Raw genomic sequence first — 230,686 nt, forward strand, 5'->3', positions numbered from 1 at the left:
GTGTAGATCGCATTTATGACCATAATTTGCCAGAAGAAGAGCGTAAGCCTGCATGTGTGATGACGTGTCCTTCACATGCACGTTATTTTGGTGATTTTGATGATCCAAACTCAGAGGTGTCTATTATTTCACGAGAAAGAAATGGTGAACAGCTAATGCCTGAGCTTGGATATGAGCCAGTGAATAAGTATTTGAGTCCACGTGAAAAGAAAAACGTCGATACTTACATTAATGAAACTAAGTCAATCAAAGCAGTGAAAGATTGGGTAAATCGTTTAGTGTCAAGATAAAATCAGGGAAGAATATCGATGCATCCAGCACTATCAGTAATATTTTTTACAGTGACATCCGGCACTGGTTATGGCTTATTTGCAATCACTTGTTTGTATAATTCTATTAGTCAGACAAACCCATTAGGCAGCGAAGGCATTTTGTTGTCGTGTGGTATTGCTTTAGTATTGATTACATTTGGGTTGATCTCATCAACTTTTCATTTAGCAAATCCAAAGAATGCGTGGAGAGCATTTAGTCGTATACGCACATCTTGGTTAGCACGCGAAGGATTGTTAGCAGTATTGTTTTATCCAGTTGCTGCTTTATATATGGTTACAATATGGAAAGATTTAGGTGGTTATAATTGGCTTGCTATTATTTCAATATTTGCTGCGCTGTGGGCGATTACTACTATATTTTCCACAGGAATGATCTATGCCTGTCTGAAAACAATTAGACAATGGCATAATGCTTTAACACCTATAAACTACATTTTATTGGGTGCTATGTTGGGTGGTTTGATATTTTTATTTATTGTTTCTATATATGAGACTGTGATAGCAGGGTTAGTAGTGACGATTACCTACTTAATTATTATTGCTGCAATATCTAAAATTATTTACTTCTTCTGGATTGGCGCACCGGCTGGTCCAACCATTAACACAGCCACTTCTTTTACGAGGAGCATGGTACGTTTGCTCGATGTGGGCCACACTGCTGGGACTTTTCTAACAGATGAGTTCGGATATCAAGTGGCGAGGGTACGTTTAATTGCATTGCGTTGGTTAGTACTGTTGTTTGCTTTCGCTATTCCTGCGTTGGTGCTTTGGGTAGGTGTGACGATAATGCCTATCAGTATAGTGTTTATAATTGCAATCATCAGTGGCTTTATAGGTGTGATGATTGAGCGTTGGTTGTTTTTTGCAGAAGCGCGGCATGTGGTAAATTTGTACCATGGCACACAACAATGTTAATTGTTATAAAAATAATCCCCGCCTGAACGGAGATTATTTTGTCTTCGATAGATTAATTAGTCTCTGCAATATAATTATTGGGTTCTTCTTTATTTTTATCCCAGCTAATAAATGAGTCAATAATAATACGGTTATTATAATTCATTTGGCGCATATCTTCTTTCCAAATATTACATTGTGTGTTACTTACTAAAGAATAGTCACATACGTAGTCAACTACGGCCTGTGTAGTTTTCATTTCATCACAGGCTTGGCCAACTGACAGCGTAGAGATAAATAATGTTGTAGCTAAAATTAATGACTTCATAAAACCTCCTTGTGGATTCAGGCCATTGCTTTTATATGTTATTTATTAATACGCAATATAAATGCCAAAAAAAATTAAATAGATTAAATAAGCGTATTTAATAGAAATAATTTATCTATATTCAGTATCTTATTGTGAGAAAAAATTATGAGGTTTTTAATGCCGGGCGATTAGAATTTACAGACCGGTGTAATAATTACGAATTTAAAGCAGTGCTGCACCGTAGAAGTGCATAAGGAAGAGGATTAGTTATCTATTAGTGAAACTAATAGATTAAAGAATTCAGGCAATGACTTATTCGATGGGAGAGAGATCTATCCAGATCTCATCATCATTAATTTCAATCTTGTAACGATTTAGTGGTTCGTCTGCAGGATCCTCGGTAGGTTCGCCAGTAATAACGCTAAACCAACTGCCATGCAACGTGCATTTAACCTTATCATCACGCAAACAGCCCAATGCCAAGGAAGAATCTTCATGCGTACAAGTGTCGTCAACAGCATAAATAATTCCACCTACATTTGCTAATAATATCGGGCGATGATTCGGGAAACATATTTTTTTGGTATTACCAGGACGGACATCGTCCAGTTTGGCGGCAAAATTCAATGAACTATTCATATTAGCACTATTGAAAATAATAGCCGCACTGTCAATAACACTTCAGTAAGCTTGATATTTAATTTTAGAATAGGCCTTATTACCCGACCTGGTTATTTGCAACTAGCTAGAACAGTGTTTAAATTACGTAAATCAACTAACTTGTCCAGAACATATGCCATATTTTGTATTTCATTTAAATAAGGGTACTAATGGTGTCGTCCGTGACGCTGAATTAAAAAATAGTTTTCCTGAATATAAGGATGCAAAGCTTTTTGCACGAAATTTGAGAGCTGAACTAGAAGTGAAAGATGTAAGTGAGATTAAAATTATGTTTGCAGATAATGAGGATATTGCTGAAGCTAAGCTAACCCAAAACAGAGAAGCACCAATTTTGCGTGAATGGGAAAAATAAATAATATTTTACTATGGATGAAATCGAATATCACTCTACATATAAAAATATAAACCCGATTCGATGTGTATTTGAAAAGGCAATTAATTCTCGTGTATGTAATTGTACAAAATCAGCACGTTTTAATCTAGCTGATAGAGAAGGAGTTTCATGCAAGAGTAATACAGCGCAACAATTCTGTAATGAAATTCTCCATTCTCTACGTGAAAATGCACGTTTTGCTATTCAAAAAAAAAGCATAGATGGAAAGTTGCCACATAATGCAGAAATAAGAATTCAAAATGGAGCAGTTAAAGGTTTAGTGAAAATATTGCAACAGGATGAACTTGACGAGAATGATATCTACAATGTTTTTCAATTGGCGCTTGCAAGATATAAATTAGTGAACAATTTCCCTTATAGCAAATTAATGCAAGAAATTTCTGCTTATCAAGTTAGGCGTTCGCGAAACAAGAAAAAGTAATGGCCAGCACTAAGCTGATAGCGTTAACTAAAGAAATACGTGCGTGCACTCAGTGTGCTTGTCAGCTCCCTTTTAAACCTAATCCGATCGTACGTCCTTCAAATATTGCTAAGGTGCTAATTATAGGTCAAGCACCAGGAACTAAAGTACATGAAAGTAGCATTTCTTGGAATGATACAAGCGGAAATACGCTGCGTGACTGGCTCGGGGTGGATCGAGAAATATTTTATGATGATACAAAAATAGCAATAATGCCGATGGGGTTCTGCTATCCAGGCAAAGGTAAATCAGGTGATTTACCACCTAGGCCCGAATGTGCACCGATGTGGCATCCTCAGTTATTGAATTTAATGCCGCAGATTAAATTAACGTTACTAATAGGCATGTATGCGCAGAAATTTTATTTGCAAGATGTAAAAAAGAAGAACTTAACTGAAACTGTTCGTGCATGGAGACAATATGCACCATATTATCTGCCTATGCCGCATCCTTCGCCTCGCAATAAACTTTGGCTTAAAAAAAATAAATGGTTTGAGTTGGAAGTTGTGCCAGTATTAAAGAAACGAGTTAAAGAGCTTATTTTTTAGTGTTGTCAGTATTATATTCCTGCGCGAACATTGTCCAAATGGTAAGAAAGAATGCTGCTATTATCGGGCCTAGCACAAAACCTGAAATGCCGATCATGGCAATGCCACCTAAGGTACTTAATAGAATGAGATAATCGGGCATTTTTGTATCGCGTCCAACAAGGATTGGACGCAGGATGTTATCTATCATGCCAATAATAAAGACACCAACTATAATTAATATAATTCCTTTAATTAACATGCCGCTGGTGATTAAATAGATCGCAGCTGGTATCCAAATTAATGCTGAGCCAATAGCTGGAAGTATAGATAATAAAGTCATTACTACTCCCCAAAATATGGCAGACTCAATACCTAGTAAAGAAAAAGTAATTCCACCGATCGTGCCTTGAATTGCGCCAACGACTAATGTGCCTTTTATAGTTGCGCGTGATACTTCGGCAAATTTTGAAAGTAAGTAGCGTTCGCGGTCATCGCCTATCGGCAAGATATGAATAATCATATCAATTATTTTTTTGCCATCTCGTAAAAAGAAAAATAACAAATACAACATTAAGAAAAACATAACCGCAAAACGGACTGTGTTTTGGCCAAAAGTGAATATATGTGATGCGGCCCATTGACTACCCTGTAAAGCAGATGAAGAAAGTTTTTGTTTTGCTTCTTCAATATCTACGCCCAAGCTTTCTGCACGATCAATCAGTGATGGCCAAGTATTCTGGGCCCAACTTAAAGGGCCTGATAAATCTATTTCACCGCTGATGATGGACTTATATAGAGCAACACCTTCACGGCCCACAGATGTAGATAAAAATAGTGCCGGTACAATCACTGCAAATATAATAATTAATAAGGTGCATAAAGAAACTAAGTTTTCTTGGTTCGGCATACTAGCTAATAGTCTCTTTTGAACTGGCTTGAAAATAATTGCCAGCGTTACTGCCCACAGGATGGGCTCAAAGAACGGCATGAGCATTATGGAAAAAGCCAGGCTAGCTGCAATTAATATTGAAAAGAAAAACGCGCTTTGTACCAAAATACCCTACCTTATTTATGGAAAAATGATTAAATTGCGATCTAATTGCTCGTTGTATACATTCAAGAGGTCTTATTAAAACCTCATAATAAACAGTCTGTTAACGATTATTGACCATATGTCGGCATAGCCATATTAAATCTTGCTTATATTAGAACTTTCTACTATACTAATCGTCATAAACTATTTAGCATATTTGGAGAATTAACATGTTTGGTAACTCAAACTTTTGTAAGTCCGCCGCGACTGAAACCATGATGCTGATTTGCGTATTATCACTAATATTTGCTGTCGGTATCGCACTTTTTTAACACCTCCTTACTCTTGTAATTTAAAGAGTAAAAAGCCAGCTCATTGAGCTGGCTTTTTTTATGGCTGCTGAGTTTTATGTTTTTCTTGGAGTGAGATACGCAAGTACTGCAGCTACAATAAATAACGCAGGTACATCTCCTAGTAAGTGACCCATATTGTGGTGGCCATCGAACGATTGCCAAGCCATCACAGCGCCATGAGCAACACTAGACCAGACAGTAAACCAAATTAAGCTACGATGTTCTAGAGGGTTGCGTGCAGCAAGCATTAAGAAAATGCCTAACGTGGCATAAATACTTAATATCATCTCTAGGTAATATGAACGACCTTCACCATGCCAAGACCAGCCGGAGGGCCAAAATATTGTTAGCGGCAGTATTATAAATGTAAATGTAATGCCTATAAGAACTAATGCAATTTTTAAATATTTTATACGACTAGTATCATCCATTTTCGACTCCTTATAATTATTATAGTTAAGCAAAAAATACAAACTACTCAACTTGTATGTATAAGAGTACAAGATATATACGTATAGGGTAAACAGTTAAGGCTTGTTAAAGATTAAAATCTATAAATTTTATTAATAACCCTAATGCTCCACATACTGCAATGACAAGAAGTAGGTTTGATTTGTAATAGAAAAGTGAAACAGTCACTAGAATCGTTATCAATGCAGATGGCCAGTCAAAAGATCCTGAGAAACCTTGCGGCCATAGAACATGGTAACCAAAGAATAATGCTAGGTTTATTATGACTCCAACAACTGCGGCTGTAATTGCTGTTAATGGAGCAGTAAATTTTAAATTACCATGGGTAGTCTCAATAAAAGGGCCGCCGGCAAAAATAAATAAAAAGGAAGGTAAAAAAGTAAACCAAGTCACTAGAGTGGCGGCAACAGCGCCGGCTAAGAATAATTGATCTGTACCAAATAAATTATTAATGTATCCACCAATAAAAGCAACAAATGCAACAATCATAATTAATGGGCCAGGAGTCGTTTCACCTAGTGCTAAACCATCGATCATTTGAGTGGGTGTAACCCATGAATAGTTTTCAATTGCGCCCTGGTATACATACGGCAGCACTGCATAAGCGCCACCAAAAGTAACTAAGGCAGCCTTAGTGAAAAACCATCCCATTTGAGTCAAGGTATGGTCCCATCCATAAAAATGATATAATAATGACATAGGTACAAGCCATAAGATAAATCCTATAACAATCGCACAGAGAAGTTTATTGATACTGAATTTTGCATGTTTGGGGATTGGAGTATTGTCATCAATTATCGCCGGGCCAAAAGATTTATCATTAGAACTATGTTTCCCCCCTGATATAAATTTATCAGGAACAATGCGACCACCTATAAAGCCAATAATGGCAGCACAAACTACAATAATAGGGAATGGAATATTAAATATAAAGATAGATAAAAATGCAGCAATAGAAATAGAAAACAGCATTCCATTTTTAATGGCGCGTGAGCCAATGCGGTATGCAGCATGAATGATTACAGCGGTGATGGCAGGTTTAATCCCATAGAATATACCAGCAACAATTGGTACATCACCGTAAGAGATATAAATCCACGATAGCATGATTAAAATAAACAATGATGGCGCAACAAACAGCGCGCCTGCCACAATGCCTCCCCAGCTTTTATGCATTAGCCAGCCAAAATAAGTAGCAAGTTGCTGTGCCTCTGGACCTGGCAATAACATGCAAAAATTAAGCGCATGTAAAAAACGCTGCTCAGAAATCCAACGACGTTTCTCTACAAGTTCTTGGTGCATGATAGCGATTTGACCTGCGGGGCCACCAAAACTTATAAAGCCAAGCTTTAACCAAAATTTAAAAGCGTCCCAAAACGAGATAAAGTCGTGTTGATGTGATTCGTGTTGGAATTGATTCATTTAATAATCTAACTATGTGAGAATAGTGCGTGATTGTACTTGATTTTATATTTAATAAGCTTATTTGTTTGGCGTGGGGATAAATGCTTAATGAAAATTAATAGACCGTTGAGAAAAGTAAAACTTTTATTAGTGAAATTACTTTTTTGGGCGCCGCTATCAGTTAAATCTTTTCGAAGGTGGATTTTCGATTCTGCACCAATGAATACATTGATGATTTCAAATTGTATTAATGAAAATTTTATTGTGTCTAGCAGTGACAAGACTATTGCAAGAGGACTATTTTCTAATAAGGAATTTGATTTAGATAAACTAACAGCCGCTTTAAAGATATTGCAGTTTGATAAAAAACACTCTTTGCTAATTGATATAGGGGCTAATATTGGGACAATCTGTATTCCTGCAATTAAGCGAGGATATTTTGATGAGGCTATTGCTATTGAGCCTGATCCTTTTAACTATAGATTGCTTAAGGCAAATGTACTTATTAATGATCTCAATTCTCAGATTGATACATATAATATCGCGTTAGGTAAAGATGATGGAGAACAGCTCGTGCTTGAGCAGTCTGTAGATAATTTTGGGGACCATAGAATTATGGTTGATGAAAATAACGGTGATTCGTCTCTACAAAAAATCAAGGTAAAGTCAGAATCTCTGGACAGCATATTTGATGCGTCTGTCGAGAAAAATGTATTGGTCTGGATGGATACTCAAGGGTATGAGGGGTATGTGTTAGCTGGAGCTTCTAGTACTATTTCTAAAAAAATTCCTCTAGTAATAGAATTTTGGCCATTTGGAATGTTGCGTACTAAATCTTATGTTTATTTGAAAAAAACTTTGCTGGATGGTGGCTATACAAAATTCTATCTACTAGATGATGAGCCAGAGGCTACAATATTGTCTGAAGCTGCACTTGATGAATTATGGGAAAAGTTAGGAGAAAAAGGGGAATTTTCTGACTTGCTAGTGATTTAATGCGACTATCTAATTCATTTTTGGTCGACTATATTTATTAAAGTACTCCTGCAATATTTGTCTAACAGGTTCTGGATAATTGAGTCTATCTATTTCATGCATTCCTTCTGAGAAAAAATCGGCAGCATCATCAGGAAAGGAGTAAACGAGATCTTGAAATACTCGACGGATTAATTCTGTGTCATGCGAGCGGGTTGCAGTAATAGCCTTGTTTAAATGTATAACTCTCCATGGACGCAGAGGATTGATCTTTTCTGAGTCGTTTTTAATCACGCTTGAACAGCTGGCAATAACGTTATCCATCATTTTTACGAGTTGTTTTAATTGAATGCTGTCATTTGTTTTATTTGCAGTTTGTGCAAATGCGTCAATAATAGGTTCTAACGTTCTTAGTTCACCTTGGTGTTTAGATATCCATAAGGCTAATGACAAAATTAGTTGACGTGTAGTTTTAGTGAAGTCACTGCAATGGTTCTTATGAGCCCACTGTAGAAGTTCAGTGAGTAAGTTGAAGCCGTACTCACCTATTTGTGTGATGTCATCCGGGTCTATTTCAGTGCTACATTTAGAATCTTCAATGTTTGTGCCAATGGCGTATAGCTGAATGAGTCCTTCTAGTATTTTGTTATCTAATGCTTGAGTAATGGTAGAAGAGTGATTGTTTGCGAATAAATTTTGAATGCTATTGAGCATGGCATGTGCACACTCTTGTTGTTCGTGCATGGTTTTATATAATTCAGATGGCATAGGTTTTGGCCCTGTCAATCAGCTACAACATTATAGAGTAGTTTACCCTTCTTTCACTGAAGTGATTAGCGTTCACGACGCAAACAATCTGTAAGATAAAACAGGAGAAATTCATACACTCCCGAAAATACCAGATTTATTGATTTAGAAAACAGAAGAGCTGAGTTCATTGACCGCGGATAGCATTTCAGGGTCATCTGTCAGCGCTTGAGAGATTGCACTCTTACAGGCAGTCACTGGATTCACGCCTGTTTGAATAAGTTTTCCTGCATGGACAAGTAATCGTGTGCTTGCTCCTTCATCGAGTCCGCTGCCTTTGAGGTTGCGAGTCATCTGTGCGAATTTAACTAACTGCTTAGCAGTATTTGCATCTACCGATGTTTCCTTCTCGATAATTTTTTGTTCAATAGTGGCACTAGGGTAGTCAAACTCAAGCGCTACAAATCGCTGACGGGTACTCTGTTTCAGGTCCTTTAATACGCTTTGATAACCTGGGTTATATGAAATTGCCATACAAAATTCATCAGGTGCTTCGAGCAATTCGCCTATTTTTTCCATAGGTAGTACACGGCGATCATCACATAGAGGATGTATAACCACTGTTGTATCTTTTCGCGCTTCAACTATTTCATCTAGGTAACAGATGCTACCAGTACGAACTGCCCTAGCTAAAGGTCCGTCCACCCAGACTGTTTCTCCCCCAGTGACTAAGTAACGGCCAACTAGGTCTGAGGCTGTTAGATCGTCGTGGCATGACACTGTAATCAGAGGTCGTCTCAATCGCCAGCCCATATATTCCATAAAACGGGTTTTGCCACATCCCGTCGGACCTTTTAGTAACAATGGAAGTTTATTCCTATAAGCCGCCTCATAAACCTCAATCTCATCAGCCACAGGTTCGTAATAGGGCTCTTTTTCGACGAAGTACTCTTCTGGTTTGTAACTTTTTGCGCTGATATCTGAATCCATGATCTATTATGATATTTATAAGTGTGAAGTCTCCATATCTCAAACTAGCGTTTTCCAATATTGCGTGCAAGTAAATAAGACAATTGAATCTATATAATGTCGCTGTTGATTAAATTTCTAGCAACTAAATACTTCATTAATAATTAAATGATTCAGAAGTATGTCCAGCGCTTAAGGTGCTTTATTTGAAGATATTCATAACTGACTCTTACAACTGTGAGGTTGTTACTTATTGGTCATTGACTCTCCGGTTATAAATAAGTAAGTTCTTATATAAGTCCTTTTTAATCAAGATATTACAAAAGTTATGCAAAGTGCTGCTCAACAAGCCCTAGAAATTGAACAGGTTTCGGATCATCCGCTCGCCGGTCAGGAGATGACTGGTTCAGATATTATCGTCCAAGTGCTTGCTCAAGAACAAACAGGCGTCATTTTTGGATATAGCGGTGGCGCTATTCTGCCTACATATGACGCTGTATTTCGCTTCAATGCAGAAACAAATGACGCGATGCCATTAATTGTCCCCGCAAATGAGCAAGGAGCTGGATTTATGGCATCCGGATATGCGCGTGCTAGCGGTAAAGTTGGTGTAGTGATGGTGACTTCTGGTCCGGGTGCGACCAATACTGTGACACCTGTAAGAGATTGCATGGCTGACTCTATTCCAATTGTAGTGATCTGTGGGCAAGTTCCCACTGCAGCAATTGGTAGTGATGGGTTCCAAGAAGCGCCAATTTCTAACATCATGGGCGCAGTTGCTAAACACATTTTCTTGGTGACTGATCCAACAAAATTAGAATCTACTATTCGTACTGCATTTGAAATAGCGCGTACAGGCAGACCTGGCCCAGTTGTAATTGATATTCCCAAAGATGTTCAGAACTGGGTAGGCCCTTTCCGTGGGCGCGGTCGTTTACCAGTGCGTGGTTATCGTGAGCGTATTCATAAAGTTATCTCGTCTGAATTAACAGCCGACAAAAAAAAGCAGTTTTATGATGCGCTAGCTCAGGCTGAGCGCCCGCTAATTTATGCAGGTGGTGGTGCCATTAATGGTGAAGCTTCAAAGCAGCTAAGAAAATTTGCAGATGAATACAAAATTCCTGTTGTCACTACATTAATGGGGATTGGTGCATACGATACAACTAAGCCTCGGGCTTTACATATGTTAGGAATGCATGGCACTGCATTTGCCAATTATGCGACTGATGATAGTGATTTTTTAATAACAGTTGGCGCGCGATTTGACGACAGAGTAGCTGCTGTACCCTCAAAATTTGCACCTAATGCAAAATATATTGCTCATTTTGATATAGATCCGTCGGAAATAGATAAAGTTAAGTCTGTGAATTGGCATCATATTGGCCTGTTGCCAGAAAGTTTGCAGTGTCTTTTAGAGTATGGACAAGAAGTGTATAAGCTTGAGGCAGACTATGCTGAGTGGCATGCACATATTGCAGATTTAAAATCAAAGTATGCAATGAATTATGACAAGCATTCTGATGAGATTCAGCCATATGCAGTAATTGAAGAAATAAACAAACATACAAAAGGTAACGCAATTATTAGTACTGGTGTTGGACAGCACCAGATGTGGGCTGCCCAGTATTTTGATTTTAAGCAGCCACGTTTATGGTTGACCTCGGGCAGCATGGGAACCATGGGGTTTGGTTTGCCAGCAGCGATTGGAGCTCAGTTCGCTAAACCAGGCTCAATGGTGATTAATATTGACGGTGATGCCAGTATTCGTATGAATCTGGGAGAATTGGAAACTGTGACGACTTATAAGTTACCTGTCAAAACAGTAGTACTGAATAACTTTGGTGATGGCATGGTGAAGCAGTGGCAAAAACTTTTCTTTAAAGGACGTTTGTCTGCCAGTGATAAGTCGCTACATAAAAAGAATTTTATTAAATCTGCCGAATCTGACGGTTTTGAATATGCTGTGCGCCTAGACAATAAAGCTGATTTACCCAAAGTGATTAAAGAATTTGTAGATTATCCTGGCCCAGCATTCTTAGAGGTGATTATTGATCGTGATGCTGGCGTATATCCAATGGTAGGACCAGGCATGTGTTATGAAGAAATGATTACTGGTGATCACATTCCAACTCGTCACAGCAGAGAAGATAAGGGAAAAGTCGATTCTTCAGAGATGTTTTAGGAGTTTCATCGTGAGTGGCTAGATGCTTTGAGAGCAGCGAGCAAGCAATTGGCTTGAGATAGTTTAATTGCTTGTATCTTTGCCCCAAAGTTCTTGCAAACGTTGGTCACGGCCACAATTCCATCGGTAATACTTATAGCGTAAGGGATTTTTCTTGTAGTAATCTTGATGGAAGATTTCGTCACCTTCAATCGGGTAAAAAGTAGATGTGTCTAAGATTGGTGTGACCACGGGGTTGTCGGGAAACTGGTCGATAATTTTTTGCTTGGATTGTTCTGCACTATCACGTTCATTTTCATTAGCTACAAAGATGGCGCTTAAGTAGCTAAATCCTTTATCACAGAACTGGCCATTTGGATCAAACGGATCGATATGCCTCCAGAAATAATCTAGTAATTGCTCATAGCTCACAATGCTTGGGTCATAGGTAACTTCTACAGCCTCATAATGTCCTTTATGGTTGCCACTGTAAGTTGGGTTTTTTAAAGTGCCACCTGTAAAGCCAGAAACTACTTCAGAAACACCTTCAAGTTTCTCAAAGTCAGCTTCTATGCACCAGAAGCAACCACCTGCAAAAACAGCTTTATCAGCGGAAGCAATTGAGAATGAAGCTAGTAAAAAACAAGAGAACACAGAATAAATAATATATTTCATTTTATAAATCTTCAAAGAAGGAGTATTTGACTCTAATAAGACCTTATAAGTACACATGTGCTTACAGCGTAGTTATAAAATGTAGTTGTTTTAATGTTGACTGTAATGTGGAAAGAAATACGGATATATCCGGTCTTATAGATGTTAAGTTAAATGTAACTTAAGGAAGTACTATGAACAAGGATGTTCATTTTTCTTGGTTTGGAGAATGATGTGATATTTGAATATGGTAAATCTTTTCTATATCAAATTTTTGGTTTCGGTATAGTTTGTAAGCTATTTGCTAGAAATTAATTCGCTGACAGTATCTATTAATAGATTAGATTGATTGGAACAATCTGATGTGTCATCTATCAATGCATTAAGATCTTCAAAAGCAGCTAGATTTTCTAGAAAAACTTCAACATGCTCGTCATTAAAACTGTCTCGTAGGACACTAATTTTTTCTTGGTCCACACCATTTTTAATTAGAGTATTAACCAATGTATTAAGATGTGCTTGAGCTGACATGTGCTTGCCTCAATTAAGCTTGAAATAAATAAGATAGCTGTAATGTATTACCATTGACAAGTCTACTTGAGGAATTTTGCTAATTCTAAGTGATATATATAGGCGGTTAATATGGCGTCATAAGTGTGCTTATATAGGATAATTTATAGAATTATATTTGTTTGAATAGCGGCTTAATCACTTAAATTAATATTCATCGCTATCTAATGCTGGCCTACTGGCAAACATAATCTTGTCTAATTTTTTCTGAGCATGCTTAGTGTTGCATAAGTCGCCAGTGTCTAGCATCTCGCATTCATCCTCAATCATTTGTTTGATAGTGACTGGATAAAACTTACAATCTTCGGGCCTATCATAATAGATGTCGCAGGTGTAAATATTGTTGGGTTGTTTGCGAAGCCATGGGCATAGTGCTAATAGTTTTCTGGTGCTTGGGTCTGCCCAAATTTTGCCGTCGTGAACATAGTCATATATATGTGGACGGGTTGCATCCCACCATTTGATTTCGTCAGTACTGGCTGAGAGTCCGCCATTACTATATTTAATGCAGCATTTGCCACATTGATTGCATTCTTTCAAAATATTTACTTAGGCCTGTAAGTATTGTTATGAGATAAGAATTCTAAGTAAGGTGTCACGTCATTTCCTGAGAATACTTTTTTGAAAAAACGTAACGCGCCTTTGTTGTTGGCTACAGTCTTCTTGTCAAAATAAGTGTGACTATTATTGACGGCCTTTTCTCGTGTAAAATCTACATAAGTCGCATTGGTGGCGTCTAGTTTTTTCAAATAATGGCCTAGGCGTGCTTTTTGTTGTTCGCCTGGTTTTCGTCTAGACCATGACAATGCAAAGTCATTTTCGTTAATAGTGATGTATATAGAGTTTCTTACTTGTAATTTTTCTACCCACGTTTGGTGTAATTCATTGTTAGCATCAGCAGCAGCAAGAATAATGTTATCAAATATAAGTTTACGTGATTCAGCAAGGCTGCTGGTTAATGCATATTTTAATACATAATTACCCATGCTATGACAAAGTAAGCTAACTGATAGGTCGCAATCTTTTTTAATTAGTTCGGACAAGAACTCTCGTTGCTTGGTAGGGTTGTCGATGAATTTTTTACTAGCTCGCTCTTCTAGCGCTTTTCTAGCTGCCATAGTAAGTAAAGCATGATATTTCCCAACTAAGTCAAGGCAGCGATTTAATGCGTCTTGGGATGCGCGTGCATCTCGCTTATCTGCTAAATAAGATAACGTGCCTGATAAAGCACCTCCACCATTTGCGGGCCAAGTAAAAGTAACTACGATCACGTCATATAAGCGTTCAATCTCTCTGGCAGTAGAGTAAACATCTTTAATATCATTGTTATAACCATGCACATAAAGCAAAACATTCTTACAGGTTTTCCTTGCTTGCTCAAACACGCGGCAAGCAACAGTTAAACTTGCATAGTGCGGTGCATTCTCGTCTATATCCAAATTGAATTTATTTTTAAGACGTTTAGCTTCAGCGGTAGATAATTGATCTTTTAACAGTTTAAATTTTGGTGTGGTGACGCCTGTGATCTCAACTGCTTGCAATTCGTTGGGGCCTTTTACATTTGGATGTTTGGTGAATTTATCAAAGCCATGCTTGGAGGTGTCAATTTGTCTGTTAGTAATAAAGTACATATGCACCCCCTGAGGTTGAAACATCATAATATTATTAATGTTTCTGAGAAATAATCAAGGATTAACAGTTCTATTTCATAATCAATATCGTTAAGTAAATTATCAATGACAAACATACATATGCGGTATTGATATATTTCATCCGCTGTTCATTATTACGTGACCTGCTAATATCTATCACCGCCTGTCTAAGTAAAAAGGTATATAAAATATAATAAAGAAATGGTACGACGTGGACATACCAAGCAAAGTCATTAGCATGTTTGTTAAAAAGAGATAATATCCAGTCAATTTCACAATATATTCCTAGAAAACCTAGCGCAGCATTCGTGAACATCCATTTTACTTGCTCAACGCCAAATATGGTGAAGTAGAAAATTGTGTAAACAAGTATCGCGATGCCACCGTGCATGTATAAAAATGAAATGTCTGCATCACTGCCATAGGCGAGGAAGAAACCAGAACCACCAAACATAAGCATGTGAATCATAAAAAATGGATAAATTGTATACCAAGGGATCTTCATTCCTTTGGAATAGAATTTCCCATTTATAGTTATGTCGCTATGTATCTTCATGGATTAAATCTACTCTAAAATTAAGTTAATATTCTGACTGCTGAGAAATATTGTTAGAGCAATTATATGTGTGGAAGAGTTAATGTAACCGATTATCAGCATATTGCTATCTTAATGGATGACATTGGGGTGCCAATGTGTAGCTCTGATATGGAACTTAGTGCAAATTTATTTCCTTATTATAAGCCGTTAGTGGCAGGATTTGTGAATGAGGATAATAAAATGGATAGTGCGCTAATGAATTGGGGCTGGAAGCGATCTTGGGATAAAGGGAAACGCTTATTTAATTCTCGCCGAGTCAGCGCCAAGGGCCAAGTGATTTGGGAGAGTCCTGTGTGGGGTGAAGCGATACGGCGACGGCGATGTTTAATTCCAATCAATGCATTTTACGAATGGGATCAAAACCAATCAAAAGGTAAGCGCGACCGTTATCGCATAGAAACTTATGAAGCGGCATTCACCTTGGGTGGTATTTTCGAAATCAGTGAAGATGGCGAATTATTCTTATCAATTTGTACCACAGACCCAAATGAGAAAATGGCGGAAATTCATCATCGTATGCCAGTGATTATCGATACTAAAGACGCCGAACAATGGCTCGTGAGTGAGAATGCTGAGGAAGTGGATGAACTGATGCAAGCAAAAACAGAAGACTACATTCGTATGACTAAAGAGAGCCAAGTGGGTAGAACAAAAGATTTATTCTAGTTACCATTCAGCAGGGTCAATACTATAAAAGCGACTTAGCTGTTTATATAAATCCGGTAATTTCTTTTTCATTTGTTTAGGCTTTTCAAAGAAAGACTCGGTCGCCACAGCAAAAAACTCGGGCGGTGAAACTGTACCATACTCATCCATCACAGAATTTTTGCCGCGTTGTGCACGATACTTAAGTGCATCAAACTCTTCACTTAGCACACTTGCCCATTCAGAGTAATGCACATTTTTTCTAAGCGTGGGCAAGCCATCCATGCGACCACTCTGCTCATCTAATTTATGAGCAAACTCATGAATGACAACATTGTGGCCGTCGTTTGCATTCAATGAGCCTCGCAGGCTATCGCCCCAAGACAGCACAATTGGTCCACGAAACCAGGATTCTCCAGCGCGATGACTGTCTTCAATTGTTTCATGAGAACCATGGTGATTGACTTGTTTTGCAACATAAGTGTCTGGATAAACCAGGATACTGCTAAAGCCTGGGAAGTGACGTTTATGACCTTGTAATAGCAACATACAAGCATTCCCCGCAATGGTTAAACGCATCTGTTCGGTGATATCGAGACCACGGCCAATAAATTCTTTTTCATTTAGAAATAATTGAATGCAGCCATGCAAGTGAATTTTCAGTTCACCAGGTAAACGCGAGTAAAGGGAAACATTGTCTTCAAGCAACGTGATCCATTGATTGGGAAGTGGTGTATTAAATAATCTCTCGTGTTTGGCAGCGATAATGCGTTTGCGTATGTACCAGGCTAGGCATGCACCAATAATAATGGAAAATAATATAATAATAGGCATGGTAATTCCGGCCGCGGCAATAATCGCAATGTGAACTTAAAATTATATATACTCTCTTATAAGTTACAGCATTAGTCTATAGTCACATCACGTGTAATCCAATAAATCTTAGGTAAATAAAAAAATGAATGTCGTAAAGAGGCTTCTTAGCGTTTTGCTATTGTCAGTCATTATCACGCAAACAATATTAGCAGATGAGATTACCCTAATGTCTGGTGATCGATTGTTTGGCACAGTCAGAGAAATTAATGACCAATATATAGTCATGGATACGGCCTTTGCCAAAGGGCTGAAAATAGAACAGAACACCGTGACGACTTTAAGCACAGACGAACCTATAAAAGTCGTTTTTGAGAATGGGCAGACTCAAATTGGGCAAGTGAATAAAGAAGAAGGTTCGCCATTTAGCGTGACTGACGACAACGTAAACGTATTATTCGAAGCAAATGAGCTGGCATCAAATCAACTGGAACCAGAAAAGCAGCCAGAGTCAGATAAAATTAAATATTCTGGCAATATAGATATCGGCTTAAGTCGTTCCAGTGGCAATGAAGATGATGAGGACTACCAGGGGAGTTTACATGCCGAAGCAAGAACGTTAGAAAATCGTTATACATTGGAGCTGGCAAAATCCATTGAGAAGAATAATGGCGATAAAACACAGGATGAAACTTTCGGTTCAATGCAAGTAGATCACTTTATTAATGAAAAATGGTATGGCTTTGGTTCCGTATCATTTGAGGAAGACTTTGAAGAATCTTTAAGCTTAAGATCGACTTATTCACTAGGTAGTGGTTACCAATTTTTTGATCAAGACGATCTTCAACTCAAGGGCGAGTTGGGTTTGGCCTATGTCGAAGAAGATTTCGAAGATGACGAAGATAATCACTACACTGGTGGCCGCTGGGCAGTTGATTATAAGCAGGCATTATTTTCTTGGTTAGGTACATTCCACGCCCACGAAGGATTCTTTAGCATGGAAAACAGTGAAGACATAAATGTTCGTTCAAGTACAGGGTTCAAATTCCCATTGAACGATTACATAAATGCAAAACTACAAGCGAATGTTGACTGGAATCGCTCACCAGCCGATGGAACTAAAGGAACAGATAAGGAATATATTTTTACTTTAGGGTACGAATTTTAATGCGAAATAATAATGGATATACAAGTTGCCGTATTTGGTTATAAGGTTAATATTGGTCAAAGGCATTTTCACTGTGCTCAAGCAGTAAGGATTTCTTATAAATCCATTTCTCAGTCTTTAAGCAAACTAAATATTTGCACTACAATAGTGAGTAAACAATGGTGCTTGCCCCATCTCGGGGAGCTTTAGGGCGCATTAATTTACGGAAGTTTGGTCAAAACCTCTACACAGTCAATATTTAAAAAAATTAGCTAATAATAAAAATCTGGCCTGAATCCTGCGTATTCACTTGCAGATCTTATGTATCGAAGCACTAGGGGTCACTCCTGATGCAATAGAATTAATAAAATATAACTTAAATAACAAGCCATTGAGGGAAATATAAATGAGTGGAAATCAATCTCGGATTCAAGCCATAAGCAAAATTACTAATCGAGTGCCAAAAGTGTGCGAGCCGACACAACCACTGAGTGAAATTTGGGCGTGCGATGTATTTAATCTCGCTACTATGGAAGAAGCGTTATCAAAGAATGCCTTCAAATCAATAAAGAAAACAGTGCAGACGGGTGCGCCGCTCGATGCAGCGACAGCAGACATCGTTGCGGCAGCGATGAAGGATTGGGCGATCAAAAAAGGTGTTAAGTTTTTCTCACATATTTTTTACCCTATGACCAATATAACTGCTGAAAAGCATGATGGGTTTATTGTCACAAATTCGGACGGTAATGCTATTACTGAATTTACTGGTAGCTTGTTAATTAAGGGTGAGCCAGATGGATCTTCTTTTCCAAATGGCAGCTTGCGCATGACCAACGCTGCACGTGGATATACGGCATGGGATCCTACCAGTCCCGCTTTTGTAATGCATACTGCTAATGGTTCTACATTGATGATACCTAGTGTATTTATGTCTTGGACGGGCGAGGCGTTGGATAAAAAGATTCCATTGTTGCGTTCCAATGCAGCTATGGATAAAGCAGCAAACAAAGTTTTAACTTTAATGGGCGAGACTGATATTGCACCATTAAATTCAAGCTGCGGAGCAGAACAAGAATACTTTCTAGTCGATGAGAATTTTGCTAATTGCCGTCCGGATCTTCTACTTGCTGGACGTACATTATTTGGTGCAGCAGCAGCAAAAGGACAGCAGTTTGATGACCATTATTTCGGGGCGATTCCTGCACGTGTGCAAGTTTTTATGCAAGACTTTGAGGATAAGCTTTATCGTTTAGGCATCCCTGCAAAAACACATCATAACGAAGTTGCCCCTGGGCAATTTGAGATAGCACCTTATTTCGAAGCCGCTAATGTCGCAGCAGATCATCAACAATTAATGATGACTACCATGAAAAGTACAGCCAAAGAACATGGCTTCCTTTGTTTGTTGCATGAAAAACCATTTGCTGGAATTAATGGTTCAGGAAAACATGTCAACTGGTCTGTCGGGAATTCAACCCAAGGCAATTTGCTTGATCCAGGAAGTACGCCACATGAGAATTTAAATTTCTTATTATTCTGTGGAGCAGTTATTCGTGGTGTTCATCTTTATGGGCCGCTATTAAGGGCTGCTATTGCATCAGCAGGTAATGACCATCGATTAGGCGCGAATGAAGCACCTCCTGCAATCTTATCAGTTTATTTAGGGTCACAGCTAGAAAGCGTGTTCAATGACATAAAAGAAGGGAAACTGTTAGAAAAAGCGAGTGGCGGAGTTATGGATCTAGGATTATCCCAAATTCTAAAATTTGAACGTGACCCAGGTGACCGAAACCGTACTTCTCCTTTTGCTTTTACAGGTAATCGCTTTGAGTTTCGTGCGGTAGGGTCGGCACAATCTGTTTCTGGTCCTTTAGTAGCGATGAACACTATGTTGGCAGATTCATTAGATTGGATTGCAGGGAAACTTGAATCAACATTGGCAAGTGGTATGGAGCAAACGGAAGCGGTTATCACTGTTCTAAAAGAATTGATGGAATTACATGGTAATGCAGTTTTTGGAGGCGATGGCTATTCGTCTGAATGGCATAAAGCAGCAGTAGAAGAACGAGGATTGAAAAACATTCCAACGACGGCTGATGCTTTGCCTGCTTTTAAAGAGAAATCTGTGATTGAATTGTTTGAAAGTACCGGGGTGTTATCTCCAGAAGAACTGGCGAGTCGCTTTGAAGTTTATTCGGAGCAGTATGTGTTGTCGATTGAGGTAGAAGCAAAAACAGTTGTCGATATGGCAACTACGAAAATTTACCCTGCTGCAATTTCTTACTTGTCAGCACTTACTACAACGGCTGAGAGTTTGTCAGGTATGGGCCTAGTAGTAGATGGATTGAGTATAAAAAGTGTCGCAACAGAAGCAAACCAAATGATGGCATTAGTCAAACAACTCAATGATGCAATTGAAAAAGATGATTTCAGCTCAATTGAGGAGCATATGATTTTTTGTGCAGATACTATCTGTGGCTTGATGCTTGGAATTCGAACGCATGCAGATGCTCTTGAAGGATTAATATCAGACGAGCTATGGCCATTACCAAAATATCAAGAAATGCTTTTTATTAAATAAGTAAAAAGCGCCTGTAATAAATTAGGGGTCGCTGGCTGATATTTGCTAGTGATCCCCTAATAGAGAAAATCAAATTTATAGTATCCGCCAGACAAGAAGATCAAATCCATTTAATTTGAAAGCATTCTCAGAATAGGATTTTTATCAATCATTGATGGAAATAAAAAAGCCTCTTTGCAGAGGCTTTAAGGTTGATTTGCTTTATTCGCTAAAAATCATCAATCGTTACATTATTAAGCTTGTTTGCTTTAATATCTTCTACTGTAGGAAGTAATGAATATGCTTTTAATGATTGACCGCAGTTACTCTTTTTATCCCTTATGTTTTGCAGCCAAGTATTGATGTTGCTTCGTGAGGTAATCATGTCTGCGCCTGATGTAAGGCTAAGCAAATGCATATCAGCAGTCCAATGGACGTCAGCCATCGAATAATTTTTACCAAGAATGAACTTATCTTTACCTAGTTGCTCATTAAGTTCATCTAATACTGGTTCTAACTGAGCTTTTGCAGCGGCGGTGTCGCCCGCTTGGCCAGTGAGTTCGCCTACGAAGGCTTGTATAGTAGGCTCTGCTTGTTGGCGAGATTTGTCGATCCAAGTTTCTTGTTCTGCAGCGAGTACAACATTATTAGGTATTATAGATGTACCTAAACCACGCGCATTAATGAATTCGGTGATAGCTTTACTGCCTGCCGTAAAGTAGTCATTTTCTTTTAGCGCAGGTGCTAACCCAAATTCTGATACTTCATTAAATTCTGCAGAGTCCAATTCAGACATTTCAATTGTGCCGGTATTCATTTCCATTCCTTGTTCTGCGGCTATTAAAATACACTTTAATGTTTCTGGGCAGAATGGTGCACCTAATAGTTGTAACACGTATTGTGTTTTCTTCATGTCTCCTGATAGGCCGTAGTCACCATCACCTGTGTCAGCCACTGCTCTTTGATCAAATAAATCCATGGTATTTCCCTTTTACTAAATTAGTTGATGTGGCTCATGAAGTCGGCACGTAGATTTTCAGGAATCTTTTCCTCGACACGGCCTAGCCATGCGTCTACGTTGGCATGACCCGCAGGTGCTTTACCTTGTTTCTTCAATGCTAAAATACTGCCAGCGACCGCAGAGTCTGCCAAGGAAAGTGGCCCCACTAAGAATTCTTGTTCACCAAGAAGCTGGTCCATGCGTGCCATTACTTTTTCAACCTTATTGCCAGAGTCCAATAGATTACTGCTGACTTCTATCCAGCGACATTGATCACCTAAACGGCTAGCTTTCTTTGGTTTAAGAAGCATGCCCTTCCCTTTAATGTCTAAATAAGTCGAAATAGCATTCTCTCCGACGATAGTGACTGGTCCATGAGTCATGGTAACAGTGTCCCCGCCTGACAAATTTATGTCCATTTCTATGCCACGAATTCCAGCTGTCAAAATGCACTTCATGCTAGCTGCATTTGCCGGTCCGGTGAGGGACATTTTGTCGTCTTTACCTGCGGCTGCGGTTTTTTCTTTTTTTCCGCCAAATCCAAATAGGCCCATTCTAAATCTCCAATTAAATCAATGTGTTAGTATAATATTGTGGGTGCATTTACACCCCAATAGGCAATTAATTCGCGATTTTTATTATAGTTCTGTCAAATTAGGAACAAACAGCATGAGTAGTTAGGTGCCCTTATTCGCGTTTTAACTATTGTATTTAAAACTTAGTCTACTTTATATAAGTAAGCGGATGACTTCGCGTTATTAATAAGTCATTATGAACAACTGGTAGAGGTTATTAAATGACCTGATATCCCGCTAATCTAATCATAGCTAAGTGGAATGTAACTGTAATTGACATGGATCAAGACTGGTCAGAAAAGTTTTTCTGGGTCAGGTTAAATATGGAGAGTTTGATTGACTGAAACGAATGTAAGTTTTAGAGCTCTGAGCGACTCATGTAAGACATGTAGTTTGGCTGAGTTGTGCTTGCCTCGCGGTTTACAAGCCGAGGAGTTGCAAAGACTTGATGATGTCATCAAGGCGAGACGTGTAGTGCATTCGGGCGATCTGCTTTTTAAAGAAGGTAGTGATAATCGCAGTATTTATGCGGTTCGTTCAGGTTCAGTCAAAACTTTTGTCATTACTGAAAGTGGAGAAGAGCAAGTATTAGGATTTCACTTGCCAGGTGAGATAGTAGGTCTGGCTGGCTTGGATCAATCTATACACAATTGCAGCAGTAAAGCATTAGAAACAAGCAGTATCTGTGAAATGCCTCTGGATGAGCTAGAGGACATTTGTTTACAAATACCTAGTTTGCAAAAGCAGTTACTGAAATTAATCAGCCGGGAAATTTCTCAAGATCATAAAATGCTATTGCTCTTGGCGAAAAAGAACTCAGACCAGCGTGTCGCTACTTTCTTACTAAGCTTATCTGGGCGTTTTAAATTACGTGGTTTGTCAAGCGACTCTTTTATACTATCTATGAGTCGCCAAGATATCGCAAATTACTTGGGGTTGGCTGTAGAAACAGTCAGTCGTATTCTGACAAAGTTAAGTGAAGATGAAATAGTTGATGTGACTCGTCGATCTATTGAAATAGTTGATCACAACCGGTTGCTAGAAATAGCTAGTTCGTAAAAAAAGCGCGGTAAAAGATACCGCGCAACTGCTACGTCTTCCTCCTTGCGGAGGTACTATGGTTTTCTTTAGATGTCGGACGAAGACGTTATTTTTCCCATTGATAGGCTTCTTCACCAGCGATGGCGAAAAACATCCATACATCAATAAGTAAAGTGATTAGAAATATTATTGATGTACCGATTGCCCATATTGGGTTTGTGTGATGCTGCTCTATACCTAGTGAGACTAACGCAATGCCTACCACAGAAGTAAATAATGCGATGGCTATTAATGCTGAAAATGTTTTCATTGTTATGTTCTCCTTAAGTCCGTTACTTATGCTTTTGCGCATAAGGGCATGTCAGTCCAACCAGCGCGATAATTCATGCGGGCTGCTATTTTTTGTTCACCTTCACTAGCATGTCTTTTATCCCACTCAGCAAGTTTTGGCTTAATGAATGCCTCCCAAACTGGCGGCACTAAGATCATTGCGAACATAGCGAAGTAACCGTAGCCGGTATCGGGCGAGCCCACTTCTTCTAACTCCCAAAAGTGTGTTTCACCTCTATCATGGTGATCTCCTTGGCGACCAATTTCGATAAACCCCCATTGTGTGATTGGTGATTCACCTACGTCCCATGAGTGGTGGTATTCAATTGGTTTACCTTTCTCGCGAATTAATCCGTAATGCTCTAGGTAATTAAGGACTTCTAATTCAAATCCTGCGATTGCCCACGCTGCAACCATTACACCTAGGCCAATCCATCCCCCTGCCATCCAAAATAAGACAATGCTAGGTAAACTCATTGCATATCCGCGAATCCAGCGATTCTGCCAAGAGATGAAAGAAACTCCCAATCTTTTCAAACGTTGTTGTTCCATGATGTACAAAAAACGTGACTGTCCAAAATGAGATAACAGGTAATGTTTGTAGATTGATCTTCCACGAGGTGATGTTGCAGGATCATCTTCGCAACCTAGTTCTAGATGGTGGTTATAGACATGCGCATAACAAAAGTGGGCGATTCCGCTTAAGGCCATCATCCAACGAGCAAGTACAAAAGTTGGACCTTTAGTGTGTGCTAACTCATGACCAAACATGATGCCAAGCCCTAAGAACATGGCTGCTGATATGGTGGCGCCTACCATTTGCCAACCGGTCACCCCTGTTTGAACTTCAAACCATAAGAAATCCATAGTGCCAATTGGTGTGCCTGTGGAAAATTCATAGACTCGCCAGACTAGCGCTAGCTGTAATGCAACAAATATGGGGTATTGCGCCCACATCATCCCTTTAAGTAGCCATGGCTTACCGATAGTTTCACCATCATCATCGCGACCGGCAGGTTCTGCGTGAATACTTGGGATTACACTGGTAAGTGTGTCTACAACAATTGCCGCTGCAAATAAAGCAACACCTAACCAGACCCAATTGCCCCCAAGAACCACACCTAGAAGTGCTAAAAATATTAAACTCGGTGTGAAAAAATATCTGATATTTACTAAAAACGTATGCATTTGAATAACTCCTAAAATATATTATTGTGTAACTTGTGCGTCTATATTGGAGCCTGCATCGTTAATTAGAAATGATGTATATCAAGTAAAGGTTTGATCAAATAGTTTTGTTAATACAATAACTTGATCAAGATCAAGCTTTAAAATCTTTTGCCAAAGCCAAGTCCAACTACTATGGGGTTTATATCTACATCAACTTCGACATTCCCAGACGAGCTAGGTGTATTATGAAATTTTGCGGTACTGTCGATTTTAAGATATTTTATGTCAGCATTGATAAACCAGTTTTCTTTTATCATATAGTCAATGCCTAATTGCGCAGCTAAACCCCAAGAACTTTCCAAGCGAATATCAGAGCCAGAAATATCTAATGGCCCTCTTACCTTTTCATCGTAAAATTTAGTGTAGTTAACTCCTATACCTGCATATGGACGAATAATGCCTGTAGGATTGAAATGGTATTGCAATGTAAGCGTGGGAGGAAGCACATCGGTATTGATAACTTTGCCAAGTGAGCCTAGTGATCCACGTGCAGTGACATTATGATTAGAAGTAGCAAGGATTAATTCTAGGCCGATATGCTTTGTGAACATATATGTGATATCAAGCTCAGGGACAATATCTTCATCAACGCCAACCCCGCTACCGCTAACCGCGCTGCCATTGACAGCGATGTCACCACTACTGTCATCGGGGGCTACACTGATGGCACGAAATCTAACAATCCAACGATCATGATCATTGGCATAAGCAGTGTTAGTTAAAATTATTAAACAAAGAAAGCTAGTTGCAACTTTTAAGAGTGTTTGAATAGTCATGGTATTGGGCTGAATTAAAATTTATAAGTTCAGTGTATTTAGACGCTAGTAGAATGTCATTGACCTGTATCAATGCACTTAAAGAGTGCTTGTATATAACTAAAATGTTTTTAGTAGTGCTAGAGCCTGAGTTTTAACAAGCAAATAGATTTAACTTTGCATTCTATAAGTTCATCCTATTTTGGATGTTGATGATCAAGAGTGATAATAGGAGCTATATGCGCGGCTGTATGTTAATGATATTAACTACAGTAATTCATACGAAGTCTTTTAAAGGTAATTTACAACATTGGAGAAATGGATGAGTGATGATGACAGTCAAAGTATTCGTGAGATTAGAATTAATCCCATTGTCCCGTCAGAATCTGTTTTAGTTTCTACCGCGCGAGGATTGCGGCCAAGAAAAGAAGAAGCACCAGTCGAGCGTGATGAGCGGGAACATGTAGAAAAATGTCCTTTTTGTACAGGCAACGAAGAAATGACGCCACCGACTATAGCAGCTTGGCCAACACCAACAGACTGGCAAGTACGAGTGGTAGAAAATTTGTTTCCGGTGCTGAGTCCGCAGCAAAGTGGTAATGCGCTTAATTTTGGTTTGCAAAAAGTGATTGATGGTTATGGTCGACATGAAGTCGTCATTGATCACCCTAATCATGGTATTCGTGTGAGCGATATGGAGGTAAGCCACATTGCTGGAATATTTGCAATGTTTCGTGATCGCATGCAAGAGATTTATGCGAGTGATACGCGAATTAAATATGTATTAGTGTTTAAAAATTTTGGTGCAGCAGCAGGTGCAAGTATTGCACATACGCATAGTCAAATTGTTGCCATGCCTGTGGTGCCTGAGAATGTAGTCAACGAACTAAACTATACGCGCCAGTATTATGAAAAATATAATCAAAATATTTTTCATACACTGATAGATGAGGCACTCACTTTTGAAGCCACGATATATGATCGTGAATCTGGTGAAGTGAGGCGAAAAGTAAATGTTGGGCAATACATTATAGAACGTGGAGAATACTTTATTGCAGTAAAACCATTTGCAAGTCGTTTTGAATGGGAAGTGCAAATACTTCCGTTATTTGATCAGGCAGATTTTCTGGACATTAAGGATGAACATTTAAATGATTTTGCAATTGTACTTAAACATACTATGCAAAGACTTAATCATGTTTTAGGCGGTGTTCAATACAATTTCTTTTTGCACTCATTGCCGCATTCACCTGAATGGCAAGACTGTGTCGATAGTTATATTTGGCATTTGGAAATATGCCCGCGTACAAGTATTCCTACTGGGTTTGAATTGGGTTCTGGCTTGTTTGTTAGCACTGTTAGCCCAGAAGATGCTGCTGAACAGTTGCGTTCAGTGAGTTTATAAACTGTACTTAGATTCGCGCGAAAGCGGGAATCTAAGACAGCTTATCTTGTCTCATACCATAGCCATTCTAGTGCATGACTATAATGAAAATTGATGGGCAAAGAGTTGAGAATATTTGCTTAGTGAGTAATCAAGAACACAATTTCAGTGCGGCAGCAGGCAAGTGGATGATAGTAATGTCATGGATTGCAGCAATTGGCTTGCTGACACTGCTGTTCACCAACGTGCTGGATAATAAACGTAATCCCAACAAAAACCTGAGCACACAAGTGTTAGAAAACGGCGGCAAACAAGTAGTACTGCAAAGTAGTACTCATGGCCATTATGTCGCTAGTGGGAAAATTAACAATGAACCAGTTGTTTTCTTGGTAGATACAGGCGCGAGTTTTGTATCAGTGCCTGAGAGGGTCGCGAATAGAGTAGGGCTGAAAAAGGGAAGTGCTATGACAGCGATAACAGCGAACGGTAATATTACTGTTTACTCGACAGTATTAGATCGTATTAGTCTGGGTGATATCACTTTATATAATGTAAGAGCCGATATTAATCCTCACATGGATGGTGAAGAGATTTTGCTAGGAATGTCATTCCTAAGAAATCTTTCAGTCACACACGAAGACGGCAAGTTATCTATTCGGCAGTAGCAGGTTTAATTGCTTGTACTAATACCCATGGGTGTACAACTACACTCCAAACCTCAGCATCTTCTTTATGCCAAGCTTTGGCTTGATTATTAAATTCTTTGACAAGTAAGCCTTCTTCCATCCACTCGATGATCTTAGAGGCATCATCGAGTGAAATTGAATAACCGACATCAACTAGATTCAATGTCTCGCTAACTAGAATTAGTTTTCCTTGGGCATAAAACTTTTCTAGTTCTCTCCATGAAATCTTTGCAGTTTCAGCTACGATCTTGGCTTTTTCTTCCTGAATTAATCTATCGACTTCTCTCATTTATTTATTCGCTAAATTTTAAAGTCAGTGTTGAGCTTCTTGCGAACCGGTACATTTTTCAGTTCAACATATTGAGGTAAGCCATTTTTATAAGGTGGGTAGTCTTCGCCCTTAATGAGCGGTGCTAAATAGGTTCGGCAGCGTTTCGTAATACCAAATCCATCTTTGGTAATGTAGCTGGCAGGCATCATTTTCTCTACATTGGCAACACGTGCTAATGATGTATGGCCAATCTTCCATTTATATGGATCATTAGATACGCGAACAATCGTGGGCATGATTGCGGTTTTGCCTTGCAGTGCAAATTCAACCGCGGCTTTACCAACGGCATAAGCTTGGTCAACATCTGTTTTAGAAGCGATATGACGAGCAGCACGTTGTAAATAATCTGCTACAGCCCAATGGTATTTGTAGCCAGTGGCGTCTTTAATCATCTGAGCCACTACTGGTGCGACACCGCCTAATTGTTTGTGTCCAAAGGCATCTACACTTCCTGCGTCTGCGAGGAATGTTCCATCTTTGTAGGCTGCACCTTCGGAAACAACAATTGCGCAGTAACCATATTTCTTAACACATTCTTTGACACGCTTTAAGAATGTAGTTTTTCGAAAAGGTATTTCAGGAAATAAAATAATATGCGGTGAATCACCTTCTTTTTCAGCGGCTAATCCACCTGCTGCAGCAATCCATCCGGCATGACGTCCCATGACTTCCATGACAAAAACTTTGGTAGAAGTCTTTGCCATTGAGGCAACATCGAAGCCGGCTTCACGAATTGATACCGCAACATATTTTGCGACGGAGCCAAATCCTGGGCAGCAATCAGTAATCGGTAAGTCGTTATCAACAGTCTTAGGAATACCTATGCACTGAATTGGGTAACCCATGGCTTTGCTGAGCTGCGAAACCTTGTGGGATGTGTCTTGAGAGTCTCCTCCACCATTGTAGAAGAAGTAGCCAATATTGTGTGCTTTAAACACTTCGATGAGTCTTTCATATTGAGCGCGATTTTCTTCTAAGCTTTTTAATTTGTAGCGACAAGAACCAAATGCCCCTGAAGGAGTATGGCGTAGAGCGGCTATGGAACGCGCGGATTCTTTTGAAGTGTCTATTAAGTCTTCAGTGAGTGCACCGATAATTCCGTTTCGGCCAGCATAAACTTTGCCGATTTTATCTTTATTTTTACGTGCTGTTTCAATTAATCCGCATGCAGTGGCATTTATAACTGAAGTGACGCCGCCAGATTGGGCATAAAAAGCATTTTTTTTACTCATTTGATTTGCCTTATGAATAGATGATTGAAGTTAAATGTTGCTGGTGTCAGTAACAACAAAATTACATGCTCTAACCGTAGCAGCCAATGTGTATTTTGGAGGGGAGTGTTGTCACTATGAATATTGGTGATTGATGACATTGATACTAGAGTAAATTTGTTTAATACGGTGGGTTACTGCAACAGTGTGTGTCAAAATAGTCTTTTAGAAAAATAATTTAAGTAGGAGTATATACCAATGCGTGCAATCTTATTAGGTGGGCCAGGGGCCGGGAAAGGAACTCAAGCAACATACATTACCGAGCGTTATGGAATACCGCAAATATCCACTGGTGATATGCTCAGAGCAGCAGTCAAAGCAGGTACACCTTTAGGTATAGAAGCAAAAAAAGTTATGGATTCAGGTGGGCTTGTTTCTGACGAGATAATTCTTGGTCTGGTGAAAGAGAGAATTCAGCAAGATGATTGTGCAAAAGGATTTTTGTTCGATGGATTTCCACGCACCTTAGCTCAGGCAGATTCGCTTAAAACCCAAGGCGTTGATATTGATTTTGTTGTGGAGATTGATGTTGATGACGAAGAAATTATAAAACGTATGAGCGGGCGCCGTGCTCACCTTGCTTCAGGAAGAACTTACCATGTGATTTACAATCCACCTAAAGTGGATGGTAAAGATGACGTTACTGGAGAAGACTTGGTTCAACGAGATGATGATAAAGAAGATACTGTACGCGAACGACTACGTATTTATCATGAGCAAACTGAGCCGTTGATTCAATATTATTCTTCCTGGGCAAGTAGCGGTGAAGCCAAAGCACCACAATATGTGAAAGTTGATGGTATCGGTAAGGTTGATGAAATTAGAGATACAATTTTTAACGCACTAGGCTAATGCAAAAACATTGGATGTTTTTATAATACTAGCTGTTATTGCATTAGGTGTATGGTTCTGGATTGATGGGTTGCGTTCACGTGAATTTGCTATGAAACGATGTCATTCATTTTGTATGCAAAATCACGTGCAGATGCTAGATCAATCCATTCATTTGAATAAAGTATTTCCTGCAAGAAAAAATGGACGCCTTAGGTTGCGTCGTTTTTATGTATTTGAATTCAGTATCAATGGTGCTGATCGCTACAATGGCGTTGCTGTTGAATTCAGTAATAAAATTGAGTATTTGTCTTTGCTGCATCCTGATGGTGAAATTATTCAAGGCGAGCTACATTAAGTCTCTATTGTTCAATACGAAACTTTTGTACGTCCCATTTTTTGTTTTTGTATTTTAATATCATACAAGATGCACCACCAAAGGTACGCGTATAGCCTCCAGCGCCAGGGTTGATTACCCAGGGTTCTTGTTGTTGATCGCATACTATGCGATGACTATGCCCGTATACAATGATATCGGCGTGTGGAAATTGATCTCTTAGCTTATCGTGACGAGTTTCAACTTTATAGAATTGATGTCCGTGGGTAACGGCAATAACTTTATTGTCAAAAGATAATTCAAGGTTATCCGGAATCTCTGCCAAAGCAAGCAGATCATGCGCCGGCCACTTTTCTTCTGTATCGTTATTCCCTCTTACTGGAAAAACGTGATCGGCATGTGTATTTAAGTTTTCAAGAATGTCAGCATCACCAATATCGCCAGCATGTATAATTGCATCGCAATTCTTTAAAGAGTTAACAACAATGTCGTTAAGTTCGTTATGAGTGTCAGATAGTACGCCAATTGCGATTTCAGATTTCTTTATTAAATGATTAAGATTGATTTTTTTGCACACGGATATTTCTTTTTGTATTTAGAGTTAAGGTTTAATGATAATCGTATCTTCATGGGAGTAAGCCGGGCTACAAGCACAGAGAAATATTAGATCATTAGCGCCAGTATTTGAAATTTGATGAGGCGTATTTGGTGGAATGCATATCGTATCGCCGATATTTACTTGAAATTGTTTTTCACCTAGAGACATTAGCCCTTCTCCCTGGGTGATATGATAAATTTCTTCAGACTTTCTATGCAAATGTAGTTCAGTTTCAATGCCGATGGGGACAGTGGCTTCTGCAAGGCTTTGATTGCTATTGGCGTGGGTGTCTGGATGCATGAGCTCACGGATAGTAGAGCCATCTTTAGTAATATAATTATCTATTTTCTGATGATGAGTACGCATTCCGAGCATTATATATCACTCAGCCAGCCGATTTCTCGTGCTGTTTTTTCTCCTATTACAATTCTTTTGAAACTATTTGGCATTTCAGAATGGGAAGCACTGAGTGCACGTCTTCCAGCCATAATTTCTGTCTTCTTTTGTGGGTATAATGGCGTTTGGTTTGGGTTGCCTAATCCATCAGGAAAGACAGGATTTCCAAACTCATCATATTTATCACTGGCACCAACAGTATGTAGAAATTCATGTGTAATGACGATGCTGTTTTGCACTGATTGTGACTTGATGCCATATGCATTAACAATGCCGACTAAGCCTTTCTGTAAGCCAACTGAGTGTTTTAACTCAGTAATAATTGAGGGATCATGATACAAAACAAACATTCGGATTAAGTGTTTATCATTTACTTCATCAGGTGCATTTTGCCAAAGCCATATTCGAAGTTTCAGACTCCAAAGAATTATATCGAGTGTTCCACTGCCCAATTCAGGAGAGTCTGGAGGGATAATTGTAAGAGTTCTGCCTAATCTTGTTTTCGTTGGAACACTAGAGACTATATTGTACTTTTTGCTTTCACGTTTAATAAGTTTGTCTATTCGCGAAAAGCTGTCTGATGTTAATGAATCAATATATCTTTTGACTATTGGGCTATTTGTCGGATTGATAGGATAAACTACAATATCAAGAGTTTTATACCAGCCTTGAGTCACCAGTTTCTGGTCTTTGACGTAAAGTGCTACAGTCGCCAGAGTAATTAGTAGGACTAAAACCCTAAAATTTCTGAATGAGAATATACGCATAACAAGCACTTTAGCGTTTAATAATTCTATAGTCGATTTGATTGGGGCTGGAAGGTATATCTGTAGCACTAAGATGGTGAAATTGCGTGAGTGATCGTTATGGAACACAAAGTTACTCTTTGTAGTAATAAACAAACATTCATGGTGCAAGAGAATGAGACTATTCTCGAAGCAGCTATTCGTGCAGGCGTGTCAATTAACTATGGTTGTAGTAGTGGTACTTGTGGATTGTGCCAGGCACGTTTAGTTAGTGGTAATATTGATGAAATAAAACCTCGTGAATTTGTAATTCCTGAAGCAGAAAAACTCCAAGGACATATGCTTACATGTGTATGCGCTGTTAAGGATGATGTTGTTATAGATGCATTGGTAGCTAATACTGTTTTGGATATTCCTTTGCAGAGATTAAATGTAAAGGTCAGAAAGGTTGAGGAGTTAGCAAACGAAGTATTTCGCTTAATAGTCCAGACTCCTCGCACTAATCGATTACGTTTTATGGCGGGACAATATGTTGAGATTAGCTTAGAAAATATTGGTAAAAGTCGTTTTTCTATTGCTAGTTGTCCTTGTGAAGATAGATTGATTGAATTACATCTAAGAGTCAGTAGTAATGATCCAATGTCAGTGCAAGTTGCTGATAAGATGAGGATAGGAGATACCCTGGATTTACGTGGGCCACTTGGTGAATTTGTTTATGATGAAAATGCTAACAGACCAGTTATCTTGTTTGCATTTGATACTGGTTTTGCCGCGATAAAAAGTTTGTTGGAACATATTACCGCACAAGAACAAGAGCTAGATATTCATTTAATTTGGATGTCTTGTGGAAGTGATGGGTTGTATATGCACAATCTTTGCCGTTCATGGGCTGATGCATTTGATCATTTTAATTACACGGGTATTGCACTGGGTGAATCGATAAAACAATTATCAGATGATCCTCAGCATGGATGCGCCACTGTAGAAGCCTACATTATGCAAGCGATGCAAGCATATGAAGATCTATCATGCCACGATGTGTATGTAAGTGCGCCAGCGCCAGCTACAAAGTTGTTTGAAAATGTCTGTCGCAAGAAACATGTGCTAATGCGTCGATTCTTTAGTGAGCCTGTTAGGGGTAATGAGGATATGAGCTGTATGGTTTCAATTAAGCAGGAAATAAAAGAGGAAAATACATGATAGGTGATGCGTGTGTATTTGCGTTGACACAAATAGCAAATGAATTTTCTTGTCAATATGGAGATTTGGTGACTCGTAGAGCAGGACCGGATATAGCCTGTCAATCTGATCAGCATCAACAGCAATGTTTATGTGTATATGAAAAATTAAAGCAAGTGGGACTAGACTCTTTTGAATATGAAGATGATTTAACTCAAGTACCTCACGGAGTTTGGGTGAAAATTCAATTTGGTGGCTTGCTTGGAATTCAAAGAGTTTTGCAGAATAGAAATGATAATAAGGTTGATAATATCACTGGTGTTATTCAAGCGCTTTATACTGAATATAATGAAATAGAATCATTCCCATATAAAAAAGTGGTGTCTGATATGCAAGGCTATCGCACTCGAAGAAGAAGAAAATAATTTGTAAGAGCTTAATGTAATATACTTTCATTTACGCAAAAAAATAACAATGCTTGGTTAATATAAGGAGGCAAAAAAATGGAATACAAGACAATTATTTCTGCTGATGAACTTAAATCGATTATCGATCAAGATAATGTACGAGTATTTGATTGTCGATTCAGTCTAAAAGACCCACAAGGAGGATTAAAAAGTTATCAATCTGGCCATTTGCCGTCAGCACAATTTGCCGACATGGATACTCAGTTATCTTCAGCTATGACAGAAACATCGGGGCGTCATCCCTTGCCGGATGCTGGGGTATTTCAAGCTCAATTAAAGGCATGGGGTATAAATAATGATACTCAGGTAATTGCTTATGATGATATTTCGGGTGCGTTCGCGGCTAGACTATGGTGGATGATGCGCTGGATGGGACACGATAAAGTAGCGGTTTTAGATGGAGGAATGCAGCAGTGGACGCAACAAGGATTACCTCTGAGTAAAGATGATGTGGAATTCCCAGAGGGGGGGTTCTCGGGTAGCGCAAAGATGGATTGGTTGGTTGATATTCAGACTGTTATTACTAAGTTAGCAGCAAATAAAGTTACTCTAATAGATGCGCGTGCGGCTGATCGTTTTACAGGCAAGGACAAAAATACAGATCCAGTCCCAGGACATGTGCCAGGCGCAAATAATCTCCCATTTGCTGGGAATTTAACTAAAGAAGGGTTGTTTGAGACGCCAGATATTATCAATCAACGCTTTGCTAATATTATTCAGGATCAGCCGTTAACTAATGTAGTTAACATGTGTGGTTCAGGGGTAACAGCGTGTCATAACCTGCTTGCACTAGCAGTTGCAGGGGCGCCACCGACAAAAATATTTATAGGATCTTGGAGTCAATGGATAAGAGACCCATCACGTCCGGTCGACTCTGTAGACTAAAATACTGAACTATATGGTTGGTTCTAATAATGCGTATATGACTAAGTGCATGATTTAACAACCTATTATTCCGAGATTCATACCGGTTAGCTGGAACAGGTTGTGATCACCTCTATTAGTCAATAAATTGACTATGTTTGAATTAATGGAACCAATATAATTTTCTATGGATGGATTAGCAGAGCATCAAATTGCTGAAAGATTAGAAGCCTCTGAAGGTTCTCTCCACCCTACGATTGACCCTGGAGAGTTATCTACGCCAGTAGGAATTCTCTCAATGAGTGATGGTGTGGTTGTTTATGCCAATGATGCTTTTAGGAAAATAATTCAATCGACCAAAGTTGGCGAGCCAATTAAAGGTTTTTTTCACACTCCAGAGCTACGAAATTCAATTACAAAAAAGCTCGAAGAACTTCCACAATATGTCTCATTGTTAAAACGGCCAGAGACGTCATTACGCTTTACTGTAACTAAAGGCCTGTTTCTGAAAAAACCTCATTTTTTTGTATGCATAGAAACAATAAATAATACGCAAGAGGCTAAACTACAAATTTGTCTTGATAGAGAGGCGTTTGTATCTCAGTTATCAGGGTTGCTTGGAACTGATCTTGAAGAGGAAAGCTGTGTCTGTACTATAGATATTGATCGCTTCAAAGTAGTTAATGAAAAGTATGGATATGAAGCAGGAAATTATGTTCTTGAAGAATTAATTCATGTTATTAAGCGTTATATTCCACAAAATAATACTATAGGTCGATTAGGAGATAATGAATTTGCAGTTATTCTTAAAAACACCAATATTGATGATAGTGTTAAATTATGCGAAATCATAAGAGAGCAAGTTAAAGAATATAAATTTAGTTATGGCGGTGAACAAATAGAAATAACATTATCAATAGGTGTGATTTCAATATCTGAGGATGTTTCCACATTAGAGGGGATATTATACTCTGCAAACCTAGCATTAAGATCAGCGCAAGAAAATGGGCGTGATTGTGTGCATAGCTCAGCAACTCAAGACACAATGATGGCTTATCATTCTGGCAAAATGCATTATGCAATGGTGATTGAAGATGCCCTGCAAAATGATAAGTTCGAATTATTTGCTCAACCGATAGTTTGTCTTAAAGATCAAGCTGATCATTACTCATATGAGATTTTGCTACGAATATTTGATCATAAGAAAAAAGACTTTGTTTCCTCGCAAGAATTAATTACTGCGGCAGAGTCATTAGAGGTGACGACAAGGATAGATCAGTGGGTATGTGAGAAAGTATTTGAAGATATATCCAAGAAAATGAAAGCTCAGGTAAGAATTCCAAATTTATCGATTAATCTTTCCGGTCACTCTATAGTTAGTGTTGCCTTTGAGAAATTCTTGCTGGAGTTAACTGATAAGCATCAAGTTCCTACTGAGCATATCTGTTTTGAAATTACAGAAAGTGTCGCGGTTAAAAGTATATCTCGAGCGCAAAACTTCATTAGCAAATTGAAAGGAGTTGGGTATAAGTTTTCTCTGGATGATTTTGGTGTTGGATATTGTTCATTTAATTACCTGAATAAACTAGATGTTGATAATGTGAAGATTGATGGCTCTTTTGTTTCTTCTATGCTAGATGATGCAACTCAATTTGCCACTGTACAAGCAATAACAAATGTCGCGCGAACAATGAATATTAAAACTATTGCAGAATTTGTAGAAAAGCCTGAAATAATCAAAGCGCTTAAGGTGATTGGCGTTGACTTCGGCCAAGGCTATATTTTTGGAAAACCTACTCCTATAAAAGATATTTACCAGCTTTAAATTATTGCTTGTGCAAGGTTCATTAAATGTCTATAGCATGATACCTTTCTAACCTCGAATAGTTGTTTATCATTTCTCTTATTGAGTCGGGGCAAGTAGCGTGAAATTTTGCAGCAATTGCGGTTCAAGTGATATTGAACATAAGATTCCAGATGGTGATAACCGTTTAAGACATTGCTGTCCAAAATGCGGCGCTATTTTCTATGAGAACCCAAAAATTGTTACTGGATGCGTCGCGCAGTGGCAGGAAAAAATATTGATTTGTAAGCGTGCTATCGAACCTCAATTGGGCACGTGGACACTCCCTGCTGGGTTTATGGAGAATTTCGAAACAATACAAGAAGCTGCTGCGCGAGAAACGTTCGAGGAAGCAACAGCGCGTACGTCAAATCTAGAATTATTTGCCATCTATAATCTGCCACATATAAGTCAGGTTTATATCATGTTTAAGGCAGATGTGATTGATGGAAAAGCTTCATCAGGTATTGAGAGTTTAGAAACAGAGTTTGTTGACGAGCAAGATATTCCTTGGGCTGACCTATCATTTCCTATTATTACTGAAACACTAAAATTATATTTTGAGGATAGGAAGCGTGGTGAGTTTTCCTTGCATACAGGCGAGATAACGCGGGATCACGAACGAGCTATTCAGATTACCCGATATTGAGTAAAAAACTATTATTAGCTGTAATTGAACTTGGAGGTTACCCAGACTTTCGAGATTTGTATCAGCAATATGGTTATGACGTTGTCATAGAGTCTTCAATGCGTAAAGCATTATCTTTGCTGAAGAAAAAAAAGATTGATGTGATTGTCGCTGAATTTAATTACCAACACACTTTTAGAGATCGCCTTAGTAGCCTTGAGTCAATCATTGCAGTTGCACAAACAAATGATCAAATTGAATTCATTGTGCTTTACGAAAAAGAATTTGAAAATCACCTCGATAAGTTAAGGCGGCAATTTAAATTTAGCGTGGAAATTGCTTTTCCTATTGATGAAACTAAAATGGTTGCTGCTCTAGAAGAAATAGCCAAGTAGTTACTTAAGCATCTACATCGGGGATTAATCCGCTTTCTAGTTTTTGTATTGTATCTTTAATGTGTAATTTACGCTTTTTAAGGCGTTTTAGCTGAAGTTGATCTACATAATCCGCTTGCGATAATGCATGAATGGCATCATCCAAATCTTTATGTTCAACGCGTAATTCTAATAGTCTGCGTACAATTTCTTCTTGAGCATCACTTGTGTGCATAGCAGCTTATATTAGTAAATTAGTTTGGTTGTTCACGTTTAGCCCCGCCTAAGCAAGGGGGCGATTGAGGGGATTGCTGATTCTTTTCGGCCCATTCGTCTGGGGTAAATGAATGTATTGAAAGTGCATGGATAGCACCTGCTAATTCTTCTGCTAGCAATTTATTAATAATACGGTGGCGCGCAATTAACATTTTACCATCAAATTCATTGCTCACCACTGTCACTTTGAAGTGCGACTCTGAACCAGGCGGAACATTATGATTGCTGCTTTCATTAAGCACTTCCAGATATAGAGGTGTTAATGAGGCGTTAATTTTTTCCTCAATAGCAGTTTGAATCTTCATATTGATAAATTCCGTTGTAAAATCATTGATGCTAATCGTCAATGCTTAAAAAGCGTAACGAGTTGGTCATTGTATAGTCACAAAGTTGTTCGAAGCTATCCCCACGATGGTAGGCGATATGCTCTGCGATATGTGGAAGATATGCTGGTTCATTGGTCATATTTTTTGGTCTAGGCTGAAATGTGCGTGGAAATAGATAAGGAGCATCTGTTTCTATTAATAGACGGTCTTCAGGTATCATGCTGACTAGAGAATGCAAATGACCACCACGCCTTTCATCGCAAATCCAACCCGTAATGCCAATGTATAAATCCATGGCTAAGTAATTTTCTAATGCTTGGGCTTCACCAGTAAAACAATGTACGACAGTTGGACCTAAGTCATTTTTATACTCATTAAGGATAGAGAAAAATTCTTTGTGCGCATCGCGTTCATGTAAGAACAGTGGTTTTTGCAGTTCGATGGATAATTCTATTTGTTGACGAAATGCGTGCCGCTGCTGTTCGTGAGTTGAGAAATTGCGATTATAATCTAGGCCTGCTTCTCCAATGGCTTTAACACGCTTACTTTTAGCTAATGTGCGTAAACAGTCTTGCGTATTGTCTTGCCAATTTTTTGCCAAGTGTGGATGAACCCCAGCAGTTGCATACATACCTTGTTGATAGCGTTCAGCGAGTTCAATAGCGTAGTGACTATCTTCTTGATCAGAGCCTGCGACTAAGAAATGACTAACATCAGCAGCAAATGCTCTTTGTAAGAATTGTTCTTCCTTATCTCTAAATTTACTGCTTGTGAAGTTAAAACAAAAATCAAATAACGACATCTTGTGAGATATGGTTGCTTAAACATGAGGTGCAGAATTCAACTTCTGAATCTTTAAGAATGAGTTGGCAGTCAGTGCATAAATTAAAATGCTCAGGAGCTAGATCACTGTTGATTGACACGCGGTCATCAAATACGAAACAGTTGCCATGCCAGTGAGCGCCTTTTGTTTGGCGTAAATACTCTATGATTCCACCTTCTAGTTGGTAGACTTTATCGAAGCCAAACTTCTCAAGATAAGGTGCTGCCTTTTCACAACGAATGCCGCCTGTGCAAAAAGTAACAATTGGTTTATCTGTTGGTAGTTTGCTAATTTCATCTGCTTTAGTCTGCAATTTTCTAAAGCGCCTTAGATTTAACTGCTTAGCCTTGTCAAAGGTGCCAAGCTCAAATTCAAATTCGTTACGCATATCAAGTAAAATAAAATCTTTACCACTGTCAAGCCATTCTTTAAGCTCTAATGGAGGTAAATATTGATGATCAAAATCACCAACTTTCAGTGTATTGTCTTCTATTGGAACTAGTTCAGTTTTAGTTTTTACGGTGATTTTTTTGTAAGGATGGTACAGACTATACAGCTCATGAAATCTCATATTTGAGAAACGTGCATCTTTATTGAGTTGTGAGCGAAAAGTTTGAATCTCCAGGATATTTCCTGATACTCCAATATTTATACCTTCGCTAGCCAGGTAGATAGAGCCTTTGATGTCTAAATTAGCACACAGGCTTTTTAGCTGAATTAGAGTATCGTCAATATCTTCAATTGGCGTGAAGCGATAGCCAGCAATATTTATGTATATTGGATTTAAATTTATCATTACACTATATGGATAGATATTTTCTGTGCGGATATTAACTCAAACTCACAACGATCAAAATAGTCATAAATATGAAAGAAGGCAATCCAAAAGCAATATACCTAAAAGATTATCACCAACCAGATTATTTAATTAATAAGGTCGATTTATGTTTTGAGCTCTTTGATGAAAAAACCTTAGTTCATGCAGAGTTGCATATACATTCCAATCAGAGTGCGTCTAACAAAAAACACTTAGTATTACATGGTGAACAGTTAAAGCTGATACATGTAAAGATCGATGATAATCAGCTATCAGATCAAGAATTTTCGGTAAGTCCAGAAGAGTTGACTATACAAAATGTTCCTGACCAATTTGTACTGTCTACATTGGTCGAGATAGATCCTGCTCAAAATACAGCCCTTGAAGGGCTGTATTTATCATCTGGCAACTACTGTACTCAATGTGAAGCAGAAGGATTCAGAAAAATCACCTATTACTTAGATCGTCCAGATGTAATGGCAATCTTTTCAGTTCGCATCGAAGCAGATCAGTCAAAAATACCTGTGATGCTCTCTAATGGAAATAGAATCTCCGAGGGTAAATTAGATAATGGGCGACATTTTGCCCAATGGCATGACCCATACCCAAAACCATCCTATCTGTTCGCATTAGTCGCTGGTGACTTGTCATGTTGTAGCGATGAGTTCACTACTAAAAGTGGTCGTAATGTGAGCTTAGAAATTTATACTGAATCTCACAATGCAGATAAATGCGATCATGCAATAGCCTCATTGAAGAAGGCAATGCAATGGGATGAAAGTACATTCAATCTTGAATATGACCTTGATACTTACATGATTGTTGCTGTTGATGATTTCAATATGGGCGCGATGGAAAACAAAGGCCTGAATGTATTTAATTCTAAGTGCGTGTTAGCTAGTCCAAAAACATCAACAGATGCTGATTACATGAGTATCGAAGCAGTGATAGCACATGAGTATTTTCATAACTGGACAGGTAATCGTGTCACTTGTCGAGATTGGTTTCAGTTGAGCTTGAAAGAAGGGTTAACTGTTTTTCGTGATCAAGAATTCACTTCAGATGTAACATCTAGAGCAGTTAAACGAATACAGGATGTAAGATATTTGCGTACTTATCAGTTTGCCGAAGATGATAGTCCTATGGCGCATCCAATTCGTCCGTCATCATATGTCGAAATAAACAATTTTTATACGCTCACTGTTTATGAAAAAGGCTCGGAAGTAGTAAGGATGTATCAAACATTACTTGGTAGAGATGGATTTAAAAAAGGGTTGCAGCGTTACTTTAAAAAGCATGATGGGCAAGCAGTAACTACTGACGATTTTGCAGCAGCGATGGCCGAAGCGAATGATTTTGAGTTAGGAAATTTTTTAAACTGGTATTCGCAAAGTGGTACACCAGCAATAAATGTTTCTAGTGTATGGGACCAAGATAAACAAGAGTATGTAGTTACATTTGAGCAAGAGTTACCAACAAATAAAATGCAATCTAAGCCACAGCCATATTTAGTTCCTATAAATACAGCATTATATGACGCAAATGGTAAATCTATGGTGTTGAATGTTGATGGTTATACGCAATCAGAAATGTTGACTTTGCGTGTTTCGCAAACACACCAAGAAATTGTGTTTGCAGGGATTACTGAAAAGCCAACCCCTTCTTTTTTGCAAAACTTTTCTGCGCCGGTGAAGTTAAATTTTCAATACACTGCAGAAGATTTCGTATTTTTAATGGCTAATGATACTGATACATTTAATCGTTGGGATGCAGGACAGCGATTTGCAACTGAGTGGTTGCTAGATGCGATTATTGCAGTGAAGACGGATATAAAACTTCCTGACGCAGCTCAATATATAGCAGCTCTTGAAGTGGTGCTTAGAGATGAAAGTATTGATTCTGCTTTTAAAGCTGAAATGATGGTATTGCCACAAGAGTCTTATTTGGCAGATTTTATACAGCCGATTGATGTTGATGCAATTTACCAGGCACGTAAGCAATTGCAGGTAAATATTGCAACATCTTTAGAAAAATTATTGCTAGATATTTATCGGCAGAATAGTGTCTCAGGTGACTATCAATATAATGCAACGGATATGGGCAAACGTCGTCTTGCATCAATTTGCTTGTCCTATCTTAATTCATTAGAGAAATATGATTATATTCAGTTGTCTAAAGCTCAATTTGAGAATACAGATAACATGACTGATTCCATGGCGGCTCTGGAGGCAGTGAATGACTTGAATGAGCCTTTTAGAGACGAAGCGTTAGCTGTATTTGGTGAACGCTGGAAACAGGATGCCTTGGTTATGGATAAATGGTTTTCTTTGCAAGCACGATCGCGAAAACCAGGTGTGTTAGAAACTATAAAGAAACTTCTTGATCATCCAAGTTTTTCAATTAAGAATCCAAATAAAGTGCGCGCATTGATTAGTGTATTTGCTATGGCGAATCCAACTGCTTTTCATGCTAAAGATGGCTCAGGGTATACATTCTTAGCGGATAAAATAATTGAACTGAATACAATCAACCCGCAAGTTGCCTCTCGTCTTGTAAAGCCTCTAATAGATTGGAAGAAATACGATGTTGTTCGCCAAGATCTAATGAAGCAATCACTTCAGCGTATTAAAGCTGTACCCGATCTATCAAGAGATGTATTTGAAATTGTTGATCGCGGGCTAGAAAATTGAATTCAATAGGTATTTATTCAATATAAAGTAGGCTGCTTATATAAGCACTTATTTTATGTGAAGCTTAGATTTATTTAAGCAACGCTTTTTTACGCAAACCAAATAGGCCAATTAGGCCTGTTATAAATAATGGTAGAGCGGCGGGTACCGGCACTGCTGTAAAATCTACACTAACTAGTCCACCGCTTCCTTCTAGGTGGAGTACGACACTATCAAATAGACCAGATAAAAATGCTGTTTGTACGTTATTCTCGCCTTGGTCACCTAAGAAATCAAATCGAGCTACTTCACTTCCTTGGAAAAATGCAGCAAGGAAATTATCACCATCATTCCGTCCTCGGCTATCTCCAACATCAAGCGTCACAAGGCTGATAGATGTGATGTTTATACCAAAATCAATAGCGATATCACCGCCAGAAGCAGAGTCATTTGGATTATTGAAATTATTATCCTGGCTGATTATTAGGATATTGCCAGCGCCTGGAAATGATAAATCATTATCTCCGCCTGTACAGTCAACATTTTGAGTACAGTCTGAATTGAATAGAATAAGTTCTCTAGGATTTCCACTAGTATTACCCTGGCCCGTCACGCTAAATGTTGCACCATCTATAGTGCTATTTGTGATTATGTCCCCTGGCATGCCATCCTCGAAGTCAATGAGAGCTGCATTAGCAGAAAGACTTAAGCATAAAGCTAATATATAGAGTGAGTGAGTTATGATACTTTTCATTCGCTGAGCCTTACGTTCTGGGTGTATTTTTCTACATTTTGTCATTATGTGATTAAGTTCTAATCATGCAAGTCGACTAAGTGACGCATTTTGTAGAGCAAATGTGACTAAATTATTAAAAAATTAATTTGCCATGATAATTATCCAATAATAACTAGTTGATATCTTTTGGAAAATTCCTTTTATATCCTAGGGTTAATATTTTTAAGTCTACTGAATATTACATTATATGAATGATTCAAATACAACATTATTGTAAGCACATATGTCTGATATGTTACAAAAAAGCTGGTTAACAAAAATAGAACGGTTAGGTAATCGATTACCTGATCCCGCGTATTTATTTATTATTGGCACGGTATTTATTCTTGTATGTGCGGAAGCTGCTGTTTGGTTCAATTTGCAGATTGAGAAGCCGAGTGCAGGTGGCTCATCTCAGTTATTGCAAGCGCGTTCAGTAATTAGTGCAGAGGGTGTTTGGTGGTGGTTAAGCACTTTAGTTAAAAATTTTATTGAGTTCCCACCGCTAGGAATTGTATTAGTAGGTATGCTTGGCATAGGGCTTGCTGAACGGTGTGGATTGTTACCCGCATTAATTGTTATGGCTGGAAATGCGGTTAGGGAAAAGTATCTAGTTCCAGCAATTATATTTATAGGCATCATGTCATCGATGGCTTTAGATGCTGGTTATGTTGTTTTACCACCTATCGCAGCAATTTTATTTATGGCGGCAGGACGCTCTCCTGTTTTGGGGATAGTGGCAAGTTTTGCAGGTGTATCAGCAGGGTTTGGTGCTAACTTATTTGTTACTAGTATTGATCCACTCCTTGCTGGATTTACTGAAACGTCAGCACAGTTTTTAGATGCTAACTATAAAGTCGCAGTGACAAGTAATTGGTGGTTTATGATTGCATCAACTATTGTACTTACTTTTACGGGATGGTTAGTGACGACTAAGTGGGTTGCACCTCGGGTTGCAAACATTCCATATCAAAACCCTTCTGCAATTCAGGACAGTACTATAGTCTGCGATTCAAATAAAAGTGCGCTTATTTGGTCGGGTAGCGCATTTGTATTATTAATTTTACTTATTTTACTAGCAGTAAAAATTCCAGGGGCACCTTTATATGGAAATGGAAACCGATTCCCTCGCTGGGTTGAAGTAACCGTTCCCTTGTTATTTTTCGTTTTTGTCATTCCAGGAATTGTTTTTGGGCTGAAGGCAAAAACAATTCAAAATAGTAAGCAGTTTGCTAAATATATGGGCGATACTATTGCTGATTTAGGTCCGTATATTGTGTTGGCATTTTTCGCAGCACAATTTATAGCAGTATTTAAATACACTCACTTAGGAGAAATGCTTGCGTTGGCTGGAGGAGGCTGGCTGGCTTCTCTGCACTTAGATGTAGGTGTGTTGTTGTTTGCTTTTGTGCTTTTGGCTTGCTTAGCCAATCTTTTAATTGGTTCCATGTCGGCGAAATACGCATTTATGGCGCCCGTGTTTGTACCCATGTTAATGCAAGTTGGTATTGCGCCTGAGTTAACGCAAGTGGCATATCGTATCGGTGATTCAGTGACGAATGTAATCACGCCATTAAATCCTTACATGATTATTGTATTAGCAATGTTGCAAAAATATCATCGTGATGCAGGAATTGGCACTTTAATTAGCCTTACTTTGCCTTACAGTATTGGGTTTTTTATTGCTTGGGTGGTGTTATTGATCACCTGGGTAGTATTTAAAATACCGTTGGGCCCAGGTTTCGTTTACTAATATTTGCACGTTAACAAATGCGTCACGAAATTTATTATGAACTCGCGCGCGCGGGGAAAGTTTTTAATAAATTAAAAATCCTCAGTAGAAGTAAATAAGCCAACACGTAAATCTTTTGCGTGATATATCTCGCGACCATCAACAGACATAACACCTTCAGCTATTCCTAATGCAACGCCGCGAGTAATCATTCTTTTGATATCAATTTCATAAGTCACTTTGCTAGCGGTAGGTAGTACTTGTCCGCTAAATTTGACTTCACCAACGCCAAGTGCTCGCCCTCTGCCTGGATTATCGCGCCAGGCTAAATAAAATCCAACAAGTTGCCACATTGCATCAAGACCTAAACAACCAGGCATGACTGGATCTCCTGGGAAGTGGCAGTCGAAGAACCATAAATTTGGTTTGATATCTAGTTCGGCAATGATTTTGCCTTTTTTATAGTTGCCACCATCTTTGTTAATGGTAGTGATACGGTCTGCCATCAACATATTAGGCGTTGGAAGTTGCGCATTGCCAGGGCCAAACATTTCACCTTTGCCACAAGAGATAAGGTCTTCGAAACTGAAACTAGAGGGTCGAGTCATAATGGTATTTTAGATTGATAAATTTATTATTACTTATTCATTTTCAAGGAATGCAGCTATTGGGCGTTTTAAACGATCTAATTCAAGTCGTAATTCTCCCATGGTTTGTACAACTACTGCATTAACCTCTTCAATTACCTCAGTGTAACCTGATACAGCAGTACCGCATACAATCAATGTGGTTTTTCCAGATAAGGACGCTTTGATTTGGCGTAATATATTAGGTAAATGAGGATCATCTGCTGGTCTTGCAATACCTAAGGCCACTGCAGACGCATGTGTATGTGCGCAGGCATAAATAATTTCGTCAGCCGCTAACTCTGTGCCTAAGTAAATCGAATTCCACCCATAAGAATTAGCAGCGACTGCCATGCGCAGTGCAATCAAGTCATATTGCTGTCCCATTGGTGTGGTCACAATTAAATTATAATTAGAATCATATTCGTTTTCAGAAGCCGTTAACGTGCACATGTATGAACGAATCATTGATGTGGCCATTCTTTCTTGTGACAGACGCATATTACCGCGTCGGCATTCATCTCTTATGAAGGCAATTAACGGTCGTAGCAAATCTTCTAATAAAAAAGGAATACCCAATGTATTTGCAGCTTTAACGAGAGTTGCTTTTAATGCGCTGGGGTGCATCTGATTAATCGCATCGAGGCATTCTTCAAAGTGTTCCATTACGGAACCCGTGTTTGGTCGTTCAGAAGGAATGTTACGAGCTTTAGCTGCGGCTGATTCGTCGTTTTCCACCAATGAGTAAAGTTCTTCAATGCTCTGATTGGCAATATCGCCTATGCGCCGACCTGCAGAAGTCGCTCGTCTCAACAAACTAAGCTTCTCGACATCAAGATCTGAATACAAACGGCGGCTATTAGCAGCGCGCTGGGGAGTAACTGCTTGATAACGTCTTTCCCATGCACGTATTACATCCGCTGTTAGGCCTGTGCGCCTTGAAACCACCTGTATTGGATGCTGGGGATTTGTGACATTAGTCTCCATTCTGGCTACGCTTGTCTTGTTATGTGTTTGTCCAACTTTATGTACTTCTCATGTCTAATTAGATGGAACAATTTTAGTACATTGTCAGCTATATGTACAAGACAAAACATTAGCAAAATGTCTAATCATATTGGTAATTGTAAATGTTTTTGTTATAGTTAATGTCAGATACTAAACACTTATCTATTCACACTTCGCGTGGTTACTGTAAGGAGGTCATATGAAGAAATTTTTAATCAACGTGCGCTATTTTTTAGCTCCGTTGCTAATACTGGCAGCATTGTTTGGCGTGCTAGCTGGCGGTCCATGGGTATGGACGGGCGTAGCATTATTGGGTGTTGGGATTATTATTGACACATTAACCAAAGCACAAACCCCGGGTGCGGGTTTTGATGAAGACGGCGAACTGTATGGTATTCCTGCCTTACACAATGGTGTGATGTACGGCATGCTAGGCGTGTTTATCTGTTTACAGATAGTGTTGGCCTGGCGCATATTCCAGTACATGACAGGTGTTCCAATTGCTCCGTCAACGCTTCTAGGCATGTCTATTCAAGATGGCATTACAGGCGCACAGCTAATTGGTGCAACAATTTCAACAGGAATATTTGCCGGCATCGGCATTATCTATGGTCATGAGTTAGCGCATACGAAAGGCTTCAGCTTTGTAATAGCGCGTTGGATGATGGCGTTATCAGGCAAGGCACACTTCTGCTACGCCCACGTATACAACCATCATTTAGAGCTTGGTCATGTCGATGATCCAGCGACATCACCACGTGGAAGAAGCTTGTACAAGCATTATCCATTATCTGGGATTGGGCAAAGTAAATTTTTATTCGTGATGGAGAAGCAACGTCTAGAGAGACTGGGAGTGCCATTCTTATCATGGCAGAACCGATGGATACGCGGATACTTCATGGCATTGCCAACAGTATTTTTGTTCTGGTTTGTCGGCGGCTGGGTTGGCATAGGCTGTTTAGCGATTGTGTGGTTAATTTCTAACTTTGAGTTAGAAGCATTGAACTACCTGGAGCACTACGGTTTAATTCGCGAGAAAGGGCAACCGATTGATTACCGTCATAGCTGGGATAACAGCACGGCATTCACGAGTTGGTTCTTTATCGAGATTGGACGTCAAGGAGATCACCATGACCGTGGAGAGACCCACTTTTGGGAGTTAGACGAAGTGGGATCACCGAACTGCGGACGTGGCTATTTCACGTTATTTGCATTGGCATTGTTACCGCCAATATGGCATAAGTACATGAATGAGCAGATGAACAAGTGGGATGATGAAATGGCCTCAGAAGGCGAGCGTAAGGTCGCGGCCAAGATTAATCAGATCGCTGGCTACGCTTAATCTGCCACTACGTTGTATCAAAAAGCCCCCATCTGGGGGCTTTTTTTTGTCTTAAGAATCCCCATATTAGAATTTAATGTGTATTTAAATCACCTCTAAAAATTTATGCTGTATCTGTACACTGAATTTGATAAATAATTTCGACATTGGGTATAGATTGAGAAACAACAATAATATCTTTTATAAACTTTCCACTAATAAAAAAGTAGTACTAAAATTATGAGTAGAGACATTCTTTCTAGAGCCATGTCAGAAACGATTAGCGGCCAAGACCTCGGTGATGCACGCGTATTTTTTGAAAAAGAGATACATCAACTTATGCACCAGTTGACGGAATTGGGTGATAAAGCAGATTTACTTGATGTGGCCAAAGTGAAACTGAATATAGCTAGAGCTCAATTGGGATTAGGAGAACAGCTTGCTTGTTGGCAAGAAGCAAGACCTCTGCTTAAAACATTTATTGAGGGCGAGTGTTTTCAACAGGCTGTAGAGGCATGTGAATTACTTTATTTATCAGAGCAGGATGATTCTATTACGGCGCTGGGGCATGCGTGTTGGCTAGCAGTGACTTATCCTGTTGAACCTGCATTATCAGTAGACATATTGTCTTATATTATTGATGAGACACCAGACAACTCAGATGGTGCGGCAGTAGCAAGTGTTGCAGCTCTTTATATAGCAGAGCTACGTAGTAAAGATGATGAAAAAGAAAGTTTAATGTTTTTAGCTAAGCAGTTAATTGCCATGGTAGCTAAGAGACATCGCGGTATTGAAGATGAAGAGTCTATTCAAATATGGATTGAAATGTTAGAGCTAAATAACCTAGACGAGATGTTTGCTCGTCTAGGTAAAGTGATTGATGCCATTGTAGGCGCTAACTGGTGGTTTGACCGTGATGAATTACGCGCAAAACTACCAGTCAATTAAGTTATTATTACTTATACTTATTTAAGTAATCATCAACTGAGCCGTCATAGCCAGTGTGTGAATTGGAATTTGAGCTTTTATGCTTGGAAGTAGCTTTAGGTGCGGATGATTTGTTATTGGTAGATGATGAACTACGAGTACTAAAATTGCCTGAAGCATAATCTTCCATTGAACCGCTAAATCCTGAATGATCATTTGCATTTGATTCTAATTTTGCAATTTCATCGCCACTATGTTTTGCAACATAGTCATCTCCGCTACCACTGTAGCCCGAATGTTGTTTTACATCTTTAGGTGGTTTTGGGGTGCCAGCGCTGAATTTTGAAAGATATCCTTCAGCAGAACCTGAGTAGCCTGAGTGAGAAAATGCAGACTTATGTGCTTCATATTTCTTTTTAGATTTAATCATGCTTTCAGTGTCAGCATGATCGGTGATCGCAGCCACATCGGTTGTGCTGGATGAGCGATCAGCGTAATAGAACCCGCCTAAGACTAAAATCGCTATGACTACCAATACGATTACTGGTAGATTTGAGTTTGAACTGCTCATTATGGTGTCTCCAAATGTAATGGGTGATCTAGATGATCGTTATTATTTGCACGGTTTAAATCCAATAGCCTAAATGCTACGGATTACCGCAGTGCGGGTCAACGAGATCAGTCAACTTTGTGAGCTAAACGCAATAGTTAGTAATTAATTCTAGTAAATTATTCAAGTTATGTGCTGTTTCTAGCCAATGTCCAATCGAAGCATTATCCACATAGATATGGATGCCTTCTACGCATCAGTAGAGCAACGAGATTTTCCAGAATTTAGAGGAAAACCAGTGGTTGTCGGGGGTGATCCAGACCTGCGAGGAGTAGTGGCAACTTGTAGCTATGAAGCACGAAAATTTGGCATTCATTCAGCAATGCCATCTGCGATTGCGAAACGTAAGTGTCCACAAGCAATTTTTGTCCGACCCAGATTTGAAGTATACCGACAGGTGTCGGTACAAATTCAAGACATTCTAAAAAAATATACTGAAATTATTGAACCATTGGCTTTAGATGAAGCATTTCTAGACGTTACTGACCAAATCGCAAGTGCAGGTTCAAGCATGCTGATTGCAAAAGATATACGCCATCGCATTAACAGAGAAACTCAACTAATCGCCTCTGCGGGTGTGTCCTACAATAAGTTTCTAGCTAAAATAGCATCAGATCGAGGTAAGCCCGATGGCTTATTCTACATCTCCCCTAAAGAAGGCCCTTCGTTTGTGAAAAAGCTTGATATTCGTGAATTTTATGGTGTGGGTCCCGCTACTGAAGAAAAAATGCAGGGAATGGGGATCTACACAGGAGCCGATTTGGCAACTTGGGAACTTGAAGCACTGCAGCCTATCTTTGGTAAATCTGCTCAATATTATTACAACGCTTCGCATGGCATTGATACTAGAGCAGTCGAAGCTGACCGTTTGAGAAAGTCGATCGGTACCGAAGATACATTTGAAGTAGATTTACATTTCCATGATGAAATGCTGAAAGTGTTGGAAAATCAAAGCATGGAAATAGAACAAGAATTAAAGAAATTTGGTGGCCTGGGCAAAACTGTGACAATTAAGGTGAAGTTTTCAGATTTCACTCAAGTAACTCGTAGTCATTCTAGTAAAGCAGGATTTCGAGATGCCAAATCTATTATTGGTGTTGTTCCAGCACTATTAGAAAGCGCGACAAATAAGAACTTACCAGTACGATTGTTGGGCGTTTCAATATCGAATTTGGTGCTCGATTCTGAGGCTATTGGAGATGATCAGATGCCCTTATTATGAGTATGGCTATATAGCAACCAGAATAATTTACATTCGTTCAAAATTAGCGCCGTAAGTTGTTCTAAAAATGGGCTTGTAGTATGTTGGTGGTAATAATATACCTACAATAATAAGCAATAGATTCAAGCGTAGAGGAGGTCATCCGCATGGCAGAAAGCATTAAAATCACGGAAGTTAAAGATCGTATAAAAGTCCCAGAAGGCTTTTCAGTCCACCATTCATTTTGTCCACATGATTGCCCAGATTCATGTTCAATGTTGGTGACTCGAGACGATTCCACAGGGAAAGCGGTACGTGTTCAAGGCGACCCCACACATCCAATTACACGTGGCTATCTATGTAATAAAGTAAACCACTATCTAGATTTTGTTTATAACGATAACCGAGTGATGTATCCACACAAACGTGTTGGACCTAAAGGCCCAGGTGCAAAATTTGAACGTATTAGTTGGGATGAAGCACTAGAGTCTATCACTAATAATTTTAAAGAAACCATTGAAAAGTATGGCAGTGAGGCGGTTCAACCATATTCATATTCAGGCACCATGGGTATGGTGGGTTATTGGACCATGGACACTCGCTTCTGGAACAAAATGGAAGCTGCTCGTTTAGAGCAATCTATATGTATTTATGCAGCCATGTGGGCAGGGTTACATACATATGGTATGGCGCATTCCAACACATCTATTCATGAAGCAGCACAAGAAGCAGATTATATTATTTTATGGGGCGCAAACTTAGTGAGTACTGGCGTTCACGCAATTCCATTTATTCGTGAGGCAAAACAGCGAGGTGCAAAGCTAGTAGTTATTGACCCACGTCAAACGCGTACCACCATGATGGCAGATTGGCATATACAACCGAAACCTGGAACAGATGCTGCTTTAGTGCTGGGGATGATGAAAGTCATTGTTGATAATGATATGCATGATATGGAGTTCTTGAAAGAGCAAACGCTTGGTTGGGAAGCATTACTTGAAACAAAGCTACCAGATTACCCTTTAGACAAAGTTGAGCAAATCACAGGAGTACCTGCAGCTGATATCGAGAAATTAGCAATAGAGTATGCATCAGCAAATATTTCAGTGATTCGTGCAAACTACGGGCTAAATCGTCACCAAAATGCAGGTCAAATGTGTAAATCAGTTTTGTTGCTGCCATGTATTACTGGTTCATGGAGACATCGCTGTGGAGGCGCTAGCTTCGGCAACCTAGAAGAAATGTGGTTACGTCATGACATGAAAAAATTACACAGACCTGACTTAGGAGATCGTGCATCAAAACGTCAATTGAGTATGGTCCAAATTGGACGAGCATTAGATGACAATATAGGAGCAGACGGTGAACAATTAGATCCTCCTATTAAGTCAATCTTTGTATATAACTCGGATCCGGCTAATTGTGCGCCAAACACGAATGGCGTGCGGAATGGATTAATGCGTGATGATTTGTATGTGACTGTGCATGAGACATTTTGGACAGATACTTGTGATTATGCTGACATCGTCTTGCCTGCTGATACTCAGTTAGAACGACAAGATTTAGTAGCAACTTATGGAAATTGGTATTACGTAATGAATGAGCCAATTATTGAGCCGTTAGGTGAGAGTGTGCGTAATTCTGAGTTATTCCGTATGTTGGCTAAAAAGATGGGTTACGATAAAGATACCGATAATGCATTTACTCAGACTGATGAAGAAATAATTCGAGATATTTTAGTTCAAGATGAAGTTAATCCATTAATGGAAGGTATAACATTTGAAGGCTTAAAGAAGAACGGCTGGGCGCGTGCTAATACCGATAGTGATCGTAGAAACTTTCTTAAGAATGGTTGGCCTACAAAAAGTGGCAAAATTGAGATTTACAGTGAAGCACTTAAAGAACAAGGTGTGGATCCATTGCCATCATATGTGCCTGAAATTGAGGGTCAAGAAGATCCTAAGCGGAAAAAATTCCCATTACAGGTATTAAGTAGTGCCTCGCATTATTTCATTGGTGATTCGTTCCAATCAGTACCACGGTTACAAGCAATGCAATCTAGACCAACAGTAGAATTGAGCCCGGAAGAAGCGTCTAAGCGCAATTTGGTTGATGGTGATTTATGTCGTATGTATAACGATCGAGGTGAGACGTATGCATACGCCGTCATCATAGAAGGTATGTTATCCGGCATGTGTTCAACACAAAAACAATTCAAGGGAAGTAACACTCCTGGTGGTGTCAACATTAATGCATTGAATTCAGAAATGTTGACTGACTTTGGTAATAGTCCAACGTTCTATTCTTGCTTGGTGGAAGTGGAAAAAGCCAACGAGAAAATGCGTAAGCAGGCCTTGCTTGAAGAATGGGGCGGTAAAGATGGGTATATTAAAAAATGGCGAGAAGATCCACGGAATCAGGATGTGCAAGCGACTGATGCTGAAATTCTAAAACAAGCCGAAAAAATTCATCCAGGAGTATTTAAGTAATGGCAAAGCTTGACACATTCAATGATCCGTTTGACTTTCATATTCGAACGCTTCCAGAACCTAATCCAGATATTCAAACCTTACGCGTTTATACGAATGAAGGTGTAATAACTAAGTTCCGTAATCTAACTTATGATACCTACGAAGTAGTTATCACGTGTCCAGAAGGCTCGCACAAATTAAGTGCGAGAGCGGGCCAATATGGCACTATTAAAGTAGATGGAATGCAAAAGCCACGCTCTTACTCATTTGCTAAAACACCAGAATTAGAAAATCCAAATGAATATACTTTCTTTATTCGTTTAGTTGAAGGTGGAGAATTTTCTGGTTGGCTATCTGAGAAGAATAGAGAAGGTGAAAAGGTTCTGATCTCAGGTCCAATGGGTAAATTTGGTTTAGATGACTCAAATAAGTCAATGGTATGTATTGCTGGTGGTAGCGGCATGAGTGCAATTAATGCATTGGTAGAGCAAGTAAATGTGAAAGGCATAGAGCGAGATTGCTATTTTTTCTATGGTGCTCGCACGCAGAAAGATTTGTACTTGGTTGATGAGTTAAATGCACTTGCAGACAATTGGCCAGGCGGAAAGTTATTTAAATTTATACCAGTGTTATCTGAAGAGCCAGAAGATAGTGACTGGGATGGGCCGCGTGGATTTGTTACACAACACGTTAAAGAAGAATACTTAGACAAAGGTGTTTTCAATAGCGGGGACATCAAAGCATTTTTCTGTGGACCACCTCCAATGATTGACCATGGTGTCAAGGCATTAGAAGAAGCGGGACTTTCTAGCTCTGATATCTATTATGATAAATTTGAAGATGCACGATCACCAGCGCCTGTGATAGATAATGCCAAGTGTGTGTTATGTGATGAGTGCTTAATGGCTAAACCTATAAAGAACTGTATTGTAGAAGCTACAAACTTTAAAGTCAGTAATGGTGATGTGACTTCGTTTGAGCGTGTGCGCCCAGGTCATACTTCGGGCTTATATTACAACTCATTATTTATCGATGAGACAGAGTGTATTCGCTGCTATGCATGTGTAGATGCATGTCCACATGAGGCAATATCACCAGTTTATGCACAAGTACCTCAGATCTTAAGGAAACTCTAACATTGCATAATCTGCGATAGAGGTTCTTTGCGATATATAAAGCTGCTTCATTAGTGTGAAGTGGCTTTTTTTTGGAATTAGTCTACGAGATTGATGTCTAGTTAACATGTTTATAACAAGTAGCCTGGAGAAAAGAATGAAAGTTAAAATTTATCTCGCAGTTGCAATAGTGATTATGCTGGCCGTGACAACCTGGGCATCTGCTAAAGAAACAGATCTATATCAAGAAGGGTTGTTTTGGAAAATTGAAAAAGATGGGGAATACGTTGGGCATATATTTGGTACTTTGCATATGAATGATGGACGCATTGCAAAGCTACATCACAAAGTAAATAAAGTGCTTGATGAATCAAAAAGTTTTGCCATGGAAGCATTCCCCAGTGACCATTATTGGAATCCGTATCAAGGTGGGCAGCTAATCAAACACGATATGGTACTACCAAAGGGAGAATCCTTAGAAGATTTCGTTGGAGAAGAAACATTCAAAAAAATTCAAACTGTACTAGTGGATACATTAGGTATGCAGCCAGAGTTAGTAAAAACATTAAGACCATGGGCAGCTATGCGCAGTTTTGCTATTCGAGCAGAAAGTAATGAAGTGATTCTAGATTATGCTTTGCTAGAACGTGCCGCTGAACAAAGAAAAGAGCTATTTCAAGTAGAGTCTATTGAAGAATTCATTGTTACATTACAAGAGATGCCAATCGAGGCACAAGTTGCTTTGCTTAAATTTACTGTTGCAAGTTATGACAATATGCGTGGAATTATTAATGACATGCTCGATGCGTATCTAGAGGAAGACCTAAAAGCTATGTATGAAATTAGTACGCGCTTTATTCCTGATGAACCTGAAAATGAGCAGTGGAGACAAATTTACCTGAAACATGTAGTAGAGATCAGAAACATTGTCATGGAACACTATATGCGTAAACCAATGCGATTACGTGATACTTTTATTGCTGTTGGCGCTTTACACTTATATGGTGAAAAAGGTGTGCTTGCACTAATGGAAAAAGATGGATATACAGTGACACGAGTAGATATATAAAAAATAATTATCATATGAAGGCAGTAAAATTAATATTTATCGGAGGCATATTAGTTGCTAGTCACGTCAGCTCAGCAGTGACTAAATACGTTACTGATGAATTCGAAATAATGTTGCGTACTGGTCAAAGTACCCAACATGAAATTCGTCGACAGGTAAAAAGTGGTACTCCACTAGTAGTGTTACAAGAAAGCGAAGGTTACACTAATGTGCGTATGCCCAATGGAGTTGAAGGATGGGTATTATCTCGTTACTTAATGAATCAACCTTCAGGGCGAGATCGTTTAGCAGCGCTAGAGAAGCGACATGAAAAACTTAAGACCAAATTTGACCAAGCTGTGGCTGAGGAAAAAGCTGCTATGCAAAAGGAAATAGCTAAACTTAAAGATATAGCTAAAAGGCCATTAGAATTACAGCGCCAAAATGACCAACTTAAAGCTCAGCTCGCACAAGAAAAAGATCGCTACGATAAACTTGCTATAGAAAGCGAAGTGTTAAAATCCCCGTTGAAGGATAGGCAATGGTTTGTAAGTGGTGCAGTGGTCGTAATAGGAAGTATGATCTTTGGAATAGTACTGACAAGAATTCCATGGCAACGTAAGAAGAAGTGGAATCAACTCTAGGCTCAATTTACTTTACTGAGTCTTCCAATGTGTTAAATGTGGATTCATGACCAGAAGCAAAGCCGGAAAGATGATGTCTTGCAGGTTCATAATGAGTTTCAGCTGAATATGGTTTTTGGAATTTATCATCTGTTAAGTCCTCTCTAATGAAAAATGCATTAGACCCAGTGATGTTACAAGCAACAAGATTATATCCTTTTTTAGAAAATTCCAACTCTAAGTGTTTTAGTGAAGCTCCGTAATTATCATCATGTTCCCATATGTGTGTGCCTTCATATTTTCTACAATATTTTATTGGCGGGGCAAATTTAGAATTATATTCAATTATGACCACTCTTGGATTGATGCAGGTTATGTGATTGAAAATATGGATATCATTACCATCAATATCTATTGACAGTAAATCAATTTCTTTATTTTTCACGGATGCGGATATTAAGTTATTGATGTTATCTTTAGTAATAAATGCATTTGTTACCGCTAAAAGATCATTGTTTATTGTTTCTTTAAGGCCTTCACGTATATTATTAACAGCTGAATTGGATCCTTCAATCCATAGGCCTCGCCAACCATCAAATAAAAGAGCATAGGTATTATTTTCTAAACCATTGCCTATACCAAATTCAACAAAGAATTTATTCGTAGTTCCTATTCGGTCAAATATTTCCTGAATAATCCCATCTTCATCATTCTGAGAATATATTTTGTAGCCATATGGAATTAGACTTTTATTGTCTTTGTAACGATCATTTTTCTTTAACGCTTCAAGAGAAGAATGGACTAAAGTTTTTTCAATTTTTGAAAGTTGGCGATAGACGCCAAATAGTTTCTTCAACTTTCGTAGTAATTTCATATCAAATTAACAAATCGTGTGAAGGTAATTTAGCAGTTAGAAATTACAAAGAATTTCATAAATGAGCTCTGAATAGTCCAGGTGGACTTGGTTCCTTTATCAAAAGAAATAATGTCTCCAGCACTTACATTAACAGCATTTCCACCATCAATCTCAATTGATAAAGATCCTCTGATAATGTGGAATATCTCGTCACCAGGAAATTCATAGTCAAATGTCATTGGCTCGCAACGCCATAAACCTGAGTAAGTAGGTGCGCCGCTTGAATTCTCAGTCGTTAACCAGTGAACTTCACCGGCTTGTTTGTCACCGACCATAAACGGTTCATAATTGTTAGTAGATAAAGTAGATTTAGTATAATCACTCATATAATAGGCCTTAATTTATTTGGTTAAGCATTGAATAATTTTAGCATTATTATTCAATATTGCGGGGACGTGATCTTTTTACTTGGTAGGAATTTACAGCTACTACTATGAGTTGATTATGATTCAATTCAAAAATTGCCCTCTGGTCATATGATTGTGCTAAATCACATGCTTGTTCTCGACTAATTCCATGTACAGCAAAACTCTCATCTTGCCAGTCATGATTAGGTGAGCTAACAATTACTGGCTTGATTTCAGCGGAATGATTTTTAATGTCAACAAGCAGTAATTCATTTCGACATCTATTTTCATAGAAACTAAAGATCTGGTCGAAGGGATTATACGCTGTAATTATATGGATTGGGCAATCTAATGGTAGAGAATTTGAATTAGGGCCAGACCATATGATTTCTGAATCGTAAATATGGGAAGCTGTGTATTTGTCCCATATTGAGATAGTCATTTAGTAAGTTAACATGTGTGACATTGTTTGATTCTGGCGGCTAAAGAAATAAATTTCAATATTATTGCTCGGCAGATAAAATAGTGGCTAGCAGAGTAGAATAATATTATTGATGATATTTACACTCTTACATGTGTTTATCTTTTGCCTTCTTGATATGGTTTATTACTAACTACAGATACATCTTCTGCATCACACTGCTGACATCGGACCTTGGATTTAGGTGTGTAGTCTAGGTGTACAGTTTCAAAGGGTGTTTTACATACGCCACAAACGCATAATAATCTGCTTATTTGTGTGTCGTATTCTTGGTTATTTAATTTCTGTAGTGATTCCATCTCATACCTTCCTTATATTGAATAATGACAACTATATTATTATGTCTGTTAGCTTATTTTTAGTATTACTATATTGAATACTAGCTGCCATATATTGCTTTTATATTTATCTCAGTAATTTATCATGAGCAAATGGGAAATTTCGTTCATTACTTCTCAAATATCACTGTTTGAGTTCACATTTAGTAACATTAGCGCTGGTATAGGTTAATGTGATGATTGTGCTTTATGGGACACAGCAAGATGCTATTTTTTCTTTGCTTTTCGTAGTTGCATGAAATATAAGGTTTTAGTTTTCTATTACAGTGACACTAACCAATAGCATAATGCATAAAGTTATTTTATATTATATGTCGTGTTTATTCATTGTTCTGATGTTATACCTAGATAATACAATTCAGACAAAGTAAATTTATAAAGGAAAAGTGAATGTCTCGTTTAATCTTAAGTGTATTAGTGTTTGTAATAAGTATGTCATTTGTCTACGCCGATGATATTTTGATATCTAAAGCGGCGCCTGATGCTAAAGTGTATTTTATTCAGCCAGCTGATGGTGCGGTAGTAGGAAAATCATTCGTGGTTAAATTTGGATTAAGTGGAATGGGGGTTGCCCCTGCGGGTATTGACCGCGAGCATACTGGACATCATCATATTTTAATTGATTTGGAGTCTCTTCCTGATATGACTAAGCCACTTCCAGCGAATGACAATGTAAAACATTTTGGTGGCGGCCAGACTGAAACAATGCTCACTCTAGAGCCAGGTACACATACACTTCAGTTACTATTGGGTAATCACCTTCATATTCCCCATGATACGCCTGTGATGTCTGAAAAAATTACCATTACAGTGGAATAGATTATTCCACTGTATCTTGAGATTTATTTGCTGAATTAAAAAAGGCGGCAAAAGGTTTGCCGCCTAAGCTTCACCACCGTGCGGTGGCCCCATAACACTGTGTAAAAACTACATCATATGCAGCTTTCGTATGCTTACCAAACTAATGCGCCACCAGTTTGGTATTCAGTAACACGTGTTTCAAAGAAATTCTTTTCTTTCTTCAGATCTAATACTTCTGACATCCAAGGGAAAGGGTTTGTTGCCCCTGGGTATTGCTCTGGCAAACCAATCTGCGAACAACGGCGATTGGCAATGAACTGAAGATACTCTGCGAACATGTTGGCGTTTAAGCCGAGTATGCCGCGTGGCATGGTATCTTGTGCATACTGAATCTCTAGTTCGACAGCATCAGTAATTAGCTTAATCATTTCCTGTTGGAACTCAGTGCCCCAAAGATGCGGATTTTCCACTTTGATTTGATTGATGACATCAATACCGAAATTCATATGCATGGATTCGTCACGCAAGATGTATTGAAATTGTTCAGCTACACCTGTCATTTTATTGCGACGGCCCATAGAAAGAATTTGCACAAAGCCGACATAGAAGAAGATACCTTCAAACACTACGTAAAATGCAATTAGGTCACGTAGTAAACGTTGGTCCATTTCTGGTGTGCCAGTTGCAAAGTGTGGGTCACCCAAGCTTTGTGTGAAAGGTAAAGCCCATTCAGCTTTCTTAGCCACTGCAGGGACTTCACGGTACATATTGAATACTTCGCCTTCGTCTAAACCAAGTGATTCAATGCAGTATTGATAAGCATGTGTATGTACTGCTTCTTCAAATGCTTGGCGTAATAAGTATTGACGGCACTCAGGGTTGGTAATGTGTTTATATACCGCTAACACTAAGTTGTTAGCGACAAGTGAGTCAGCTGTTGAGAAGAAGCCTAAGTTACGTTTGATAACTGTACGCTCATCTTCTGTTAATCCATCAGGGTCTTTCCAGAGTGCAATATCTTGCGTCATGTTGATTTCTTGAGGCATCCAATGGTTAGCACAGCCGTCAAGATATTTTTGCCAGGCCCATTCGTACTTGAATGGTACTAACTGGTTAAGGTCTGCACGGCAATTAATAATTTTTTTATCGTCAACACGAATACGCGCAGCACCCATTTTAATATCCTCAAGCCCAGTTGCGCCTGTGGATTCAGGTTCAAGCGTAGTGGTGGCAGGAGCTGGGATAGTGTCACTTAACGTTGTTACTTCAGTACTAGCGATGTCTACAGGCAGGTTGGCAATAGCGTCTTGTTTAGCAGAATTTGCTTCTGCTAATGGGTCGTCCCAATTATGCATTTAGTGGTTCTCCAATTATTATATGATAACGAAGAAGCATTCTTGCTATAGCTGCAACAATGCTGTCTCCTATTTAACAGGGCGCTTTTGGCAACCCTTCTCCTCTAGTTGCGTTTCCGCAAATTTTTATCTACCGATTTATTGGCAAGCTTCGCAATCAGGATCAAGCAATGAACATGCGCTAGGTGCGCTACTGCCATTAGCTTGAGTGGTCTCTGACTGTTGTACTGCGTTGAGTTTGCCTTCCTGGTGATTTTCCATGGTGCTCTTCTCAACGTGAGTAGCGCCCATAGAACGTAAGTAGTACGTTGTTTTTAATCCGCGTACCCAGGCTAACTTATATAGGTTGTCCATCTTCTGTCCGGAAGGCTCAGCCATATACAAGTTAAGAGACTGCGCTTGATCAATCCATTTTTGACGACGTGATGCCGCTTCAATTAACCAACGTGGATCGATTTCAAATGCAGTTCTATAAACATTTTTAACTTCGTCAGGGACGCGATCAATATTTTGCACACTACCATCGTAGTATTTAAGGTCATTGATCATGACGTTGTCCCATAAGTTGTGTCGCTTAAGGTCAGAAATTAGGTAGGGGTTAGAGACTGTAAATTCACCCGATAAGTTCGATTTCACAAATAGATTTTGGTAAGTCGGTTCGATGCTCTGAGTAACGCCGCAAATATTAGAAATAGTTGCAGTGGGTGCAATTGCCATAGTGTTTGAATTGCGCATACCAACAGATTTCACACGTGTGCGCAATGAGTCCCAATCTAGACTGGTAGAGTTATCTACCTTTAAGAAGCCACCACGTTCTTTCTCTAATAGACTTACTGAATCAATAGGTAAAACACCTTGTGACCATAATGAGCCTTCATAAGAAAGGTAAGCGCCTCGCTCAGCAGCAAGGTCAGTCGAAGCTTGAATTGAGTAATAACTGATAGTTTCCATTGATACATCTGCAAACTCAACAGCTTGCTCGCTTGCGTAAGGAATGCGTAATTTGTATAGCGCATCTTGGAAACCCATTAGGCCTAAACCAATTGGACGATGACGCAAGTTTGAAGTGCGTGCTTTATTAACACTATAGTAGTTGTAGTCTATTACGTTATCGAGCATACGAATTGCTGTGTTAATAGTTCTTTCTAATTTTTCATTGTTCAGCCCATTTTCTGTTGTATGAGCGGCTAAGTTGACTGAGCCCAAATTACATACTGCGATTTCATCGTCGGAGGTATTTAACGTGATTTCAGTGCACAGATTAGATGAATGCACTGTGCCAATATGCCCTTGTGGTGAACGGATGTTGCAAGGATCTTTAAAAGTAATCCACGGATGACCAGTTTCATACAACATGCCTAACATTTTGCGCCATAAGTCAGCAGCAGGAATTCGTTTGTAGTTTTTCAACTCACCGGCATCCGCAAGTTGTTCATACTCACAGTAGCGAGTCTCAAATTTCGCGCCATATAGGTCATGCAAGTCAGGTGTGTCGTCAGGCGAGAATAATGTCCAGTCACCTTCTTCGCTAACACGCTTCATAAACAAGTCTGGAATCCAGTTAGCGGTATTCATGTCATGTGTACGACGACGGTCATCACCTGTGTTCTTGCGTAGATCTAAGAATTCTTCAATATCTAAATGCCAAGTTTCTAAATAAGCGCACATTGCACCTTTGCGTTTGCCGCCCTGGTTAACAGCAACAGCTGTGTCGTTTGCTACTTTAAGGAAAGGTACAACCCCTTGAGATTTGCCGTTAGTTCCTTTGATGTGAGAACCCATTGAGCGAACGCGTGACCAGTCATTACCAAGACCGCCAGCAAATTTAGATAACATGGCGTCATCCTTAACAGCATCAAAAATACCGTGGAGATCATCAGGCACAGTGGTGAGGTAGCATGACGATAACTGTGGTCGTAATGTACCTGAGTTAAACAAGGTTGGTGTAGAGCTCATAAAATCAAAAGAAGACAATAAACGATAGAATTCAATAGTTCGTTTTTCTCGCTCTATTTCATTAATCGCCAAGCCCATTGCTACACGCATAAAGAACACTTGTGGTAATTCTATACGGGTACCTTCTTCAGTATGAATAAAATAGCGGTCATAGAGTGTTTGCAGGCCCAAGTATGTAAACTGGTAATCTCGAGCAGGCTCTAGTGCTTTACCAAGTGTTTTTAAATCGTAGTCTTTAGCTAGTTTGGGATCAATTAGCTCAAGCTTTGCAGCTTCTTCGATGTAACGCTCAAAGTAGATCGCGTACTCGGTGTCCATTTCTTTCTGAGTGGCTTGACTGGGCTTGCCGTTGATGTGGCTGAGAGCTTCGCAGCGCAGATTATCTAATAGTAAACGTGCAGCGACATAGGTGTAATTAGGCTCGCGTTCGATGAGCGTACGCGCGCTCATGGTGACTGCCATGGCGACATCCGTTTCTGGCACGCCGTCATATAAATTGCGTAGCGTCTCGTCAATAATAGGTTGTGCAGAGACACTATCAAGATCGCGACAGGCATCTTTCACTACACTTGTAAGACGTTGAATATCAAGAGGTTTTACCTGTCCTGAGAGGGTTGTAACATTGATTCTATTGGTGTCAGATGTGGTTGTGGCAGAGTCGTTTGCTGGCTGCTGCTTTTCTGCACGTTCCAATGCGCGGCGCTCACGGTAAAGCACGTAGTCACGCGCAACTTTATGGTGTCCTTCTCTCATAAGCGCCAATTCCACTTGGTCTTGAATATCTTCAATATGGAATGTGCCGCCATCTGGCTTATTGCGCGTTAGTGCATTTTGAACATGAGTTGCTAGTTGATCTACGAGGTCATGAACACGAGTAGAGGCAGCCGCTTCACCTCCTTCTACTGCTAAGAAAGCTTTTGTCACAGCTATTTTGATTTTATCGCGGTCAAAACTAGTGACTTTTCCATTACGACGGATAACGCGGTACTGTCCAGGTGCAGTTGACTGTAATTCAAGCTCACTAGGGGCATCTGCGAAGGGTGCAGCATGGCTATTTTCTTGAGATGTAGTTGTATTATTAGATTGCATTAAGACTCTCTTGGAACTTTATGATTATTTATAGGTTTTTTTATTTTCAAAGGAGCGACATTGCATGCCTCCCAACCGAGGAACACTATAAGTTGAGGTAGGATGAGTCGTCAACCCCAATATGTTGTGGATAGAGATGTCAGTAAGCTGTGGATAACTTGTGTAATAGACAGCTCCAAATAAAAATAATGTGTACTATCGCGTACTTACAATTTTTAAGTAAAAGTAGCGTGAGCAAAAAATAATTGATTTCATCAAATAGAAATTTTTTATTAACTCACTGAGCAAAAATTATTATCAAAAAGGGATGACTAAAGTGCCATGAAAGGGATTCACGCACGAACCGAAGATCCGCACACAAAGCGTACAGATTGGAAAAATTTAAGACGGCTTTTTCCATATTTGTGGGAATTTCGTGGGCGCATACTCCTCGCGCTTAGCTGTTTAATTGCGGCAAAAGTCGCCACGGTGGCGGTTCCTTTGGTGCTTAAACATATCGTCGATTCGCTGGATATGGAAAAGATTGCTCTGCAATTGCCAATTGTATTGTTGTTGGGTTATGGCGCGTTGCGTTTGTCTACTGGATTATTTAACGAACTACGAGATGTGTTTTTTGCGCGTGCGCGTTTTCATGCTATCAGACGATTGTCTTCAGAGGTGCTTGATCATTTGCACCAGCTGTCTTTGCGCTTTCATTTAGATCGTCGTACTGGCTCTGTGACTAGGGATTTGGAACGCGGTACTCAAAGCCTCAGCTCTCTATCTAATTATTTTGTATTTATTGTCATTCCTACCATTTTTGAAATCGTCTTAGTGACAGGCATCTTATTTAGTTCTTATAACGTCCAATTCACATTGATCACACTCAGCACAGTGATTGTCTATGTTGTGTTCACAGTGTTGTTTACTAACTGGCGTATGCACTACCGCCATTTGGCGAATAAACTAGATTCGCAAGCGCATTCGCAAGCCGTTGATAGTTTGCTTAATTATGAAACGGTGAAATATTTCAATAATGAAAAATATGAGGTAGATCGATACGCCAACACGTTAAGTGATTGGGAACAGGCTTCTGTAAAAAGTACTTTTACGATGTCGTTGTTGAATTTTGGGCAAGCAGCGATTATTGCATTAGGAGTCACTGGAATAATGATATTTGCCGCACAAGGCGTTGTTGTTGGCGATATGACGATTGGTGATTTAGTGTTGGTCAATGCGTTAATGCTACAACTCTTTGTGCCTATGAATATGTTGGGTATTGTTTATAGGCAAATTACATATTCACTAGCAGATATGGATTTGTTGGCTAAGCTGTTAGAAGAATCACCAGAAGTGCAGGATAAACCTAATGCACGTGCATTAAATATTAGTGAAGGTGCTATCCGTTTTGACAATGTCACTTTCTCTTATACTTCCGATCGCAAAATACTTGATCAAGTATCACTAGAGATTAAGCCAGGGCAAAAAGTCGCAGTGGTGGGTCCTTCAGGTTCTGGTAAGTCAACCATTGCGCGGCTATTGTTTAGATTTTATGACGTAAGCCAAGGTAGTATTACTATTGATGGCGAAAACATTGCGAACTGCAGCCAAGATAGTTTGCGTAGTCATGTCAGTATGGTGCCTCAAGATACTATGTTATTTAACGAAACCATTCGCTTTAATGTTCAATACGGTAATCCACTTGCTAGTGAGGAAGAATTACAAGAAGCAGTGTTGTTAGCGAACTTGGATAAGCTAATTGCTAAGTTGCCACAAGGCCTGGATACAATGGTGGGTGAACGAGGCTTGAAATTGTCTGGTGGAGAAGTGCAGCGGGTAGCAATTGCACGCGCAATTCTTAAAAAACCAAACATTATTGTATTTGATGAGGCGACCTCTAGCTTGGATACAAACACAGAAGTGGCAGTGATGAAGGCGATTCGAAAGGTGACTAAAAACGTTACGTCATTAATGATTGCGCATCGATTATCGACGATTATTGATGCGGATAAAATTTATGTGATTGATTCTGGCAAAGTAGTAGAACAAGGTACGCATACTCAACTACTTGCGGGTAATCGGTTATACTCACAGTTGTGGGCATTGCAACAAAAAGATGCTGAGCAAGAAAACCAATAAATTAAAACCATGAGTGAAAATCCCGAACTACTTGATCTTGATAATGGTGGCGGTTGCGCCAGTGATGAGCCATTCGCACTCCGTGTGCTTGGCGATAGTATGGAACCAGAGTTTAAAGATGGCTGTATTATAATTATTGATCCTGCAGCCAATGTAGAAAATGGCAAGTATGTAATCGCTGAAGTTGATGGTGAATATATTTTTCGTCAATTCGCTCAGGAAGGCGAAAAGTTTTTTTTACAACCGATTAATCCTGGTTATAAATCTATTGAAATTGAAAGTCCAAGTGTTGTACGTGGGGTAATTACACAAAGAGCTGGCGCTAGAAGAACTTACCACAAGCATTACGACTAGACCTCTTTGTAATTCCTATTAGAAAAAGATTGACTTAATACCATTTTGCTATTTTTGATAGCGATTAAAAAATTTTACGTATAGAAAAAATATTAAAGCATACAACACGATCAGAGATAATATTTGTTCTGTATTAAGGCTGGGGATGTTAACAGTAACTACGCTTGCTAAAATTAATCCAACAAGTGCGAATCGGTTTCTTTGCCATGGTTTCATATCTGCTGCACCAATAACGGTTAATGATTAAAAATTCCTGCCATATAAAAAGCGCCCCATACTAGTGCGACAATGATGACAGCGCTAGCAAGTAAGTAACGCATGATTTTCAATATGTAAATTGTGACTAAGAATTATCGATTATATTGACGGGTTAGCACAAGTTATACATGTACAAATAGAAAAGCTTGCTAATTAAGCCTGCTCAAAACAACATAGCATGAGATGTATTTTCTGTAATAAGCAAGATAAATTAATAGGTTAACTTGCCTGCGGTCGTAGAATTTCTTCAGCGTAATCAGCATCAACTAGCTGGTTTTGTTCATCAATCAACGGTTGGTCATAGTCGTTCCATCCACGTAATCCTGTCTTTAGAGAAGCGGCATGTTCGAAACCAAGTTGCTTTAACGTGTACGCGGCCATACAGCTGCGCTTGCCCGATCGACATATGACTAAAACAAATTTGTCGCGAGCATTGGCAAGTTCAAGATTTGTTTCGTCGTAGCCTATTTCTGAAGCTGCTTCAAGAATGCCACGAGGGATATTAATTGCGTTGGCAATGTGCATAACATTGAATTCTTCTGGTTCGCGCACATCAATTAATAGTAATGGTGTATTGTTATCCAGTTTTTGTTCAAGATCCCAAGGCATTAACTCGATAATATGCTCGGCTGCTTCAGCGACCAGCTGATCATATGTTTTCATTAGATAAACTATTGTGGCTTTTTATTGGCGCGCAGTCCTTGCTCTACCGCAATCACTGCGGCTTCAACACGTGAGTGAATATTCAATTTACGCAAAATAGCTTTCACGTGTAATTTAACCGTGCCATCAGAAATGCCTAAATTTCTAGCGATAACTTTGTTGCTTTGACCTTCAGCTAACAGACTTAAAATTTCTGCTTCTCGAGGAGTTAAATCATCAATAGGGCTAGGCTCGGATTCTAAAATTGGCTCACCTTTAACTACGCGCGCTAAAATTTGAGTCAGGTTAGGCGCTACAACTGTCTCACCTTTGACAATCTCTCGTAACGCGGCAACGACATCATCAGGTTCCATGTCTTTCAATAGGTAGCCTTTGGCTCCATTTCGTAATGCTTCAACTAAGTCGCGTTCGTCATTACTGGTGGTAAGCATGGCAATCGGAGCTTCAAATTTATTTTGTTGCAATTGCTTTAAGACTTCTAATCCAGAAAGACTAGGCATACGCATATCCAGCAGAATAATATCCGGTTTTAGTTCTTGTGCTAATCGGATGCCTTCATTGCCATCACCTAATGAGCCAACAACATCGATATTATGGCGCTCTAGTAGGCCTTGTAGGCCATCTCTAAAGAGAGTGTGATCATCAATAATCAGTACACGTAGATTAGGGCTCATGAGTTATTTGGTCTTCTGTGGTCGTGGATGGTTGGTTACCTGTAAATTCTAAAACAATTCGCGTGCCTTCGCCTGGTTCACTTTCTACGGTGAATTCTCCGCCAAAGCGCTTAGCACGGTCTCGCATAATGGATAATCCGATATGTTCTCCGGAATGATAGCTTGTTTGTGGCTTAGAAAAGCCAACACCATCATCCTCAATTAACACTTTGTAGCTGTCTTTGCTGCTGGTGCACATCATAATACGCACATTCTCAGCATCACTGTGTTTTCTGATGTTAGTCAGTGATTCTTGAATTATACGCAGAATATGGAACTCTGTTTCTCCTGGTAAGTTGGTTTCTGGCCACTCATTTTGGAAAAACACTTGAATTTCATCATTAACCTGGCGAAAGCGGTCAATGGTTTGTTCCACTGATGCAATTAGGCTCACTAGTACTGTCGGAGACCTAAAATGAGCAATTAGTTCTCGAATTTCGGTATGAGCTTCATTGATAGAAGCCTCTATTCTTTCCATTTCAGCCCAAGTTTGTTCATCATTGCCTTGATGCAGAGTTTCATCCAACACGCGCACTTGAAAGCGAATACTCGTCAATGTCTGTGCAAGTGAGTCATGCAACTCATTAGCAATGTGAGTACGTTCTCTCATAATGGAGAGTGAAGTGGTTTCTTCGTCAAGGTGAGATTTTTCAATTGCGGCACCTAAGTGACGACCGATACTAGTAAAAAGCTCATCAAAATCTTCGAAATCATTCAGCAAATTTTTATGCACATAGAAATTGTAGGCACCTAGTAATTTTTCTTGATACTGTAAAGGCACCACTAGTATGCAAATTTTTTCGTCACGAAAATATTTTTTGCAAAGCGCGTCATTACAATCAATAAGTTTAATTTTTAATATGCTAAAGCCATCTTCTTGGGTGTTGCTTGAATGATTAATTAAACAATGTCTTGCATGTTCGGCAATAATTTCTTCATTGCTGTTAATGTGTGTTAGTAAATCCACTTCATCGTCATCGTTGACAAGGTAAGCAACAGCGGCTTGTGCATCGATCAGTTCGGTCATATTAAAAAGAAACTGGCTTAGTAACGAGTTAACATCTCTTGATAAGTTAATGCTGTTGGCGACATCGTATAAAATAGAAAGAGAACGCGTTTTTTGAGCAATGTGATTGGTGTGTTTCTGTACTTGTGTTTCAGCATTGGTGGAGAGTGATTGCAACATTTCACCAATGAACTGTAGGTCTTGGTAGATGTGGACATAGTCGCCAATTGGTTTATGAGTAAACTGTGCGCCTAAGTCGCCAGCACGAATCATTTGAGTCCAATTTTGAATGCGTTGAGCAGGAATGACATAGTTTGACCATAAACACCAAAATGCTAATCCAATTAGTGCTAAGCCTATGCATAGAAACCATAGAGACCAGGTAGTAATAAAAATACTGCTTACGGCCAGACTTAATCCTGACAACATGCTCAAAATAGGCAAGTTGATAAGGCTGTTTAGTTTTTCTAGTGTAGCGCGCACAGAGTAAGAATTAGCTATAAATATCTATAACTGTTGTGTATTAGTCTTTAGATGAATCATTAGGTTTGTAGTTGGGGTCATTCGGATTGAGAAAAACAAAGTGAAACTGCTTAGGTTCCAATTCAGCATAATCCACGACGGTGCCCTTTAATAACTCATAACTAGTTTTGGCGATGACAATATCAATGCCATTTGAGTGATAGTTAATATCTTCACCATTTGCATTGCCAACATCATCGAACCCCATGCCATAATGAAATGAGCCGTTGGGCTGAACTGTAACAGCAATACGTAAAGGTAAATTGTCAGTTTGTGATTCAACAGCTGATTTTTTCACTTGCTGTGCTGCTGTTTCGGTAATTGATACTTCATCCATAGTGTGTGACTTCCAGGCGTTTTATTGGCAGAGTTATTATTATGCCTATTATACCCGGGTTCTTGTGTTTAAGCCTATTTGGATTGACAGGATTCGATAAAATTCAAAAATTTTAGAATCCAGGGATTATGTGTGCTGTGACGTTGATGGGCATAGCATGCAAGGGTATTGTTTATTCGAATTCCATCTTGCTTGTTTTGAATGCCGTTGCCACGAGAGACATCGAATACCATGGTGCAGCCTTGCTTTAAACCTGACAAATGAGAATAGTGAAATTCATGAGCATTGATAAGTGAGGGAGAGCTACAAGGCCAAAAAGCATTTTCATTTTCTGTGAACTGGATGTAACCACGGCCTTGAGCTTTTGATGTCATCACACAATTTGCGTCAATAACACCGGCCATAGCAGCATGTGTGCCTTGATAGTGGATATTATTACAAAGATACATAAGTCCGCCGCATTCGGCGTAGGCAGGCAAGCCTTGTGTGAGTGCATTATAAATTTGATTGCGCATGGATTGATTTTTTTCTAATAGATGCATGCACTTTTCAGGGAAACCGCCGCCAATGAAAATTGCGTCAGCGTCAGGTAAGTCTTTGTCATTTATTGTGTCAAATGGAATTAATGTCGCTCCAAGTTTTTGAAACATTTCTAGATCATCAGGGTAGTAAAAACCAAAAGCACAATCTTGTGCATATGCAATACGCAAATTAAAAGAAGCAATTGTTTTTTTAGAGGGTGAGGGTACATTTGGAATTGCGGAGGAAATTCCAAGTAGTGAATCTAGGTCTATTTGCTCAGCAATAATTTTTGCTAGTGACTGCATTTTATCAATCGCTTGCTGGTCTTCGTTACTTGGAATTAAGCCTAGGTACCTTTCCTCAAGCGTTAAAGCGTCATTACGGTGTACGGCGCCAAGTACTTTTAGGTCTGTGTAGTGCTCGACAACTTGGCGCATTTTTTTTTCATGACGATAGCCGCCAACGAAATTTAATATTACTCCTTGAATGTTAACTTCAGAGTCGAACTGCTGATAACCTAATAATAAAGGTGCAATGCCACGAATAGTACCGCGACAGTCCAATACGAGAACCACCGGTGAATTAAGTAATTTGGCTAAAGCGGCGTTACTGTTGCTGCCATCTAAATCTAAACCATCATATAGACCTTTGTTTGCTTCAATGATTGAAATATCTGCATCTGTACTTTTGTTATGAAAAAGTTCTAATATTTCTTGATTTGATTGCGTCCAGAAATCTAAGTTGTAACAGTTGCGTTCTGAAGCTGTTGCTAACCACATTGGGTCTATATAATCCGGACCTTTCTTAAAAGGTTGGACAATTTTATTTTGCCCACGCAACGCAGCACAAATTCCTGTGCTTATAATGGTTTTTCCGGAAGATTTATGTGCGGCGGAGAAAAGTATCTGACCCATGGCGTAGTATGTTTTAATGAGGTCCAGCGCAAAGCGTACTATATTAATATATCAATAAGCACTACCCGTTATCGATAGCTATATGTCTAATGTAATTAAAAGCCCATCTATAGGGATGGTCAGTCTAGGTTGCCCAAAAGCACTGGTTGACTCTGAGCGCATTATCACTCAGTTGCGTAGTGAGGGCTACCAAATCTCTAATCAATACGACGGCGCAGATGCCGTTATTGTGAATACTTGCGGATTTATTGATTCTGCCAAGGAAGAATCATTAGAGGCGATCAGCGAAGCATTAGCACAAAATGGCAAAGTGATTGTGACTGGATGTATGGGTGTAAATTCTGAAGATCTTGAAGCTATCCCTAGAGAAGTGCTAAGTATTTCTGGACCTCAAGATGTTGATTCAGTGATGAATGCTGTGCGTCGATCTGTACCGATTGCTCATGATCCATTTATAGAGTTGTTGCCGCCGCAAGGGATTAAGTTAACGCCAAAGCACTACGCTTATATAAAAATTTCTGAAGGCTGTAATCACAAATGCACATTCTGCATTATTCCTTCAATGCGTGGGAAGCTGAAAAGTCGTCAGTTACATAATGTGATGGAGGAAGCAGAAAAGTTAGCTGAAGCTGGTGTTAAAGAACTATTAGTGATTTCGCAAGATACTAGTGCCTATGGCTTAGATATAAAACATGAGTCTCAATTGTGGCGTGGCAAGGTGTATAACAACACTATGTTAGATTTATGCAAAGCAATGGGTGAGCTTGGTATATGGGTTCGTTTACACTATGTTTATCCCTATCCGCATGTGGAAGATGTGATACCACTAATGGCGGATGGAAAAATTCTTCCCTATATTGATGCGCCTTTTCAACATGCAAGCTATGATGTTTTGAAACGAATGCGGCGCCCCGCCTCGAGTGATCGCACGCTAGAACAAATTCAACGCTGGCGGAAATTGTGTCCACATTTAGCAATACGCAGCACTTTTATTGTTGGTTTCCCGGGTGAAACCGATAATGATTTTGAACAGTTATTAACATTCTTAAAGCAGGCTGAGTTAGATCGTGTTGGCTGTTTTCAATATTCGCCAGTTGAAGGGGCAAAATCAAATCAGCTGGATGGCCAGCTCGCAGAAGAGGTTAAACAAGAGCGTTGGCATCGTCTTATGCAGCTGCAACAAGAAATAAGCGAAAATAAATTAGAAGAAAAAGTTGGATTAACTTTAGATGTGTTGATTGATGAGGTCACTGAAGAGCAAGCAATTGGTAGAAGCTATGCTGATGCTCCTGAAATTGATGGTACCGTGCAGATTTATAGCAACAAAGAAATTAAAGTAGGTGAAATTGTGCAAGTAGCGATAGAGGAAGCTACAGAGTATGATTTGATTGGCTCGCAAGTTTAAAGTTTGTATCAAAAAAAGTTCATATAAATTTCAAAAAATAGAAATCAGTAATCAATATACGGTTGTTATTTTTTACATGCTTAATTGCATATTAGTGTCGATCATCGATGCTTGAGTTCTAAGGCATGTGGAGCTCGTTTGTTAAAATGGCGTGCTTGGCCCAGTGCGCCATTTATATATAAGATTTAATTTTGCTATGTTAGCCGCACAAGTTTTTAGGTGAGAAATAACTCAATAATCTAATCCAACATAATATAGCTAAGGCCGTTTCTAAGTTTTGTCATTTATAGTTCAACTGATGTTCATCTATCTGTAGTAAGCAGGCAATAATATGATCGTGCATTTAGGCTCTGTCCTATAAGTATGACCAGATTGGTCTGCTGGTTTTCCAAATTCGGCGCATATATTTATGCGCCATTTTTTTATGAGCCTTATTGAGTTTTTAGTAATGAGGTATCTTAAGTATATGAGCATTCCATATATAAAGGAATAACGATACAATTTATTGAATTCAGCTTGCTATAATGTTGAATTGTGTACATTACTGGCTGAATGTACGGATAAGATGCATTGACGTGTTAAATGCCCGCGCTCTATAATGTATATACATTGTATATCTAGCAGTTCAGGACGATCAAACAATAATGAGCGATAAGAATAAGAATAAAACCAAAAACAAAGATAGTCAGCTAGTCATCCGTATCAATAAAAAAGAGCGTGATGAATTTGTGTCTCTATGTGAGGGTCTTGATACCAGTGCCGCAAGAGAGATACGGCGTTTTATTCGCGACTTCATTAAGCTGCATGACTAATTGTTGTCGCTTTTCATTACATAACTAAAATATTCTTTGCATGCCGTACTTTAAAAAAGATGCTTAAATTTCTGCATTGATGATCGAGTGTGATTTTTTTATGCACCTTGATGTGGCACACCGATATTGCACTTTCTCAGTACTCACAATTTAACTGGTTTTAATACCGCTAGAATAAAGAGATAATAGCAACCAGTAAGTATTATGTTGGATAATTATTCATCAGTCTATAGATAACGATAAGGAAACATTACATGGAAAAAATACCAGCCACGTTAATACCGGGTGATGGTATTGGCCCTGAGATTGTTAAAGCCACGCTTAAGGTGCTTGATGCTTTGGGTGCGTCTTTTGAATGGGATGTACAACAAGCAGGAGTTGCCGCTGAAACAGCTCATGGTGACCCATTGCCACAAACTACTATCGATAGTGTTCGCAAAACCAAGTTAGCATTAAAAGGACCATTAACTACACCAGTTGGAAGTGGATTTCGTTCGATAAATGTGCGATTGCGTGAAGAGTTTCAATTGTTTGCCAATGTGCGTCCAGCACGAAGCTTTTTATTAGGTGGAAGATTTGAAAATGTTGACCTTGTGCTTATCAGAGAAAATTTAGAAGGTCTTTATGTTGGTGTCGAGCATTACATTCCTATCGCGGGTGATCCTAAAGCAGTGGCAGAAGCTTCTGGGATTATTACTCGATATGGATGCACGCGTTTTGCTGAATTTGCATTTAATTGGGCAATTAAGAATAAACGTAAAAAGGTCACTATTGTTCATAAGGCTAACATTCTTAAGAAGTTGACAGGATTGTTTTTAGAAACAGCTACTGAACTTGGTAAAAAATATGAAGGTCAAATTGAGGTAGAAGAACGCATTGTTGATAATTGTGCTATGCAGTTAGTATTAAATCCAAATCAATTTGATGTATTAATTACTACTAATATGTTTGGAGATATACTTTCTGATGAAATTGCAGGACTGGTTGGTGGTTTAGGTCTAGCGCCATCAGCAAATATTGGAAAAGACGCATCTATCTTTGAAGCCGTGCATGGTTCAGCACCTGACATTGCTGGCAAGAAAATTGCGAACCCAACGGCGCTAATGTTAGCGGCTGCATTAATGTTAGATCATGTAGAAGAGTCTGAAAAAGCTACTAGTCTACGTGAAGCTCTAGATGCACAACTTAGAAGTGGTGAAGGCCTTACAGTAGATTTAGGCGGTACAGCTAATACAGAGGAGTTTGCGGATAATATTATTGCTCGCTTGTGAGTGATAAAATAAGAGATGTGAATTATATGTTTGTGGCCCTTGTGCCTAATACAACATCCTTTCCACGTAACTGTGTAAGTGTGGAGTGCCCGCCATGCAATATGACATCTTGTGAAAGAGAAGGTATTTCTTTGGCAATTGTTAACAGTATCTCTTCGCCTGTTCGGTTCTCATTGCTTGCAACTAATTCAACTAAACGCGCAGTCACTGGGTTCATTGCCATGAACCCAACTTTATCTTGCTGGTCTCGATAGACTAAAATAAATGTTGGTTGTTCAGGAGTAGTGTCCGGTTGAAAGTCCGGTTTGATTTTATGCACTGGATAATCGTAACGATTAAGTTGAACCAGCGGCGATAGTACTGGTATCTGCTTTAATAAATTACCTTCCTTATTAATATTGCTCCATTCAATTTCCGCATCAAGGAAAGACAACATTATCTCTAGCCACTCATAATGAGTTAGCTCCAATAGAAATCCTGGGTCTTCGGGCTGAGGTTCGCGTTCTTCATTTAGATAAATAAGAAATTCTTTAGATATGTCTTTAAAGTAAGGCGAATGACTTGTATGGGTGGAGAAAAAATCTCTTACCATCTTATGCCAGTCTTCATCGTTATAGAGTTTACGTGTAACTGGGAAACCGCTAGATAAAAATCCTTGAACGTTCTTATAGAGTAAGCCGCGATAGATTTCCATGCGACGATCTTCGATGTTAGCAGGAGCAGAATTCTTTTCAGGATCTCGCAAGTGCGCAGTAAATTCAAATTGAATGTCTTTAAAGTTATGCTCTGATTTAGGCATGAGCTGTCACCGCATTTTCAGTGGAGCCCCACTTTTTCTGTAGTTGGCAAATCTGATCAACCTCTTTCATTAATACTGGTAGTTCAGGGATATTAAAATCTCTTTCCAATAATGTTGGGAAAACACCAAATGTTTCATAAGCCGTATCTAGTATTGTCCACACTGATTCGATCACATCAGCACCGTGCGTATCCACGATCAAATCTTCATCCTCGTTGAAATGTCCTGCGATATGGCAGTATGTAATGCGTTCTTTAGGTAGTGACTGTAAAAAAGTAATTGGGTTGTAGTTGTGATTGACTGAATTGACGTAAATATTATTGACGTCTAGTAATAGCTCGCAATCTGCTTCATCTAATACCGCTTTGAGAAATTCAATTTCTTCCATCTCTTTACCTGGTGCGGCATAGTAAGAAGCATTCTCCATGGCTATGCGCTGCCCAAGAATATCTTGTACCTGTTTAATGCGGTCTGCGACGTAATGTACTGCTTCATTGGTAAATGGAATAGGCATTAAGTCATACAAGTGGCCTTGATCTGAGCAATACGTTAAGTGTTCTGTGTATTTAAGAATATTATGTTGTTGCATGAACTTTTTAATATCTTTAACTAATTCCAAATCTAGCGCAGTTGGTCCGCCTATAGATAAAGATAAGCCATGAGCGACAAAATCATAACGCTCAGTGTATTCACGGAAACGCTTGCCTAAACGTCCACCCATGCCAATCCAGTTTTCTGGTGCAACTTCCATAAATTTAACTTGTGTTGGATTCATTTCTAAAAGTTGTTCCATCATGTGGCCTCGTCTGAGTCCTAAACCGGCACCACTGACACAATATTCTTTACTCATTTTTCTATCCATAGAGACTAAGACTTCAAAATTATACTGTTAGTTCCTATAGTCTGGTTCCAGAGAATCGAGAGAGATAATAGTCAACGCTAAGGTATTTACCTGCTCCCATAAAGAAGAGTGCTAATAGCATAATGAAATAAGAGGCTGACACTTCGATGCCATTTTTTAAAATAGTGATAGATCCAGCTTCTGTTAAATACTTATAATTAGCATTTTTCTTTAATACGTCTTTAACAATTGTTTTGCGTTTATTACCTTCTTCAATGAGATCAGTCTTCCATTCCCAAGGAACAGTTTGTTTTGCTTCATGAAACTGATGCCAGCCATTGTCCCAATGTGCGGTAGTTGCCGCTACTACCATTGTGATCATGAGTGGTATAGCAAACCAGCGAACTGCAAAGCCAATTAATAGAGCAATCCCACCCAGAAATTCAGCGCCTCCTGATAGATATACCATTAAGGTTGGGAAAGGCAGTCCTAGCGAATGCTCAAACCATAATGCAGTGTTTGTTACGTCACCTAATTTTGAAAGGCCGGCATAAATCATAATCGGCGCTAAAAAAAGACGTAGTAAAAGCGGTGCTAAAAATTCTAAGGCGCGAAGTTTGTCAAAAATTGAATTGATGAAATTAATTATGCCCATAACGGCTTCTCCCAAGGTCTAGTTTATTTTTTTAAGTATGTACATATGTTCTTTCACTCGAATATAGTTCGTCTAAAGGAATGGATCTTCCTTGTGGGCTAACAATATAAGCGTGTTGTCTACGTAACTGACGTGGTTCCACTACCCCACACGAATGAGCTATTACTCCTACTTCATAGACCATGTTTTTAACGTAATTCCTTACACGTTCAGTTTTATTTTTAGGATCGAGTCCACTCTGTAGGTCTTTGTCATGTGTGGTGATACCAGTGGGACAGGTGTTTTTATTGCATTGCAACGCTTGGATGCAGCCAATTGAAAACATAAAACCTCGTGCCGAGGTAATAAAGTCTGCACCAGTTGCTAGTGCCCAAGCGACTTCTACAGGAGTCACTAATTTTCCTGAAGCGATCACTTTTATGCGATCACGTAGGCCATGTTGCTTTAATTTGTTGATCAGTAAAGGCAGACTCTGCTTGATTGGCAAGCCGACATTATCCATTAAACTCATTGGAGCAGCACCAGTGCCACCGTCTCCACTGTCTATTGTGATAAAGTCAGGTGCGATTTCAATGCCACGTTCATTAATGGTTTTGAATAAATCATCTAGCCAATCGCGTGCACCAATAACTGTTTTAAAGCCTACTGGCTTACCTGTTGTATCGCGTATGGTTGATAACATATCGAGTAACTCATCAATAGAATTGATATCAATATGTCTATTAGGGCTGATAGAGTCAGTGCCGACGGGTATGCCGCGGATATTGGCTATTTCTTCATTCACTTTTGCGGCAGGCAAAATACCACCTTTACCAGGTTTAGCACCTTGCGCTAATTTTAGTTCAAACATTTTAACCTGGCTATGAGATGCAACTGCTGCTAGCTTTTCTATATTGAGGTTTCCTTGATGGTCGCGCACACCATATTTTGCAGTGCCTATTTGAAAAACAATATCAGCTCCGCCTTCTAAGTGGTAAGGGGATAGACCGCCTTCGCCGGTATTCATCCAACATCCCGCTTCACGAGCACCATTAGATAATGCTAAAACTGCGGGTTTAGAGATGGCGCCATAACTCATTCCGGATATATTATAAATAGAGCGTGTGGTATAGGGATGCTTGCAATGCTGGCCGATAGTGACTTCACCAGGCTCAGCTGAATCAATACTTAACTTGGGAAAAGGGCAGTTTCCAAAAATAACTGTCCCAGGTTTATATAAGTCGCGAGTAGAACCAAAAGCAATAGTTGAGTCTATGTCTTTAGATGCTCGATATACCCATGTTCTTTCTGCTCTATTAAATGGTAGTTCCTCGCGATCCATTGCAAAAAAATATTGACGGAAAAATTCGCCCATGTGTTCGAAGAAGTAACGAAAACGGCCAATTACAGGATAGTTATGTCGAATTGCTTGTTTTGTTTGGGAGCGATCAATGACATATAGAACAGCAACAATAATGATGCCGGCTCCAATGATGAATATAAATAGGAACGCTAAGATTTCAAGAGTGGCTAATGCGAAGCCCGATAACTCATGCATCTCCATTTGGATTCTCCAACATATATGTCTGATGTCTTAGTATAGGTTAATCTTAGGTTAAAAAAACGGCGGGCCCTGTTAAGGGGTCCGCCGTTTAGGTGTTATAGATTCGATAAATGTATGAATCTAGAGCTGGTATCAATGTTGATACCTATGTGACTTAGTATTGCTTAGCTCTCGCCACATTTACCTTCGCCACATTTACCTTCGCCGCACTTACCTTCTTCGGCTTTTTCTTCACCACATTTACCTTCGCCGCACTTACCTTCGCCGCACTTACCTTCTTCGGCTTTTTCTTCACCACATTTACCTTCACCACATTTACCTTCGCCGCACTTACCTTCACCACATTTACCTTCGTGGCCATCTGCCACCATGTAGCCTGAAGAAAGCTCAGTTAGATCAAATGGATTAGCGTCAGCATTTGCTGTAGGCATCGCGATAACACCAGCTGTTAAAGCAACTCCTACTGCAGCTGCGATTGGCTTAAGTTCAAATTTCTTAGACATTTACTTTCTCCATGATTGGTTTGTAAAAAGGGTACTGCAAAATACTTTTGGATTATAACTTCCTTGCATTAGAGACCTTGTCTTAGGGCTTTATATTACAAGGGACTTGATTGAATTATTAACCTTATTAAAAATAAGGTTAATTGCTTACACATTTTAGAGTTGATAAAAACAGCTGAGTTCCGAGCTGAATCTTGTGAGTATGTGTCTATATAGATCAGGAAGACTTTTTACGGAATTCACATAGATCGTGAATTGTACAATCTCCACATTTGGGATTACGCGCAATGCATGTATAACGTCCATGTAGTATCAGCCAGTGGTGAGCATCACGCTTAAATTCTTCAGGCACTAGTCTTACTAGGCGTTTCTCAACTTCCAAAACGTTATTTCCTGGAGCAATACCGGTTCTATTAGACACTCTGTATATGTGTGTATCTACCGCGATCGTGGGATGGCCAAAAGCAGTATTTAGTACCACATTGGCTGTTTTGCGGCCAACACCGGGCAAGGCTTCAAGTGCTCGACGGTCTTCAGGTACCTGGCTTGAATGTTCATCAATTAAAATCTTACATGTTTTAATAATATTCTTGGCTTTAGTGTTATATAGCCCAATCGTTTTCACATAAGTTTTTAATTTTTTCTCGCCTAATTTATAAATTGCATCTGGAGTATTGGCGACTTTGTATAGTGGGCCAATAGCTTTATTAACACTGATGTCTGTCGCCTGTGCAGAAAGAATTACTGCAATGAGTAATTCAAACTCATTACTAAAGTTAAGTTCTGTCGTGGGATGTGGGTTCAACTCGCGTAAGCGAGTAAATATTTGTGTGCGTTTGGTCTTGTTCACATTAAATATGAATAATTATTTTTCTAAAGTGGAATTCTTTAGTGCTTGTAGTTTATCAGCGAGTTCATGTTTCTTGTTAGATAAAAAAGCAAGTTGCTGGAATTTCTTGTTTGCTAATCGTTGATCACGAATTTTTATGCGCTGCTTACTTTCACGAGTAAACATTTTCTTCGCAGTTTTGTATTTCAGCATATTTATGCCATAAGCGAATGTCTGAGAAAGTGGAATATTGCTTGGACATACCTTATCGCATTCGCCGCATTGTGTGCATGCAGTTAATGAATCTTTTTCTGCTTGATGGAATTTCTTGTTACGGATGTTTGCATATAAAGAGTCTGGATCTAATTTGCTTGGGCAGACAGGAACGCAGTCGTCGCAATGAATACAAGGTTTGTGTTCAGTGAAAAGAGGAGCCAAAGGTTCTACATTATCTAGTACGAAATTAGACTGCATTGAAATGCAATCAACAGGGCATGGCTTAATGCATAATTTGCAACCAGTACAAAATTGATTAATAACACTATGGAGTTGTTTTGATGCGCCTAAGATGGCATCAAATGGACAGGCTTTAATACATAGTGTGCAACCAATGCAGCGGTCTTCATCAATAACAGCAAGAGTTTTGCTATATGAGATCGCGTTTGATTCCATACATTAAATACTATTTGACTCGCATGCCTGGTGTGGCGCCATCGTCAGGATGAATTACAAATAATCCGCTGTCACTACCGCTGGCAGCAAGTACCATGCCTTCAGATAAACCAAAACGCATTTTGCGAGCTTTAAGGTTGGCTACCATGACGACGAGTTTGCCCTCCAAGTCTTCAGGCTTATATGCACTTTTAATGCCGGCGAATACATTCTTTTGTATACCACCAGTTGGTTCCCCAAGGTCTAAAGTGAGTTGCAATAGCTTATCTGCTCCCTCGACATGCTGTGCTTTTGCTATACGTGCAATACGTAAATCCAATTTTGTAAAATCATCAAATGAGATTTCATCGCTAATAGGATCGCTCGCTTTAGGTGCGGCGTCTTGTTTGGATTCTTCTATCATGGCGTCCACCACGTCTTTTTCGATGCGAGTGATTAAAGGTTTAAATTTGTTAATTGTGTGACCTGCAGGAAAAGGATCTCCATCAGCTAAGTCACTCCAGGTGATTTCGGTATTAAGAAATGCTTCAGACTTTTCTGCAAGCTGCGGCATGACAGGCTTTAAGTATCCAATTAGTAAATGAAACATGTTAATACCAAAGCTACATACTTGGTGGACTTCTTCTCTATTTGCCTCATCTTTAATGCGCTCCCAGGGTTTGTTTTTATCGATCACCTGATTTGCTGTATCTGCAATGGCCATGATAATTCGTATGGCCTCTGAGTATTTTCGATTTTCATAACACTCTTTGATGGCATCGCTACGGTTTACAGCTGCGTGGTAAGTTCCCTCTCCATCTTTAACGATAATATTGTCTGTCAGCTTCGCATCAAACTTTTTATATATAAAGCCCGCACAGCGACTGGCAATGTTGACTAACTTACCGACTACATCACTGTTGACGCGTTGTTGAAAGTCTTCAAGATTTAAATCAATATCAGAAACACCATCGTTTAATTTTGCAGCAAAGTAATAACGTAAGTACTCAGGCTGCAAATGATTTAAGTAAGTACGCGCTTTAATAAATGTACCGCGTGACTTAGACATTTTTTGTCCGTTGACGGTTAAGAAGCCATGACAGTAAACGCTAGTAGGTGTACGCCATCCTGAACCCATTAATGTTGCCGGCCAAAATAAAGTATGGAAGTAAGCAATATCTTTCCCTATAAAATGATATAGCTCGGTATCACTGTCGGGTTTCCAAAAAGAATTGAAATCTTCACCAGTCCGATCGCAATAATTCTTGAAGCTAGCCATGTAACCTATCGGAGCATCTAACCACACATAAAAATATTTACCAGGTGCATCAGGGATTTCAAAACCAAAATATGGTGCGTCGCGGGAGATGTCCCAATCTTGTAGTCCATCTTCAAACCATTCGGAAATTTTATTGGCAATTTCTGGTTGTAGACTGCCTGATTGTGTCCACTTTTTTAACGCAGATTCTAAGGTGCTGAGTTTAAAAAAATAATGCAGATTTTCTTTTTCTATCGGTTCCGCTCCACTAAGTGCAGAGCGCGGGTTGATCAAATCTGATGGAGTATAAGTTGCACCACATGCCTCGCAGTTATCGCCATACTGATCTTCCGTTTTACATTTTGGGCAGGTACCCCGTACAAAGCGATCAGGTAAAAATACTTTTTCTATAGGATCGAATAAATCGGTGACTGTTTTAGTGCTGATATAACCGTTACTTTGCAGAGCTTTAAATATGCTAGTTGCAAAGTATTTATTTTCTTCTGAATGTGTACTGTGGAAATTATCAAAATCGACGAGGAAATCGGCAAAATCCTGCTCATGCTCTTGTTTGGTTTTGGCAATCAGCTCCTCGGGTGTTATCTCTTCCTGTTGGGCACGAATCATGATTGGAGTTCCATGAGCATCGTCAGCACATACGTAGATGCACTGGTGGCCACACATTTTCTGAAAGCGCGCCCATACATCCGTTTGTATGTATTCGACGAGATGCCCTAAGTGGATAGAGCCATTCGCATAGGGTAAGGCGCTAGTAACTAAAATTCTTCGATTATTCACGAGTTTACAGAACAATTTGCTTGATGAGGGCGTACCTTACCAGCTTAGTAAAAGTGCGGCTAGATACATTACAACTAGCACTAATATCTCAATCAGGAGCTAGGAATAGGCCTGCTGGAGTGTTTAACTGCACGCCATTTTTAGAAAATTAGTTACCAAGAGGATTCACCCAATGGCAAGCGTTAGCCCACAGCAAGTAGAAGACACCCTAAAGACCATAGAAGACCCTAATGTAGGCAAGAATTTTGTTGCTGCTAAATGGGTAAAAGACATCAATGTGGATGGCGATAAAGTCACCATAACGATTGAGCTTGGCTATCCGGCTAAGAGCATGATTGAGGAAATCTCTGAAAAAATTGGCACCGAGGTGAGTAAGTTAGAGGGTGTTAAGGATGTTGATATTGTTATTGGTTGGAATATTCAGGCTCACGCAGTACAGAAAAGCCTTAAGCCGATGGAAAACATTAAGAATGTTATTGCCGTGGCATCAGGTAAAGGTGGTGTAGGCAAATCTACCACCGCAGTAAATTTAGCATTAGCACTTGCGGCAGAAGGCGCAAATGTAGGTATTCTTGATGCAGATATTTATGGCCCCAGTCAGCCCCGCATGCTGGGAGTGTCTGGCCAGCCAGAATCGAGTGATGGTAAAAGTCTTGAGCCAATGATGGGCCATGGTATTCAAGCAATGTCGATTGGCTTCTTAATCGATGAGGAAACTCCCATGATTTGGAGAGGACCAATGGTAACGCAAGCGCTTGAGCAGTTACTAAATGACACGCGTTGGAGAGATGTGGATTACTTAGTGGTTGATTTACCACCAGGTACTGGTGATGTGCAGTTAACTCTGGCGCAAAAAATTCCTGTAAGTGGTGCTGTGATTGTGACAACACCTCAAGACATTGCCTTGTTAGATGCGCGCAAAGGTTTGAAGATGTTTGAGAAGGTTGAAGTGCCTGTTCTAGGCGTGGTCGAGAATATGAGTTTGCACATCTGTAGCCAATGCGGTCATGAAGAAGCTATTTTTGGTGCTGGAGGTGGTGAGAAGATGGCTGATGAAAGCGATGTAGACTTGCTCGGTAAACTGCCGTTGGATATGAGTATTCGTCAGCAAGTCGATGGAGGTGAGCCAACCGTAATTGCGACACCTGATAGTCGTGTGAGCGAGATTTACAAAGAGATTGCACGCAAAACAGCAGCTAAATTAGCGGTGAAAAGTAAAGACTATAGTGCTAAATTCCCTAAGATTGTTATTCAGAATACATAATAACTATAAGGGGTCACTTAATGTTTCGTGCTGTCTCTAGCCTATTGTGCATCATACTGCTTCTTGTAGGGTGCTCGGGACCTTTATCAAAGCCACTCATTGAACCAAAAGTTCAAGTCCGTGGTTTAGAAATAACTGATGCTACTCTGGGTGGAATTGATGCCATTGTTACATTAGATATTGATAATCCCAACGATACTAGTTTGAGTGCACGTGGGCTGAGTTACGAATTATTTGTGTCTGGGAATAAATTAGTCACCGGACAAGATGACAACTCTATTTCTGTGCCTGCCTTTGGCCGCGAGACAATTGCGTTGCCTGTTAGATTATCTTACCTTGGTATTATCGAAGCATTACCAGAAGTGTTGAGGACAGGAAATGCTGATTACAATGTTAAAGGTAATATCAAGACTTCTATATTTAATTACCCTATTCCATTTTCTAAACAAGGCGATTTTAAATTGCCATTTGTATCGCCATTTAAATAATTAAACTTTATGTCGATTAAATCTGATCGCTGGATTCGGCGAATGGTTGACCAGCAAAAAATGATAGAACCTTTTGTTGATGGTCAAGTAAAACAAGTCAACGATGAAAAAATTATTTCCTATGGCACTTCTAGCTATGGGTACGATGTGCGTTGCTCAAATCACTTTAAGATTTTCACAAATATAAACTCTGCCGTCGTAGATCCCAAAGCATTTAACCCAGAAAGTTTCGTCGATTTTGAAGGAGATGTTTGTATTATTCCTCCTAATTCATTTGCACTTGCTAGCACTGTCGAATACTTTCGTATTCCTAGATCAGTTTTGACAGTTTGCTTGGGTAAGTCTACCTATGCACGATGCGGCATAATTGTGAATGTCACCCCTCTGGAGCCTGAATGGGAAGGTCACGTCACTTTAGAGTTTTCTAACACTACTCCATTACCTGCAAAAATTTACGCTAACGAAGGAGTTGCTCAAATGCTGTTTTTTGAATCTGATGAAGAATGTGAAACGTCTTACAAAGATCGTGGTGGGAAATATCAAGGGCAGACAGGGGTTACTCTTCCTAAGGCCTAGAGAATTTGTTGTATGCCTGCACGTAAGTTACAACAGTCAAATCTAAATCATCTAGATAAGATTATCAACACAGTTGCGCTTATATTTTAAGCCGCAATATAATTCTGCATGTATTAAATATAAGTCTTTTTTATTTGATTGCAATTAATTCTGCATGAGATTAGGGTGTTTGTAAGCTCATAATAAAGGACTAAGCTATGAAAAAAATTAAAGCTTGTGTTTTTAATGCTTATGGAACGCTATTAGATACTTATCTTCCATTTGAACAATATAAAGATCAACTAGGAGAAAACGCTTTAGTTATTTTCAAGCTATGGAGGTCGAAGCGTTTGCAGTATTCGTCCCAGCTAAGTTTGATGAATCGCCACACTAGTTACGACAAGATACGTAAATATGCCTTAGATTTTGCGTGCGATGTATATGGTGTTAAAGATGAGGGCGTTAAGGAAAATATTTTACAGTCCCATTCTAAGCTCGAAAGTTTTTCAGATGCCAGCGATGCATTAGCAAGTCTGAATAATAAAAAAATTGTTACCGCTGTATTATCAAATGGTGCACCAAAATCTCTAACCAGTGAATTAAAGAATGCCAATATAGGGCACTTGTTGGGACGTATATTTTCAACAGAACAGGTGCATGCATTTAAACCTGCACCAGTAGTTTATGAATATGTTGAGCAGCAGCTTGGATTGCCGGCTAGTAAAATTGCTTTTGTATCGTCAAACTCTTGGGATATAGTTGGTGCTGTTTCTTATGGATTCCATACGGTTTGGGTTAATAGAAATGAGCGTACACCTGAAAGACTTCCTTATGTTGCAGATAGCGAAATCAAATCTTTGAGTGAATTAGATACAGTCATCAGCACCTAGCTAATCCAGTTTCGATGCCCAGATTGCTAATCGATGGCGCATAGATTGCTGTGAAATTTGATCTTGAGGAATTGCTTGTATTACCTTGTCGTGTACTAGCAAACGATAAATATATTCTATTTTTTCACTGGCGGAGTCAGTCGCTTCAAACTCTACTACACCTCTATCTTCACCATACTTAACTCCAGCAGCAATTGCTTTTTTAACTAATTCTTTTTCATTTTTTAGTTTCTTCATTATGTTGCCTTGGTATGTAGCAATTAATTTTTAGCAAGTTATAAAAGTAGCCATGTCGCCAGACCAAGAAAAGCAAAAATGCCAACAACATCAGTAATTGTTGTAAGCATGACGCCGCCAGCAAGTGCAGGGTCGATACCATATTTTCTCAATGCTATTGGTATCAATACACCGGCTAAACCAGCGCACACTAAATTTGCCATCATCGCGAGTGCGATAATCCAGCCAAGCTGAAAATCTTGGAACCATAGAATGGCTATTATGGCGACAATCAAAGACCATAATAAGCCGTTAAGAACTCCTATACCAAGTTCTCTTATTAATAAAATTTTTGAGTTGGCTTTACCAATTTGTTTTAGCGCCAGTCCTCGAATTACTAGTGTGAGTGTTTGGCTGCCGGCAATACCTCCCATGCTGGCAACAACGGGGATGAGGACTGCAAGAACAATAATTTGTTCAAGAGTATGTTGAAATAAACTAATTACCCAGGCAGCTAAAAATGCTGTAAGCATATTGACTCCCAGCCATAATGCACGGCGACGTGTTGATTTGGTCACTGGAGCAAATAAGTCTTCTTCTTCAGTTAAACCGGCCATACTCATGATTGAGTGTTCGCCTTCTTCACGAATAACGTCGACCACATCATCAATAGTAATGCGACCGAGTAGTTTTTGATTATCGTCAATTACTGGTGCTGAAATTAAATCCAGGTGTTCGAATGTATGAGCCACATCTGTAGCACTGTCGTTAACTGATATGGGCTCAATGTTTTCTTGTAATAGATCCTGAACAATAGTAGATGTGTCATGGGTGAGCACGTCGGCAAGGGTGAGAGTGCCTATGTATTTTTCATAACGATCAACGACAAATAAACTATCAGTATGCGCAGGAAGATTTTTGCGCGAGCGTAAATATCTTAATACCACATCTAGACTAATTTCTTTACGTACAGTAACGGTATCAGTATTCATGAGACCGCCCGCACTATCTTCATCAAATGACAGTACTGATTCAAGTCGCTGGCGATCGCTGATATCTAAGTTGTTAAGTGCGGTATCAGTGACTGCACTTGGAAGATCCGCTAATAAATCGGCTAAGTCATCGAGATCGAGCCCTTCTGTTGCTGAGATTAGCTGCTCTTTATTCATGACCTCGATAAGGCCGCTACGAACTTCATCTACTACGTGAAGTAAGATTTCACCATCATCATCATGATCCAACATATTCCAAATGAACATGCGTTGCGATTGAGGTAACGATTCCAACAGGTGAGCAATTTCTGCGGGGTGGAATGCATTTAATATACGTCCAGCACGTTGCATTTCGCCTGAATTTAGCGCTTCTGTGATGACTTGAAGATTGTCACGTGCTTGTGTTTCTGGCATTTCGAATCCTTAATTGCACTTCTAGTGCATAGATTCGAACAAGTGTACCCGTTAGTAAAGCGAATGCAAAAAACGATTTATAAATTATTGGCGTTTAAATATTGCACAGTCGGTATGTGACTGCTGTCATATTAGAAAGGTGGACTAATGATTTAATTGATCAATGAGCTCGTGAATCTTGTCTGGGCGAGTGGCGGCGCTGAGAATTCGTTTACACTGAGGCTCTAGTTTTTTAACGTGGCTTGAATTTATCACTGACTTTACATCCAATATAGTCGCAGGGTGTGCGCTAAAATCTCTTAGACCTAGACCCAGAAGTAAACGCGTATATCTAGGGTCCCCGGCCATTTCACCACACATAGATACAGGGATCTTGGCTCGCTTACCTGCTTGTAATGTAAGCTGGATAAGCTTCAATACAGCAGGATGCAAAGGGTCATATAAATAATTGACAGATTCGTCGATACGATCAATCGCTAGCGTATATTGAATTAAATCATTGGTGCCTATGGATAAGAAGTCAAGTTGCTTGGCAAAACGTGCAGCCACTAACGCGGCGGCAGGTACTTCTATCATAATGCCGACAGGAATTTCGTTGTCAAACTCTTTGTCTTCTTCTTTAAGCTCACGCTTAGCTTGATCAAGCACGGACAATGCCATCATTAATTCTTCATGACTGGTTATCATTGGAAACATAATGCGCACTGGCCCAATAATTGATGCCCGTAAGATAGCGCGTAACTGTAACTTAAATAGTTCAGTGTCTTTAAGAGAGCGTCTTAATCCGCGCAGTCCTAAGGCGGGATTTTGCACCAGTGGACCTTTGTATTTGGGGTCGAATTCTTTTTCTGCGCCAAGATCTAGTGTGCGAATGGTTACTGGTTGGCCTTTGAGTGCACGTATAACTTTTTTATAAGCATTAAGCTGCTCAGTTTCCGAAGCAGGTTCGTCACGATCAATATATAAAAATTCAGTTCTGTATAAGCCTACACCTTGCGCGCCACTATGTTTAAGAGCTTTAACATCGTCAGTGAGTTCAATATTGGCTTGCAGGTTAATTGCCACACCATCTTTTGTCTTGGCTTTAACATCACGTAATGATTCTAACTTTCTGCGTTCATCTCTTTCTTCTTTTTGTTTTCTCTTGTATTCCTTGATGGTCTTGTCGTCGACACCGGCAAGTACCATGCCTTCTGTACCATCAATGATGATTTGCTCATTTTCTTTTAATAACAAGCGTGCATCTTGCATGCCTACTATGGCAGGAATGCCAAGACTGCGAGCGATGATAGCCGTGTGAGACAATGGTCCGCCTAGCTCGGTAATGAAGCCAGCGATGTTTTGATGTTGCAGTACTACGGTGTCTGCTGGTGTTAAATCGTCAGCAACAATAATAGAACCACGTAACGTTTGAATTTCTTTTTCAACTTCATACTGATGGTCAAACAACATTTTTTGGATGAGATTGATAACATGATCAATGTCATTTTGTCGTGTTTGTAAATATTCATCTTCCATTTGTTCAAACACAGCAACTAATTTGTCGCGTTGTATTTTCAGTGCCCACTCAGCATTACAGTAAACTTCTTTAATGATGTCGATAGGTGCTTTAGATAACATTGAATCATTTAACATTAGTAAATGTGACTCAATGAAAGAGGCGACTTCTTGCGGTGCTTCTGAGGGGATAGAATCTTGAATCTTACGTAATTGTTTTCCAGCGCGGTCAACTGCAGATTTAAATCGTTTTATTTCTGCATTAACTTCATCAGGGTGAAGGGTGCGCTCATATACTTCAAGTGAGCTGCGTAGCAACAAGTGCACATTGCCAATTGCAATGCCTCTTGATACGCCTAATCCACTAATAATTAATGCCATATGTATCTGTTATATGTTATTCATCTTCGCCGAAGCGGGAATCGATTAGTTGTTTGATTTTTATCATAGCATCTTCAGCATCGTGACCTTCTATGAAGAGTGTAATGTTAGTTCCTTTGCTGGCCGCTAGCATCATGACGCCCATTATGCTTTTACCATTAACACGTTTACCATCTTTTTCAATTTCAATTTCAGATTCGAATCCACTAGCGGTCGCGACAAATTTTGCGGCTGCACGCGCATGTAATCCTAGTTTGTTACAAATAGTTGCTTGATCTTCAATCATGATTCGTTGCTTTTTGTTCGCATAAAATGATCCCGTCATGCCCGCCGGATAATGCTTTTTCCGTCATCTCCGACAATGATAAGCTAGAATAATTTAGTATGCGGATAAACATGGGTAAATTAATCCCTGCGATTACTTCTACGTCTTGAAGATTTTTAAGTCCATTGGCGATGTTGCTTGGGGTTGAGCCAAACATATCAGTCAGTATCAGCACGCCACTTCCATCATTAACGGAAGCTAACATGGCTTCAGCCTTCTTATGTTGAGAGTCTGGGTCACAATTGGGGGACACAGATAGTGCCCTGCAATTCAAAGGTAGTGAGCCTCCCAGGGTGGATCTTGCTGTGGCAAGTAACTCCTCGCCCATCTCTCCGTGAGTGATAATGAGTATTCCTACTGGCATGACTTTCTATTCAAATTCCCTATGTCTAACGGTAATGGGTTGTTGCATCTTATTTCCCAATTCGTGCGCAACTTGGTTGATGCAGTATACGGAGCGGTGATGGCCCCCAGTACAACCAATGGATATTGTGAGATAACTTCTGTTTTCTTCTTCAAATAATGGAATCCATTTTTCCATAAATTCTATAATTGATTTTATCATGCTATCAACTTCGGGATATGAACCTAAGTAATTCATCACTGCAGTATCTTTGCCTGATAAGTTTCGCAGATTGGGCTGCCAATAAGGGTTGGGCAAACAACGCACGTCAAACATAAAGTCAGTATCGTTAGGTATCCCATGTTTAAAACCGAACGATTGAAGAATAATTGTTAACTCGGTAGATGATTTTTCGATAACTACTTGGTTGATTAAAGTGCGTAGCTGCCTGACATTAGTTTTAGTTGTGTCGACGTTAAGGTCTGCATAGTCGGCAATTTTGCTGAGCAGTTCTTTTTCTAGGTGTATCGCTTTTATTAGCGGGATATCGTTTGTAGTAAGTGGGTGTTTGCGTCGTGTCTCGCTAAATCTTTTAATCAGTGTATTAATTTCAGCACTGAAAAACAAAACTTCCAGTGGAATATTATCGTTTTTAAAATTTTGCACGATATCAATAAGGTTGTCGATACTTTCATTTCCTGCTCTAGAGTCTATGCCGACAGCAATTTTTTCATGATAGGGTTTTTCTTCTTTTAAACATTGCTCGATAAATGTAGGTAATAACTCTACAGGCAAATTATCCACGCAATAAAAGTCATCGTCTTCTAGTGTATTTAGTGCAACAGATTTGCCTGAGCCGGAAAGACCGGTAATAATTAATATCCTCATAATGAATCTTGCTGGATAGATTTTTGTTGGCGGTCGATGAAATCATCTGCTGCACTATAGCCTTTGATCATTAATAAATGATTACGCACTGCGGCTTCTGTCATTACCGCAAGGTTTCGTCCTGCTGCAACGGGTAGACGAATCACAGGAATTTCTAGGCCCAACACATTTTTGGTTAATTGAGGCGTAGCAAGCCGATCTTCAGATTTTGGTATTGATTGCATGGCGGTGAGATGAATGATTAAGCGAAGGTATTTGCTGAATTTAATTGAGCTGTCACCATACATTTCACGAATGTTGAGTACACCTAAACCGCGTACTTCTAAAAAATCTCTTAGTAATAGTGGGCATGAACCAACTACAATATCTGGAGCAATACGCATAAACTCAGGTGCGTCATCAGCAATTAACCTGTGACCACGTGTGACCAATTCTAATGCTAGTTCGCTTTTACCTAAGCCGCTTTCGCCAGTTAGCATCACCCCTAGGCTGATTACTTCCATAAACACGCCATGTAAAATTACTTTGTCAGCTAATGCCCGCGATAAGAAATAGCGTAAGTGCGTGATAATTTCTGTAGAAGATAAAGACGAGCAAAATACTGGGATTTTATATTGGTCAACAAATGTTTTTAGTTCTATTGGCGGCATTAAGCCGTCAGTAAAAAATATAGCAATAGTGTCAGAGCCAAATAATCGCTGATATGCTTTATGCTTTTCTTGATTTCCCAATGATTGAAGATAGTTTGACTCTACTTTACCCAATACCTGCGCCTGATTGGAATGGATTAAATTAAAGTAGCCAACCAGTGTAGCGGAGTCATCACTAAAACTATGATGCGAGAAAGGGTGATTGATATATTGTTCTCCATACCAGATAGAGAGTTCTAACTCTTTGCTTAGTGAGTCTAGAATTGACTCTGGTGTGGTGTTTTCTGGCATGCTACGCAAACATTGTATGGGTGCTGTTGGAAGTCTAGGCGTAGTGGCTGCTAAGTGCCAGTATTATGCGGCATGCTTGTCCGAAGTTTTAGCAAAAATATCCAGTAATTCTTTAGCAGAAGTACAGTTTCGAAGCTGATTACGATTCTTTTGCTCAGATAAGAACTCTGCGAGAGAGGCTAGTGTTTTTAAATGTTCATCAGTGGCCTCATCTGGAACTAACAGCGCGTAAAATAATGATACTTTCTGTTCATCTGGCGCGTCAAAGTCAACTGGATCTTCAAATTTGATGACAGCGCTACGAATTTCCTCAATATTGTCAATGCGGCAGTGTGGGATTGCTACACCTTCGCCTAATGCAGTTGTTCCTAAGCGTTCACGTGCTTGCAAGCCAGTGCTCACTTGAGTTGCTTGTACTTCATCTAGACCTTCGGCTAGCAATTCGCCAAGCAACTCGAACACGCGTTTTTTACTACTAACATCTTTTAGTAGTAAAATTCGACTTGCGTCAAGGTAGCGAGCTAGTGATGCGTTTTCCATGGTAGTAGTTAAGCATAAATCACGTTAAACGAGATTTCTATGTGCGCCTTCTTCGTTATGATGGTCTTTGATTTTTTCTTTGTGCTTAACAATTTGTCGATCAAGTTTGTCGATTAGGTCGTCAATAGCAACATACATGTCATCTGCTGTTGCATTCGCAAAAATTTTATTCCGGCTGACTAGCATAGAAGCTTCAGCTTGGTGGCGAACTTTTTCTACGGATAATACTACGTGTGTATTGATTACGTGATCGAAGTGTCTTTCTAGACGTTTGAATTTTTCATTAACAAAATTTCGTATTGCGGGAGTAATATCAAGATGGTGACCAGTTAATTCTATTTGCATTTATCCCTCCGTGAATTGTTATTTAATTATTTGTTTCTCAGCTTCTTTATAACCCCCTTCTGCAAGCAATTCCAGTTGCATTTTTTGGGCAGTTATGAACACATATTGAATGTGCTGTTTTCCATGTTGTAGCTCAATCATAGCGTAACAAGGCGGTCTAATGTGTGGGCAATGTCGATTATTTTGACTGAGTATATGAACGGTACTATCGGCTAAAAAGGCAGAAAATTTAATAAATTACAGTTGCTTGCGCTCATTCGAAGGAGGGATGGATAAAGCCTCACGATATTTGGCTACCGTGCGACGTGCGACATTGATGCCTTTTTCGTCAAGCATTTTGGCAATCTTGCTATCACTTAAAGGTTTAGCATTATTCTCTTCTTCAATAAGCTTTTTAATCATGGCGCGGATGGCGGTAGCAGAACATACCCCTCCATCGGCAGTGCCCACATGACTAGAGAAGAAATATTTAAACTCATAAATACCTCGTGGTGTGTGCATGTATTTGTTTGTCGTTACACGCGAGACGGTTGATTCATGGAGTTCTAGTTCTTCTGCTATATCGCGCAATACTAATGGTTTCATTGCCTCAGGACCATAGTCAAGAAACTTGCGCTGATGTTCAATGATAGATATAGCGACGCGCAGCAATGTTTCATTACGGCTGTGCAAACTTTTTATAAACCAGCGTGCTTCTTGAAGCTGTGTGCGCATGTAATTATTGTCAGTACTGCTATCTGCGCGCTTAATAAGATTGGCATAAGTATTATTAATACGAAGTTTCGGTGCGATATCAGTATTTAACTCTACCCTCCATGAGCTGCCACGTTTTACAACAGAAACATCAGGCACTACATATTCTGGGCTACTGCTAGAAATTTGTGCGCCAGGGCGAGGGTTAAGTGACTGAATTAATTCTATTGTTGCTTGTAGTTCTGCTTCAGACAAATCCATTCGCCGTTGTATTAACTTTGTATTACGGCTGCCTAAGGCATCAATATAATTTTTTACAACACCGATAGCTGATTCTAGGTGTGGTGTATCTGCTCGTAAAGTGCGCAGTTGAATACCTAAGCACTCAGATAGATCTTTTGCACCAGTCCCAATAGGATCTAAAAATTGAATTAAATGTAAAACTGCCTCAACTTCATCTAGCTCCAATTCTGGGAATGTTTCAATTAAACCTTGATGGATATTTTCAATGCTGTCTGTCAAGTAACCGTCATTATCAATTTCATCAATCAGAGTAATGCCGATGATGCGATCAACGTCAGTAAGATTAATTAAAGAGATTTGTTGAAGCAGGTGCTGTTGAAGTGAGTTACTAGACCCGCTTTCATTTTCATATACATCACGCGAAGGTTCATGAGGTGTTTCGCTATATACATTAGAAGCTTGGTAAATATCCTCCCAGTTACTATCAATTGGTAAATCATCTGAGATCTGTTCTTTTGTAGCAGTAATATCTTGCTCAGCAGAATCATTTGATGATTCATCCTCATTTTTTTCAGTTGTTTCTTGATTACTCGGCGCAGATTCTTCCTCTCTTTCCAACATAGGGTTGGTTTCGAAAATCTGTTGAATTTCTTGCTGTAGCTCCAAAGAAGAAAGTTGCAGAAGCTTAATCGCTTGCTGCAATTGAGGCGTCATCGACAGTGATTGGCCGACACGAAGTTGGAGGCTTGGTTTGAGCATTAATAATTGGCTTAATTATTGCTTAATTTATGATTGGATAGTTACACAAAAAGATTGTTTTGAGAAGCGTGGCTAGGTGATTAGAGCTAAAGTTAAACCGACCAAGTGTGACTTGCATACGTTTTGTATATATCTAAAGTTGAAACTCGGAACCTAAATAGACTTCGCGAACTTGTTGATCATTTAATAAATGGTCAGGAGTGCCTTCTGCAATGATTTGACCTTGATTAAGAATGTATGCACGTGAACATATACCAAGCGTTTCGCGCACATTGTGATCAGTGATTAGTAAGCCAATACCACGCTCCGTCAGCTGTTTTAATAAGCGTTGAATATCCATAACTGAAATAGGATCTACGCCTGCGAAAGGTTCGTCTAATAAAATGAATTGAGGTTGAATTGCCAAAGCACGTGCGATTTCAACACGTCTACGTTCACCGCCAGATAAACTAAATCCTTTACTGTTTCTAATATGTTCTATTTGCAAGTCTTGTAATAAACGATCACAAATTTCTCGCTGCATTTGTTTTTGTGCATCTTTTCTTAATTGCAAAACAGCAAGAATATTCTCTTCAACAGTTAGACCACGAAAAACAGAAGCTTCTTGTGGTAAGTATCCGACACCTTGTTGTGCACGAGCATGCATCGGCAATTTTGTTAAGTCTTGGTTGTTTAATCCAATGCTACCTGCATCAGACTGAACTAAGCCTACAATCATATAGAAAGTAGTTGTTTTGCCAGCGCCATTAGGCCCCAGCAAGCCCACGATCTCGCCACTATTTACTTGTATGTTGACGCCTTGAACAACCTGACGTTTTTTATAAGTTTTAGCGAGTTGCTCGGCCCATAGACGGTTATTTGTCTGCATTGTCTTTAGATTTGGGTTGGATAGTTATTTCAATGCGGTCTTTTTTGGTTCCAGTGTCTATTAAACCTTCTTCTGTCAAATAGAGAATGTAGTCACTTCGAATTACATTTCCTGCTTGAGTTATTTTACCGCGCCGGAACAATTCTATTTTTTTCTCTCCGCCATTGTGAATCATCTCTTCAGATTCCGCATAAACTATATCGCCATCATCTGTAGTTTCTTGATAGGTAGCTAAATCACCAACAGAAATCATTTTGTCTACCTCATTATTTGATGTATACACAGTAATTATGTCCCCGCGTAAAATAGTAGTACCTTGCACCATCTTGACATCGCCGCGGTAAATACTTACTCCTGATTTTTCATTTAGCTCTGCTGAATCAGCAGTTATATGAATTGGCTTTTCACTATCATCAGAGCGTGCAATTGCGTTTTGAAGCGCGCATAAAGAGACTAATAGAGCGATGAATAAAAATATTTTAGCGTTCATATATGCCACGTACATCTTTTAAAAATTTCATTGTTTGAGTGTGCGGATTAAATTCAAACCCAGTGCCATGCATATTACCTTTGCCGTGAATAATTGTCGCGGGAAGAGTAGTTTTGGCGCTTTGTGTGACATTGTCCAAAGATAGTTGTTCTGTTGTCAGGACTATGTTGTTATTGCGTTGGTCCGGCATAGAAACTTTTACATCATCGATTAATATAGTCATATTCTGCTGGTGCAGAATTTCGGCAGAAACTGCTGTTATTACAATAGGTGCTTGTTGGTCACGGTACATGGTTATTGTGGGTGAATCCATTAGTGTTTTTTGTTCGCCTACTAGCAATTGCGTGCTTGGTGCTTGAATTATTGACTGTGCATTGCCTGAGTCATTAGTGTTTGTCAGTGCAAAGCCTTTAAATTTATGAGTGTAATGTTGTTGCTCAGGACTATTTTGTAATTGGCTGCTATAGTTTGTTTCAACCGTCATTAAATAACTAGCCGCTACTATTATGATGGAGGCAAGTGATAGTATTATTAATAAAAGTTTAATCATTATGACTGGTTTATTTGTTTGAATTATCTATCGCTTATTGCGTTACATTGTAGTTGAGTGCTTCAGTTAGTAGACCCTTTGAATCAAGAATCAGTTCACATACTTCTCTTACTGCTCCGTGACCTCCAGTTTTTTCAGTAATATGATCAGCATGAGATTTTACCCATTGGTGGGCGTCTGCTACCGCAAAAGACAGCCCAGCCAGTTGCATCGCAGGTACATCGATAATGTCATCGCCTACAAATGCGACTTGTTCGACGGGTAAATCATTCTTATTAGTCAACTCAGTGAATGCAGTGCGTTTGTCTATTTGTCCTTGCAATACATCAGTGATTCCAAGTTCTTTCATACGGACATCAACCGCTTTTGATTCTCTACCTGAAAGAACTGCAACATGAACACCGTAGTGAATTAGCATACGTACACCATGGCCATCACGAACATGAAATGATTTTGTTTCTTCACCTAAATGATTAATCCAGATGCGGCCGTCTGTGAACACACCGTCAACATCAAATACAACCATTTGTATGCTTGCAGCGGCTTTATTTAAAGCTTGTATTTCCACGTTGATAATTTTAGTTGATTAAATAACTCCAGCGCTAAGTAGATCGTGCATATTTAGGGCGCCTATAAGTTCGTTGTTACTATTAACTACGGGTATGGAATTAATACGTAGCTTTTGCATTGTATCCAATATTTCTGCAGCTAGTTGGTCATCGCTTGCCGTGTGGCAATTAGCCGTCATTACATCTTTCATTAGCGTAGAATTTACGTCCATGTTTGTATCAAGTACGCGTCTTAAATCTCCATCGGTAAAAATGCCAATTAGGAGATTGTTTTGATCTGTGATAGCTGTCATTCCTAGGCCTTTACTAGTCATTTCTAGTAAACCTTGTTTTAAGCTCATGTCTGCGTGAACAATAGGAATTTCCTCGCCGTGATGCATAATGTCCGCCACTTTAATTAATAGCCGTTTTCCCAATCTGCCAGCTGGGTGAGAGCGAGCAAAATCTTGTTCGTTGAAGCCGCGCGCGTCTAATAGTGCAATCGCTAAAGCATCTCCCATAGCCAACATGGCGATAGTGCTCGTAGTGGGTGCAAGCCCTAAAGGGCAAGCTTCATGTTTTACAGATACATCAAGATTAACATTGGCATTTTTAGCCAACTGAGATTGTTTGTTGCCGGTTAAGGTAATCAAAGGTATGCCAAGTCTTTTCAAGGGCGGTAATAGTGATAATAATTCTTCAGACTGACCTGAGTTAGATAACAAGATGGCAACATCGTGTTTATCAATCATTCCTAAGTCGCCATGACTAGCCTCTGCAGCACTAACAAAAAATGCAGGACTGCCTGTACTTGCAAGAGTCGCTGCAATTTTACGACCAATGTGTCCTGACTTGCCTATCCCAAGAACAACGATGCGGCCTGCTGGATTGAGTAAATGGTTGCATGCGCTAATAAACTGATTGTCAATACGCTCGGATATTTCAAGCACGGCATTAGCTTCTTCTTTGATGACTGCCCGCGCTAGTTCAATTGCTTGTTTGGTATCTAGTTCCACCATGATTTAATGCTGTACGCTCTGAATATATAAAGTTATTTGAAAGCCGATAAAACAAAGTAGCAATAAAATACCACTAAAATGATGCATGCCTTTACCTCTATAGGTGAAATACGCTAACCCAAGTAGGAATATAGTCAGTCCTAGCATAATAGGGAAATCGCGCGCTAGTACTTCGCCTGGGATGGAGTAAGCATTAATAAATCCAGGCACACTAATAACACCTAAAGTATTAAATATATTTGATCCAAGCACATTACCAATAGCAAGATCAGTATGATGTTTTAGAGCACCCGTCACTGAGGCGGCTAGTTCAGGCAGGCTTGTGCCTATAGCTACAATAGTCAAGCCGATGACTAAATCCGAAATGCCGAATAATTGTGCGAGTTTCACGCTTGATGAAACTAAGATATTTGAGCTAATGAGTAATAATACTAAGCCTGCTACGGTCCAGAATAAACACATGGCTACAGAGCAATCGTGGGTATCGTCTTTTTGTTCTAAGTTGGTTGATGTCGTTGCAAGGTAACCGATTACAATCACTAGCGCAGTAAGTAAAATGGCCGCGTCAGTGAGAGAAAGGAGTAAGTCTGATAGTAGGAACCAAGCCAGACCCATCGCAGCAAAAAGCAGTGGGAACTCTCGCCGCAGAGTTTTGCGTGCTACTAATACAGGCGTCAGAAAAGCGGTAACACCTAGAATTAGTGCAATATTGGCAATATTTGAACCAACTGCGTTACCAATGGCTAAACCACTATTTCCTTGCCATGCGGATACGCCAGATATAAGTAGCTCGGGTGCAGAAGTGCCAAAGCCTATAATGACAACACCAATGACCAAAGGGGAAACATTAAGATATTTTGCTAAGCCTACTGCGCCTATAACGAAGCGATCTGCGCTCCAGATAAGTAATGCAAACCCAATTAACAGGCCAATGATAATAGTTGTCATATGTGTATTAGTTTAGAAAGCAGCGATTATACATGTTTTAATTTTGGCTCATTTTTAAATTGACTCATTTGTTGATTGATAATTACCCATATTCACTATTGCTAATAGACCACGTATGATTGCGATTTGAAAAAATACACATGACTGATAATTCCGAATATATAGGCTCTGAGCCGCTAGTCGAAATACGCGACATGTATTTCTCGCGTGGTCCAAATCAAATATTTAAAGGGTTGAGTCTAGACATCCGTCGCGGGCAAGTGACAGGGTTTATGGGGCCTAGCGGTACCGGTAAAACGACTTTACTTAAGTTAATAGGTGGTCAACTTAAGCCTCAAGAAGGGAAAGTTTTTATACAGGGCCAAGATGTGAACGCGATTAGCCGGGCGTCTTTATTTGAACTGCGTAAGCGCATGGGGATGTTATTTCAAAGTGGCGCACTGCTTACAGACATCAATGTATTTGAAAATGTAGCCTTTCCACTGCGTGAACATACCAAGTTGCCTGAGCAAATAATCCGTGATCTAGTCCTGATGAAATTAGAAGCAGTAGGACTGCGAGGTGCACGCAAGCTTATGCCTAGTCAGTTGTCCGGAGGGATGGCACGCCGAGTCGCTCTTGCACGCGCTATCGTGCTTGATCCTATGATGATTATGTATGACGAGCCATTTACTGGATTGGACCCTATTACAAAAGGCACCATTGTTACGTTAATTAAGCAATTAAATAATGTATTAGGCTTGACCAGTATCATTGTTTCTCATGATGTTGAAGAAACCTTGTCAATTGCTGACTATATATACGTCATTTCCGATGGTGAAATTATTGAATCAGGCACGCCAGCAAGCTTAAGAAAAAGTAGCTCTGAATGGGTGCAACAATTTTTAAATGGTTACCCCGATGGGCCAGCGCCATTTCACTATCCAGCGCCAGAATATATCCAAGATTTATTGGTGGGTAGGTAAGCGTGCTGGATTGGTTGCAAAATTTAGGCAAAAAAGGGCTACATGTATTTGAGTCAATGGGTCGCGCAACCTTATTCTTTATAGGGGTAATAGAGGGGCTAGGAGTCGCAATAATAAGGTTCCGTCTGACATTGCGTGAAATATACTCGGTTGGAGTGCTGTCATTAGTCATCATTGCTGTGTCTGGCCTATTTGTCGGTATGGTGCTTGGTCTTCAGGGTTATGTGAATTTCGCAAAATTTAACGCTGAAGAGTCGTTAGGCATTTTTGTCGCATTATCTTTAGTGCGTGAGCTTGGACCTGTGGTTACCGGTCTTTTATATGCTGGGCGAGCTGGATCTGCATTAACTGCGGAAATCGGCTTAATGAAAACTACCGAACAATTAGCCTCAATGGAAATGATGGCTGTAGACCCGATTCGTAGAATCATTGCACCAAGGTTTTTGGCGGGTATTATTTCCATGCCATTATTAGCGGCGATATTCAGTGCTGTCGGTGTTATGGGAGGGTATTTTGTTGGCGTTGGCTTATTAGGAGTGGATTCAGGTTCTTATTGGTCACAAATGCAAGCCAATGTAGATTTTTCAGGTGACATTGTTAACGGCGTTATTAAGAGTATTGTGTTTGGGATTGCCTGTAACTGGATTGCTTTATATGAAGGTTATGATGCTATACCCACGGCTGAGGGAGTTAGCCGAGCGACTACAAAAACGGTAGTACGTTCTGCACTTGCAGTATTGGCGCTTGATTTTATTCTAACGGCATTGATGTTTAGTGACATATAAAATTTTGAGAGACAGCTTATGACAACAAGGTTTATGGAAATTGCAGTAGGAATATTTGTAGTGATCGGTGGAGCTGCATTATTTATGTTGGCAATGAATGTAAGTAACTTTGGTACTGGTTCTTCTAAGGAAGGCTACTATCTAACTGCATATTTCGAGAATATTGGTGGCTTAAAAGTACGTTCCGCGATTACTGTCTCAGGTGTTCGTGTGGGTCAGGTAAGCGGTATTGTGTTTGACCCAGAGAGACTTCAAGCTAAGGTGACATTGCGCGTTGACCAAAATCATGATTATTTTACCTCTGATACTGCGGCTAGTATTTATACCGCAGGTTTATTAGGGGAACAGTATATAGCCTTGGAACCTGGAGCAGAAGATGACACTCTTAGTGATGGGGATGAAATTGAATTTACCCAGTCAGCTGTGGTTTTAGAGGAAATAATAAGTAAATTTATATCTAATGCTGGATCTAGCTAAGTCTTAAGGAAAACTAATGAATAAATTAATTACAATTTTAATACTAGCCATTTTTGGTTCGAATGCATGGGTTGGTGCAGAAGAACTTACACCTGAGCAAATTGTTGAGCAAACATCGACTGAGTTATTGCAAATAATTAATGAGCAATCTGAAAGAATTAAAAATGAAGAAGGTTATGTAAATAGTGTAATCAATGAATTGATATTGCCGGTTATAGATTTGCAGTCTATGGGTAAGCTAATTTTAGGGAAACACTGGAAAACCGCCAGCGATGAACAAAGATCGCAATTTATAGAGCAATTCAAGTCAATGCTGATTCGAACATATGCTAAATCGGTCGCTGACTTTGGTCATGCAAAAGTTACTGTATTTCCTCCTAAAGGTGAACAAAAAGGTAAGCGGCATCGTGTCAAATCCCATTTAGATATTGGCAGTGGAACACCATTACAAGTTGATTACGTGTTTCGCAGAAAAGATGATTCCTGGAAAGTGTTTGATCTCGTGGTTGATGGATTGAGTTTAATTAAAAACTTCCGTACTAGTTTTTCACAAGAAATTAGTGAGACATCACTAGATGCATTGATTAAGCGTTTAGAGTCAACTAATGCAGGTTAGTTTAATAAGCTTTTTTCTATGAATGAACTGCAAAGCTTAGGTGAAGGAAATTTTAGAGTCAGTAGCAATCTGACCACTGTGACAGTGCCTGAGTTATGGACGCAGTCTAAGAAGTTATTCCCACCAACGGAAGCCTCATCAATTAGTATAGATGTTAGTAATGTTGCGCAAGTAGATAGTGGGGGTTTAGCTTTATTAGTTGCTTGGGCGCGTTGGGCAAACTTCAGAGATAAAAAGTTTTCACTAAAAGGTGTGACCGAGCAACTCTCAGTGCTTATTGAAAATAATCAATTAGAAAAGCTGTTTTATTCTTCCTTCAGGTAAGATAATTCTTCTATTTCTCTTTCAGCGTTGTAAGCTAGCAACGCAAATTCTTCGATCAGATTAAATTAATGGAAAAACTCTTAGTATCCGGTGGCCAGCCACTGAATGGGAAAGTACGAGCCTCAGGTTCTAAAAATGCTGTATTACCTATACTGGCAGCTTCACTGTTGGCTGACACACCAATGACCATAGGCAATGTGCCACACCTTTTAGATGTGACCACCACGATGGGGCTGTTGGGTGAAATGGGTGTATCACTGACAGTCGATGAACGTATGAACATTGAGTCTGATGCCAGCACCATTAAACACTTTATTGCTCCTTACGATTTGGTCAAAACAATGCGTGCCTCAATCCTTGTTTTGGGTCCATTAGTAGCGCGTTTTGGCAGAGCCGAAGTTTCACTGCCTGGTGGATGTGCCATTGGTACAAGACCTGTCGATCTACATATTCAGGGATTGCGTGCGCTGGGTGCTAATATCGAAGTTGAAGGTGGATATATAAAAGCTATAGCTTCTCGTTTAAGAGGAGCGCGAATAGTGCTTGATTGTGTCACTGTAACTGGTACTGAAAATTTAATGATGGCTGCAGTATTGGCTGAAGGAACAACCATTATAGAGAATGCCGCACGTGAGCCTGAAGTCAGTGATTTAGCCAATTGTCTTACTACCATGGGTGCAAATATTGAAGGTATAGGTACTGATTGCTTAACCATTCATGGTGTCACTCGTTTAGAAGGCTGTAATTATTCTGTACTCCCTGATCGCATAGAGACAGGAACATTTTTAGTTGCTGGTGCAATTTCCCGAGGTTGCGTGAAGGTTACTCATACTGCACCAAGAACCTTAGATGCCGTACTGCAAAAACTTGAAGATTGCGGTGCATTCGTAGATACCGGTGAAGATTGGGTTCAGGTCGACATGAAAGGCAATCAACCCAAGAGTGTTAATATAAGGACATCACCATATCCAGCGTTCCCCACTGATATGCAGGCCCAATTTACTGCATTGAATGCTGTGGCCGAAGGCTCCGGCACAATTACGGAAACAGTGTTTGAGAATAGATTTATGCACGTCCAAGAGCTACAAAGAATGGGTGCTAACATCAGTGTAGAGGGAAACACGGCAGTAGTGATAGGAATCGATCACTTAACTTCTGCACCGGTAATGGCGACTGATTTGCGAGCTTCTGCGAGCTTGATTTTGGCTGGAATTGCTGCTCATGGGGATACTATTGTTGATAGGATTTACCATATTGACCGCGGTTATGAATGTATTGAAGAAAAACTTGCACAACTTGGCGCCAATATACAAAGACTTCCCAGTTAACAAATATTGTAAATGGTCTTGAAATATGAATAGTAAAATTACTCTAGCGATCTCTAAGGGTCGAATACTCGAAGACACGGTTCCATTACTTGAGCGAATGGGTATGGCACCCATAGAGGACTTGAATAAGACACGTAAGTTACTGATAGACACAGAAAATCCAAATGTGAGAGTAGTCGTTATTCGTGCCACTGACGTGCCTACTTATGTACAGTATGGAGCCGCTGATTTGGGTATTGCAGGCAAGGACACCTTGATGGAAACCCAAGGTGAGGGTCTGTATGAGTTACTTGATCTTCAAATATGCAAATGCAAGTTAATGGTGGCAGGAAAATCTGAACTACCAGACGCTGGCGCTAGACTAAAAGTAGCGACAAAATATGTGCATTCAGCCCAGCAGTATTTTGCTCAGCAAGGAAAGCAAGTTGAAATAATTAAGTTATATGGTTCGATGGAATTGGCGCCGTTAACTGGTCTTGCAGATTTAATTGTAGATTTAGTAGATACAGGAAACACACTGCGTGCAAATGGGTTACAACCGCTTGAGCATATTGAAGACATTAGTTCTCGTCTGGTGGCGAATAAAGCGTCTTTAAAGGTGAGATTTGATACAATACAACACATTGTTGAACAATTTCGTAAAGCGATAGAAGAAATTTAAAAGAATAAGATAACTAGGAAAAACAACATGAAATACCAAACTGACGATCTACGAATTATAGAAATGAAGGAAGTAAGTACCCCGATGCAGGTATTTGAAGAGTTCCCTCTGTCAGACGAATCTTCTAGCTGTGTACACACCGCACGTACAGAAATTCAAAAAGTTTTTCATGGTGATGATGATCGCTTGGTCGTAGTCGTTGGACCGTGCTCTATTCATGACCCAGATGCAGCACGAGATTACGCACAGCGGTTATTAAAGTTGCGTAATAAGATGTCTGATGACTTACTTATCATTATGCGTGTGTATTTTGAAAAGCCTCGTACTACTGTAGGGTGGAAGGGTTTAATCAATGATCCAAATTTAGATAATAGCTTTGAAATCAACAAAGGTTTGCGGCTAGCAAGAGAATTATTGTTAGATTTGAATAATATGGGTATCCCTGCCGGTACTGAATATCTTGATCTTATAAGTCCGCAATATGTAGCTGATTTGGTCAGTTGGGGGGCGATTGGTGCTCGTACTACTGAAAGCCAAGTACATCGAGAATTAGCGTCAGGTTTATCTTGTCCGGTTGGATTTAAAAATGCCACAGATGGTGGTTTGCAAGTGGCGGTTGATGCGATTGGTTCGGCAACGCGGCCACATCATTTCCTTTCGGTGACAAAAGAAGGTAAGTCAGCCATATTTTCTACTGCCGGCAACCCTGATTGTCATGTGATTTTGCGTGGTGGCAAATCAACAAACTATGATGCAGCAAGTATTAGCGAAGCTTGTGCAAGTCTAGAAAAAGCCAATTTGGCACCTCGTGTAATGGTGGATTGCAGTCATGCTAATAGCTTAAAACAGCACGACAAACAAAAAGAAGTAGGTACTGATATATGTAATCAGTTGTCAAATGGTGAGAAGAGAATTTTTGGCATTATGATAGAAAGTAATATTGTTGAAGGCCGCCAAAATGTTGTTGATGGTAAAGCAGAAACTTACGGTCAAAGTGTTACTGATGCTTGCATCAATTGGGCGGACACAGAACAGTTGCTAGAGCAATTTGCTAAAGCGGTGCAAGTGCGTCGTCAGGTAAAAGACACAGCTGCTGCGTAGATAGGTCATTGCTATTATATGCTTACAATTCGACGATTTAATTCTCAACAAGCATCATTTCAAACGCAATTTTCTAATTTTCTAGAAGCTAATACTGAACATGAGTCTGATGTCTCGCACACTGTGCAAGACATCATTGCTCAGATTCGTACCAAGGGTGATAGTGCATTATTAGATTTCACACATAAATTTGATCGCTTAGAATTAGCCAATGCGCAGCAATTAGAAATATCGCAAGCGCAACTTCAAGATGCATTAACATCTATAGATCCTGCTCAACGTGTAGCATTAGAACAAGCACATAAGAGGGTTGAGGAATATGCCGAACACCAGCGTCTTCAGTCTTGGCAATATACTGATGAACATGGCTCACTATTAGGACAGCGTGTAACACCATTAGACCGTGTAGGTATTTATGTGCCTGGTGGTACTGCTGCGTATCCCTCTTCAGTGCTTATGAATGCTGTGCCAGCTAAAGTAGCAGGTGTGCCAGAAATTATCATGGTCGCGCCGACACCTGATGGGAAATTAAATACTACGGTACTTGCAGCAGCAGCTGTCGCTGGCGTTGATCGAGTGTTTCGAATTGGTGGTGCGCAAGCTGTGGCTGCCCTTGCTTACGGAACAGAAACAGTTCCACCAGTAGATAAAATTGTTGGGCCAGGGAATATTTTTGTCGCTACAGCTAAGAGAATGGTGTTTGGCAAAGTTGGTATAGATATGATTGCGGGTCCATCAGAGGTGTTAGTTATATGTGATGACTCGGCTAATCCTGAATGGATTGCAATGGATTTATTCTCTCAAGCTGAACATGATGTATTAGCGCGTACGACATTGCTATCAACCTCAGAAGAAATGCTTAATAAAGTTGAGTCAGCAATGAATGAATTATTGCCTACACTTGAACGTGCAGAAATTATTGAACAAGCGATTAATGCTTTTGGCTGTTATGTAAAAGTTGATAATTTGGAACAGGCTGCAAAAATCAGCAATCAAGTGGCGCCGGAACATTTAGAGCTTTCAGTGCGCGATCCTGAAAAATTACTTGAAAGCATTCAGCATGCAGGAGCTGTATTTATGGGGCATCACACGCCAGAAGTTTTTGGTGATTACTGTGCTGGGCCGAATCATGTTTTACCTACCAGTGCGACAGCAAGATTTTCATCACCATTAGGCGTGTACGATTTTCAAAAGCGCATGACAATTTTAAATTGCTCAAATAAAGGCGCATTACAACTTAGTGGTATTGCTAGTACTCTTGCACATAGTGAGGGATTAACAGCGCATGCGAAGTCTGCCGAATTTAGAGGCTCAGTTAAATAGTTAATATGGATGGGAAAGTCTTATCTCTGTTGAGACCAGAGCTAAACAAGTTGCAAGCTTATGCTGTACAAGATGCAACTGGATTAGTGAAATTAGATGCAATGGAAAATCCATTTGCTTGGCCAGCGAATATGCGTAAAAAGTGGTTGGAGCATATAAGTCATGCACAAATTAATCGTTATCCTGAGCCTAATCCTGAAAAACTAAAACAGAAGTTAAAGCACCAGTTTGGTCCGCATGATGATAGTGGTCTACTCTTGGGTAATGGATCTGATGAATTAATTCAATTATTAGTGTTAGCAATTGCTAAACCAGCAGCATGTATTCTAACAGTTAGCCCAAGCTTCTCAATGTATCAAATGATTGCTGAAATGATTGGTGTAAGTTGTCATGTAGTTCCGCTTGATGAAAACTATGAGCTAGATTTAGAAGCAATGCTTGAAGCGATTGAAAAATATAACCCTGCTCTTGTGTTTCTTGCATATCCTAATAATCCAACAGGTAATTTATGGAGTAGAAATGATATCCAAGCTATTTTGGATAAAAGCCAAGGAATAGTCGTCATTGATGAAGCTTATGGTCCTTTTGCAGGAGATAGTTTCACGAATGACCTAGTCAAAAATCACAATATGGTGTTACTTAGAACAGCATCAAAGTTGGGTTTAGCAGCAATTCGTTTTGGATGGTTGGCAGGAAATGCTGAGTTAATCGCTGAGCTTAATAAAATTCGTCTTCCATACAATATTAATCTGTTAACCCAGTTAACAATGGAGTTTGCTCTTGATCACTATGAATTATTTGCTGAGCAAGCAGAAACGATTAGATTTTTACGCGGCTCTTTGTTTGGCCAACTATCAGCAATAATTGGCGTGACGCCTTATCGTAGTGAAGCGAACTTTATTTTAATTAAAATGCTTGAGCAAGATGCAAGTGATGTATTTAATCGTTTACTTGAGCAGAAAGTACTGATTAAAAATGTGAGCAAGCAAGCAGGGCTAGCGCAATGCTTACGTGTGACTGTGGGTTCAAAAGAAGAAAATAAAATATTTTGTGATGCGTTGATTAATGCGTTGAGTCAATAAATTTGATCTAGCACTTTATTCTGGGTCAACCACTTCGCCGTCTGTATTCACATCAGATGGAATTTGATCTTCTTTAATATGCGTCATTTCTTCTTGAGTAGATTCAATGCCAATATGATATGCAGCAAATCCTGGGATAACAACTTGGTTGACTGCCATGCCGATAATATTTCCATTGACTGGAGACACAAGTTCGGTGCTTTGATTGGTGATAGGGTCTGTTACAATACCTAGTACATCACCTTGTGAAACTCGATCGCCGAGATCCATTTCACTAAATAATATTCCTCCACTCTCTGCACGTAACCATAATGATTCATAGTAAGTTGGCTTGGGATCCCCCCATATCAGCGTGCGCGGATAAATATCTAATTTATCGAGCAGGCTATTAATACTGTAAGTGCCAGCCGCAATTTGATTTTCTTGTATGCGCAAGGATTCACCTAACTCCATCGTGATCGCAACAATTCCAGATTGATTTGCAACACTTCGCAACATACCAGGACTGCCGGCATGGTGCACTACGGCAATTTTATCAAATGCACCAACAAACTCTGCAACATTCGGATCACTCATATTTGCGCGTATTTGAGGTAGATTGTTTCTGCGAAATGATCCTGTATGCAAGTCGATGAGATAATTACAATGTTTGATTACTTTTGTGAATAGAGAGAATGCAATTCTTGATGCTAAGCTGCCATTCGGTTCGCCAGGGAAAAAGCGATTTAAATCTCGACGGTCTGATAAATAGCGCGAGGTTCTTTGAAAGCCTTGTAAGTTAACAATAGGTACGCCAATTAAAGTACCAGATAATTTGCTTGGATCAATGTCATACATCACACGTCTAACGACTTCGATACCATTTAATTCGTCTCCATGAATCGCAGCAGTTAAACACACTGTGGGTCCAGGTTTTGCGCCATTGATTACCAACACTGGTGTTGGTAGAGCTAGACCAGAAATAGTAATTCTAGGAGACCACGATAAACGTGTTGATGAATTTTCAGGTACTTCGGCGCCAAGGATGACTAATTTATCACGAGTATCTTCCTCCGGCGCAGACACAGCAGGAGCAGCTAGTTTGTCTTCTACAAGCTGATCAATATTATTTTCCAATTCAATGTCTTCAGTTACTTCTGGAGCCGGTTCGGATTCAGGCATAGGCTCTGGCAACGGAGCAACTTCTTTTAAGTCCAGATTGGGGGCAACGGTAGCTGCCTTAGGTTCAGAGCTTTTTTCGGTAACGTTAGTTTCAGAGTCTATTTTCTCAGCAGAGGCATCCGCAAAAGATAGGGTAATACTATAGAATTGCAGGCTAATTAAGCAGAATGCAGATAAAGACACATTGCAAGTCTTGTTGAATGTCATAAAATTTAACATAGTCGTTAATTTAATCATAATGTTTCAGCAAGCATGATTCTTTCTTCTATCGATTGAGGAATTTTTTCTAATTTTTCAATTTTGGCAAGATTGTTATATAAGCCTTGTTGGTTTGCGAGTTGAACGTTTAATCCAGGCCGGGCATTTAATTCAAGCATTAATGGGCCAAGGTTGCTATCTAATACAATATCAACGCCAAGGTAACCCAGCCCTACGGTATCGGCGCAATTAATAGCAATGGTCAGAATTTTCTGCCATTTGGGAATTTGTAAATCATGGATTACATTCCCAGTATCAGGATGAATATTGGTAGGACTATTACCAATGACAGCATGCGTGGTTCTTCCGGTGGCTAAATTAATGCCAACACCAATTGCTCCTTGATGAAGATTAGCTTTGCCACCTGATTTGCTAGTCGGCAGTCGAATCATGGCTGAAACAGGCACGCCTTGAAAGACGATAATGCGTATATCGGGCACACCTTTAAAACTAATATTTTCAAACACTGGATCAAATTGAACTCTGTATTCTAGAAATGCTTTGTCGGAGAGTCCTCCTAAACTATACATTCCGGATAAAATATTAGACACATAATGCTTAATTGAATTTAGACTGATTAAATCACCGCTTGCGGTTTTGTGGAATTTCCCGATTTTCCCACCTAATACTAAAATGCCGTTGCCGCCGCTACCATGTGCAGGTTTTATAACTACCTCATGGTGTTTCTCTAAGTGCATATCAAGAGTGTTTATTTCATTATTTATTTCTATCGTGGAATAAAGTTTGGGTACTTCAATACCTGCACTAATGGCTAAGCTTTTTGTAGTTAACTTATCATCCACCAATGGGTATAAATGGCGAGGGTTGAAACGCATAATGTAATCTGTGTTGCGTTGATTAATTCCAAGTACACCATGTCTGCGTAATTCTTTTGGGCTAATAAAACCTATCATGATTGATTATTCTTGATTGATTTCATTTCGCGAAAACGAAGTAATTCATTCAGTCGATACCCTGTGTAGCGACCCATTATTAAGCAGATGCCTAATATAACTAATAATAATTCTGGGAATACAAACATTAAGTAAGATAAACGATCACTAGTCATTAGTAGATAACCAAAACTGGCAACAACTAAACTGCCTAGGCCTTGAAATAAAGCTGCTTGTGCGCCATTTTCTTCCCATGTTATAGACATTCGTTCAATGGTCATAGCAAGAATCACCATTGGGAATAACGAAATTGATAATAGTCTATCTACGCCAAGACGACTGGTAATTAAACTTATAATCAGCATGAGAGTAACAACGGTTACTAAAATGACTGCTAATCTGGGAATTAACAATAAGCGTAGGTGTTCCAGATAAAAGCGAATCAGTAATCCAACAAATACAATGCCTGTAAATAAAACGATACCCCAAAATAATTGCGTTTCTCGAAATGCGATCGCGATTAAGATAGGCATGAAGGTGCCAAATGTCTGCACCCCAATAAATGTGCGCATGAATACTACTAACAATGCACCTAGTGGCACCATGAGTAAGAGACTATATGTGTTCTGGCTTTGAACTGGCAAAGCAAATAAAGTTAGGCCACCAAGCATTGAGCTTGATCGTTTAGCATTCTGTTTGGCTACATCGAGTAGCTCAATATAAGATTTTGTGACTGAAAATTGCAGCTCAACGTCTTTGGCATTTTTGACTTCATAAAAGGGTCCATCACCAACTTTCCACACTAAGTGGTTAGTAGGAATTCCCGCGTTGCCATCTTTGGGATTAAATGTTAACCATTCATCTCCGTTGTAGGCTTGAATTAATACTCTAGGGTGGGTGTTGTTAACGGCATCGGCCAAACCGATTACCCAAACTTTACGAGTAGGTATGTGTGCAACTGAAAGTAATTTGATTACCAGGTCGGCAATTTCATGATTGGAATCTGCGAGACCGCGAATTAACGAAATATTTTCGTTAGCATCAGATGATTTGAGTTGATTAATTAATTCATATGTAAATGAGTATGTATCAGCTGACTGACTGCGTACATCTTCAATAATCTTTGAAATAGCAGTGGCATATGGCTCCTCAAACTGAGGTGCATCTGGATAATCGGGAACGGTATTCCATTTTTTTGTAGCGCCAGTTTTAGTAACAGTGGTGCGATAATATAGAGTTTGTTCACCTTCAGCTTTTCTTATTGCCCAATTTGCTGTTTTATTGTCATCGCTTTTCTTTGCGTTTAATCCGAAATTTCCAGAAATATAATATTCCTCAAGTTTAGAATATCCAGGAGTGACGTGAGGAATGTATAGCATGGCTTTTACATTGCGCTTGTTAGCTTCAAAACTTAAGCGCGCTTGAACTGTCCATGCTTCTGTTTCTTTATCTGCAGATAATGGGAAATCTAATTGAATGCTTTTATGTAAAAAAATTGCCAGGCCAATGACAACAAATAATACTGACCAAAAAATAACGGGTGTTCGATGCATGTGTTTGTAAGTCTTATGAGAATGTAATTAGAATTGATTTGATTGAGCTTCACAGGATGACAGGGTTAAAAATGTATCATTGGGATCAATGACTGCTACTCTCTTGAGAAACTGCCTGCCAAGTAGTACGTCATAAATATATTCGCTGCGGTCCGCTAATGTAAATTCTGTAACATACTTGCGGCCGTTAAAACATAAGTCTAGATTGACTACATATCTTGGATCATGTTTGCCATTGTGGTTTTTTATATTAGCTTTGCGAGAGCGAGGTTTTTCAAAATATAATTTATGTTGAGTACCTTTGCTGTCTTTGAGTAGCAAAGTGAATTTTACCCATCTTTTTCCATCTTTTTTAAATGGCTTGATTTTTATGGCATGAATAGACGATGTTTTTGCACCTGTGTCTAATTTGGCTTTAATGTCATAAGCCTGATATTCAATGCGTACTTTCTCTACCCAACCAGCGATCACGCGCGCAGGCTCTTTACTGAAACTGCTGGTGGAATAAGTGCACAGGAAAGTAATTAGGATAATAATGGATTTGCTTGTATTGGTTATCATAAGTTTTTTATTATTGCGCAGCATTTTTAAGTCTGACTATTGATATGACTGTAACGCAACAAATAAGTTTGCGTTATGTGGAATGTGCGCGATATACGGTGTAATGGAGACTATATAAAGAATGTTATCGATTAATAAGTTAATGCCCCATAGATTGGACGTTGGCCTACCTCAATTGTCCATTCTGTTAGAGTGCCATTGCGAATACCCTTTACATTTAACTTTTGCTGAGGGCGAAATCGAATCACTTCATTTAGAACTTGTCGTTCATCAGTTAGAATTTGGTCGTTCATAGAGATAATAATATCGCCGGGGTATAGACCAGCACTATGAGCAGGCCCGCCACGGACAATCCCTGACACCAATACTCCTCCACTTTCAGTTAAACCAAATGATTCTGATAGTTGAGGAGAAATGTTTTGTATGCGTACACCAACCCATCCACGTAATACGCGCCCATATTCAATCATATGTGCCATAACTTCTTTGGCCAGTACGATCGGGATGGCAAAACCAATACCTACAGAATTACCATTCTTGGATGAAGTGATGGTGTTAATACCAATCAATTCACCTCTAGCATTAACAAGTGCACCACCTGAATTTCCAGGATTAATAGCAGCGTCTGTTTGAATGTAATTTTCAAATACATTGACGCCTAATTGATTTCTTCCTGTTGCACTAATGATCCCTTGAGAAACGGTTTGCCCTAATCCAAATGGGTTGCCAATCGCGAGTACAACATCACCAACCGCTAATGGCTGCGAAGTGGCAAATGAAATATTAGGAACATCTGTTGTAGGAATTTGTAATACAGCAAGATCAGTTTCTGGATCTGCACCAACCACTTTAGCGCTGAGTTGGCGGCCGTCACGCAAATATACTTCAATTTCTTCAGCATTCTCGATTACGTGATTGTTCGTCAGAATATGGCCTTCTGCTGTGACAATGACGCCAGAACCCAAGCTTGTGACCGTGCGGTCTAAATTCCGTCCATACATGTTTCTTAACATGCGTTCTAACTGAGGATTGTTCGTCGAAAATTTGCGTGAACCTTGAACCAATTTTTTAGTGTAAATATTTACTACTGCGGGTGCAGCTTTTGACACTGCATCAGAATAGGAATAAGGGCCAATACTGGCTAAGTTACTTGTGTTGGAGTTTGAGTCACCATTACCTGATTGAAGCCAGGTATTAGGTAATAAAAATATTAATATAGCAGCCGCAATAATTCCGACTGCAGCTGATTGAGCTAAGAATGTAAGAAATTTGCGATGTAACATGGTCGGTTACACTATCATGCGATGTGCCTGACGTCAGCAGACGCCCCTGTTATTATAGTCGCCTAGATTCCAGCAAAATTTTATGAGTACACTAACTGAAATTACCCGCTACACGGATAAATATTTATCTATTGATGACTTTAGAGATTATTGCCCTAATGGTCTTCAAGTCGAAGGCAAGCATAATGTTGGTAAAGTTGCCACTGCCGTGACTGCTAGTCTGGCTATAATTAAGCAAGCAAAGGAATGGGGTGCAGATTGTCTGCTGGTTCATCATGGGTACTTCTGGAAAAATGAGCGAGCACAAGTGGTAGGCATGAAAAAGCGTCGTTTACAGGCGTTATTGAGTGCTGATATAAGCCTGATAGCTTACCATCTTCCATTGGATGCTCACCCAATAGTCGGAAATAATGCCCAAATTGCTCACCGATTAGGCATTTCAAATATAGAACCGCTTCAGAAAAGTAGTAAAGCACCGATTGGGAATGTAGGCATGTTAGAAGCCCCAGTTAGTGTGCATGAATTTGTCAGCAGATGTGGCCAAAGTCTAGGGCGTGAGCCTATTCATATAGATAGTGGTGAGCGTGAGGTGCAACGAATTGCATGGTGTACTGGAGGTGCTCAGCATATGATAGATGATGCGGTTGAACGAAATGCAGACGTTTATTTGACTGGAGAAATTTCTGAGCAAACGGTGCATATTGCACGAGAGTGCGGTATTCATTTTATAGCGGCTGGACATCATGCCACAGAACGTTACGGGGTTCAGGCGTTAGCAGCTCATCTGGCACAAAAATTTAACCTGGAGCATCAGTATTTTGATGAAATTAATCCAGCGTAATAGACTGGTGTCATTGAATTTGCCTTGACGTTTTTTACTAGTTACGCCATCCTACCGCGCTTTTAGGTGGCAGATTTTAATTCGCTATATAAGGACTATTCTATAGCGCAATAAGCTAACTGAATGCAGGTTATTAGGTAATCGATAAGGAGATTTACATGTCGGAGCACGTTGTAGACACGGGTCGTCGAAAAATGTTGACGGTGAGTGCGAGTGTGGTGGGTGCGGTTGGCGCAGCCGTTGCAATTGTACCGTTTGTATCCACTATGAGCCCAAGTGCTCGCGCGTTGGCCTCTGGTGCCCCTGTACAGGTGGATGTCAGCAAATTAGAACCAGGTCAGAAGATTCAAGTAGAGTGGCGTCGTAAGCCAGTTTGGATCGTACGTCGTTCAGATAAGATGGTCTCACTATTAGACTCGAATGAAGAAAGAGTACGTGACCCAAATTCAGATGAATTAACCCAGCAACCTGATTTTGCACGCAATCAAATGCGTTCACTTAAAGCTGATGTGTTGGTCTTGGTTGGTATTTGTACACACTTAGGTTGCTCTCCAACATTTAGACCAGAACTAGCGCCAGAAGATTTAGGTCCAGATTGGGTAGGTGGTTTCTACTGTGCATGTCACGGATCACGTTTCGACATGGCAGGGCGTGTATATAAGAATGTTCCAGCAAATAAGAATCTTGAAGTCCCCCCATATAAATATATCAGCGACAATTTAATCGTTGTTGGTGAACTTGATGAAGGGGCTGCATAAATGACTAATAAAGTAGGTGGAATTATTGGATGGGTAGACTCACGGCTGCCTGTTATCGAATTTTGGGAAGCGCACCTTTCTAAATATTACGCACCAAAGAATTTTAACTTCTGGTACTTTTTTGGATCGCTAGCCTTATTAATCCTGGTGCTCCAAATCGTTACTGGAATATTCCTCACCATGCATTACAAACCTGATGCAGCACTTGCATTCGCATCAGTGGAATACATCATGCGAGATGTTAATTGGGGCTGGTTAGTGCGTTATATGCATTCTACTGGCGCATCAGCATTCTTTGTTGTGGTCTATCTACATATGTTGCGTGGCCTTATGTATGGCTCATTTAAACAACCTCGTGAATTGATCTGGTTGTTCGGCATGATGATTTATTTGTGTTTAATGGCTGAAGCATTCATGGGGTACTTGTTACCGTGGGGTCAAATGTCTTACTGGGGTGCACAGGTCATTGTTAATCTATTTGGTACGATACCGGTAATTGGTGATGATCTTGCCTTATGGATACGTGGTGATTATGTCGTTTCAGATGCCACATTGAATCGCTTCTTTGCATTACATGTGATTGCGGTACCAATTGTGCTGTTGGGTCTAGTAGTTGCTCATATCGCTGCATTACATACTGTTGGATCAAACAACCCAGACGGTGTTGAAATTAAGAAAAACAAAGGTGCGGACGGCGTTCCATTAGACGGCATTCCATTCCATCCCTACTACACAGTTAAGGATATTGTCGGAACAGTTGTATTCTTGTTTATTTTTGCATTGGTTGTATTTTTTGCGCCCGAAATGGGAGGTTACTTCTTAGAGCACGCAAACTTTGAACCAGCAAATCCATTGGCAACACCTGAGCATATTGCGCCAGTATGGTACTTCACTCCGTTCTATACAGTATTGAGAGCAATACCTAATCCATTCTGGGGTGTGGTGGCAATGGGTGCTGCAGTGATGGTCCTGTTCTTCTTACCATGGATTGATAAGAATGTAGTGAAGTCTATTCGTTATAGAAGCGCGCTATACAAAGTGAATTTATTCGTTTTCTTGGTGGCGTTTGTATGGCTAGGATATTACGGAGTACAAGCAGTAACACCAATGGCTTCACAAATGGCATTAAGACTCTCTGAACTGTACTTCTTGTTCTTTGCGGTTCTTGCGATTTACAGCACGCAACGTTCAGCGGGTTATTACATTATGTGGTTCATTGTCTTCGTTGGATTGATCACGGTGTATGACGTGTTCAGGAATAATCCTGAAATTGCAGAATTAACCTGGAAAACATGGATTATTCCTGTTGCTTATCTGTTTGTTACTTTAATAGGGGCAGCATTTACCAATTTAGATCAAGATAAACCAGTGCCAGAGAGGGTTACTTCATGAAGAATATTTGTAAATTAATTTGTGTAGCAGCTCTTATGTTTTCATCGTTCAGTTGGGCAGCTGGCGGAGGCGGCCCACTGTTTGAAATGCATGTTGATGTTCATCATCAAAAATCATTGCAACGTGGCGCCAAGACTTTTGTCAACTATTGCTTATCTTGCCACTCTGCTTCTTTCAGTCGTTACAATCGTGTTGCTGCTGATTTAGGTATCAGTGAAGAGAATATGCTTGAGCACATGATATTCACCGGAAGAAAATTTGGCGATACCATGACCGTAGCGCTTACGGTGGAACAAGGTAAAGAGTGGTTTGGTGCACCACCACCAGATTTAAGCGTAAAAGCAAGATCACGTGGTGCAAACTGGATTTATAGTTACTTAAAGTCATTCTATGTTGATGATTCGGCAATACGTGGAGTCAACAATCTTCAGTTCCCTGGCACTTCAATGCCACATGTCTTATGGGAATATCAAGGTCTTCAAACATTGGCTGCTAAAGATGAGCATCATGATGAAGACCACGGAGATGCTCATGGTAAGAGTCATGCTTCTCCATTTGAAATCGAAGTCCCTGGCACGCTGTCACCTAAAGAATATGATGCAATGATTGCTGATTTGGTCAATTTCTTAGTGTATATGGGTGAACCTGCACAACTTAAACGCAAAGCTATAGGTGTAGGTGTGTTATTCTTTCTAGCTGCTCTTGGCGTGCTTGTTTACTTCATGAAGCGCGATTACTGGAAAGACATACACTAATAATAATTAACTAAACTTTGGAAATTATATGGCGTTAATCGCTAATCGAAGATCTGTGATGACTTTGTTTTCAGACCCTGCCTGTATTCAGAGTCATCGCACCAGAATAGTACTTTCGGAAAAAGACATCACTGCAGATGTTGTGCAGATAGATGAGAACAATAAGCCAGAAGACTTATCTGAACTGAACCCATACAACTCAGTACCGACATTGGTCGACCGTGATTTAGTATTATATGACTCACGAGTGATTATGGAGTATTTTGATGAGAGATTTCCGCATCCTCCATTGATGCCTGTTGATCCAGTGTCTCGATCAAAGTCTCGTCTAGCTTTGTTTCATATAGAAAAAGACTGGTATGCCCCAGTTGATGCCATTATTAATGGAGATGCTGCTGAGAGTGAGCAGGCCCGCAAAATTCTGGAAGACAGTTTAATTAGTTCAATTGAATTATTCAGCGTGAAGCCTTTTTTCTTAAGCGATGAATTTAGCCTGGTTGATTGTTCTATTGCACCGCTGCTATGGAGATTGCCTAGTTTGAATATCAATCTTCCAGCAGATGCCAAAGCAATTGTTGAATATGGTAATCGAGTGTTTGATCGTCCTTCGTTCCGGAGTAGTTTGTCGGAAGAAGAATTAGAGATGCGACCAATTTAAGTTGTATGTAAATATAAAGATTCTTGGAAATAAAACTGATTCTTTTATTGTCTTTTCTTGGTTTTAATGGATAGACGATGACTTCTACCAGACCATATTTAATCCGCGCCATGATTGAGTGGATTTTAGATAACGGCATGACACCGCACCTGCTTGTTGATACTAAAGACGAGAATGTTCATGTTCCCAGACAATACGAACAAGAAGGTAAAATAGTACTTAATATTAGTCCTACAGCGACACAAGACTTGGATATTAGTGATGAAGCGGTTACCTTTAACGCCCGCTTTGATGGTGAGGCAACCTCTGTTTATATCCCTATAGGGTTTGTATTGGCTATATATACACGTGAAAATGGGCAGGGCATGATGTTTGGTGATGACAATGAAATCACCCCACCCCCTGATCCAGATAATACTTCAACAAAACGATCTCATTTGAAAGTCGTTAAGTAATAGTCTTTAACTTAACTCTCTGTTATTTGCTTATTAGATAGCCGCTGCGATGCATAAAAGCCGACTAGTGTGAAAAGTATATTGCTTAATAGTGTGTTCTTGAAAAAGGGAATCCCCGCTATATAAGCTTGGCTAAGTCCGCTGAGGGTAGGTGCATACATGTCGTGAGATAACCATGCACCAAAGTTGGTGATCGCAAAGAACACTAGCGCAGAAGTAAACGCCGCAATGCTTAGGGATAAAAAAGATAATTGTTTTAGATAGTAATGGCAGCCGATAACTATCAATGCTACTGCAGCGTAAACGAACAACATAGTGCTATGGAAACCGATCATTGAATCGCTAAGCAACATAGCAATAAGTGGAATCAACAGAGAAAACTTTAGGTCTTTGCCAAAAGCCCCTGCTAGTAATGCTATTGCTCCAACAGGTGTAAAGTTAGGCGGATGTGGTATCAGCCGGCTAAAAGCAAGGAATAAAATTATTGCTACGAGCCATTGCCAAGAAGGATGGTCAAGATTTTTAAACATGTTTAGTCCCATAACCATGCAGCTCCGCGAACACCGCTTGAATCACCGTGAACAGGCGCTACTAATTTAGTCCTTACAGTATCTGAAAAAACATATTGTTGCCAGAGTTTGGGGATAGTTGAATAAAGACAATCAATATTAGACATGCCTCCACCTAAAACAATAACATGTGGATCTAGAATGTTAATTACTTGGGATAGACTTTTAGCCATTCTTAGTTGATAACGCGATAAAACCTCTAGAGCAAAAGAGTCATTATCATTGGCATCGATAATTATTTGCTCGCTAGATTTTTTTAGACCAGTTGATAATTGATAATCATTAGTGAATCCGCTACCAGATAGAAAAGTTTCTATACAGTCATTTTTTCCACACCAGCATTGCGTTGATTTTAGTTCGTCACCCTCTGGGTAAGGTAAGGGATTGTGACCCCATTCACCCGATATGGCATTTGGGCCGTCAATAATTTTTTTATTTATAACGATGCCTGCGCCACATCCGGTGCCTATAATGACGCCGAACACAATTTCCGCATCTTTGGCTGCACCATCTGTAGCTTCGGACAGTGCGAAACAATTTGCATCATTAGCGATACGAATCTTACGATTCAATTTATTTTCTAGGTCTTGTTTAAAAGGTTGATTGTTTAAGCAGATAGAATTACTGTTTCGTAACAAGCTATTTGCAGGAGAAATCGATCCTGGCGTGCAAATACCTATACTCCCAATACCGCAAAGCTTTTTCTCTGTTGATGTAATTAGTTCGCATATGCAATCTAAAGTTGCTATGTAGTTGCCTTGTGGAGTATTTATTCTCTCACGGTGTAATTCTTTTCCATCATCGTCGAGTACCAATACTTCAATTTTAGTCCCGCCTAAATCGATGCCAATTCGCATGTTAAAAATAGTGTCTAATTGTTTGGTTTGGGCAATGGGAAATCTTTGTTCCAATAGGTTGGAGTGCAGTTTTTGTTTTCTTCAATTACTCTAGCAAGCACAAACAATAAATCTGAAAGTCGATTAATGTATTGGATTAGTTGTGCGCGTAATCCGTTATCATGTGACCATTCAACAAGGTTTCTTTCAGCACGTCTGCAAACAGTACGTGCTACATGACAATGTGCAACGGCAGCATCACCACCTGGTAGAATAAATTCTTCTAAAGGAGGTAAGCTTTCATTAAAGAAATCAATCCATTGTTCTAACCACTCAATATCATTATTCTTGGTAAGGGCACACTGTGGAGCGCTTAATTCACCGCCGATATTGAATAAATGGTGTTGAATGGCAATTAGAATGGCTTCAACTTGTTGGCTGACCTCGAATGCGCGAACACAGGCGATATTGGAGTTAAGTTCATCTAAGTCACCTTGTGCTTTAATTAGTAAACAGTCTTTCCCGACACGCTCACCTGTGGCTAGGCTTGTGTTGCCATCGTCACCCTTGCGCGTGTATATTTTTGTTAGACGATTTCCCATAACATATATTCACTTATCAATTTAACTATATATTGCTCAAATGTAGCACGTTAGCTTTACTGAGTGGATTGAAATTTTACACCTATATGAGCATTAATACCTGGAGTTTCATAACCGAAGATATTTTGATAATCCTTATTAAACAAATTTTCTATACGTCCCTGCAGAGTTAGCCAATTATTAATTTGATATTCACCTGAGATGTTTACAAGGGTGTAATCTCCTAGCTCAACTCTAGCTGATGGGAAAGTGCTGAAATCGCTATCAAACTGATCATCTGTATAGCTAATATTTAAATTTATATTCGCTCTATGTTCCAGGAACTTATAATTCGCCACCAAGCTCGCAGTGTTCTTGGGTACTCTAATTTCAGAGGTTTTGCCGCTAGTGTCAGGTTGACGAGATTCTACGTAGGTATAAGCCGCGCTGACATCAAGATTTTTTAGAGGTTGTGCATAGATAGATAATTCTAATCCTCTGCGATCACTTTCGCCTTGTAAATTAATTGCTGTGAAACCACCTAAACTAGGGTCAAAAGAAAATCCATTTATTTCATCTTCTAATTTTTCAGAGAAGTAGGTTGTATTAATTTTAAGCTGCTGTGTTAATGCATGTGATATTCCAATTTCCCAGCCCTTTGACTTTTCTGGTTTGATGTCGGGGTTGCCTATGAATGTATCTGGAGTAAAGCCAAATCGTTCAGTAAAACTTGGATTTTTCACGCTGCTTCCAAATGCACCATGAAAGCTTGTGTTCGATGCCTTAGGTGTATATATGGCACTTAAGCGATGAGAATATGAATTTTGAAATTCGTCGTTATCATCTTTGCGTAAAGAGGCACTTAGAAATAATTGATCTATAATGCCAACACGATATTCACCAATGTAGCCAGTATTGTAAATTGTTTGCCTTTGATTTGGGTCGCCAAACCCACTGGCAGTTCCTGTTTGTTTGAATTTCTCGCGTTCGCGTTCATAAGCCAAAGTTATTGAATGATTTGTATGGTCAGTAAAATGATACAATGTTGTTTGATAATCAAATTTCAATTTTTCACCAGCACTGCTTGTGTCTTCTATGCCGTCAGCATAATTTTCATTATTTGTATCAGTGAGGCTAATGTTTGCTTGATGTTTCCAAGCATTATTTAATGTGATTAACATCGAATTAAATTGAAAATAATTTTGAATGGATTCAGTTTCACGATCTGCATCAATTGGTGGATCGAATGGATCTGTTTCAACTGTTGAATCAACATGTCTACCAGTCAAGTTTATTTCTAAATTATCTGAGAGACCTATACCATAGCGCCCATTAAATGTTGTGTTGCGATATCCATCATTTTCTGAGCCTTGCTCAGAAATATTGCTACCATTGTTTTCATAATGGGCGCTATAAAATGAAAAATTCTGCAGATTGTTGCCACCACTAATGCCTGTGCAATTTTGGCGTGTGTCAAATCGTCCTGTGCTAAAAGTACTTTCTAAATTGATAGGTCCTTGACCTTTTCTGGTTTGTATATTGACTACTCCAGCAAGAGCATCACTGCCCCAGAGAGAACTTTGAGGTCCTCGCAATACTTCTATGCTATCTAACCCACAAGTGACTAAATTTGCGAAGTTGAATTCACTGCCGGCAGTGATATCGTTCGCTTCTATCCCGTCGATTAGCACTAAGGAATGATTTGACTCTGCACCACGTATGCGTAATTGGGTAAGTGTTCCTGTGCCTCCATTCTTACTGATAGTCGTTCCTGGTACATCGCGCAATAGATCTGCGGCAAATGGGAGTTGTTTGTTATTGATCTGTTGCTTATCAATGATACTGACGGAACTGCCAGTATGATTGACTGATATAGGATTGCGACTGGCAGTGACAGTGATAGATGTAAGAGTATCCTCCGTGAATGAGGTTCCAGAGTATAGAGTGAATATGAGTAAGGAAATTTTGCGTGAATAGCTCATTTGTTCTCCTGTTTAGAACATGAAGAGCAAACGCAGTGACAGTAGAATGCGTAAACTGCACACCTACAATAAACCACCAAGACACAGGAAGTAGTGTGAAGTCTAAGCAGCCCGAATCGCCCACCGCAATTTGCCGCGCAGTAACAGGCCGGTCTCCGGGCTCTCAAGTAGTTTGCCTATTTCTAAGCTAACGAATAAACAGTCTTCCCACACTGATGTGCAGTGACGTGGTAGTTTATTTACACTTGATTACCGTTGCGGGGGCAGCTCTGGGCTTTCACCAGATTCCCTGTTTCACCCTGTTTGTTAAATTAACAACAGGACACCTGTACCGCTGAATCAAAAGTTATGAAATTATCTTTGGATTATTTATCCGAAGTTTTTATTATCAACAGTCTACTACATTTAATTCGTTTGTAGTTGCACTAAATCTGATAAGACTTGGTCACTATGTGAGCTGGGTTTTACCTTGCGGTAAATCATTTTAATAATACCGCTGGGGTCAATAATAAAAGTATGTCGTTTAGCCAACTTGATAAAACCTAATGAAGTAAGTGATTGGTAGTGTTTAGCTACATGTCCATCTATATCGACCAACAACGGAAAGGGTAGATTATATTTTTCAGTAAATTCTGCATGGCTCTCAGAAGAGTCGACACTAATACCTAGAATTTGTGTATTTTGTGCGCGAATAGTTTTGTAATCATCTCTAAATGCGCAAGCTTCTTTAGTGCATCCTGGCGTATCGTCTTTGGGATAAAAATACATTACTACCCATTGACCTCGATATTTTTCTAATGAGTGAGTTTGTCCATCCTGATCTATTAATTCAAATGAGGGGGCGACTTGTCCAATTTCAAGTGTATTTGCATGCAATGCGCTAAACATTCCTGTCGATAAAGTTAGAGTGATTGACGTAATTTACTGTATTGCTAGATGGTACATATTATATTCTGTGAATAGGAAGCTTAATCTAAATTGCATGCTAAATTTCACCACATAATATTTAATTGCTGTCATAATAAATTCATAAAAATTTGCATGCGAATTATTCAGTTAATTATTACAGAAGTATCAAATAATTAAGACAAGTTGATTACGCATCTTATAGCTAACATGACAATTAAGTAATTGTTAATTCATATAAGTTACATATTGTTCTGGATAATACACAGCTCGATAGTATTGAGTAGCACTAGATATAATAAAGGCTAGTTCTTCTAGCTTCCTTCTATCGGTAAATAATTGCCATTAAATCATGGTAATAGGTTAATGTGATTAACTTCACAGTAAGTTGTGTCTATAAAACTTGGTTAAGTAATTAAATAAATTAATATATTACAGTGAGTTACAATATGTTTCTGAAACTCGATAACATGTCATTAAAAAATATGACTCGTATATTAATTGTATTCTGTCTTCTTGTTGGGAATAACGCTTTTTCATCAGTGATTGAGTACAAGGCTAATTTGTTTGGCCCCGGTATGCAGGTGCATAACTGTATTGATCTAGATTCAAGAGGGTCAATTTTCGGTGACTTCAATGAAAATGATGGGACATTATCTAACATTACGGGTGAACTAAAATTTGTCAGCATCATTGATGGATTTATTAAACGTGGCTTTGGTAATGTTAAAAACTATGTGATTGGTAGCTTTAAAGAAAATGCACCAGACTTTTTGCAGGGCATGAATATTTTTGTTGATTTGTCTCGCGGTGCTGACTACGAAAGAACTATCGTGAATAAGAGAAAAGTAAGAGAATGGGGATGGGCGCTATTTTATGATCCTGCAGAATACTCTGACGACATAGATGAATTATTTGCAAACCGAGATAATCTAAAAACATTACGGAATCCACATAAAACTTTTGCGCAATTATGTCCCAAGTACGCAAATGGTAACAGTGCTGGAGATCATGGTTGGTGTAAGTCTGGAGTAGAGTTTTTTGCTGATAAAGGTAAAGAAATTCCTGCACCTGTACCGTTGCCTGCGGCGTTCTATCTATTGTCTGCAGGATTAATTGGGCTTGTATCTTTTTCTCGCAAACGTACTGGCGCATAGTTGTTACGCTTTAATTTCTTTTTCGGTCAAATACCAATGAAGTTTGGTGTGCAGAGAAACGACTGATCCAACAATAATTAACGTTGGTCCTTGTACATGCTGCTCATCTACCAAGTTAGGCAAGCTAGTTAAATCTCCAATTAATACACGCTGATCTGGTGTAGTACCCTTAGTGATTAGTGCTGCAGGGGTCTCTGTGGGTAAACCATGCTTGACTAATTGCTCGCAAATAATATTGAGTCCATGAAGACCCATGTAAAATACGATTGTTTGCTTAGAATGAGCAAGCATTTCCCAATTGAGGTTGACTGTTCCGTCTCTTAAATGTCCTGTTACAAATGTGCATGCTTGTGCGTGATCACGGTGTGTCAGTGGTATTCCTGAATATGAAGCGCAGCCAGCAGCAGCAGTAATACCCGGAACTACTTGAAAATGAACTCCTTCTTCCATGAGTGTTTCTATTTCCTCACCACCACGCCCAAAAATGAAAGGGTCGCCACCTTTTAGTCGAAGTACACGCTTGCCTTCCTTGGCTAGCCGTACCAATAAATTATTAATTGATTCTTGTTGAATGGCATGGTTGGAACGTTGTTTGCCAGCATATATTTTATCAGCATCTTTTCTGACTAAATCCATGATTTGATCTGAAACTAAACGATCATAAACCACGACATCTGCTTGTTGCATTAAGCGTAAGGCCCTAAATGTTAGAAGATCAGGGTCTCCTGGGCCAGCGCCAACAAGATAAACTTCACCTTTGCCTTCGCTGCTGAAGTCTTTATTCTCTATTTTACGTTGCAGTGATTCTTCCGCTGCTGAAAGTTTTCCAGCCAGCACCATTTCAGCAATAGGACCTTGCAGTACTTCTTCCCAAAAACGCCGTCGTGAATCTTCATCTTGAATAGTCTCTGCAATTTTTTGTCGATATTTTTCCAACAAAGATGCTAATGAGCCATAAGCAGAAGGAGTGCAGCGTTCTAGATTTCTACGAAGTAAGCGTGCCAATACCGGGGAGGCGCCACCGGTAGTGACTGCAATTTGAATTGGGTCACGATCAATGACAGATGGCAACACAACATCACCGTGTTTAAAATTGTCAGCAACATTAACAAGAATATTTTTTTGTTTCGCTAAATTGCTAATGTGTTTATTTAGCGTTGCTTCATTAGTGGCGGCAATAATTAAGCACTGGTTTTGAATGTCGTCGTCTGAGAAATTACGTATATGCAGACAAAGAGAGTGAGTTTTGCATAATATTTTTATTTCATCACAGACGGCAGTTGCGATGACAGTTGTATGTGCTTTAGCTTTACATAGCATTTTTAATTTGCGTGCAGCAATCTTTCCGCCACCGACAACTAGGCAAGGTTTGTCTTTAATGTCTATGAATAGGGGAAGGAGGCTCATGATTCTTTAAGTATATTGAGTTGATATAATATCGGATCAGTCAGGTGAACTATACGTTTGCGCATTACAGAACCAATTGCATCTGTAACACCAAATACAGGATCTAGTAATGATTCGCTTACCATAGACAAGTATATTACTGCATATAGATGCGCTTTGGCATCTGCATGTAGATTTAAAATGCTATTTAGCACATCAGAGGAGTTGTTGAATATTTTCTCAGCATATACTTCAAGCTCATTAATATCACGCCAACGAAATTTTTGTTGACTGTCTAGACAAAAATATTCTCCAATTGTGTTAAATATCTCCACTGCAACATCTTGATCGTTTGGTTTTTTGAGCACTGTGATTATTGCTTCTAAGGTGGCTTGACCTTGAGCGCTTAACAATGACGCGAGTTTCTGTATGTATACATTTGAGGAATCTGCAGTATTAAAATACTTTTCTAATGAGTGTGCTGTTGTTTCTATCGGCAATGATTCTGGGCACTGTTTTATAAAGCCTACATAAAATGTGTTACGGCGTTTACCACGTTTCCAAATATCCAATTTTGTTTTTTCATCAATTAAGTTTGGTTGCAGTATCAAGCGTACAGATTTCATTAATGCTCTGGATGATTCTTCAAAAGGTAAAAATTCAACTAAGAAGGTAGCTAATTCTTTCCCCATGGCGCCTTGTGCGACTTCCTTAGATTCCAGTAAGCAGCGAGCATTGTCTGAGTTGGGTTCGCACCACCATGCGCGCCTAGCAATCTCATTTGTAAGGCCGTTGGCATGGACGACAGCAACAACTGCTTCCGGTTCACCTAATAAGAGTAGTTTTTCTAGACTATCATTGCGTGCTTGCCCCATGCGTGTCCAGCGGCGTAAAAAAACTGGATACCCACCAGGAGAGCCAAGTACATTTGTAGACAACCATTGGCGCACGATTTTTAAATATTTTTCATCTTTGCAGTTAGCATGCAAAGTAATTTTGGCCTCACCTTTATCGGAAAGTGCATAAAGTTCCATGCGTGATTCGTCAATGCGAATGGCTTGCAGAGATTGCGCTAGTAAAACATTAAGACGCAGTTTGTCTTCGTGAGACAAGTCCATTAGTTGAGCTGGATGCGTTGACCAAAAGGTACTGACTGGTTGCCTTTGACTAACCAAATGACAGAATAGTTTGGTTGGTAGTCTGGGAACCTTCCGACACAGTCACTAAAGTAAACTAACAGCTCAGGTGCTTGATCTTGTTTTTCCACCCAATCGAATACAGGACGAAAGTCAGTACCTCCGCCACCCATGAATGTTTTTGGTAGTGAAAATTGATCCCATGATTCAAAGATCCAAGGAGAGCCGGGCGCAAGTTCCGCATCACAAGCAAGTAGACTAATGCGTGCACGTAGCTGACCTTTAATGGCATCTATTTCACAAAGAAATTCATTCATTTCTTCGTCTCCAATTGAGCCACTGACATCGATAGCAACTACCATATTTACTTGTGAACTGCGTAGGCTAGGGAATATGGAAGGGTCGCCACGGCGCGATGATGGGCGTGAATAATTGTAATCATCTCTTGCGGTTGCAGTCATGTGCCTTGCTAACAATGCTCGCCATGGTAGTTTTGGCTGCAACATGAATTCAACCATGCGCGCCATAGATTTACTTAGTTTTCCAGCTTGCTGTGCTTGTAGGGCTGCGCCGGCTAAACGTTGTTGCCATTGCACTGATAAGTTCTCTAACTCTTGCTGCGACATTGTGGCGGGTTGAGGGCTGCCATTATCATTAGAATTATTGTTGCTATCAGACTCACTTTCTCCATTTGTTTGTTGCTCTTGAGATTCAGAAGGATCTTCGTTGTTGTCTGTTGGGTCTTCTGATTGTTCGTTGCCTTCGTCTTCATTTTCTGAGCTATCAGCTTCACCATCTTCTTTATCTTCTAAACAACGGTATATTTCTTCTGCTGTCATACCGGCAAAGCTATCTTCTATGAGAGTGCCTGGTGGCGGGGTAAAACCTTCTTCAATCAGTAGAGGGTTAACAGTGTATTCACATGCTAAATCCCAACGATGTTTTATTCGGTGACCACGTCGCGCAAAATGAGACAGTGCGCAATGCAGCGCTTGCTTAGCCAATACGAATTGAGTTTCGGAACCATGTAATTGATTTATGTATTCGTAATTGAAGTATATTTTTTTAGCATCTGTAGTGGCACTTATACACCAGGAAGGATCACCCATTTCTAACGGCATTCTTAATACTAATGCGCCTAGAAATGGTTTATCTAAGATTAGGCGAGTGCGTGCAGCAGCGAGTTTTGTTTCAACAGAGTTTTCGTCCAAAGCAAATACTTTGTTAGTTTTCGTAAAGCATTAAGTCAGCAACTGAATCTGCCCAAGAAGCAAATTCAGGCAGTGAGAAAATCTTTTCGCCGATAGCACGGTGCATATCTGAAATCATCATTACACCCAATTCTCTTTGTGGGAACTTATGTGCATAAGTAAGAATATTACCTTGTAATGTTTCGGCATTGTCTGAGCTATTAACACGAATAGCTTGGCCTACAAGTGCAGAAGCGACAGCGTATTGGAGATCTATTTCCGAAGGCACTGGTACTTCTTTGCCATTCACAATGTCTTCTATATTAGGCATTGAGTCTAAGTTGGCAATGAAGGCATTCAATTCAACACCTGCGGCAGGACCAACACATGCTTGCAACGTTTCTAATAACACTGTGCCTTGGCCAATAAATTTTTGTAGTGCACGGTGTGTGAATTCCCAAGATCGTGGTGATGGAAATGCCATAGGGTTTTGCGCAGCATCAAATTCAAAAATTAAGTCCGGCCGAAAACGTAGGAAAGCAATAATACGGTCATCAATATTATTAGCGTATGCCCAGGCAACCCAGTCATCTAAATTCACATCTACTTCATAATGAGAAAAACGATTCGCAAGTGGTGCTGGCATAGTATAAGTTACTCCGCGATCACCTTGACGATTGCCTGCAGCGAGAATTGCCCATCCATTAGGGACATCATAGTGTCCTAATTTACGGTCTAAAATTAACTGATACGCGGCAGCAGAAACACTCGGGGCCGCCGAGGTAATTTCATCTAGAAACAAAATTCCCTGGCTGCCATGGCGTTCTTTATTAGGCAGCATAGAGGGAATTGCCCATTCGACGCTAGAGTCAACTCTAAATGGAATGCCGCGCAAATCACTTGGTTCCATTTGTGAAAGACGTATATCAATCATTGGTACCGAATTGCGCTCAGCAACTTGCGCTACGATTTGAGATTTACCCACTCCCGGTGGTCCCCACAACATCACTGGAGTGTGTTGGCCTTGAGTAGCGCCATGAAATTCTTTATCTAGAACAGTAAATAAATGTGCGGGTCTCATGAGGAATTTTTGTTTGTATCGGAAATTTAAAAGAGTAGTTATGAATGTTTGGCTGGGATTAGAACCCTGCTTTTTTGTACCACTCTGAGGCTTTTTCTTCGTCCTTCTCAATTAATGTGCCTTGTTCATACATCATGGCTAAAGTGGTTTGTGAGCCAGCAAGACCTTGTTCTGCGGCTTTAGTAAACCATTCCACTGCCAGTGGACCATTTTGTTCTACACAGTCGCCTTCCATATACATAAAGCCTAGACCATGTTGAGCAAGTGCATGGCCTTGTTCGGCAGCGGCACTCATCCACTTAAATGCTGACTCCGGGCTTTCGACAACTCCCAAGCCGTTCTGACACATGATGGCAACACGATGCTGTGCGTCTGCATAGCCTTTTTCAGCTAATGGAGACAATAGCTGCATTGCACGTGAAAAATGTTTGGACTCAAATGACTGTATGCCACTAGCGAAATCAATTTCTTCTGCTTCTTCCATTGAATGACTCTTAATAAGGATTAAATTCAGAGCATAAGTTTAAAACAAACCTTGGTGACACCGAATACCCCTGATGAGTGACTAGGCAATGTGAAATATATGTATTTATTTCAATGGGTTATTCGCCCCTCCATAGAGATATTTTGATGCTTATGGACATTTTGTATGCTGCCTGCCCTTTACAATAATCGTGAAATCAAATGGCAGCAGTATTAGCAGAGTCGCAGCAAGAAATAGACGCATTTATGCGTGGCGCTATCGGTCGAGTTGCTACGGGCCCAGAGTACAGTAAGGATCTGTCTTTCGAGGAATCACGAGCAGTCATGAATTATATATTGCGTGATGTCGCTGACCCTATTCAAGCTGGAGTCTATCTAATTGCGCTGAGAATGAAGCGTGAAACTGATGATGAGAATGGCGGTAGCTTGCAGGCAATTCTTGACCAGACAGAGCGCGTCATTGCTGATGTGGATGCTGTGGTTGATATCGCTGAGCCTTATGACGGATATATGCGCGGTGCGCCTGTGATGGCGTTTTTACCGGCTTTACTATCGGCTTGCGGTCTGCCTGCTCTGAGTCATGGTTTAGAAGAAGTAGGGCCAAAATTTGGTGTGACTCATCGAAAAGTTTTGCGAGAAGCAGGTATTAATGTTGACCTGACGCCAAGCCAAGCAGTAGATAGAATTAATAATAAAGATATTGGTTGGAGTTACATTGACCAAGCCAGTTTCTGTAAACCGTTGCATGACTTAGTGCCGTTAAGAAAAAGAATAATTAAACGTCCAGTCTTAACCACGGTGGAAGTACTAGCAAAACCCATTAGCGGTAAAAAATCTACCCATTTAATGACAGGCTATGTACATAAGCCATACCCACCTGTGTATGAGAGGTTAGCAAAATTAGCCGGGTACGAATCTGCAGTATTAGTGCGCGGAGTTGAAGGTGGAGTGACACCTGCATTGAACAAGCCGGCAAAATATTTTCAATACCATGGTTTGCAGGGTGAATTGATAGAAGTAGATTTAGTACCGTCCGATCTTGGTATTGAGCAGTCTAAACGTTGTGTACCAATTCCTGAACACATTACACAGACAGATGTAAATGGCGAAGATATAGTAGATGTAGGCGCCTTATCTAAAGTTAGTGCGCAGGCAGGACTTGAAGCGCTAGACGGGAAAGGAGGTCCTGCAAAGGATTGTCTCACATACTCAGCTGCTATAATGCTTCAGCATTTAGGCAAAGCAGAATCACTTAAGCAAGGGGCCGAAATGGTTTCTGATGTCATCGCGGCTGGCAAAGCGATGAGTTGTTTTCAAACCAGTTAAATTTTAGTTAATTTTTAAATAGGAGGTTTTACTATGGATCAAGCATATCGTGATGCAATCACTCAAATGGAACAAAAAGGTGTAGACCCAGAATACGTTCTTGGTTGGCAAGGGGGCTACTTGGGACATCCTGAGCGTGAAGAGCAACGTGTAACCGAAGCGTATACTGCAGGCTATGAAGATGGCCAAGAAAAGTCTACTGACAATATGGCTAATTGGGCCAAGTAAAATCCCACGAAAAATACTGCGTGAAAATGCCGTGATAGACTAGTTAGATAGAATAACCGCTTCAAAATTCAAAGCGGTTATTCCAAGATGATTATTAAGTACCAATAAATCTACAAGAAGAATCGACTAATAACGGCCGCCACCACGACGAGCATTCTTAGGCGCTTCAAAGTTAACCTTCAAAGGTTTGCCGTTAAAATCTTTGCCATTTAAGCCGGCAATGGCAGCACGGGCCTCATGCCCTTCCATTTCGATAAAGCCAAATCCTTTACACTGCCCAGAAAATACATCTGTGACAAGCTTAGATGAGCGCACTCTACCAAATTCAGAAAACAAGGCTTCAAGTTCTTCAGTCTTAGTACTGGCGGGTAAATTGCCAATAAATAATTTTTTCATGATTGCTCCAACATGAGTGTATGGAGGCTGTTAAAGCCGGAAAATAAAGAGCCCCGTACTTGGCGGGGCTCTCTGCGTATCGACCTAGTTTAACACCTGGCCGATGAGGTTTTTCCTAAGCAGATGCAACGCTAGTTGCTTGAGGCCCCTTAGGTCCGTTTTCCACCTCAAAAGTCACTTGCTGACCTTCTTTTAAAGTTTTGAAGCCTGTGCCTTGAATAGCACTGTAATGAACAAACACGTCAGCTCCACCGTTGTCTTGAGAAATGAAACCAAAACCTTTGGATTCGTTGAACCACTTAATTGTACCTGTAGCCATAAAAATGTTTACCTTAAATAATTAAAAAAATGTTGCTTACAGGATATGAAACAGGAAACTCAAGGGGTAACACGGAGGGAACAACCATAATTGCCAATTACAAAATCTGTAGCAGCTCTCACTATAAGCCAAGTCGTACACTTTTGCTACAACTATAGGTGACCGTTTAGCAGTCATTCAATGGTGCAGAGTTTGACTATTTCTGTTATTTAAGTACTTAGAAAGTGGATTTCATGGTAATTCTAGCTTTCTGGTAATTTGAGCTAAATTATTCATGCCATTAGAACGAATTCATAGCAGTGCAAGATGGCTAAATTCAGGATCCGACATGAGTTTCTAGGAGAAACTAGTGACAAAAGCAAAATTAAGTAATAAACACCCCATTATGTTGATTATTCGGTGGGTTGAATGGATTGGCCTATCTCTCATTACTATGGGTGTGATATTAGCCATTATCCAGGAAGTATTATTGGTAATTGAACGAGGGCACGTTGAACTTTACGATATACTTTTACTGTTTATCTACTTAGAAGTGATGGCGATGGTGTCGCTATACTTAACCAGCGGCAAATTACCTGTGCGTTATCCTATTTATATAGCGATTGTGGCAATTGCTCGTTATGTTATTTTAGATCTAAAGGAACTTGAATCAATTGATGTAATTTGGTTGGGTATAGCAATATTGATACTAACCTTATCCACCTTGGTGCTTCGATATGGACACGCTGCATTCCCTTACCCGGATAGAGTCGATTAATTTCTGGTGTTATAAGGATATAGCGTGAACGATTTCTTAAGCATGCCCAATGACAATATGGATGTATTTGTAACTATCACCAAGCAAGGCTCGCATTATGCTGCTCATATTATTGGTCAGCACAAGACAGATAAACATCAAAAATCTGAATTGATGCAAACCTCTGAACCACTGACCAGAATGTTGCTGGAACAATTACTGGAGTCATTTGGATTTCATCAAAGAGATGTATTTGATGCGCTAGATATTGATGATGGTGAGTCCGTGATGATTAAGCATCCATTGTGGTAGATTAAGATGCGAAGGCTCGGGTGCGTATGTTGCTGAATCTAAATAGAAGTACATAAAATAGTGATTTAATTGCCAAGTAATTTCTTATAGGCACTATTTTTCATGGGATATAATTCTAATTCACTACCTTGAATAATTGTTTCAGCGAGACCAGTCATTCGATTCACTTGAATGATATTCCAGCTTCTATCTTCTGAGACCGAAATAAATAACAACGGCAACTTGTGGTCCACTTCATCGTGTATCTGGATATAGGCATCCTTAACTGCTTTAATGTCCTTTCCGGATTCTTTTAATTCATTGCGTAATCTCAGTGCATATTTAACGCGTGCATGCTCGGTAAGTTTGCCGCGTGATGGGCGTATAGTTTTATTGTCTAGTGTGATCTCGACTTCCTCATCATATGTAGCATTTTGAGTATCATTGGAATAGGTGTAAGCACTAAGCAAGAGTGTTTGTTGTAATAGAGGAGACCACTTTGGCCACGGCATGCAGGAATTATTTTCAGTGGGACAAGCAGTGCCCTTAGGAATGTTTTTGACAAGAAAGACAAAGTGTTCGCGGTTTTTTCGTTCAAGCAAGTTTGGAATTGGTGAGGCAAAATGAAAATCTATTTCTCTGGAAGAGTTAAATATACATGCTTTGAAATAATCATATTTGATACCAGATAAAGTGACAATGTGAAAATAAGTCATGTCTGGAGAAAGTAAAAATAAGGCATCAGCAAAATCTTTAATCATGCCGCTAGGATGTATGCGTTTCCCTTGTGCAATGACCGCATAATAATTATCTGTGAAGAATGCATATAACTCTTTGTGTGAGCCATAAGCGCAGTGATTATCTTCTAATTGTTTTTTTGTAGAGGTATCGGCAATACAATAATTAGTAGCAGTAAAGAGTAAGAAAATGAATAATATCCTACCCTTCACCCCAAGTGCCTCCTTGGGGTATGGGGGGCATGTCATAGTTAGCATCTTCTAATGATTCGCCCATTCCGTTCATGACGCGGTCAATGCCCTTAATGATTTTTGGTGCTTCAACATCAATTACGTAATCTGGAATCCATTTGTTATCTTTTTCACCCATCACTGCCATGACGTGATTGCCTAATGTTCTTTTTAAATTAAACCCTGGCCCAGTGTTTTTGTCATAACTGCAATCAGAATATTCATCCATTCTTTCATTGAGTAATGAAACGAATTGCTTGCGATATTCGCCGGGGCCATTTGCATCAATTCGATTGGATTGAATTAAGGTTGCTAAGCTAACACCCAGTGCATTAATAAAGCGTACACGTTCGTCTTCCTCTAGCTCGCCAAAGGTCATACGATCCACTAGATGCAGACTAAACGCTAAATATTCACTAATGACATCTAGTCTTTGAGACTGTGTATTGGTTTCAAAGCCTTCATTTTCATGATTTAGACAAGCTTCAGCAGCCAGTAACCAGGTGTTGAAAGCGATAGCTGAGGCGATTTGCTCTGGAGTTCGCTCTCGATTTTTTTGATTCCATTTGGCTTTAAGTCTTGCCATTTACTATCCCTATAAGTTTTTTACGGTTATGCAATTGTGAATTCTGTTAAGCGCTGAGGTAATATCTTGTTTATTGATTTATATAGCTATTATACAGAGGTAATCAATGATTACAGAGTCACTTTGTGAGGTCGTTCAGCATAACTGCAATATTACAGATGCCAATCATGCTGGTAAATTTACTATGTGTGTTTATTTGATGAAAATGCGAGAGTATTGTCGTTGGGATATGGGTTACTCGTGTACTGATTTGTTATCTAAAGAAGAAGTTGGCGAATGGGTGACACAACGAGAATTATTATGGAATGGTCTAGAAAAGAAGCCATTCAAACAAATTGAGATTGATGACAAGAAGTTTGATCCCTTTGATACTGATGGAATTAACTCGTCATTGAAGTCTCGTGGCATGGTGTATAGCGGTGGTATAGGTGTGCGCTGTGTACCGCATTTCTTTTTAGGAAGGTTGGATCAAACCACATCATATGATGATTATCAGGTGGTAATATCTTCTGAAGAATGTGCGCGTGATTTAGGTGCACCGCCCGCAATGACATTAGAGAATAAAATTTTCATACGGAAGGAATCGATTAGGCGCATGCTATGGGAGAAACTACAAGAGTGGCAATGGCATAAAATAGACAATGCAGCTAGTCGCGCATTTTCATTTTACGATTTTAAAAATGATTTAGATGCAGCGCTAGATCAGATGACTGAGGTGGAGTCGCATTCAATCATATTGCATGAACAAGGTGAAATTAAAACTGCTCAAATACTAGGTGAGCAATGGAAACAGCTTTTAGCAAGTGTTTCACATGCGCGCCTAGAGTTAATTTTACGTGCAGTAAAAGACTTTTATGCGGATTCAATATCTACCTTGCCAACTTTAATTAGCGAGAATAATGAGGCATCAATCCATTTTTATGCGGCTAATATGAATCCTATACGTAAACAGTTGTGTCCATCATTTTTATCTGCATATCAACAATGGTGTGAAGATAGTAACTTGATAAGACTGCAGAATTGGTTGTCCACTAGTGCAACACATTGGGCTAAAATCTGTCAGCAATTACTTGCTATGCATGATAATAATGCATTAGAAGTTGAGATAGAAAATTACATAACAACAAATCAATTATAAAAATGAGTGAATCAAGGAAGTCTAAGTTGGTCACTATTCAAGAAGCAAAACAGAATAGCTTTATTTTTGAAAAGAAAAACGCTTTAGCAGCTGAGTTTTGTGAAGATGCGATTCAACGCTTTGAAGCTAACCCGCAAGATCAATATCAAGGATGCATTGGTCAAATGGCAGATCAAGATAACAGTATTAAACGTTCAACTGATCTAGTTGTGAGTGGTAAGCAACATTGGCATGATATAGACCGTGCTTTATTTAAGTCTTTAGGAATTGCCATCAGAGAGTTCCGTGCACAGTACCCTTTTTTTAATGGGTCATTTAAAGATATGGGTTATGGCCTTCAGCGTACAGATTCTGGAGAGTTTTATCATTGGCATATTGACGGTGGCAGTCATGACTTTAGTCACCGTCAGTTAGTGGCAATTTGGTATTTGAATGATGTGGAAGGTCCTGGCGGCGAGACTGAATTTTTATTTCAAGATATCAAAATCACTCCAGAAGCTGGCAAACTTTTATTATTCCCTCCATTTTGGACGCATGAACATCGAGGAGTCACATTAGAGGGAGGGGTCAAATATATTGCCACCACTTGGGTAGTGTTTGCCTGATTTGAATAAACTAGCATTTACACTGACTTCTCCCAAGTCTAACGACGACTTTAAGCGTTACTACCAATTCCGTTGGGAGCAGTTACGCAGGCCATTGGATCTTCCTTTTGGCAGTGAACAGGATCCGCTTGATGAGAAATCTTTTCATTGTATGGTGATCATTAATCAAGATGAACTAGTTGGCATTGGGAGCATTCAGCCGGCGGAAATTAATAGCATGCGAATTCGTTATATGGCGGTAAGCAAAGAATTTCAGCGTTTGGGTATTGGTAGTGCCATTATTAAGAATTTATTGGAATATGCTAACGAAAACCACGCGATTAAGTGTTGGTTGAATGCACGTTCAAATGTACTAGAATTTTATAAACAGCAAGGCTTTAAAGTTGTGGGTGAGGTAGAAGCTGAAATCTCGATCCCTCACTTTAAGATGGAAACCTTACTAAAAGCTTAAAGACTTACTTATAAATACATCTAAATTCACTTATTAGAGATACATTCTCATTCATACTGGTCTATATTTAAAGTCGTACTGGTATTAGGTGCTTGCTATCATGTTGATATTGTTTTGAAAATAGTGCGAAATTTAAATAATGCAGTTAAAGCCATTGTAAATCTGAGGAATTACCAACCATGCTACAACGATTAAAACAATGGGCTTGGGACAAAGCGGTCGGTGTTCTATTAACGGATTCAAACTTAGAAGCATTATCTCCTACAAATTTTACTCGCATGGTGTTCGAAATTAGACCAGCAGATGTGCTATTGGTCGAAGGACGTTTTCGCGTTAGTAATGTAATAAAAGTTATTACCCAAAGTTCTTGGAGCCACACGGCACTATATGTTGGTCGTCTTTACGATATTCAAGATCCCGCTGCTAAAGCGCGTATCATGAAACACTATGATGGACCTCCGGATGAACCCCTGGTAATAGAAAGTCAGTTAGGTCAAGGAACTATTGTAACTCCACTAAAATACTATGAAGAATTTCATACGCGCATTTGCAGGCCAAAAGGAATTTCTCCAGATGATGTCAATAAGGTTATTACCCACGCTAGTTCATTTTTAGGAATGGAATATGATGTTAGGCAATTGTTAGATTTGGCACGTTTTTTAATTCCCTGGTGGACATTTATGCCGCGAAGATGGCATTCAAGTTTGTTTGAACATAATGCGCAAGATGCCACTAAAGTAGTGTGCTCCTCTATGATAGCAAGTGCATTTGCATCAGTACGTTTTCCTGTGTTGCCATTAATATTCCAGGATGAAGACAAGAAATTTACTTTGAGGGAACGTAATTTGCGCTTGTTTACCCCTAGAGATTTTGATTACTCGCCTTATTTTGAAATTATTAAGTATCCGTTGTTGGGTAAAGATGACTTGGGTTTTTATCGTAAGTTACCGTGGGATGAGTCAGGTCTGATTACAGAAGAAGCACAAAAGTATTTAGATGCACACGATGTGTTGCATGTATCAGAAGAATCAATAAATTAAATGATGCACCAATCATTTTAATCATTAATAAAAGGCAGGTTGAGTAATGCAAGCAATTTTGATTGAGCTACTGTTGTTAATACTGCTTGTAGGCTCTATTTCTTACTTTATTTATCTGAATTTAACGAGTATTGCTTTGATGGCATCTATTGCCGGTGCACTGCTTTTGTATAGTTTTCTTTCCTCACTACCCTCTTTAATAGTTGCTGTTTTTTGGTTGTTGCTTGTCTGTGCAGCCGTAATTGCGTTTATCCCAACATTGCGCAAACAATTTTTGTCCACGCGTTTACTTGAAATGTTTCGCAGTGTATTGCCACCAATATCAGATACAGAAAGAGAAGCACTAGAAGCAGGAACAACTTGGTGGGAGGCGGAATTATTTTCTGGAAATCCAGACTGGCGTTTTTTGCGCGATACGCCTCAAGCAAAATTAACTGAGCAAGAGCAAGAATTTTTAGATGGTCCAGTAGAACAGCTATGCGAGTTGCTTGATGACTGGAAAATAACTAATGAAGATTTTGATTTATCTCAAGAGGCTTGGCAGTTCATAAAAGACAATAATTTTTTTGGAATGATTATTCCTAAAGAATATGGAGGCCTAGAATATTCAGCTTATGCACACTCATGTGTAGTGATGAAAGTGGCGAGTCGTTCTATTGCAGCGGGTGTTACTGTGATGGTGCCAAATTCGTTAGGGCCAGGAAAATTATTATTAGAATATGGAACTCAAGAACAACGGGATTATTATTTGCCTCGTTTAGCTGATGGTAAAGAGGTTCCATGTTTTGCACTTACCGGACCGCAAGCAGGCTCTGATGCTGGCAGCATGCCTGATAGAGGTATCGTTTGTTATCAAGAATTCAATGGTGAAAAAACATTAGGGATGCGAGTTACATGGGATAAGCGCTACATCACATTAGCTCCTGTTGCGACATTACTGGGTTTGGCATTCGTATTGCTTGACCCAGACCATATATTAGGCGGAGAAGAAAACCTTGGAATTACCTTGGCGCTTATACCAGCTGATACTGAAGGCGTGGTAATTGGTAATCGTCATATGCCATTAAATGTTCCCTTTATGAATGGCCCTACACAAGGTGAAGACGTGTTTATCCCTATGGACTGGATTATTGGCGGTCAAGCACAAGTCGGTAAGGGTTGGAAAATGTTAATGGAATCACTTGCAGATGGCCGTGCAATCTCATTGCCAGCATTGGCAACAGCTGCAGCAAAATTTGCCAGTAGAAACACCGGTGCTTATGCGCGAGTTCGTACTCAATTCAAAATGCCTATTGGTGAGTTTGAAGGAGTCTCAGAAGTGTTAGGTAGAATTGGTGGCAACACTTATATGATGGATGCTGCAAGAACGGTAACCGCTGCTGCATTAGACCAAGGTTCAAAACCTTCAGTGGCATCGGCTATTATTAAATACCATCTTACGGAACGTATGCGTCAAGTAGTTGATGATGCAATGGATATTCATGGGGGTTCAGGAATATGCATTGGCCCGCGTAACCATATTGCGCGCATATATAAGGCAGTGCCAATTGCGATTACTGTCGAAGGTGCAAATATACTTACACGCAGCATGATTATTTTTGGGCAAGGAGCTGTACGTTGTCATCCATGGCTGTATAAAGAAATGGAAGCCTTAGCTGAGGCTGATGAAGATGTTGCTTTAGATAAATTTGATGATGCGTTTTGGAATCATGTTGCACATGTGATTAAAAATATTGGTCGCAGCATATTTTTAGGTCTTTCTAAGGCGCATTGGGTGAAAGCGCCTTTTAGTACTTCTGTAGAGCCGCATTACAAACGTTTAACGCGATTGTCAGCTAACTTTGCGCTTGTAGCCGATGTTGCGCTTACGAAATTTGGTGGTTCTTTAAAACGTCGTGAACATGTCTCAGCTAGGCTGGGTGACATGTTAAGTTATTTATATCTTTCCTCGGTGGTGCTTAAATACTTCCGTGATCGTGGTGAGCCTGTAGAGGAAGTGCCTTATGTTGATTGGGCGATGCGCGAATGCGGTCGTGGTTTTCATTTGGCGATGCAGGAGTTGTTATATAACTTGCCTGGCAAAATATTAAGGCACGTATTGCATGTGATTATTTATCCACTTGGTAAGCCGCAGATTCCACGTAAAGACACATTACATGATGAAATATCTGAGATGTTGTTAGAAGATTTAAACGTTCGTGATTCGTTAACTGGTGATATTTATGTGCCAAAAGATAATGATGAATCATTAGTGTGGTTGGAAGATGCTCTCCAGCAAGTGATTAATGCAGCACCGTTAGAAACTTTAGTTAAACGAGCTAAGCGCTTAGGTAATATCAAAAAATTCGATTTAGATTTGGCCGTGTCATGTGGTGTGATTAATGATTCTGAGGCTGATGTTATTCGTAATGCACAGTTAGCACGCTTGAAGGTATTTGCAGTAGACGATTTTGATGCCAAGTATTGGGAAGGGAGAAATCACTCATGAGCGGAAAACCTGTTTATGTAGTTGATGGATTGCGTAGTCCAATTTTAAAAGCTCGTGGGAGACCGGGTCCATTTACAGCAGCAGATATGTCGCTAGCAGTTGCGCGTTCACTACTCAGCAAGCATTCACAGAGTGCAGAAAATATTGATGAAATCATATTGGGTTGTGTCATGCCGCGTGCAGACGAAGCAAATATTGCGCGTTTAGTTGGTTTGCGCTTAGATCTTCCAGATTCTATCCCTGCTTGGACTGTGCAAAGAAATTGTGCTTCTGGCATGCAAGCACTAGACAGTGCAATGGGTCAAATTCGCTTGGGCAACTCTAACTTAGTGTTGGCAGGTGGCGTGGAAGCTATGAGTCATGCGCCATTATTGTTTAAAGAGCAGTATGTGCACTGGCTAGCGGATTTAGCCAAAGCCAAATCTGTTAAATCCAAGTTAAAAGTAATTGCCAAATTTCGTCCCGGCTTACTGAAGCCAATTATTGGTTTGCTATGTGGACTAACCGACCCGACAGTGAATATGTCCATGGGGCAAACTGCTGAGAAAATTGCTTATCGGTTTAATATTTCACGAGAAGAAATGGATGAATATGCCATTCGTAGTCATTTGCGGCTAGCGAAAGCGCAGCAAGATAATTTATTCAAACAAGAAATAGAACCACTGTACGACAAGCATGGAAAACTTCATGAGTACGATGATGGTGTGCGTCCAGATTCAAGTATGGAGAAACTGGCAAAGTTAAGAGCGGTGTTTGATAAGCCAAATGGCAAGATTACAGCTGGCAACAGCGCGCAAATTAGTGATGGTGCTGCCTGGCTAATGCTGGCTTCTGAAAAAGCACTTAAACAATTTGATCTTAGTCCGATAGCGAAATTAACTAGCTGTCATTGGGCTGGGCTAGACCCCTCAGAAATGGGCTTAGGGCCGGTTCATGCAACTAATTTGCTTCTTAAGAAGAATAAGCTTGCCTTAGATGACATCGATTTTTGGGAGCTGAATGAAGCTTTTGCTGGGCAGGTGTTAGCATGCCTCGCTGCATTCAATGATGCCGATTATTGCAAACAACAGTTTAACTCCAGGAAAGCATGGGGACTAATAGACCAGGAGAAATTAAATGTTCATGGTGGAGCTGTGGCAAGTGGTCACCCGGTCGGTATGACGGGCGCGAGAATAGTTCTGCATATGATACACATTTTGAAACAGAACAATGCACATAAAGGTATTGCTACATTATGTATTGGCGGTGGGCAAGGTGGAGCAATGTTAGTTGAGACAGTGCAATGAGTAAGAAGCAATACAAACACTGGCAAATTGAACAAGACGATAATCAAATCGCTTGGTTGTATTTAAATTATGCTGATGGAAGCACAAATATTCTAACTAAACATGTTCTAGATGAATTAAAACAAATTCTAGAAAACTTACCTGCCATGAATGCGGCGGGTTTGATAATCAGTTCTAAAAAATCCAATGGTTTTTTGGCAGGTGCTGATATTACTGAATTTACTGCGTTAAAAACTAGTGAAGCGGCATTTAAAAAATTACGCTTCGGTCAAAGCGTGTTTGATTTAATTGAAAAATTACCATTCCCGACCTTGGCATTAATTCATGGATTTTGTTTGGGTGGCGGATTGGAGTTAGCCTTAGCTTGTACTTATCGTGTGGCAGAAAATTCTGCTAAATGTAAATTAGGTTTGCCTGAGGTTAGGCTAGGCATTCATCCAGGTTACGGTGGAGCAGTTCGTTTGCCAGAATTAATAGGTGACTTGCCTGCGATGCAATTAATGCTTGCCGGACGCGTTGTTGTTGCCAAACAAGCAAAAAGAATGGGGATAGTCGATGCTGCAGTACCAGTAAGACAGATGCGAGTTACTGCTATTGCACTGGTTAAAAGTGGCAAACAAAAACGGCAGCCTTCATGGTTAAGTACGCTTGCATCTTATCCTATTGCAAAGCAAGCAAGCGCCTTCTTTATGCGTCAACAAATTAAGAAGAGGATCTCTCCCACGCATTACCCGGCGCCGTATAAACTTTTAGAGTGCTGGAAGAATTTTTCATCTAATCGACAGCAGAAATTTATTGAAGAAGCGAGTTCTGTTACTGACTTATTTGCAAATTCACCGGGAACGCAACAACTCGTTCGTGTATTTATGTTGCAGGAACGTATGAAGTCACTTGCTAAAAGCGGATCATTTGAGCCGCAGCATGTGCATGTCGTTGGAGCAGGAATAATGGGAGGGGATATTGCTGCATGGTGTGCAATGCAGGGCTTCCAAGTGACTTTGCAGGATCGCGAGCCTAAATATATTGCTCCTGCTATTAAGCGTGCACATAAACTTTTCGACAAAAAAATTCGTGATTCACATTTGTGTGTCGCTGCTAAAGATCGGTTAATGCCAGATCATCATGGTGCTGGTGTCGGTAAAGCTGATGTCGTAATTGAAGCCATTTACGAAAACTTGGAAGCTAAGCAAGCGTTGTACGCGCAAATTGAACCGCAGATACGAGAGGATACAATTCTAGCAACCAATACCTCTAGTTTGCCTCTAGAGGTGCTATCAGAAAAATTAGCGGACCCAAGCCGACTGGTTGGGCTGCACTTTTTTAATCCTGTTGCCAAAATGCAATTGGTGGAAATTATTCATGCAGATAATACTAATCAACAAGTGCTGGATAATTCAGCAAGATTTGTTAAAAAAATTAGCAGACTGCCATTACCTGTTAAATCGTCGCCAGGTTTCTTAGTTAACCGAATTCTCATGCCTTACATTATGGAAGCTATAATTTTAGTTGACGAAGGCGTTGCACCTGAGATTATTGATTACGCGGCTGTCGATTTTGGTATGCCTATGGGGCCAATAGAATTGGCGGATGTGGTTGGTCTAGATATATGTAGTCATGTAGGTAAAGTATTGGCTGACGCATTTAATCTGCCAACGTCTGATCGATTGCAACAAAAGTTAGACCAAGGTGAATTGGGCAGAAAGTCAGGCCAAGGTTTTTATCTATGGAAAAATGGCAAAGTTTCTAAACAAAATAAATCTAATATTCCAGTCGATAAGCAGGTACAGGATCGGCTTATTTTAAGTTTGGTTAACGAAACTGTGAAATGTTTAGAAGAAGAATTAGTTGCTGATGCTGATTTGCTTGATGCTGGTGTGATATTTGGTACAGGCTTTGCACCATTTCGTGGTGGGCCAATACAATATGCAAGAAGTGCTGGATCAATTCGATTGCGTGATCGTCTAAGTGAGTTACAGTCAAAGTGCGGAGAGCGTTTTAAATCATCAGCGGGCTGGAGCCAATTATAATCAATACCATGACGCGACGTACGAGCTATACCGACGACGCATTCACTATTGGGCAAGCGTTTAATGAGCGCGTTAAATTAACGCCTGATAAGGCTGCTTATACTGAATTTAATCATCAAACTAAAAAGTGGCAATCTTATACCTGGGATGAAACCAGAACTTTAGCAGCATCTGTTCAACAGTGGCTGAGTGAATTAGGCATTGCTGCGGGGGATAGAATTGGGTTAATGCTGCCAAATAGCGTGATGTGGGTTGCTATTGATCAAGCGGCGGCTGGTATGGGAATTATTACTGTCCCGCTATATCCAAATGACCGTGAAGATAATGTTCATTACATATTAGAAAAAACCGATTGTCGATTATTGATGATATCTTCACAAGAACAGTGCGAGTTGGCTAAAGATTTTATTGATGAAATTGAATCGTTGAATAGTATTGTATTGATTGACGATATTGGTGCCAGTGATGGTTTGCCTATTTTAAAGAATCAGCTTAAAAAATTCGATGACTCGATATTTATCAGTGATAGTTGCTCATGCAATGATCCTGCAACGATTGTATTTACATCTGGGACTACAGGACGACCAAAAGGCGTCATTCTTAGTCATCGAAATTTGCTAGTAAATGCGGCTGATTCTGGACGTGCAATGCCGGTTGGAGAAGAGGATCAATTATTATCTTTCTTGCCGTTATCGCATACATTTGAGAGAACTACAGGATATTATGCCCCCATGCTGCATGGCGCAGAAATTACTTACACACGTTCAATTGATCAGTTGGCAGAAGATTTGCAAATAATTAAGCCAACTATTTTAATTTCGGTGCCACGTATTTATGAGCGTGTTTACGCAAAGATTATTGCGCAAGTGCAATCTAAGTCTGCTATTGCTCAAAGACTTTTCAGTCACGCCCATGAAATAGGATATAAGAAATTCTGTTATCAGCAAGGAACGGGTGGTTGGTCAATATCATTTCTGCTACACCCTTTGCTGGATGAGATAGTAGCAAAAAAAATTCGCGAAAAATTAGGCGGAAGACTTAAGTTTGCGGTAGCAGGCGGTGCGGCATTTGCAAAAGAGTTGAACGCTTTTTTTATTGGAATGGGTGTGAATGTTGTACAAGGTTATGGAATGACCGAAAGCTCGCCGGTCATTTCTGCAAATAGAGTTGATAAGAATATTGTTGGAAGTGTTGGCATTGCCTTTGATAATGTTGAAGTTAAATTATCTGGTGTGGGGGAATTGATGGTACGTGGTGATTCGGTGATGCAGGGTTACTGGGATAATGAAGAAGCAACCAAAGAAGTGCTAACTGAAGATGGTTGGTTACACACGGGTGATATTGCGCGAATTGAAGATGGCATTATTTATATTACGGGTCGAGTGAAAGATATTATTGTGCTATCTAATGGCGAGAAGATTCCACCCGCTGATGTTGAGCATGCAGTATGTTCGGATGCTTTATTTGATCAAGCGATTGTGATTGGTGAGCGTAAGCCATTTTTATCTACAATAGTGGTGCTAAATTCTGAGCAGTGTAAATTGCAGCGCATTAATACAAATAATTTAAATAGCGAAGAAGTTAAATCGCAATTACTGAAAAAAATTAGTGCTTATATGGACGAATTCCCTGGTTATGCGCAAATTTATCAAATTACTGCTACGTTTGAACCTTGGGAAGTAGAAAATGGTTTGTTAACGCCTACTTTGAAAATTAAACGTGAAAAAGTAAAGCAGCTATTTAAGAAAGAAATAGATGCAATGTACGCAGGACACTAATTAGCTTTCAGTAAAATAAGTTTGTGTCATATCTCCTTCAGTGTCGATATCTACTGAAGAAACATTTGGCAGTTTTTTTAAAATATATGCAGCCATTAATGTGGCCATTTTTTCGTTTTCGCTGTGGATTGATGTTAGGATCTTGTCAGCTGCAATTTGACACCGCTGCACATTGTTTGGGCTATCAACCCACTCGCGGCTCATTTGCCAGCCGGAATCCATGTCAAGGTCCATTTTATTAAAAAACTCATCGGCTTCTATTAGCATATAATCTGGTACTTCAATGGGAATTGTTTTCTCATCAACAACAACTTTGAGTATCATGGTGTGCAATCCTTAGCTAAAACCTCATTATAACGAACAAGAGATTAATCGTGCTGATTCATTTGAAAAATGTACTAGGCTCAAAAGAGTTGTTAAAAGTACAAGAACTGATGACCAATGCTAATTATGTTGATGGGAAGCTAAGCGCTGGTTCGGTGGCTAGTCAAGTAAAGCATAATCAAGAGATAGCTTGCGATGATCCTATAGTCGAAGCCTTAAATAATATTGTGATGGGGAATTTGGTAAGGCATAAAACTTATCAACGAGCGGCTTTGCCGTTAAAGGTGGCAAGCCCATTTTATGCCTGTTACCAGCAAGGTATGCATTATGGAGAACATATTGATGATCCGGTCATGGGCTCAGGTAATAATCCAAAATATCGTTCTGATCTAGCATTGACTATATTTTTAAATCAGCCTGATCATTATCAAGGTGGTGAGTTATTGATACAAACAGATTATGGCCAGCAACAAATTAAATACCCTGCGGGCGATGCTGTGATGTACCCAGCAACCACGCGTCACAAAGTAGCGCAAGTGATATCGGGTAAACGAATGGTTGCTGTGACATGGGTGCAAAGTTTGATTAAAGACGCTGAGCAAAGAGCATTGTTGTATCAACTTGCTTGTGCGCGTGAAAAATTATTACGTAAGCAGTCTGGTGAAGAGCATACCAAGCAAGTTGATTTGGTTTATGTGAACCTTGTGCGTAAGTGGAGTGAACTCTAAAAAATTTATATTATGGATTTAAAGTCTTTAATTCGAGATATTCCAGATTTTCCAAAACCAGGAATCATGTTTCGTGATATCACAACTTTATTGCAAGATCATCAAGGGCTAAGTTATGTCATAGATCATTTTGCGAATAATTTCTCGGAGCATCAAGTGGATTATATTATTGCAATTGAGTCTCGTGGATTCATATTGGGTGCGCCGCTTGCATATCATTTGGGTGCTGGTTTTGTTCCAGTTCGTAAATCAGGGAAGTTGCCCGCAAAAGTACATTCGGTTGATTATGAACTAGAATATGGTGCTGATAGTCTTGAAATTCATAGAGATGCCATTAAACCCGGCAGCAAAGTGTTAGTTGTTGATGATGTCATTGCTACGGGAGGTACGGCAGCAGCGACGGCTAAGCTACTTGATCAATTTGACTGTGAGCTATTAGGATTTGCTTTTATTGTTGAGCTAACTGCTTTGGCAGGGAGAGATATACTACCTGTCGCACCTGTACATTCTATCGTTAAGTATTAGTTGATAGGAATATATTGTGAGCTTACTCGCAAAAGTAATGGCGTTGTAGAGCTAATATATTGTCATAAAGTACTAACAGCGATGCAACATGAAGGATTTAACTAAAAATAGCAGGCTTACGGAGCAAGAGCGGCGAAATTTAAATTCGACAGCCGAAGCGGATGTGTTAGAACGTAGAAAGAGGCCTGATCGAAGACTGGCTGGGTTAGATGTGCGAGTAATAGATGTGACTGAAACTGCCTTTTTGAATTTCATTCATCAACTCATACCAAAGAAGTAGCGTGCGCTATATTATTATTCTTGCGTGAGTTTTTAAGTCCGGTTGTATTTGCAGGAATAAACCAATAGCAGCTAGCTTGTGCTAGTGTGATTTTGTTCCCTTAATGGGTTTCTAATATGGTTTAAAAACCTGCAGTTCTAATATCTTCTAAGTTTAATTTATCACTATCTGAATTTAGTCCAGGCTCTTCATCAGTTTTTTTTGCTGATGTAATAGATTCTGATGAATCACTATATTCTTCTTCTAAGCTATCTACAGGGCGTTGATCTTCTTTAGACATTTATCTTTCCTCACAATTTTAGAATTTTCACGCAGTAAAAATTCTATATAAGTTAGGTTACATTAAGCTTAAATTTATGTAAGTTTTTCGTGTGATAGTTCACAATTTTGTACTGTTCAATTGAGAACTAGTTGGTAAATTTTTAATGAGAATACATAGTTGTATTTGAGTGTATTGTTGAAATAAATTAAAGATATTAATTTACAATGAGTTATTAGTTCTCATTAGAGCTTAACTTTAAGAATAAAGCGTGAAAGCTTAGTGCATAAAAAAGCCGCGACTGGCGCGGCTTTTTAAACAAATGTCTTAGAGTGAATTAAGCGTGCGAACCTTTTTCACCGTGTGCATCATCAACAACATCCATGGCCAGTTTAGAATACTCTTCGCGGTAGCCACTTAATTCAGCACCATCTTCGGGTGTGAAGTATTCTTCAGCAGAAACGCCACGAGCACGATCTAGCTCGATAAATTTCTTTTGCATTTCTAACATTTTTTTAATTTTGTCTTGCTTAGAGCTCATGGGCCCTCCGAAAGTAATTTAATTCAAATTCTGTAAATAAATATTAATTCATATTGTCGGGATGTTATGTATCCCGATAGAGAGTATGTGAACTAGTAGCCGCCTTTACGTCGGCTTTCTGGTAGTCCACCGATTCTGCCGCCTTGCTTGCTGGGGTCGCCAGGGAACAGATCATAGAGTGTTTTTGCATTAATGCTTTTATCACCCCATAGTTTGGTCATTGCTTTAACCATGTTGCGTGTATTTGGTTGATTGCCTGCATTATTAATAAATTCATCACGCAAGTAGTTGACCACGTCCCAATGTCTGTCAGTCAATTCGACGCCTTCTTCCTTGGCGATGACTTCAGCAAGTGCTTCTGACCAGTCTTCAATATTGGTTAGGAATCCGCTTGGTGTGGTTTCAATAGACTTTCCATCAACTTCAATTGACATAATTTATTCTCCTAACAACTTAACTTTATATATGTGTTCAATAATTTTCAGGGCGTTATTTTTCCTGTGTCTCATTGACCGCGTCAATACCCTTATGAGGTAAAAATAGCCCGCAGCCGAATTTTCTGCCTACTCCAAGCCCTTGTTGTTGGAGCAGTACTGACTCTGTAACATCAATGCCGTCAATCATCAGGCTGCGAGTGCCGAGAGTTCTATCTGGAAAGCGCATGCTTGTCGCTCGACCACTCATCATTTTTTTTGGTCTAATATTTTTTTCGGCGAGTAATTTGACCATTTCATTTAAAAAGTTGCTCTCATCTTCTATGTGTTCTGCCAATACATAGCGCGCGAAAATAGTGGTTAATTTAGATAGTTTTCTAATAGTTGGTTTGGAGAATTCGATTGATGCATTGCAAACATTAATAGTCTTGCCATTGAGTGTTTGCACATCTTCTATTTGTTCTTTTGGTGTGCGGATAGTAAAGAGTGTACGTCGCGATGGATAAATGAGTTCGTCAGGGTCAGTTGGGCGAATCCAACCGTTACCAGATTCGGCGCCATGAATAAGGTGTATACCGGTGTATTCATTGTTTTCTATCCACGGTAATTCCTTAATTATTGCTGTAGACAGTTGGTGTGCATGATCTAGTGGTAAATGTGCACATTTGATTTTGAAGTTGACGTCAACAATATCATCAGGCACTTCATAAATAGCTTCACTGTTGGTGTCATCGTTCCAAAACATGATTTAGCTTGGCCGCGCAGAGGTAAATACAGATTCAAGAATATCCTCCCATTCTTCTGGAGTATCTTTAAAAGGCGGTCTTACATCCATTTGGAAAAATATTTCGCCTTGTCGAGCACGTTTTTCTAGTTCAGCTTTTAATTCATCAAAGCTTTGCATGCCGTGATCCTGCATAAGAATTTCACTTAATGAGAGCATTATTTATTGACCATTAAATAATCTATTAAAGGAACGAGCACGATACATGACTCGTTGTTTCTGAGGAATATTCCCATTTGTAAAGGCGCTACGTCCATGAAGTATATTGTTACAGATCAATCCTTCCCCAGGTTGTAGTATGTAATGAATGACGAAAACACTATCCGTGAGTAACTCTTCTATCATACTGACTGCCTGCTGAACCCTGCTATCTTGCTTCCAATCAATACTGCGGGATCTGGAGGTATAACGCATTTGTAATGTATTGCTTGAGCTATCTCGATAGAAAACAGGTCCAATTTGAGCAGGACGTACTTGTTGGCCATTTTCGATATTAGCAGGAATTCTCAGCGCGTCAGGTTGCATTAAAGCTGCCACCAGGTCAGGATTTTTATCATGCAGTTGAATGTAAATAAGCTCATGATTAATAAGCATATTTTCTCCTCCTGAAGGCGCATTTTGAATGCAATGAAGAAGAAATGAGCGAATATGTTCATGTATAGCGTTGTAGTAGCCATCAGTATGCCAATTAAGTGCATTGGCTGTGTAGGGGATATAGCCACGTGCGCGACCTAAGTCCATGACTTTTATGGAAGAAATACTGTCATTATCAGCACATAGGTTTTGGTCGAGTGCACTCATACCTATTTGGTCAGCCATTTTTCTGATCGATGCTTTATTTGCGAGTGATGGTTGCTGGAGGCTGTATATAGCAAAATTGTCGTGCTGGCATTGTTTACTCAGACTTTCAAGCTCTTGTTGCGATAAGGATGCTGGGTTTTGAATAGCTACAGGCTGCAATTGAGTCTGGATAGTGCGATGAGCCAACTTAGATTCCCGCCATTTTGAATAGTCTGTTTCGAAGTCGAGCATAAGTGAAGAGCTAATTAAGTTTGAATAGTTTGCGAGCTGGTTAACGTTTTGCTTATTTATATATTACGACGACCAAACTCTAACATTAATTCAAGGTAGTTTGATTAACCAAAGTTGTAACTGGAATGTCTCTGTAACTAACTGTTATATATGTATAAAATATAGTTTAAGTCAGCCTGTTAGTAAGGGGTTATTATAAAATTTTATGTCGCTATATCCCTGTTGAGATAAGTTAGGTAACCCCCCGCACCCCATAGGTAGGATTTTGATCTTTACCCGTCAACTCTAGACTCCTATCCCATACACAGCCGGTGGATTAGGCTGTTCTGCGCGTGGAATAAAATAACCCCCAAGTTATAAATTAACTGGTGAATAGGAGAAATAAAAATGGCTGACCAGCATCATGATACCCCAATGCTTGATGAGTTAGAAAATGGACCATGGCCTAGTTTCATATCTGGAATCAAGCGTCTTCGTGATAAGCATGACGACACTAGAATCAATGGCATGGCAAATGACTTATTAGGTCAGTTAGAGCACTCATACGAAACTCGTAAGGGTTACTGGAAAGGTGGAACAGTCAGTGTATTCGGATACGGATCAGGCATTATTCCAAGATTTTCAGAAGTAGGTAGCTCATTCCCAGAGTCAAAAGAATTTCACACATTACGTGTCCAGCCACCTGCAGGTAACTACTACACTACTGACATGCTTCGTCAGCTAGGTGATAGCTGGGAAAAATGGGGGTCAGGTCTAGTCACATTCCACGGCCAAACAGGCAATATTATGTTTATCGGTACTTCAACCGAAAATACACAACACTTCTTTGATGAGATTAATGAATACGGTTGGGACTTGGGTGGCGCAGGCCCATGTGTTCGAACAGGTATGTCTTGTGTAGGTGCTGCACGTTGCGAGATGTCTGGTTTAGATGAAATGAAAATTCATCGTACTCTTCTTAATAACTTCACTGATGATGTTCACCGTCCAGCACTTCCATATAAGTTCAAGTTCAAAGTATCTGGATGTGGTAATGACTGCATGAACTCTATTGAGCGTTCTGACTTTGCGATTATTGGTACTTGGCGCGATGACATGAAAGTAGACCAAGAAGAAGTTAAAAAATTCGTGGCACGCAAAGGCCGTGAATATGTAATTGATAATGTTATTACACGTTGCCCCACTAAAGCGTTGTCATTAAAAGATGACGATACTATGGATGTTGATAATCGTAACTGTGTTCGTTGTATGCATTGCATGAACGTCATGGTGAAAGCACTCTCGCCAGGTGACGACCAAGGTGCAACTATTCTTATTGGTGGAAAGCGTACACTTAAGATTGGTGATTTAATGGGAACTGTCGTTGTTCCATTCATGAAGCTTGAGACTGAAGAAGATTATGAAAAGCTAACTGAAATGGCTGAAGAGACTATCGACTTCTGGGCAGAGAATGGTCTAGAGCACGAGCGCTGTGGTGAGATGGTAGAGCGTATTGGTCTGGTAAACTTCTTAGAAGGCGTTGGTATCGAAGTTGATCCAAACATGGTCAACGATCCTCGCCAAAGTTCATATGTCCGTATGGATGGCTGGGATGAAGAAGCTGAGAAGTGGTTTAACCGAAAAGCAGAAGAGAAAGCAGCAAGCTAATTTTGCACATCGAAAAAAAGAATTTTAATTTCTATTATTTTAAGTCACTAAAGCCTGCGCACCAATGCAGGCTTTTAGTTCGGAGATAAAAAACAATGGCACAAGATCATCGACCACCTATTGAATCAGGATGTCCAGACGGCTTCCAATATATGCATCCAGTTATGCGCAAGAATTACGGCGATTGGGATTATCATGAGCATCCGCGACCGGGTGTTTTATTACACGTAGCAAAAAATGGCGATCAAATTTGGACTGTACGTGCAGGTACACAACGTATCCTTGATGTATTCACACTGCGCACGCTATGTGATATCGGTGATAAGTTTGCAGATGGATATGTACGTTTCACTATTCGTTCAAACATTGAATACATGGTGGCAGACGAAGCAAAAGTACAACCAATGATTGATGCTTTAGAAGCAGAAGGTTTTGTTGTTGGTGGTACTAAGAACTCAGTTGCAATGATTTCTCATACTCAAGGTTGGTTGCATTGTGATATTCCAGGCACTGACGCATCAGGTGTTGTTAAGGCAATGATGGATGAGCTTATTGATGAGTTCAAAGAAAACAACATGCCTAACCGCGTACATATCACAACATCTTGCTGCCAAATTAACTGTGGTGGCCAAGGTGATATTGCAATTAACGTTCAGCACACTAAGCCGCCGAAGATTAATCACGACTTAGTATCAAACGTATGTGAGCGACCTTCAGTGGTTGCGCGTTGCCCAGTAGCAGCGATTAGACCAGCATTGGTAAATGGTAAGCCTTCTTTAGAAGTAGATGAGAAGAAGTGCATCTGTTGTGGTGCTTGCTTCCCACCATGCCCTCCAATGCAAATTAATGATGCAGAACATTCAAAATTAGCAGTTTGGGTCGGTGGTAATCACTCAAATGCTCGTGGAAAGCCTACATTCCAAAAACTTGTTGCTGCTGGTATCCCCAACAACCCGCCTCGATGGCCTGAAGCAACAGCGATAGTTAAACGTATTCTTCGTGCTTATAAAGAAGATGCACGTGATTGGGAAAGAATTAACGATTGGGTTGAGCGCGTAGGTTGGCCTCGATTCTTTGAGTTAACAGGACTTCCATTTACCAAGTTCCATATTGATAACTGGAGAGGTGCACGTCGAAGCCTTAACTCTTCAACCCATATTCGTTTCTAAGGTAAGGGAGTTTATTGGTGAAATTTGGAATATTAGTTAATGAAGGCCCTTACACACATCAGGCCTCTGACTCGGCGTTTGAATTTGCTAAAGCAGCGATTGAAAAAGGCCACGAAGTATTTCGTGTTTTCTTCTATCATGACGGCGTGAATAACGGTACTTCACTTGCAGTTCCTCCGCAAGATGATCGCCATATACCGAATAGATGGTCCGAGCTAGCGAAAGATCACAGCGTTGATTTAGTGCTGTGTGTCGCAGCAGCGCAACGTCGCGGCATGTTAGATGAAGACGAAGCTAAGCGTAATGGTAAAACTTCAAATAACGTAGCAGAAGGGTTTCGTATTTCTGGACTTGGCCAGTTAATCGAAGCTGGAATTCAAGCAGACCGTATGGTCGTGTTTGGCGACTAGTTAAGGGAGATTTATTATGGAAGACGGTGATCAAGTCATAAAAAAATTCATGTATATGAACCGTAAGGCCCCTTACGGAACAATCTACGCATTAGAATCTTTAGAGGTTGTATTAATTGCTGCAGCATTTGATCAAGACGTTAGTCTTGTATTTGCAGATGACGGTGTTTACCAGCTTATGAAGGGTCAAAATACAGATGATATTGGGATGAAAAACTTTTCTCCTACTTACTCTGCATTAGGTGATTACGACATTAAAAAGATTTACATCGAAAAAGAATCTTTAGATGAGCGTGGATTATCATTAGAAGATTTACAAGATTTAAAGTACGAAGATGAAGATGATGATTGGGCAGAGAAAGATTCCATTCATCTTGTTTCACGCGAAGAACTTGCTGAAGTGATTGATCAGCAAGATGTCGTATTTAGTTTTTAGAGGATCACGTATATGGCAATGCTACATACAGTTAATAAAAGCCCATTCGAAAGAAATTCACTTGAGTCTTGCTTGCGTTTAGCTAAGTCGGGTAGTTCTGTACTGCTGACTGAAGACGGTGTCGTTGGTGCAATGCAGGGTACTAAGTATTCAAAAAACGTTGCAGATGCAATGACAAATGTTTCTTTTTATGTGCTTGGTCCAGACTTGAAAGCACGTGGATTAAGTGAAAGCAACATTGTGGATGGTGTCAAAGTAGTGGATTACAGCGGTTTTGTCGATTTAGCAGCAGAGCACGAATCAGTGCAAGCTTGGCTGTAATTTATAAATTATTGGTTCTTGTTATTACAACTAAGAATCTAGATTTGCGATTAGCAATAAAACGATAGGAGATATCACATGGCAATAGAAGTCGATGGTCAAAGTTATGAGACTGATGAAGAGGGTTACTTAGCGGATTTGAATCAATGGAGACCTGAGCTTGCAACAGCTATGGCTGATGCTGATGGCGCACCTCTTGATGAAAATCACTGGGAAGTAATCAACTTTCTTCGTGAGTACTATGAAGAGTATCAAATTGCTCCAGCAGTACGTGTACTAACCAAAGCAATTGGTAAGAAATTAGGTAAAGATAAAGGTAATAGTAAATATTTATATGAATTATTTCCTTATGGTCCTGCAAAGCAAGCATGTAAATATGCGGGTCTTCCTAAGCCAACTGGCTGCGTATAGGTTAGTTTGTTGAAACCGAGTAAGCATTTGTTTACTCGGTTTTGTTTCAAATACGCTTTAGTATTTTTATAAAATGTCTATTTTATTTGCTATATTATTTTATGCTGCAACAGCTATCTTAGTGTTTGGTCTTGCGTATCGTATCCGCAAATATATTAAAACCCCCGCGCCACTTAAAATTCCTACTACACCTGCTCCAACGTCGACACCGGGTGTTGCGTTTCGCATGATAAAAGAAATTACTATTTTTGAAAGCCTATTTAAATCCAACAAATGGATTTGGTTGTTTGGATGGTTATTTCACTTCGGCATGCTATTGGTTTTATTACGCCACCTGCGTTACTTCACCGATCCAGTATGGTGGTGGGTTTCATTGCTGCAACCATTTGGTAAGTATGCATCGATTGCCATGCTTGTAGGATTAGGTGGGTTATTGCTTAGACGTATTGTAGTAGATCGCGTTCGTTATATTTCGGCACCTTCAGATTATTTAATGTTATTGCTTATTATTGGTATTGGTGCAACAGGTGCGTTAATGACATTTGTGACTCATACAGACATTGTTACATTGAAATCATACATGTTAGGTTTGATGGTGTTCGATATAAGAACCATGCCTACTGATACAATTTTAGTTATTCATCTATCATTAGTGATTTTATTGATGGCAATATTCCCAATTTCTAAACTGTTACATGCGCCGGGCGTATTCTTTAGCCCTACACGAAATCAGGTTGATAATCCACGTGAAAAGAGACATATCTCTGCATGGGCAATCAAGTTGGAATCTTCCAAATAAGAAATTAAAAGAGTAGAAGAATGGCCGCCGCTAAATTTGATGTCCCAGAGTTAAAGGAATATCCCATTATTCCAAAGTTGCAAAAAGATGCGATGGCGCACAGCGCTCCTTATGTAGCTAAAGAACAGTTTCAAACACAGTTAGGTTATCCGGGTGAGTTAGTTGACAATTGGCAACAAGTTGCCATAGATAAAATGGGCGAGCTAACAGAAAAATACCGTTCGCTACAAGTGTTTCTTGATTCATGTGTTAAGTGTGGAGCTTGCACTGATAAATGTCATTACTATTTGGGTACTACTGATCCTAAGAACATGCCAGTAGCACGCCAAGATTTATTCAGAAAAGTTTACCGTCGCTATTACACTCTGGCAGGCAAATTAGTGCCTAAGCTAGTGGGCGCAGAAGATCTGACTGAAGAAGTACTTGATGATTGGTATACCTATTTCCATCAGTGTTCACAATGTCGTCGCTGTTCTGTGTATTGTCCATATGGAATTGATACTGCAGAAATTTCTATGGCTGCACGTGAAGTTATGGATGCCGTCGGTAAAGGACAAAAATATTGCAATGAGATTATTGGTAAGGCTCAAACCTTAGGTAACAACTTAGGGTTACCAGAACCTGCGTTGATTGATACTTTAGAAGGTCTAGAGGAAGACATCGAAGACGAAACAGGCGTGCAGGTTAAAATGCCATTGGATGTAAAGGGCGCTGATGTTTTGTTGATTACTCCATCTGCTGATTTTTTTGCAGAGCCACATATTGATGGTTTGATTGGTTACGCAAAAGTGTTTCATGAGGCGGGAATTTCTTGGACGATGAGTTCCTATGCAAGTGAAGCTGCTAATTTTGGTATGTTCATTGGAAGTTACGAGAATATGCAGAAACTGGCTTTACGTATTCGTCAGGCAGCACTTGATTTAGGTGTAAAGCGTATTGTGTTTGGAGAATGTGGACACGCATGGCGTGTTGCGTATAGTTTTTTAAATACACTAGCAGGACCATTTGATTTCTTAGATTCAAACTATCCTGTACCACAGCATATTTGTGAGGTAACTCATGGTCTGATTCAAGATGGGAAACTCAATTTAGATAAATCTAGAAACGACCACATGGTTTTAACGTATCACGATTCATGTAATGTCGCGCGAGCATCACGCATGGGCGACACAGCAGGAGGTCAATTCACCATTCCTCGCGACATTATCAAAGCAAGTTGTAATCATTTTTATGATATGCCTGAGCATGCCATTAAAGAAGGCACTTACTGCTGCGGTGGTGGAGGCGGATTGTTAACAGATGATTTAATTGAATTGCGAGTGAAGGGTGCTATGCCTCGAATGCAAGCACTTAAACAAGTCACAGAGCAGAACGGTGTGACCCATATGGCAGCAATTTGTGCGATATGTAAAAGCCAGTTCTCTAAAGTATTTCCATATTACGATTTCCAGATGGACCAGATTGTTAGTGTCCATCAACTCGTCAGTAACGCCATTGTTTTAACCGGTCAAACAGATGGTGATAGTGATGATGAAGATTCAAAAGACGCTGAAGAAGCGGCTTAAACAAGTTAAACGATATTAGCTAACTAGGAGCAAAGTTATGGCTACATCAAAGGATGAGATGTCTTATAAATTAACATTTCGGAAGTATGATGATGGTGATCACCAATGGGGAAATTTTGGGGATCAAATTTTTGAAGGCGATGCGTCTCATAAATGCCCTACTTATGTTCACCGTACTCCACCTTGCCAAGGCAGCTGTCCTTCAGGTGAAGATATTCGCGGGTGGTTAGACATTGTTCGAGGCATAGAGGCTCCACCAGAAGGTGTGACAATGCAGGAATATGCATTCCGTCGCTCAACAGATGCAAATCCATTCCCATCCATGATGGGCCGCGTATGTCCAGCACCCTGCCAAGATGGTTGTAACCGAAACCATGTGGAAGATTTTGTAGGCATAAACTCTGTGGAACAATACATTGGTGACACTGCGACAAAAGAAGACTTTAAGTTTGAAGCACCAGCTAAATTAAGCGGCAAAAAAGTTGCCATTATTGGTGGTGGTCCTGCTGGATTAGCAGCAGCTTACCAATTACGTCGAAAAGGCCATGCCAGCATCATTTTTGACGATCATGATGAGTTAGGAGGAATGTTTAAGTACGGCATTCCTGGTTACCGCACACCACGTGATTTCTTGGATGCAGAAATCCAAAGAATTTTAGATCTAGGTGATATTGAGGTTCGTTTAAATACCCGTGTTGGACGTGATATACCTTTAGCAGATTTAGAAAATGACTATGATGCTGTTGTTTGGGCACTAGGATGTCAAACAGGTCGAAGTCTTCCAGTGCCAAACGGTGATGCACCAAACTGCGTTGCGGGCGTTAAATTCTTAGAGGCATTTAACAAGGGTATATTAAAAGTTACTGCAGACCGCGTTGTATGTGTTGGTGGTGGTGATACATCAATTGACGTTGTGTCTGTTGCACGCCGTCTTGGGAAAATTTCTAAACTAGATAAGAAAGAGGCACCAGAGCATGTGATTGGTGGCTATGTTGCACATGATGCAGCATATGCGGCTGCACGAGAAGGTGCTGAAGTTACGTTAACTTCATTATTCGAACGTGAAGGAATGACTGCAGCCGAGCATGAAGTTCATGATGCGCTTCATGAGGGTGTACGTATTGATAATGGTGTTATGCCAGTAGAAGTTATTTTGAATGATGAAGGTCGTGCAACTGCTTTAAGAATGGCGAAATGTAAGATGGAAGATGGGCGACCTACACCCGTTGAAGGCACTGAATATGATATTGAGTGTGATTTGATTGTGTCTGCAATTGGTCAAGGTGGAGACTTGGAAGGTTTAGAAGATTTTGATAACGGTCGTGGTTTGATTGAGGCAGATAAGCATTATCAAGTGCCAGGTAAAGAAGGTCACTTTGTATGTGGCGATATAATTCGCCCACACTTGCTTACAACTGCAATTGGCCAAGCATCAATTTGCGCAGATAGTGTAGATTTTTATCTCAAAGGACAAGAGTTTGCAAAACGCCCTAAAGTTGATGTGCACCATTTTAGTTTATTAGAGAAATTACAAGAGTCTGGTTTAGAACCAGAAGATTATGAGTCAGGTGAATTCCGAGGTACTGATGAAGCGGGTTTCTCAGTACATAATTACGAAGATCGCTCAGCTCAAGAGATTATTTCAGCAGACCGATTATTTTTAGGGCATTTTGAATTCACGCCTCGCGTATTACGTGATTCACATGGACCGGATTCCGAACAGGTTCTAGGTCATTTTGAAGAGCGTATGATTGGCTTAAGTGAAGAACAAGCAGTCGAAGAAGCAGGTCGTTGCATGAGTTGTGGCATGTGCTTTGAGTGTGATAACTGTGTGATTTATTGTCCACAGGATGCGGTATTCCGTGTTAAAAAAGATCAAACAACCACTGGACGTTACGTAGATACTAACTACGATAAGTGTATTGGTTGTCATATCTGTGCTGATGTGTGCCCTACAGGTTATATAGATATGGCGTTAGGCGATCACTAGAAAATCAGAGCTTTTAAATTTTTATTTGTAACTATGCATAATATGAAGTCAATAAAAAGAGGGGTACCCTCTTTTATTCTGGTCGCGCTATTTTTAGTATTAATCAGTGCAACTTCATTTGCGGATGGAAGCAAAGTGCCTCCACCAAAGGGTGACCAATGTGTAGAAGACCCTACATGGATGCGTACAAATCATTTTGAAACTGTATTACATCAGCGAGATGATACGGTAATTCGAGGTATTCGGACTACTAAGCATAGTCTTAAGAATTGCATTGATTGTCATGTTACACCTAATGCAGAAGGCGAATATGCACGTTATTCCAATAGCGAAGAACACTTTTGTGCAAGCTGTCATACTTACGCTGCTGTAACTATTGACTGTTTCCAATGTCATGCAGACCGCCCAGAATCTGCAGTGCGAGAAGCGATTAAACAGCATGCTATAAACGGAGTAAATCCACACAAAGGTATGAAGATGAGTGCGAATGAGTTAATTTTGAAATCTAGTTTATTATCGACCCAATAAAGTCAGCTTAGTCAAAATGAATAACGTCGTCAGTAAAGCATACAAACTATTACGCAAGTCTGAGCAGAAAACAGCGCAGCATCCCACCGATCAGAGTAAGCGTTCGTTTATTGGAGGCTTAGTCGGCGCTTCGGGTTTGGCTGTGGCACCTGGTGTCATACTTTATGAAACAGCGTCTGCTAAACCTGCAGAACAAGCAGTAACTGATAAAGTTCGCTGGGGAATGCTAGTTAATGTCAATCAATGTACAGAAGATTGTAATGCATGCGTGACTGCGTGTAATGACGAGCATGGATTGTGGCCAGAAGAAGGCTCTAGCACAGATTCTCAATGGATTAGAAAATTAACAGTTAAAGATCCATCAACACAAAATACCAAGTCATTCCCTGTTATGTGCCAACACTGCGAGCATCCTCCATGTGTCGATGTGTGTCCTACAGGTGCATCGTTTAAACGAGAAGACGGGATCGTTCTAGTTAATATGCATACCTGTATTGGCTGTCGCTATTGCATGATGGCATGTCCGTATAAGGCACGTTCATTTGTGCATGAGGTGTTAGAAAATCAATTACCCAGTACTCCTCGTGGTAAAGGCTGTGTCGATAGCTGTAATATGTGTGTGCATAAAGTTGATGCAGGTGAAGATACCACTGCATGCGCTCAGGCATGTGAGAAAGATGGCCACCAAGCGATTGTATTTGGTGATTTAAACGATCCACAAAGTGAAATTTCAAAGCGTCTACGAGACTTTGGCGGTACTCAAATTCGTGCTGACCTCGGTTTGAATACCGGCGTTCGATACCAAGGTTTATAACTACATGGATACCATACGATATAGTTCTATTGAAGCGCGATCATCCAAATTTTGGATGTTGCTAATTGGTTTAGCTACTATTGTGTTGATTGGTATTCTTTCTGCGCATCATATGGAAGTAGAGGGCCATGTGATTACAGGTATGAATAACCAAGTTGTGTGGGGGTTGCCTCATGTATTTGCAATATTCCTAATAGTTGCAGCTTCAGGTGCGCTCAATGTTGCATCCATAGCATCTGTGTTTGGAAAAGTAGAATATAAACCTTTGGCAAGACTCTCGGCGCTACTTGCAGTGGCATTGCTAGCTGGTGGATTAGCAGTATTAGTATTGGACTTAGGTCGCCCTGATCGTCTAATTGTGGCAATGACTACATATAATTTTAAGTCAATATTTGCTTGGAATATAATCTTGTATACCGGTTTCTTTGCTATTGTTGGTGTCTACATGTGGTGGATGATGGACAACACTATGCAAAAATATAGTAAGAAAGCCGGTCTATTTGCATTTATATGGCGACTGATTTTGACAACAGGTACTGGCTCAATTTTTGGTTTCCTGGTCGCGCGCAGTGCATATGATACGGCTATGTTAGCTCCGATGTTTATTATTATGTCTTTTGCATTTGGCCTGGCATTTTACATTTTAGTGCTATTGGCTTCTTATAATTGGACTCAACGACCTATTGGAGACTACATACTAAATAAATTACGTAATCTACTTGGTGTGTTTATAGCTAGCATATTGTACTTTGTGGCTGTTTATCATGTGACTAATTTATATGCTGCCGAGCACCACGCTGTTGAAAAATTCTTATTAGTAGATGGTGGGATTTACACGACACTTTTCTGGATTGGACAAGTGTTAATTGGTGGAATTATTCCTTTAGCATTAGTGTACATGCCACAAACAAAGAACTGTCGTAAGACATTAGTGGCAGCATGTGCATTGGTTATACTAGGTGGTTTAGCTCAGGTATACATTATTGTCATTGGAGGCCAAGCTTTCCCATTAGAATTATTCCCAGGTATGGAAGTGAGTAGCTCATTCTTTGATGGTGTCATCGGTCAGTACAGTCCAAGTATTTGGGAGATGTTGTTAGGCGTTGCCGGTATTGCAATATCCTTATTACTAGTAACTGTAGGTGTCGCGGTTCTAGATTTTCTTCCTGATAGTCTGTCAGATAAAATTGTAGAATCTAAAAAGTAACTTGATAATTTAGTGAACTCCATCACACTTTAGTCGCTCTTGACTAAAGAAATCTTTCATCTGCCGTCAAAACATTCTGTAACGCTAAATTATAAGCGTAGATTTCAACGGTTAATATAGATTAGCCATTGTGTTAAATAATGATGTTTTGGAGGTAGTTTATGCATATCGAATTAAGCGCAGATGATCAAAATAATTCTAGCAATAAAGAACAATTACTATCGCGTCCTGAAGATACGCAAACCATTTCTGGTAGCCAAGTTGCCTGTGCTTTTGCGCATATTGATCAAGGAAAAGTAATACAAAATAAGCAAAGTGGATTCCAAGTGTTAATGGTGTCTATGGCAGCAGTGTTTGGGATGGTATCAATTTATTTAATTTTCACATTAGTGTTATAAGGGACTAGCTTTTTGCGGCCGGTAAACTCTTATTGGGGTTCAATATGAGATTGGGGTCGAATTGAGATTTAATTTTTCTCATTAGTTCTAGTTCTTGGCTACCAATCTCCTTTGATACATGATCGCGCTTGCTAACACCTATGCCGTGTTCGCCAGAAATAGTGCCGTCTAGATCTAAAACTTTTTCAAATATCTTACCCAGACAATTTAAAGCATTCTGATTTTGAGTGGCATCTTCCGCATCGTAAATAATATTTACATGAAGGTTACCATTTCCAGCATGGCCAAAATTTACGATTGGTAATTTAAATGTAGATGATAATTCATCCAGCGCATTGATTAATTTACTTAAATTAGGAACAGGGACGACTACATCTTCATTAATTTTATTGGGCGCTAAATTACGTAAAATTGGAGATAACTCTTTTCGAGCTTGCCATAAAGCTTTTTTCTCAATACCTGTTTTAGCATGTTGAATTTCTATTAGCCCATTATTTAATAATGCTTGTTCTATTTTGTCAGTACTAATTGGAAGTGATTCAGAATCACCATCGATTTCTATCATTAACATAGCACGAGAATTGCTAGGTAAACTTACCTCGCTATGAGTGCGAATTAAATCAATAGCGTGATGATCCATAAACTCAATTGCACAAGGGGGATGTAGCTGAGAACCTATACTTTGAATGGCATCACAAGCTGCTTGGTGATTTTTATAAAGTGCGCGTAGTGTATTTTTTTCGGGTGCTAGAGGGGTTATTTTTAATTCAGCCTCTGTTATCACTGCTAATGTTCCCTCGGAGCCAATAATCAAGCGGGTAAGGTCTAAACCAACAACGCCTTTAGTGGTTTTACTGCCAGTATTAATTGTCTCTCCATAACCCGTTACCGCTTTAAGTCGTAGAGTGTTGTCACGTGTAGTGCCATATTTGATTGCACGTGGTCCTGCAGCATTGCATGCTAAATTGCCCCCAATAGTGCAAAACTCTGCACTGCTTGGGTCTGGTGGCCAAAAAAAGTTTTTTTCTTTTAAATAGTTTTGTAGATCAAGATTGGTTACCCCGGCTTGTACATGTACGCTGCGATTTCCAATATCGCACCCTAAGATTTTATCCATGCGCTCTAAAGACATCACAATGCCACCTGATACGGGTACCGATGCGCCCGTGGTGCCGGTGCCTCGTCCACGTGTAGTAAGAGGTATAGAAAATTGATTGCATAAAGAGATGCAAGATACAACTTGGTGATGATTGACAGGTAATACAACGGCATCTGGTGGGTGATGAATTTTGCTATTGTCGTAACCATAGGTCCAACAATCAGCTGCTTCCAATAATAAATTATTGCCAGGAAAATTCTTTCTCAGCTGATCAATTAAGTTGTCAGGAAGTGAGCAAGCCACAACGTTAACCAAGTAATTGCTGGTCAATTAGTTCACATAAGCAATGTAGAACTAATAAATGTACTTCTTGTATGCGAGCAGTTGAAGGGCCGGGAACTCGAATTTCGATATCACTTTTTTGTATAAGTGCACCAACCTCACCGCCATCTCGTCCAGTGAGGGCGACAATTCGAGCGTTCCTTTCATGTGCTGCATGCATTGCTTGGACAATATTTGCAGAACCACCACTTGTGGTAATGACAAACAATATGTCGTCCGATTGGCCTAATGCTCGTACTTGCTTTGCGAAAATTAAACTGTAGTCATAGTCATTTGCAATTGAGGTTAATGTTGAGCTATCTGTCGTTAGAGCAATAGCCGGAAGAGGTTGTCTTTCACGTTCAAAGCGATTCAGTAGCTCTGATGAAAAGTGTTGGGCATCTGCGGCAGAGCCACCGTTTCCACAAGTTAGAATTTTATTTCCTGCTAATAAACTAGATGTCATTAGTAATGCAGCATCAGAGATGGGGCCTGCGATTACGCTTAATGAGTCTTGTTTTGTTTGTATGCTGTCAGCAAATGATTTTTCTATTAACTTAATTGGGTTCACTTTTTATCTATCCATGAATGCATTGGTTATCCACTCAGGTTGTTGATGCGGAGATAGTGCTACTACATCAAATCGAGTTGGTTGATTGGATGGGTATTTTTGTAAGTAATGGTTTGCAGTAAAAACAAGTTTGCGTTGTTTGTTGCCATCTACAGATTCTGCGGCACTTCCATATTTTTCTGAGCTGCGATAACGTACCTCAACAAAAACTAGGGTGTCTGTGTCTTGCATAATTAAGTCTATTTCACCAAAACGGCAATGATAATTCCTCTCTATTAGTATTAACCCATTGCGCTTTAAAAAACCACAGGCAACATCTTCAGCTTTTTTACCAGTTAAACGTTGACCAGGCATTCAGTGCTATGTTTATTCGTTAGAGAACTGTGGTAGTAAAGTTGGCCGTCCATTTACAAACTGCGCCCAATTAAGCTCGCGGAAAATTTTACTCCCATCTTGAACTCTAAGTTTGCCTGTCAGGCCGTTATAACGTTCGTAAGGTAATGCGGCTAACTCTGCTAATTTTAGTGGTAAGTAGTAAGCGTCAATGCCCAAAGCAGCAAATCTGGGAAGTAGATGATAAGCCTCACCTGCTTCAAGTTCTAGCAATTCGCGCATTATCTCATGGTCGGCTGAGGGTTTTAACAGCCACGGGATGTCACAATATAAAACACCATTAACGTCTCGATCTCTTAATACATTTTCAATTCCTGAGAACACGTGGGAAGTGCTATAGACAGGCAGGTCAGTCGCATAATAATAATTGATTTGGGGGCGAATAAGGCGTGCTGTACGCGGTGAAGCTACCATAAATATCATATCTACATCTTGACGTCTTCGTGGTTCAAATTCGAGGTTCTGACCAAGGATAGATTTAAGTTTTCGGTGTCGTGCTTCGCTGTGGTCTAGCTGAAGCGCTATTTTTAAGGGTGCTGAGAAGTCAGTGTCGCTGGAAGAGTAGAATTGTGTATCTAATACAATCCCATTTAGCTCTTCAAAACGTATGCGAAATGCATCTGCAAGTCTCTGACCCCACTCGCCATTAGATGTCACAATGATTGCGCTAATATGTTCGTCTAAAGATGCACGTTCCGCTACTTGTATAGCTTCATCTTCTGGAAGTAATCCAAATTCAAATAAATTACTTGGCGCTTGTGATTGCTCGGGAAGATAGTTAAGTGTCAAAACCGGAATAGGTAATTCCGTCTGTTGTGATAATAATTCTACAGATTCTTTCTTTAATGGTCCTATGACAAAGTCAGCACCATCATCAACTGCGCGTTGGTAATGGTAAGTGATGTCTGCAGGGTTGTCGCCAGTATCATATAATTCTATATGCGGCGCATACTGATCTTCTGTGCGTAGTTCCCTGGCAGAAAGAATGCCTGCATAAATGACATCGGCTATCTTTGCATAACGCCCAGTCATGGGCAGTAATAAAGCGATTCTTTCAGGAACCGCGAAGAAGGATTCGAAACTTTCAAGTATTGAAGTAATTAAATTATCTGAAGCCGGATGATCGGGGTGTGTGCTGCGCCAATCATTTAAAGCGTAACTGAGTTGTTCTAAACTTGAATAAGGCGCACGTTTGGTTTGGGCAAGTTTGATCCAGCCTCTAAGTTGTTGGTTGCTATGACTGCTCCAGCTGGCTAACTCCTCATCTCGCGCTAGTGCTAATAATCTCCAGATTTCATTTTGATTATAAGCGCTACTTGAATATTCATCTAGATGACGTGCAAGTTCCGTCCTGGTAGTTAGACTTGAGTAAGTATCACCTACTCCGGCAAATGCTTGTGCGCGTAGCTCAAGTATTTCTGCAATATGAGTTGGTGCGCGAGTCATTAACGATTCTGGTAACAGTGATAATACCTCGTTAAATTGTTCCTGTTGTATTGCAATATTAGATTCTGAAATACGCTTACGGGGTATTAGATCAAATGTTAAATTTTGTTCATTTATTAAATTTAGGTACTGCTGGGCGAGATCATAGTTACCCGCTGAAACAGATAACTCAGCGGCGTTTAATTGATATTTTTCTTTTTGTGGTGATTGTACGGTTTGCGATACTTGCCAATATATTTCTGCTGCTTTTAGGTATTGACCTTGCTTGACTAGTTTGTCTGCATTCCGGATCTCGAGATTAGCTGATTCGGTTTCAGGTTTGGTTTGAATACCAGTGCCACAGCTACTCACAAACAACGTTAATGTTATCAAGATTATGCAATGTGCTATGGTGTATCGGGCTTTATTATTCATGAAATTCTATTATTTATTTTAATCGTTTTACTACGGTCGCGAGGTGTAATTTTGGGCACACTTTATATTGTCGCAACTCCAATTGGCAATCTTAAGGATATCACTTTACGTGCACTAGAGACGCTACAAAATGTCGAACTTGTGGCTGCTGAGGACACGCGTGTAGCAAAAAAACTTTTTAGTGCTCATGGTATTTCAACGCCATTAATTTCTTATCATCAACACAATGCCTCACAGCGCGATCCACAATTATTATCTGATCTTGAGCAAGGTAAAGATATTGCGCTAATTACTGATGCAGGAACACCGCTAGTCAGTGATCCTGGGCATTCACTCGTTGCCCTATGTCGCGGACAAGGAGTCGAAGTTGTTCCTATTCCTGGTGCATGTGCGTCCATTACAGCTATGTCGGTGAATGATTTTAATATCACTCGATTCTCCTTTGAAGGATTTTTATCTCCAAAACGGTCCGCACGTATTAGTCGACTACAGCAATTATCTTTTTGTGAGCAGGCAACAATCTTATATGAAGCAAAACACCGAATTTTGGATGTGTTGGAGGATGTGCAATCTACATTTGGACCACAAAGAAAGCTAATGATTGCACGTGAACTAACAAAAATGCATGAGCAAATTGCATCAGGTGAGGTGAGGCAAATTCTTGAGCAATTAAATAATGAGACTATTCCCCAAAAAGGAGAGTTTGTAGTTGTTATTCAAGGTGCAGATGGTAGCGCACAAGTCGACATCGATATACAGAACATGCACTTATTGTTCTCTAAAGTAGCCATAGTCATGAGCCATAAAGATGCGGTTACTTTGGCAATAAGCCTATCAAATTTACCAAAAAATACCTTATATGATTTAGCTAGTGAATATTATTCAGATGATTAAGCCAAACAAAATCGTTTAGTGATACAGTCGCTTACGAGAGTTGGTCGAGGCAGTCGCTGTTGTTTATATCAACAGAGGAAAGTCCGGGCTCCATAGGACAGGGTGCCAGGTAACGCCTGGAGGGTGCGAGCTCATGGAAAGTGCAGCAGAAAATATACCGCCTATTAATAATAGGTAAGGGTGAAATGGTGCGGTAAGAGCGCACCGCGTTGATGGCAACATGAACGGCAAGGTAAACCCCACCTGGAGCAAGACCAAATAGGAGAACAGGTTAATTATTAACCACATGTGGTCCACATGGTTCTCGGGTAGGTCGCTTAAGGTGTCTGGTGACAGGCATCTCAGATGAATGATTGCCCACGACAAAACCCGGCTTATTGACTGACTCTCACTCTTCTTCCTTTTCGACAATACACAAACTTAATGTAATCTCTCATTAAGCGCTGGCAAGTTGTTAATCAACATCAATTTTCACTAAAATTTCCTGTCAAAATGTGCAGTAAGTAACTGTCTTGCAAGACAAAATTCCCGATAAACGGCCTAATTTAACTTGCTTTTTACACCCTTGATTTCTATAGTGTATAAATGTGGGAAAAAGTGGTTTTCAGTGATATTTCCAGGATAGAAGAACAAGAATGTTTAGAGGCATCACCGCAACAACAATTGACGCAAAAGCACGCATTACTGTACCAACTGAGTACCGTGATGCAATCAATACTGCCTGCGGTGGGCAGATTGTAATTACTGTTGATGTTGATCGATGTTTGCTCATTTATCCTCTGCCTGAGTGGGAGCGTTTTGAAGCTGATTTGCGTGCATTGCCGAATGTAGGGAAACAAGTGCGTCGCTGGCATCGTCTTTACCTTGGACACGCTAAACCACGTGAGATAGATGGTCAATCCCGAATATTGCTTCCCCAAGAATTACGTGATTTTGCTGAATTAAAAAAGAATGTTTGCCTGATAGGTCAAGGCAATAAATTTGAATTATGGGATGAGGCTCGATGGCACAACAACTGTGAAGAATGGTTGCAAGAAGAGGCAAACGCGGCGGCAGATGAATCTGCGTTAGAACATTTAAGCGTTTAGTTACGCATGCTAGCTAGATTTACTCATGTGCCAGTTTTGTTACATGAGTCTATACAAGGATTGCGAATTAAAGGTGATGGTACTTACATCGATTGCACCTTTGGACGTGGCGGACATAGTCAGCTGCTGTTGCAAAGTTTGGCCAGTCAGGGGCGATTGTTTTTGCTAGATCAGGACCCTAGTGCTATTGAATGTGCGCAACAGCAATTTGTAGGGGATGAAAGGGTAACAATCATCCATGAAACCTTTGCAAATTTAGCAGAAGTAGGTCGAAAGCATGGTTTGTTGGCAAATGTCGATGGAATTTTCTTCGACTTGGGAGTGTCGTCACCACAATTAGATGAAGCACAAAGAGGGTTTAGTTTTAGTCAAGATGGCCCATTGGATATGCGTATGAATACCAGTACCGGATATACAGCAGCACAATGGCTAGAGAGTGTTTCTGTTAACGAGCTTATTCAAGTGCTGCGTGAGTTTGGTGAAGAACGACATGCTAAAAAGATTGCTAACAAGGTGCTTGATGAGCAGAAAGTTTCTGCAATAACTACAACTAAACGTTTAGCAGAAACTGTTAAAGGATGTTATCCGTCAAATTACCAAGGAATACATCCGGCAACAAGAACATTTCAAGCGATTAGGATTGCTATTAATAAAGAGCTATTAGCATTGCAAAAAGGATTAGAGGCATCATTTGATTTATTAAATGGTGGAGGCCGCTTAGTGGTAATTAGTTTCCATAGCTTAGAAGATCGAATGGTTAAACGATTTATACGCGATACTAAGCAAGAAGACTTGTTGCCAAAGCTGCCAGTTATGCCAGAGCTGAGTGATCATTTGAAATCGGTAGGGAAACTGATCCGCCCTTCCATTGAAGAATTGAAAGTTAACCCACGTGCTCGAAGTGCGCGTCTTCGTGTGGCAGAGAAGGTACTAAAGTGAAATTGACAGCGTTGATTGTTGCTTACTTACTTGTGGTAATTAGTGCTTCAGGGTTGGTTTATAGCAAACATTTGCAGCGTAGACACTTTGTTGAGCTGCAAGCATTGCAAGAAACAGGGTCTCAATTACAAACAGAGTGGGAGCAATTGTTGCTGGAGGAGAGTGCTTGGTCAAATCAAGCGCGAGTAGAACAAATAGCTAACACAGAATTGGGGATGCATTTGGTAAATCATTCTGATGTAGTGATGTTGGAATTAGATTCTAAATGAGGCAAGTTGAATGAGAAAGGCTAAAGCGAGAGTATTTACTGCACGTCGATACTTGCTTTTATTTGCAGTTTTTTGTGCTTTTGTGTTGTTGTTTGCTCGTGCAGCACAATTACAACTGTTACATGCCGATTTTTATAATGAAGAAGGCTCAAATCGACAAATTCGTACAGTTGAAATACCAGCGAATCGCGGTGTAATAACAGATCGTCATGGCGAAGCTTTGGCAATTAGTACACCAGTGTTCTCGATATGGGCTCATCCAAAAACAGCGTTAGAGAACCCGCAGTCAATTTCATATGCAGCTAGTGTGTTAAAGCTAAATAAGCAGATATTGATCAAAAAACTCAAACAAAGAAGAAGTAAGCAATTTGTTTATGTGAAACGGCATGTTTTCCCTGATACAGCTGACGCTCTTAAAGAAAAAAATATTCATGGATTCTCAATTATTAGGGAATACAGGCGTTTTTACCCAACAGGTGAAATGGCAGCGCATGTTGTAGGACTGACAAATATCGATGATCAAGGCTTGGAGGGTGTTGAGCTTGCATTCGATGAATGGCTGCATGGGTCGCCTGGTAAAAAGCGAGTGCTTAAGAATGGAAAGGGTACAGTGGTGGGTGATATCGGTTTGGTTACAGAGCCACATCATGGTAAAGATTTGAGTTTATCTATTGATAAACGCATACAATACTTAGCTTATAGAGAATTGAAGCGCACGATAGCACGCCATAGCGCTAAATCCGGGTCGGTAGTAGTGTTGTCTGTTGATAGCGGGGAAGTACTGGCAATGGCTAACTTGCCTGCATTCAACCCTAATGATCGTTCTAATGCAAAAATAGATTCAATTAGGAATCGCGCAATCACAGATGTGTTCGAGCCTGGTTCCACAGTTAAGCCATTTTTGATAGCTGCCGCGATTGAAAATGGTGCTTATAGAGTTAATAGCAAGATCAATACTGCGCCTGGCTATTTTAATGTAGCAGGATTATTGGTTAGTGATCATGACAATTATGGTGTGATCGATATGAAAACTATTTTAAGTAAATCTAGTAATGTGGGCGCAGTGCGTGTGGCATTAAAATTGTCCCAAGAGCAAGTATGGAGTCAATATCAATCTGTTGGATTTGGACAGCTTACTGGCTCAGGATTTCCCGGCGAACGAGCTGGTAAATTTGATAGCTATACTACTTGGAACAAAACGCAACGCGCAACTTTGGCTTACGGTTATGGTATGTCAACAACGGCGATGCAATTAGCACGTGCATATTCGGTAATTGCGAATGACGGCATTTTGCTACCTGCATCATTTATTGTTAATGATCAAGTGCCTGCTGGGCATAGAGTGATGTCTGGAAGAACAGCAAAAGCTGTTAGAGATATGTTGAAAGGAGTGTTATCCAAAGAAGGAACAGGTTCGAGAGCTAGTATGCAAGGTTACAGTGCAGCGGGTAAAACAGGGACCTCACGTAAGTCTCAAAGTGGTGGATATTCACAAGATAATTATATTGCATTATTTGCAGGTATGGCACCTGCAGATAACCCAGAGGTTGTCGTCGTTGCCTTGATTGATCAGCCCGTAAAAGAAGATGGTTATTATGGAGGAGAAGTAGCAGCGCCTCTTTTCTCGAGAGTTACAGAAGGTGCATTGCGCTTAATGAATGTTGCGCCAACTGTCATCGATGAAAAAAAACGTGGTTTATTATTGACGGAGTCAAGAAAGCCATGATGTTGAGCCAATTGCTTGCTGATTTTATTTCTATCGATGTTTCTAGGGATGTCAATGTCTCGGGTGTGAGTGAGTACAGTGGTGATGTGGAAAGCGGTGATTTGTTTATTGCTTCTTCAGGTTTGCAGTATGTTCAAGATGCTATCAATAATGGTGCGGTAGCAATAATTTATCAATCTAAAGCCGGTGCTGGAAGCAATAATGTGAATAGCCCGGTGCCTATGTTTGAATGTTTCGACCTATCAGAAATAGTAAATAAGATAATATCGCGATTTTATGGTGACATTAATCACGATATTAAGACTGTTGCGATTACTGGAACTGATGGAAAGTCATCTGTTGCACATTTAGTAGCACAAGCATTAGAAAAATCTGGGCACATATGCGGATTAATAGGCACTTTAGGATACGGGCGTCTTGGTAATCTCCAAGATGCTAATCATACGACGCCTCCAGTCTCTCGAATTGCTAGGGAATATTTTCGTTTCAATCAGATGGGTTGTGAAGCAGTTGCTATAGAAGCATCTTCACATGGTATAGAGCAAAAAAGGTTGCGTAATTTATCCATCCATACTGCGGTATTAACCAATATTTCAAGAGATCATCTAGATTATCACAATTCAGTTGAGGAATATATAAATGCAAAAGCAGGGTTGTTTTTTTCACATCAAGCAAAGCATGCAGTGCTAAATATTGATGATCAGAATGGAGTTCAATGGGCGCAGTCTTTGGCAGACTCGTTAAATGTGCTTACATTTTCTTTGGTAAATGCGCAAGCTGATGTGTTTGCGCTGGATGTAAAGTATTTGCACGATGCGACAATGATACGGATGTCAGTAAAGAAGAAAGTAATTGATGTGAAAGTGCCGCTATTAGGTCAATTTAATGTGCTAAATCTATTAGCTGTAGCGGCGGTGCTGCTTAGTCTTGATGAAGACCATATAGGAATTGGCAATGCGCTTAATAAGCTAATTGCAGTGCCAGGCCGTATGCAAATTGTCTCAGGTCAACATAGTGCATCTGTAATAGTCGATTATGCACATACACCCGCAGCATTGTTTGCTGCATTAAATGCTGTGCGTGAACATTGTTCAGGAAAAATAATATGTGTGTTCGGTTGTGGTGGAAATCGAGACACAGGGAAGCGTTCGCAAATGGGTGAGATGGCATCACGATATGCGGATTTTACTGTGATTACTTCTGATAATCCTCGCGATGAGAGTCGGCAGGAAATAATTGATCAAATTGTCAGTGGTTGCATTGGGTTGAATAACTATAAAACAGTTGTTGATAGAGAGCAGGCAATTATTGATGCGCTAAATATGGCGAGTGCGAATGATGCTGTTCTGATCGCTGGTAAAGGCCATGAGAAATTTCAATATGTTAAAAATCAGAAAATAGCATTCGATGATGTTGTTGTGGCGACTAAAGAGTTAGCGAGGTTAGCTAATGGATAATTGGTTGCGCTTAAGTGATGTGGCAGATATGACTCAAGGTGAGTTGTATGGGAGCGACGTAATTGTCAGCGCAATTTCTACAGATACAAGAAATATGCACAAAGGTGACCTATTTGTTGCACTTGAAGGCGACCGATTTGATGGCCACGAGTTTATTGATGAAAGTGTTGAGGAAACTGTGCAGGCAGTTTTAGTGCATAAGCAAGTGAATACCAAATTGCCACAAGTATTGGTTGATGACACATTGAAAAGTTTGTCTCGTTGGGCACAGACATGGAGACATAGAGTTGATCCTAAATTAGTAGCAGTGACAGGAAGTAATGGTAAGACCACTGTTAAGCAAATGCTGAGTGATGTGTTGGCGCTTGCAGGAAGTACTTGTTTTACGCAAGGTAATTTAAATAACCATATTGGTGTGCCACTGACCTTATTAACGTTGCGTAAGCATAATAAATTTGCAGTGATAGAGATGGGTGCTAATCATTTTGGCGAAATTGATCACCTTAGCCGATTAGCGCAACCGGATGTAGTAGTTATCACGAATGCGGGCCCAGCACATTTAGAAGGATTTGGTTCTATTGCTGGTGTTGCACAAGCAAAAGGTGAAATTATTAATGGCGCTAAATCTTCAGGTGTCGTCGTATTAAATGCTGACGATAAATTTCTTGATGTGTGGTTAGAGAAAGCCAAACATTTAAAGATTGTCACATTTGGATTTTCGGAAAAGGCGCAAGTGTGTGGAGAAATTACAGCGAATAAAAACCTTTTAGTTAGAGTAAATGGTGAGAAGCTGGAAATTAAATTGCCGCTGCCGGGGAAGCACAATGCAAGTAATGCTTTGGCCGTGATTGCGGCCGCTCGTGAATTGGGAGTTGATCTGCAAGATATTAAGCGTGGGCTTGAAAGTGCGCATCATGTCAATGGGAGATTGCAGTCGAAAATAGGCATTGCTGGCGCCACCATTATAGACGATACCTACAATGCAAATCCGGCATCATTGCAAGCGGCTATTGATGTGTTGTGTTCGCAAAATAAGGAGCCATGGTTGGTGCTTGGTGATATGGGGGAGCTAGGCGATAAAGCAGAAGCTATCCATGCAGAAATAGGTGCTGGAGCAAAATTAGCTGGTGTAAAAAAACTATTTGGCTTGGGTGAGCTAGCCAAGCATGCGGTAAATGGATTTGGTGATAATGGATTTCATTTTTATCAGCATAGTGAATTGAGTGGTTCATTACGCAGGCAGGTTAATTCTCAGTGTTGCATATTAGTGAAAGGTTCGCGCGCTATGCATATGGAAGATGTGGTTAATTTCTTGATCGATAATCAAACAATACATTAGCGAAGGGTTAACGTGCTTCTATATTTATTTGAATATCTGGAACAATACAACAGTGTTTTTAACGTGTTTGGTTATCTGACGCTGCGTTCAATACTGGGTGTGTTGACTGCGCTAGTGATTTGTTTTGTTACTGGTCCTATGATGATTCGTCGATTGTCGGATTACAGTGTTAAGCAAAATATACGTTCTGATGGCCCTCAAACTCATTTATTAAAAGCAGGTACGCCTACCATGGGTGGGGCATTTTTATTATTAAGTATTCTCGTTAGTACATTGTTGTGGGGGGATTTAGAGAATCGTTATATTTGGGTCGTATGCTTTGTCACGTTCGCCTTTGGTGCGATCGGTGCGTTTGATGATATTAAGAAATTAATCCAAGGAAATAGTGCGGGCATCTCAGCAAGACTTAAGTATGCTTTGCAATCTGCAGTGGGTTTAATTGCTGCGGTTTGGTTGTTTAATACAGCAGTGTTTTCTGTAGAAACAAATTTGTATGTTCCATTTTTTAAAAACATAGTAATTGATATGGGGCCGTGGTTTATATTGCTAACTTATTTCGTAATTGTCGGCTCTAGTAATGCTGTTAATTTAACTGATGGTCTAGATGGTCTAGCTATTATGCCTACTGCAATGGTGGCAGGCGCATTGGGAATATTTGCTTATGTGAGCGGGCACTCTACCTTCGCGGAATATTTGGCTATTGCTCATATACCATTAGCTGGTGAGCTCGTTGTATTTTGTGCGTCTATTGTGGGAGCTGGGTTAGGATTTTTATGGTTTAACGCGTATCCCGCTCAAGTTTTTATGGGGGATGTGGGCGCTTTGTCTCTAGGCGCTGCACTAGGTGTGGTGGCCGTGTTGGTTCGGCAAGAGATAGTGTTAGTAATTATGGGTGGAGTGTTTGTTGTTGAGACTCTATCGGTCATGATTCAGGTGGCTTCATTTAAGTTAACAGGAAAGCGAGTATTTAAAATGGCGCCACTTCATCACCATTTTGAGTTAAGAGGTTGGCCTGAACCTAGAGTGATTGTACGGTTTTGGATTATTACGGTGATCTTAGTGTTAATTGGTTTAGCGACATTGAAGATTAGGTAGAAACAAGTGGGTGTCAGTTATTTAATGAAAGTCGATCCAACAAATTACTTGGTAATTGGTGCAGGTGTATCAGGTCTATCTGTGGTTGAGTATTTGTTGGCGAAAAATAAACAGTGCCGAATAATAGATAGTCGCGGCTTACCTCCTAATGCAGCAAAGATAAAAAACATTTTATCTGATTCACAAGTATGTTTTGGTCAGTTCAATCAACAATGGTTGAAAGAAGCGGATGTAATAGTGTTAAGTCCTGGAGTGTCACCGCACACACCTGAGATTCAACAAGCCGTTAATGATGGTGCTGAACTATTAGGTGACATCGAGTTGTTTGCTCGTGAAGCATCTAAACCTTATATCGCTATTACTGGTTCAAACGGAAAGAGTACCGTGACTACATTGGTTGCGGCAATATTGGAAAGTCAAGGTCTTCATGCCAAAGCCTGTGCCAATATTGGTGAGCCTGCATTAAATTTAGTTGATGATAAGTCAATAGATATGTTTGTTTTGGAATTATCGAGCTTTCAATTAGAAACATGTTCATCGCTTAGTCCAGATGCTGCTGTTGTGTTAAATATTAGTGATGATCATTTAGATAGGCACTCTAGTTTTGACGAATACGCACATATTAAACAATCGATCTATACACATGCTAAGTTCAAAGTTGTTCCTCGCGAGCAGGGTAAGAATAAGTTTTTAACGCCTTCAAATGATATGTGCAGTTTCGGTACCGATGCGCCTGACGATTCTGATTATGGAGTCATGCAATATGGCAATTGTCGTTGGTTGGTGAAAGGTAACGATAAATTAATAAATTGTGCTGATCTACCATTGTTGGGTGTTGCTGGTGAGCAAAACACATTGGCTGCTTTAGCGCTGACAGATTCTTATATAAAACATCAAGGTAAAGCATTAGAAGCGATTCGTGCATTCAAAGGTTTGCCGCATCGCTGTGAGATTGTACTTGAAAAAAATGGAGTGCAATGGATAGATGATAGTAAAGGCACTAACGTGGGCGCTACGGTATCAGCAATATTAGGTTTAAGTAGTCCGGTTATATTGATATTAGGCGGTGTTCACAAGGGTGGCTCCTTGGAGTCATTAATTTATGCGGTTAAATCTAAGGTTGAGTTGGTTGTTGCGTTTGGACGCGATAAGCAAGTATTTATTGATGCTTTATCAGGTATTGTTGAAACTGTTGATAAGAATTCGTTAACCGCTTCTGTCGAGTATGTACATCAAAAAGTAAAACCTGGCCAATCGGTGTTGTTTTCACCTGCTTGTGCAAGTTTCGACATGTTTTCAAATTATATCGAAAGAGGATTGGCATTTCAGGCCGCTGTGAAACAAAGTGCATTGAAGGTTAGTGATGAGCGCTGATAACAAACAGCTTAGTTTGCAAGAATCAATATCTAATTATATTGATGCGCAAATGTTATTTGCATTATTAGTGTTATGCGGGATTGGCTTCACTATGATGACATCTACTACTGTAGAAATTGCTTATAAAAATCATACTGATGCATTCTTCTTTGTTAAAAGACAAATGATGTTTATGTTACTGGGCGCATTATGTATTTTTACTATTGCTAAAATACGTTTAGCTTATTGGGAGCAGTTAGGGCCATTAATGTTAATGGTTACAATAGCATTGTTAGTGTTGGTGTTAATTCCGGGCATAGGGATTAGAGCTAATGCGAGTAGTCGTTGGATTGCGCTAGGTCCAATTTCTTTGCAGGTCTCAGAATTTGCTAAAGTTGCAATGATTGTTTATTTGTCTGGATATATTGTTAGGCATGGGTCTCATGTGCAACAAAATTTTTCTGCGTTTATAAATCCGATGGCCTTAGTCGGCATAATTGCAGTACTGCTAATGATGGAACCAGATTTTGGATCCACGGTAGTGCTTACCGCCTTGGTATTTACAATGCTTTATCTGGGAGGAGTGCGTTTAACACCATTTATATTATCGACTGCGTGTTCAGTATTGGTGATGTATTTTCTGGCCAGAACAAATGAAGAGCGTTGGTCGCGAGTCACTACATTTTGGCGACCATTTGAAGATCCTTTGGGAGATGGTTTCCAACTTACTCAGGCATTAATTGCAATTGGTAACGGAGGAATTTTTGGAGAAGGTCTTGGAGGAAGTATCCAGAAATTATTCTATTTGACTGAAGCACATAATGATTTTGTGTTTGCAGTACTTGCGGAAGAGTTAGGGCTTGTAGGTATAGCAATATTGTTATTTGCTTACTTTATATTTATATGGAGATGTTTTTCATTAGCGACTAGTGCACAAAAGCAACACATGACTTTTGCTCAGCACATTGCATATGGTTGCGGTATTTGGTTTACCTTGCAGGTGACTATACATGTGGGTGTAAATATGGGATTGCTGCCAACAAAAGGTTTGAGCATGCCTTTTATTAGTGTGGGTGGAAGTAATTTATTAGCTAGCTGTATTGCGGTAGGTTTGTTGGTTAGGGTTTACATGGAGGTTAATCAACAAGGTGCTAGGCGTGTACATAGGCCGCGTCGCGTAACTACTAGAAAAGCAGGAAGAAGAAGATGACTATGCAGCCTGTCATGATCTTAGCCGGAGGCACTGGAGGGCATGTATTTCCAGCACTCGCGGTGGCTAATGAGTTGAGAGACAGAGGTGTACCTATTATTTGGGTGGGAACAAACAAAGGTATCGAGTCGCGTGTTGTGCCTGAAGCAGGTTTCTCGCTAGCCATAATGAATGTTCAAGGGTTGCGAGGGAAAGGTTTATTGCAATATATACGTGCACCTTTAATTATTATTAAGGCACTGTTTGAGAGTTTATCAATTATTTTGAAGTATAAGCCATGTGCGTTGCTAGGCATGGGCGGATTTGTTGCCGGTCCTTGTGCATTGATCGGTGTATTGCTGCGAAAGCCATTAATCATTCATGAGCAGAATGCGATTGTAGGATTGACCAATAGACTATTAGCGCCGCTAAGCCGAATTATGTTCACTGGGTTTCCAATCCAATATAACAAACAAAATTTAGAATATTGCGGTAATCCAGTGCGCAGTAAATTTATGGAGATCGCAAATCCTGAGCAAAGAATGGTTGATAGAAGCGCAAGCAAACGATTACTGATTGTTGGAGGTAGTCAAGGCGCAGTTTCACTAAATAAATTTATTCCACAAGCATTAGAAATTATTTCATCTTCAATTCGAATTGAGGTATGGCATCAAACAGGTGCAAATAGACAAGAATTTGTGCTTGAGAATTATCAGAAGAATAATTTGCAAGCTAGAGTGGATGAATTTATCGACGATATTGATCAAGCATATGCGTGGGCAGATCTTATTGTATGTCGAAGTGGTGCTATCACTTTAGCTGAGGTTGCAGCAGTTGGTCTCGGTGCTGTGTTAATACCTTACCCATATGCAGTTGACGATCATCAAACAGCGAACGCACAAAGTTATGTTGATGCGGGAGCCGCAAAACTTATTTCTGAAATAGAAATGACGGCAGAAAAATTAGCAGAAACTTTACAGATATTGTTGGGCGATTCGCAGAAGCTGATGGATATGGCTTGTGCAGCAAAAAAACTTGGTCAATCAAATGCAAGCAAGAGAGTGGCTGATGAATGTATGAGTGCTTGTGGTTGCCGAATAGTAGGTGAGCAATAAATGAATTATGTAACGCCGACTCTTCCTATGAGAAAAATACAAAATGTATTTTTTGTTGGTATTGGCGGCGTTGGTATGAGTGGAATTGCTGAAGTTATGCTTAATATGGAATTTAAGGTTTTTGGTTCAGATAATCATCCTAATGCAGCTAGTGCGAGACTTAAGAAGTTAGGTGCAACAATCTATGCGAGTCACCAGCCACAAAATATTCTTGATATGGATGTAGTAGTGGTTTCATCAGCTATTGATCCTGAAAATGTAGAAATTGTATCTGCTCAAGATCATCGTATACCAATCATTCAACGTGCCGAGATGTTGGCAGAGTTAATGAGATTTCGCCAGGGCATTGCTATTGCTGGCACTCATGGGAAAACGACTACTACTAGTTTGGTAGCGACGGTGATGGCGGAAGCAGGATTAGATCCTACTTTTATTGTCGGTGGGCGAGTGAATAGTGTGGGGACTAATTCTCAATTAGGTGGAAGCGAATATTTAGTTGCGGAAGCAGATGAAAGCGATGCGTCTTTCTTACATTTGCAACCAGTAGTCTCAGTAGTGACTAATATTGATGCAGATCATTTGTCTAGTTATGAAAATGATTTTGAAAAGTTGCGTAATGCGTTTGTAGAATTTCTACATAATATTCCATTTTATGGTTTGGCAGTGTTATGCATTGACGACGAAGTAGTACGTGGATTAATTCCTGAGGTCGCACGTCCGTACATCACTTACGGTTTTAGTGAAGATGCTGATATTGTTGCTAGTGATCTTATTTACAATGGTGAAATGACAACCTTTAAAGTGAACGCTAAAAATATTTCTAAGCAGATGACGTTCACATTGAATCTGCCGGGCAAACATAATGTATTAAATGCATTGGCAAGTATTGCAGTCGGGCTTGAGTTTGAGGTATCCGCAGAAAATATTGCTGAAGCATTGAAAAACTTTGCAGGTATTGGAAGAAGGATGCAGCATGTAGGTACTGTTTCCCTAAAGGGAGGCAATGCTGAGTTTATTGATGATTATGCACATCATCCAAAAGAGATTGCAGCGACTGTAGATGGCGTGAGAAATGGTTGGTCAAAGAGACGCATAGTCGCGGTGTTTCAACCTCACCGCTATACGCGTACGAGAGATTTATTTGATGAGTTTGTAGCAGTGCTTAATGAAGTTGATGTATTGCTGCTACTAAATGTTTATCCAGCAGGAGAAAAATTAATAAATAATGCGGACAGTCGCGCACTAGCACATGCATTACGTTTGCGAGGGAAGTTAGATGCAGTATTACTAGAAGATGATCGCGATTTAGGCGCTACTTTGGCAAAGATTGTTGTGCCAAATGACATTGTGATTACTTTGGGCGCAGGCAGTATCGGTAAAATAGCATCGTCTTTGTATGAGCAAGTACAAGCCGAGGTGCAAGTAGCGTGATGGCTAAAATAAGCACACCAGAAACACGCGGTAAATTGTTATTTGATGTGTCGTTATCTCGCTACAATACCTGGGGTGTTGGTGGAAATGCACAGTGTGTATTTCACCCTGCAGATATTGAAGACTTAAGTGATTTCCTAGCTAATACTTCTGATGATGTGCCAATAACTTGGTTAGGTCTTGGTTCAAACGTGCTGATTCGAGATGGTGGTATCAAAGGAGTTGTTATTGTCACTCAAACAGGGCTTAAACAAATCCGCTTTGACTTAAATAGTGTTTATGCTGAAGCAGGTGTAGCTTGCGCCAAGTTGGCAAGAGCGACCGTAGCAAAGAATCTTATTGGTGTGGAATTTATGGCTGGCATTCCGGGGACTGTAGGTGGTGCATTAGCTATGAATGCAGGTGCATTTGGTGGGCAGACATGGCCGCAAGTAAAATATGTTGATGTGATTAACAGAGCTGGCAAAATTATTAATAGGTCATGTGATGAATATGAATACGGTTATCGTTTTGTAAAAAATTTTGTTGGAGAGTGGTTTGTTGGTGCAAGTTTTGATCTTGAATTAGATCAACAAGGTACTAAAGTAGTTTCGATAAAAGAGTTGTTAGCGCATCGTGCAGATACCCAGCCAATAGGTAAAAAGAATTGTGGATCAGTGTTTAAAAATCCTAAACAAGGTTTTGCAGCTAGTCTAATAGAGCAAAGTGGTTTGAAAGGGTTTGCTATCGGTGGAGCATGTGTGTCAAAAAAACATGCTAATTTTATTATCAATGAAGGAAAAGCGACTGCAGAAGATATAGAGCAATTAATGCAGCATGTGCAATTAACCGTCAAGCAGAAAAGTAATGTTGAGTTAGAGCCTGAGGTGAAATTTCTCGGAGATGAGGAAATTAAATGACTGCGGTTAATCTAAAAAAATATGGAAAAGTCGCGGTGTTAATGGGGGGAAGCTCGGGTGAGAGAGAAATCTCATTGAAGAGTGGGACGGCTGTATTAAAAGCATTATTGAGCAAAGGCATTGATGCGCATGGCATTGATGTGGATAAAAATATTTTTAGCGTGCTACGAGAGGATAAATTTGACCGTGTTTTTATTGCTCTGCATGGATGCGGTGGCGAAGATGGAGCGATGCAAGGCGGTTTAGAAATGCTTGAGCTGCCATATACCGGTAGTGGTGTAATGGCTTCTAGTATTTGTATGAATAAGCTTATGACAAAGAAGTTGTGGGAGACGGCAGATGTGCAGTCTCCAAAATTCATGCAGATTGATGAAGCCATTGATTATCAGCAAATTGTTTCCTTGTTGAGTATCCCATTTGTAATTAAGCCATCTTTGGAAGGATCTAGTCTGGGCATACATAAAATCAGCAGTGAGGAAGAGTTTTTATTGGCTAAAAAGGATGCCTATAAATATCAAGGTGCACTGATGGCAGAACAATGGATTGATGGTGAGGAATATACGGTTGCAGTGCTGAATGGTGTTGCACTGCCGGTGATTAAGTTAGAAACACCGCATGAGTTTTATGACTATGACGCTAAATATCAAGCTAGTGATACGCAATACATTCTTCCATGCGGTCTTCCTGAAATAGAAGAGAATGTGCTTAAGTCTGAAGCCTTGAATGCGTTTAATGCGACTTCAGCAACTGGTTGGGGTCGAGTAGATGTGATGCTTGATAAAAATAAAGAACGATGGTTCCTTGAAGTAAATACCGTGCCTGGAATGACAGATCATAGTCTTGTGCCGATGGCGGCGGCAAGTGTAGGAATTAATTTTGAACAACTGGTTTTGAATATTTTAGATACAACTTTCCAACAGAGTGATAATTAGTAATGGCTAAGCGACTAAAAAGAAATCAACGTCGTACCATGCGAGAAAACGATGCTATGCGTATAGATTTTCGTGAAGTTGGTAAATTGCTTTCAGTCGCGTTAGTCGTTATTGCGGGTATATGGGCTACAAAAAGAATTGAAGATATATCTATTAAAACAATTGAGATCCAAACAGCATTAAACAAAGTGAGTAAATCTGAGATTCGTACAATAGCTGAAAACTACATGCATGATGGGTTTTTTACCGTCGACTTAAGTTCGTTTGAAGACCAACTTAATGATATTCCATGGGTATATCGAGCAAATATCAAGCGTCAATGGCCAAGTAAGCTAGTGATTGAAATAAGTGAGCAGCAACCTTATTTCCGTTGGGGCGAAAATCATCTCATTAATAAGTACGCTGAGATATTTTTTGTGCAAGATATACAACAATACGCAGCCTTGCCATTGTTGCAGGGTGTGCGAGGTAGGGAGCAGCACTTAATAGACTTGTATTACAAGTACAGTGCACGCTTTAAAAAAGTTGATTCAGGCATTCACAAGCTAAAAGAAGATGCGCGTTACGATAAAGAAATAATTTTGGTTAATGGAATATCCATCAATGTCGGAAGAGAGCAGACAGATAAACAAATTGAACGTTGTTTGTATTCATTCGCTATGTTTACTAAGGCAGAGCGTGAAGCGATAGCGAGTATTGATCTTCGTCACAGTAATGGGTTTGCGGTTCGTTGGAATGGTTAATTAAATAAAACGTACAAACATATGAGTAAAAAATCAGAAAACGGAATGATTGTTGGCTTGGATATTGGCACTTCGAAAATTGTTGCAATTGTAGCTGAAGTGAATGATGACAATGAGTTGGAGATTATTGGTATTGGGACACATGCATCGCGAGGATTGAAAAAAGGTGTGGTGGTCAATATTGAATCTACTGTGCAATCTATTCAGCGTGCGGTAGAAGAAGCAGAGTTGATGGCTGGTTGTCAGATTCATTCTGTGTATGCCGGTATTGCTGGAAGTCATATAAAAAGCATGAACTCACATGGCATTGTCGCAATTCGAGACCGTGAAGTTCTTGAGAGTGATGTTGAACGAGTTATAGATGCTGCAAGAGCTTTAGCGATTCCTGCGGATCAAAAAGTCCTACATGTGCTTCCACAGGAATTTATTATTGATCAGCAGGAAGGAATACGTGAACCCATTGGAATGTCAGGCGTTCGTATGGAAGCAAAAGTACATTTAGTTACTGGTGCGGTATCTGCAGCTCAAAATATAGTTAAGTGTATTGAGCGTTGTGGTTTGCATGCTGATGACATTATTTTAGAGCAACTGGCGTCAAGTTATTCGGTTTTGACGGAAGATGAAAAAGAATTGGGTATATGTCTGGTGGATATAGGTGGGGGTACAACTGATATTGCAGTGTTTACCGAGGGTGCTATCAAGCACACTGCAGTCATTCCAATTGCTGGTGATCAGGTAACAAACGATATTGCTATTGCTATGCGAACACCAACTCAACATGCAGAAGAAATCAAAATAAAATACGCATGCGCCCTGCGACAGTTAACAAATCCTGATGAAGTGATTGAGGTTCCAAGTGTAGGAGAGCGTGCGCCACGAAGATTGGCTAGGCAAACATTAGCTGAAGTAGTTGAGCCGCGTTATGAAGAATTAATGTCTCTGATATTGGCGGAATTAAGAAGAAGTGGCTACGAAAATTTAATTGCTGCCGGCATAGTGCTTACAGGTGGCAGCTCGAAAATGGAAGGTGTAGTTGAACTGGCTGAGGAAGTATTCCATATGCCAGTACGCTTAGGTGTTCCTCAATATGTGACCGGCTTAATTGATGTGGTAAGAAATCCTATTCATGCAACTGGTGTGGGCTTGTTGTTGTTTGGGCATATGAGTGAACAGTCTTCAGAGCATAAGAAATATAACAATGGCGGTTTAGCCGCTGTGTTTGGGAAAGTGAAAAATTGGGTTAAAGGTAATTTTTAATTTTTCGGGTTCTTGCCCGGTGACTAGAGGAGAAACAAAATGTTTGAACTAGTAGATGCGTATGGTCAAAGTGCAGTAATAAAGGTAATTGGAGTTGGCGGTGGTGGCGGCAATGCAGTCCAGCACATGGTTAATGCTGAAATTGATGGTGTTGATTTCATTTGCGCCAATACTGATTCGCAAGCGTTGCAGCGTACTAATGCTAAAAGTACTTTGCAGTTAGGTACTGAGATCACTAAAGGGCTAGGTGCTGGTGCTAATCCTGAGATTGGACGCCAATCTGCTTTAGAGGATCGTGACCGCATTCATGATGTGATTGCCGGTGCCGATATGCTATTTATTACCGCAGGTATGGGTGGTGGAACAGGTACAGGTGCTGCACCTATTGTTGCCGAAGTAGCAAAGGAGTTAGGCATTCTAACTGTCGCTGTGGTTACTAAGCCATTTCCTTTTGAGGGTACAAAACGGACTCAAATAGCTAATCGCGGAATTGAAGAATTATCTAATCAAGTTGATTCATTAATTACTATCCCTAATGAAAAATTACTAACTGTGTTAGGAGATAATACTAGTCTTTTAGAAGCGTTTCGTGCTGCAAACGATGTGCTTCTAGGTGCAGTGCAAGGAATTGCTGAATTAATTACATGTCCAGGTTTGATTAATGTTGATTTTGCAGATGTACGTACAGTCATGTCAGAGATGGGTATGGCAATGATGGGTTCCGGGACTGGAATTGGTGCAGAACGTGCGCGAGAAGCTGCTGAGTCAGCAATATCAAGCCCTCTTTTGGAGGATGTCAATATTACGGGTGCTCGCGGTATATTAGTAAATATTACAGCTGGACCAAATATTGGGATGAATGAAATTGCAGAAGTTGGTTCTCATATTGAAGCACTAGCTTCTGAAGATGCTACTGTTGTTGTGGGTACTGCGATTGATGAATCAATGGAAGAAAGATTGAGAGTAACCTTGGTTGCAACAGGCTTGGGTGTGCAAAATGTAGTGGCTCCTACTGCCAAAGTGGCTTTGGTAGAACCTGCAATTACTAGTATTGAAAAAGAAAGTAATTTTAATGAGCTTGATCGCCCAACTAAAATACGCACTGAAGAGGCAGAAATTAAAAATGCTTCTGATGGGTCCTATAACGAAGATTTACTCGATATTCCTGCGTTCTTACGTAGACAAGCTGATTAGCGTCTAGGATAAGCTGGGAATACTTAGGGAATTATCAGCTACATGATTGGTCGTAGCATGTAGATCAATGATTCAAGCTGGTAATATCTTGCGATCTAATTGATAATGGTTCTCAATTGCGTAACTGTAGCAAGAGGTATCTAAGGATTGGTTGAATAAATGCTGGGAAATTTATAATGATAAGACAAAGAACGCTGAAAAATGTTATCCGTGCAAGTGGAGTCGGCCTTCATACTGGTGAGAAAATCCAGCTCACACTGAGGCCAGCGAATGCGGATTCAGGCATAATATTTGTAAGATCAGACATAGAGGATTCCCCCGAAATTAAGGCATGTATTGATAATGTTGGTGATACACAATTGTCGACCACTTTAGAAAAAGACGGGATTAAAATATCTACGGTTGAACATTTATTATCTGCTATAGCGGGTCTAGGTATCGACAATTTATATGTTGAGTTATCTGGGGCTGAAGTTCCGATCATGGATGGCAGTGCCGGGCCATTTGTATTTTTATTACAGTCAGCAGGAATACGCGAGCAGGATGTAGCCAAGAAGTTTGTGCGAATAAAGAAACATGTACGTGTAACAGATCAAGATCGATGGGCAGAATTCCAGCCTTATGATGGTTTCAAAGTCGCATTTACAATAGATTTCGATCACCCAGTGTTTCAGGCGGGACCACAATCTGCTGAAATTGATTTTTCATCCACTTCCTTTGTGAAGGAAGTGAGTCGTTCTCGCACATTTGGTTTTTTACGTGATTTTGAGTATCTACGCGCACAAAATCTTGCACTTGGTGGTAGTTTAGATAATGCTATCGCGGTGGATGACCAGAAAATTCTTAACGAAGATGGCTTGCGTTATGAGGATGAGTTTGTAAAGCATAAAATTCTAGATGCCATTGGTGATCTTTATCTGCTTGGACACAGTTTAATTGGTTCATTTAAAGGCTATAAATCTGGCCACGAGCTTAATAATATATTGCTTAGTACCTTATTAAGTGATCCAACTGCATGGGAAGAAGTAACATTTGAAGAGCATTCTAATGATGTGCCTATTTTGTATGCTGAAACTGCCACAGCTGCCTAAGTCTGATTATCTCGCAAATATAACAGCATCTTACGACAGTGATTTCTTGCGTTTGATAATTCAGTTTTGGTCCTATGCTGAATTACATCCTTGGAATTAGAGAGTTTGGATAAATTGCAGTCAACCTTGACCTTTAAGCGCCGTACCGGTACTTCTAAAGATCCTGTAAACTCCTCGTTGATCTGCTTTAATAGCTCATGTTGCTGATAGCGTATGATACTGGCTCTTTCAGCATTATCTGTAATTATTACTAGTGTATTGCCGATAACATCGATAACCCAACAATGCTGACGTAGCTCGGTTGAAAGTCGACTATGGAGGCTATTAGTCAAGGATTGTATATTTTGTGTCCGATCTAACAGTTTTGAATCAATCAGGGAATGTATCGGGCGCATTGGGGATTTCATCATGTTTGTCTAATATCTACCTAGGGTGATGCAAGTTATAATTATAAATAAGGTATATTGGCCATCATAAAATTAAAATTGACTTAATGTAAATCATGAAATTAACCATTTTGCCGCGCTCTGGGAGCCGTTTATACAGCGTACGCTACTTTAGCCCAGAACAGTATCTATTAGCGATTGCAATAGGCATCACCGTTATGGGTGCATTTCTAGGTGCAGGCTATTGGTTAGGAGTGGAGTATGGTCACCATGGAATAGTGGCAAATTGGAAACACGATATAAAAAGCCAGCAAGACCAGCTGGAAGAGGTACGTTTAGAAAGTGATGCGAACCTCGAGGCTCTTACACAGAAAATTGCTTATTATCAGGCGCATATTAATCGTTTAGACGCGTTAGGTAATAAGCTGCTCAATATGGCTGATCTAGATGATTTGGAAATTGATTTTACTCAGCCCCCAGGATTTGGTGGTCCGGATTCTTACGCAGATGCCTCAAATCAAGACGTATTAGCTAGCATGGAACAAATCCTAGCAACCATATCTTCGCAGTTACAGAGCCAAGAGAATAAGCTACATACCTTGGATGTAATGCTGACTGACCGAAACTTGCGCGAAGAAGTTTATCCTCAAGGGCGACCGATAGAAAAGGGTTGGATATCATCTCATTATGGTAAACGCGCAGATCCATTTACAGGTAAGCAAGAATATCATCGCGGCGTCGATTTCGCGGGTAAATACTACTCAAATGTTATTTCTGTAGCGGGCGGTGTGGTTACAGAAGCAGATGACCGATCAGGTTATGGTAATTTAGTAGAAATTGATCACGGAAACGGCTATGTCACTCGCTACGGGCATAATGATAAGTTGTCCGTTAAAGTAGGTCAGACCGTTAAGAAAGGTCAGGTTATAGCAAAAATGGGCAGTACGGGCAGATCGACCGGCCCTCACGTTCATTTTGAAGTGCTTAAAAACGGCGCACGTGTAGATCCAATGAAATTCATCCGTTCCAAAGAGAACAAATAAGCTATATCAATTAATTTCTGCTCCACTCCCTTGCTTATTTAGTTGCTAAAGCAACCAGACATATTCAATATATGCTGCATAAATATTAAGTCAAAACTTATTTGTTAATATTCATATATTGAAAGCCATATACACTGGCCCCACATAGTTACATTAACCCTCACTTAATTGCCTTATCTCAAAAAATGATCGGAAAGCTCGCACAAAAAGTCTTTGGCAGTCGCAACCAGCGAATTCTGTCTCGCTACAAAAAACTAGTTAATAAAATTAATCAATTAGAAGAGTCGATTAAGAGTTTGAGTGACTCTCAGTTAGCACAAAAAACTCAAGAATTTAAAGACAGGATACAAGCTGGAGCTGAATTAGAATCACTACTCCCAGAAGCTTTTGCTGTAGTGCGCGAATCAGGACAACGTGTATTAGGTATGCGTCATTTTGATGTGCAGTTAATCGGTGGCATGGTGTTGAATGATGGCAATATTGCTGAAATGAGAACAGGAGAAGGAAAGACCCTTGTTGCTACATTACCCGTCTATTTGAATGCTCTTACTGGTAATAGCGTCCATGTCATAACTGTGAATGATTATCTTGCAAGACGTGATGCGGAGTGGATGGGAAAGATTTATAACTTCCTCGGTCTCACTGTGGGAGTGATTGTAGGTGGTCTGAATGATGAGGAGCGCAAATTAGCATACGCCGCTGATATTACGTATGGCACTAATAATGAATTTGGCTTTGATTATTTGCGAGACAACATGAAATTTTCTGCTGACCAACGAGCTCAGCGTGATTTGTATTTTGCGGTGGTTGATGAAGTTGATTCGATCCTAATTGATGAAGCAAGAACACCGCTAATTATTTCAGGACCAACTGATGATAGCTCTGAGCTGTATATGAAAGTTGATAAAATTGTTCCTGACTTAATTCAACAAGCATCAGAAGATAGCGAAGGTGATTTTTTTATAGAAGAAAAATCTAAACAAGTTTTTCTTAGCGAGCAGGGTCATCAACACATAGAAGACTTATTAACAGAAACAGGTCTGCTTGCAGAAGAGGACTCATTGTATGATGTTGCTAACATTAGTCTGTTACATCATATCAATGCTTCGTTACGAGCTAATGTGTTGTTCCAGAAAAATGTTGACTACATTGTTCGTAATGGTGAGGTGGTAATTGTTGATGAGTTTACTGGTCGAACAATGCCAGGGCGTCGATGGTCAGAAGGCCTGCATCAAGCAGTTGAAGCAAAAGAAGGCGTCAAAATTCAAAATGAAAACCAAACGTTAGCATCAATAACATTCCAAAATTATTTCCGCTTGTATGAGAAGTTAAGTGGAATGACAGGTACGGCAGATACAGAGGCATTTGAATTTCAGTCAATCTATGGTTTAGAGGTGGTGGTCGTGCCAACCCATAGAGATATGGCGCGCGATGATCGTGGTGATCTTGTGTATTTAACATTACAAGAAAAATTTGAAGCTATTATCGAAGATGTGAAGGATTGCATGCAAAGGGGCCAGCCAGTACTGGTTGGTACTGCTTCAATTGAAGCTTCAGAACATCTCTCAAAATTGTTGACACAAGCACACATTGAACACAAGGTATTGAATGCGAAGCATCATGCATCTGAGTCACAAATTATAGTGCAAGCGGGAAAAACAGGTGCAGTGACCATCGCAACAAATATGGCTGGACGGGGAACAGATATTGTCTTAGGTGGCAACTTAGATGCTGAGATTGCGGAGCTAGGTGAAGACCCTGATTCAAATCTAGTAGAAGATATTAAAACACAATGGCAGCATCATCATGATGATGTATTGAAATCAGGTGGGTTACATATTATTGGTACAGAAAGACATGAGTCTAGGCGTATTGATAACCAATTGCGTGGCCGTGCTGGAAGACAGGGTGATCCAGGGTCAAGTCGCTTTTATCTTTCTTTAGAAGATAACTTGATGAGAATTTTTGCGTCTGATCGTGTCCGTACATTGATGCAAAAATTAGGCATGGAAAAGGGTGAATCGATTGAGCATCCTTGGGTATCTAAAGCAATTGAAAATGCACAGCGCAAAGTTGAATCACACAACTTTGATATTCGTAAAAACTTGCTAGAGTATGATGATGTTGCTAGTGACCAGCGTAAAGTAATCTACGAGCAGCGCAGTGATTTAATGAGCACTGAGGATATATCTGAAAATATTGAAGATATTCGATTCGATGTAGTGACAAATATTATTAATAATTATATTCCACCTGATAGCATGGCAGAGCAGTGGGATGTAAGTGGACTAACTCAAGCGCTACATAAAGAAGTGAATGTTGAGCTGCCGCTGCAAGATTGGTTGGATCGTGATGACAATTTATATGAAGAGCCTCTTCGTGAGCGAATACATGCATCCGTAAAAAGTTTGTTCGATGAGAAACAGAAGTTGCTTGGTGATGAAATGATGCACAAGTTACAAAAAGACGTGATGTTGCAAGTGCTAGACTCTAAATGGAAAGAACATTTGGCGGCAATGGATTACTTGAGGCAAAGTATCGGCTTGCGTGGATATGCACAGAAAAATCCAAAGCAAGAATACAAACGGGAAGCATTTCAAATGTTCCAGCAAATGCTGGAAGAAATTAAGCAGGACACAATTTCTTTTCTATGTCATGTGAAGTTTCAATCTCCTGAAGAAGTTGCACCAATTACACCGAAAAATGAGACTGATGCGGATAGTCTACAGCTACAACATGAGCAAGCTGCGGATGTTCTTCATCCGAGTGAGGTGTCAAAGCAGCAAACTGGTAAACCTCAGGCTGACGTAGTTAAATCAGACCCTATTGTGCGTGCTGACAAAAAAGTCGGTAGAAATGAACCATGTCCATGCGGTTCTGGTAAGAAATATAAGCACTGCTGCGGAAAACTATCTTAATTCTCTAGGCTGAGGAATCGATATGGCGGTTAATTTAACCGAGCCAACTCAAGTACACGCCATAGAGGGCGTACGTTTAGCGACTGCTAGCGCAGGTATTCGCTACCTTGATCGAGATGATCTTGTATTAATTGAAATAGCGCAGGAAGCAAAGGTTGCAGCAGTATTTACGCAGAATAAATTTCGTGCTGCACCAGTGAGTCTATCTGTCGACCATCTTAATAAAATAACTCCGCGCTACTTAATTATTAATGCCGGTAATGCAAATGCTGGTACAGGCCAGATAGGTATGAATGCGGCATTAGATACTACTAAAGCTGTTGCAGAGAGCTTTAAGGTTACGCCTGAGCAAGTGCTGCCTTTCTCCACAGGAGTCATTGGAGAGGTGTTAGATGCGAGTAAAATTACGAATCAATTATCATGTCTGAAAGAAAACTTATCTTGCGATAATTGGTTGTTAGCAGCAAAAGCAATAATGACTACCGATACAGTGTCTAAAGCCTATAGTAAAAAAATTAATATTGCGGGGAAAGATATTCAAGTAACGGGTATTGCAAAAGGCTCAGGTATGATTCAGCCTAATATGGCAACGATGTTGTCGTATATAGCCACTGACTTGGATATTTCAAATCAAATGTTACAAGAATTGTTATCGCAAGCAACAGAGCAGTCATTTAATTCAATCACAGTTGATAGTGATACATCAACCAACGATGCTTGTGTATTAATTGCTACGGGAAAATCAGGAGTTATATTCGACGAAATCAATAAAGAAGATAAAAACCAATTTCAACGTGCTTTATATTGGGTTATGCAAATGTTAGCGCAAGCAATTGTTCGAGATGGCGAAGGAGCAACTAAATTTGTTACTGTGTGTATTGAAAAAGCCAGTAATCAACAACAAGCCAAGTCGGTCGCATATTCAGTGGCAAATTCACCGTTAGTGAAAACAGCATTTTCAGCTAGCGACCCAAACTGGGGACGTATCATGGCAGCTGCAGGTAAATGTAATGACTATGATTTGCAGTTATCTCAGGCGAGCTTATCAATTAATAATGTGCCTGTAATGGAGCGAGGCGAGCTAGCTACCAGCTATACAGAACGATTAGGTAAACAAGCAATGCAATCTGAAGAAATTGAAATTATAGTGCAACTAAATTTAGGCCAGGCGCAACACACAGTATGGACAACCGACTTAACTCATGAGTACGTTAGTATTAACGCAGATTATCGTAGTTAAATGATTCAACAACGCATTGCTATCGGTGTTGTCGAAAATTCTCAGAAAAAAATACTGGTGAGTAAACGAAAAATGGGCACACACCTTGAAGGCTGCTGGGAGTTGCCTGGCGGGAAAGTTGCCCTTAAAGAATCATTTAAAATGGCATTAAGAAGAGAATTATCTGAAGAACTTGATATCCAGGTTAACTCCACATCAAAACTTATTGAGCTGAAGCATCAATATGATGATAGACAGTTACATTTTCAAGTATTTAATGTAAATGGATATTCGGGAGTAGTAAGATCTGTCGAGCATCAAGAGCTTCAATGGGTGGACTATTCGCAATTTTCATCTTTGGATTTTCCGGCTGCCAATAGGGCTATTCTTGACGCAATTAGTTTACCACGCAGTTATATGATTGCTGACCAAGATGTGCTTAAAAATCAACTAACTTCAATTGTCAGATATCAGCTCGAGTCTGGAATATCATTAGTTCAATACCGCGCAAACAATGTGAGTAAACAAACCTATATTGCTAACGCTAAACAACTTAGAGAAATGTGTATGCAATTCGAGGCTAAGTTTATTACTAATTGTGAATTAGATTGGGTAGCAGAAATAAATCCAAATGGTATCCACCTTAATAGCGCTCGTTTGTACGAGGTTTGTAAAAACCTGTCTACACACAATGGTATGGAGTTTTTTTCAGCATCATGTCATAACGCTGAAGAAGTTGATATGGCTAATACACTTGGTGTACGTAGCGTGTTGATTGGATCAGTTAATAAAACACATAGTCATGTTGACGCAAGTACTCTTGGCTGGCCACAATTTGGGAGATTGTGTTTTATGGCTAATAGTCCAGTATATGCCCTAGGTGGGATGAGTGTGAACGATTACGAAAATGCTAAAGTGCACGGTGCGCAAGGCATTGCGGCAATACGTGCATTTTTGAATTAAAAGGTGCAGCAAGAGATCTTAAAATTAATATCGCGATCTACTTGTTTGGGGTATTGATTAGGGTTGGGTTGTTCTAGAAAGCGTATAGAGAATCTATGTTTGCCTGCACTAATTTCTGGAAAACACTGGTCATTCATATCAACCAATACACGAATTAATTGGTTAGGTTGATTTTGATCTAAATTTCTTTGGTAGAAACCTTTTATAGCCTCACAATTTTCAATTTCTGAGCTGCTTCTAATTAAATCTAAACAATGAACGACAGTATTATTCACAATAATAAATGGTTGCAACCAGGTCTGAATGGTTTCTTTACGTTTATTTGATGGCTGGGTTAACCAATAGTGGTAGGAAGGCAAATCAAAATCACATGTGCCACCCGGAATAGCAGCTCGCTGTTTAATGCTGTTGATAAAATCATTGTCTTTTAAATGAGAGACTAATTGACCAGGTTGATTATCTAATTCATTGATTAATCCTAAGTGTCCGGAAATTAATTTTTCTAGCTTGTCTTGGTCTAGGCTCGGAATGCTGTGTAACTGTTGGAGATTACTTAGTTGTCTTTTGACCTCTTTCATGAGCTCTCTTTTTAAATCCCCTCGAGAGACTAAACCCATTAGCTCAAGCAACGCAGACAGGGCTGAGTGGCTGTCTAAGGCACCCTCTTTGTCCATATAGTATGTACAGCGACTATATAGCTGTTCTACACGCATAAACGTACGAATACGCTCATTGAGGGGTTGCTCGAAATGGACTAATGAAGACATTTAGTGATTATGAAGTGGCTAAATCGTTAAATCCAAGTATTTTTGGTGAAGTTGGTGTATTTGAAGTATTAAACTCTTTAGGTCGCCGTTATTAGTAATGACATCATCAGCATGTTTTATGCGTTCTTCAAGAGTGATTTGGGAATCTACAATAGCTTCGACATGGTTTTTAGAACACTTGTCTCGTGAAGACACGCGATCAAGCTGGTTTTGTTTATTAGTATTAATAACTAAAATTCGATCTACAATAGATTGCATATTTGATTCGATTAATAAAGGTATAACGATTAGACAATATTGAGTGCTTAGAGTTGACGCTTGCAATAAGATTTCAGCGCGAACTTTTGGGTGTACTATATTTTCGAGTGATGCACGTAGCTTATTATCTGTGAAAATTTTTTCTCTTAATAATTTACGATCGATTTCTCCTGAGTTAAGCAAACATTCCGAACCAAATAAACTGACGACTTCATCATAAGCTTTTCCCGAAATAGAGAGTAGCTCACGACTAATTTCATCTGCATCAATAACAGGTATTTTGTATAGTTGGCGGAATTGATCGCTAACAGTAGTTTTTCCAGAACCTATTCCACCTGTAAGTCCGATGCGTAACATACGATGATAAGATCACATTGAGCCAAATAGAGATTTAACTTCTGGGCCCCATATTAAACATATAATACCCCCCAGAGCTAAATAAGGACCAAATGGGGTGGGTACATCTCGACCTAGTATTTTTGTAACAATTAAACTAATACCAATTATACTGCCAACCACTGATGATATTAGAATTATGGCAATTAAGTAATGCCAGCCTAACCAAGCACCTAGCAGAGCAAGTAATTTGAAGTCACCATAGCCCATGCCTTCTTTCCCAGTAATTAATTTAAATACTTGGAATACTAGCCAAAGAGATAAGTACCCAAAAATTGCACCAAGTACGCTCTCTTCAAGCGAACAAAATAAATTAAAGTAATTAGCGATAATTCCAAGCCAGAGAATAGGAAGGGTAATGTTGTCTGGGAGTAAAGTTGTTCTAAAGTCAATCATAGCTAAAGTAATTAAACTCCAGCCTAAAACCATGGCAAATAATGCTTGCCAATTAAAGCCAAATTTAAAAGCGATTAATCCTGTAAATAATGCAGTGAATAATTCTATTAGAGGGTACTGAGCAGAAATAGATGTACCGCAGTGGCGGCATTTACCTTTTTGAAATAAATAACTTAATAAGGGAATATTTTCTAAGCTACTTATAATGTGTTTGCATGAAGGGCATTGAGAGCGAGGAGTGATTAAGTTGAATTTTTGTAGTTCATCTGCAGCTGAATTGTCTATTGCTAGAAGTTGTTGGCACTCGCTCTTCCAGCCTCTTTCGAGTATTACTGGCAATCTGGTGATAACAACATTTAAGAAGCTGCCAATCAATAAGCCTAATACAACACTACAACTAATAAAGAAAACTAGATTGGTGTTTAATAAATGTAATAATTGCACGTTATAAATTAAACAACTGCACCCATCTTGAAGATCGGTAGGTACATTGCAATTACAAGCCCACCAACCAGCACCCCTAGAACAGCCATAATAAGCGGCTCTAATAAACTGCTGAGACCGTCTACAAGATTGTCAACTTCTGCTTCATAAAAGTCAGCTACTTTTGAGAGCATTTCGTCTAAAGCACCAGATTCTTCTCCAATGGCTACCATCTGGACCATCATATTAGGGAAAATGCCTGTTTGTTTCATACTTTGTTGTAATTGTGTGCCCGTTGAAACATCATCTTTCATTTTCATGGTGGCTTCATAAAATAATGCATTTCCAGACGCTCCAGCAACAGATTCCATGGCTTCAACTAACGGTACACCTGCGGCAAACATAGTCGCCATGGTTCGTGCAAATCTTGCGATGGCAGATTTTTCCAATATACCACCAACCACTGGGATTTTTAATGACATGATGTCTAGCCATCTACGCATTTTTGGTGATCGCTGTTTAGCCATTTTGAATGCTACGAATGCTGCGGCAATACCAGCGAACACAAGCCACCAATAAGACTGAAAGAAATCAGAAAGATTGATGACCATTTGAGTAAAGGCGGGTAAATCTGCGCCAAACCCCTGGAATATAGTTTGGAATTGGGGCACAACAAATATTAACAAGATTGTCATTACTATAAATGCCACTACTAAAACAGCTGTTGGGTAAAATAGGGCTTTCTTGACTTTAGCTTTTAATTCTTCTGTTTTTTCTTTATAAGTAGCAACTTTATCGAGTAGTGATTCCAGTGCGCCAGATTGCTCTCCAGCACCTACGAGATTGCAAAATAAAGCATCGAAATATTTGGGTTGTTTTTCTAGGGCATCTGCGAGACTTGTACCCCCTTCTACATCATTTTTTATGCTTAGTACTAATTCTTGCATATTTGGATTTTCATGGCCGCGTCCGATGATTTCAAATGACTGCACTAATGGAACACCAGCTGTCATCATAGTGGCAAGTTGTCTAGCAAATACGGCAATATCTTTGGGTATTATTTTTTTTCCACCATTTCCAAATAAAGATTTAGCTTTTTTCTTTACTTTTAAAGGATTTATTCCTTGGCGTCTTAAGTCTGCTTTCAATAAAATTTCACTAGAGGCTTGAGACTCTCCTTTAACTTTAGAGCCTTTACGGTCTAAACCTTCCCATAGAAAAGTAATTGAATTAGTGGTTGCTGTTGCCATAGCTTAGTCCTTAGTTACACGGTTTACTTCTTCAAGGCTAATAACTCCATCTTTGACCTTTTTTAAGCCTGAAAGTCTTAAATCAGCAACACCTTCTTTTGTTGCTTGATCAGCAAGTTGCAAAGAATTTCCACCTTCCATTATTATTCTGCCCATTGCTTCAGAGACAGGCATTACCTGATATATGCCTACACGCCCCTTATACCCATTTGTGCATTGATCGCAACCTACAGCCTTATAAATGGTTAGATTTTTCAGATCAGTTTTTTTGAACCCTTCTTCAATCAAGGCTTCTTGAGGTATGTCGTCAACTACCTTGCAATGGTCGCATAATTTTCTCGCCAGCCGTTGGGCTATAATTAGTGATACTGCGGAAGCGATGTTGAAAGGAGGTACACCCATGTTGGCGAGACGAGTTAAAGTCTGAGGTGCATCATTTGTATGCAATGTTGATAGAACTAAGTGGCCAGTTTGAGCTGCTTTGATTGCTATCTCTGCCGTCTCAAGATCACGTATCTCGCCTACCATTATCACATCAGGATCTTGACGTAAGAATGCACGTAAGGCGGAGGCAAAAGTGAGTCCTACTTTAGGTCTTACATTGACCTGGTTTACTCCCGGCATATTGATCTCTGATGGATCTTCTGCGGTAGAGATATTTCTGTCAGGTGTGTTGAGTATATTCAGACCTGTATAGAGCGAGACTGTTTTTCCTGAACCAGTAGGACCGGTCACTAATATCATTCCATAAGGCTTTGCTAAAGCATCTAAATATAATTGTTTTTGGTCCTCATCGTAACCAAGAACATCAATGCCTAGCATTGCACTGCTTGGGTCTAATATACGTAATACAATTTTTTCGCCAAATAAGGTTGGGCAAGTATTAACACGAAAATCGATGGCACGTTTTTTAGAAAGCTGCATTTTAATTCGGCCATCTTGAGGGACTCGCCGTTCTGATATATCTAATCTAGACATTACCTTGAGACGCGCACTAATGCGTGGTCCCAATGTTATTGGAGGACTGGCAATTTCCTCTAATATTCCATCTATTCTAAATCGAACCCGAAATGTTCGCTCATAAGGCTCAAAATGGATATCAGAGGCTTTCTTATTGATTGCATCTAGCAATACTTTATGAACGAAGCGTACTATAGGTGTGTCATCGATATCAGATTCAGCGCCATCATCGCTAGGTGAATCCTCTGTATCTGTAAATTCGAGATTATCTAGATCGTCGTCTAACAAGCCGTCCATGGACATAGAGGTATCACCCATTTCAAGAGCTTTGTCTAATATCTGACCTAATTTATCCTCTTCAACTAATACCGGTTCAGTCGATATACCCGTATTAAATTTAAATTCATCCAGCGCTACTAAGTTCATCGGGTCAGATATCGCCACGAATAAACGGTTGCCTCTTTTTTGAATCGGTAGTGCATGATGCTGGCGTATTAGCTTTTCTGGTACTAGGCTAATAGGAATAGAATCTAGGTCTAATACGTCAAGATCTAGCAAGGGAATTCCAAATTCCATTGAAGCGCAGTTCGCTAGTGCGCTTGCTTCCACAAAGTCATTTTTTACTAAATAACTGGCAAGAGAAATTTGATCCTCTCGCGCTTGCTGTTGCGCTTGAGAGGCAATCTCTTCGGAGATCAAACCATCGTTGATTAAACGAAGTGCTAGTCCTCCGATTCTTACTGATGATGCAGGTGTGGCCACTGTGAATTTATCGATTAGTTGTGTAAATGGGCATTATTTTCTGGCGTTAATTATATCAGAGAGAATTATATAAATTCAGTAAGTCTCTGATAAAATATGCACTTTTACGACTAGATGAGCAAGCTGGCCGATGATGCTTCTAATCTCAATTTGATTGGGTTTGAGTAAAAAATCATATGTTGGTTTCATGATTCACATGCTTTGGGTGGGAAACAAATTGATGCAAAATGCAGATAAGCGGTTACATCAACATGAAAAGACTTTATCTGCTGAGTACTTTGAGTTTAATAAATCGTGTCATAGACCATGTAATAATATCTGCTAATAATATTACAATCCTGAAACTTGCAATGATTGCTATAATATTATTTTCATTATGCGTGCTGCATAGATATTTACTGGCTACATACTCAGTTACTCCCAACCCTTGCGGTGCAAAAATAGTAATAAATCCAGCCCCCCACGAGAATATATATACGCCAGCTGAGTACAATTGAGAGCAGAATTTCTCTGTATTAGGTAGAGCTTCAAAATAAGATGAGAATGAATACCCTGCTAACAACCAATATATAAATATAATTATTAAGCAGAGTAGATAAATTTTTATTGATCTAATCAGTTTTGTACTATTAAAACGGTTAATAAAAAATGGCCACAATATGAAACAAAAAATACTTAATAATAATACTATATTTGTAATTATTTGCTGATTCTCATTCTGACTAAGAAGGCTAATTATAAATGCTCCAATGAACAAGGTTGAGGTGGCTATAATTACGTTCTCATGAAATAAATATAGACTGATATGCTTCGGAGTAAATCCCATAGAATAGTATTCTTTTGATCTAGCGACTGTATGCCAGATACCTCCAGGCAAGTATTTGGCTGGTAGATGAGATGTATGGATCTCAAATGCTTGTAAGTAATTTATTTTTTTATCAGTAGTGCTTAAAGAAAGTACCGTGAATAGCGGGGCAATAACATGTAGGAGTATCCATATAAGTATCCAAAAAGTTATTTGTAGTACGTTAATAGAAATAAAAAAGTCATAGATGAGACTGCGGGATCCCCAGGCAACGTAAGATAACCAAAATAATATAAGAGGCGTGTAAACAATTTTTAACGCTTGAAAGACACTTTTTAGATTGGTTGGGATTGTGATGATGTCGGATTGTCCCTAGAAAGTTATTGGCTGTTTGTTCTCTTTCCTGCAATGTAACGAAAGGGAAGCATTAATAATAATAGTATGGCTAAGACGATCTTTTTATATAGAGTTAAGTTTGATTCAATTATGTCCTTGAAAAGCTCAATGGGTAATCTTGCAAGTGGGAAGAGTTTACCTATTTTCGATGAGATGAGTCCAAATTCTTTGCTTTTATAGCGTATTATTTTGTCGTCGTAATTGAGTTCATTACGAAATTCTCTTCTCTCCCAATGTGCATTGATTGCATGGATAAAATCGCCAATGAGTGCAAGCCTGCATAGAATAACCATATCTGTACCCACAGCGCCGATCGCATTTCTAGCAGCTAATTTATCTCTATTAATAACTCCAAGGATCGGATGCATGTTGCCCCAAAATGTCACAACATATCTAGATAAATTGTCTAGCCCCCTAGTGTCAATCCACCCGTATTGTTTATCTTGAATTGGATTATTATCGTGATCAATCCATTTCGATGATCCAAAAGATATGACGGCATTTGGGTTACTTTCCATTAGTTTCACGCATTCACTTATGTAGTTTGGTGACCAAAGGTCGTGTCCTGAAGCCCACATAAAATACTTGCCTGATGATTTTTCTAAGACAAAATTAAAATTGTCAGATATTCCATAGTTGATGTCATGTGTATAGTATTTTATTTTTTTATTTTTTTTGGCGAGTTGTTTGCAAATCGACTCGGTATGATCAGTCGAGGCATTATTTGAAACTATGATCTCAAGATTTTCATAATCCTGATTGATTAGTGAAGTCAAAGATTCGTGTACAAATTTCTCTTCATTGTATATAGGCATGCCTATTGAAACTAGTGGCTGCTCTTTACTGTTCATCCTGGTGTGTCTATTTATTGATAATTAAAATATTATTTGACCTGATCCGGCCTGCGTCTTTCACTGGCTGCATATGTTAAGACTGTAATTTGTTCCGCAAGAAGACCAAGCATGAATATAATTATAGATACTATAAAGAGTAAAGCGCTCATATTGGTAAATCTTTCGGCGACAATATATGTATATGCATAGTTTGATAAACCTAGAATGGCAGTAAATACCGATACAGGCGTAAAGACTTTTAGAGGAGAATATAAAGATGCAATTTTGATAATAATTATAAAAAATCTTATTCCATCTTTAGATAGATTGATATGGCTTTTCCCTTTGCGCTTATTTGCTACTATAGGTAGGTAAGAAACAGAGTAGCCACTGCGAAAGAATGCCATGGTAATAGTTGTGGGGTATGAAAAGCCATTGGGAAGTAAATATAGGTATCTTATAAATAACTCTCGTTTTACTGCTCGAAATCCAGAAGTTAAATCTCTAATTTCATGACCGGTAACTTTTGATGCAATGAAATTGTAAACTTTATTGCCTAATCCTCTCAGTATATTGGCTTGTGATTCTTCAGTTCGAGCGCCAACGACCATGTCGTAACCAGTTTCTATTGTATCGATTAAGTTCTGAATGTAGATTGGGTCATGTTGGCCATCAGCATCCATAAATATAATGTATTCTGTTTTGCATGCTCTTGCGCCTGATTTAATCGCTGCTCCGTTACCCATACTATAAGGGTGAGATATAACTTCTGTTGCGTAATCACTGGCTATTGAATGAGTGTCATCAGTAGAGCCATCATCAACAACTATAATGGGCAGGTTAGGAAAGCTTGAATGTAATTTTGGAAGTAATAGAGCCAAATTCTCACTTTCATTTTTTGCTGGGATAACAACTGAAAAATTTGATGACATGGTAAAAGAGCACTGTTGAATCAGGATACAATGATATAGTTAATTGATATATTTATCAGTATATTATTCAGCTAAGACTTGGGTTTTTTTTCAATTGCTAGAGTGACGATTCTTTCCAATTCTGTAAGTTGTGGAATATTTTCATATATTCTATTTTTATCTTTAGCCCGTTTAAGATAAGGAAGACTCTCTCTCGGGCGATTAAGTGCTAATAATAAATTAATGTAGTCAACATAGTTTTGAATTTCGCCGGGATTAATTGCCATAGCTTTCTTCAAATGATGCTCAGCAAGTAATGGATTCATGCCTCGCTGAAGGATAAACTGTGCTCTCGCGGAATGATATGCTGAGTGAATTACTTCATTTAATTCAAGCCTTTGATTTGATTCAAGCGCATCAAATAAGATTTGTGCAGCGTCAGTTGGCAATATGCATGCTTTTTTAGTGCAATCCGTAATTGTTTTGAGTAATTTCACATCACTAATACGTGGAACAGGAGTAGATAATTTGGTCGCCATCCTGTCAATCCATTCTGGTCTAGCGGGTTCATTTAAGTTATCTGCTAATGCGATAAGCGCTGCTTCTGAAATAATTCTTTTATCTCCAAGCTTCGATGCTATTTCCAGATACTGATATGCTTTGGCTTTATATTCCGTATATCCCGCTTCAACCATGCCTTTATATTCCATCCCCAATGTGTGATTTGCTCTTAGTGAGTTAGGATGATGTTGTACTTCAAAGTATGCAAAATTGATAGAATCCGACCACTGATTAGCACGGGAAAAAGTGATTATGCTAAATATTGTGGCCACAATAATAACCAAATAACCTGAATAACGTTTAAGTTTGCTTTGATTATTTATTATTGTGCTTAAGAGGCTAATGAATGCAATTATCAAACCTATTGAAGGCAAATAATTCCTATGCTCGTAAATCATTTCTAGTGGGATGATAGTTGATTCAATTATATGTCCTATAAAAAACCAGACTATGCCTAGAGATACAAGTGGCATCGTCTTTTTTACGGCTAGGCTAAAAATCAATAAGACTCCAATAGAAGTAATGCTAAGTAAAGTTGTTATCGGTGAAATTATAGATTCTGATAAAGCAATATCATCATGAAATAAGCCAAGTTCTTGAATGTTTGGAAATACCAGCCATTTAATATAAGACATGATGACTCTGGCTTGTGTATATAGCCTTTCACTTACTGTGAACTCGCGCGTTTCATAATACCAATTTGACAGGAAAATATTTATATCGTTGCTGAATGTGAAGATTAAGATGGTGACTGATAATGCAATAATGGCAAATAACTGCTTTGAGATATTTTTAAACTGTTCAGAACGGCTTATTGGATAGAAGATAATGGCCTCTATTAATAGAATAAAAACCGGCGTTAGTGCGGCATTTTCTTTAGAGTAAATCCCGAGGGTAATAGAAAATATGCATAAGATAAAATAAAGCCAACTAGAATTAGCATTGTTAATAATTTTTAATCTACCAATAAGATAGAATAAAATTGCAAGTAAGGTGAAAAATGTAGAGAGAATCGCCATTCTCTGTACGATATATGCAACGGTGCTAACATGCAGAGGGTGAACTAACCAAATAAGTGTGACAATACTAGCAAACCAGAATGACGAATGATCATGCGTGTTCTTTATAGAAATCTTTCTAAGATTGAAAGTAATGAAAAATACAAGAATACCAGTGAGTAAATGTAGAATTACATTTGTTAATTTGAAAGAAAAAGGGTTGTCGCCAAAGTAATAATAATTAAGTGCAAAAGATCCCATGCTTATGGGTCGTTTTAAGGTGCTAGCGTTAGATGAAGTCGAAGCACGTTTTAAAGAATCTATAGTTAATGATTCAATTTGGACCTTTTCATTAAAAACTAAATTTGGACGATCGTCGTGTAAAAAGTCACCATTTAATGTAGGCAGGTAAGCTATAAAAGTGACTATCGATATTGCGACTAAAATTAAGGGGATTTTGATGCTAGAAATATGCATTAATTAATGAACAATGTGGCACAAAAGAAAAAGGCGTAGTAATTTACTACGCCTTTTAAGTTTGCCTGATAGGTTGGAAATATCAAGCAGAGATAGAGCTATCGACAGTCAGCTGGGACGTATTTATTAATTGCTACAGCTGAAACAGTGCAATCCCATTGCACTCCGCCACCTAAATTAGTTGTGTCAGGTGTGAAAACAAGGTTTCCAGCAGCACCTGCATCACCAAGATTTGCCCAGTTTGGTGTTAGAGTAATGACTGAGGCTGCACCGACAGTTACTAGTGAAACATAATCTGATCCACCAGCAATATCAGCAGGACTAACACCAGCTTCAGTTGCAGTGTTACAAAGTGTAACTGAACCTGTGCTTAGAAGACACTCAGACACAGATGTTTTCATTTGTGCAATGAAACCTAGCGGCTCCGCCATTCTTGCGCGAATTGTGTAGTCTTGGTATGCAGGTAATGCAACTGCAGCAAGAATACCGATAATTGCAACAACGATCATTAATTCGATCAGAGTAAAGCCTTGTTGTACTTTTTTCATTTTAAAAATCCTCATATGAGATATTAAGTTAGTGTAAATTTATTCATACCTACGCTTCCTTGCGCTCTCTGTATTACCCTGAACTCCTGGAAACTGGCAGATTGCTTTTCAATCTTGAGCTAGATTTATTCAGTATTCATGCCAATATCAGGCACGTTGAATAAATTGAGGTTAAACAATACCTTATTAGGTGCGATAGAATCATTTGCAAGCTGATAAAAGGTCTAGATTTTGATTTATGTGGTTTAAATTGACAGTTAGTGACAATGCTGGTCACTCTAAATCAAGTTTTTTAAGTCTATATCGTAATTGCCTAAACGAAATACCCAATATTTTAGCTGCCGCAGTTTTATTCCATCTTGTCTTTTCTAATGCTGCTGTGATTGCTTGTTTCTCTTTATCCTCTAGATAAGCTTCTAGCTGATCTTTATCTAGTGTCATACTGGAGCTTTCACTATCAGAAATATCATCTACAGTAGGAATGTTAGTTGCTAAATCATTTGGTAGTAGAATATCTTCTGCAGTGATATTCTCATTTTCGCAAAGTGTTGCTGCGCGCTCTAAAATATTCTCTAATTCCCTTATATTGCCTGGGAAAGAGTAATTACATAATTTTTTTAAAGCTAATTCATTGATGGTCAAATTTTCTAATAAATAGTTTTCAGAAATTTTATTTAAAATATAGTTTGATAATGTCTCAATGTCGTCCGATCGATCGCGCAAAGGAGGCACTGGAAGTTCGATCACATTAATTCGATAAAATAAATCTTGCCTAAAATTACCTTGCTCAACTTCTTGGCTGAGGTCTTTATGGGTAGCACTTAAAATTCGGACATCTACTATTATTTCTTCTTGTTTGCCAACTGGCTTGATGGCGCGTTCTTGTATGGCACGCAACAGTTTAACTTGCATATGCAAAGGGAGCTCTGCTACCTCATCAAGAAATAAAGTGCCACCTTGAGCAGCTTCAAATAGCCCTTGTTTGTCGCTAGAAGCGCCAGTGAAACTACCTTTTACGTGGCCAAAGAATTCGCTTTCCATTAATTCTGTAGGTATGGCGCCACAGTTAACAGGAATGAAGGGCTGGTCGCTACGAGGGCCTTGCAAATGAATTTCTTTTGCGACCAGTTCTTTCCCAACGCCTGATTCGCCACGGATATAAACAGGGGCTTGGCTTCGTGCTAATTTTAAAATAGTGGAGTTTAATTTTTGCATCTCACTGGAGTTGCCAATTAAACGAGATCCATGTTGACTGGTTTCTTCTATTAATTTCTCGTTTTCTCCATTTGTTAATTTCAGTGCACCAGAAACTAGTTTGCGTAGTATTTTGATGTCTAATGGCTTCGAAACAAAATCAAAAGCACCTGCTTTTAGTGCTTTTATGGCTGCATCCATGCTGCCATATGCTGTTATCACGGCAACTGGCATATTGGGATGTTTGTTCTGGATATAGGAGACTAACTCGATACCATCGCCATCTGGGAGTTTCATGTCAGTTAAGCATAGGTCAATACTGCGAGAAGATAGAATGGCTTTAGCATCTTTAATGTTAGCAGCAGCGGTGGGTTCTAGCTGCATACGGCTAAGTGTTATTTCTAATAACTCCCGGATATCGGGCTCATCATCAACAATTAGTATATTTTTAACCATAACGATAGCGATTATAGTGGTTTTTGTGCAAAGCGAATACGAAAACAACTGCCTGTTTCAATGGAATTAGAATAAGTTAAGTCACCTCCGTAGCTAAGGCAGAGTTCTCTAGAGATATACAGGCCTAATCCAGTGCCAGTTGTGCTTGTTGTATAGAATGGCTCGAACAGTTTCTCTTGTTCCACACTATTTATGCCTGGACCGTTATCTACAACATCTAAGTAGCTTGTGCTGCTTGTGTTATCTGTATATGCGTTTAATGTAATACTTGATTGCTGATTCTTATTTGCAGCATATTTGATAGCATTTGTACATAAATTCCATAGTACTTGATGGAGGTGATTTATATCCGTGTATACAACTATATCTTCTTCTGCAAGATTAATTTTGCACCAATTTTCATCAACCTCATTGAACTCTTGAAATTCGCTGACGAATTTATTTAGCCATTGATCTAGCGCAACTGGCTCAATGGAAGCGCTTTCTTTTCTTGATAAACGAAGCACGCTCTCTATAATCTTATTTAACCTATTTGTTTGGTCATAAATAATATCTGCTAGCCGTTTATTATCTGCTGATAAATTATCAGATTCATCCAAAAGCTGTGCCGCATGACTGATTGCACCAAGTGGATTTCTTATTTCATGGGCAATACTAGCCGTTAGTCTACCTAAAGAAGCCAGTTTGCTTTCTTGAATTTGCCTGTTTAAATCTGACGAATCAGATATGTATATTACCGAACCCTTGTCTTCGACACGTGCGCCAACTTTTGTTATGCGTGCTCGTAGTGAGGATAAATTTTTTCTTTTGATTTCGAAGAAGTCTTGACTAGAAATACTAGAATCATTATTGAGCCAGTTGCTATGGATCTCCAGCAATTCTCTAGATGTGTCTCCGAGTTTAATATTTTGAGTGTTTTGACGTATACCCAATAATTCTGTTGCTGCCCGATTCATGAGCTTAATCGAATTGTCTTCATCCACGACAATTATTCCGGATTCGATGCGATTGATTAAATGGTCATTTAATTGAGAAAGATTTGCTAGATCTATACCGCGTTTTTCTGCAAGCGCTGTACTTTCTGTGACCCGTTTTGCTAATGATATTGCAAGAAAAGCGATTGCAAATAGAGCAACACCCAACAGACCAGATTGAGTGTAGGATGTGTTAATAATTACACCTGATAAATCCCCATAAAGCTCTTGTAAAATTAGACCTACAGTCCCATAGGATGCAAACAATAATGCAGTTTGACCTGGTAATAATAGAGAAGCTCCAGCGATAGGGGCTAGAATTAATGTTCCCCAGCCACTATCAATTCCACCAGCATTTAGAGTAAATAGTGTGGTTAGTATCACATCAACTAATACATTTATATGTACTTGAGTGTTTAGTTTTAATAGTTTGTTGGTGCTAACAATGAAAGCAGAAACTGAGTAAATGAGATAAAATGTACTTAAAGAGAAAAATAGCTGACTCGGTTCTATACGCCCAATAAAGCTAATCTCTATAAAATTAAAACTAAATAATAATGCTGCGATTATTAAACGATAAGCATTGAGTAGTTGTAATGATCGTGACTGAAGAGATTTTTTTTGGTCGCCTTTGCGGCGAATATGCTGATTTTTTAAGTTCGAATTAGTCATGCAGCATTTAGATGTGATAAACAGGCTATTATAGTAGCAAGGTTTTTCAACTATATCATTTACTCAACAACTATATTGTTGTTACTTATAGATGAGGTTTCTTTGTCAAATTCAAGTTTAAAGATTGCTATCAGTCAGCTTAATTTCTTGGTGGGTGATGTGGAGGGTAATTGCGAGAAAATTATCACCAGTATTCGAGATGCCAAGTCACGCTTAAATGTTGATTGCATTATATTTAGCGAGCTTGCATTGACTGGCTATCCACCTGAAGATTTATTGTATAGGTCTAACGTGCTGCGTCGTGTTGAAATGGCCATTTCTAAAATAGAGGAGGAAACAGCTGGAATAACGGTTATTTTGGGGTCGCCCTGGACTGAAGATGATACACAATATAATGCAGCCATTGTAATTCAAGACAATCATGTGTTAGCAAAGTACTACAAAATAGCACTACCCAACTACGATGTATTCGATGAAAAGAGATATTTTGTTTCAGGTGCTAGCGCATGTGTAGTCGATATAAAAGGTGTGTTGTTGGGCTTGACTATTTGTGAAGATATATGGAGTGCTGAGCCTGCGAGATTAACAGCAGAAGCTGGTGCGCAAGTAGTCATCAATATAAATGCAAGCCCATACCATGTTGGGAAACAAGTTCAAAGAGAGTCTGAAGTAGCTAAGAGGGTCCAGGAAAATGATTTGCCAGTGATTTACGTTAATCAAGTTGGCGGGCAAGATGAACTAGTGTTTGATGGTGGTTCATTTGCTATGGACCGGCATCAAAATATTGTGATAAGAGCTTTTGAATGTGAGCAGAATTTGTCATTGGTCGAGTTTGATAAAAATGTTGAGGACTTGGTAATGCATCGACCCGTTCGTCCTTTAAGAAGTGATCATGAAACTGTTTATAAAGTGCTAGTTTATGGGCTTCAGGAATATGTTAATAAAAATGGATTTAATGGTGGGTTAATTGGTCTTTCGGGAGGAATAGATTCTGCGCTTGTATTGGCATTGGCGGTGGATGCATTGGGTGCTGAGAAAGTGCACGCAGTAATGATGCCATCCAAATACACCTCAGAAATGAGTTTAGAAGATGCACGAGAATTGGCGCAAAATTTCGGTGTTAAATATTCTGTAGTAGAAATAGATAGCTTGGTAAATGCTTTTGAAGGCTCTCTTGGATCTTTGTTTGATGGCGTTAAGAAAGATACGACAGAAGAGAATATTCAAGCACGAATACGGGGTGTATTATTAATGGCGCTTTCAAATAAATTTGGCCAAATGGTAATTTCTACCGGCAATAAAAGTGAAATGGCAGTGGGCTATGCAACACTTTATGGGGATATGGCTGGTGGTTATGCGCCATTAAAAGATGTGCCAAAGACATTGGTGTATGAGTTGGCAAATTATCGAAATAAATTAGCTAACGTCATTCCGAACAGAATTATTGATCGGCCGCCGAGTGCAGAATTAGCGCCTAATCAAAAAGATGAAGATAGCTTGCCACCTTATGATGAGCTTGATGAAATTCTGAAGATGTTTATTGAGCAAGATAAAAGCCGTAATGAAATTGTGTCGCAGGGTTTTGATGAAGAAACGGTGTCACGTGTTATCAAAATGGTATTTCAAAATGAATATAAACGTCGCCAAGCCCCACCAGGAATTAAAATTACTAAGCGAGCATTTGGTAAAGATCGTCGATATCCGATCACGTCGGGCGTACTTAGATATTTGAATAATGATTAATTGCAGTAGTACGTTTTTAAATTGAGTTTTTCTAATACTCTATCCCATACATTTGTTGCGCAACTTATCTTGGTTGTAGCGTAGTTTGGGTCTAGTAATTTACCATCTTTTCCTAGAAAGTTAGCGGCGTATACTTTGCGAGTGTCATAGGCTAAGTCATTAATGCCTAATTGCCGATATGCAAGTTCAAGTGTGTAAACAGCTTGAGGCATTGCGGGTGCTCCTTGATATTTTTCCATAACATACTTAGCGCGATTGGCGGCAGCAACATAAGCACCTCTGCGCATGTAAAAATCTGCAACTGTTAGCTCATATTCTGCTAATTCATTGCGTAAATATATCATGCGTTGCTTGGCATCTTCCGCATAATAGCTATCTGGGAATTTCTGTATTAAATTATTGAAAATGTCAAAAGATGCCATTAGAGGTGCCGGATCTTTATCTGAAGGATTACGAGGCAGTATGTAGTTTAAAAATGACTTGCTTTTATCGAAATTGGCCAAGCCTTTCATATAGTGTGCATAATCCACATTGGGATGCTGTGGATTTAGTTTGATAAAACGGTCAGCACTACTGATTGATGCATCCATATTGCTTTGTCGATAGTAGAGAAAAGTAAGTTCAAGTTGAGCTTGTTGTGCATAGCGACCGAATGGATAGCGTGATTCTAAAAGTGTATAGCTTTCGATAGCATCTGCGAATTGATTTCTCTGCATCTCACCATTCGCTTTTTGGTAAAGTTGACGTGCAGATATGTCCTCACTTATCGTAGGATCTTCATCTTCATCATCGCCAAATAATCCTTTGACGGTCGAGCAACCTGATATCAGGATCAGGCATAGGATACAAATTAATTGCAAATATCGAATGTTATGGAACATGTTAGATAAAAAGTTAATTATTTTAATGGTAAGTATACATTACACAGGCGTTTACTAGCGATATGTCTGAGCAAATTAAGCAAACAATAGTGATTCCCATGGATCATGCTGGGTTAAGACTTGACCGTTCGCTAGCAATGTTATTCCCTGAATACTCTCGTGCCAAGATACAGTCTTGGATTACTCAAGAATTAGTCACTGTGAATGGCAAATTCCAAGTTGGGCGATTTAGTGTTACAGGGGGTGAGGAGGTTGAGTTACACCCCGTTCAGGAAGACCAAAATACTCAACATCTTGCTGAGAATATCCCCATCAATATTGTTTTTGAAGATGAACATATTATTGTGATCAATAAGCCAGTAGGCTTAGTAGTGCATCCTGGAGCGGGCAATCACACTGGGACACTAATGAATGCATTGCTTCATCATGATAAGAAGCAGTCGTCTTTGCCACGCGCAGGGATTGTTCATCGTTTAGATAAAGATACTAGTGGAGTAATGGTTGTAGCAAAATCTTTGGTTGCCCACGCAGCGTTAACTAATATGTTACAAGAGCGCAAAGTGGAGCGACGTTATTATGCTGTTGTACGTGGGCAGATGATTTCTGGTGGGACGATTGACAAACCTATTGGTCGTCACCCACATGATCGGACTAAAATGGCGATATCTGAAAAAGGTAAGCCAGCATGTACGCATTACAAAATAGTAGAGAAGTTTAAACGTCATACATGGGTTGAAGCTAAATTAGAAACCGGACGTACTCATCAAATTCGAGTGCATTTTTCTGCAATTAAATATCCACTCATAGGTGATGCAGTGTATGCGCCACGTATGCAAAGAGTAGCGAATGTGCCGGAAGAACTAAATGAATGTTTATGCTCATTTCCTCGCCAAGCATTGCATGCCTTTGAGCTTGCTTTTGAGCATCCTATAACACATAAAGCAATGAAATGGAGTACTGATATGCCTGATGACATGCAGGGTTTGTTAGAGACACTTAGACAACACACTTCTTTATGAACATGCGGCTGATTGAGCCTAATTGGCCATTGCAAGGTAAAGTTACTGCATTCACTACAACCAGAGTCGGAGGATGTAGTGCGAGTCCATACGATGAGTTTAATCTTGCACTGCATGTTGGTGATAAGAAACAAGATGTATTGAGAAACCGCCATCAACTAGATGAGTTTCTTGGTGTGGATTATACAACAAAATGGCTGAGACAAACTCATAGTACAATCACTGTAGATGCATCTGTTATCGATGCTGATGTCATTGAGGCAGATGCATCGTTCACAAGTTGCAAGAACATTGCTTGTGCCGTGTTGACGGCAGATTGCTTGCCATTGTTGTTTTCTGATGAAAAAGGAGAATGTGTCGGCGCGACTCATGCTGGTTGGCGAGGGCTGGTGGACGGTGTTATAGAAAGTACTATCGGCGCAATGTCGCAAATAAAAAAGCCAGAATATGTCTGGTTAGGGCCCGCCATTGGTCCCGATGCATTTGAAGTGGGGAGCGATGTTTTTGAGGCTTACATGTTACGTAATAATGAATTTGAGCGATGCTTTAAAGTTAAAGAATCAGGTAAGTGGATACTTAACATTTATCAAGCCGCAAAGATTGTTCTCAAAGCGGCCGATATAGAAAATATATATGGTGGGGACTATTGCACTTACGGTGACGAGCAGCAATTTTTTTCATATCGGCGTAATTCAGTGACAGGAAGAATGGCAACAATTATTGCTCGACATTAGAAATTTGCCCTTGAAGTTACTCATAGCTACCCCCAAATATAGATCATCTTGAATGAATATTTGAAGCATATGAGAACAGATAAGCTAACTACAACCTTTCAATCAGTCTTGCAAGAAGCGCAGTCTTTAGCTGTGCGTCAAAGTCATCAAATGCTAGAAGCATCGCATGTATTGTTAGCCATGCTCGAGCATCAAGGCAGTGGTGTTTACAACATTTATGCAAATGCAGGGATTGATGTAGATCAATTATCTTCTCGATTGCAGCAGCAAATTGAATCTTTACCTCAAGTTAGTGGTGTGGGCGGAGAAGTTCATGTGTCTTCAAGTTTGTCGGGCTTGTTAAATCTTACAGAAAAAATTGCTCACGAATGGGGTGATGAATACATTGCATGCGAAGCATTTGCACTGGCAGTGTTAGAAGATAAGCATGCTGTCGGTGAAGTATTAAAGCAGTTAGGCGCGAATAAATCTAATGTACAAAAGGCAATTAAAAAATTACGCAAAGGCGAAGCTGTGAATAGCCAGAATCAAGAGGAACAACGCGATGCCTTGGATAAATATACAGTTGATTTAACTGAGCGTGCAGAACAGGGTAAATTAGATCCGGTCATTGGTCGAGATGATGAAATTCGACGCTCAATTCAAGTATTGCAGAGACGTACTAAAAATAATCCGGTATTAATCGGTGAGCCGGGTGTAGGTAAAACTGCGATTGTTGAAGGCTTGGCACAAAGAATTGTTGATGGAGAAGTGCCAGAAGGAATTAAAGGTAAACGACTACTTTCTTTAGACTTAAGTGCACTAATTGCTGGTGCAAAATTTCGTGGTGAATTTGAAGAACGCTTAAAAGCGGTTTTGAATGATTTGGCCAAACAAGAAGGGCAAATTATATTATTTATCGATGAATTGCATACTATGGTTGGTGCGGGTAAAGCAGAAGGTGCGATGGATGCAGGTAATATGTTGAAGCCAGCATTAGCAAGAGGTGAGCTACATTGTTTGGGCGCAACAACGCTAGATGAGTATCGTGAATATATCGAAAAAGATGCAGCGCTGGAAAGACGTTTTCAACAAATTATTGTAGATGAGCCTTCGGTAGAAGATACCATAGCCATTCTGCGCGGACTTAAAGAACGTTACGAATTACACCATGGTGTCGAGATTACTGATCCTGCTATTGTGGCGGCAGCAACATTGTCGCATCGATATATTTCTGGCCGTCAGCTACCAGATAAGGCCATTGACTTAGTTGATGAAGCTGCTTCAAAGATTCGCATGGAAATCGATTCTAAGCCAGAGCAAATGGACAGAATGGACAGGCGTCTTATTCAGTTGAAAATTGAACGCGAAGCGTTGAAAAAAGAGTCTGATGATGCATCACTTAAGCGTTTAGAGATTCTTGAAGATGAAATAAAGCAGCTATCAAAAAGTTATTCAGACTTGGAAGAAATTTGGAATGCTGATAAGGCAACATTGCAAGGAACGCATCACGTTAAAGAAGAGCTAGAACAGGCGCGGATTCAACTCGATTCTGCACGCCGCTCAGGAGATTTGGCAAAAATGTCTGAGTTGCAATATGGCGTAATTCCAAATTTAGAGAAAAAAATTCAGGATGCTGCAGGTAACGAAAATAGGCAGACACAGTTATTGAGAAATAATGTCAGCGACAATGAAATCGCTGAAGTCGTCTCTAAATGGACAGGCATTCCCGTTACTAAAATGCTTTCAGGTGAGCAACAAAAATTATTGGAGATGGAAAGTTATCTTCAACGTAGAGTGGTTGGCCAAAATGAAGCAATTACAGCGGTATCAAATGCAGTCAGGCGATCTCGTGCTGGCTTGGCTGATCCCAATCGACCCAATGGCTCATTTTTAATGTTAGGTCCAACCGGTGTGGGTAAGACAGAACTGACTAAAGCGCTCACGGAATTTTTATTCGATACTGAAGAAGCAATTGTTCGCATCGATATGTCAGAATTTATGGAGAAGCACTCTGTTGCTCGGCTAGTTGGCGCACCACCAGGTTATGTTGGTTATGAGGAAGGTGGTTATTTAACTGAGGCTGTTAGGCGTAAACCGTATAGTGTCGTGTTACTTGATGAAGTAGAGAAAGCGCACCCAGACGTGTTTAATATTCTACTTCAAGTGTTAGATGATGGTCGTTTAACTGATGGGCACGGGCGCACAGTAGACTTTCGAAATACAGTGATAGTGATGACATCTAACCTTGGGAGTGATCGCATACAAGAATTATCGGCATCTCAGAACTATGATGAAATCAAGTCAACAGTGATGGAAGTTGTAGGGCAACATTTTAGGCCTGAGTTTATAAATCGAATTGACGACACTATAGTATTTAAGCCATTAACTAAGCAGCAAATTCAAGAAATTGCTAGGATTCAGTTGAACCGATTACAGCAGCGATTAACAGAGCGTGAAATAAGTATCGAGATATCAGATGAGGCACTTGCGTATCTGGGTAATGCTGGTTTTGATCCAATCTACGGAGCGCGGCCATTAAAAAGAGCAATACAGCAATACTTAGAAGATGCGTTAGCAAGAGATTTGTTGCAGGGTAAATATATCTCAGGTGATGTAATACAAGTTGAGATTAAGGATGGCAGTCTAAGTTTTTGTAAAAAGTAATTTAGCTATTAGATATTTTCAACAGAATTTTGTCTAGGTGTTTGCTGCTTAATGCACGTTTTAAATAACCTAAAGCATATGTTGGCTTAGTGACGTAGTAACGTGCTTTTGGCTGACTGCTTTCAAGGGCGTGAATGACTTTGGGTGTTATTGCAGAGGCGGGAAGGGTAAAAGGTGCTGCTGCACCTTTTTTAAGTAAACGTTTTTCTGAATTTAAATATTCTAGTTTAAACGGGCTGCTATCTCGATCGACATATTTTTTATACATCTGATAGCTATTAGCTCTAAATTTGGTTTCTATTGGGCCAGGTTCAATTAAACATGTTGATATCTTTGTATCCTCTAGCTCTAACCTTAATGTATCTGCAAATCCTTCGATTGCATATTTACTCGCTGTGTAAGCGCCTCTGAATTTTAATGCGATAAATCCGAGGATAGAACTGTTGAAAATAATGCGTCCCATGTTTTGTTGGCGCATTATAGGTATGGCTAAATTTGTCAGCTCCATGGTGCCAATTACATTGGTTTCAAACTGTAAAGTCATTGCTTCGCGCGTAAGGTCTTCTACAGCGCCTGCTTGTCCATAAGCTCCATTATTAAATAATCCGTAAAGTGAGCCTTGTGAGTATTCTAGGCAAGCTTCAAAAGCATTTTGAATACTTTGAGAGTCTGTTAAATCAAGTTGTAAACAAAATATACCTTCCTTGTTTAGGCGTTTTACATCTGCATTATTTCGAGCGCTTGCTATCACTTGATAACCATGTTTACTCAAGTCTTTTGCAACTTGATAGCCAATACCTGACGAACACCCGGTAATTAATATTGAACGTTTATGAGAAGACATGTAGTTATTTAATATAAGAGATTCTAAGTGTTACGTCAGCACTAAAATGCAGACGAAAAAAAACCGGGCTAAAAAGCCCGGTTTTAATTTGATTACGAAGTCGACTTCTTAAAGGTCGAAGTCATCGTCGTTGTTGCTTGCATCACAAGGACGTCTCTCGATGCCATTGTCTGCTGCATACTTCTCTGCACCTGCATCAATGATTGCTTGTGATAATGGTACATCACCTTCAATCCAATCTGACACAATGTTCCACTGACGTGCACTCGCATCCCATTGCTGGAATTTCGCTAAGTGACCGCCTACATGGTCCATACAGCTCAAGTTCAACTCAGGCACTAAGCCAGTTGCGCCTAACTCTTCAATGCGTGCTGCAGTTAGAGTTAAGTTCTCAAAGCCCCAACGAGCTTCTGAGCTAGTTAACGCACGGTTACCAAATCGCTCTTGAGCAATTCTTAGTGCTTCTGTGTGAACAACACCAGCTAGTACACCTAAGTTCCAATATACAGAACCTAAACGTGACTTATCCTGAAGGTCGCCGTTACCTGCGCCATACACGTCAGAAATGATGTCTTGAACCACTTTGAAGTCTGTGCCCGCAGGGTGAGTTGTAATCGCTTGGTAGCCATCTGCTGCACTACCTGCTGGAATTACGTCCTCATCTGAGTTAGACCAGATGTTTCCGATTAATCGGCTTACTGGATAACCCATACGCTTAGCAGTCTGCATAGCCACTGGATTCATCACACCCCAGCCACGTAGTAATACGTAGTCAGGCTTTGATTTACGAATCTTCAACCATTGTGATTGCTGCTCGTTACCTGGGTGAGGTACTTCGATTGCTTCATGTGAACATCCGTGCTTCTCACACATGCTGTCCATGAAATCAATTGCTTCACGACCATACGGTGATCCGTGGAACAACATCGCAATCTTCTTACCTTTAAGATTGCTCATGCCACCTTCTAAACCACCAATGTAGTGCACCATAATTGAGTGCTCATCATATGTGTTGATGCCTGGCATAAAGTAGTATGGGAAAATATCGCCACGTTGACCGGCTGTTTTACCATGGTTCACTGCGATGATTGGCATCTTGTCTGCGCGACCTGTTTCGATCAATGCAGTTGAGATACCTACTGATAGTGGATCAAAAAATACAGCGCCACCTTCACGATCTTTCAATCGCTTGTAGCACTCTACTCCACGCTCTACTGAATACTCAGTTTCACACTCAGACCAAATTAGCTTAACTCCGCCGATACCGCCACGTGAGTTCAACAAATTATAATAGTCTAAGATTCCACCAAAATATCCTGTACCACCCGCTGCATATGGGCCCACACGATAACTTGGGATTGGAACGTACATCGTATCTTCTGCTACGACTACGCTACTGGTGCTGACCATCGCAAATAATGCGGCTGCCAGTATCATTACTCTCGTCTTCATATTTTTACTCCTGTTAAGAAAAATGGAAGTGTTTAAGTGTTTACTTTAAATTGCTAATTATTATTGCATGCAGCGTTAACTACACACGTCTTATTAAACACCTACTGAAAGGAACAACAGATGTCATGAGTCGCAGTTTATTCGCAAAATGACAGGAATGCCAACATAAAATGTCTTGTATATTAGTAAATTAGAGTATTGTGAATTTGTAGTTCCGTAACTCTAAAAATTAGTGTGTGAACTTATTCTGTCGAGACTAATTGAATTTAACCAACAAAGTTTGAGGTTATTAACTTAACTAAGAAGGTTTCAACATCTGATACTTCAATATCTTTGCTGTCTTTATCAGTACGATATTTGTACTCCAGCCGGCCTGCTTTTAAGCCACGTTCACTGACGACCAAACGATGCGGGATACCAATTAGTTCATGATCCGCAAACATCATTCCAGGACGCAGATTACGGTCATCGAAAAGTACTTCGATACCTTTCTTACTCAAGCGCTGATAAATATCTTCACAGTAGGATTTTACCGTTTCTGATTTAGACATATTGATTGGAATCAGGGAAAGCTGAAACGGCGCAAGCGACAATGGCCAAATAATTCCGTGGTCGTCGTAATTTTGTTCGATGGTCGCAGCTACGATGCGCGAAACGCCAATACCATAGCATCCCATCGTCATAATTTTTTCTTTGCCGTTTTGATCTAAAACAGATGCATTGAGTTCGCGACTATATTTATCACCAAGCTGAAAAATATGACCAACTTCTATACCACGTTTGATTTGAATAGACCCATTGCCGTCCGGGCTTGGATCGCCTTGCTGGATATTCCTCAGATCTGCGTGCTCTAGTGCAGTTTTTTGCGGCCAATTAGCATTCTTAATATGAAATCCTGCTTCGTTTGCACCACATACAAAATTTTCTAGTATGGCAGCTGCGTGATCTACTATTACCCGACAATTAAGATCAATTGGGCCTATAAAGCCAGGCACAGAATTAGTTGAATTTTCAATTTCTTCATTGCTGGCAAAAGTGAGCGGACTAAATACGCCATCAATTTTTTCTACTTTTACAGGATTTAGTTCATGATCCCCTCTAATAGCTAAGGCAATTACACCATTATCTTCAGATTTGACGATAAGCATTTTTATGCATTGTTTTGTTTCAACTGCAAGCGCCTGACTGACTTCATCGATGGTTTTTTGTGTGGGTGTTGCTACTTTTTCAGAGCTTAATTTTTCGCCTAAATTGGTGTTTTCTTGATATGCGATAGGCGCTAATTCAACGTTGGCTGCGTAATTACTAGCGTCTGAAAAGGCAATGGCATCCTCACCTGACTTAGCAAGCACATGGAATTCATGAGAGCTATTACCACCAATAGATCCGGAATCGGCTTCAACAGCGCGGAACTCTAAACCTAGTCGATTAAAAATTTTTGTGTAAGCCTGGTGCATGCATTGATATGTATTTTCCAGGCATTGCTGAGACTCATGAAAAGAGTAAGCATCTTTCATTATGAACTCACGTGCTCGCATGACGCCGAATCTAGGGCGAATTTCATCACGGAATTTTGTCTGAATTTGGTAGTAGTTGACTGGTAATTGCTTGTAAGAGCGAATTTCACGACGAGCAATATCGGTGATTACTTCTTCATGCGTAGGGCCATAACAAAATTCGCGTTGATGGCGATCATTAAAGCGAAGCAGTTCTGGGCCATATTGCTCCCAGCGTTTTGATTCCTGCCATAGTTCCGCGGGTTGCACTGAGGGCATTAGTAGCTCCAGTGCGCCAGCCTGATTCATTTCTTCGCGGATTATAGCTTCCACTTTTCTTAGTGTGCGTAGCCCTAATGGCAGCCAGCTATACATACCAGAGGCCAATTTTCGAATCATTCCAGCTCTAAGCATTAGCTGGTGGCTGATAATTTCAGCGTCAGCAGGGACTTCTTTTAGTGTAGAAAGTGGGAAGTTGGAAACGCGCATTTGTAACGTATACTTGTAGTTGTTGGCGTAATGCGCGCCAGTAAATACCAGATTTAGCTTCTAAGCAAGTACATCCTTGAAAATGTTAAATTAAGTCAGCAATTAGTTAAGTGTTAGTTGCAAAATTCTTCGATACTTTGATTGGCTGATGTGATGCGTTCTTGTCGTTCTTCTTCAGTCAGTTTGCGATAAAGACCGCCTTCTTTAATAGTGACTTGGCCTCTGCTTGTTAGAGAAGTAAGGTTTGTTTTCGCCTGTGCGCAATTTTCTTTTTTGATCTGATTGCTTTCGGCAAGTTGCTGTTGCTCATTTTTTTTCTTTTCACGAGCTTCACGTGAAGCATCTAGGCTTTTATTCAATTTCTTAGTCTTAGATATACTGTAGTTAGAAGCGGCAATGCTTTCGTCATCTACTAATTCAAAAGGAGTTCCTATCGGAGGCGGTGTTTGACTATAGATGGTATTTCCCGTTGGGCTGACCCATTTATATGCTTGTGCATTAACATTGCTAGCAATTAAAATTGATACCAAGGCTATCCCAACAATTGTTCCTGATTTCCACATGATAAAAACTCCATTAGCGTAATGATTAAATTGTAGCAGAAGCATTGCTAATCCCAATGATCCACATGTCGATAAAATGGGGTGCATACGACGGAGCTGTCGATATCGGCGATAAGAGTAGCTAACAAAGCCGCTATCGCGGCCTAAGGCTGGATAAATATCAAGCATCATATACTGTGTCGAGAGTGATATACTCACAATTACACAGGTAATCCACTAAGGATCATTGTTTATGGCTGATCGCAGGCTCCAAGTATTTTATACCGTTGCACGATTACTCAGCTTTACCAAAGCTGCAGAAACGTTGCATATGACTCAGCCAGCGGTGACCTTCCAAGTGCGCCAGCTTGAAGACCATTTTGATACACGTCTATTTGACAGAACTCATAATCGTGTTGCATTAACAGAAGCTGGGCGTAAAGCATACGAGTATGCAGAAGAAATTTTCTCCTTGTATGCTGAAATGGAAAATACAGTAAAAGAATTAACGGGTGATGTCAGTGGTGCGCTAACCATGGGGGCTAGTACTACTATTGCAGAGTATATGTTGCCGGCCTTGTTGCGTGGTTTTACCGTTGAATTTCCAGATATTAATTTAAGGCTTAAAGTTTCAAATACTGAGGGAATAGTGTCTATGGTCGAAAATAGCATGATCGATCTTGGCGTAGTTGAAGGACCGGTGGCGAATAAAAATTTATTGGTAGAAGTGTGTCGAGTAGATCAGCTAGTTGTTGTTGTTCCGCCAGGGCACGAAATTGCCAATCGAGAATCTATTTCTCTGGAAGAGGTGATGAACTATCCGTTTATTTGCCGAGAAGAAGGATCTGGGACTCGCGAAGTGATACTGGATCATATGGTGGGACTGGGTTTGGATCGTAATAATCTCAATGTATCGCTTGAGCTTGGTAGTCCTGAATCAATTAAAGGGGCGGTTGAAGCTGGGATGGGTATTTCAATAGCGTCACTGGCGACACTGGAAAAAGAATTGAAATTAGGCACATTGGTTGCGGTGACTCTAGATCCTCCTATGGAAAGATCATTCTCTTTTGTTCGTCAGCGACAAAAATTTAGATTACGTGCAATGGAAAAACTGCTCGACTATGCACGTACTTATTGTAGTGATGCATCAAATCATTAGGTGAGCTAAAGTTTCAAAACTAGAAATTGTATTGCTACTTTTTTAAAATTGTTAGTCTTTTATGTTTGATTATTTGCGTGCTTGGTATGATCGTCACTTTTCAGATCCACAAGTTGTAATTTTATTATTATTTTTGCTGGGCGGATTCGCTGTTGTCATATTCGCTGGTAAAATCCTAGCGCCACTATTTGCAAGTATTGTGATAGCCTATTTGCTTGAGGGTGCGGTCTCGCTCCTTCAAAAAAGCAAAAGCCCAAGAATAATTGCTTTATTTATTGTGTTTTCTATATTTATGGCAGTACTTCTTTTACTTTTATTTGTATTTATTCCCGTACTGTCAAAACAACTCTCAGAATTTTTCAAAGACCTGCCAATTATGGTTAGCCAAGGGCAGCAATTACTAATGCAGTTGCCGGAAAGATTTCCAAGTTTGATCAATCAAGAACAAGTGGACGATATGATGAAGTTTCTTGGCGGCGAACTAGTTAATTTTGGGCAAGCGCTTATTTCTCGTCCATTGGCCTCCGTGGTTGGGCTAATTACTATTCTGGTGTATTTAATTTTGATGCCATTGCTTGTGTTCTTTTTGTTAAAAGATAAGTCAATAATTCTTCAGTGGTTGGAAGATTTTTTGCCTGGCGATCGGGATTTAACTAATGAAGTATGGTTTGAAGTTAATCAAAAGATAGCTAGCTATGTGCGCGGCAAGTTTATTGAGATATTTATTATAATGTCGGTAACTTACGTGACATTTACTTTTCTAGATTTGAATTATGCAATGTTGTTGGCAGTGCTAGTTGGCTTGTCGGTGATTATCCCATACGCAGGTGCTGCCGTAGTCACATTACCGGTTATGTTTGTTGCTTATGCACAATGGGGGATATCTAGCGAATTTGCCTATGTGCTAATTGCATATAGCATCATTCAATTTATAGATGGAAATATTTTAGTTCCGCTATTATTTTCAGAGGTAGTTAATTTACACCCAGTAGCAATTATTGCCGCAGTACTATTCTTTGGGGGTATTTGGGGTATTTGGGGAGTGTTTTTTGCTATTCCGTTGGCAACACTAATCAACGCTGTGATTAATGCTTGGCCTCAAGTAGATATCGAGCAAAGCACAGATATTAAGGCTAATGATTAATTTGGTTGTAGTTTCAATTTGGGTTGAAATGGCCGCTCATTGAGTAAGATGAGCTTGTAAAGGCGAATGTGGCCGATTACTATTCCCTGCTATTTTATAGCGCACGGAGAGATGAATGTTTAAAGGCAGCATGGTCGCGATTGCCACGCCAATGCAGGATGATGGTTCAGTTGATTTTGAATCGTTAGATAAATTGGTCGATTTTCATCTAGATAACCAAACTGATGTCATTATACCCGCTGGTACAACCGGTGAATCTGCAACTCTAGATCACCAAGAGCACTGTGAAGTGATTAAACGCGTCGTTGATCGCGTCAAAGGCCGTGTGCCAGTAATAGGCGGCACAGGGGCAAATTCTACTTGGGAGGCGATTTCACTTACGCGCTGCGCAGCTGAGGCTGGTGTAGATGCATGTTTATTAGTCACGCCTTATTACAACAAACCTACGCAAGAAGGTTTATTTCAACACTACAAAAAAGTCGCTGAAGAAGTTGATATTCCTCAAATCTTATATAACGTGCCTGGTCGTACCGCTTGTGACATGCTCCCTGAAACAGTAGCACGTCTGTCTAAAATCAAAAATATTGTGGGTGTTAAAGAAGCTTCCGGCGAGTTAGCGCGCGGTATAAAAATTAGAGAATTATGTGGTCCAGATTTCATGATTGTGAGTGGCGAAGATTTTCAGGCGATGGAATCTATCTTAGCTGGTGGCCAAGGTGTGATTTCAGTGACTGCTAATGTAGCGCCAAAACTCATGCATGAAATGTGTCAAGCGGCACTAGCGGGTAATCGTGAAAAAGCACAAGAAATAAATGCTAAAATAGAGGACCTGCACCGTGATTTGTTTATTGAATCGAACCCTATTCCAACAAAATGGTCTCTACATGAAATGGGCTTAATTCCCCCAGGGCTGCGATTACCCCTTACGCCTTTGGATAAGCAATATCATGATGTCATGCGCAGTGCATTGAAAAAAGCTGGCTGTATTTAAATATAATTACACAAATAAAAACATGAATAGAAATTTAATTAATATCTGTGTGTTAGTTTGTTCTCTGTCAGCGCTGCAATCATGCGCTTATGTGAAAAATATTGTTGGTACGAAATATGGTGAAGCTGGCAGTGTTGGAGGGCTTGAGGCGCCACCGGAATTAGTTACTCCAGAATGGGATGAAAGTTTAAAAATTCCACAAACTGCGAATGATCGTGTCAGTGCTATAGAAACATATGGAAAAGCACTAGACGCAAGTGTTGCGCCAGAATATGTTGATGTATCTTTACGCCGTGAAGGTGACTTGCGTTGGTTAGAAGCAGAAGTCGATCCAGTTAATGTGTGGCCATTGCTACGTTCATTTTGGGCGAATCAAGGTATCGGCTTAGATAAAGATCTTCCGTCTACCGGGATAATGGAAACGGATTGGATCGAGCAAATTGATTCAAGTAATAGTGGCATTACCGGTGGGCGAGAAGTGGCTGCATCACGAAGTAAGTTTCGTATTCGCTTAGAGCGAGAACCTAATGCGGTGACAAACATTTTTATTAGCCAGCGTAAAGCAGACTTACAAGCCATCACCGATCAGGGTGGTGTTTGGGCGGCAGCAAAAAGTGATCCTGAAGCTGAAGCTGAAGTGATGGTGAATTTGATGGAGCATATGGGTAAGTCACGCCAAGACGCTTTATTTGAAGTGGCTAATGCGCAAGGTCCGCGCTTATATATAGATTTGAAAGATGTAGATGGAATACCAGTTCTATTTGTTGGTGATCAATATAGTCGAGTATGGCGCCGTACAGGCATTGCTTTAGATAGAACAGGGTTAACTATATTTGAGCAAAGTAGAACGAAGGGTGTCTATTTTATTGACACTAGCAATTTAGACTTGCCTGATGGAACAAGTTTGCAAAGTTCTCGTTATCAAGTGCATTTGCTTCCACAAAGCGCACAAACTTTAATTACAGTGCATTTCGCAGATGATGCTGAGGGCAGAGTGGTTTCAGAATATGATGCTCGATTAATTTTGAATCAGATTCTTAGCGCTTACCAAGTATTCCGTACCACAGGTTAAGTAATTTTATTTAAGTGCGTTTGTCTTTTTCGATATATGCGTAAGCAGAGTGATTGTGAATAGATTCAAAGTTCTCTGATTCTACTGTGTACGCATCGATGCGATCATCGTTATTCAGTTGTGTAGCGATATCACGCACTAAATCTTCAACAAATTTAGGATTATCATAAGCGCGTTCAGTGACATACTTTTCGTCAGGTCGTTTTAATAATCCATATAGTTCGCAAGAAGCTTGTTTCTCAACCATTTCGATTAATTCTTCAATCCATACAAAATCTTGGATACGCACGGATATAGTGATATGCGAACGTTGATTATGTGCGCCATAATCTGAGATGCTTTTTGAACACGGGCATAAACTAGTTACAGGAACAAGAACAACCACATCAGTACGGGCTTGATTATTATTAATCTCACCGCGAAAACATACTTGGTAGTCAAGTAAACTTTCTACACCGCTAATAGGTGCCGTCTTTTTAACAAAGTAAGGAAATGTCATTTCAATATGACCGGAATCTGCTTCGAGACGCTCAGCCATTTTTTCTAACATATCGTTAAATGATTTAACTGAAATCTCACGCTCGTATTCGTTAAGAATTTCTACGAAGCGCGACATGTGTGTGCCTTTGAAATTATGTGGCAAATTCACATACATGTTGAATTCCGCAATGGTATTTTGCTCGCCACCTGAACGATCTAATACACGAACAGGGTGTTTAATCCCCTTAATGCCGACTTTATCAATCGGTATTTGGCGGGTGTCAGCTTTATTTTGTGTATCTGGAATTGGTGTAACAACATCGCCAGCACTTGCGCTCATGTTTCTAACCTCTTGATTAACATATAAAATTTATGGGGGTTTATTTTCTTGTTACCCAGATACTACGTGAGCACTTTTGGCTTCGCAATCCCTCAGCGGATATATTTTGTTGATTCTGGCAGTGATTGATGCACTGTCTAAGCCGGCATCTGCAAGTAATTCTTCACGTGTGCCGTGCTCTTGAAAATGGTCAGGAAGACCTAAGTTCAATAATTTCACCGATATTTGTTGTGCAGCTACAACCTCATTGACCGCGCTACCAGCTCCACCCATAACGACATTGTCTTCGACGGTTACTATTAAAGTATGGCTGTTGGCGATACGCACTATCATTTCATCATCAATTGGCTTAACAAAACGCATGTTGATGACAGTGGCATTAATTTGGTTGGCTGCATCTAATGCACTGGCTAAGGTACTGCCAAAAGATAGTATCGCAATATTTTTGCCTTCTCTAACTTGATCAGCCCGACCAATTTCTAATGTTTCAAAATTATTTCGTACAGTACTTCCAGGTCCGATGCCGCGAGGATAACGAATAGCGCTTGGGCCATTGATTTCAAATCCCGTTTGTAGCATTTGTCTTGTTTCGCATTCATTTGCTGGTGCCATGATAGTCATATTAGGAATGCAGCGCAGGAAACTTAAATCGTAACTGCCAGTATGTGTCTTTCCATCTGGGCCCACCACGCCCGCCCGATCGATTGCAAAAAGAACAGGAAGATTTTGAACTGCGACATCATGAATCAGTTGGTCATATGCACGTTGTAAAAAAGTGGAATAAATAGCCACAACAGGTTTATGTCCAGCAATTGCTAAACCGGCACCTACTGTGACTGCATGTTGTTCCGCGATAGCTACATCATAATAGCGATTTGGGAACTCTTTTTGAAAGCGTACTAATCCGGAACCTTCACGCATAGCAGGAGTAATTGCCACTAATCGCGAATCTCTATAACCCATATCGCAAATCCAGTCGCTAAATACTTGGGTGTATGTTGGTTTTTTATTAGGAGCAGATGTTTTTTTAATACCAAGATTAGGGTTGAATGTTGGTACTGCATGATAGCCAACAGGATCCTGTTCCGCTGGCAAATAACCTTTGCCTTTTTTGGTGATGACGTGAAGAATTTTTGGGCCTTCGATTTGCTTGATATTGCGTAAAGTTTTAATAAGCGAATTTGAATCGTGACCATCCACTGGACCAAAATAGCGAATACCCATTTCTTCGAACAAAGTGCCTGGCGCAAACATACCTTTTACGTGTTCTTCCGTGCGACGAGCTAATTCCCACATTGGAGGCATAGGTTTGAGCAGGCGTTTGCTGCTTTCTCTTACGCTGGAGAATACGCGTCCTGATAACATGCGTGTTAGGTAGTTAGTCATTGCGCCGACATTTGGCGATATAGACATTTCGTTATCATTAAGAATGATTAACATGTTTGCGCGAATGTCGCCGAGGTGATTAAGTGCTTCATAAGCCATGCCAGCAGTAAGGCCACCATCACCAATAATTGGTATCGCTTGTTGAGCTCGATTATCTAATTGGAATGATAAATTCATTCCAAGTGCAGCACCTATAGAGGTGCTTGAATGGCCTACAGTAAAACAATCGTATTCACTTTCCTCGGGGCAAGGAAATGGGCCTAGGCCACCTCGTGTGCGAATCGATTCAATCTGATGCTTGCGCCCTGTAAGAATTTTATGCGGATAGCTTTGGTGGCCTACATCCCAGAGTAATTTATCATTTGGTGTATTGAAGACATAATGCAATGCCACAGTTAACTCTATAACACCAAGACCAGCCGCAAAATGACCGCCGCTTTTAGAGACTGAATCAAGTAAATAATTTCTTAAGTCCTTGCAAACGTTCGGTACCTGTATCAGAGGCAAGTCGCGTAAATCTGCAGGAAACTCAATTTTGTCAAGAGTCGGATATTCTTTAGTGTCCATTGTAAATAATGTTCATTGTGCTAATCGTTAGTGCTTTCGGCACACAATGTGTTCTGCAAGCATATGTAGCCACTTTGTAGGACTGTCTAAATTTTCTAAACAATCCAGAGCTTGCTGGTAAAAGTTATCACAGCGTCGTTCAGATTCTTCTATACCTAAAATACTTACATAGGTAGGTTTATTCTGATCACTATCTGAGCCCTGAGGTTTGCCTAATGTATCAGTGTCACTGATTACATCTAAAATATCGTCACGTATTTGGAAAGCAATACCAAGGTGCTCACCGAACTGTAACAGACTTGAGCGTTGCTGTTGGCTCAGTGTTGTACAGCATGTTTGAGTCATATCTATACATGCACGAATTAAGCAGCCGGTTTTTTGTCGATGTATATATTCCAATGCTTCAATTGAAATGTTTTTATCAACTGCTGCTAAGTCCATTGCTTGCCCACCAGCCATGCCCAAGGAGCCCACAGCATGTGCGAGCTGGTTAGTGAGTTGAGATCGTATCGCTGCTTCAGGGCCGTCTATAGATAAATTAGTTAGAAATGAAAATGCCAGAGCTTGCATAGCATCACCTGCAAGTATTGCTGTAGCTTCATCGTAAGCTCTGTGACAAGTAGGTTTCCCACGCCTCAAGTCATCATCATCCATGGCAGGTAGGTCATCATGAATTAATGAGTAGCTGTGCATGAGCTCTATTGCACCTGCAATACAGTCTATTTCAATTGGATTTATACCCAATGCTTCACCTGTAGCATACACAAGAGCAGGGCGGATACGTTTGCCTCCATTCATGGCTGAATAACGAATAGCGCCATGTAAGGTGGTTGGTGCTTGGTCTTTGCTAGGGAGGTTGTTATCGAAAAATAATTCTACTCGTTGGCTACATGTGGCTAAATACTCAGTTATCTCCGTCAAGAAAATCCCCCGCTGATTGTTCTGAATCAGGAAGCCATTCTTCATTTTCTTGGCTTAGAAAGGTAATTTTTTCTTCTGCCTGCTTGAGAGCATTTTGGCAGCCACGTGTTAGTGAAATTCCCTCTTCAAATAATTTTAGCGATTCATCTAATGATTGGTCGCCCGACTCTAGCTTTTCTACGACTTGTTCGAGTTTGGCCAATGATTTTTCAAAGTCTATTTTTGGGGTCGCTTTTTTACGAGGCACAGTCTCTCCAAAATTTTGTTTAATGGGTGTATTGTTAAACGGGTAGTTTTGCAGCGCAATAATGTTGACAAGTATTTTTACTTATTCTAGTCTTGCGCCACTTTTAGAATGATTCTAAATCAGAACGTTTCTCATTTAACTAAATATATATTAACTGGAGGTCATCCGAATGTCTCTTAAAGGTACAAAGACAGAAGAAAATTTAAAGGCCGCATTTGCAGGAGAATCACAAGCAAATCGTCGCTATCTATATTTCGCTGCAAAAGCTGATGTTGAGGGATACAACGACGTAGCGACTGTATTTAGATCAACCGCTGAAGGTGAGACAGGACATGCTCACGGTCACCTGGAATACTTAGAAGAGTGTGGTGATCCAGCAACAGGTCTTCCATTTGGTGGCACAGACGACAATCTTAAAACAGCTATCGCTGGCGAAACTCATGAGTACACAGATATGTACCCAGGTATGGCTAAATCAGCACGTGATGAAAGCTTTGATGAAATTGCAGATTGGTTTGAAACTCTTGCCAAGGCTGAGCGTTCACACGCGAATCGTTTCCAGAAGGCTCTAGATAACTTAGACGGTTAAGTTATTTGCGCTGCACATTGAGAATTTACTCAGTGTGCAGCTATCGCTTCGTTAATTTGAAATTTAAAAGGACAAACACGTGGCAACATCTGGTTCGCGTGAAGGTAGCTTAGAAGCTCCTACAAGACACCCCATTGATTGGAATAACCCAGACTTTTACAACGAAGAATCACTTAATACTGAGCTTGAGCGAGTATTTGATATTTGCCATGGTTGTCGACGATGTGTGAGCTTATGTAATTCATTTCCAACTTTGTTCGACTTGGTTGATGAATCAGACACCATGGAAGTTGATGGTGTTGATAAAAATGATTACTCCAAGATTGTGGATCATTGTTATCTTTGTGATCTATGTTATCTGACAAAGTGCCCATATGTGCCACCTCATGAATGGAACGTGGATTTTCCACACCTTATGTTACGTGCCAAAGCGATCAAATTTCGCAAAGGTAATATTAAAAAGCGCGACAAAATTTTAAGTAGTACTGACACTGTTGGAAGTCTAGCGGGTATACCCATTGTTTCTCAGTTTGTTAACTCTGCTAATGGGACAAAAATAGGTCGTAAAGCATTAGAGAAGACTTTAGGTGTACATGCTGAAGCCAAAATACCTAAATACCACGCCAAGACCGCACGCAAAACGTTATCTAAGAGAGCGCTTCCTATTGATATGCAGGCTGAAAATAAGGTTGCATTATTTATCACTTGTTATAACAATTTTAATGAGCCTGAAATAGCCACCGACCTAGTGAAGGTGTTTGAACACAATAAAATTTCAATTTCTATTATGGAAAAAGAAAACTGTTGTGGTATGCCTAAGCTCGAGCTAGGAGATTTAGAGGGTGTAGCGAAATTAAAAGATGCCAACATTCCAACTATGCTTAAGTGGATTGATGAGGGGTGGGATATTGTTGCACCTGTCCCTTCATGTGTACTAATGTTTAAGCAAGAGTTACCTTTAATGTTTCCTGATGATAAAGATGTTCAGCGGGTTAAAGACCATATCTTTGACCCATTTGAATACTTGCATAAGAAACATAAAAACAAGCAGTTGAAAATTGATTTTAGCAAGTCGCTAGGTAAAGTTTTTTACCATGCATCATGCCATTTACGAGTACAGCGGATTGGTTTGAAAACGCGTGATGTATTGAATCTTATTCCTGATACACAATTGGAGGTGCTAGAGCGTTGCTCCGGACATGACGGCACCTATGCAGTGAAAAAAGAGTTCCATGAAATATCAATGAAGATTTGTAGACCTGTGGTTAGCAAACTTCAGAAAGCAGAAGCAAATTACTACAGCAGTGATTGTCCAATGGCAGGCCATCAAATTTCTAATGGAATGAAGGATGATTCGGATGCGACTCACCCAATGACGCTATTAAGAATAGCTTACGGGCTATAAGAAAATCGAAGGGAATTGATTATGCAAAAGCTAACTAAAGAAGATCTCTACTCATTAGAAGAATACTCTGCTATGCGTAGTGAGTTCCGAGCAAAAATGATTGAACATAAAAAAAGTCGTGTGTTACGTCTAGGTGAGCATGCGACAGTTCATTTTGAAGATCGTACGTTGATGCATTATCAAGTCCAAGAAATGTTACGTGCTGAAAAGGTATTTGATGCTGAAGGTATTCAAGAAGAAATTGATGCATATAACCCGTTGATTCCAGATGGTAGTAACTGGAAAGCAACATTTATGCTTGAATATGATGATGAAGAAATTCGTCGTAAACGGTTAGGTGAATTAATTGGTATAGAAAAAACTGTATGGGTTGCCGTGGATGGCTTTGATAAAGTGTACCCTATATGTAATGAAGATTTAGAGCGTGAAACTGAAGATAAAACTTCATCAGTTCATTTTATGCGTTTTGAGCTGAATGCAGATATGGTAAAAGCGGTCAAATCAGGCACCGCGATTGCTGCCGGTATAGAACATGAAAAGTATTCTGTAAAAGTGGATGCTGTAACAGATGCAATGCGTACCTCTCTAGCGGGAGATCTCGATTAGTTAATTAGTCCTATCTGATTTACTTGTGTGGCTTGTCTGGCTTCTTATCATAAATAAGATTTTCGCTACCATTATAAACCAGAAAAGCTTTACCTTTGGCGCGCGCTATCATGGTAACGCCTAAGTCTTTTGCTAGTTCTAACCCCATATGAGTGACGCCAGAACGCGATAACAAAATAGGTATCCCCATGTGAGTGACTTTCATAACAATTTCTGAAGTTAGCCTTCCCGTTGTGTAAAAAATTTTGTCTGCTCCTTGAATATTGTCCATCCACATTCTTCCTGATATAGCATCAGCTGCGTTATGGCGTCCAACATCTTCAATGAAACTGATAATATTGGTTTCTTTGCATAATGCGCAACCATGTACAGCACCAGCTTGTTTGTAGATCTCGTTATGTTGTGTGATATTTTTTAATAACTCATACAATAATGACTGCTTCACTTGCACCTGTGGTAATTTATGGTCATAAAGTTTGTCTAAAGTGCAGCTAAATACAGTGCCTTGACCGCAACCTGTGGTTACAGTTCGTTTGCTTAATTTTTCTTGCCAGTCATTAATGCCCTTTCCCTGTCTTGTGCTGACTTGAGCAGTTTCTTTTTCCCAGTCGACATGAACAGACTTAATATCAGAGATATCTTCAATTAACCTTTGATTGCGCAAATAACCTAAGGCTAATAATTCTGGATTGGTTCCAAGCGTCATTAGTGTGACCACTTCGCGATCGTCTACTTTTAATGTAAGAGGTGATTCCCCTGACACTCGCACATCACGAATGTCACCGAATTGATCACGTGCTTGCACAGCGTGGGTTGGTGCGAGTCCTTCAGTAGAAAGTGTAGGGCGCTGTAGTTCTGGAGTTGCTGCTGACATTAATTAATTAAGAATAGAATGCAATAAATGCACTCTAGACTGGAAGGGTATAGATATCTAGTGCTGTTTTAGGATATTAAGGACAACATTTCATTGACTGAGGTTATTTTTTCGCGAGGTTTTCCTTTTGCTTCGCCTCGCTCAACTTCAACTTGGTCAATAGTTTTCCACTGTTGGTAGTTAATATATTGAACGTCGCGACTATTAAGAATGGAATACACTTTTTCCCTGCCGGCTTTTACGGTAGATTCCATATTCGAGACGTCTTCAATTAGAGCATTCACTGTACTCACAGCACAGGCGCGATTTGTTCCAATAATTCCTGAGGGACCACGTTTAATCCAGCCTGCGGTATACATTTGTGGCACGACTACGTCGTTGTCGGTGATTCGTCCATCCTGGTTGGGGAATACACCCCAGCTCTCATGGAAGGGGACGCCTGGCATTTCTACTCCACGATATCCAATGCTTCTGAATAGAATGCCTGTGTCAAGTTCATAGAGGTCACCTGTGCCACGTGCAGATTGTTTGAAAGCATCACCAGAGAGTTGATTGTGTTCAATGATGACCCGTTCTAACCTGCTATCTCCTTGCAACTCAACAGGACTGCGGAGGAATTGAAAATAACATTTTCTAGATTTGCCAGTGGGTTCACGTTGGGAATAGTTTACAAACAAATCAAAAATTTTCTTGCTGCCTGCATTGGTTTTTTCAGCAAGTTCTGCTTCACTGGCTGTATTTAATGCCAATTCTTTTGGGTCAACTATAGGATCAGAATCTGTTAACTCACCAAATTCTTTCAATTCTTTTGAGGTGAACTTTGCTTGCGCAGGACCGCGACGACCTATAACGTAAACATTTTTAATTTTACTGTCTGCAAGCGCGTCAAGTGCGTGTTGTGAAATGTCTGTTTCTTTAAGTTCGTCAACTGTTTTAGAAAGGATTCTGCTTACGTCAGCGGCGACATTACCCTGGCCGATAATCACAGCTGTTTCGTGTGACAAATCAAACTGCCGATCTCGGTAGTCAGGATGACCATTATACCAGGCGACAAATTCAGTTGCTGTGTAACTGCCCAGTAAATCCTCGCCTGGAATGCCTAGGCGGCGGTCAGTTTCGGCACCACAAGTAAATATCACTGCGTGATGAGAGTCTTTTAATTCATCTACGGTGATATCTTTACCAACCGTTACATTGCCAATGTAGTTGAGTTCAGAATTCTCACTAGCAATCTTGTCATACACTTTGATGGCTTGTTTGAGTTTAGGGTGATCAGGTGCGACGCCGCTACGAACCAACCCATAGGGTGCTGGTAAACGTTCAATTAGATCAATTTCTACATGAAGGTCAGACCGGATTAATGCTTCGCTGGCATAAAATCCACTTGGACCTGCGCCGACAATTGCTACTCGTAGTGGGTTTTTTTCTGTGCCTAAACTCATAATTGCTACCTGCCTGACTAAAATCCTAATTCAGTTTTACGCTCTTCAGCTCCATCTAACGGATCCATTTGTTCGGTAATTAATGGAAGGTCAGGAGCTTTCTCGGCGTTGATTTCAATCCATTTTTTTTGATCATCTGGCATGTCGTCTTC

Annotated in this window: 236 protein-coding genes, 1 other RNA gene, 1 pseudogene and 1 riboswitch (2 of these 239 cut by a window edge); of the genes and pseudogenes, 119 read left to right on the forward strand and 119 right to left on the reverse strand. The window is 39.8% G+C overall.

Features of this window, described 5'->3' with window-relative positions; genetic code table 11:
• Positions 1–290 carry the 3' portion of a 4Fe-4S dicluster domain-containing protein gene (locus R8G33_10640; GenBank protein MDW3096119.1) on the forward strand. Its footprint begins 403 nt before the window's first position, so only the last 290 of its 693 coding nucleotides appear in the window; its start codon lies beyond the left edge, outside the window; the stop codon is at positions 288–290.
• Positions 291–308: 18 nt separating this feature from the next.
• Entirely contained in the window at positions 309–1,247 is a 939-nt protein-coding gene (locus tag R8G33_10645; protein MDW3096120.1) for a DmsC/YnfH family molybdoenzyme membrane anchor subunit, read from the forward strand.
• Positions 1,248–1,299: 52 nt separating this feature from the next.
• Here R8G33_10645 and R8G33_10650 read toward each other — a convergent pair whose 3' ends face one another.
• Together R8G33_10650 and R8G33_10655 are read right to left on the reverse strand one after the other, a co-directional pair.
• Positions 1,300–1,554 carry a hypothetical protein gene (locus tag R8G33_10650; protein MDW3096121.1) on the reverse strand — a complete coding sequence of 85 codons (255 nt, stop codon included), beginning with the start codon at positions 1,552–1,554 and terminating at the stop codon, positions 1,300–1,302.
• Positions 1,555–1,848: 294 nt separating this feature from the next.
• The gene (locus R8G33_10655; protein MDW3096122.1) at positions 1,849–2,175 is read right to left on the reverse strand and encodes a non-heme iron oxygenase ferredoxin subunit; all 327 of its coding nucleotides are present in this window, start codon (positions 2,173–2,175) and stop codon (positions 1,849–1,851) included.
• A gap of 154 nt (positions 2,176–2,329) precedes the next feature.
• Here R8G33_10655 and R8G33_10660 point away from each other — a divergent pair, with 154 nt between their 5' ends.
• From R8G33_10660 to R8G33_10670, 3 genes are read left to right on the forward strand one after another with little or no spacing between them, the layout of a single operon-like run.
• Positions 2,330–2,569, forward strand: coding sequence for a hypothetical protein (locus R8G33_10660; protein MDW3096123.1), 240 nt, complete (start codon positions 2,330–2,332; stop codon positions 2,567–2,569).
• A gap of 13 nt (positions 2,570–2,582) precedes the next feature.
• Positions 2,583–3,032, forward strand: coding sequence for a hypothetical protein (locus tag R8G33_10665; GenBank protein ID MDW3096124.1), 450 nt, complete (start codon positions 2,583–2,585; stop codon positions 3,030–3,032).
• Positions 3,032–3,619, forward strand: coding sequence for a uracil-DNA glycosylase family protein (locus tag R8G33_10670; protein ID MDW3096125.1), 588 nt, complete (start codon positions 3,032–3,034; stop codon positions 3,617–3,619). The genes R8G33_10665 and R8G33_10670 overlap by 1 nt, the downstream gene beginning before the upstream one ends.
• Here the strand turns inward: R8G33_10670 and R8G33_10675 are convergent.
• From R8G33_10675 to chrA, 3 genes are all read right to left on the reverse strand, one after another.
• A complete protein-coding gene (locus R8G33_10675) occupies positions 3,609–4,655 on the reverse strand; it encodes an AI-2E family transporter (protein MDW3096126.1) in 1,047 nt (348 codons plus the stop codon). The genes R8G33_10670 and R8G33_10675 overlap by 11 nt on opposite strands.
• Before the next feature lie 385 nt (positions 4,656–5,040).
• Positions 5,041–5,418, reverse strand: coding sequence for a DUF6632 domain-containing protein (locus R8G33_10680; protein ID MDW3096127.1), 378 nt, complete (start codon positions 5,416–5,418; stop codon positions 5,041–5,043).
• Between the two features lie 106 nt (positions 5,419–5,524).
• Entirely contained in the window at positions 5,525–6,880 is a 1,356-nt protein-coding gene (gene chrA / locus R8G33_10685) for a chromate efflux transporter (GenBank protein MDW3096128.1), read from the reverse strand.
• Between the two features lie 90 nt (positions 6,881–6,970).
• On the opposite strand from chrA, the gene R8G33_10690 reads away from it, so the two are divergent.
• Positions 6,971–7,858 carry an FkbM family methyltransferase gene (locus tag R8G33_10690; protein ID MDW3096129.1) on the forward strand — a complete coding sequence of 296 codons (888 nt, stop codon included), beginning with the start codon at positions 6,971–6,973 and terminating at the stop codon, positions 7,856–7,858.
• Between the two features lie 9 nt (positions 7,859–7,867).
• Here the strand turns inward: R8G33_10690 and R8G33_10695 are convergent, their stop codons facing one another.
• Both R8G33_10695 and R8G33_10700 read right to left on the reverse strand, forming a co-directional pair.
• Complete coding sequence (locus R8G33_10695; GenBank protein ID MDW3096130.1) at positions 7,868–8,605, reverse strand: hypothetical protein; 738 nt, start codon at positions 8,603–8,605, stop codon at positions 7,868–7,870.
• Positions 8,606–8,749: 144 nt separating this feature from the next.
• Positions 8,750–9,574 (reverse strand): CbbQ/NirQ/NorQ/GpvN family protein, encoded by an 825-nt coding sequence (locus R8G33_10700; GenBank protein ID MDW3096131.1) that lies wholly within the window; start codon positions 9,572–9,574, stop codon positions 8,750–8,752.
• 307 nt (positions 9,575–9,881) lie between these two features.
• Here R8G33_10700 and ilvB point away from each other — a divergent pair, with 307 nt between their 5' ends.
• Complete coding sequence (gene ilvB / locus R8G33_10705) at positions 9,882–11,735, forward strand: biosynthetic-type acetolactate synthase large subunit (protein MDW3096132.1); 1,854 nt, start codon at positions 9,882–9,884, stop codon at positions 11,733–11,735.
• A 63-nt stretch (positions 11,736–11,798) separates the two neighbouring features.
• Here ilvB and msrA read toward each other — a convergent pair whose 3' ends face one another.
• The 5 genes from msrA to R8G33_10730 all read right to left on the reverse strand — a co-directional run bounded on the left by msrA (position 11,799) and on the right by R8G33_10730 (position 15,146).
• Positions 11,799–12,389 carry a peptide-methionine (S)-S-oxide reductase MsrA gene (gene msrA / locus R8G33_10710; protein MDW3096133.1) on the reverse strand — a complete coding sequence of 197 codons (591 nt, stop codon included), beginning with the start codon at positions 12,387–12,389 and terminating at the stop codon, positions 11,799–11,801.
• A 276-nt stretch (positions 12,390–12,665) separates the two neighbouring features.
• A complete protein-coding gene (locus R8G33_10715) occupies positions 12,666–12,899 on the reverse strand; it encodes a hypothetical protein (protein ID MDW3096134.1) in 234 nt (77 codons plus the stop codon).
• 186 nt (positions 12,900–13,085) lie between these two features.
• Positions 13,086–13,478 (reverse strand): YkgJ family cysteine cluster protein, encoded by a 393-nt coding sequence (locus R8G33_10720; protein ID MDW3096135.1) that lies wholly within the window; start codon positions 13,476–13,478, stop codon positions 13,086–13,088.
• 5 nt (positions 13,479–13,483) lie between these two features.
• Complete coding sequence (locus tag R8G33_10725; protein ID MDW3096136.1) at positions 13,484–14,596, reverse strand: alpha/beta hydrolase; 1,113 nt, start codon at positions 14,594–14,596, stop codon at positions 13,484–13,486.
• A 43-nt stretch (positions 14,597–14,639) separates the two neighbouring features.
• A complete protein-coding gene (locus R8G33_10730; protein ID MDW3096137.1) occupies positions 14,640–15,146 on the reverse strand; it encodes a hypothetical protein in 507 nt (168 codons plus the stop codon).
• A gap of 66 nt (positions 15,147–15,212) precedes the next feature.
• Here R8G33_10730 and R8G33_10735 point away from each other — a divergent pair, with 66 nt between their 5' ends.
• Complete coding sequence (locus R8G33_10735; protein ID MDW3096138.1) at positions 15,213–15,854, forward strand: SOS response-associated peptidase family protein; 642 nt, start codon at positions 15,213–15,215, stop codon at positions 15,852–15,854.
• Here R8G33_10735 and R8G33_10740 read toward each other — a convergent pair whose 3' ends face one another.
• Positions 15,855–16,667 (reverse strand): zinc-dependent peptidase, encoded by an 813-nt coding sequence (locus tag R8G33_10740; GenBank protein ID MDW3096139.1) that lies wholly within the window; start codon positions 16,665–16,667, stop codon positions 15,855–15,857. It lies immediately after the preceding gene.
• Between the two features lie 124 nt (positions 16,668–16,791).
• Here R8G33_10740 and R8G33_10745 point away from each other — a divergent pair, with 124 nt between their 5' ends.
• Together R8G33_10745 and R8G33_10750 are read left to right on the forward strand one after the other, a co-directional pair.
• A complete protein-coding gene (locus R8G33_10745) occupies positions 16,792–17,814 on the forward strand; it encodes a DUF481 domain-containing protein (protein MDW3096140.1) in 1,023 nt (340 codons plus the stop codon).
• Between the two features lie 385 nt (positions 17,815–18,199).
• On the forward strand, positions 18,200–20,374 hold the full coding sequence (locus R8G33_10750; GenBank protein MDW3096141.1) for a glutamine synthetase III: 2,175 nt from the start codon (positions 18,200–18,202) through the stop codon (positions 20,372–20,374).
• A 208-nt stretch (positions 20,375–20,582) separates the two neighbouring features.
• On the opposite strand, the gene R8G33_10755 is transcribed toward R8G33_10750, so the two are convergent.
• Together R8G33_10755 and R8G33_10760 are read right to left on the reverse strand one after the other, a co-directional pair.
• Complete coding sequence (locus R8G33_10755) at positions 20,583–21,332, reverse strand: glutathione S-transferase C-terminal domain-containing protein (GenBank protein MDW3096142.1); 750 nt, start codon at positions 21,330–21,332, stop codon at positions 20,583–20,585.
• A gap of 20 nt (positions 21,333–21,352) precedes the next feature.
• Complete coding sequence (locus tag R8G33_10760; GenBank protein ID MDW3096143.1) at positions 21,353–21,907, reverse strand: hypothetical protein; 555 nt, start codon at positions 21,905–21,907, stop codon at positions 21,353–21,355.
• Positions 21,908–22,264: 357 nt separating this feature from the next.
• Here R8G33_10760 and fnr point away from each other — a divergent pair, with 357 nt between their 5' ends.
• Positions 22,265–22,987, forward strand: coding sequence for a fumarate/nitrate reduction transcriptional regulator Fnr (gene fnr, locus R8G33_10765; protein MDW3096144.1), 723 nt, complete (start codon positions 22,265–22,267; stop codon positions 22,985–22,987).
• 88 nt (positions 22,988–23,075) lie between these two features.
• Here the strand turns inward: fnr and R8G33_10770 are convergent, their stop codons facing one another.
• The 3 genes from R8G33_10770 to R8G33_10780 all read right to left on the reverse strand — a co-directional run bounded on the left by R8G33_10770 (position 23,076) and on the right by R8G33_10780 (position 25,305).
• A complete protein-coding gene (locus R8G33_10770) occupies positions 23,076–23,279 on the reverse strand; it encodes a hypothetical protein (GenBank protein MDW3096145.1) in 204 nt (67 codons plus the stop codon).
• A gap of 26 nt (positions 23,280–23,305) precedes the next feature.
• The gene (locus R8G33_10775; GenBank protein ID MDW3096146.1) at positions 23,306–24,487 is read right to left on the reverse strand and encodes a fatty acid desaturase; all 1,182 of its coding nucleotides are present in this window, start codon (positions 24,485–24,487) and stop codon (positions 23,306–23,308) included.
• 140 nt (positions 24,488–24,627) lie between these two features.
• A complete protein-coding gene (locus tag R8G33_10780) occupies positions 24,628–25,305 on the reverse strand; it encodes an OmpW family protein (protein MDW3096147.1) in 678 nt (225 codons plus the stop codon).
• Positions 25,306–25,606: 301 nt separating this feature from the next.
• Between R8G33_10780 and R8G33_10785 the strand changes: the two genes are divergently transcribed.
• On the forward strand, positions 25,607–26,689 hold the full coding sequence (locus tag R8G33_10785; protein ID MDW3096148.1) for a DUF4921 family protein: 1,083 nt from the start codon (positions 25,607–25,609) through the stop codon (positions 26,687–26,689).
• Positions 26,690–26,763: 74 nt separating this feature from the next.
• Positions 26,764–27,333: a TIGR02281 family clan AA aspartic protease gene (locus R8G33_10790; protein ID MDW3096149.1), complete on the forward strand. Its 570-nt coding sequence runs from the start codon at positions 26,764–26,766 to the stop codon at positions 27,331–27,333.
• On the opposite strand, the gene R8G33_10795 is transcribed toward R8G33_10790, so the two are convergent.
• Complete coding sequence (locus R8G33_10795) at positions 27,320–27,643, reverse strand: DUF2288 domain-containing protein (protein MDW3096150.1); 324 nt, start codon at positions 27,641–27,643, stop codon at positions 27,320–27,322. The genes R8G33_10790 and R8G33_10795 overlap by 14 nt on opposite strands.
• Before the next feature lie 11 nt (positions 27,644–27,654).
• Positions 27,655–28,917 carry a 6-phosphofructokinase gene (locus R8G33_10800; protein MDW3096151.1) on the reverse strand — a complete coding sequence of 421 codons (1,263 nt, stop codon included), beginning with the start codon at positions 28,915–28,917 and terminating at the stop codon, positions 27,655–27,657.
• Between the two features lie 237 nt (positions 28,918–29,154).
• Between R8G33_10800 and adk the strand changes: the two genes are divergently transcribed.
• Both adk and R8G33_10810 read left to right on the forward strand, forming a co-directional pair.
• Positions 29,155–29,808, forward strand: coding sequence for an adenylate kinase (gene adk / locus R8G33_10805; protein MDW3096152.1), 654 nt, complete (start codon positions 29,155–29,157; stop codon positions 29,806–29,808).
• Positions 29,809–29,818: 10 nt separating this feature from the next.
• A complete protein-coding gene (locus tag R8G33_10810) occupies positions 29,819–30,145 on the forward strand; it encodes a DUF3301 domain-containing protein (GenBank protein MDW3096153.1) in 327 nt (108 codons plus the stop codon).
• Between the two features lie 4 nt (positions 30,146–30,149).
• Here the strand turns inward: R8G33_10810 and R8G33_10815 are convergent, their stop codons facing one another.
• The 3 genes from R8G33_10815 to R8G33_10825 are packed head-to-tail and all read right to left on the reverse strand — an operon-like array spanning position 30,150 to position 31,885.
• A complete protein-coding gene (locus R8G33_10815; GenBank protein ID MDW3096154.1) occupies positions 30,150–30,701 on the reverse strand; it encodes a YfcE family phosphodiesterase in 552 nt (183 codons plus the stop codon).
• Between the two features lie 24 nt (positions 30,702–30,725).
• On the reverse strand, positions 30,726–31,088 hold the full coding sequence (locus R8G33_10820; GenBank protein MDW3096155.1) for a cupin domain-containing protein: 363 nt from the start codon (positions 31,086–31,088) through the stop codon (positions 30,726–30,728).
• An 8-nt stretch (positions 31,089–31,096) separates the two neighbouring features.
• A complete protein-coding gene (locus R8G33_10825; protein MDW3096156.1) occupies positions 31,097–31,885 on the reverse strand; it encodes a hypothetical protein in 789 nt (262 codons plus the stop codon).
• Between the two features lie 99 nt (positions 31,886–31,984).
• Here R8G33_10825 and R8G33_10830 point away from each other — a divergent pair, with 99 nt between their 5' ends.
• The 6 genes from R8G33_10830 to R8G33_10855 all read left to right on the forward strand — a co-directional run bounded on the left by R8G33_10830 (position 31,985) and on the right by R8G33_10855 (position 37,240).
• Positions 31,985–33,064: a 2Fe-2S iron-sulfur cluster-binding protein gene (locus R8G33_10830; protein ID MDW3096157.1), complete on the forward strand. Its 1,080-nt coding sequence runs from the start codon at positions 31,985–31,987 to the stop codon at positions 33,062–33,064.
• The gene (locus R8G33_10835; protein MDW3096158.1) at positions 33,061–33,468 is read left to right on the forward strand and encodes a hypothetical protein; all 408 of its coding nucleotides are present in this window, start codon (positions 33,061–33,063) and stop codon (positions 33,466–33,468) included. The genes R8G33_10830 and R8G33_10835 overlap by 4 nt, the downstream gene beginning before the upstream one ends.
• A 78-nt stretch (positions 33,469–33,546) precedes the next feature.
• Positions 33,547–34,395, forward strand: coding sequence for a sulfurtransferase (locus tag R8G33_10840; GenBank protein MDW3096159.1), 849 nt, complete (start codon positions 33,547–33,549; stop codon positions 34,393–34,395).
• Between the two features lie 166 nt (positions 34,396–34,561).
• Positions 34,562–36,199 carry a bifunctional diguanylate cyclase/phosphodiesterase gene (locus R8G33_10845; protein ID MDW3096160.1) on the forward strand — a complete coding sequence of 546 codons (1,638 nt, stop codon included), beginning with the start codon at positions 34,562–34,564 and terminating at the stop codon, positions 36,197–36,199.
• Between the two features lie 100 nt (positions 36,200–36,299).
• Positions 36,300–36,866 (forward strand): NUDIX hydrolase, encoded by a 567-nt coding sequence (locus tag R8G33_10850; GenBank protein MDW3096161.1) that lies wholly within the window; start codon positions 36,300–36,302, stop codon positions 36,864–36,866.
• Positions 36,863–37,240, forward strand: coding sequence for a hypothetical protein (locus R8G33_10855; protein ID MDW3096162.1), 378 nt, complete (start codon positions 36,863–36,865; stop codon positions 37,238–37,240). Before R8G33_10850 ends, R8G33_10855 begins: the two co-directional genes overlap by 4 nt.
• A gap of 4 nt (positions 37,241–37,244) precedes the next feature.
• Here the strand turns inward: R8G33_10855 and R8G33_10860 are convergent, their stop codons facing one another.
• From R8G33_10860 to R8G33_10875, 4 genes are read right to left on the reverse strand one after another with little or no spacing between them, the layout of a single operon-like run.
• Positions 37,245–37,454, reverse strand: a complete 210-nt coding sequence (locus R8G33_10860; GenBank protein MDW3096163.1) for a DUF465 domain-containing protein — start codon at positions 37,452–37,454, stop codon at positions 37,245–37,247.
• A gap of 19 nt (positions 37,455–37,473) precedes the next feature.
• A complete protein-coding gene (locus R8G33_10865) occupies positions 37,474–37,800 on the reverse strand; it encodes a BolA/IbaG family iron-sulfur metabolism protein (protein ID MDW3096164.1) in 327 nt (108 codons plus the stop codon).
• A 31-nt stretch (positions 37,801–37,831) separates the two neighbouring features.
• A complete protein-coding gene (locus R8G33_10870; GenBank protein MDW3096165.1) occupies positions 37,832–38,623 on the reverse strand; it encodes a TatD family hydrolase in 792 nt (263 codons plus the stop codon).
• The gene (locus R8G33_10875; protein ID MDW3096166.1) at positions 38,610–39,440 is read right to left on the reverse strand and encodes a rhodanese-like domain-containing protein; all 831 of its coding nucleotides are present in this window, start codon (positions 39,438–39,440) and stop codon (positions 38,610–38,612) included. Before R8G33_10875 ends, R8G33_10870 begins: the two co-directional genes overlap by 14 nt.
• 71 nt (positions 39,441–39,511) lie before the next feature.
• Between R8G33_10875 and pepN the strand changes: the two genes are divergently transcribed.
• Positions 39,512–42,151 (forward strand): aminopeptidase N, encoded by a 2,640-nt coding sequence (pepN, locus tag R8G33_10880; GenBank protein ID MDW3096167.1) that lies wholly within the window; start codon positions 39,512–39,514, stop codon positions 42,149–42,151.
• A 70-nt stretch (positions 42,152–42,221) separates the two neighbouring features.
• Here the strand turns inward: pepN and R8G33_10885 are convergent, their stop codons facing one another.
• The gene (locus R8G33_10885; protein MDW3096168.1) at positions 42,222–42,884 is read right to left on the reverse strand and encodes a VPLPA-CTERM sorting domain-containing protein; all 663 of its coding nucleotides are present in this window, start codon (positions 42,882–42,884) and stop codon (positions 42,222–42,224) included.
• 265 nt (positions 42,885–43,149) lie between these two features.
• Between R8G33_10885 and R8G33_10890 the strand changes: the two genes are divergently transcribed.
• Positions 43,150–44,658, forward strand: coding sequence for an AbgT family transporter (locus tag R8G33_10890; GenBank protein ID MDW3096169.1), 1,509 nt, complete (start codon positions 43,150–43,152; stop codon positions 44,656–44,658).
• A 71-nt stretch (positions 44,659–44,729) separates the two neighbouring features.
• On the opposite strand, the gene fabA is transcribed toward R8G33_10890, so the two are convergent.
• Positions 44,730–45,245 (reverse strand): bifunctional 3-hydroxydecanoyl-ACP dehydratase/trans-2-decenoyl-ACP isomerase, encoded by a 516-nt coding sequence (fabA, locus tag R8G33_10895; GenBank protein ID MDW3096170.1) that lies wholly within the window; start codon positions 45,243–45,245, stop codon positions 44,730–44,732.
• A 33-nt stretch (positions 45,246–45,278) separates the two neighbouring features.
• Positions 45,279–46,250, reverse strand: coding sequence for a MerR family transcriptional regulator (locus R8G33_10900; protein MDW3096171.1), 972 nt, complete (start codon positions 46,248–46,250; stop codon positions 45,279–45,281).
• Positions 46,251–46,470: 220 nt separating this feature from the next.
• Here R8G33_10900 and R8G33_10905 point away from each other — a divergent pair, with 220 nt between their 5' ends.
• Both R8G33_10905 and R8G33_10910 read left to right on the forward strand, forming a co-directional pair.
• Positions 46,471–47,613 (forward strand): fatty acid desaturase, encoded by a 1,143-nt coding sequence (locus tag R8G33_10905; GenBank protein ID MDW3096172.1) that lies wholly within the window; start codon positions 46,471–46,473, stop codon positions 47,611–47,613.
• A 219-nt stretch (positions 47,614–47,832) separates the two neighbouring features.
• A complete protein-coding gene (locus tag R8G33_10910) occupies positions 47,833–48,540 on the forward strand; it encodes a hypothetical protein (protein ID MDW3096173.1) in 708 nt (235 codons plus the stop codon).
• Positions 48,541–48,547: 7 nt separating this feature from the next.
• Here the strand turns inward: R8G33_10910 and R8G33_10915 are convergent, their stop codons facing one another.
• Positions 48,548–49,090, reverse strand: a complete 543-nt coding sequence (locus R8G33_10915; GenBank protein ID MDW3096174.1) for a hypothetical protein — start codon at positions 49,088–49,090, stop codon at positions 48,548–48,550.
• Positions 49,091–49,277: 187 nt separating this feature from the next.
• On the opposite strand from R8G33_10915, the gene dinB reads away from it, so the two are divergent.
• From dinB to R8G33_10940, 5 genes are all read left to right on the forward strand, one after another.
• A complete protein-coding gene (dinB, locus tag R8G33_10920; protein MDW3096175.1) occupies positions 49,278–50,351 on the forward strand; it encodes a DNA polymerase IV in 1,074 nt (357 codons plus the stop codon).
• A 146-nt stretch (positions 50,352–50,497) separates the two neighbouring features.
• Positions 50,498–52,819: a molybdopterin-dependent oxidoreductase gene (locus R8G33_10925; GenBank protein ID MDW3096176.1), complete on the forward strand. Its 2,322-nt coding sequence runs from the start codon at positions 50,498–50,500 to the stop codon at positions 52,817–52,819.
• Positions 52,819–53,937 carry a 4Fe-4S binding protein gene (locus R8G33_10930; protein MDW3096177.1) on the forward strand — a complete coding sequence of 373 codons (1,119 nt, stop codon included), beginning with the start codon at positions 52,819–52,821 and terminating at the stop codon, positions 53,935–53,937. Before R8G33_10925 ends, R8G33_10930 begins: the two co-directional genes overlap by 1 nt.
• 136 nt (positions 53,938–54,073) lie before the next feature.
• Positions 54,074–54,985, forward strand: a complete 912-nt coding sequence (locus tag R8G33_10935; protein MDW3096178.1) for a TraB/GumN family protein — start codon at positions 54,074–54,076, stop codon at positions 54,983–54,985.
• Between the two features lie 14 nt (positions 54,986–54,999).
• On the forward strand, positions 55,000–55,608 hold the full coding sequence (locus R8G33_10940; GenBank protein ID MDW3096179.1) for a TIGR04211 family SH3 domain-containing protein: 609 nt from the start codon (positions 55,000–55,002) through the stop codon (positions 55,606–55,608).
• A 7-nt stretch (positions 55,609–55,615) separates the two neighbouring features.
• On the opposite strand, the gene R8G33_10945 is transcribed toward R8G33_10940, so the two are convergent.
• The 4 genes from R8G33_10945 to R8G33_10960 form a co-directional block, all read right to left on the reverse strand.
• Entirely contained in the window at positions 55,616–56,461 is an 846-nt protein-coding gene (locus R8G33_10945) for a hypothetical protein (GenBank protein MDW3096180.1), read from the reverse strand.
• A gap of 29 nt (positions 56,462–56,490) precedes the next feature.
• Positions 56,491–56,829, reverse strand: a complete 339-nt coding sequence (locus R8G33_10950; protein ID MDW3096181.1) for a cupin domain-containing protein — start codon at positions 56,827–56,829, stop codon at positions 56,491–56,493.
• A gap of 49 nt (positions 56,830–56,878) precedes the next feature.
• Complete coding sequence (locus R8G33_10955) at positions 56,879–57,292, reverse strand: DUF3293 domain-containing protein (GenBank protein MDW3096182.1); 414 nt, start codon at positions 57,290–57,292, stop codon at positions 56,879–56,881.
• Between the two features lie 137 nt (positions 57,293–57,429).
• A complete protein-coding gene (locus R8G33_10960) occupies positions 57,430–57,630 on the reverse strand; it encodes a hypothetical protein (GenBank protein ID MDW3096183.1) in 201 nt (66 codons plus the stop codon).
• A 429-nt stretch (positions 57,631–58,059) separates the two neighbouring features.
• Between R8G33_10960 and R8G33_10965 the strand changes: the two genes are divergently transcribed.
• The gene (locus R8G33_10965) at positions 58,060–58,488 is read left to right on the forward strand and encodes a DUF4399 domain-containing protein (protein ID MDW3096184.1); all 429 of its coding nucleotides are present in this window, start codon (positions 58,060–58,062) and stop codon (positions 58,486–58,488) included.
• Between the two features lie 134 nt (positions 58,489–58,622).
• Here the strand turns inward: R8G33_10965 and R8G33_10970 are convergent, their stop codons facing one another.
• Positions 58,623–59,825: a ribonucleotide-diphosphate reductase subunit beta gene (locus R8G33_10970; GenBank protein MDW3096185.1), complete on the reverse strand. Its 1,203-nt coding sequence runs from the start codon at positions 59,823–59,825 to the stop codon at positions 58,623–58,625.
• A 138-nt stretch (positions 59,826–59,963) separates the two neighbouring features.
• On the reverse strand, positions 59,964–62,870 hold the full coding sequence (locus R8G33_10975) for a ribonucleoside-diphosphate reductase subunit alpha (GenBank protein MDW3096186.1): 2,907 nt from the start codon (positions 62,868–62,870) through the stop codon (positions 59,964–59,966).
• A gap of 321 nt (positions 62,871–63,191) precedes the next feature.
• Between R8G33_10975 and R8G33_10980 the strand changes: the two genes are divergently transcribed.
• Together R8G33_10980 and R8G33_10985 are read left to right on the forward strand one after the other, a co-directional pair.
• Positions 63,192–64,988: an ABC transporter ATP-binding protein/permease gene (locus R8G33_10980; GenBank protein MDW3096187.1), complete on the forward strand. Its 1,797-nt coding sequence runs from the start codon at positions 63,192–63,194 to the stop codon at positions 64,986–64,988.
• Between the two features lie 9 nt (positions 64,989–64,997).
• A complete protein-coding gene (locus R8G33_10985) occupies positions 64,998–65,342 on the forward strand; it encodes a S24 family peptidase (protein ID MDW3096188.1) in 345 nt (114 codons plus the stop codon).
• Between the two features lie 477 nt (positions 65,343–65,819).
• Here R8G33_10985 and R8G33_10990 read toward each other — a convergent pair whose 3' ends face one another.
• From R8G33_10990 to R8G33_11010, 5 genes are all read right to left on the reverse strand, one after another.
• Positions 65,820–66,263, reverse strand: coding sequence for a rhodanese-like domain-containing protein (locus R8G33_10990; GenBank protein MDW3096189.1), 444 nt, complete (start codon positions 66,261–66,263; stop codon positions 65,820–65,822).
• Between the two features lie 8 nt (positions 66,264–66,271).
• A complete protein-coding gene (locus R8G33_10995) occupies positions 66,272–66,937 on the reverse strand; it encodes a response regulator (GenBank protein ID MDW3096190.1) in 666 nt (221 codons plus the stop codon).
• Positions 66,927–68,465: a histidine kinase gene (locus tag R8G33_11000; protein ID MDW3096191.1), complete on the reverse strand. Its 1,539-nt coding sequence runs from the start codon at positions 68,463–68,465 to the stop codon at positions 66,927–66,929. The genes R8G33_10995 and R8G33_11000 overlap by 11 nt, the downstream gene beginning before the upstream one ends.
• Before the next feature lie 40 nt (positions 68,466–68,505).
• Positions 68,506–68,841, reverse strand: coding sequence for an iron-sulfur cluster biosynthesis family protein (locus R8G33_11005; GenBank protein ID MDW3096192.1), 336 nt, complete (start codon positions 68,839–68,841; stop codon positions 68,506–68,508).
• Between the two features lie 74 nt (positions 68,842–68,915).
• Positions 68,916–70,277 carry a cobyrinate a,c-diamide synthase gene (locus R8G33_11010; GenBank protein MDW3096193.1) on the reverse strand — a complete coding sequence of 454 codons (1,362 nt, stop codon included), beginning with the start codon at positions 70,275–70,277 and terminating at the stop codon, positions 68,916–68,918.
• Positions 70,278–70,359: 82 nt separating this feature from the next.
• On the opposite strand from R8G33_11010, the gene rimO reads away from it, so the two are divergent.
• The 3 genes from rimO (at position 70,360) to R8G33_11025 (ending at position 73,765) form a co-directional block, all read left to right on the forward strand.
• Positions 70,360–71,682 (forward strand): 30S ribosomal protein S12 methylthiotransferase RimO, encoded by a 1,323-nt coding sequence (gene rimO / locus R8G33_11015; protein ID MDW3096194.1) that lies wholly within the window; start codon positions 70,360–70,362, stop codon positions 71,680–71,682.
• 644 nt (positions 71,683–72,326) lie between these two features.
• Complete coding sequence (locus tag R8G33_11020) at positions 72,327–72,494, forward strand: hypothetical protein (protein MDW3096195.1); 168 nt, start codon at positions 72,327–72,329, stop codon at positions 72,492–72,494.
• A 254-nt stretch (positions 72,495–72,748) separates the two neighbouring features.
• On the forward strand, positions 72,749–73,765 hold the full coding sequence (locus R8G33_11025; protein MDW3096196.1) for an isocitrate/isopropylmalate family dehydrogenase: 1,017 nt from the start codon (positions 72,749–72,751) through the stop codon (positions 73,763–73,765).
• Between the two features lie 22 nt (positions 73,766–73,787).
• Here R8G33_11025 and R8G33_11030 read toward each other — a convergent pair whose 3' ends face one another.
• The 8 genes and pseudogenes from R8G33_11030 to metG form a co-directional block, all read right to left on the reverse strand.
• Positions 73,788–74,564: a putative DNA-binding domain-containing protein gene (locus R8G33_11030; protein ID MDW3096197.1), complete on the reverse strand. Its 777-nt coding sequence runs from the start codon at positions 74,562–74,564 to the stop codon at positions 73,788–73,790.
• Entirely contained in the window at positions 74,557–75,414 is an 858-nt protein-coding gene (locus R8G33_11035; protein ID MDW3096198.1) for a DUF692 domain-containing protein, read from the reverse strand. Before R8G33_11035 ends, R8G33_11030 begins: the two co-directional genes overlap by 8 nt.
• A 46-nt stretch (positions 75,415–75,460) precedes the next feature.
• On the reverse strand, positions 75,461–76,060 hold the full coding sequence (locus R8G33_11040) for a DoxX family protein (GenBank protein ID MDW3096199.1): 600 nt from the start codon (positions 76,058–76,060) through the stop codon (positions 75,461–75,463).
• Between the two features lie 31 nt (positions 76,061–76,091).
• Complete coding sequence (locus tag R8G33_11045; protein ID MDW3096200.1) at positions 76,092–77,597, reverse strand: FMN-binding glutamate synthase family protein; 1,506 nt, start codon at positions 77,595–77,597, stop codon at positions 76,092–76,094.
• Positions 77,598–77,767: 170 nt separating this feature from the next.
• Positions 77,768–78,106, reverse strand: coding sequence for a hypothetical protein (locus tag R8G33_11050; protein ID MDW3096201.1), 339 nt, complete (start codon positions 78,104–78,106; stop codon positions 77,768–77,770).
• 217 nt (positions 78,107–78,323) lie between these two features.
• A complete protein-coding gene (gene nth, locus R8G33_11055; GenBank protein MDW3096202.1) occupies positions 78,324–78,956 on the reverse strand; it encodes an endonuclease III in 633 nt (210 codons plus the stop codon).
• A 15-nt stretch (positions 78,957–78,971) separates the two neighbouring features.
• Positions 78,972–79,580 (reverse strand): annotated as a pseudogene (locus tag R8G33_11060) (RnfABCDGE type electron transport complex subunit B).
• 37 nt (positions 79,581–79,617) lie between these two features.
• A complete protein-coding gene (gene metG, locus R8G33_11065) occupies positions 79,618–81,642 on the reverse strand; it encodes a methionine--tRNA ligase (GenBank protein ID MDW3096203.1) in 2,025 nt (674 codons plus the stop codon).
• A gap of 172 nt (positions 81,643–81,814) precedes the next feature.
• On the opposite strand from metG, the gene apbC reads away from it, so the two are divergent.
• From apbC to R8G33_11085, 4 genes are all read left to right on the forward strand, one after another.
• Positions 81,815–82,906 (forward strand): iron-sulfur cluster carrier protein ApbC, encoded by a 1,092-nt coding sequence (apbC, locus tag R8G33_11070; protein ID MDW3096204.1) that lies wholly within the window; start codon positions 81,815–81,817, stop codon positions 82,904–82,906.
• A 20-nt stretch (positions 82,907–82,926) separates the two neighbouring features.
• Positions 82,927–83,394 (forward strand): LEA type 2 family protein, encoded by a 468-nt coding sequence (locus R8G33_11075; protein MDW3096205.1) that lies wholly within the window; start codon positions 82,927–82,929, stop codon positions 83,392–83,394.
• A gap of 9 nt (positions 83,395–83,403) precedes the next feature.
• Entirely contained in the window at positions 83,404–83,970 is a 567-nt protein-coding gene (gene dcd, locus R8G33_11080; GenBank protein MDW3096206.1) for a dCTP deaminase, read from the forward strand.
• Positions 83,971–84,167: 197 nt separating this feature from the next.
• Positions 84,168–84,839, forward strand: a complete 672-nt coding sequence (locus tag R8G33_11085) for a haloacid dehalogenase type II (GenBank protein ID MDW3096207.1) — start codon at positions 84,168–84,170, stop codon at positions 84,837–84,839.
• On the opposite strand, the gene R8G33_11090 is transcribed toward R8G33_11085, so the two are convergent.
• From R8G33_11090 to R8G33_11165, 16 genes are all read right to left on the reverse strand, one after another.
• Positions 84,840–85,076 (reverse strand): DUF5062 family protein, encoded by a 237-nt coding sequence (locus R8G33_11090; GenBank protein MDW3096208.1) that lies wholly within the window; start codon positions 85,074–85,076, stop codon positions 84,840–84,842.
• A 38-nt stretch (positions 85,077–85,114) separates the two neighbouring features.
• On the reverse strand, positions 85,115–86,461 hold the full coding sequence (gene mgtE / locus R8G33_11095) for a magnesium transporter (GenBank protein MDW3096209.1): 1,347 nt from the start codon (positions 86,459–86,461) through the stop codon (positions 85,115–85,117).
• Positions 86,462–86,605: 144 nt separating this feature from the next.
• Positions 86,606–88,339, reverse strand: coding sequence for a phosphoenolpyruvate--protein phosphotransferase (gene ptsP, locus R8G33_11100; GenBank protein MDW3096210.1), 1,734 nt, complete (start codon positions 88,337–88,339; stop codon positions 86,606–86,608).
• A 16-nt stretch (positions 88,340–88,355) separates the two neighbouring features.
• Positions 88,356–88,625, reverse strand: coding sequence for an HPr family phosphocarrier protein (locus R8G33_11105; GenBank protein MDW3096211.1), 270 nt, complete (start codon positions 88,623–88,625; stop codon positions 88,356–88,358).
• Entirely contained in the window at positions 88,618–89,028 is a 411-nt protein-coding gene (locus R8G33_11110) for a PTS fructose transporter subunit IIA (GenBank protein MDW3096212.1), read from the reverse strand. The genes R8G33_11105 and R8G33_11110 overlap by 8 nt, the downstream gene beginning before the upstream one ends.
• A 6-nt stretch (positions 89,029–89,034) precedes the next feature.
• On the reverse strand, positions 89,035–89,895 hold the full coding sequence (gene rapZ / locus R8G33_11115) for an RNase adapter RapZ (protein ID MDW3096213.1): 861 nt from the start codon (positions 89,893–89,895) through the stop codon (positions 89,035–89,037).
• Positions 89,892–90,836 carry an HPr(Ser) kinase/phosphatase gene (gene hprK / locus R8G33_11120; GenBank protein ID MDW3096214.1) on the reverse strand — a complete coding sequence of 315 codons (945 nt, stop codon included), beginning with the start codon at positions 90,834–90,836 and terminating at the stop codon, positions 89,892–89,894. Before hprK ends, rapZ begins: the two co-directional genes overlap by 4 nt.
• A gap of 63 nt (positions 90,837–90,899) precedes the next feature.
• Positions 90,900–91,376 (reverse strand): PTS sugar transporter subunit IIA, encoded by a 477-nt coding sequence (locus tag R8G33_11125; protein ID MDW3096215.1) that lies wholly within the window; start codon positions 91,374–91,376, stop codon positions 90,900–90,902.
• Positions 91,377–91,400: 24 nt separating this feature from the next.
• Positions 91,401–91,721 carry a ribosome-associated translation inhibitor RaiA gene (gene raiA, locus R8G33_11130; GenBank protein ID MDW3096216.1) on the reverse strand — a complete coding sequence of 107 codons (321 nt, stop codon included), beginning with the start codon at positions 91,719–91,721 and terminating at the stop codon, positions 91,401–91,403.
• A 237-nt stretch (positions 91,722–91,958) separates the two neighbouring features.
• Positions 91,959–93,416 (reverse strand): RNA polymerase factor sigma-54, encoded by a 1,458-nt coding sequence (locus R8G33_11135; GenBank protein ID MDW3096217.1) that lies wholly within the window; start codon positions 93,414–93,416, stop codon positions 91,959–91,961.
• A 133-nt stretch (positions 93,417–93,549) separates the two neighbouring features.
• On the reverse strand, positions 93,550–94,284 hold the full coding sequence (gene lptB / locus R8G33_11140) for an LPS export ABC transporter ATP-binding protein (protein MDW3096218.1): 735 nt from the start codon (positions 94,282–94,284) through the stop codon (positions 93,550–93,552).
• Positions 94,271–94,774 carry a lipopolysaccharide transport periplasmic protein LptA gene (gene lptA, locus R8G33_11145; protein ID MDW3096219.1) on the reverse strand — a complete coding sequence of 168 codons (504 nt, stop codon included), beginning with the start codon at positions 94,772–94,774 and terminating at the stop codon, positions 94,271–94,273. Before lptA ends, lptB begins: the two co-directional genes overlap by 14 nt.
• Positions 94,764–95,258 carry an LPS export ABC transporter periplasmic protein LptC gene (lptC, locus tag R8G33_11150; protein ID MDW3096220.1) on the reverse strand — a complete coding sequence of 165 codons (495 nt, stop codon included), beginning with the start codon at positions 95,256–95,258 and terminating at the stop codon, positions 94,764–94,766. Before lptC ends, lptA begins: the two co-directional genes overlap by 11 nt.
• A 100-nt stretch (positions 95,259–95,358) precedes the next feature.
• Positions 95,359–95,892 (reverse strand): HAD hydrolase family protein, encoded by a 534-nt coding sequence (locus R8G33_11155; GenBank protein ID MDW3096221.1) that lies wholly within the window; start codon positions 95,890–95,892, stop codon positions 95,359–95,361.
• 18 nt (positions 95,893–95,910) lie between these two features.
• Complete coding sequence (locus R8G33_11160) at positions 95,911–96,891, reverse strand: KpsF/GutQ family sugar-phosphate isomerase (protein MDW3096222.1); 981 nt, start codon at positions 96,889–96,891, stop codon at positions 95,911–95,913.
• 3 nt (positions 96,892–96,894) lie between these two features.
• Positions 96,895–97,839, reverse strand: a complete 945-nt coding sequence (locus R8G33_11165; GenBank protein ID MDW3096223.1) for a calcium/sodium antiporter — start codon at positions 97,837–97,839, stop codon at positions 96,895–96,897.
• Positions 97,840–97,979: 140 nt separating this feature from the next.
• On the opposite strand from R8G33_11165, the gene R8G33_11170 reads away from it, so the two are divergent.
• From R8G33_11170 to hisC, 10 genes are all read left to right on the forward strand, one after another.
• Positions 97,980–98,804: an ABC transporter ATP-binding protein gene (locus R8G33_11170; GenBank protein ID MDW3096224.1), complete on the forward strand. Its 825-nt coding sequence runs from the start codon at positions 97,980–97,982 to the stop codon at positions 98,802–98,804.
• 2 nt (positions 98,805–98,806) lie between these two features.
• Positions 98,807–99,589 carry a lipid asymmetry maintenance ABC transporter permease subunit MlaE gene (gene mlaE / locus R8G33_11175; GenBank protein ID MDW3096225.1) on the forward strand — a complete coding sequence of 261 codons (783 nt, stop codon included), beginning with the start codon at positions 98,807–98,809 and terminating at the stop codon, positions 99,587–99,589.
• Positions 99,590–99,607: 18 nt separating this feature from the next.
• On the forward strand, positions 99,608–100,066 hold the full coding sequence (mlaD, locus tag R8G33_11180) for an outer membrane lipid asymmetry maintenance protein MlaD (GenBank protein ID MDW3096226.1): 459 nt from the start codon (positions 99,608–99,610) through the stop codon (positions 100,064–100,066).
• A gap of 16 nt (positions 100,067–100,082) precedes the next feature.
• Complete coding sequence (locus R8G33_11185) at positions 100,083–100,682, forward strand: ABC transporter substrate-binding protein (protein ID MDW3096227.1); 600 nt, start codon at positions 100,083–100,085, stop codon at positions 100,680–100,682.
• An 18-nt stretch (positions 100,683–100,700) separates the two neighbouring features.
• Positions 100,701–101,006, forward strand: coding sequence for an STAS domain-containing protein (locus tag R8G33_11190; GenBank protein MDW3096228.1), 306 nt, complete (start codon positions 100,701–100,703; stop codon positions 101,004–101,006).
• A 68-nt stretch (positions 101,007–101,074) separates the two neighbouring features.
• Positions 101,075–102,334, forward strand: coding sequence for a UDP-N-acetylglucosamine 1-carboxyvinyltransferase (gene murA / locus R8G33_11195; protein ID MDW3096229.1), 1,260 nt, complete (start codon positions 101,075–101,077; stop codon positions 102,332–102,334).
• A 25-nt stretch (positions 102,335–102,359) separates the two neighbouring features.
• Positions 102,360–102,995, forward strand: a complete 636-nt coding sequence (gene hisG / locus R8G33_11200; protein ID MDW3096230.1) for an ATP phosphoribosyltransferase — start codon at positions 102,360–102,362, stop codon at positions 102,993–102,995.
• 27 nt (positions 102,996–103,022) lie between these two features.
• Positions 103,023–104,096, forward strand: coding sequence for a 3-deoxy-7-phosphoheptulonate synthase AroG (aroG, locus tag R8G33_11205; protein ID MDW3096231.1), 1,074 nt, complete (start codon positions 103,023–103,025; stop codon positions 104,094–104,096).
• Positions 104,097–104,114: 18 nt separating this feature from the next.
• A complete protein-coding gene (gene hisD, locus R8G33_11210; protein ID MDW3096232.1) occupies positions 104,115–105,419 on the forward strand; it encodes a histidinol dehydrogenase in 1,305 nt (434 codons plus the stop codon).
• A gap of 5 nt (positions 105,420–105,424) precedes the next feature.
• On the forward strand, positions 105,425–106,501 hold the full coding sequence (gene hisC / locus R8G33_11215) for a histidinol-phosphate transaminase (protein MDW3096233.1): 1,077 nt from the start codon (positions 105,425–105,427) through the stop codon (positions 106,499–106,501).
• Between the two features lie 15 nt (positions 106,502–106,516).
• Here hisC and R8G33_11220 read toward each other — a convergent pair whose 3' ends face one another.
• The 5 genes from R8G33_11220 to R8G33_11240 form a co-directional block, all read right to left on the reverse strand.
• Positions 106,517–107,869: a succinylglutamate desuccinylase/aspartoacylase family protein gene (locus R8G33_11220; protein MDW3096234.1), complete on the reverse strand. Its 1,353-nt coding sequence runs from the start codon at positions 107,867–107,869 to the stop codon at positions 106,517–106,519.
• A 26-nt stretch (positions 107,870–107,895) separates the two neighbouring features.
• Complete coding sequence (locus R8G33_11225) at positions 107,896–108,834, reverse strand: alpha-L-glutamate ligase-like protein (protein MDW3096235.1); 939 nt, start codon at positions 108,832–108,834, stop codon at positions 107,896–107,898.
• Positions 108,831–110,366 (reverse strand): inactive transglutaminase family protein, encoded by a 1,536-nt coding sequence (locus R8G33_11230; GenBank protein ID MDW3096236.1) that lies wholly within the window; start codon positions 110,364–110,366, stop codon positions 108,831–108,833. The genes R8G33_11225 and R8G33_11230 overlap by 4 nt, the downstream gene beginning before the upstream one ends.
• A gap of 27 nt (positions 110,367–110,393) precedes the next feature.
• Entirely contained in the window at positions 110,394–110,927 is a 534-nt protein-coding gene (locus tag R8G33_11235; GenBank protein ID MDW3096237.1) for an ATP-dependent zinc protease, read from the reverse strand.
• Positions 110,928–111,058: 131 nt separating this feature from the next.
• Positions 111,059–112,210, reverse strand: a complete 1,152-nt coding sequence (locus R8G33_11240; GenBank protein ID MDW3096238.1) for a trypsin-like peptidase domain-containing protein — start codon at positions 112,208–112,210, stop codon at positions 111,059–111,061.
• 82 nt (positions 112,211–112,292) lie between these two features.
• Here R8G33_11240 and R8G33_11245 point away from each other — a divergent pair, with 82 nt between their 5' ends.
• The 6 genes from R8G33_11245 (at position 112,293) to R8G33_11270 (ending at position 117,069) form a co-directional block, all read left to right on the forward strand.
• Positions 112,293–113,051, forward strand: coding sequence for a Nif3-like dinuclear metal center hexameric protein (locus tag R8G33_11245; protein ID MDW3096239.1), 759 nt, complete (start codon positions 112,293–112,295; stop codon positions 113,049–113,051).
• Between the two features lie 158 nt (positions 113,052–113,209).
• Positions 113,210–113,809 (forward strand): ubiquinol-cytochrome c reductase iron-sulfur subunit, encoded by a 600-nt coding sequence (gene petA, locus R8G33_11250; protein MDW3096240.1) that lies wholly within the window; start codon positions 113,210–113,212, stop codon positions 113,807–113,809.
• Positions 113,810–115,201: a cytochrome bc complex cytochrome b subunit gene (locus tag R8G33_11255; GenBank protein MDW3096241.1), complete on the forward strand. Its 1,392-nt coding sequence runs from the start codon at positions 113,810–113,812 to the stop codon at positions 115,199–115,201.
• A gap of 35 nt (positions 115,202–115,236) precedes the next feature.
• Entirely contained in the window at positions 115,237–115,956 is a 720-nt protein-coding gene (locus R8G33_11260) for a cytochrome c1 (protein MDW3096242.1), read from the forward strand.
• 28 nt (positions 115,957–115,984) lie between these two features.
• The gene (locus R8G33_11265; GenBank protein ID MDW3096243.1) at positions 115,985–116,614 is read left to right on the forward strand and encodes a glutathione S-transferase N-terminal domain-containing protein; all 630 of its coding nucleotides are present in this window, start codon (positions 115,985–115,987) and stop codon (positions 116,612–116,614) included.
• A 77-nt stretch (positions 116,615–116,691) separates the two neighbouring features.
• Entirely contained in the window at positions 116,692–117,069 is a 378-nt protein-coding gene (locus R8G33_11270; protein MDW3096244.1) for a ClpXP protease specificity-enhancing factor, read from the forward strand.
• An 11-nt stretch (positions 117,070–117,080) separates the two neighbouring features.
• Here R8G33_11270 and R8G33_11275 read toward each other — a convergent pair whose 3' ends face one another.
• The 5 genes from R8G33_11275 to R8G33_11295 form a co-directional block, all read right to left on the reverse strand.
• Positions 117,081–117,599: a DUF6580 family putative transport protein gene (locus R8G33_11275; GenBank protein ID MDW3096245.1), complete on the reverse strand. Its 519-nt coding sequence runs from the start codon at positions 117,597–117,599 to the stop codon at positions 117,081–117,083.
• Between the two features lie 2 nt (positions 117,600–117,601).
• The gene (locus R8G33_11280; GenBank protein ID MDW3096246.1) at positions 117,602–118,495 is read right to left on the reverse strand and encodes an ROK family protein; all 894 of its coding nucleotides are present in this window, start codon (positions 118,493–118,495) and stop codon (positions 117,602–117,604) included.
• 14 nt (positions 118,496–118,509) lie between these two features.
• A complete protein-coding gene (locus R8G33_11285; GenBank protein MDW3096247.1) occupies positions 118,510–119,076 on the reverse strand; it encodes a cob(I)yrinic acid a,c-diamide adenosyltransferase in 567 nt (188 codons plus the stop codon).
• Positions 119,077–119,132: 56 nt separating this feature from the next.
• The gene (locus R8G33_11290; GenBank protein MDW3096248.1) at positions 119,133–121,037 is read right to left on the reverse strand and encodes a TonB-dependent receptor; all 1,905 of its coding nucleotides are present in this window, start codon (positions 121,035–121,037) and stop codon (positions 119,133–119,135) included.
• Between the two features lie 128 nt (positions 121,038–121,165).
• A riboswitch (cobalamin riboswitch) is annotated at positions 121,166–121,382 on the reverse strand.
• A 60-nt stretch (positions 121,383–121,442) separates the two neighbouring features.
• Positions 121,443–121,925, reverse strand: coding sequence for a peroxiredoxin (locus R8G33_11295; protein ID MDW3096249.1), 483 nt, complete (start codon positions 121,923–121,925; stop codon positions 121,443–121,445).
• Between the two features lie 503 nt (positions 121,926–122,428).
• On the opposite strand from R8G33_11295, the gene R8G33_11300 reads away from it, so the two are divergent.
• Positions 122,429–123,100 (forward strand): VPLPA-CTERM sorting domain-containing protein, encoded by a 672-nt coding sequence (locus tag R8G33_11300; GenBank protein MDW3096250.1) that lies wholly within the window; start codon positions 122,429–122,431, stop codon positions 123,098–123,100.
• A gap of 3 nt (positions 123,101–123,103) precedes the next feature.
• Here R8G33_11300 and cysG read toward each other — a convergent pair whose 3' ends face one another.
• Genes cysG through R8G33_11325 form a run of 5 tightly spaced genes read right to left on the reverse strand, consistent with a single transcriptional unit; the run spans position 123,104 to position 128,377 of the window.
• On the reverse strand, positions 123,104–124,507 hold the full coding sequence (cysG, locus tag R8G33_11305; GenBank protein ID MDW3096251.1) for a siroheme synthase CysG: 1,404 nt from the start codon (positions 124,505–124,507) through the stop codon (positions 123,104–123,106).
• Positions 124,504–125,604 (reverse strand): hypothetical protein, encoded by a 1,101-nt coding sequence (locus R8G33_11310; protein ID MDW3096252.1) that lies wholly within the window; start codon positions 125,602–125,604, stop codon positions 124,504–124,506. Before R8G33_11310 ends, cysG begins: the two co-directional genes overlap by 4 nt.
• Positions 125,604–126,833, reverse strand: coding sequence for a VWA-like domain-containing protein (locus tag R8G33_11315; protein ID MDW3096253.1), 1,230 nt, complete (start codon positions 126,831–126,833; stop codon positions 125,604–125,606). The genes R8G33_11310 and R8G33_11315 overlap by 1 nt, the downstream gene beginning before the upstream one ends.
• A gap of 13 nt (positions 126,834–126,846) precedes the next feature.
• The gene (locus R8G33_11320) at positions 126,847–127,893 is read right to left on the reverse strand and encodes a MoxR family ATPase (GenBank protein MDW3096254.1); all 1,047 of its coding nucleotides are present in this window, start codon (positions 127,891–127,893) and stop codon (positions 126,847–126,849) included.
• Positions 127,894–127,951: 58 nt separating this feature from the next.
• Entirely contained in the window at positions 127,952–128,377 is a 426-nt protein-coding gene (locus R8G33_11325; GenBank protein MDW3096255.1) for a tetratricopeptide repeat protein, read from the reverse strand.
• 200 nt (positions 128,378–128,577) lie between these two features.
• Here R8G33_11325 and R8G33_11330 point away from each other — a divergent pair, with 200 nt between their 5' ends.
• Positions 128,578–129,702 carry an anthranilate phosphoribosyltransferase gene (locus tag R8G33_11330; GenBank protein MDW3096256.1) on the forward strand — a complete coding sequence of 375 codons (1,125 nt, stop codon included), beginning with the start codon at positions 128,578–128,580 and terminating at the stop codon, positions 129,700–129,702.
• A 33-nt stretch (positions 129,703–129,735) separates the two neighbouring features.
• Positions 129,736–129,930, forward strand: a complete 195-nt coding sequence (locus tag R8G33_11335; protein MDW3096257.1) for a hypothetical protein — start codon at positions 129,736–129,738, stop codon at positions 129,928–129,930.
• A gap of 126 nt (positions 129,931–130,056) precedes the next feature.
• Here the strand turns inward: R8G33_11335 and R8G33_11340 are convergent, their stop codons facing one another.
• Positions 130,057–130,326, reverse strand: a complete 270-nt coding sequence (locus R8G33_11340) for an RNA-binding protein (GenBank protein ID MDW3096258.1) — start codon at positions 130,324–130,326, stop codon at positions 130,057–130,059.
• Between the two features lie 115 nt (positions 130,327–130,441).
• Positions 130,442–130,645 carry a cold-shock protein gene (locus tag R8G33_11345; protein MDW3096259.1) on the reverse strand — a complete coding sequence of 68 codons (204 nt, stop codon included), beginning with the start codon at positions 130,643–130,645 and terminating at the stop codon, positions 130,442–130,444.
• A gap of 349 nt (positions 130,646–130,994) precedes the next feature.
• Here R8G33_11345 and R8G33_11350 point away from each other — a divergent pair, with 349 nt between their 5' ends.
• Positions 130,995–131,402, forward strand: a complete 408-nt coding sequence (locus tag R8G33_11350; GenBank protein MDW3096260.1) for a phosphate-starvation-inducible PsiE family protein — start codon at positions 130,995–130,997, stop codon at positions 131,400–131,402.
• A 24-nt stretch (positions 131,403–131,426) separates the two neighbouring features.
• Positions 131,427–131,693: a hypothetical protein gene (locus R8G33_11355; GenBank protein ID MDW3096261.1), complete on the forward strand. Its 267-nt coding sequence runs from the start codon at positions 131,427–131,429 to the stop codon at positions 131,691–131,693.
• 65 nt (positions 131,694–131,758) lie between these two features.
• Here R8G33_11355 and R8G33_11360 read toward each other — a convergent pair whose 3' ends face one another.
• Positions 131,759–132,622 carry a hypothetical protein gene (locus R8G33_11360; protein ID MDW3096262.1) on the reverse strand — a complete coding sequence of 288 codons (864 nt, stop codon included), beginning with the start codon at positions 132,620–132,622 and terminating at the stop codon, positions 131,759–131,761.
• Positions 132,612–133,226: a hypothetical protein gene (locus tag R8G33_11365; protein ID MDW3096263.1), complete on the reverse strand. Its 615-nt coding sequence runs from the start codon at positions 133,224–133,226 to the stop codon at positions 132,612–132,614. The genes R8G33_11360 and R8G33_11365 overlap by 11 nt, the downstream gene beginning before the upstream one ends.
• A 106-nt stretch (positions 133,227–133,332) precedes the next feature.
• Here R8G33_11365 and R8G33_11370 point away from each other — a divergent pair, with 106 nt between their 5' ends.
• The 8 genes from R8G33_11370 to R8G33_11405 all read left to right on the forward strand — a co-directional run bounded on the left by R8G33_11370 (position 133,333) and on the right by R8G33_11405 (position 144,039).
• Complete coding sequence (locus R8G33_11370) at positions 133,333–134,364, forward strand: hypothetical protein (GenBank protein ID MDW3096264.1); 1,032 nt, start codon at positions 133,333–133,335, stop codon at positions 134,362–134,364.
• Positions 134,365–134,366: 2 nt separating this feature from the next.
• The gene (locus tag R8G33_11375) at positions 134,367–134,969 is read left to right on the forward strand and encodes a 2OG-Fe(II) oxygenase (GenBank protein MDW3096265.1); all 603 of its coding nucleotides are present in this window, start codon (positions 134,367–134,369) and stop codon (positions 134,967–134,969) included.
• Positions 134,962–135,420: a GNAT family N-acetyltransferase gene (locus R8G33_11380; GenBank protein MDW3096266.1), complete on the forward strand. Its 459-nt coding sequence runs from the start codon at positions 134,962–134,964 to the stop codon at positions 135,418–135,420. Before R8G33_11375 ends, R8G33_11380 begins: the two co-directional genes overlap by 8 nt.
• A gap of 179 nt (positions 135,421–135,599) precedes the next feature.
• Positions 135,600–136,460 (forward strand): YiiX/YebB-like N1pC/P60 family cysteine hydrolase, encoded by an 861-nt coding sequence (locus R8G33_11385; GenBank protein MDW3096267.1) that lies wholly within the window; start codon positions 135,600–135,602, stop codon positions 136,458–136,460.
• Positions 136,461–136,506: 46 nt separating this feature from the next.
• Positions 136,507–138,948 carry an acyl-CoA dehydrogenase gene (locus tag R8G33_11390; protein ID MDW3096268.1) on the forward strand — a complete coding sequence of 814 codons (2,442 nt, stop codon included), beginning with the start codon at positions 136,507–136,509 and terminating at the stop codon, positions 138,946–138,948.
• Complete coding sequence (locus R8G33_11395; protein ID MDW3096269.1) at positions 138,945–140,234, forward strand: acetyl-CoA C-acetyltransferase; 1,290 nt, start codon at positions 138,945–138,947, stop codon at positions 140,232–140,234. The genes R8G33_11390 and R8G33_11395 overlap by 4 nt, the downstream gene beginning before the upstream one ends.
• Positions 140,231–142,261, forward strand: a complete 2,031-nt coding sequence (locus R8G33_11400) for a 3-hydroxyacyl-CoA dehydrogenase NAD-binding domain-containing protein (GenBank protein ID MDW3096270.1) — start codon at positions 140,231–140,233, stop codon at positions 142,259–142,261. Before R8G33_11395 ends, R8G33_11400 begins: the two co-directional genes overlap by 4 nt.
• Before the next feature lie 8 nt (positions 142,262–142,269).
• The gene (locus R8G33_11405) at positions 142,270–144,039 is read left to right on the forward strand and encodes a long-chain fatty acid--CoA ligase (protein ID MDW3096271.1); all 1,770 of its coding nucleotides are present in this window, start codon (positions 142,270–142,272) and stop codon (positions 144,037–144,039) included.
• On the opposite strand, the gene R8G33_11410 is transcribed toward R8G33_11405, so the two are convergent.
• Entirely contained in the window at positions 144,040–144,363 is a 324-nt protein-coding gene (locus R8G33_11410; protein MDW3096272.1) for a hypothetical protein, read from the reverse strand. It lies immediately after the preceding gene.
• Positions 144,364–144,413: 50 nt separating this feature from the next.
• Between R8G33_11410 and R8G33_11415 the strand changes: the two genes are divergently transcribed.
• From R8G33_11415 to R8G33_11425, 3 genes are all read left to right on the forward strand, one after another.
• Positions 144,414–145,091, forward strand: a complete 678-nt coding sequence (locus R8G33_11415; protein MDW3096273.1) for a Fe2+-dependent dioxygenase — start codon at positions 144,414–144,416, stop codon at positions 145,089–145,091.
• A 12-nt stretch (positions 145,092–145,103) separates the two neighbouring features.
• Positions 145,104–145,616, forward strand: a complete 513-nt coding sequence (locus tag R8G33_11420; protein MDW3096274.1) for an adenine phosphoribosyltransferase — start codon at positions 145,104–145,106, stop codon at positions 145,614–145,616.
• Positions 145,617–145,704: 88 nt separating this feature from the next.
• A complete protein-coding gene (locus R8G33_11425) occupies positions 145,705–145,896 on the forward strand; it encodes a hypothetical protein (GenBank protein ID MDW3096275.1) in 192 nt (63 codons plus the stop codon).
• A 121-nt stretch (positions 145,897–146,017) separates the two neighbouring features.
• Here R8G33_11425 and R8G33_11430 read toward each other — a convergent pair whose 3' ends face one another.
• The 6 genes from R8G33_11430 to R8G33_11455 form a co-directional block, all read right to left on the reverse strand.
• The gene (locus tag R8G33_11430) at positions 146,018–146,176 is read right to left on the reverse strand and encodes a hypothetical protein (GenBank protein ID MDW3096276.1); all 159 of its coding nucleotides are present in this window, start codon (positions 146,174–146,176) and stop codon (positions 146,018–146,020) included.
• A gap of 316 nt (positions 146,177–146,492) precedes the next feature.
• Positions 146,493–146,696: a hypothetical protein gene (locus R8G33_11435; protein ID MDW3096277.1), complete on the reverse strand. Its 204-nt coding sequence runs from the start codon at positions 146,694–146,696 to the stop codon at positions 146,493–146,495.
• A gap of 92 nt (positions 146,697–146,788) precedes the next feature.
• Complete coding sequence (locus R8G33_11440; protein ID MDW3096278.1) at positions 146,789–147,130, reverse strand: TusE/DsrC/DsvC family sulfur relay protein; 342 nt, start codon at positions 147,128–147,130, stop codon at positions 146,789–146,791.
• Between the two features lie 55 nt (positions 147,131–147,185).
• The gene (cas6, locus tag R8G33_11445) at positions 147,186–147,875 is read right to left on the reverse strand and encodes a type I-MYXAN CRISPR-associated protein Cas6/Cmx6 (GenBank protein ID MDW3096279.1); all 690 of its coding nucleotides are present in this window, start codon (positions 147,873–147,875) and stop codon (positions 147,186–147,188) included.
• A gap of 3 nt (positions 147,876–147,878) precedes the next feature.
• The gene (locus R8G33_11450) at positions 147,879–148,073 is read right to left on the reverse strand and encodes a sulfur relay protein DsrC (protein MDW3096280.1); all 195 of its coding nucleotides are present in this window, start codon (positions 148,071–148,073) and stop codon (positions 147,879–147,881) included.
• Between the two features lie 3 nt (positions 148,074–148,076).
• Complete coding sequence (locus R8G33_11455; protein ID MDW3096281.1) at positions 148,077–148,946, reverse strand: TauD/TfdA family dioxygenase; 870 nt, start codon at positions 148,944–148,946, stop codon at positions 148,077–148,079.
• A gap of 387 nt (positions 148,947–149,333) precedes the next feature.
• On the opposite strand from R8G33_11455, the gene dsrA reads away from it, so the two are divergent.
• The 13 genes from dsrA to R8G33_11520 all read left to right on the forward strand — a co-directional run bounded on the left by dsrA (position 149,334) and on the right by R8G33_11520 (position 160,641).
• Positions 149,334–150,593: a dissimilatory-type sulfite reductase subunit alpha gene (gene dsrA / locus R8G33_11460; protein ID MDW3096282.1), complete on the forward strand. Its 1,260-nt coding sequence runs from the start codon at positions 149,334–149,336 to the stop codon at positions 150,591–150,593.
• Between the two features lie 95 nt (positions 150,594–150,688).
• Positions 150,689–151,762, forward strand: a complete 1,074-nt coding sequence (dsrB, locus tag R8G33_11465) for a dissimilatory-type sulfite reductase subunit beta (GenBank protein ID MDW3096283.1) — start codon at positions 150,689–150,691, stop codon at positions 151,760–151,762.
• 17 nt (positions 151,763–151,779) lie between these two features.
• Positions 151,780–152,172, forward strand: coding sequence for a sulfurtransferase complex subunit TusD (gene tusD, locus R8G33_11470; GenBank protein MDW3096284.1), 393 nt, complete (start codon positions 151,780–151,782; stop codon positions 152,170–152,172).
• Positions 152,173–152,188: 16 nt separating this feature from the next.
• On the forward strand, positions 152,189–152,608 hold the full coding sequence (gene tusC / locus R8G33_11475; protein MDW3096285.1) for a sulfurtransferase complex subunit TusC: 420 nt from the start codon (positions 152,189–152,191) through the stop codon (positions 152,606–152,608).
• A 12-nt stretch (positions 152,609–152,620) separates the two neighbouring features.
• Positions 152,621–152,929: a sulfurtransferase complex subunit TusB gene (gene tusB, locus R8G33_11480; protein ID MDW3096286.1), complete on the forward strand. Its 309-nt coding sequence runs from the start codon at positions 152,621–152,623 to the stop codon at positions 152,927–152,929.
• Between the two features lie 78 nt (positions 152,930–153,007).
• Positions 153,008–153,340 carry a TusE/DsrC/DsvC family sulfur relay protein gene (locus R8G33_11485; protein ID MDW3096287.1) on the forward strand — a complete coding sequence of 111 codons (333 nt, stop codon included), beginning with the start codon at positions 153,008–153,010 and terminating at the stop codon, positions 153,338–153,340.
• Between the two features lie 73 nt (positions 153,341–153,413).
• Positions 153,414–154,139 (forward strand): respiratory nitrate reductase subunit gamma, encoded by a 726-nt coding sequence (locus R8G33_11490; GenBank protein ID MDW3096288.1) that lies wholly within the window; start codon positions 153,414–153,416, stop codon positions 154,137–154,139.
• A gap of 20 nt (positions 154,140–154,159) precedes the next feature.
• Entirely contained in the window at positions 154,160–155,704 is a 1,545-nt protein-coding gene (locus tag R8G33_11495; protein MDW3096289.1) for a (Fe-S)-binding protein, read from the forward strand.
• Positions 155,705–155,741: 37 nt separating this feature from the next.
• Positions 155,742–157,694: an NAD(P)-binding protein gene (locus R8G33_11500; protein ID MDW3096290.1), complete on the forward strand. Its 1,953-nt coding sequence runs from the start codon at positions 155,742–155,744 to the stop codon at positions 157,692–157,694.
• A 42-nt stretch (positions 157,695–157,736) separates the two neighbouring features.
• On the forward strand, positions 157,737–158,222 hold the full coding sequence (locus R8G33_11505; protein ID MDW3096291.1) for a hypothetical protein: 486 nt from the start codon (positions 157,737–157,739) through the stop codon (positions 158,220–158,222).
• A gap of 16 nt (positions 158,223–158,238) precedes the next feature.
• Positions 158,239–159,036, forward strand: a complete 798-nt coding sequence (locus R8G33_11510) for a 4Fe-4S dicluster domain-containing protein (GenBank protein ID MDW3096292.1) — start codon at positions 158,239–158,241, stop codon at positions 159,034–159,036.
• A 4-nt stretch (positions 159,037–159,040) separates the two neighbouring features.
• Complete coding sequence (gene nrfD / locus R8G33_11515; GenBank protein ID MDW3096293.1) at positions 159,041–160,243, forward strand: NrfD/PsrC family molybdoenzyme membrane anchor subunit; 1,203 nt, start codon at positions 159,041–159,043, stop codon at positions 160,241–160,243.
• Between the two features lie 161 nt (positions 160,244–160,404).
• A complete protein-coding gene (locus R8G33_11520; GenBank protein ID MDW3096294.1) occupies positions 160,405–160,641 on the forward strand; it encodes a hypothetical protein in 237 nt (78 codons plus the stop codon).
• A gap of 4 nt (positions 160,642–160,645) precedes the next feature.
• Here R8G33_11520 and R8G33_11525 read toward each other — a convergent pair whose 3' ends face one another.
• The 4 genes from R8G33_11525 to R8G33_11540 are packed head-to-tail and all read right to left on the reverse strand — an operon-like array spanning position 160,646 to position 164,885.
• Positions 160,646–162,043: an FAD-linked oxidase C-terminal domain-containing protein gene (locus R8G33_11525; GenBank protein ID MDW3096295.1), complete on the reverse strand. Its 1,398-nt coding sequence runs from the start codon at positions 162,041–162,043 to the stop codon at positions 160,646–160,648.
• A gap of 4 nt (positions 162,044–162,047) precedes the next feature.
• Positions 162,048–162,632 carry a phosphoheptose isomerase gene (locus R8G33_11530; GenBank protein ID MDW3096296.1) on the reverse strand — a complete coding sequence of 195 codons (585 nt, stop codon included), beginning with the start codon at positions 162,630–162,632 and terminating at the stop codon, positions 162,048–162,050.
• A 3-nt stretch (positions 162,633–162,635) separates the two neighbouring features.
• Positions 162,636–162,986: a YraN family protein gene (locus R8G33_11535; GenBank protein MDW3096297.1), complete on the reverse strand. Its 351-nt coding sequence runs from the start codon at positions 162,984–162,986 to the stop codon at positions 162,636–162,638.
• Positions 162,987–162,998: 12 nt separating this feature from the next.
• Positions 162,999–164,885, reverse strand: a complete 1,887-nt coding sequence (locus R8G33_11540; protein ID MDW3096298.1) for a penicillin-binding protein activator — start codon at positions 164,883–164,885, stop codon at positions 162,999–163,001.
• Between the two features lie 51 nt (positions 164,886–164,936).
• Here R8G33_11540 and rsmI point away from each other — a divergent pair, with 51 nt between their 5' ends.
• The 23 genes from rsmI to R8G33_11655 all read left to right on the forward strand — a co-directional run bounded on the left by rsmI (position 164,937) and on the right by R8G33_11655 (position 191,428).
• On the forward strand, positions 164,937–165,779 hold the full coding sequence (rsmI, locus tag R8G33_11545; GenBank protein ID MDW3096299.1) for a 16S rRNA (cytidine(1402)-2'-O)-methyltransferase: 843 nt from the start codon (positions 164,937–164,939) through the stop codon (positions 165,777–165,779).
• A 36-nt stretch (positions 165,780–165,815) separates the two neighbouring features.
• Positions 165,816–166,172: RNase P RNA component class A (gene rnpB / locus R8G33_11550), an RNA gene on the forward strand.
• 242 nt (positions 166,173–166,414) lie between these two features.
• A complete protein-coding gene (mraZ, locus tag R8G33_11555; GenBank protein ID MDW3096300.1) occupies positions 166,415–166,867 on the forward strand; it encodes a division/cell wall cluster transcriptional repressor MraZ in 453 nt (150 codons plus the stop codon).
• A gap of 6 nt (positions 166,868–166,873) precedes the next feature.
• A complete protein-coding gene (gene rsmH / locus R8G33_11560) occupies positions 166,874–167,806 on the forward strand; it encodes a 16S rRNA (cytosine(1402)-N(4))-methyltransferase RsmH (GenBank protein ID MDW3096301.1) in 933 nt (310 codons plus the stop codon).
• Positions 167,803–168,075 (forward strand): cell division protein FtsL, encoded by a 273-nt coding sequence (gene ftsL / locus R8G33_11565; protein ID MDW3096302.1) that lies wholly within the window; start codon positions 167,803–167,805, stop codon positions 168,073–168,075. Before rsmH ends, ftsL begins: the two co-directional genes overlap by 4 nt.
• 10 nt (positions 168,076–168,085) lie before the next feature.
• Positions 168,086–169,801 (forward strand): penicillin-binding protein 2, encoded by a 1,716-nt coding sequence (locus R8G33_11570; protein ID MDW3096303.1) that lies wholly within the window; start codon positions 168,086–168,088, stop codon positions 169,799–169,801.
• Entirely contained in the window at positions 169,798–171,258 is a 1,461-nt protein-coding gene (locus tag R8G33_11575) for a UDP-N-acetylmuramoyl-L-alanyl-D-glutamate--2,6-diaminopimelate ligase (GenBank protein ID MDW3096304.1), read from the forward strand. Before R8G33_11570 ends, R8G33_11575 begins: the two co-directional genes overlap by 4 nt.
• Positions 171,251–172,597, forward strand: coding sequence for a UDP-N-acetylmuramoyl-tripeptide--D-alanyl-D-alanine ligase (gene murF / locus R8G33_11580; GenBank protein MDW3096305.1), 1,347 nt, complete (start codon positions 171,251–171,253; stop codon positions 172,595–172,597). The genes R8G33_11575 and murF overlap by 8 nt, the downstream gene beginning before the upstream one ends.
• A 12-nt stretch (positions 172,598–172,609) precedes the next feature.
• A complete protein-coding gene (gene mraY / locus R8G33_11585) occupies positions 172,610–173,692 on the forward strand; it encodes a phospho-N-acetylmuramoyl-pentapeptide-transferase (GenBank protein ID MDW3096306.1) in 1,083 nt (360 codons plus the stop codon).
• A gap of 24 nt (positions 173,693–173,716) precedes the next feature.
• Entirely contained in the window at positions 173,717–175,066 is a 1,350-nt protein-coding gene (gene murD, locus R8G33_11590; GenBank protein MDW3096307.1) for a UDP-N-acetylmuramoyl-L-alanine--D-glutamate ligase, read from the forward strand.
• The gene (ftsW, locus tag R8G33_11595; protein MDW3096308.1) at positions 175,056–176,258 is read left to right on the forward strand and encodes a putative lipid II flippase FtsW; all 1,203 of its coding nucleotides are present in this window, start codon (positions 175,056–175,058) and stop codon (positions 176,256–176,258) included. The genes murD and ftsW overlap by 11 nt, the downstream gene beginning before the upstream one ends.
• Positions 176,255–177,352 (forward strand): undecaprenyldiphospho-muramoylpentapeptide beta-N-acetylglucosaminyltransferase, encoded by a 1,098-nt coding sequence (gene murG, locus R8G33_11600; protein MDW3096309.1) that lies wholly within the window; start codon positions 176,255–176,257, stop codon positions 177,350–177,352. The genes ftsW and murG overlap by 4 nt, the downstream gene beginning before the upstream one ends.
• Complete coding sequence (gene murC, locus R8G33_11605; protein ID MDW3096310.1) at positions 177,353–178,783, forward strand: UDP-N-acetylmuramate--L-alanine ligase; 1,431 nt, start codon at positions 177,353–177,355, stop codon at positions 178,781–178,783.
• Entirely contained in the window at positions 178,783–179,682 is a 900-nt protein-coding gene (murB, locus tag R8G33_11610) for a UDP-N-acetylmuramate dehydrogenase (protein ID MDW3096311.1), read from the forward strand. The genes murC and murB overlap by 1 nt, the downstream gene beginning before the upstream one ends.
• Positions 179,679–180,614: a D-alanine--D-alanine ligase gene (locus tag R8G33_11615; protein ID MDW3096312.1), complete on the forward strand. Its 936-nt coding sequence runs from the start codon at positions 179,679–179,681 to the stop codon at positions 180,612–180,614. Before murB ends, R8G33_11615 begins: the two co-directional genes overlap by 4 nt.
• A gap of 2 nt (positions 180,615–180,616) precedes the next feature.
• Complete coding sequence (locus tag R8G33_11620; protein MDW3096313.1) at positions 180,617–181,357, forward strand: FtsQ-type POTRA domain-containing protein; 741 nt, start codon at positions 180,617–180,619, stop codon at positions 181,355–181,357.
• Between the two features lie 21 nt (positions 181,358–181,378).
• Positions 181,379–182,614, forward strand: coding sequence for a cell division protein FtsA (ftsA, locus tag R8G33_11625; protein ID MDW3096314.1), 1,236 nt, complete (start codon positions 181,379–181,381; stop codon positions 182,612–182,614).
• Between the two features lie 39 nt (positions 182,615–182,653).
• Positions 182,654–183,808 carry a cell division protein FtsZ gene (gene ftsZ / locus R8G33_11630; protein MDW3096315.1) on the forward strand — a complete coding sequence of 385 codons (1,155 nt, stop codon included), beginning with the start codon at positions 182,654–182,656 and terminating at the stop codon, positions 183,806–183,808.
• A 176-nt stretch (positions 183,809–183,984) separates the two neighbouring features.
• Positions 183,985–184,899 carry a UDP-3-O-acyl-N-acetylglucosamine deacetylase gene (gene lpxC, locus R8G33_11635; protein ID MDW3096316.1) on the forward strand — a complete coding sequence of 305 codons (915 nt, stop codon included), beginning with the start codon at positions 183,985–183,987 and terminating at the stop codon, positions 184,897–184,899.
• A 502-nt stretch (positions 184,900–185,401) separates the two neighbouring features.
• Positions 185,402–186,328 (forward strand): M23 family metallopeptidase, encoded by a 927-nt coding sequence (locus R8G33_11640; GenBank protein ID MDW3096317.1) that lies wholly within the window; start codon positions 185,402–185,404, stop codon positions 186,326–186,328.
• A gap of 185 nt (positions 186,329–186,513) precedes the next feature.
• Positions 186,514–189,246, forward strand: coding sequence for a preprotein translocase subunit SecA (gene secA / locus R8G33_11645; GenBank protein ID MDW3096318.1), 2,733 nt, complete (start codon positions 186,514–186,516; stop codon positions 189,244–189,246).
• A 22-nt stretch (positions 189,247–189,268) separates the two neighbouring features.
• On the forward strand, positions 189,269–190,486 hold the full coding sequence (gene argJ / locus R8G33_11650) for a bifunctional glutamate N-acetyltransferase/amino-acid acetyltransferase ArgJ (protein ID MDW3096319.1): 1,218 nt from the start codon (positions 189,269–189,271) through the stop codon (positions 190,484–190,486).
• Positions 190,487–191,428 carry a Nudix family hydrolase gene (locus tag R8G33_11655; GenBank protein ID MDW3096320.1) on the forward strand — a complete coding sequence of 314 codons (942 nt, stop codon included), beginning with the start codon at positions 190,487–190,489 and terminating at the stop codon, positions 191,426–191,428.
• On the opposite strand, the gene zapD is transcribed toward R8G33_11655, so the two are convergent.
• From zapD to R8G33_11710, 11 genes are all read right to left on the reverse strand, one after another.
• Positions 191,425–192,195, reverse strand: a complete 771-nt coding sequence (zapD, locus tag R8G33_11660) for a cell division protein ZapD (GenBank protein MDW3096321.1) — start codon at positions 192,193–192,195, stop codon at positions 191,425–191,427. The two genes, R8G33_11655 and zapD, sit on opposite strands and share 4 nt — an antisense overlap.
• Before the next feature lie 18 nt (positions 192,196–192,213).
• On the reverse strand, positions 192,214–192,810 hold the full coding sequence (gene coaE / locus R8G33_11665; protein MDW3096322.1) for a dephospho-CoA kinase: 597 nt from the start codon (positions 192,808–192,810) through the stop codon (positions 192,214–192,216).
• A 12-nt stretch (positions 192,811–192,822) separates the two neighbouring features.
• A complete protein-coding gene (locus R8G33_11670; GenBank protein ID MDW3096323.1) occupies positions 192,823–193,689 on the reverse strand; it encodes a prepilin peptidase in 867 nt (288 codons plus the stop codon).
• A gap of 8 nt (positions 193,690–193,697) precedes the next feature.
• Positions 193,698–194,918, reverse strand: coding sequence for a type II secretion system F family protein (locus R8G33_11675; protein MDW3096324.1), 1,221 nt, complete (start codon positions 194,916–194,918; stop codon positions 193,698–193,700).
• Positions 194,919–194,921: 3 nt separating this feature from the next.
• Positions 194,922–196,640 (reverse strand): type IV-A pilus assembly ATPase PilB, encoded by a 1,719-nt coding sequence (gene pilB / locus R8G33_11680; GenBank protein MDW3096325.1) that lies wholly within the window; start codon positions 196,638–196,640, stop codon positions 194,922–194,924.
• 1,185 nt (positions 196,641–197,825) lie between these two features.
• Positions 197,826–198,656, reverse strand: coding sequence for a glycosyltransferase (locus tag R8G33_11685; GenBank protein ID MDW3096326.1), 831 nt, complete (start codon positions 198,654–198,656; stop codon positions 197,826–197,828).
• Positions 198,657–198,724: 68 nt separating this feature from the next.
• A complete protein-coding gene (locus tag R8G33_11690; GenBank protein MDW3096327.1) occupies positions 198,725–199,606 on the reverse strand; it encodes a glycosyltransferase family 2 protein in 882 nt (293 codons plus the stop codon).
• A gap of 71 nt (positions 199,607–199,677) precedes the next feature.
• Positions 199,678–201,621: a hypothetical protein gene (locus tag R8G33_11695; protein ID MDW3096328.1), complete on the reverse strand. Its 1,944-nt coding sequence runs from the start codon at positions 201,619–201,621 to the stop codon at positions 199,678–199,680.
• A gap of 98 nt (positions 201,622–201,719) precedes the next feature.
• Positions 201,720–202,169, reverse strand: coding sequence for a pilin (locus tag R8G33_11700; protein MDW3096329.1), 450 nt, complete (start codon positions 202,167–202,169; stop codon positions 201,720–201,722).
• A gap of 273 nt (positions 202,170–202,442) precedes the next feature.
• The gene (locus tag R8G33_11705; GenBank protein MDW3096330.1) at positions 202,443–203,819 is read right to left on the reverse strand and encodes a sigma-54 dependent transcriptional regulator; all 1,377 of its coding nucleotides are present in this window, start codon (positions 203,817–203,819) and stop codon (positions 202,443–202,445) included.
• Between the two features lie 11 nt (positions 203,820–203,830).
• A complete protein-coding gene (locus tag R8G33_11710; protein MDW3096331.1) occupies positions 203,831–205,465 on the reverse strand; it encodes an ATP-binding protein in 1,635 nt (544 codons plus the stop codon).
• A gap of 102 nt (positions 205,466–205,567) precedes the next feature.
• Between R8G33_11710 and R8G33_11715 the strand changes: the two genes are divergently transcribed.
• A complete protein-coding gene (locus tag R8G33_11715; protein ID MDW3096332.1) occupies positions 205,568–207,208 on the forward strand; it encodes an NAD+ synthase in 1,641 nt (546 codons plus the stop codon).
• Here the strand turns inward: R8G33_11715 and R8G33_11720 are convergent.
• Positions 207,205–208,089 (reverse strand): outer membrane protein assembly factor BamD, encoded by an 885-nt coding sequence (locus R8G33_11720; GenBank protein MDW3096333.1) that lies wholly within the window; start codon positions 208,087–208,089, stop codon positions 207,205–207,207. The genes R8G33_11715 and R8G33_11720 overlap by 4 nt on opposite strands.
• Before the next feature lie 62 nt (positions 208,090–208,151).
• Between R8G33_11720 and rluD the strand changes: the two genes are divergently transcribed.
• From rluD to clpB, 3 genes are all read left to right on the forward strand, one after another.
• Complete coding sequence (gene rluD / locus R8G33_11725; GenBank protein MDW3096334.1) at positions 208,152–209,108, forward strand: 23S rRNA pseudouridine(1911/1915/1917) synthase RluD; 957 nt, start codon at positions 208,152–208,154, stop codon at positions 209,106–209,108.
• Entirely contained in the window at positions 209,105–209,842 is a 738-nt protein-coding gene (pgeF, locus tag R8G33_11730; protein ID MDW3096335.1) for a peptidoglycan editing factor PgeF, read from the forward strand. The genes rluD and pgeF overlap by 4 nt, the downstream gene beginning before the upstream one ends.
• A 69-nt stretch (positions 209,843–209,911) precedes the next feature.
• Entirely contained in the window at positions 209,912–212,488 is a 2,577-nt protein-coding gene (clpB, locus tag R8G33_11735; protein ID MDW3096336.1) for an ATP-dependent chaperone ClpB, read from the forward strand.
• A gap of 1 nt (position 212,489) precedes the next feature.
• Here clpB and R8G33_11740 read toward each other — a convergent pair whose 3' ends face one another.
• The 4 genes from R8G33_11740 to R8G33_11755 all read right to left on the reverse strand — a co-directional run bounded on the left by R8G33_11740 (position 212,490) and on the right by R8G33_11755 (position 217,530).
• A complete protein-coding gene (locus R8G33_11740; protein MDW3096337.1) occupies positions 212,490–213,332 on the reverse strand; it encodes an SDR family NAD(P)-dependent oxidoreductase in 843 nt (280 codons plus the stop codon).
• Between the two features lie 108 nt (positions 213,333–213,440).
• Positions 213,441–214,784 (reverse strand): ABC transporter substrate-binding protein, encoded by a 1,344-nt coding sequence (locus R8G33_11745; protein MDW3096338.1) that lies wholly within the window; start codon positions 214,782–214,784, stop codon positions 213,441–213,443.
• Positions 214,785–215,050: 266 nt separating this feature from the next.
• Complete coding sequence (locus R8G33_11750; protein MDW3096339.1) at positions 215,051–216,769, reverse strand: proline--tRNA ligase; 1,719 nt, start codon at positions 216,767–216,769, stop codon at positions 215,051–215,053.
• A gap of 113 nt (positions 216,770–216,882) precedes the next feature.
• Entirely contained in the window at positions 216,883–217,530 is a 648-nt protein-coding gene (locus tag R8G33_11755) for a DUF4124 domain-containing protein (GenBank protein ID MDW3096340.1), read from the reverse strand.
• 34 nt (positions 217,531–217,564) lie between these two features.
• Between R8G33_11755 and R8G33_11760 the strand changes: the two genes are divergently transcribed.
• From R8G33_11760 to bamC, 4 genes are all read left to right on the forward strand, one after another.
• A complete protein-coding gene (locus R8G33_11760) occupies positions 217,565–218,470 on the forward strand; it encodes a LysR family transcriptional regulator (protein MDW3096341.1) in 906 nt (301 codons plus the stop codon).
• A gap of 61 nt (positions 218,471–218,531) precedes the next feature.
• Entirely contained in the window at positions 218,532–219,614 is a 1,083-nt protein-coding gene (locus R8G33_11765; protein MDW3096342.1) for an AI-2E family transporter, read from the forward strand.
• A 115-nt stretch (positions 219,615–219,729) separates the two neighbouring features.
• Entirely contained in the window at positions 219,730–220,605 is an 876-nt protein-coding gene (gene dapA, locus R8G33_11770) for a 4-hydroxy-tetrahydrodipicolinate synthase (protein ID MDW3096343.1), read from the forward strand.
• A 22-nt stretch (positions 220,606–220,627) separates the two neighbouring features.
• On the forward strand, positions 220,628–221,677 hold the full coding sequence (gene bamC / locus R8G33_11775; protein ID MDW3096344.1) for an outer membrane protein assembly factor BamC: 1,050 nt from the start codon (positions 220,628–220,630) through the stop codon (positions 221,675–221,677).
• A gap of 10 nt (positions 221,678–221,687) precedes the next feature.
• On the opposite strand, the gene folE2 is transcribed toward bamC, so the two are convergent.
• From folE2 to R8G33_11795, 4 genes are read right to left on the reverse strand one after another with little or no spacing between them, the layout of a single operon-like run.
• Positions 221,688–222,497, reverse strand: a complete 810-nt coding sequence (gene folE2, locus R8G33_11780; GenBank protein MDW3096345.1) for a GTP cyclohydrolase FolE2 — start codon at positions 222,495–222,497, stop codon at positions 221,688–221,690.
• 51 nt (positions 222,498–222,548) lie between these two features.
• Positions 222,549–224,450 (reverse strand): 1-deoxy-D-xylulose-5-phosphate synthase, encoded by a 1,902-nt coding sequence (gene dxs / locus R8G33_11785; protein MDW3096346.1) that lies wholly within the window; start codon positions 224,448–224,450, stop codon positions 222,549–222,551.
• Between the two features lie 27 nt (positions 224,451–224,477).
• Positions 224,478–225,371 carry a polyprenyl synthetase family protein gene (locus R8G33_11790; GenBank protein ID MDW3096347.1) on the reverse strand — a complete coding sequence of 298 codons (894 nt, stop codon included), beginning with the start codon at positions 225,369–225,371 and terminating at the stop codon, positions 224,478–224,480.
• Positions 225,355–225,618 carry an exodeoxyribonuclease VII small subunit gene (locus R8G33_11795; protein MDW3096348.1) on the reverse strand — a complete coding sequence of 88 codons (264 nt, stop codon included), beginning with the start codon at positions 225,616–225,618 and terminating at the stop codon, positions 225,355–225,357. The genes R8G33_11790 and R8G33_11795 overlap by 17 nt, the downstream gene beginning before the upstream one ends.
• Before the next feature lie 169 nt (positions 225,619–225,787).
• On the opposite strand from R8G33_11795, the gene R8G33_11800 reads away from it, so the two are divergent.
• The 3 genes from R8G33_11800 (at position 225,788) to R8G33_11810 (ending at position 228,218) form a co-directional block, all read left to right on the forward strand.
• The gene (locus R8G33_11800; GenBank protein ID MDW3096349.1) at positions 225,788–226,207 is read left to right on the forward strand and encodes a rubrerythrin family protein; all 420 of its coding nucleotides are present in this window, start codon (positions 225,788–225,790) and stop codon (positions 226,205–226,207) included.
• Between the two features lie 79 nt (positions 226,208–226,286).
• Complete coding sequence (locus R8G33_11805; GenBank protein MDW3096350.1) at positions 226,287–227,612, forward strand: heterodisulfide reductase-related iron-sulfur binding cluster; 1,326 nt, start codon at positions 226,287–226,289, stop codon at positions 227,610–227,612.
• A gap of 21 nt (positions 227,613–227,633) precedes the next feature.
• The gene (locus R8G33_11810; protein MDW3096351.1) at positions 227,634–228,218 is read left to right on the forward strand and encodes a DUF3501 family protein; all 585 of its coding nucleotides are present in this window, start codon (positions 227,634–227,636) and stop codon (positions 228,216–228,218) included.
• Between the two features lie 19 nt (positions 228,219–228,237).
• On the opposite strand, the gene R8G33_11815 is transcribed toward R8G33_11810, so the two are convergent.
• The 3 genes from R8G33_11815 to R8G33_11825 all read right to left on the reverse strand — a co-directional run.
• Positions 228,238–229,092: a formate dehydrogenase accessory sulfurtransferase FdhD gene (locus R8G33_11815; GenBank protein MDW3096352.1), complete on the reverse strand. Its 855-nt coding sequence runs from the start codon at positions 229,090–229,092 to the stop codon at positions 228,238–228,240.
• A gap of 68 nt (positions 229,093–229,160) precedes the next feature.
• Positions 229,161–230,534: an NADP oxidoreductase gene (locus tag R8G33_11820; GenBank protein MDW3096353.1), complete on the reverse strand. Its 1,374-nt coding sequence runs from the start codon at positions 230,532–230,534 to the stop codon at positions 229,161–229,163.
• Between the two features lie 17 nt (positions 230,535–230,551).
• Positions 230,552–230,686, reverse strand: partial view of a ferredoxin family protein gene (locus tag R8G33_11825; GenBank protein MDW3096354.1) — the final stretch only. It continues 171 nt past the right edge of the window; only the last 135 of its 306 coding nucleotides appear in the window; the start codon falls outside the window, past its right edge; its stop codon occupies positions 230,552–230,554.

The sequence above is a fragment of the Gammaproteobacteria bacterium genome, from assembly GCA_033344735.1.
Lineage (GTDB): Bacteria > Pseudomonadota > Gammaproteobacteria > UBA4575 > UBA4575 > UBA1858.

Coding starts and splice junctions, on each gene's coding strand:
- R8G33_10725 (MDW3096136.1), bottom strand. CDS start 14,596: ATGATGTTTCAACCTCAGGGGGTGCATATGTACTTTATTACTAACAGA.
- R8G33_11110 (MDW3096212.1), bottom strand. CDS start 89,028: ATGCCAGTAGGAATACTCATTATCACTCACGGAGAGATGGGCGAGGAG.
- R8G33_10955 (MDW3096182.1), bottom strand. CDS start 57,292: ATGACTATCTCAATATGGGACAAATACACAGCTTCCCATATTTACGAT.
- hisC (MDW3096233.1), top strand. CDS start 105,425: ATGGATGGGAAAGTCTTATCTCTGTTGAGACCAGAGCTAAACAAGTTG.
- R8G33_10915 (MDW3096174.1), bottom strand. CDS start 49,090: ATGAGCAGTTCAAACTCAAATCTACCAGTAATCGTATTGGTAGTCATA.
- R8G33_11090 (MDW3096208.1), bottom strand. CDS start 85,076: ATGAAGAAACTAAAAAATGAAAAAGAATTAGTTAAAAAAGCAATTGCT.
- bamC (MDW3096344.1), top strand. CDS start 220,628: ATGAATAGAAATTTAATTAATATCTGTGTGTTAGTTTGTTCTCTGTCA.
- R8G33_10820 (MDW3096155.1), bottom strand. CDS start 31,088: ATGCGTACTCATCATCAGAAAATAGATAATTATATTACTAAAGATGGC.
- R8G33_11435 (MDW3096277.1), bottom strand. CDS start 146,696: ATGAGCTCTAAGCAAGACAAAATTAAAAAAATGTTAGAAATGCAAAAG.
- raiA (MDW3096216.1), bottom strand. CDS start 91,721: ATGCAAATAGAATTAACTGGTCACCATCTTGATATTACTCCCGCAATA.
- pgeF (MDW3096335.1), top strand. CDS start 209,105: ATGAACATGCGGCTGATTGAGCCTAATTGGCCATTGCAAGGTAAAGTT.
- R8G33_11160 (MDW3096222.1), bottom strand. CDS start 96,891: ATGGTGGAACTAGATACCAAACAAGCAATTGAACTAGCGCGGGCAGTC.
- R8G33_11385 (MDW3096267.1), top strand. CDS start 135,600: ATGCTACAACGATTAAAACAATGGGCTTGGGACAAAGCGGTCGGTGTT.
- R8G33_11615 (MDW3096312.1), top strand. CDS start 179,679: ATGACTGCGGTTAATCTAAAAAAATATGGAAAAGTCGCGGTGTTAATG.
- R8G33_11105 (MDW3096211.1), bottom strand. CDS start 88,625: ATGATTGAAGATCAAGCAACTATTTGTAACAAACTAGGATTACATGCG.
- R8G33_11085 (MDW3096207.1), top strand. CDS start 84,168: ATGAAAAAAATTAAAGCTTGTGTTTTTAATGCTTATGGAACGCTATTA.
- dcd (MDW3096206.1), top strand. CDS start 83,404: ATGTCGATTAAATCTGATCGCTGGATTCGGCGAATGGTTGACCAGCAA.
- mlaD (MDW3096226.1), top strand. CDS start 99,608: ATGACAACAAGGTTTATGGAAATTGCAGTAGGAATATTTGTAGTGATC.
- R8G33_10835 (MDW3096158.1), top strand. CDS start 33,061: ATGATAGGTGATGCGTGTGTATTTGCGTTGACACAAATAGCAAATGAA.
- R8G33_10695 (MDW3096130.1), bottom strand. CDS start 8,605: ATGCCATCTGAATTATATAAAACCATGCACGAACAACAAGAGTGTGCA.
- mraZ (MDW3096300.1), top strand. CDS start 166,415: ATGTTTAGAGGCATCACCGCAACAACAATTGACGCAAAAGCACGCATT.
- R8G33_11320 (MDW3096254.1), bottom strand. CDS start 127,893: ATGAGACCCGCACATTTATTTACTGTTCTAGATAAAGAATTTCATGGC.
- dapA (MDW3096343.1), top strand. CDS start 219,730: ATGTTTAAAGGCAGCATGGTCGCGATTGCCACGCCAATGCAGGATGAT.
- R8G33_10970 (MDW3096185.1), bottom strand. CDS start 59,825: ATGCATAATTGGGACGACCCATTAGCAGAAGCAAATTCTGCTAAACAA.
- R8G33_11395 (MDW3096269.1), top strand. CDS start 138,945: ATGAGCGGAAAACCTGTTTATGTAGTTGATGGATTGCGTAGTCCAATT.
- R8G33_11815 (MDW3096352.1), bottom strand. CDS start 229,092: ATGTCAGCAGCAACTCCAGAACTACAGCGCCCTACACTTTCTACTGAA.
- R8G33_11225 (MDW3096235.1), bottom strand. CDS start 108,834: ATGATAGGTTTTATTAGCCCAAAAGAATTACGCAGACATGGTGTACTT.
- R8G33_10730 (MDW3096137.1), bottom strand. CDS start 15,146: ATGAAGATACATAGCGACATAACTATAAATGGGAAATTCTATTCCAAA.
- R8G33_11265 (MDW3096243.1), top strand. CDS start 115,985: ATGGCGTTAATCGCTAATCGAAGATCTGTGATGACTTTGTTTTCAGAC.
- dinB (MDW3096175.1), top strand. CDS start 49,278: ATGTCCAATCGAAGCATTATCCACATAGATATGGATGCCTTCTACGCA.
- mgtE (MDW3096209.1), bottom strand. CDS start 86,461: ATGCCAGAAACACAAGCACGTGACAATCTTCAAGTCATCACAGAAGCG.
- R8G33_11535 (MDW3096297.1), bottom strand. CDS start 162,986: ATGCCTGGTCAACGTTTAACTGGTAAAAAAGCTGAAGATGTTGCCTGT.
- R8G33_11405 (MDW3096271.1), top strand. CDS start 142,270: ATGACGCGACGTACGAGCTATACCGACGACGCATTCACTATTGGGCAA.
- secA (MDW3096318.1), top strand. CDS start 186,514: ATGATCGGAAAGCTCGCACAAAAAGTCTTTGGCAGTCGCAACCAGCGA.
- R8G33_11500 (MDW3096290.1), top strand. CDS start 155,742: ATGGCTACATCAAAGGATGAGATGTCTTATAAATTAACATTTCGGAAG.
- R8G33_11375 (MDW3096265.1), top strand. CDS start 134,367: ATGAGTGAATCAAGGAAGTCTAAGTTGGTCACTATTCAAGAAGCAAAA.
- R8G33_11075 (MDW3096205.1), top strand. CDS start 82,927: ATGTTTCGTGCTGTCTCTAGCCTATTGTGCATCATACTGCTTCTTGTA.
- R8G33_10840 (MDW3096159.1), top strand. CDS start 33,547: ATGGAATACAAGACAATTATTTCTGCTGATGAACTTAAATCGATTATC.
- R8G33_11800 (MDW3096349.1), top strand. CDS start 225,788: ATGTCTCTTAAAGGTACAAAGACAGAAGAAAATTTAAAGGCCGCATTT.
- R8G33_10735 (MDW3096138.1), top strand. CDS start 15,213: ATGTGTGGAAGAGTTAATGTAACCGATTATCAGCATATTGCTATCTTA.
- lptB (MDW3096218.1), bottom strand. CDS start 94,284: ATGCAGACAAATAACCGTCTATGGGCCGAGCAACTCGCTAAAACTTAT.
- R8G33_11335 (MDW3096257.1), top strand. CDS start 129,736: ATGGATCAAGCATATCGTGATGCAATCACTCAAATGGAACAAAAAGGT.
- R8G33_11255 (MDW3096241.1), top strand. CDS start 113,810: ATGACTAATAAAGTAGGTGGAATTATTGGATGGGTAGACTCACGGCTG.
- R8G33_11450 (MDW3096280.1), bottom strand. CDS start 148,073: ATGCTCTCATTAAGTGAAATTCTTATGCAGGATCACGGCATGCAAAGC.
- R8G33_11310 (MDW3096252.1), bottom strand. CDS start 125,604: ATGGACTTGTCTCACGAAGACAAACTGCGTCTTAATGTTTTACTAGCG.
- dsrB (MDW3096283.1), top strand. CDS start 150,689: ATGGCACAAGATCATCGACCACCTATTGAATCAGGATGTCCAGACGGC.
- R8G33_11640 (MDW3096317.1), top strand. CDS start 185,402: ATGAAATTAACCATTTTGCCGCGCTCTGGGAGCCGTTTATACAGCGTA.
- R8G33_11495 (MDW3096289.1), top strand. CDS start 154,160: ATGGCCGCCGCTAAATTTGATGTCCCAGAGTTAAAGGAATATCCCATT.
- R8G33_11570 (MDW3096303.1), top strand. CDS start 168,086: ATGAGAAAGGCTAAAGCGAGAGTATTTACTGCACGTCGATACTTGCTT.
- murC (MDW3096310.1), top strand. CDS start 177,353: ATGAATTATGTAACGCCGACTCTTCCTATGAGAAAAATACAAAATGTA.
- R8G33_10905 (MDW3096172.1), top strand. CDS start 46,471: ATGAAGAAATTTTTAATCAACGTGCGCTATTTTTTAGCTCCGTTGCTA.
- R8G33_11365 (MDW3096263.1), bottom strand. CDS start 133,226: ATGGCAAGACTTAAAGCCAAATGGAATCAAAAAAATCGAGAGCGAACT.
- R8G33_10990 (MDW3096189.1), bottom strand. CDS start 66,263: ATGAAAACATATGATCAGCTGGTCGCTGAAGCAGCCGAGCATATTATC.
- R8G33_10935 (MDW3096178.1), top strand. CDS start 54,074: ATGAAAGTTAAAATTTATCTCGCAGTTGCAATAGTGATTATGCTGGCC.
- R8G33_11745 (MDW3096338.1), bottom strand. CDS start 214,784: ATGAAGACGAGAGTAATGATACTGGCAGCCGCATTATTTGCGATGGTC.
- R8G33_10690 (MDW3096129.1), top strand. CDS start 6,971: ATGAAAATTAATAGACCGTTGAGAAAAGTAAAACTTTTATTAGTGAAA.
- R8G33_10740 (MDW3096139.1), bottom strand. CDS start 16,667: ATGCCTATTATTATATTATTTTCCATTATTATTGGTGCATGCCTAGCC.
- R8G33_10660 (MDW3096123.1), top strand. CDS start 2,330: ATGCCATATTTTGTATTTCATTTAAATAAGGGTACTAATGGTGTCGTC.
- R8G33_10985 (MDW3096188.1), top strand. CDS start 64,998: ATGAGTGAAAATCCCGAACTACTTGATCTTGATAATGGTGGCGGTTGC.
- hprK (MDW3096214.1), bottom strand. CDS start 90,836: ATGCCAGAAAACACCACACCAGAGTCAATTCTAGACTCACTAAGCAAA.
- R8G33_11705 (MDW3096330.1), bottom strand. CDS start 203,819: ATGGTTAAAAATATACTAATTGTTGATGATGAGCCCGATATCCGGGAG.
- R8G33_10680 (MDW3096127.1), bottom strand. CDS start 5,418: ATGGATGATACTAGTCGTATAAAATATTTAAAAATTGCATTAGTTCTT.
- R8G33_11455 (MDW3096281.1), bottom strand. CDS start 148,946: ATGCTCGACTTCGAAACAGACTATTCAAAATGGCGGGAATCTAAGTTG.
- R8G33_11675 (MDW3096324.1), bottom strand. CDS start 194,918: ATGGCAACAGCAACCACTAATTCAATTACTTTTCTATGGGAAGGTTTA.
- tusC (MDW3096285.1), top strand. CDS start 152,189: ATGGAAGACGGTGATCAAGTCATAAAAAAATTCATGTATATGAACCGT.
- R8G33_10750 (MDW3096141.1), top strand. CDS start 18,200: ATGAGTGGAAATCAATCTCGGATTCAAGCCATAAGCAAAATTACTAAT.
- R8G33_10865 (MDW3096164.1), bottom strand. CDS start 37,800: ATGAAGATTCAAACTGCTATTGAGGAAAAAATTAACGCCTCATTAACA.
- murB (MDW3096311.1), top strand. CDS start 178,783: ATGGCTAAAATAAGCACACCAGAAACACGCGGTAAATTGTTATTTGAT.
- R8G33_11300 (MDW3096250.1), top strand. CDS start 122,429: ATGACTCGTATATTAATTGTATTCTGTCTTCTTGTTGGGAATAACGCT.
- R8G33_11295 (MDW3096249.1), bottom strand. CDS start 121,925: ATGTTTAGCGCATTGCATGCAAATACACTTGAAATTGGACAAGTCGCC.
- R8G33_11030 (MDW3096197.1), bottom strand. CDS start 74,564: ATGCCTAAATCAGAGCATAACTTTAAAGACATTCAATTTGAATTTACT.
- R8G33_10965 (MDW3096184.1), top strand. CDS start 58,060: ATGTCTCGTTTAATCTTAAGTGTATTAGTGTTTGTAATAAGTATGTCA.
- R8G33_11425 (MDW3096275.1), top strand. CDS start 145,705: ATGAAGGATTTAACTAAAAATAGCAGGCTTACGGAGCAAGAGCGGCGA.
- R8G33_11370 (MDW3096264.1), top strand. CDS start 133,333: ATGATTACAGAGTCACTTTGTGAGGTCGTTCAGCATAACTGCAATATT.
- R8G33_10790 (MDW3096149.1), top strand. CDS start 26,764: ATGACTATAATGAAAATTGATGGGCAAAGAGTTGAGAATATTTGCTTA.
- R8G33_10655 (MDW3096122.1), bottom strand. CDS start 2,175: ATGAATAGTTCATTGAATTTTGCCGCCAAACTGGACGATGTCCGTCCT.
- R8G33_11400 (MDW3096270.1), top strand. CDS start 140,231: ATGAGTAAGAAGCAATACAAACACTGGCAAATTGAACAAGACGATAAT.
- R8G33_10995 (MDW3096190.1), bottom strand. CDS start 66,937: ATGAGCCCTAATCTACGTGTACTGATTATTGATGATCACACTCTCTTT.
- lpxC (MDW3096316.1), top strand. CDS start 183,985: ATGATAAGACAAAGAACGCTGAAAAATGTTATCCGTGCAAGTGGAGTC.
- R8G33_11280 (MDW3096246.1), bottom strand. CDS start 118,495: ATGCGAATTGGCATCGATTTAGGCGGGACTAAAATTGAAGTATTGGTA.
- tusB (MDW3096286.1), top strand. CDS start 152,621: ATGGCAATGCTACATACAGTTAATAAAAGCCCATTCGAAAGAAATTCA.
- R8G33_11810 (MDW3096351.1), top strand. CDS start 227,634: ATGCAAAAGCTAACTAAAGAAGATCTCTACTCATTAGAAGAATACTCT.
- ilvB (MDW3096132.1), top strand. CDS start 9,882: ATGCAAAGTGCTGCTCAACAAGCCCTAGAAATTGAACAGGTTTCGGAT.
- R8G33_11540 (MDW3096298.1), bottom strand. CDS start 164,885: ATGAATAATAAAGCCCGATACACCATAGCACATTGCATAATCTTGATA.
- ptsP (MDW3096210.1), bottom strand. CDS start 88,339: ATGGCATTAATTATTAGTGGATTAGGCGTATCAAGAGGCATTGCAATT.
- R8G33_10665 (MDW3096124.1), top strand. CDS start 2,583: ATGGATGAAATCGAATATCACTCTACATATAAAAATATAAACCCGATT.
- R8G33_10945 (MDW3096180.1), bottom strand. CDS start 56,461: ATGAAATTACTACGAAAGTTGAAGAAACTATTTGGCGTCTATCGCCAA.
- R8G33_11410 (MDW3096272.1), bottom strand. CDS start 144,363: ATGATACTCAAAGTTGTTGTTGATGAGAAAACAATTCCCATTGAAGTA.
- R8G33_11690 (MDW3096327.1), bottom strand. CDS start 199,606: ATGTCATCAAATTTTTCAGTTGTTATCCCAGCAAAAAATGAAAGTGAG.
- R8G33_11220 (MDW3096234.1), bottom strand. CDS start 107,869: ATGACATTCAACAAGACTTGCAATGTGTCTTTATCTGCATTCTGCTTA.
- R8G33_10885 (MDW3096168.1), bottom strand. CDS start 42,884: ATGAAAAGTATCATAACTCACTCACTCTATATATTAGCTTTATGCTTA.
- R8G33_11035 (MDW3096198.1), bottom strand. CDS start 75,414: ATGAGTAAAGAATATTGTGTCAGTGGTGCCGGTTTAGGACTCAGACGA.
- apbC (MDW3096204.1), top strand. CDS start 81,815: ATGGCAAGCGTTAGCCCACAGCAAGTAGAAGACACCCTAAAGACCATA.
- R8G33_11190 (MDW3096228.1), top strand. CDS start 100,701: ATGAATGAACTGCAAAGCTTAGGTGAAGGAAATTTTAGAGTCAGTAGC.
- R8G33_10870 (MDW3096165.1), bottom strand. CDS start 38,623: ATGTCGTTATTTGATTTTTGTTTTAACTTCACAAGCAGTAAATTTAGA.
- cysG (MDW3096251.1), bottom strand. CDS start 124,507: ATGAGCCTCCTTCCCCTATTCATAGACATTAAAGACAAACCTTGCCTA.
- R8G33_10940 (MDW3096179.1), top strand. CDS start 55,000: ATGAAGGCAGTAAAATTAATATTTATCGGAGGCATATTAGTTGCTAGT.
- R8G33_11270 (MDW3096244.1), top strand. CDS start 116,692: ATGACTTCTACCAGACCATATTTAATCCGCGCCATGATTGAGTGGATT.
- R8G33_11695 (MDW3096328.1), bottom strand. CDS start 201,621: ATGCATATTTCTAGCATCAAAATCCCCTTAATTTTAGTCGCAATATCG.
- aroG (MDW3096231.1), top strand. CDS start 103,023: ATGAAATACCAAACTGACGATCTACGAATTATAGAAATGAAGGAAGTA.
- R8G33_11390 (MDW3096268.1), top strand. CDS start 136,507: ATGCAAGCAATTTTGATTGAGCTACTGTTGTTAATACTGCTTGTAGGC.
- zapD (MDW3096321.1), bottom strand. CDS start 192,195: ATGTCTTCATTAGTCCATTTCGAGCAACCCCTCAATGAGCGTATTCGT.
- pepN (MDW3096167.1), top strand. CDS start 39,512: ATGAAAGAAGGCAATCCAAAAGCAATATACCTAAAAGATTATCACCAA.
- R8G33_11820 (MDW3096353.1), bottom strand. CDS start 230,534: ATGAGTTTAGGCACAGAAAAAAACCCACTACGAGTAGCAATTGTCGGC.
- cas6 (MDW3096279.1), bottom strand. CDS start 147,875: ATGTTTTGGAACGATGACACCAACAGTGAAGCTATTTATGAAGTGCCT.
- R8G33_11520 (MDW3096294.1), top strand. CDS start 160,405: ATGCATATCGAATTAAGCGCAGATGATCAAAATAATTCTAGCAATAAA.
- msrA (MDW3096133.1), bottom strand. CDS start 12,389: ATGAAATATATTATTTATTCTGTGTTCTCTTGTTTTTTACTAGCTTCA.
- R8G33_10825 (MDW3096156.1), bottom strand. CDS start 31,885: ATGCGTATATTCTCATTCAGAAATTTTAGGGTTTTAGTCCTACTAATT.
- R8G33_11485 (MDW3096287.1), top strand. CDS start 153,008: ATGGCAATAGAAGTCGATGGTCAAAGTTATGAGACTGATGAAGAGGGT.
- petA (MDW3096240.1), top strand. CDS start 113,210: ATGTCGGAGCACGTTGTAGACACGGGTCGTCGAAAAATGTTGACGGTG.
- adk (MDW3096152.1), top strand. CDS start 29,155: ATGCGTGCAATCTTATTAGGTGGGCCAGGGGCCGGGAAAGGAACTCAA.
- dxs (MDW3096346.1), bottom strand. CDS start 224,450: ATGGACACTAAAGAATATCCGACTCTTGACAAAATTGAGTTTCCTGCA.
- R8G33_10795 (MDW3096150.1), bottom strand. CDS start 27,643: ATGAGAGAAGTCGATAGATTAATTCAGGAAGAAAAAGCCAAGATCGTA.
- R8G33_11505 (MDW3096291.1), top strand. CDS start 157,737: ATGAAGTCAATAAAAAGAGGGGTACCCTCTTTTATTCTGGTCGCGCTA.
- murG (MDW3096309.1), top strand. CDS start 176,255: ATGACTATGCAGCCTGTCATGATCTTAGCCGGAGGCACTGGAGGGCAT.
- R8G33_10930 (MDW3096177.1), top strand. CDS start 52,819: ATGGCAAAGCTTGACACATTCAATGATCCGTTTGACTTTCATATTCGA.
- R8G33_10715 (MDW3096134.1), bottom strand. CDS start 12,899: ATGTCAGCTCAAGCACATCTTAATACATTGGTTAATACTCTAATTAAA.
- R8G33_11655 (MDW3096320.1), top strand. CDS start 190,487: ATGATTCAACAACGCATTGCTATCGGTGTTGTCGAAAATTCTCAGAAA.
- dsrA (MDW3096282.1), top strand. CDS start 149,334: ATGGCTGACCAGCATCATGATACCCCAATGCTTGATGAGTTAGAAAAT.
- rluD (MDW3096334.1), top strand. CDS start 208,152: ATGTCTGAGCAAATTAAGCAAACAATAGTGATTCCCATGGATCATGCT.
- murA (MDW3096229.1), top strand. CDS start 101,075: ATGGAAAAACTCTTAGTATCCGGTGGCCAGCCACTGAATGGGAAAGTA.
- R8G33_10770 (MDW3096145.1), bottom strand. CDS start 23,279: ATGAAAACATTTTCAGCATTAATAGCCATCGCATTATTTACTTCTGTG.
- R8G33_11710 (MDW3096331.1), bottom strand. CDS start 205,465: ATGACTAATTCGAACTTAAAAAATCAGCATATTCGCCGCAAAGGCGAC.
- R8G33_11125 (MDW3096215.1), bottom strand. CDS start 91,376: ATGGAAAACGCATCACTAGCTCGCTACCTTGACGCAAGTCGAATTTTA.
- R8G33_11345 (MDW3096259.1), bottom strand. CDS start 130,645: ATGGCTACAGGTACAATTAAGTGGTTCAACGAATCCAAAGGTTTTGGT.
- R8G33_11325 (MDW3096255.1), bottom strand. CDS start 128,377: ATGGAAGAAGCAGAAGAAATTGATTTCGCTAGTGGCATACAGTCATTT.
- R8G33_11440 (MDW3096278.1), bottom strand. CDS start 147,130: ATGTCAATTGAAGTTGATGGAAAGTCTATTGAAACCACACCAAGCGGA.
- R8G33_11230 (MDW3096236.1), bottom strand. CDS start 110,366: ATGCATCGAACACCCGTTATTTTTTGGTCAGTATTATTTGTTGTCATT.
- R8G33_11685 (MDW3096326.1), bottom strand. CDS start 198,656: ATGCCTATATACAATGAAGAGAAATTTGTACACGAATCTTTGACTTCA.
- nrfD (MDW3096293.1), top strand. CDS start 159,041: ATGGATACCATACGATATAGTTCTATTGAAGCGCGATCATCCAAATTT.
- R8G33_10670 (MDW3096125.1), top strand. CDS start 3,032: ATGGCCAGCACTAAGCTGATAGCGTTAACTAAAGAAATACGTGCGTGC.
- R8G33_11575 (MDW3096304.1), top strand. CDS start 169,798: ATGATGTTGAGCCAATTGCTTGCTGATTTTATTTCTATCGATGTTTCT.
- R8G33_11185 (MDW3096227.1), top strand. CDS start 100,083: ATGAATAAATTAATTACAATTTTAATACTAGCCATTTTTGGTTCGAAT.
- R8G33_10845 (MDW3096160.1), top strand. CDS start 34,562: ATGGATGGATTAGCAGAGCATCAAATTGCTGAAAGATTAGAAGCCTCT.
- R8G33_11330 (MDW3096256.1), top strand. CDS start 128,578: ATGGCAGCAGTATTAGCAGAGTCGCAGCAAGAAATAGACGCATTTATG.
- argJ (MDW3096319.1), top strand. CDS start 189,269: ATGGCGGTTAATTTAACCGAGCCAACTCAAGTACACGCCATAGAGGGC.
- R8G33_10925 (MDW3096176.1), top strand. CDS start 50,498: ATGGCAGAAAGCATTAAAATCACGGAAGTTAAAGATCGTATAAAAGTC.
- ftsA (MDW3096314.1), top strand. CDS start 181,379: ATGAGTAAAAAATCAGAAAACGGAATGATTGTTGGCTTGGATATTGGC.
- R8G33_11700 (MDW3096329.1), bottom strand. CDS start 202,169: ATGAAAAAAGTACAACAAGGCTTTACTCTGATCGAATTAATGATCGTT.
- R8G33_10785 (MDW3096148.1), top strand. CDS start 25,607: ATGAGTGATGATGACAGTCAAAGTATTCGTGAGATTAGAATTAATCCC.
- R8G33_11620 (MDW3096313.1), top strand. CDS start 180,617: ATGGCTAAGCGACTAAAAAGAAATCAACGTCGTACCATGCGAGAAAAC.
- coaE (MDW3096322.1), bottom strand. CDS start 192,810: ATGTTACGCATCGGACTTACAGGTGGAATAGGTTCTGGAAAAACTACT.
- R8G33_11285 (MDW3096247.1), bottom strand. CDS start 119,076: ATGGGAAATCGTCTAACAAAAATATACACGCGCAAGGGTGACGATGGC.
- R8G33_11235 (MDW3096237.1), bottom strand. CDS start 110,927: ATGATAACCAATACAAGCAAATCCATTATTATCCTAATTACTTTCCTG.
- R8G33_11025 (MDW3096196.1), top strand. CDS start 72,749: ATGGAAAAAATACCAGCCACGTTAATACCGGGTGATGGTATTGGCCCT.
- R8G33_11045 (MDW3096200.1), bottom strand. CDS start 77,597: ATGCATGAGTTATCGGGCTTCGCATTAGCCACTCTTGAAATCTTAGCG.
- R8G33_11050 (MDW3096201.1), bottom strand. CDS start 78,106: ATGTCTAAGAAATTTGAACTTAAGCCAATCGCAGCTGCAGTAGGAGTT.
- fabA (MDW3096170.1), bottom strand. CDS start 45,245: ATGACTCGACCCTCTAGTTTCAGTTTCGAAGACCTTATCTCTTGTGGC.
- R8G33_11275 (MDW3096245.1), bottom strand. CDS start 117,599: ATGTTTAAAAATCTTGACCATCCTTCTTGGCAATGGCTCGTAGCAATA.
- R8G33_11490 (MDW3096288.1), top strand. CDS start 153,414: ATGTCTATTTTATTTGCTATATTATTTTATGCTGCAACAGCTATCTTA.
- R8G33_11240 (MDW3096238.1), bottom strand. CDS start 112,210: ATGTTACATCGCAAATTTCTTACATTCTTAGCTCAATCAGCTGCAGTC.
- R8G33_11010 (MDW3096193.1), bottom strand. CDS start 70,277: ATGGGTCAGATACTTTTCTCCGCCGCACATAAATCTTCCGGAAAAACC.
- R8G33_10980 (MDW3096187.1), top strand. CDS start 63,192: ATGAAAGGGATTCACGCACGAACCGAAGATCCGCACACAAAGCGTACA.
- R8G33_10755 (MDW3096142.1), bottom strand. CDS start 21,332: ATGGATTTATTTGATCAAAGAGCAGTGGCTGACACAGGTGATGGTGAC.
- R8G33_10775 (MDW3096146.1), bottom strand. CDS start 24,487: ATGCATACGTTTTTAGTAAATATCAGATATTTTTTCACACCGAGTTTA.
- hisD (MDW3096232.1), top strand. CDS start 104,115: ATGCTTACAATTCGACGATTTAATTCTCAACAAGCATCATTTCAAACG.
- R8G33_11740 (MDW3096337.1), bottom strand. CDS start 213,332: ATGTCTTCTCATAAACGTTCAATATTAATTACCGGGTGTTCGTCAGGT.
- R8G33_10745 (MDW3096140.1), top strand. CDS start 16,792: ATGAATGTCGTAAAGAGGCTTCTTAGCGTTTTGCTATTGTCAGTCATT.
- R8G33_11340 (MDW3096258.1), bottom strand. CDS start 130,326: ATGAAAAAATTATTTATTGGCAATTTACCCGCCAGTACTAAGACTGAA.
- R8G33_10645 (MDW3096120.1), top strand. CDS start 309: ATGCATCCAGCACTATCAGTAATATTTTTTACAGTGACATCCGGCACT.
- hisG (MDW3096230.1), top strand. CDS start 102,360: ATGAATAGTAAAATTACTCTAGCGATCTCTAAGGGTCGAATACTCGAA.
- lptA (MDW3096219.1), bottom strand. CDS start 94,774: ATGAACGCTAAAATATTTTTATTCATCGCTCTATTAGTCTCTTTATGC.
- R8G33_11135 (MDW3096217.1), bottom strand. CDS start 93,416: ATGCTCAAACCAAGCCTCCAACTTCGTGTCGGCCAATCACTGTCGATG.
- R8G33_10780 (MDW3096147.1), bottom strand. CDS start 25,305: ATGACTATTCAAACACTCTTAAAAGTTGCAACTAGCTTTCTTTGTTTA.
- murF (MDW3096305.1), top strand. CDS start 171,251: ATGGATAATTGGTTGCGCTTAAGTGATGTGGCAGATATGACTCAAGGT.
- R8G33_10890 (MDW3096169.1), top strand. CDS start 43,150: ATGTCTGATATGTTACAAAAAAGCTGGTTAACAAAAATAGAACGGTTA.
- R8G33_10860 (MDW3096163.1), bottom strand. CDS start 37,454: ATGCACACAAGTGATGCTCAAGAAGAAATTGTACGCAGACTATTAGAA.
- clpB (MDW3096336.1), top strand. CDS start 209,912: ATGAGAACAGATAAGCTAACTACAACCTTTCAATCAGTCTTGCAAGAA.
- R8G33_10900 (MDW3096171.1), bottom strand. CDS start 46,250: ATGGAGACTAATGTCACAAATCCCCAGCATCCAATACAGGTGGTTTCA.
- R8G33_11245 (MDW3096239.1), top strand. CDS start 112,293: ATGAGTACACTAACTGAAATTACCCGCTACACGGATAAATATTTATCT.
- R8G33_11430 (MDW3096276.1), bottom strand. CDS start 146,176: ATGTCTAAAGAAGATCAACGCCCTGTAGATAGCTTAGAAGAAGAATAT.
- rapZ (MDW3096213.1), bottom strand. CDS start 89,895: ATGAGGATATTAATTATTACCGGTCTTTCCGGCTCAGGCAAATCTGTT.
- rsmH (MDW3096301.1), top strand. CDS start 166,874: ATGCTAGCTAGATTTACTCATGTGCCAGTTTTGTTACATGAGTCTATA.
- R8G33_11165 (MDW3096223.1), bottom strand. CDS start 97,839: ATGACAACTATTATCATTGGCCTGTTAATTGGGTTTGCATTACTTATC.
- R8G33_10875 (MDW3096166.1), bottom strand. CDS start 39,440: ATGATAAATTTAAATCCAATATACATAAATATTGCTGGCTATCGCTTC.
- R8G33_10700 (MDW3096131.1), bottom strand. CDS start 9,574: ATGGATTCAGATATCAGCGCAAAAAGTTACAAACCAGAAGAGTACTTC.
- R8G33_10960 (MDW3096183.1), bottom strand. CDS start 57,630: ATGGAATCACTACAGAAATTAAATAACCAAGAATACGACACACAAATA.
- R8G33_10650 (MDW3096121.1), bottom strand. CDS start 1,554: ATGAAGTCATTAATTTTAGCTACAACATTATTTATCTCTACGCTGTCA.
- R8G33_11005 (MDW3096192.1), bottom strand. CDS start 68,841: ATGGATGAAGTATCAATTACCGAAACAGCAGCACAGCAAGTGAAAAAA.
- R8G33_11170 (MDW3096224.1), top strand. CDS start 97,980: ATGACTGATAATTCCGAATATATAGGCTCTGAGCCGCTAGTCGAAATA.
- R8G33_11760 (MDW3096341.1), top strand. CDS start 217,565: ATGGCTGATCGCAGGCTCCAAGTATTTTATACCGTTGCACGATTACTC.
- R8G33_11510 (MDW3096292.1), top strand. CDS start 158,239: ATGAATAACGTCGTCAGTAAAGCATACAAACTATTACGCAAGTCTGAG.
- folE2 (MDW3096345.1), bottom strand. CDS start 222,497: ATGAGCGCAAGTGCTGGCGATGTTGTTACACCAATTCCAGATACACAA.
- R8G33_10800 (MDW3096151.1), bottom strand. CDS start 28,917: ATGAGTAAAAAAAATGCTTTTTATGCCCAATCTGGCGGCGTCACTTCA.
- chrA (MDW3096128.1), bottom strand. CDS start 6,880: ATGAATCAATTCCAACACGAATCACATCAACACGACTTTATCTCGTTT.
- R8G33_11260 (MDW3096242.1), top strand. CDS start 115,237: ATGTTTTCATCGTTCAGTTGGGCAGCTGGCGGAGGCGGCCCACTGTTT.
- R8G33_10830 (MDW3096157.1), top strand. CDS start 31,985: ATGGAACACAAAGTTACTCTTTGTAGTAATAAACAAACATTCATGGTG.
- murD (MDW3096307.1), top strand. CDS start 173,717: ATGAAAGTCGATCCAACAAATTACTTGGTAATTGGTGCAGGTGTATCA.
- rimO (MDW3096194.1), top strand. CDS start 70,360: ATGTCTAATGTAATTAAAAGCCCATCTATAGGGATGGTCAGTCTAGGT.
- R8G33_11020 (MDW3096195.1), top strand. CDS start 72,327: ATGAGCGATAAGAATAAGAATAAAACCAAAAACAAAGATAGTCAGCTA.
- R8G33_10975 (MDW3096186.1), bottom strand. CDS start 62,870: ATGCAATCTAATAATACAACTACATCTCAAGAAAATAGCCATGCTGCA.
- lptC (MDW3096220.1), bottom strand. CDS start 95,258: ATGACGGTTGAAACAAACTATAGCAGCCAATTACAAAATAGTCCTGAG.
- R8G33_11420 (MDW3096274.1), top strand. CDS start 145,104: ATGGATTTAAAGTCTTTAATTCGAGATATTCCAGATTTTCCAAAACCA.
- R8G33_11720 (MDW3096333.1), bottom strand. CDS start 208,089: ATGTTCCATAACATTCGATATTTGCAATTAATTTGTATCCTATGCCTG.
- R8G33_10910 (MDW3096173.1), top strand. CDS start 47,833: ATGAGTAGAGACATTCTTTCTAGAGCCATGTCAGAAACGATTAGCGGC.
- R8G33_10950 (MDW3096181.1), bottom strand. CDS start 56,829: ATGAGTGATTATACTAAATCTACTTTATCTACTAACAATTATGAACCG.
- R8G33_11290 (MDW3096248.1), bottom strand. CDS start 121,037: ATGAGCTATTCACGCAAAATTTCCTTACTCATATTCACTCTATACTCT.
- R8G33_10760 (MDW3096143.1), bottom strand. CDS start 21,907: ATGGGCCTATTTGGATTTGGCGGAAAAAAAGAAAAAACCGCAGCCGCA.
- ftsW (MDW3096308.1), top strand. CDS start 175,056: ATGAGCGCTGATAACAAACAGCTTAGTTTGCAAGAATCAATATCTAAT.
- R8G33_11765 (MDW3096342.1), top strand. CDS start 218,532: ATGTTTGATTATTTGCGTGCTTGGTATGATCGTCACTTTTCAGATCCA.
- ftsZ (MDW3096315.1), top strand. CDS start 182,654: ATGTTTGAACTAGTAGATGCGTATGGTCAAAGTGCAGTAATAAAGGTA.
- R8G33_11750 (MDW3096339.1), bottom strand. CDS start 216,769: ATGCGCGTTTCCAACTTCCCACTTTCTACACTAAAAGAAGTCCCTGCT.
- R8G33_11040 (MDW3096199.1), bottom strand. CDS start 76,060: ATGGGCATAATTAATTTCATCAATTCAATTTTTGACAAACTTCGCGCC.